This is a genomic window from Pseudomonas sp., assembly GCF_017744435.1.
Taxonomy (GTDB): Bacteria; Pseudomonadota; Gammaproteobacteria; order Pseudomonadales; family Pseudomonadaceae; genus Aquipseudomonas.
In genome coordinates this window covers 166832-382455 of the sequence record NZ_JAGIBG010000001.1, presented here as the reverse complement: position 1 = coordinate 382455, position 215624 = coordinate 166832, and the positions used below count along the sequence as shown (strand labels likewise).

The following is a 215624-nucleotide window of genomic DNA, read 5'->3' as shown; positions in this document are numbered from 1 at the left end:
CCCACAGGGGATCGCGCATCCATGTGGGAGCGGGCGTGCCCGCGAAGAGGCCAGACCAGGCAATAGAGATTTCAGGGAGATTTACACAATGACCACAGTCAACCTCCGATGCACCGTCGGCAAGACCACCTTCTTCCAAGGTGAAAACCAGACCCACCCACTGTTCCGCATCGAACCCGGCATTCCTTGCCAGGATGCCCGTGAACAGGCCTCGGAACTCATGGGCTACGTGCGGGAACTGACCATCCTCGGGCTGATGGACGAGAAACCGATGCTGATCTGGGCTTCGCACTACCTGAGCGCGATGGCCAAGGCGTTGATGGATGATGCGGAGTTGGGCATGACATCAGGCTGAATTGCCTACATGCTCTGCATCGACCTCGATTCCCCCGACTCTCAGGACCTGTACCTCCATGAAAACCCCCGGTGGCATGCTGCTCAGCGGCGTCGAACTTGACCGCGACAGCCAGGTCCCGCTCTACCGTCAGCTCTACCTGCAACTGCGCAAGCAGATCCTCGCTGGCCGCTTGGCCGGTGGCACTCGCCTGCCGTCCACCCGTACCTTGTGCAAGGAACTGGGGCTGTCCCGGATTACCTTGCTCAACGCCTTCGACCTGCTCACCGCCGAGGGCTTCCTGGCTTCGCGCACCGGGGCCGGTACCTATGTGGGCAACGAGTGGCAGGGCCGGGTCGCGCAAACCGATGCCCCAAGCAAGCCGCCACGCCTGTCGAGCCTGAGCCAGGCCGTGCATTCGTTGCGCAGCGAGCATTTCAGCGGTATCTCCTACAGCGGCTGGGATGCCCAGCGCCCGGTGTCCCTGCTGCCCAGCCACCCGGCCTACGATGCCTTCCCGATGCCGGTGTGGAAGCGCCTGATGAACCGCCACCTGCGCAAACCGGACAAGGCACAACTGGGCTACGGTGAGCTCAAAGGCCTGCAGCGTTTGCGCGAGGCGATTGCCGAGTACGTGTTCGATGCCCGCGGCATCGAGTGCAGCCCGGAGCAGGTGGTGATCACCTCCGGCGCCCAGCAGGCCTTCAACCTGCTCGGCATGCTGTTGCTCAACCCCGGTGACCGGGTATGGATGGAAGACCCCGGGCACATCTCCGCACGCATTGCCTTCCAGGCACTGGGTTGCCAGCTGGTGCCGCTGCGCATCGACGCGCAAGGGCTGGACGTGCGGCAGGGGGTGCGCGAGTGCCCGGACGCACGCCTGGCCTTCACCACGCCTTCGCGCCAGCATCCACTGGGCATCACCATGAGCTATTCACGGCGCCAGGAGCTGATCGACTGGGCCGCGCGCAGCCAGGGCTGGATCATCGAGGACGACTGCGACAGCGAGTTCCGCTACGTGGGGCGGCCACTGCCGGCGCTGTACGCGATGGCTCCGGGGCAGCGGGTGATCTACGTCGGCACCTTCAGCAAGGTGCTCTACCCGTCGTTGCGCCTGGGCTATGTGATCTTGCCGGAGGCCTTGCTGGAGCCGTTCTGCGCGATCCGCGCGGTGATGGACCGCAGCCCGTCCACGTTGCACCAGGCGACCACTGCCGACTTCATGCTCAATGGCCATTTCCTCGGCCACATCCGCCACATGCGCGCGCTCTACCAGGAGCGCCAGGCCAGCCTGGTGGAGGCGTTGCACCGTGAGTTGGCGGGCTTTCTCTCAGTGGCACCGGTGGAGGCGGGGCTGCACCTGATCGGCTGGCTGTCCGAGGCGGTGGACGACGACGCCCTGGCGCGCAACCTCGGCAACCATCAGGTCTACACCTATGCGCTGAGTGACTACTGCCTCCAGCGCTACCTGCCGCCCGGGCTGCTGCTGGGCTTTGCCGCCACGCCGGTCGAGCAGGCTGCCCAGCGGGTGCGCGAGCTGGCGCAGGCACTGGGGGCGTTGGGCATGCGGGTCTGAACTGCGCTGCCAAAATGGCTATACGAACAAAAAGATAATGGCTCTATGGATAAGGCCATTTCAGAGCGATAACAGCAGCGCCGGGCTACCCCGGCCTCGCTCTGAGGACAATGACAATAATGACGCCTATCCAATCCCGTTTTGCCGGCCTCATGGGCCACAACGCGCAGGCCGACTGCGCGCCCGTGCTGCTCACGCCCGACCTTGCCCGCCGCTTGCTGCCACGCCTGGACAGCCTGCGCTTGTTCGCCCACGGTTACCCGCTGCTGACCAACCTCACCCACGGACGAATCTGCCCCGAAGACATGCTCGACTTTGCCTACCGGCATGCCCTCGACGGCCTTTCGCTGCACCTGCTCGACGGCGAGCACAACAGCCTGTCGCGCATGCCCGCCGAGCGCCTGGCGGCATTCGCCGACAAAGCTAGGGCCCTCGGGCTGGACGTGCACCTGGAAATCAGCAGCACGCTGCCCGAAGACGTCGACCAGGCCGTCGCCATTGCGCACGCCATCGGCAGCCGCAACATCCGCGTCTACTCGCGTTACGAGGGCCATCTGTCGCGGGTGATGGGCATCATCGAAGACGACCTGCATCGACTGGCGCGCCTGGCCGATGAGCACGACCTCAACTTCGACTTCGAGCAACACGAAGAACTCAAGAGCGAAGAGATCGCCAGCTTGCTGCGCCGGGTAGGGCACCCGCGGCTCAACGCACTGTTCGACTTCGGCAACATGATCAATGCCTGCGAGCAGCCCTTGCCGGCACTGGCCAACCTGGCGCCGTTCATCCGCCAGGTGCACCTCAAGGGCGTGCGCGTGGTGCCCGAGGCCAACGGCTTTGGCCACTACGGCGTGCTGCAGGGCAGGGCCGAGGACCAGTTGCCCGGCCCGCGCATGTTGCTGGAGCTGTTGCTGCTGGGTGAGCCCGCGCCGCAGGTGGTGGCATTCATCCTCGAGCAGGAAAACCACTACATCGCCCCGGCGTTCCGCCAGGTGGGCGAGGGCGCCGACCCCTTCATCGCCTACCGCGAGATGAGCGAAACCCCGTTGCCACCGGGCTACAGCCTGGAGCAGATGCTGGCTGACGAGCACCGCTGGGCCAATGACCAGGTGCGTTACGTGCGTGAGTTGCTGGCCGAGATCCGCCTGCTGGCGGAACTGACCCTGGCCTGACCCTTAACCCGGAAACCGTGGAGAACAACAATGACAGCATCGGTCAAAGCCAAGTGGCTGCGCTTTCTGATCCTCGTCCTGGGCGGCGGGACCATCTACAAACTGTCCAGCCTCAAGGACGCCTTCTATATCCCGATGCAGGAGCACATGGGGCTGAGCCATACCCAGATCGGCACGTTGCTGAGCGTCAACGCCATCGTCGCCACCGCGTTGTTCGTGCTGGGCGGCTTTCTGGCCGACCGCTTCGAGACGCGCAAGCTCATCCCTCTGGGGCTGGTGAGCATCGGGGGGCTGGGCCTGTATCTGGCGAGCTTCCCGGGCTATAACCAGTTGCTCATCATCTTTGGCCTGCTGGCGGTGTGCGCCGACTGCATCTTCTGGCCGGCCTTGCTCAAGGCCATCCGCAACCTGGGCAACGACCAGGAGCAAAGCCGCATGTTCGGCCTGCTCGAAGGCGGGCGGGGTGCGGTGGACACCTTGGTGGCGTTTTCCGCGCTCGGCGTGTTCGTTGCCCTGGGCTCCGGTGCTGCCGGGCTCAAGGCGGCCATCGCGTTCTATGCGCTGATCGACATCGGCGTTGGCGTACTGGCGCTGTTCCTGCTCAAGGACACCCGCCAGGCCAATGCTCCCCGCGAACCCATCGGCCTGTCGGGGTTGCTGGAGGCGGTGCGTATGCCAGGGATCTGGCTGGTGAGCCTGAACGTGTTCATGGTCTACATCGTGTATTGCGGCCTGACCTACTTCATCCCCTTCCTGAAGGACATGTATCACCTGCCAGTGGCACTGGTGGGCGCCTACGGCATCATCAACCAGTACTTCCTCAAGGTGCTGGGTGGCCCGGCAGGCGGCTTCATCGCCGACAAACAGCTGAAGAGTTCGAGCCGCTACCTCAAGTGGGCGTTCGTTGCCTTGCTGCCGCTGATGCTGATCATTCTCAGCATTCCCCGAGGCGAGAGCTACATCTACGCGGGCCTGGCGGCGACGCTGTCCTTCGCCCTGGTGGTGTTCACCATGCGCGGGGTGTTCTGGGCGCCGATGAGTGAAGTGGGCATTCCCTCGCGCATCACCGGCTCGGCGTTCGGCATTGGCTGCCTGATCGGTTATGCGCCGGGCATGTTCGCCTATGTCATTTACGGCGCGCTGCTCGATCACTACCCTGGCGAGCAGGGCTACACCTACGTGTTCAGCCTGATGAGCGTGCTGGCGGTGGTGGGCGTGGTGGTGTCCAGCCTGTTGCAGCGCAGGGTCAGGCGCCATCGCCAGGCGGTGGTGGCAGAAGCGCTCGCCTGATCAAGCGATTGCCGGTTGCGTGGCCACTGTGCTGCGCAACCGGTTTTGCCGTGACTTGGCCCAGCGCAATATTGTCGGTATCGGCACCGACGCAATAGCAGCATGGCAGATTGAGACTATAGTAACGTCTAAAAAAACGGGTCAGTGGGTGCCATGTCTACGATCGATCTGTCGTCCTCGCAAAGTCTTCGCAAACGCGTGTTGTTGGCTGGGGCGCTGAATATCGGCTCCATCGTCGCCTCCCAGGTCATCCGATTGGGTGGCAACCTGATCATCACCCGTTTGCTGCTGCCGGAAATGTTCGGCCTCATGGCCATTGCCACCACGGTTTCGGTGTTGCTGCTGTTGCTGTCCGATGTAGGGCTGCGGCAGAACATCATTCAAAGCCCGCGCGGCGACGAGCCGCTGTTCCTCAATACCATCTGGTCGCTGCAGATCATTCGCGGCCTGGGGCTGTTTGTGGTGATGCAGCTGGTGGCGCTGGCGTCGTGGATTTCCCAGCACTTCGAAATGTGGCCGATGCATTCCACCTACGCGGACCCTCAGTTGCCCGGGATACTGGCTGTCACCGGCTTTTTCGCGATCATCTTCGCCTTCCAGTCGACCAAGATCGATGTGGCCATCCGCACCTTCCAGCAGAAGAAAGTGGTGCTGGTCGAGCTGGTTTCGCAAATCGCCGGCCTGGTGGTGATGCTGGCGATCGGTTACGTCTTCCGTTCCATCTGGGCGCTGGTGGCGGCAGGCCTGGTCTCCACCCTGGTCACCACGGTGCTCAGCCACCTGATCTTCCCCGGGCATAAAGACCGCCCGCAGTGGGATCCGGCAGCCTTGCGCGAAATCGTCAACTACGGCCGTTGGGTGTTCCTGTCTTCCGCCGTTGGCGTGCTGGCCATGCAAGGTGACCGGATCTGGTTCGGCGGCAGCATGACCGTGGCGCAGCTGGGCGTGTATTCGATTGCCGTGGGCATTCTGGCTGCCTTCCAGCTCAGCCTGCAGCGGCTGGCCGGGGCAGTGGCCTTGCCGGCCTTCAGCGAGGCGGCCAGGACCGGTGACATGGATCGCCTGCGCCACCTGTATTTTCGCTTCAGGCTGATCTTCGATGTGCTGACCCTGTTCACCTGCGGCTTCCTGTTCACCGCCAGCCCGCTGATCATCCATTGGCTGTATGACGCCCGGTATCAGGACGCCGGGCAGATGATGGCGATTCTGTCGTTGTCGCTGTTCACCTTGCGCTACGGCCTGACGCAACAGATCTGGATGGCCCTTGGGCTGACCAAGTACATGGCCATGGACAACATCATCCGGGTGGTGGCGCTGTTCACCCTGATGCCGTTGCTGCTGGCCATTGGCGGGGTGACCTACGCGCTGTGGGGAGTGGCCCTGCATACCTTCTTCACGCTGTTCCTGATCTTCAAGGTCAGCCACCAACTGGGGATGCTGAGTATCAAGCGCGAGCTGGTGGTGCTGCCCGTGATGGTGTTCGGTGCCCTGTGTGGCCAGCTCATCAGCCACCTGTTCGCCTTCTGATCGGCTGTACCAAGGACCTGAGCGATGAATGTGATCGACTTTTTTGATCGGACCCGAATCATCAATATCCCGTCCAGAACGGACCGCCGCGAAGAAACCGAAGCCGAGTTCGCCCGCAACGGCTTCCACATCGATGACGAAAAGATCGGCTTTTTCCCTGCCGTGACACCCACCGACCAGCAGGGCTTCCCGAGCATTGGCGCCCGGGGCTGCTTCATGAGCCATATGCAGATACTGGAAGAAGCCGTGCGCCTGAATGTGGACAACATCCTCATCATGGAAGACGACATCCAGTTTTCCCGGCGCATTGGCCCGTTTGGCAAGAAGGCCATCGAGTCCCTGCAAGGCATGGACTGGGACATTGCCTACCTTGGCCATTCCTGCGAGGGCAATTCCGATACCCCCGGCTGGGCGCCGGTTGATCGCCCCATCCACCTGTCGCACTTCTATGCGGTGAACGGCAAGAGCGTGGGCAAGTTGCGGGACTTTCTTGCGCAGATTCTGCAGCGCCCGCCAGGGCATCCCGACGGTGGGCCGATGCACTATGACGCGGCCCTCAACACCCTGATCCACACCGACAAGAACATCCAGGCCTACTACTTCACCTGGAACCTGGGTTACCAAAGGCCTTCGCGCACCGACCTGCATGCCCTGTCGATATTTGATCGGCTGGCCATGCTGCGGCCGGTGATGGCCCTCTACCGGCGCTTGAAGGCAGAAAAGCTCAGGCGAACCCGATAGAATCAGGCTCGCTTGCGCTTGAACAGCTTGCCGAAGAAGCCGGCGATGGCCACCAGGCCCAGGACGATGAACTTCTTGAACGCCAGCAAGGCAACACCGATCTTGGCGAACAGGCCCGCCTTGGCGGCAATGCCACCGGCGACCAGGGCGGCCAGTCCATACGGCGCCAGCTTGTCGGTCTTGGCGTCGTAGTCGGCGTAGCGGTTGCCGTCGGTGAAGTTGGTGAAGGCGAGGATCTTCGGCGTTTCCTGCTTGATGGTCTGCAGGTCGGCCATCGCCGCCACGGCGTTGAGCTCCAGCACGCCTTCGCGGCCCAGCACGCGGATGCTGTAGTTCAGCGTGGTCTGGTCGGCGTCTTCGGCCTTCAACTCTCGCGCCCAGTACATCTTGTGGGTCGCCTGGTCGTAGCTCGGTGGCTCGGCCCAGCCCAACAGGGTCAGGCCGGCATAGCCTTCCTGGCGACGCTGCTTGTTGTCTTCCTCGTCATCGGCCTTCATCTGCTCGAGCAGGTCGGCGTAGTCGATCTTGGCTGCGTCATCGTCGGAAATATGGCCGTCGTTCTTGTAGCTGATGATCACGCCCCAGCCGTTGTCCGCCAGTGGATTGACGGCGGTCGGGATGATCATGCCGAGGGTCTTGAAGCCCGGTGGGTTGCCCCAGCCTTCGGTCAGCAGGCGCTCGGTGTCGTCCGGTGACAGGTAGTAGAACTCGTTGTTGAGTTGCAGGCTGGCGATGCCGCTGGGCAGGGTAATGTTGCCGTGCTGTGGCTTGAGCGTGGCCAGCCACTGTTCGGCGGTCAGTTGTGGTTGTTCGCTGGCGGTTGGCGCGGACGCGGGAGTGCTGGCGGCAATGGCGGGCAAAGTGGTTGCGCAGAGCAACACTGCCGCCAACAGCTGGCGCAGGTGTTTCATCGTAATCCCTTACAATTTGAATTAATTTGGCCGCGCAGGATAACTGAAAGTACTGGTCAATCGCCAGAATCTCATGTCCGTGCCTGAATTGCGTTGCCAGCGCGGCCGTTCCATGGGGTGGTTGCGACTTCTCTTTTCGTACGGAGCCTAGGCGTGCATCGATTCCATTCAGCCCAGCGCCGCAGCCTGTTGAAGGTTCAGTGAACGTGTCTCCGGCGCCAGCAGCCACGACAGCAGCAAGCCGAAGAAGGTGATGGCGGCGGCCACATACATCGTCTGGGCGATGCCGAGTGTGTCCAGCGAAATCGGCACCAGGTAGGTGCCCACCGCGGCGCCAATGCGCGAGACCGAAGTGCCCACGCCCACCGCGAATGCACGGATCTCGGTCGGGAAGATTTCGTTCGGATAGACCAGCGTCAGCACCTGGGCGCCACCGATGAACAGGGCATAGAGGGCGAAGAACACCAGCACCCAGATGCCCGCGCCATTGTTGAATGCTCCCAGGCAGAGCAGCGCCAGGCCGGACACGCTGAAGCTGTACAGCAGCAGGTTGCGCCGCCCGAGGGTGTTGATCAGGCGGGTGGCGATGATGCAGCCGAGCACGAAGAACAAAGTGATCAGCACCGAGCCGATGGCGGCGCTGTCGCCTTTCACGTTCATCGCTCCAAGCACCTTGGGCGCGAAGGCGTATACGGCGAACAGCGGGATGATGCAGCAGGTCCAGAAGACGATGACGAACAGCATGCGCTTGGCATAGCCCGAATAGATCAGGCTCCATACGTTGACCTTGTAGTTCGGGCTCTCTTCCGGAAGGTTGTTCAGGGAAAAATCATCGCCGTAGACGCGCTTGATGACCTGCTCTGCCTCGGCATCGCGGCCTTTGCCCAGCAGCCAGCGTGGCGATTCCGGGGTGCCGATGCGCACCAGGAACAGGGCCAGGCCGATGCTGGCCGAGCTGGCCAGCACCCAGCGCCAGGCGTCATCGCCGCCGCTGCGCAGCACCAGTTCACCGACGATATAGGCCGCGGCTGCGCCGGCGAACCAGAGGATCGTCAGCATCGCCAGGCGCGGGCCGCGATATTTCCTGGGCATGAACTCCACCAGCAGCGAAGTGGCGACCGGGTACTCGATACCCACGGCAATGCCGATGATCAGGCGCAGAGCAAAGATCGCTTCAGCAGAATCAGCCCAGAACTGAGCGAGGGAGGCGAGCATGAACAGGGCAGGGCCGACAAAGAACAAGCGCTTGCGGCCCAGGCGATCGGTCAGCCAGCCGCCGAGGAAGCCGCCGAAGAAGATCCCGATCAAGGCCGAGGCCGCAATCAGGCCTTCCCAGAAGGTGCTCAGGGACAGTGAAGCGCTGAGGTGTGCCAGGGCCACGCCGATGATACTGAGCACATAACCGTCGACAAACGAACCGCCGCCCGAGCGCAGGGTGAGTAGCCGGTGGAAGTTGTTGAGCGGTACATCTTCTACTGAAAGATTAGGACGTGTCATTTTTATATCCTGATGCAAGGCTTTTGAAGTTGGGCAGCGCAATGCCGCGAACCATTAACTTCGCGGCGGAACTCGCTCAATAAATTCAGAGGGCGATAGTTGTTGTTAGGGTTGTTGTGCAACGAGGCCTGTCCTTGACCTGGTCAGGTTTCATACCTGATTTCTTTCGACGGCGGGTGCCCGAAAAAAGCGCTGTAGGATCGGCTGAAATGCGTGCACGAAACGAAACCGCACGCCAGCGAAACATCGAAGATCGAGGCCTTGGAGTTTTGTATCAGGCGGCGTGCTTCGGTGATTCTGAGCTGGAAGTAGTATTTCTGCGGCGTGGTGTTCAGCTGATCCTTGAACAGCCGCTGGATCTGCCGTATCGACAGGCCGACGACCTGGGCAAGTTGATACGGGCTCAGTGGCTCTTCGATGTTCGCCTCCATCAGCGCGATGACCTCCCGCAGTACCTGGCTCACCTTGGGCTGTTGCGGCTTCTGGACGCTGCGGTATTTGCTCTGGTCGGCATCCAGCGTATCCAGTACGGCATCGGCAAGCTGGGGGCCGGAACCGCATGCGAGCCAGCGCATCATCATCTCGAAGGCGCCATTGGGCGTGGCGCACGTCATGCGATTGCGGTCGAACACCAGGGGTTCATGGGTCACGTTGGCATGCGGGGCCCGTTCGGCCAGGGCCGTGCGCTGTTCGGCGTGGATCGCGCAACGGTAGCCATCCAGCAGGCCTGCGGTGCCCAGGTACCAGGCACCGTTCCACAGCCCGCCGAGGGCGATTGGCATTCTGGCGATCTTCTTCAGCAAGGTCGACAACCAGTTCGGTGCGGTTCTGGCGGCACGCAAGCCGCCACAGATGACCAACAGGTCGAGGTCGGACAGGCGAATGTCGGTCAACGGCGTGTCGGGCCTGATCGGGATGCCCAGGTCGCTCATGACTTCGCGGTGGTCATGGCTGAACGTGTGCACGCGCACTGCACCCGGCGCCAGCAGATTGGCGGTGACCAGTACATCCAGTGCCTGGGTGAAGCAGGGTAACGAGAAATTCTCGAGCAGGAGAAAACCTACCCTGGAGGTCTTTCGCTCGATCCGCTCGTGGGAGATGAAGCCCAGGTTACGGTCGACGAAGGTACGGCTGAATGCTCTTGTAATTGTTTTCATGGCGGCACCCAGTAACCCAGGCTCAATGCTTGGGCAACTCATTTAATGTCGATGCTTATAGAGGGCGGAAGTTGCCATCAATGTGCGCATTAATATAGGGGTGGTTCGCGGCGCTGGTCTAACGACTTTTCCAGGCTTTTCTTGATAACCCCTTGTTATGGCTGCGTAACATAATGTCGTGGGTGGTCGATTGTCCAGCGTCAAACAGCTTGTTTTCTCGCATGAATTTAAGTTATGCGTAAGGTAATTTTAGTGCCGGTGTACTTTTTTCAGTGCGGCGTAATATGCGAAGCAGTGATTGAAGTTACAGTTCTTTGCAGTGTCCGGAGGATAATAATGAACAGCAATGAATCCGTGATTGGCCTGATCAAGCAGCGCAAGCCTCGCCATGTGTTGCCGCGTGAGCTCTATCTCGATCCTGAGGTCTATCGGCAGGATCTCGCGCAGATCTGGCACAAGGATTGGGTGTTCGCCGGGCATACCTTCGAGATTCCAAAGGCTGGGCAGTATTTCACCCTGCAGATCGGCGATTACCCAGTGGCCATCGTGCGCGGCAAGGATGGCGAGGTGCGCGCGTTCCACAACGCCTGCCGCCATCGCGGCGCCAAGGTGTGCGAGCACGCCAGTGGCAAGGTCGCCAAGCTGGTGTGCCCGTACCACAAATGGACGTTCGAGCTCGATGGCAACCTGATCTATGCCGGCAACATGGGCGCCGACTTCGATAAATCGAACTACGGCCTGAAGCCCGTGCATATCGAGGTCGTGCACACCTACATCTATGTTTGCGTCGCGGAAAAGGCCCCGGATTTCTCCAGCTTCCGCGCCGCCGTCAGCCCCTTCATCGCGCCGCACTTCCTGGAAAACTGCAAGGTCGCCTTCGAGTCGAACCTGATCGAGAAGGGCAACTGGAAACTGGTCTTCGAGAACAACCGTGAGTGCTACCACTGCGACGGTACCCACCCAGAGTTGCTCAATTCCTTTGTCGAGAACCTGTCGGTTGCCGGCGTGGGCGGCGATGACGACCCAGAGCTGGTGGCGCACTGGGACCGCTGTGAAGCCGCTGGCATGCCCAGCCGGCTGAACATGGACCCGCTGGGGCGCTTCCGCATGACACGCATTCCGCTGTCTGCCGGTGCGGTCAGCTACACCATGGATGGCAAGCCGGCCGTTGCCGGCCGGCTGGACAAGAGCGGTGAGCCAGACATCGGTGCATTGCTGTACTTCAACTACCCCTCGACCTGGAATCACTTCTTGGGCGACCACGCATTGAGTTTCCGTGTGCTGCCGATCGGGCCGGGCGAGACGCTGGTGACCACCAAATGGCTGGTGCCGGAATCTGCGGTGGAAGGCGTCGATTACGATCTTGATCGCCTGACCAAGGTCTGGCTGGCCACCAACGATCAGGATCGTCGCCTGGTCGAAGGCACCCATGCTGGCGTTTCCTCGCCGAGCTACGAGCCTGGCCCATTCTCCGAGCATGCCGAGAATGGTGTTTGCCAATTCGATGACTGGTACTGCGAGACCATGCTTGAGCGCCTGGAAGGGCGGCCGCAGCTGAAGTCGGTAGGATGAAATGACACAAGACTGTCACGACCCCTCGCTAGCCTGCTTTGACACAAATTGTCACAAGTTGCGGAGCAGGCGATGCACGAGACACCCGGTCAGGACACGGTAGCGGAGCACGACGAACAACCCTCCAGCGGCCCTACGCGCCGCGGCTTCCTGGGTGGCCTGGCGCTGTTGGGCGCCGGTGCCAGCCTGGCGGGTTGCAGCCCTGCCGACGGCAGTCCGGCCGCCACTGTCCGGCCGCAGCCTACCGGCGCCGCGCTGGACCGAGCACTGCGCGACAAGGTCAAGACCGTTGTGGTGATCTACGCCGAGAACCGCAGCTTCAACAACCTGTTCGCCGATTTCCCCGGGCTGCAGAGCCCGCTTGCCCAGCTGAGCAAGGACGCCTACGCCCAGCGTGATCGTGACGGTGTTCTGTTCGATACCCTGCCACCGACCTTCGGCGGCACGTTGCAGGTCGGCCCCCAGACCGTCGACGGCGTCACCTACGAAAAAGACCTCGCATTCCAGGCCGAGCTGCCCAACGCGCCGTTCGCCCTCAAGGGCCCCAAGGGCGAAGACCTGCCGCTGGGCCTGGTGACCCGCGACCTGTGGCATGTGTTCTACCAGAATCAGATGCAGATCAATGGCGGCAAGAATGATGGCTTTGCCGCCTGGTCCGATGCCGGCGGGCTGACCATGGGCTACTACCCGCAGACCCGCTACAACCTGCGCTTGTGGGACCTGGCCCGGCAGTTCGTGCTGTGCGACAACTTCTTCCAGGCCGCTTTTGGTGGCTCGTTCCTCAACCATCAGTACCTGGTCGCCGGGCGCGCGCCGTTCTACCCGAATGCCGCCAGCTCGCCTGCACACAGCCAGATCGCCCAGCTCCAGAGCGACGACCCGCTGGACATCCGCCTCAAGCCCCTGGCCGGCTCGCCGAACAAGGCCCACGACGGCCCGCCGCAGTTCGGCCCCAGTGCCATTACCCCGGATGGCCATGCGGTCAACACCCTGGCCCCGCCGTACTGGCCGACCTGGATACGTGACCCGGCACGCCCGGACTATGCCAAGCCCGACCTGCCCAACGTGCTGGTGCCGCAGACCCACGAACACATCGGCGACAAGCTGGCCAGGCGCAATGTCGACTGGGCCTGGTACGCCGGCGGCTGGCAGGCCACGCTGGATGAGTACAAGGATTCTGGCAGCATCCCCAAGATCCCCAACTTTCAGTACCACCACCAGCCGTTCAACTACTTTGCGCAGCAGGGCCCGGAGCACCCCGAGGAACGTCGCAAGCGCCTGCGCGACGGCGGGCTCGGCGAAGACCCGAGTACCAACCGCTTCCTCGCCGACGCGGCCGCCGGGCGCTTGCCGGCGGTGACCTTCTACAAGCCCCAGGGCAACCTCAACCTGCATGCCGGCTACGCCGATGTGGCCTCGGGCGACCGGCACATCGAGCGCATCGTCAAGACCCTGATGGAAAGCCCGCAGTGGACGAACATGGTGGTGGTGATCACCGTCGACGAGAACGGCGGCTGGTGGGACCACGTCGCCCCGCCCAAGGGCGACCGCTTCGGGCCGGGGTCGCGGGTCCCGGCGCTGGTGGTTTCGCCGTTTGCCCGCAAGGGCACGGTGGATCACACGGTCTACGACACCACCTCGATCCTGCGCCTGATCACCCGGGTGTTCGACCTGGAGCCGCTTGAAGGGCTGCAGGCGAGGGACCAGGCCATGGCGGCGCGCGGGCAGGTATTGCTGGGTGACCTGAGCAACGCCCTGGACCTTGGCTGACGCGGGCGATCGGCAGGGGCGTCACTTGCCTGTCACGCGTAGCTGCTAGTATGCGGGTCTCTTTTCGTGGCACAAGGTGTGCGACTCGGTGAATCCCGGCACGATCCGCAAGCAGTTCATGCTCCGCTCCAGCGACATACGCAGCGACGAGTTCGCTGCCTTGTTCACGCAGCTCTACGGCAACCTGTATGCCGGCATCCCGCCGCTGGGCGAAGGTATCGCCATCGGTGGCGTTTACGGCCGCTTCGAGGGCATGAGCGTGCGGCGCATGCAGTACCAGGGCGACTTCACCATCGTCCTGCCGGCGCCGCAGGACGAAATCACCTTTGTACTGCCCACTGCGGGCAAGATCATCTTCGACCACCGTGGTGAGTCGATCGGTGGTGCCCAGGTCGGCCTGGCGGTGGACAAGCTCGACATCCGCTCGGTGCGCATCACCGAGGGGCACGCCCAGTGTGGCATGTCGATCCGCCGTGCAGCGTTCGCCGAGCGACTTTCGACCCTGCTCGAAAAACCCTTGGCTGCGCCGATTCGCTTTGCGCCCCGGGTCGACCTGGGCAACCCGGCGTTTCAAGGGATCCGGGCCTTGCTCGAACTGGCAACCGGGACCGAGTTCGACCAGCTGATCAACACCGGCCTGCTGATGCCTGTACGCTTGCAGGAGATGCTGGTCGACGCGCTGCTGGAAACCTGGCCGCACAACTACAGCGAGGCGTTGCGCAGCCCAGTGCCGGCGATTGCACCGCGGCATGTGAAAGCGGCCATGGCTTATCTGCGCGAGCACCCCGAGAGGCAGGTCAGTGGCAGCGAGCTGGCCGGGAGGGCCAATGTCAGCTTGCGGGCGCTGCAGGATGGTTTCCGGCGCTTTACCGGGACTTCGATTGTCGGCTATCAGCGCCAGGTACGGCTGGAGCAGGCGCGTGAAATGCTGGCTCGCGGAGAGGGCGGGTCGGTGGCGGAGGTTGCCTTGCGCCATGGCTTCAGCAATGCCGGGCGATTTACCCAGTACTTCCAGCAAGCCTTTGGCGTCAGTCCGGCTTTGATTCGGCGCCGGTAGTCGGGGGCCACAACGTGGCCCCATTCAAGTATCAGAACGCGTAGCTGGCCTTGAGGCTGCCACTGACCCCATGGCTGTCCCCGCCGCCCATGGCTGCCACTTCGGCCCCCACGCTCAGCGCCCCAAGGTTGGCCATCAGGTTCACGCCACCCACGAACTGGTCGCGATTATCGAAGGTCGCCCGCTGCTCGATATCCAGCCCCAGCAGATGGCCCTCGCTGTCGACCTCATGGTCGCCCAGCACATGCTCGTAACCCACCTCGACCCCCGGCACCAGCTGCCAACTGCCCATGGCGACCGGCGCGAAGGAAGCCTTGAGGTTGGCCACGGCGGCGCGACGGGTTTCTTTCAGGTCATCCACCTGCAAGGCCAGCTCGCTGCCTTTCTCGGTGAAACCGTTCAGGTCAACGCGGCTGACCCGCAGCCCGAGGCTTGGCTCCAGCACCATGGCGCCAGTGGGCAGGCGATAGCCCAGCGCCAGGCTGCCGCCGGCCAGGGTGCCGTGGCTGTCGCCCTTGGCTGTGCCCAGGCCGCCACCGAGCTCGCGCTTGCTCGAATAGTCGAGCCAGCCGGCGCTGGCATCGGCGTCGATGAACAGGCCGTGTTCCAGGCCATTCGGCGCGAAGCGCGCCCCCAGGCTGAGGAAGGTCAGGTCGGTGTCCGCCTCGCCACCGGCGCCCCCGACATTGCCATTGCTGTAGCCGAAGCCGGCATGGGCGCTGAGCGCTTCGGAGAAGCGTTGGGTCATGCCGATCATCAGGCCCTGGCTGTGTTCGTTGCTGCTGGCCGCGTGGGACGAGCCATCGGTGCCCAGGTAACCCGCCAGCGCGGTGCTCCACAGGCGTGACTGGCCGACCTTGAGGTCGCTGCCATCGGCAAAGGGTGCGGCCGCTCGGTCGATCATCGCCCCTTGGCGCAGGAGGAAGCTGGCAGCATCGGCATGCACCTGGCCACCCACGGTCGACTCGACGCCACCCAGCGTGCCGGCGTCGATGGCCGATTGCAGGTAGTAGTTGTAGGCGGTGTAGCTGCCCGACAGCGCCGTGTCCTGCAACTGACCCAGCAGCTGCGCACCGGCAGCAGCGTTGCCCAGCAGGCTGGCTTCGCCCGGCAGCGTGCCGTAGCGGACCATCTTGCCGCGCAGCACGTAGATGGTTTCTTGCGACAGCCCCAGGCCCTGCTTCAGGTAGTTGTCCATGCTGCCGTATTCGGCGGTGACCTCATCGAGGCCCGCTTGCAGGTAGCTGGCTTCGACGCCAATCAGCGGCGCGTAGATTGCGGCCATGCTTGCCGGCATCGCCGCCAGCGTCGCCTTGATGCGGGCGGCGGTGTAGTCGTTGGTGGCCAGGTAGTTGCTCATGATGGTCGCGTCGTCGACGCCGGCGATGCTCAGCAGCACGGCGGCGGTCCAGCCGGTGCGGTCCTTGCCGGCGGTGCAGTGGAACACTGCGGCGCCGTCGGCGCTGGCCAGTTCGTTGAACAGCACGCTGAACTGCCCGCGCATGCCGGCATCGCTGACGAAGGCGCGGTTGGTTTCCTGCATCATCGCCCGCGCCTGGGCCGCGCTGGTGAAGGTGACGGTGGTGATGTTCGCGCCCGAGGTGGTGCTGCCGATGATGTCGATATTGGTGTAGCTGGCGCCGGCCGGCAGGGTGTCGGGCGTGCCGGCGATTTCGCTGGGCGTGCGCAGGTCAAAGACATCGCTGATGCCCAGACCGTTGAGGATGGCGAGATCGGCCGCGGTCGGGGTCAGGGCATTGGAGCGGTAGAACACCCCGGCGCGCATCACGCCATCATGGCGGGTGGTGTAAGCGCTGGTGGTGCCGGCGATGTCGCGGAAGTTGTCCATGCCGGCCAGGCGCGGTGTGTCGAGCGCGTCGGCGGCATGGGCAGCGGAAATGGCCAGGGTGAGCAGGGACACGGAACAGAACAGACGTTGCAACACGGAAGTAGCCTCGATCAGGTTCGTTGGGCCGACTACTGTCCATGGGAAAAATGAAACTGGATATTACAAGTCGCCGCGTAGCGCAAATGGCTGCGCGTTCTGTCTGCTGCGTGCGTTTTTCGTCTCAGAGGTGATCGGCATCCACCACCGCTTTGGCGAATGCCTGCGGAGCCTCTTGTGGCAGGTTGTGGCCAACACCGCCAGTGATCAGCCGGTACTCGTACTTGCCGCTGAAGCGCTGCGCATAGGCCTCGGCCGGCGGGTGCGGCGCGCCGTTGGCGTCACCTTCGAGAGTAATGGTTGGCACACCGATGCTGGGCAGTTTGGCCAGCCTGGCTTCCAGTGGGTCGTACTGGGTTTCGCCCTGGGCCAGGCCCAGGCGCCAGCGGTAGTTGTGCACGGTAATGGCGACTTGGTCCGGGTTGTCCAGCGCCTTGGCGCTGCGCTCGAAGGTGGCATTGTCGAAGCCCCACTTGGGTGATGCGGTCTGCCAGATCAGCTTGGCAAAATCGTGGCGGTTCTTCTCGTAGCCGGCCTGGCCGCGTTCGGTGGCGAAGTAGTACTGGTACCACCACTGCAGCTCCGCACTGGGCGGCAGTGGCGCCTTGGCAGCTTCCTGGCTGCTGATCAGGTAACCGCTGACCGAGACCAGCGCCTTGACCCGCTCGGGCCACAGGGCCGCCACGATATCGGCAGTGCGCGCGCCCCAGTCGAAGCCGGCCAGCACGGCGTGCTTGACCTGCAGTGCATCCATGAAGGCGATCACGTCGCTGGCCAGCGCCGAAGGTTGGCCGTTGCGTGGCGTGTCAGGCGACAGGAAGCGCGTTTCGCCATAGCCGCGCAAGTAGGGCACCAGTACCCGATAGCCCTTGGCGGCGAGTGCGGGGGCGACGTCCTGGAAGCTGTGGATGTCATAGGGCCAGCCGTGCAGCAGGATCACCACCGGCCCGTCGGCCGGGCCTTGCTCGACGTAGGCGACATCGAGGACACCAGCCTTGATGTGTTTCAGCGGGCCGAAAGCGTCGCTGGTGTTGACGGCGGGTTGTGCCTGCGCTGCGTGTGTGGTGCCGGCGGCCGCAAGGGCCAGTGGCAGCAGGGCGCAGGCAAACAGGATGGAACGGCTGAAACGGCGTGGTGTGGTCGGTGCGGCGGGTACGTGGCGAGCTTGCATGGGGCGTCTCCTTGGCTAGGCCATCGGCGCTGTTGGATGCAAGTCATTCAAGACCATCGCTGTATCGAGGATGTGTCCAATGCGGCTGCGCAGAGCGTTCTTGTGTATCCGGTCTCAGTTTGTACACATTGAGATACAGGTGCACACGTCTGCGCTGTCCAGAATTTGTGCGTAATCGAGTGCCAGGTTGCTCAATGACATGGCATGCACATCCTCGGCACGCCAGAGCCGGCCTTGCAGGTCATGCTGGTCGAAGGTGAAGCAGGCGTCTGCCACCACCACCACGGTGAAACCGAGATTGCCTGCCGAGCGCGCCGTGGATTCCACCGAATTGTTGGTGATCACACCCGCGATCACCAGCTCGCGGATACCGCGATTGTGCAGCCAACGCTCCAGCCCCGAGTTGGCGAAGGCGTCCGGCACATGCTTGTCGAACACGGTTTCACTGGCCAGTGGCGTGAAGGCCGGCTGGAAATCGCAGCCCGCCTGGCCTGGCCAGAACACCGAAGCGGGCGAGCGGGAAACGTGCCGTACGTGCACGATCGGGCGCCCGCCCAGGCGCCATGCCGCCAGCAGTTCGCTCATGCGCAACTCGGCCTCGGGATTGTTGCGTCGGCCCAGGCGTGGGTGGTGGATACCGATTTGCAGGTCGATCAGCAGCAGGGCGGCGTTGGTGGCGAGCGCGGTCATGCAGAGCTCCTTGTCTGAGTGCGTTTGACCCTGGCACAGGTGTCAGGTTTTGGTCCGGGCGCGGCAACTGATCCGCTTTTTTTCATTGAACCTGAATCTGTAACCGTATCAGTCTGAAGCCGACAATGCTCTTCATCCCCGCTATCACACTGAAGAGGTTCCGATGGGCAAGCTCGCGCTGTTTCTGGGTGGCTTTCTGCTATTGACGATTCTGATCGGTCTGCTCGGCACCATTCCGCCAAGCTGATTCATCCTCATGCCCTCCGGCCCGTCTATCTCGCTAGATGGGCCAGATTGCTGCCTGATTCTGGCAGATCTCCTCGGCTGTACCGCTGGACTAGTGGTAGGTGCAAGTCGTTCTCAAGTGTAAAAGCCTGGTGTAGTCTCCCGCTGCGTCATAATGGGTCGTATATAACGAACCCAGTCTTTTGCCTTGGGAGTCAGTACATAGATGGAATGCAAGAAGGGCACTTCAGCCATGCTGGAGTGGCGTAGCCGTTATCTCAGCAAAGGTATCCTCGAAGAGGATCAATACGATCAGGCGCTGCGCTGTGCCGAGTCCCTGGAGCAGTCCGGGGTGATCAGCGCGCAGGAATGGATCGAGCTGGTCAAGGCGGCGAATGTCGCGCTGCTGAGCGTACGATAAGTCCTTCATTGCTCGGGGAAATCTGTCCACAAAAAACGTGGGTAGGTCTGTGGATAAAGTTCTGTAGGCCAGGCAAATTGCGGGCTCTGTTAAATTGAGCAGAATTTGAACAGCGTTCAGCCGGCCCGTTCAGAGGCGGCTTCACCCGCCTGGCGCAAGGCCAGCAGCAACTCGCGCACCCGGGCCGGCAGCTCGCCGGAGGGGTACACCGCGTGCATCTGTGGGTCCTGGCCGGTGCTTGAGGTCAGCCGGTAATCCGCGCACACCCGCACCAGGCGTCCAGCCTTCACCTGTGCTTCTGCCACCCAGTCGGCCAGGCGTGCGATGCCGGCACCCGCCAGGGTGCTGTGGTACACCGCATCGCCAGAGCCCAGGCGCAAGCGTGGGTGCGGGCGCAGGCTGGTGATCTGGCCGTCGCGGCAGAAGTGCCAGGCTTTGAGGATGCGCGGCGCGGTATGCAGGATCAGGGCGTGCTTGTCCAGCTGCTCGGGCCGCTCGGGCATGCCGACGCGGGCGACATAGGCCGGGCTGGCGTATAGATGACGCTGGTAGCGCCACAGTGGATAACCAATCAGTTCGCTCGACTGGGGAAAGGCGCCACGGACCACGAAATCGAACTTGCCGTGCAGCGGGTCGAGGGCCGCGTCGCTGTACTGCACGTCGAGGGTCACTTGCGGGTGGCGCTGGCTGAAGCTGGCCAGCACGCCCGGTAAAACATGTTCACCAAGCAGTTGCGGCGCAGCAAAGCGCACCCAGCCTTGCGCGCTGCCGGTGAGCGCGGCCAGTTCATCGGCCGCGTCGCGTTGCACATCCAGCAAGCGTTCGGCGTGGGGCAGCAGGCGCTCACCGGCCTCGGTGAGGGACACGGCGTTGGCGTTGCGGTTGAGCAGCTTGCACCCGCTGTTGTCTTCCAGGGTTTGCACCGCACGGGTTACCGCGCTGGGCGAGCGGCCCAGGGCACGTGCGGCGGCGACGAAGCTGCGCTTGTGCGCAACACTGACGAACGCCTGGATTTCGCGCAGCATGTCCAACGCCATGGAGGGCTCCTTGTTGCAGTTTTCGCAATATGGCATTTCAACACAAGCGCGCCGCTTTGATTAGCCTTGCAGTCTGTTTTCACTGCCTGGAACCGCGCCATGATGGATATCGCCGTACTTTCCCTGTTTGCTTTCGCTGCCGGCCTGATCGATGCCGCTGTCGGCGGTGGCGGGCTGATTCAGATCCCGGCGCTGTTCAACGTGTTGCCCACTGCGCAGCCGGCGTCGCTGCTGGGCAGCAACAAGCTGGCTTCGGTGTGCGGCACGGCCTTTGCGGCTCGCTCGTTCATCCGCAAGGTGACCCTGGACTGGGGCTTGATCGTGCCAGCGGCGCTCAGCGCCTTTGTCATGTCGTTCGCCGGGGCAGCCACGGTTTCGCTGGTGCCGCCCAGCGTGATGCGCCCGGCGGTGCTGGTGCTGATCGTGCTGATGGCGATCTACACCTTCTGCAAGAAGGACTTTGGCACGTTGCACAAGCCGGCGAAGATCGGCCGCCGGGAGCAGTGCCTGGCGGTGCTGATCGGGGGGGCGATCGGCTTCTATGACGGCTTGTTCGGCCCAGGCACCGGCAGCTTCCTGATCTTCCTGTTCATCCGCTTCTTCGCCCTCGACTTCCTGCATGCCTCGGCGTCGGCGAAGGTGGTCAACATCGCCACCAACCTGGCGGCTCTGGTGTTCTTCGTGCCGTCGGGCAATGTGCTTTACGCCATTGCCCTGCCGATGGCCGCGTGCAATATCCTCGGTGCCCTGACCGGCACCTGGCTGGCGGTGCGCAAGGGCGCAGGGTTCGTGCGTGGGCTGTTCCTGATCCTGCTGTGCGTTCTGATCGCCAAACTGTCCTGGGACCTGTTGGCCTGAGTCAGATCACCTGGCGTTGCGCCTCGGCCTGCTCGACGCGATTGCGGCCATGGGCCTTGGCCCGGTACAGCGCCTGATCGGCACGTGCCAGCAGTTCGTCCAGGCTGGGCGCGGTTTCGTCCGCGACGCAGCCGGCCAGGCCAATGCTGACAGTGATCTGCAGGCGCGCATCGCCCTGGGCCGCATGCAGGTCCTGCACGGCGCGGCGCAGGCGCTCGGCGGTGAACTTGGCCTGCTCCGGCGGCAACCCCGGGAGCACCACCACGAACTCCTCGCCGCCCAGGCGAGCCAGCAGTTCTTCGTCGTGCAACTGGTCCTGCAGGGTGCGGGCGAACTGGCGCAGGACCTGGTCGCCAACGGCATGGCCATGGCGGTCGTTGATCGACTTGAAATGATCGATGTCGAGCATCATCAAGGTCAGCGGCAGCGCATGCTGCTGGCGGCTGTCGAGCAGGGCATTGGCGCGGCGGGTGAAGGCGCTGCGGCTGAGCAGGCCGGTGAGGTGGTCGATGGTGGCCTGGCGTGCCAGGCGCGTCAGCAGGCTGCGATTGGCCTGGCTGACGCAGGCGACCACCAGCGGGCCGAGGACCAGCATGGCGATGCCCAGGCGTGCCGACATCAGTGTGGTGACCCCAGGTTCGCTTTGCGGCACGCTGAAATGCATGAGGTTCTGCGCCACCGCGACGATCAGCGTGCTGCCAGCGGTGAGTGCCAGCAACGACACCAGGAAGGGTGAGTACGTCCAGGCACACCACAACAGCGCGGCAATCGGAAAGGCGATGGCGCCTGGCCCGCCAAAGGCGATGCTGAAGGCCAGTGAGGCCAGCAGCACCAGCAACGGTGCCAGGCGGATGACCTGGGCGCCGCTGCGCATCAGCACGCGCGCCGATGGGGCGGTGAGCAGTACGGGCAGCACCAGCACACTGGTCGAGAACTGTTCGCTGAACCAGGCCAGCCAGGTCGCCTGCAGCGACCTTTCAAACCACGGAGCGGCCATCACGCAGGCCATGCTGGCCGCCGCCACGGCACCTGCCGCACAGGCACCGAACACACTGAGCACGCCATGCGGGGTGCGCATGCGCCGGTGTGGGCGGGGCAGTCGCGACAGCAGCCACCACACCGTCACCACCACGCCGAGGTTGCACAGGTTGAACCACAGGGCTGGGGCCCAGGCACTGCCACAGGCCAGGTCGGCCGCAACCATCGCCAGCCACACCAGGGTCATGCCCAAGAGGCTGGCCTGGCGTGGGTAGCGCAAGAGGACGCCAGCCAGCACCGCATTGACCGGCCAGAACAGCGATAACGATTCGATTGGCCGGGCCAGGGTCCCGCCGAGGGTCAGGGCAAAGGTCAGGCCGAACAGTGAAAGGTAGGGCAACAAGCGCGATTGTGCTGGAAAAACCATAGGCTCGACCGACAAGCGGAAACGAAATCCAGGACAACGGCTATAAGCACCTGGGGTGTTGACGCGTCAGTGTGTTGGCACTGGGTGCTTGATGTCAATCTGCCGTAATCGCGCGGGTTAGTGGCAAATAGCCTCCATTCCTTGCCAAATTGGACTAAAGACCAAAGAACCACGGCACCATCAGGACGGTCACCAGCATCACCAGCACGGTAAAGGGCACGCCGATTTTGACGAAGTCACCAAAGCGGTACTGCCCCGGACCCAGCACCAGGGTATTGACGGGTGAAGACACCGGCGTCATGAACGCCGCCGAAGCAGCCAGGGCCACGGTCATGGCGAACGGGTAGGGCGACAGGCCCAGCTGCGTTGCCGTGCTGATCGCCACGGGTGCCATCAGCACGGCGGTGGCGGTGTTGGAAATGAACAGGCCGATGACGGCCGTTACCGTGAACAGGCAGGCCAGCATCGCCAGCGGCCCGGCACCGCCCAGCAGGCTGACCAGGCCGCCCACGGCCAGGTCGATGCCGCCGGTTTTCTGCAGTGCCTGGGCAAACGGCAGCATGCCGACGATCAGCACCAGGCTCTGCCAGTGAATGGCCCGGTAGGCGCTGTTCATGTCGATGCAGCGCCCGGCGCCCATCAGCAGGCAGCCGATCAGCGCGGCAATGACATTGGGCACGGCACCGCTGACCATCAGCCCGACCATCACTGCCAGGCTGACCAGGGCCTGCGGTGCTCGGGTGCGGGCTGGTGCGACCTGATCGATTTCGGCCGGCAGGCTCAGGACCAGGAAGTCCTTGGGCTGGCTCTGCAGTTGACGCACGGCTTTCCACGGGCCGACCACCAGCAGGGTATCTGCGAGGCGCAGTTTTTCTTCCACCAGTTGCTCTTCGATGGCCGCCTGCTCGCGGCGCAGGCCGACTACGTTGAGGTCGTAGCGGCTGCGGAACGCCAGCTCGAGAATGCTCTTGCCAATCAGTTGCGAGCCCGGCGGCAGCGACACTTCTGCCATGCCCAGGTCCTGGGACTGGTCGATGAAGTAGGCCGCCTTGAAGTGCAGCGGTTCCAGTTGCATGGTCTGGCATAGGTTGCGCAGGTCGTCACGATTGGCGAACAGGTCGAGCAGCAGCACATCGCCCTGGTGCAGGACGGTGCCTGAGTCGGCGGCGATCACCCGGGTGGTGAACTTGTGCTGGCGTTCGATGCCGATCACGTTGGCGCCGTGCTTTGTGCGCAGCTCCAGTTCGCCCAGGGTATGGCCGATCAGGGGCGACTGTGGGCGGATGCGCAGGCGCCGTTCGCGGCCGCTGAGCTTGTAGTCGAGCACCAGGTCGAGCAACGTTCGCCGGCTCTCCACGCGGCCGTCCTTGCGCACTTCGCCATTGAGCCAGTGGCGGGTCAGCAGCATGTAACCGATGCCCAGTACCAGCACCACCAGGCCGAACGGGGTGAAACTGAAGAAGCTGAAGCCGGGCGCGCCATGGCGTACCAGCTCGCTGTGCACCACCACGTTGGGGGGTGTGGCCACCAGGCTGAGCATGCCACTGATCAGGCCGGCGAAGCTCAGCGGCATCATCAGTCGGCTGGGTGACAGCTTCAGGCGTGCGGCAATGCTCAGCACCACCGGGATGAAGATCGCCACCACACCGGTCGAGCTCATCACCGAGCCCAGCCCGGCGACCGAAACCATCAACAGGACCAGCAGGCGGGCCTCGCTGTTACCGGCCCGTTCGCTCATCCATTCACCGATGCGGTAGGCGATGCCGGTGCGCACCAGCCCTTCGCCGATCACGAACAGGGCAGCGATCAGCACCACGTTGGGGTCGCTGAAACCGGCCAGGGCCTGTTCCACGGTGAGGATGCCCGACAACGGCAGGGCGAGGATCACCAGCAAGGCGACCACGTCCATGCGCGGGCGGTTGATGACGAAGAGGATGACGACGACAGCCAGCAGGCCGAGGACCCAGAGCAGTTCCTGGTTCATGGGGCGGGGGTGTTCCTTCACTCAAGGGGGCACGAAAGACAGTAGCAGTCAGTGTGGCAGCTTGCGGTGAAGGTGATGTTGATGTGCTGCAAGGTTTGCACCCTTGGCACACATGAAAAGGGCCGCAAGTTGCGGCCCTTTTCGTTGTCATCACTCAGTGATGGCGGTGATGGTGCTTTTTGCTGCCACCGTTGTCGCCCAGGTGGTTGCCCAGGGCACCACCGGCTGCGCCGCCCAGGCCGGCACCGATGGTGGAGCCGTTCTTGCCGCCTACCGCGCCGCCCAGCAGCGAGCCGCCGGCCGAGCCCAGGCCACCGCCGATGGCGGCTTCGGTACGGTTGCCTTTCTTCGCCGCTACCGCACTACCGGCTGCACCGCCGACACCGGCGCCGATGGCTGCGCCAGTGCGGCCGCCCATTTGCTGGCCGACAACGTTGCCCAGGACACCACCCAGGCCACCGCCAATGGCGGCAGTACCGTCACCGGCGAAAGCGCCCTGGCACAGCAGCAGGCCAAGAGCGAGGGAAGGTAGAGTCAGACGCATGATTGGAACCTCGAAGGAATCATCAGGTTAAAGTGCCGCACGGTTGGGCGGCGGGTCAGGGTAGGGGAGACGCTTCAGCGATCGTAACGGTCACCGCGCCATTGGCGGTCGTCGTCATCGTCTCGATCATGTCGGTGGTGGTGACGGTGGCCGCGATCGTCATCGCGCCAGCCACCGTCATCACGGTAGTGGTCGTGATAGCAGCCCGACAACAGCAGGAAGGCGGCGATCAGCGAAAAGCTTGTAAAGCGGGTCATCTCGATATAGGTCCTTGATCCGCATAGGTTTACGGGACACTAACTGAGACTGGGATCGATCCATTTGGTTTCCATGCCCTGCAAAATTTTGCCGTGTGGGCGATGAATGGCGTACTTGGGCCAATTCATTGGCAGTGCTAGAGTCGCTTTCTTTTTTTTGCCCCGAGGATGGAACATGCGAGCAATTCTGCCGATGGCTGCGGCGCTGGTGTTGGTCGGTTGCGCGAGCGCGACCATGGATGCGGCGCGGGGCGGCAAGCCGACGGCCCAGCTCGATTCGCGCAAGGCGCCAGAGCTGGTGGCCCAGTGCATCCAGTTCAGCTGGCAGAAAGAGGATGTGTTCGGCGACGACGCCAGTGGCTACCTGGAGCCACGCAAGCAGGGCGGGTTGACTGTTTATACCCGCGAGGCGGAGTCGTTCGTGGATGTGTATCCACAGGCGGGCGGGACGCGGGTGGATTACTACGCACAGAAGAATGACGGCGTGGCCCTGCAGCGCCGGGCGGCGGCGGCGACCTGCCTGTAAGATGTTGCAGTACCGGCCTCTTCGCGCCTGGCCGCGCGAAGAGGCCGGTCAGCCTTGATCAGGACAGGAAACCACCGTCGACATTCAGCGCGGTACCGGTGGTATAGCTGGAAGCATCGCTGGCCAGGTACAGCACGGCGCCGGCCATTTCTTTGGGGTCGGCCACGCGCTTGAGCGGGATCTGCTGCAGCGCGGCGTTGAGGATGGCGTCGTTCTTCACCAGGGCCGAGGCGAACTTGGTGTCGGTCAGGCCTGGCAGCAGGGCATTGCAGCGAATGCCGAACTGCGCGCATTCCTTGGCGAACACCTTGGTCATGTTGATCACCGCGGCTTTGGTCACCGAATAGATACCCTGGAACAGGCCCGGCGAAACGCCGTTGATCGAGGCCACGTTGATGATGCTGCCGCCACCGTTCTCGCGCATCAGCTTGCCGGCTTCCACCGACATGAAGAAGTAGCCGCGGATATTCACGTCGACGGTCTTCTGGAAGGCATTCGGGTCGGTGTCGAGCACGTTGCAGAACTGCGGATTGGTGGCCGCATTGTTGACCAGGATATCCAGGCGCCCGAACTGTTCACGGATGCCGGCGAACACCTGCTGGATCTGCTCCAGTTCGCCAATATGGCAGGCGACCGGCGTGGCCTTGCCGCCCGCTGCGATGATGGCGTCGGCCACCTGCTGGCAGCCCTCCAGCTTGCGGCTCGAGACGATCACGTGAGCGCCCTGCTGGGCCAGCAGATGGGCAATGGCTTCGCCGATGCCACGGCTGGCGCCGGAGACGAAAGCGATCTTGCCGTCGAGGTCGAACAGTTGGGTCTTGGACATGCTGTTTTCCTTGTTGTCTGGCGTCAGAGCGTGGACGTGCCGATGACCTGCAGGCTCATCTGCTCCAGCAGCCGGTTCATGTGAATGAACTGGGCGAAGCGTTTGTCCTGGGTCTGGCCGTGGTAATAGCGGTAGTAGATCTGCTGGACGATGCCGGCCAGGCGGAACAGGCCGTAGCAATAGTAGTAATCGAAGTTGTCCAGGCGGATGCCGGCGCGCTCGGCGTAGTAGTCGACGAACTGGCGGCGGGTGAGCATGCCCGGGGCGTTGCTCGGCTGGCGGCGCATCAGTTGCACCGGCGCCGGGTCGCTGGCCTCGATCCAGTAGGCCAGGCTGTTGCCCAGGTCCATCAAAGGGTCACCGATGGTGGCCATCTCCCAGTCGAGCACACCGATGATGCGCATCGGATTGTCGGCGTCGAGGATCACGTTGTCGAAGCGGTAGTCGTTGTGCACGATGCCCGGGCGCGGGTGGTCGGCGGGCATCTTTTCGTGCAGCCAGGCGATCACTTTTTCCCAGCGTGGCGCATCGGGGGTCAGGGCTTTCTCGTAGCGGCTGGTCCAGCCCTCGACCTGACGCTGCACATAACCTTCCGGCTTGCCCAGGTCAGCCAGGCCACAGGCGTGGTAATCCACCTGGTGCAGTTCGACCAGGCGGTCGATGAAGCTTTTGCACAGGGCTTCGGTACGGCTGGCATCCAGGCCCAGCTCGTGCGGAATGTCCGAACGCAGAATCACGCCCTTGACCCGCTCCATCACGTAGAACTCGCCGCCGATCAGCGATTCGTCGGTGCAATGGGCATAGGCCTTGGGGCAATACGGGAAGCCGCTGTTGAGCTGGTTGAGGATGCGGAACTCGCGGCCCATGTCATGGGCCGACTTGGCCTTCTGGCCGAACGGCGGGCGGCGCAATACGAATTCACGGCCCGGGTAGCTGACCAGGTAGGTGAGGTTGGACGCGCCGCCAGGGAACTGGCTGATGCTCGGTGTGCCCTCGAGGCCGGCGATGTGGCCCTTCAGGTAAGGATCGATGACGGCCGCGTCGAGTTCTTCGCCGGGGCGTACCTGGGTGGACTGGTCGGTGAGCGTCATGCGTTTTCCTTATTATCTGGCGCAAGGATTATTGGCTAATCTAATGGCCTGGCGGCTGTGGAACAAGCGTGCCAGGTGCCATATAGGCAAGGGTGTTGCTGGTCGATCACTGCACCGAATGCCGGGCAAAAAAAAACCGAAGCCAGTCAGGCTTCGGTTTTTTCCTCGTGCGTTGTGCCCATCACTCAGGAAGGGAACAGCTCGCTGAGTTTCATCGACAGCATCATGTCGCCTTCGACGCGCAGCTTGCCGCTCATGAACGCCTGCATGCCGTCGGTTTCGCCGCTGACGATGTCCTTCAGGGTTTCGCTGTCCAGCACCAGGGTGCAGTTGGCGTCAGCATTCTCACCTTCCTGAATCTCGCAGGTGCCGTCCTTGACCAGCAGCGCATAGTGCTTGTCTTCGTCGGTGATGTTGAAGCCGAACACCAGGTCCAGGCCAGCCGCAGCAGCTGGGTTGAATTTTGCTTTCATCGCCTCGACGGCTTTAGCTACATCGCTCATGGTGTTTTCCTTGTTAAGTGATATTCGCGTCCGCAAGGACACAACGGGCCGGGCTCAACGGTAGGTGATGAGCTCCGGCGCCCTCAACAGCTGCACGTGGGCTTGGCTGTTGAAGGAAGCCAGCGCCACGTCGCGGCCGCGGAACTTCAGCTGGCTGAGCGACGTGTTGATGATTTGCCAGTTCAGCGCAAAGGCCTGACTGGGGGTGATTCGGGTAACCAGGTGGAGCAGGGCGGCGATGGTGCCTCCGGAGGTGAAGACGGCGATGTTGTCGCCACTGCCAGCAGTGCCCAGCAAGCGCTGCAGACCGGCCTCGACCCGTGCGGTGAACGCCTGCCAGGTTTCCAGGCCGTCATCGGCGTGGTCGCCGGCGTGCCAGCGTTGCACCATCAGGGCGAACAGGCGCTGGAACTCGCTGCGGTTTTGTGCACCGTTGCGCAGGACCTCCCGGGCATGCGGCTCCTCATCCAGCAGGCCGGGCAGCAGGGCACGGATCACACCATCGGCATCGAACTCATTGAACGCCGGGTCGGTCTCAATGGCCGGTACCGCGCAACCACCTGCGTTCAGCGCCTGCAGCGCGTACCGGGCAGTGTCCTGCTGACGGCGCAGATCACCGGCCACGCAGCGGTCCAGGCGCAGGCCGAGCTGGGCGAGGTGTTCGCCCAGGGCCTGGCTCTGACGCACACCGATGGGCGAGAGGACGTCGTAGTCGTCCGCACCAAAGGAAGCTTGGCCATGTCGGATCAGGTAGAGATTGCCCACTGCGGTATCCGGCGTTGAAGGTTGCTGCGAGGTTAGGATGCGCCACACAGGCTGTCAACGAAAAAACATACAAGCGTTTGAAAAGGTTGTTTGAACTGTGTTGCCAGCGTTTACCTCGGCTGGCGAGGGCACCGGCGCAACGGTATGCTTGCAACAGTTTCGCGCCGATCTGGCGCAGGTTCATAAGGAGTCAACGTGGAGTTTCTTGCCGAATACGCAAGCTTTCTCGCCAAAACCGCCACCCTGGTGATTGCCATCCTGGTGGTGTTGTCCGCCATCGCCGGTTTGCGCGGCAAGGGGCGGCGCAAGGCCGGTGGGCAGTTGCAGGTCACCCGCCTCAACGAATTCTATAAAGAGCTGCGTGAGCGCCTGGAAAGCGGCCTGCTCGACAAGGCCCAGCTCAAGGCCCTGCGCAAGCAGCAGGCCAAGGCGGAGAAACAGCAGAAAAAGGGCAAGGCCGAAGAGAAGGGCCGAGTGTTCGTGCTCGACTTCGACGGTGATATCAAGGCTTCCGCCACCGAAAGCCTGCGCAACGAGATCACCGCACTGCTGACCCTGGCCACCCCACGCGATGAAGTGGTGCTGCGCCTGGAAAGCGGCGGCGGCCTGGTGCACAGCTATGGCCTGGCAGCTTCGCAGCTGGCGCGCATCCGTCAGGCCGGCATCCCGCTCACCGTGTGCATCGACAAGGTCGCGGCCAGCGGCGGTTACATGATGGCTTGCATCGGCGAGAAGATCGTCAGCGCGCCATTCGCCGTGCTGGGTTCGATCGGTGTGGTGGCGCAGTTGCCCAACGTCAACCGCTTGTTGAAGAAGCACGACATCGATTTCGAAGTGCTGACCGCTGGCGAGTACAAGCGCACCCTGACCGTATTTGGCGAGAACACCGAGAAGGGCCGGGAAAAGTTCCAGGAAGACCTGGACATCACCCACCAGCTGTTCAAGGACTTCGTGGCCCGCTACCGCCCGCAGCTGCACATCGATGAGGTCGCCACCGGTGAGGTCTGGCTAGGTGTTGCCGCCTTGAACCGCAAGCTGGTCGATGCACTGCAGACCAGTGACGAGTACCTCAGCGACCGCGCCCGCACGGCCAACCTGTTCCACCTGCACTATGCCGAGCGCAAGAGTTTGCAGGAGCGTATCGGCATGGCGGCCAGCGGCACTGTTGAGAACACCGTGGTAGGTTTGTGGAGTAAACTCGGGCGCTTGCGCTAACACCTTGAACCCGTTGAAATTTTTTTTCGTTCAGGGGGTTGCAAGGTGAAAGGAATGCGGACATAATGGCGCCCATCGAAACGCAGCAAACCTTGAAAAGGTGCGGTGTTTCAAGGGGATAGCAAGGCGAAAGCTGCTAGATCCGAACTTTGAGGCCGAGTAGCAAAGTGGTTATGCTCCGGATTGCAAATCCGTCTACGCCGGTTCGATTCCGACCTCGGCCTCCACCATTCGAAAGCCCCGCAGATGAAAATCTGCGGGGTTTTTTCATTTTGCCCGGCGTTCAGCCATGGCTGAGCGAAAGCGCGCTGATGATGCACACCGAGCCCTCATCGGCCGGCGTCGCATCGGTGTAGTCGACCTGGTTGTAGATCCCACCATGGAATTCGAACAGGCGAGTGTCCCAGCTGTCGTCGAGCTGCAGTTCACTCGATGTTCTGGAGACGCCGTTGCACCGGGCGGTCACCTTGACCACACCCGCAGAGGTGGCGTGAATGATCACGTCGAATTTCGTGCCGAGCGGCACGCCCTGCAGGAGGGTGCTGTTCACCGGGTTGCTCTGGTTGTAGGACGCCCGGAAACCCAGGGTGATGTTGCCCTTGTTCCAGAACACCTTCACTGGCGGGCTGTCGTCCCCCCTGACGTGCATCTGGCTGACGACGACCTTCTGCGCCGAGTTGACCTTGGTCAGGGTCATGGTCTGGCGATTCCAGTGGTCCGGGGCGCTGCCCAACGTCCAGTTCTGTGTCTCCGACCACTCGCAACGGGTTCTGTGGGTGCTCTTGCTCGAAGCCCCTTTGGTCGGTGCCGTGAACTGAACCGAGCCGTCGCTGAGCACCTTCACCACGCTCGGGAACTCAGCGATGGCTTCGGCGCCATTGAGTTCAAGCGCGACAGGGTTCGTTGAAGAGACTGCCACCGGGGTAGCGATCGTTAGATTGCTGATGTTTACGGTCATAAATACTCCTGACGATAAAACCATTGGCCTGGCACGATTGCCTTCCAACCGCGATGCATTCCTCCGCATCCGGCTGGGCACTCGTGAATGCGCAGGCGGATGATTTGGAATACGAAAAACTGTATGAATGTACAGTATCGCCAGATGATATTTTTTCAAACCCTGCAGTTACGTAAAGCGTGATGACAGGTAAGAAAGTGGCTCAGGTCTGCAGGTGGCAGCCAAAGAAAAGCCCGGCGCAGGGCCGGGCTTTGTCAGGGTTTTCTGGCGACGAGGGTCTCGCCTGTGTGCGCTCAGGCAAAGAATGCGACAACCTTCCGAACACATTTCCAATTGCCGGAAAAAGAAAAACCCGCCAACCAGTGGCGGGTCCTAAAGAACGTTCGGAGCAGCGTCAGAGTGCCAAAGCGCTTGTCATGAACTCGTGAAGTTCACGTTGATAGCGTGTCGTCACCCTTCATGAGCGAAAAAAAGCCCACCATGTAGGCGGGCAACGAACGTTTTGAAGGGAGGGATGCCAGGCTGAGGCCTGCTGGTTAAGTCAGGATTAACCGCAATCCATTGACCATCGCCAACGATGCGCCTATACAGGCGTGCCAGATTTCCAGGAGCCACCATGCGCGACGAAGACGACCTGCACGAACCCGAGCACGATCACCTGCTCGATCACGAATTTCTCTATGAAGACTTCGACCCTGAAGCGGATGCCCAGGGCGCCGAGGACGAAGTCGAGGAGGACGAAGAGCTGCTGGATGACCTCGATGACGAAGAGCGCGATCACCCAGCCTGGCACGACGACCTGGACGACTGAATCAGCGCCCGTCGACCGAGAAGCGCCCTGGGCCGCTGACCGCCAGCACCAGCAGGCCGCCGCAGATGCTGAGGTTTTTCAGGAACTGGGTCATGTTGGCGGCGCGCTCCGGGTCAACCATGTTCCAGAACGGATGGCCAAGCAGTCCGGTCCCCAGCACGAACAGGGCAAACAGGAAGGCCAGCGGGCGAGTGTAGAAGCCCAGGATCAGCAGGATGCCGACAATGAATTCCATGATCACCGCAACCGCTGCCGCCAGCATCGGGGCAGGGGCGCCCAGTGAGGTCATGTAGCCGACCGTGCCTTCGAAGCCGGTCAGTTTGGCCCAGCCGGAAAGGACGAAGAGGGTCATGAGCAGCACGCGGGCGATCAGAAGGATGATGTCGCGTTGACCATCGAACAGGGAGTAGCGCATGGCGGCATACCGGTGGATGGGGACAAGCTCCACTCTAGCAGGTGCGCGGGGGATTGCTGTCGGGCAGCAAAAAGGCGCCGCAAGGGCGCCTTTTCAAAGGAGTTTGGTGCGAGTGGCGGGACTCGAACCCGCAAGGCTCACGCCGACAGATTTTAAGTCTGCTGTGTATACCAATTCCACCACACTCGCACGCTTGACAGGGTCGCATGGACCGGCGCGCTTCTAGGCAGAAGGGCCTGACAATCAAGTGCGCTTTATAACCCATTGTTATAGTTGAGTCAATCGCAGCACCTATGATCATAGGAATGAGGGCGTCGATCGAATGGGCAATTGACACCTTGCTGTCATTAAGCCACTGTTGCTCACTTGATTGGATCCAACGAGTTTGATGCCATGTCCCAGGCCACTCCCCCGGCGCTTCCCGGGCGCACTGTTCGCCCTCGGTTGTTCTGGCGCCTGCTGTTCGCGCAGGTGTTGCTGATGGGCGCTTTTCTGTACCTCAGCCTGATCACCCTCGGTGGCTACCTGCTGATGCTCGGTTTCGATGCCGAGCACCCGCAACCGCAACGCTTGATGGCGCTGGCAGGTGGTGGCCTGATATTGCTGGTGGGCCTGTGGCTGCTGAAAGTGGCGATGCCGCGGCGAATCAGCCCGGTCATGGTCGAACCCGAGCGTTGACAATCTGTTGCAGCGCACGCTGTTGCAGAAGGGTACGCTTGGCTAAGCTAATCAGGTCCCTCCTGCTGTGCCTGTGGAGTTCGCATGGTTTCAGCCGACTGTATCGATCACCCGGTCATGCCCGCCAGCCGCTATGAGCAGCTGGTGCAATCGGTGGTGGACTACGCCATCTACATGCTCGACCCCACCGGCCATGTGGTGTCCTGGAACGCCGGTGCCCAACGGATCAAGGGCTACCGCGCCGAAGAAGTCATAGGCCGGCATTTCTCGCTGTTCTTCACCCCTCAGGATTGTGCCGAAGGGCGCCCGGAGCGCCTGCTCAAGCAGGCCTTGGAGCAGGGTGTGGCGCAAGACGAAGGCTGGCGCGTACGCAAGGACGGCACGCAGTTCTGGGCCCTGGCCGCGCTGGATGTGATCCGCGACGAACAGGGGCAGATCGTCGGCCTGGCCAAGGTCACCCGTGATATCACCGACCGGCGCGAATCGGCGCTGCAGCTCGACGCCGTGCGCGCCCAGCTGTTCCAGGCGCAGAAGCTCGAAGCACTGGGCCAGCTCACCGGCGGCCTGGCGCATGACTTCAACAACCTGCTGACCATCATCATCAACTCCGCGCGCCTGGCGCAGGCCAGCCAGGACCCGGCGCGGGTGCAGCGCATGCTCGAGCACATCCTCGATGCCGGGCAGCGCGGCACCGAGCTGACTCAGCAACTGCTCAGCTTCGCCCGTCACCGGCAACTCGATGTCTCGCTGGTCGCCCCGGCCAGGCTGCTGGCATCCACGCGTGGCCTGCTGGAACATGCGCTGCCGCGTGAGATCGAGCTGCTGGAGTACCTGCAGCCTGATCTTCCGCTGATCGAGGTGGACACCGGGCAGTTGCAGATGGTCCTGCTCAACCTGCTGTTCAATGCGCGCGATGCGATCGGTGAGCGGGGCACGATAGACCTGGCGGTGCTCACGGTCGATCTGGCAGGCGAAGTGGAGGAGCTGCACGGCACGTTCGTGTGCTTCGAAGTGAATGACAGCGGCGACGGTATCGACCCGCTGGTGCTGCCGCGCATCTTCGAGCCGTTCTTCACCACCAAGCCTTTCGGCAAGGGCACCGGCCTTGGCCTCAGCCAGGTCTACGGCTTTGCCAAGCAGAGCAATGGCGCCATCACTGTCGAAAGCACGCCCGGCCAGGGCACGTGCATGCGCCTGTATCTGCCGGCCTATCAGCCCGATGCGGGGGCACAAGACGACAGGTAACGATCATGGTGCAGGCACTCAAACGGCTGGTCACGGGGATCGAAGGGCTTGATGCGCTGCTCAAGGGCGGTCTGGTCGCGGGCGCTTCCTACATCGTTCAGGGGCCGCCCGGTGCGGGCAAGACCATCCTGGCCAACCAGTTGGCCTGCGGCCATGTGCGTGACGGGGGCAAGGTGCTGGTAGCGACCTTGCTCAGCGAGTCTCATGAGCGCTTGTTCCAGTACCTGGCGACCCTTGCGTTCTTCGATCCAGGCATGGTCGGTGACCAGATCCAGTTCGTCAGCGCCTTCGATACCCTTGAACAGGAAGGGCTGGATGCGGTGGTCAAACTGCTGCGCCAGGAAATCGGCAAGCAGCAGGCGAGCCTGCTCATCGTCGATGGCGTGCTCAATGCCCGGGTGCGTGCGGAAACGGCGCTGGATACCAAGAAGTTCGTCTCGGAATTGCAGGGCCATGCGGCATTCGCGGGTTGTACCGTGCTGCTGCTGACCAGCGCCCGCCTGGACGACAACAGCCCGGAGCACACCATGGTCGATGGTGTGATCGAGTTGGGCGAGCAACTGGTCGGTAGCCGTGCGGTGCGCCATGTGCAGTTGCGCAAGACGCGGGGCAGCGGGGCGTTGTCCGGGCGCCACGAGTGCCTGATCGATGAGACGGGGATGCACGTCTATCCGCGCCTGGAATCGCTTTACAGCCACCCCAGCCAGCTTGGCAGCGCCTCCTTGAGCCGGGTGTCCACGGGCGTCGAGGCATTGGATGAAATGCTGGGCGGGGGCCTGACACTGGGTTCGGTCAGCCTATTGATGGGGCCCTCGGGGATCGGCAAGACCTCCCTTGGCCTGGCATTTCTGGCGGCTGCCAGCGCCGAACAGCCGGCCTTGCATTTTGGCTTCTACGAACCCCCCGCGAGGCTGCGGCTGAAGGCGGCATCGCTGGGTTACGACTTCGCCGCACAGGAGCGCGCGGGTGCCTTGCAACTATGTTGGCAACCGACCACCGAAGGCCTGCTGGACCAGATGGGCGCGCGCCTGCTCGAGCAGGTCGAGCAGCAGGGCAGCAAGCGCGTGCTGATCGACAGCCTGGGCGCGTTCAGCCGCCTGGCGACCGAACCGGCGCGGCTCAATGCCTTCTTCCGTGCCCTGGCTGGCGAGCTGAGGGCGCGGGATGTCAGCGTCATGCTCACCTGGGAGATGCGTGATATTTTCGGGTCGGAAATCACGGCCCCGGCGCCGGACCTGTCGAGCATCGTCGACAACCTCATGCTGATGCGCTTCGTCGAGCTGGATTCACAGCTGCGGCGCATGCTGTCGATTCTGAAGGTCCGCGACAGCCATCACGACCCCGCGCTGCACGAATTGCATATCGGGCCGCAGGGCATCAGCCTGCGCAAGGCGTTCGAGGGTGCCTGCGGCGTACTGTCGGGTACTCCGGTACCGCAAGGGGGTGGCTGACGGGGCCTGCCGATGAACACCATCCTGATCGTCGATGACGAATACCTGATCGCCGATATCCTCGGCTTTGCCCTGGAGGACGAAGGCTTTCTGGTGGAAAAGGCGAGCAACGGGCGCAAGGCGCTGGAAGCACTGAGGGAAAAGCGCGTGGAGCTGGTGATTACCGACTACATGATGCCGGTGCTCAATGGTGAAGAACTGGTGCGGGCGATTCGCGACGAACTGGAGCTACCTGACCTGCCGGTGATCCTCATGAGCGGCGCCCAGGCCAGCCAAGGCCGCCCGGAGCTGTTCGCTGCGGTCTTCGACAAGCCGTTCGACATGGACAGAATGATCGCCAAGGTGCGCGAGCTGCTCGGCACCTGAGGTTCAGGTTGCGGCTTGCGCCGGCCATTCGATCAAGCGCGTCCGTGCGGCTTGAAGCGAGGCTCGGGTCAGTGTTGGTCGTCGTGCTTTTCCGGAGCCGGGCTGCCGGCCTGGATGCGCTTGAAGATTTCTTCACGGTGCACCTGAACATCCTTTGGTGCATCGATGCCAATCCTCACCTGCATCCCTTTTACGCCCAGAATGGTGACTTTGATGTCATCGTTGATGACGATACTTTCGCCAACCTTACGGGTGAGTATCAGCATGTAGTTCTCCTTGGTGATGTCGAAATCCGTCGGGCCATTGGGCTGCAACGGTGGGAGCTTGTCCCTCTTCCTTCTCATTAAAGACGCTTTCGGCGGATAGTAATTCCCCGAAAGACAAATTCTGTTGCGTGTCTTTAGTTGCAGGTGCCGAGGTAAATGCTGCTAAGCGTGTCGGCGAAGGTGCTCGGTGGCAAGAATAGGGGGCTTCGGCCTTAATGGGAAATTTCTCTGCATGATAGGTTGAATAGTTCGGCTCAATCATCGTCTGTTGTTTCCAGGGCTTGAAGGAACAGCAGCAAGGCGACCTCTTCGGCATCCAGCCCCTTGCGTACGCGGTGCCCGGGCAAGTCGGCCAGACGCCCGAGGGCGTAATGTTCTAACACGGCCGGGTGGATGTAACAGCGCCTGCACACCGCCGGGGTGTTGCCCAGGCGAGCGGCGACCTGCTTGACGATGGTCGCGACCTGGCGCTTGGCCTCGCTTTCCGGCTCCCAGGCCAGGCGCCTGAGCAGGCTCAGGGCCAGGCTGCTGCCGGCCCAGGTGCGGTAGTCCTTGGCTGTGAAATCGGCGCCAGTCAGTTGCTGCAGGAACTGGTTGACCTCGCTGGAGCCGATGCTGTGCCGCTGGCCGTCCTCGTCCAGGTACTGGAACAGCGCCTGCCCGGGCAATTCCAGGCAGCGCTTGAGCAGGTTGGCCAGGCGGCGATCACGTAGCGTGACGTTGTGTTCGACGCCGCGCTTGCCGCGGAACTGGAAGCGCACGGTGCTGCCGTTCACCTCGACGTGGCGATTGCGCAGGGTGGTCAGTCCGTAGGACCGGTTGTCGCGCAAATAGCGCTGGTTGCCGATGCGGATGAGCGTGTGGTCGAGCAGGCTCACCACCAGCGCCATGACCTTTTCCCGGTCAAGGCCCGGGCGGGCCAGGTGCGCTTCCAGTTGTGCCCGCAGCTTGGGCAGGGCCCTGGCAAAGGCCAGCATGCGCCCGTACTTGTGCTGGTCGCGCAGTTCGCGCCATTGCGCGTGGTAGCGGTACTGCTTGCGGCCTCGGGCATCGCGGCCGGTGGCCTGCAGGTGGCCCTGCGGGTCGCTGCAGATCCATACGTCGGTGTAGGCCGGCGGGATGACCAGTGCGGCGATACGCGCCAGGGTTTCCTTGTCGCGGATGCGCTGCCCCTGGCCATCGAGGTAGATGAACCGGTCGCGCCAGCAGCGCCGGGTCAGCCCCGGCTGGCTGTCGTCGACATAGTGCAGGCTGGGTGGCAGAGGGCAATCGAGCATCGGCGGCAGGCCTCGATCAGGTCACTGATCAATGGACAACGGCCACTGCGATGATGCTCAGCCCAGCAGTGCCACCGACTTGATCTGGGCGAACAGCGCCTGGCCCGGGTGCAGGCCGAGCTGGTCCGCCGAGTACCGGGTGATGCGCGCCAGCAAGGCGTTGCCGCCGGCATCCAGGCTCACCAGCACATGCGCCGGGTTGTCCGCCGGGCGCGCTTCGCGCACCCGCACCGGCAGGCGGTTGAGAATGCTCGAGGTACTGTCGGCGCGCAGTGCCAGGCTTACATCGCGGGCCTGGACCTTGACCCGCAAGGTGCTGCCCATGCTGTGCGCCGGGTGGGCGATGCGCAGCAACGGTGCGTCACTGCCGGGCAGGCGCAGGTCGAGCAGGTCGTAGTGCGGGTCGTGGCCGACGACCATGCCCTCGAAGACCACCCCGGCGTCCTCGCCCTGGGCCAGCGACAGGTCGAGGCGGGCCAGGGTCTCGCCGATCGGCCCGCTGGCCATGGCCCGGCCTTGCTCCAGCAGCACCAGGTGGTCGGCCAGCCGTGCCACTTCGTCCTGGGCATGGCTGACATAGACGAGAGGGATGTCCAGTTCGTCGTGCAGGCGTTCCAGGTACGGCAGGATTTCGCGCTTGCGTGGCCCGTCGAGTGCGGCCAGCGGCTCGTCCATCAACAACAGGCGCGGGCTGCTGAGCAGTGCACGGGCAATGCCGACCCGTTGGGCCTCGCCGCCCGACAAGGTGGCCGGCTTGCGTTCGAGCAGGTGGCCGATGCCCAGCAGTTGGCAGGCCTGGTCGAGGCTGACCTTGCGCTCGGCCGGGGCGATGCGCCGCCAGCCGAACTCCAGGTTGCCGCGCACCGACAGGTGCGGGAACAGGCTGGCCTCCTGGAACACGTAGCCCACCGGGCGCAGATGCGGCGCCAGGAAGTGACCGCGGGCGCTGTCTTCCCAGACCTCGCCGTTGATCTCGATATAGGCACTGGCCGCCCGTTCCAGCCCGGCCAGGCAGCGCAGGCACGAGGTCTTGCCCGAACCGGAGTGGCCGAACAGCGCGCTGATGCCGCGGCCCGGCAGGTTCAGGTCGACGTCCAGGGTGAAGTCGTCGCGCGCCAGCTTCAGGCGCGCCACAATCGATCCGCTCATTTCAGCTCCAGCCAGCTTTGCTACGGCGCCCGGCGTAGAGCAGGAGCAGTACCAGGAACGAGAACACCAGCATGGCACCGGCCAGCCAGTGGGCTTGCGAATATTCCATGGCCTCGACGTGATCGAAGATCTGCACCGAGACCACGCGGGTCTTGTCGGGGATGTTGCCACCGATCATCAGCACCACGCCGAACTCGCCAACGGTATGGGCAAAGCCGAGGATGCTGGCAGTGACGAAGCCGGGCCGGGCCAGCGGCAGCACCACGTGGACGAACGTGTCCCAGGGGCTGGCGCGCAGGGTCGCGGCCACTTCCAGCGGGCGCTGGCCGATGGCACCGAAGGCGTTTTGCAGCGGCTGCACCACGAAGGGCATGGAGTACACCGTCGAGCCGATCACCAGGCCCGTGAAGCTGAACACCACGGTACCCAGGCCCATGGCCTGGGTCGCCTGGCCGAGCCAGCCGTGCGGGCCGAGGGCAATCAGCAGGTAGAAGCCGATCACCGTCGGCGGCAGCACCAGTGGCAGTGCCACCACCGCGCCCACCGGCCCGCGCAGCCACGAGCGCGTGCGCGCCAGCCACCAGGCGATGGGCGTGCCGACGATCAGCAGGATCAGCGTGGTCAGGCTGGCCAGTTTGATGGTCAGCCAGACCGCGCCGAAGTCACTGGCGTCCAGTGGCATCAGATTTCATAACCGTAGGACTTGATCACTGCAGCGGCTTTCGGGCCTTTCAGGTAGTCGACCAGGGCCTTGGCAGCCGGGTTGTCCTTGCCTTTGTTGAGGATCACCGCATCCTGCAGGATCGGCTCGTGCAGGTTGGCCGGGACGATCCAGGCCGAACCGCTTTCGACCTTGCCGTCCTTGTAGATCTGCGACAGGGCGACGAAGCCCAGCTCGGCGTTGCCGGTGGAGACGAACTGGTAGGCCTGGGTGATGTTCTGGCCTTCGACGATCTTGGCCTTGGTGGCCTCGGTCAGCTTCAGCTTGTCCAGCACCTGGGTGGCGGCCAGGCCGTAAGGGGCGGCTTTCGGGTTGGCGATGGACAGGTGCTGGAACTGGTTCTTCTTCAGCACCTCACCCTTGGCATCCACATAGCCCGGCTTGGCCGACCACAGGGCCAGGGTGCCGGTGGCGTAAGTGAAGCGCGAGCCCGGGACGATTTCCTTTTCCGCTTCCAGCTTCTTCGGGGTGCTGTCGTCGGCGGCGAGGAACACTTCGAACGGCGCGCCGTTCTTGATCTGCGCGTAGAACTGCCCGGTGGCGCCATAAGCGGCGACCAGCTTGTGGCCGGTGTCTTTCTCGAAGTCCTTGGCGATGGCCTGGATCGGTGCGGTGAAGTTCGCGGCGACCGCAACCTGCACCTCGTCAGCCCAGGCGCTGTTGAGGGAGATCAGGCTGGCCAGGGCAGTGGTGGCCAAGTGGGACAGGCGAATACGCATGAAGACAGCTCCTTGAGGTGGTTATCGTTATGGTGCGGACTATATAGCGATAGGCCATTTGTCGGGAAGGGGCTGGAGGAAGGGTAATAGCTTAAGAGTAATGGGTTTCCAGTGCCGGCCTCTTCGCGGGTAAACCCGCTCCCACAGGATTTCACAGGCCTCAAGGCATGCACTGTACCTGTGGGAGCGGGCATGCCCGCGAAGAAGCAAACACGGATTCAAGATCCTAGTGCTTGATCTGCGCCAAGGCCTTGTCAGCAATCTCCCGGGTCAACTGCTCAGCCGGCATATGCCTGCCCAGGCGCAGCGCCTGCCCCGACCACAGGTTGCTGAAATCGCTGTTGCCCTGCGCATCGGTAATCGCTCGCAGTGGCATCAGTGCGCCGCCGGCCAAAGGGAAACGTGGGGCCAGGTCGCTCATCGGCCCCAGTTCACGCATGATGCGGTTGTTGATGCCACGCGCCGGGCGCCCGGTGAACAGGTTGGTCAACGCGGTGTCGCTGGCCGCCGCGGTGTCCAGTGCGCGGCGGTGGGTAGGGGAGACCTTGGCCTCCGGGCAGAACAGGTAGGCGGTGCCGATCTGCACCGCGCTGGCGCCCAGGGCCAGGGCCGCCACCAAGCCACGGTGGTCGCCGATGCCGCCAGCGGCGATTACCGGCAGGCGCACGGCATCGGCAATCTGCGGCACCAGGGCGAAGGTGCCGATCTGGCTGGTGATGTCGTCGCTGAGGAACATGCCGCGATGGCCGCCGGCTTCATAACCCATGGCGATGATCGCGTCGCAGCCATTGGCTTCGAGCCACAGCGCTTCTTCGACCGTGGTGGCACTGGACAGCACCTTGGCTCCGGTGGCCTTGACCCGCTGCAGCAGTGCAGTGTGCGGCAAGCCGAAGTGGAAACTCACCACCTCCGGGCGCAACTGCTCGACCAGCACGCAGCTCTGCTCATCGAAGGGTGCACGGTTGGAAACAGGCGTAGGCGCATCGAAGTCGGCACCAACTTCGGCGTAGTAGGCTTTCAGTGCCTGCTTCCAGCGGGCGTCGCGCTCGGGGTCGGGCCCTGGCGGCTGGTGGCAGAAGAAGTTCAGGTTCAGCGGCTGGCCGGGGCAGGCCGTGCGGAAGGCTTCGATCTCGCCACGCGCCTGGTCGCCGGTGAGCATGGCGCAGGGCAGGGCACCCAGGCCACCCGCCCTGGCCACGGCAATGGCCATGGCCGAACCGCTGGCGCCCGCCATCGGCGCCTGGAGAATGGGCAACTCGATGCCCAGCAGATCGAGGATACGACGGTCGGGCCAGTTGCTCATGCGCTTCTCCTGGTCGGTGTTGCCTTACAGTGCTTTGCTCACCTGGATGTCGCTGATCTTCTCGGCGTCTTCGCCGTGGATCTTGCGCAGGGCTTCCATGGCCTGTTCGTGCGAGGCGTCGGCCATCACGGCGAAGTCCCAGCGGCGCTGGCCGTCGAGCTTGTACTTGATGACGTATTTGATGTTCTGGGTCATGGTAGGCCTTATCCGAGTTTCGACGACGAGCGGCGGATGATCTTGATCTTGTGGGTCAGGGTCGGTTTGCGCGTTACCGAAATCGGGCGGGTGGTCACGGTGTCGATGGTGATGTTCCAGAAACCGGTGCTTGGCACGGTGATCTTGGCTGGGAAGCGCTCGAAGTGGCCACCGTGGTAGGTGTGCCGGCCGCCGTTCTTGAAGCTGCGGAAGTTGGCGTCGTTCATCAGGCGGATGTTGCAGCGCTGGGAGCACTCGATGACGACGATGTCGTCCTCGTTGAGGTGCTCGCGCTGGTGTACGAATTTCATGGGGTGCTCCGCAAGGATTGGTTCAGCAAAGGCGAACGATACCACGATGTCGGCTTGCGCTGCCGCGCCTGATGGCACTTGGCAGATAAAACGGCCAACGCGGGGAGCAAAACTGCCTGGCTGTTGTCCTATGCTCTCTTGTCATTCGAGGTGCGGCAAATGAAGTGGATGGTGGCGGCATTGTTCCTGGTGCTGGGGGGGTGTGCCAGTGTGTCGGAACTTGAGCAATCCCATGAAACCATGGATGTCATGTCTGGCAAGACGCCGCGTGAATTCGCCGATTGCGTCAAGGCGCACCTGGCCAAAAGCCGTGACCCTTTGGTGGAGGAACAGCGCGATGACGGCTTGCGCCTGATCGTGCCGCAAAAGTTCACGGCAAGTTCCGGGCCGGCAGCGTTGCTCGACATCCACAAGCGCGGCAGCGGCAGCAGCATCAAGCTGCATGAGCGGCTGAACAACTTTCCGCTGCGCCCGGGTGATGTACGCAAAGCAACGACCGAGTGCATCTCTGGTAGTTGATTTGGCTCAACGGATCGCCGCATAGAAGGCCAATTGCTGGCCAGTTGTCGGCTTGGGCATTGTTGCGAATTCCCTCACGGGTCTAGTATCCATTTGCTTATGTTCTTTAAGCCTAAGCTTATAACAAAAGAAATGGAGATTCGTGATGACACCGTTGAGTCGCGTCGTGATCGGCAGCCTGCTGATCCTGGCCTGGCCTGCGGCGCATGCCGCCGATGGTCAGAAAGTCTTTACCCAGGGCGGGGCCAACCCCGCCGCCATGGCTTGCCTGGGCTGCCACGGCCCGGACGGCAAGGGTATTGCCGCCGCAGGGTTCCCCCGCCTGGCTGGCCTGCCGGCCGGTTACCTGAGCAAGCAACTGCATGACTGGCGCACCGGCAGCCGCCAGCAGCCGGTCATGGCACCGCTGGCCAAAGCTCTGAGTGAAGATGAGATCGAGGCCGTCAGCCATTACCTGGCCGGTCTGCCGGGTGATCCTGCCCCAGACCTGCGTCGCCAGCAGATTGCAAGCAACCCCACCGAACGCCTGGCCCTTTACGGCGACTGGAGCCGGCAGATCCCCGGATGCGTGCAGTGCCATGGCCCGGGCGGCAGCGGTGTCGGCGAGCACTTCCCGCCGCTGGCCGGGCAGCCCGCCGCCTACCTTGTGGCGCAGCTCAACGGCTGGCGCGACGGCAGCCGCAGCAACGACCCGAACCAGCTGATGGCAGGCGTGGCCAAGGCCATGACCGACGCCGAAGTCAAGGCGATTGCCGAGTACTTCGCCCACCCCGTCAGCCCGGAGGTCAAGCCATGAAAACCTTGTTGCCAACCTTACTGTTGCTGGCCACGGGCACTGCCTTTGCCAATCAGGCGCCCATCGCCATGGAAGACCAGTCGCAGCTGAAGGTTCCTGGTGCCCAGGCCGCGCCACACTTCGCACCGCCCGCCGAAAGCGAGCTGCCGGACAATGCCTTCGGCAAGATGGTCCGCGAGGGCCACGCACTGTTTGTCGATACCCGTCGGTTGATGCCCGAGGCGGTCGGCAACGGCATGAACTGCAGCAACTGCCACCTCGACCAGGGCCGCCTGGCGCACTCCGCGCCGCTGTGGGGCGCCTATCCGATGTACCCGGCCTACCGCAAGAAGAACGACAAGGTGAACACCTTCGCCGAGCGTATCCAGGGCTGCTTCCAGTTCAGCATGAACGGCAAGCCGCCGGCCGCCGACAGCCCGCAGATGACGGCGCTCGCCGTGTATGCCTACTGGCTTTCGACCAAGGCGCCCACCGGCGTGGAAATCGCCGGTCGCGGTTACCCCGAGGTGCCGCAGCCAAAAGGTGGCTACGACTTCAAGCGTGGCCAGCAGGTCTACCGCGAGCAATGCGCCATCTGCCACGGAGACAATGGCGAGGGGCAGAAGGTGGCCGGTAATTATGTGATGCCGCCACTCTGGGGCAAGGACTCCTACAACTGGGGCGCAGGTATGCACCGGATCAATACCGCGGCATCGTTCATCAAGTACAACATGCCCCTGGGCAAACCGGGCAGCCTGAGCGATCAGCAGGCCTGGGACGTGGCCGCCTGGGTCAATCGCCACGAGCGCCCTCAGGACCCGCGCCTGGTCGAGGGTTCCATCGAAAAAACACGGCTGAAGTTCCATGCCAACGACGGCGTCAACCTGTATGGCCAGCAGGTCGACGGAGTGCTGATCGGGCAGGGCACAGGTAGCTGAGCAAGCATCGCACCGGTCCTTTCGCGGCTGCCCCGGAAGGGCCGGATGACGGGATTTTCACGAACTTTTTGGAACTATCTACACTGGGTTATCTCTATGATGGCAGCGGTCGTCACAGGCAGGGCATTGTAAGCTGCATGCCGCCTGATTAGACTGCGCCGAATTCCACAGGCCTCGCCTATGTTTAAGGATGTTTATGATCAAGAAATGCTTGTTCCCGGCAGCCGGCTACGGCACTCGCTTCCTGCCTGCTACCAAAGCCATGCCCAAGGAAATGCTGCCGGTGGTCAACAAGCCACTGATCCAGTATGGCGTTGAAGAAGCATTGGATGCTGGTCTGAACGAGATTTCCATCGTCACCGGCCGCGGCAAGCGCGCCCTGGAAGACCACTTCGACATCAGCTACGAGCTGGAAAACCAGATCAAGGGCACCGACAAGGAAAAATACCTGGTCGGTATCCGTCGCCTGCTCGACGAGTGCTCGTTCTCCTATACCCGCCAGACCGAAATGAAAGGCCTGGGCCACGCAATCCTGACCGGCCGCCCGCTGATCGGTGACGAACCGTTCGCCGTGGTGCTGGCGGACGACCTGTGCGTCAACCTCGAAGGTGACGGCGTGCTCGCGCAGATGGTCGCGCTGTACAAGAAGTACCGCTGCTCGATCGTCGCCATTCAGGAAGTCGACCCACAGGAAACCAACAAGTACGGCGTTATCGCCGGTGAAGAGATCAAGGACGGCATCTTCCGCGTCGACTCCATGGTCGAGAAGCCGAAGCCGGAGGACGCGCCGTCCAACCTGGCAATCATCGGTCGCTACATCCTGACCCCGGACATCTTCGAGAAGATCGAACAGACCGAGCCAGGCAAAGGTGGCGAGATCCAGATCACCGACGCGCTGATGAAACAGGCTGCCGAAGGCAACGTGATCGCCTACAAGTTCAAGGGCAAGCGTTTCGACTGCGGTGGTGCCGAAGGCTACATCGAGGCGACCAACTTCTGCTTCGAGAACTTCTACAAGGCCGGCAAGGCGTACTGATACGCCAAAGCGGGTTCAAGGAGCCACCCTTCGGGGTGGCTTTTTTGTTTGCGGCGGGCAACGGCGGTATGCTGGGCGCCTGCCTAGGAGAGTGAATACATGGCCTACGATTTTGATCTGTTCGTGATTGGCGCCGGTTCCGGCGGTGTGCGTGCGGCGCGCTTCGCTGCGGGCTTCGGTGCAAAAGTGGCAGTGGCCGAGAGCCGCTACCTGGGTGGCACCTGCGTCAATGTCGGCTGCGTACCGAAGAAACTGCTGGTGTACGGCGCCCACGTCGCCGATGAGTTGGAACAGGCCGCAGGTTTCGGCTGGACCCTCGAAGAGGGCCACTTCGACTGGGGTACGCTGATTGCCAACAAGAACCGCGAGATCGAGCGCCTCAACGGCATCTACCGCAACCTGCTGGTGAACAGCGGCGTAACCTTGCTGCAGGGCCATGCCCGCATCACCGGCGCCAACGAAGTGGACGTGGATGGCCAGCGCTACAGCGCCGAGCATATCCTGATTGCCACCGGCGGCTGGCCACAGGTGCCGGACATTCCCGGCAAGGAGCTGGCCATCACCTCCAACGAGGCGTTCTACCTCAAGGACCTGCCGCGCCGCGTGCTGGTGGTCGGCGGTGGTTACATTGCCGTCGAGTTCGCCGGCATCTTCCAGGGCCTGGGCGCCGACACCAGCTTGCTGTATCGCGGTGACCTGTTCCTGCGCGGCTTCGACGGCTCGGTGCGTACCCACCTCAAGGAAGAACTGGAAAAACGCGGCCTGAACCTGCAGTTCAACGCCGACATCCAGCGCATCGACAAGCTTGACGACGGCAGCCTGAAAGCCACCCTCAAGGACGGCCGCGAGCTGCTCGCCGATTGCGTGTTCTACGCAACCGGCCGCCGCCCGATGCTCGACAACCTGGGCCTGGAAAACACCGGCGTGGAACTGGACGCCCGCGGCTTCATCCGCGTCGACGAGCAGTACCAGACTACCGCACCGTCGATCCTCGCCATTGGTGACGTGATCGGCCGTGTGCAGCTCACCCCGGTGGCCCTGGCCGAAGGCATGGCCGTGGCACGGCGCCTGTTCAAGCCTGAGCAATACCGCCCGATGGATTACCAGAACATCCCGACTGCGGTGTTCAGCCAGCCACCGATCGGTACTGTAGGCCTGACCGAGGAGCAGGCGCTGGAAGCCGGGCACAAGGTGCAGATCTTCGAAAGCCGCTTCCGCGCCATGAAGCTGACCCTCACCGACATCCAGGAAAAGACCCTGATGAAGCTGGTGGTGGACGCCGACACCGACAAGGTGCTGGGCTGCCACATGGTCGGCCCGGATGCCGGCGAGATCATCCAGGGCCTGGGTATCGCCCTCAAGGCCGGTGCGACCAAGCAACAGTTCGACGAGACCATTGGCGTGCACCCGACTGCCGCTGAAGAGTTCGTCACCATGCGCACAGTCACCCGCTGATGCAACTGGCCCCATCGCCGACAACCGGCGATGGGGTCTTGAATACCCCGCAATCCTTTGCTCAGCCCATTCCCTTCTATTAATTATCCCTGGTTATAGCCAAAACCAATCACAAGCATGAGCTTTGCCAATGAGCCTTTATCGGGACCAGCGGTTAGGATTCTCTCCATCAACTGATTCCAACCCCATGAAGGAGCGTCTCTCATGCCAATCATCAACAGCCAGGTCAAACCGTTCAACGCCACCGCCTACCACAAGGGCGAGTTCGTTCAGGTCAGCGAAGCCGACCTGAAAGGCAAGTGGTCCGTCGTGTTCTTCTACCCGGCCGACTTCACCTTCGTTTGCCCGACCGAGCTGGGTGACCTCGCCGACAACTACGCCGAGTTCCAGAAGCTGGGCGTGGAAATCTACGGCGTGTCGACCGACACCCACTTCACCCACAAAGCCTGGCACGACACTTCGGACACCATCGGCAAGATCCAGTACCCGCTGATCGGTGACCCGACCCACGTCATCTCGCGCAACTTCGACGTGCTGATCGAAGAAGCCGGCCTGGCCGATCGCGGTACCTTCGTGATCAACCCGGAAGGCCAGATCAAGATCGTCGAACTGAACGACGGTGGCGTTGGCCGCGACGCAGCCGAGCTGCTGCGCAAAGTGAAGGCTGCCCAGTACGTTGCCGCTCACCCAGGCGAAGTCTGCCCGGCCAAGTGGAAAGAAGGCGAAGCTACTCTCGCCCCTTCCCTGGACCTGGTCGGCAAGATCTAAGACTGTGAAGCAGTCGCGGGCGGTAAGCAGCCGCCAAAGCTGAAGTACCTACCGCCCCGTAAAAGCGCCCGGGCGACCTCGCCTGGGCGTTTTTGTATCCGAGTTTTGAAAAAGGAATCGCCCGTATGTTGGACGCCACGCTTAAATCGCAACTGAAAACCTACCTGGAGCGGGTCACCCAGCCGATCGAGATCGTTGCCTCCCTCGACGACGGCGCGAAGTCCCGCGAATTGCACGACCTGCTGGTGGAAATCGCCGGCCTGTCGAACCTCATTACCTTCAGTGCGGACGGCAGCGATGCCCGTCGCCCTTCGTTCTCGCTGAACCGCCCGGGAGCCGACATCAGCCTGCGTTTCGCCGGCATCCCCATGGGCCACGAATTCACCTCCCTGGTGCTGGCGCTGCTGCAAGTCGGCGGCCATCCGTCCAAGGCCAGCGCCGAAGTGATCGAGCAGATCCAGGCACTGGAAGGCGAGTTCACCTTCGAAACCTACTTCTCGCTGTCGTGCCAGAACTGCCCGGACGTGGTCCAGGCGCTGAACCTGATGGCGGTGCTCAACCCCAATGTGCGCCACGTGGCCATCGACGGTGCGCTGTTCCAGGATGAAGTCGAGTCGCGCAAGATCATGGCGGTACCGAGCATCTACCTGAATGGCGAAGTGTTCGGCCAGGGCCGCATGGGCCTTGAAGAAATTCTCGGCAAGATCGACACCAATGCCGGTGCACGCCAGGCCGAGAAGATCAACGCCAAGGACGCCTTCGACGTGCTGGTGGTCGGCGGTGGGCCTGCCGGCGCCGCAGCGGCCATCTATGCCGCACGCAAAGGCATCCGCACCGGTGTCGCTGCCGAGCGTTTCGGCGGCCAGGTGCTCGACACACTGGCCATCGAGAACTTCATCTCGGTACAGGAGACCGAAGGGCCGAAGCTGGCCACGGCGCTGGAAGAACACGTCAAGCAGTACGACGTCGACATCATGAACCTGCAGCGCGGCGAAGCGCTGATCCCGGCCACCGACGGCGGCTTGCACGAAGTGCGCCTGGCCGGCGGCGCCTCGCTCAAGGCCAAGACCGTGATCCTCGCCACGGGCGCCCGCTGGCGCGAAATGAACGTGCCGGGCGAGCAGGAATACCGCGCCCGTGGCGTGGCCTACTGCCCGCACTGTGACGGCCCGCTGTTCAAGGGCAAGCGCGTGGCGGTGATCGGCGGCGGCAACTCCGGCGTGGAAGCGGCCATCGACCTGGCCGGTATCGTCGCCCAGGTGACGCTGATCGAGTTCGACAGCCAGCTGCGTGCCGACGCGGTGCTGCAGCGCAAGCTGCACAGCCTGCCGAACGTCAAGGTGATCACCAGCGCGCTGACCACCGAAGTGGTCGGTAATGGCGAGAAAGTGACGGGCTTGCGTTACAAGGACCGCAGCACCGATGAGGTGCATGACCTGGCGCTGGAAGGCATCTTCGTGCAGATCGGCCTGCTGCCGAACACCGATTGGCTCAAAGGCACGGTCGAGCTGTCGCCGCGTGGCGAGATCATCGTCGACGCCAAGGGCCAGACCAGTGTGCCAGGTGTGTTTGCCGCCGGTGACGTGACCACCGTGCCGTACAAGCAGATCGTCATTGCGGTGGGCGAGGGTGCCAAGGCTTCGCTGGCGGCGTTCGATCACCTGATCCGCACTTCGGCACCGGCGTAAGCCTGCACTGGCCTCTTCGCGGCTAAAGCCGCTCTCACAGGGAAATCACTGCCCATTAGGCCTGTGGTTGACCTGTGGGAGCGGCTTTAGCCGCGAAAGGGCCGGCACTGACAAAGCAAAACCTGAGGGTGTCTATGCTTAGCGCAGACACCCTCAGGAACTTCACCATGACCCTGATCAGCCGCGAACCCTGGTGGCTAGTCCCCCCCAAGCCCGGGCAGAAGGAGCAGGATCTGCACTGGGGCTACCTCGAGATCTACGCCGACGGCCGCACCGTATTCGTCGACCAGCGCCCCAGTGACCGGGAGCTGGCCGAGCGCAAGAGCTGTCGCAACTTCCCTGACCCTGAACCCTAGGCGGCTCAGCCTTCCAGATCGGCCAGGCGTGCCTCCAGCGCCGCGATCCGCGCTTCCAGGGCTTCAATGCGCTCTTCCGAGACAGTGCCGCCACTGCCGCGAACGCCACCTTCCTGCTGGCGCGCGGCCAGAATGGCTTCGATTTCCGCCGGATCACCGAGGGCATGGGTATAGCGGTCTTCCCGCTGCCCGGCCTGGCGTGGCAGGTGCAGGGCCAGGTCGCGCGAAATCAGGCGTTCGAGCTGATGCTGGATCTGCTCGGTATCGTCGAAGTCGTGCAGGCGGTTGCTGCGGGTCAGCAGCTCGTTGAGGGTCTGAGGCCCTCGCAGGAACAGCAGGCCCATCAGCACCAGCTGCGCCGGGACCAGCTCCAGGGCCTTGTCCACTCGCTGTTCCCAGCGGTCGGCGCGGCTGCCCATCTGCAGGCGGGTCATGTCCTGGCCCTCGAGGGCGCGCAGGGCCTGGCCGACCTGGCCTTGGGTGAGGTTCATGACCGGTTCCCGGCTGGTCTTCTGGTTACAGGCCAGGACCAGGGCGTTGAGGGTCAGCGGGTAGCTTTCCGGGCTGGTGGCCTGCTTCTCGATCAGCGCACCGAGAATGCGGATCTCGATGCTGCTGAAGCGGCCTTCGCCTGCGGTTTCGTGTTCTGACATGGCCCTGTCTCATTGCTGGGGAAAGGCCACTAGCGTAGGTAAAGCGCCAGGCTTAAGCAATCACCGCTCTTGCGGCCTGCGCAATACCTGTGGGAGCTGGCTTGTCGTGGCGACGAACCGCTGCGAAAGGGCCGCAAAGCGGCCCCGGCAATCTCAAGCGTTACGCCGCACTTCTGCCTGGCAAGCCGCCGCAGTGAACAACACATCGGTCGAAGAATTCAGCGCCGTCTCCGCCGAATCCTGCAGCACGCCAATGATGAAGCCCACCGCCACCACCTGCATGGCAATTTCGCTGGGGATGCCGAACAGGCTGCACGCCAGCGGAATCAGCAGCAGCGAACCACCCGCGACCCCAGAGGCACCGCAGGCACAAATTGCAGCCACCAGGCTCAGCAGCACCGCCGTCGGCAAGTCGACCGGGATGCCCAGGGTATGCACCGCCGCCAGGGTCAGCACGGTGATGGTGATCGCCGCGCCGGCCATGTTGATGGTCGCCCCCAGCGGGATTGACACCGAATAGGTGTCCTCATGCAGCCCCAGGCGCTCCGACAGCGCCAGGTTGACCGGGATGTTGGCCGCCGAGCTGCGGGTGAAGAACGCGGTAATACCGCTTTCGCGCAAGCACAGCAAGGTCAGCGGGTAAGGGTTGCGGCGGATCTTCCAGAACACGATCAGCGGGTTCATCACCAGCGCCACGAACAGCATGCAGCCGATCAGCACACCCAGCAGGTGCAGGTAGCCAAGCAGGGCGCCGAGGCCAGACTGGGCCAAAGTCGAGCTGACCAGCCCGAAGATGCCTAGCGGGGCGAAGCGGATCACCACACGCACGATCAAGGTCACGCCGTTGGACAGGTCCTCGACCACGGTGCGGGTGGTATCGCCAGCGTGGCGCAGGGCCACGCCCAGGCCGATGGCCCAGGTCAGCACACCGATGAAGTTGGCGTTGAGCAAGGCGTTCACCGGGTTGTCGACCGCGCTCAACAGCAGGTTCTGCATCACCTCGACGATGCCGCCTGGCGCGCTCAGGGTCGCCTCGCTGGTACTCAGGGCCAGCTGCGAAGGGAACAGCATGCTGGCGACCACGGCCACCACGGCGGCGGCGAAGGTGCCCAGCAGATAAAGCCAGAGGATCGGGCGGATGTGGGTTTCCTGGCCGTGGCGGTGGTTGGCGATCGACGCCATGACCAGAATGAACACCAGCACCGGCGCGACGGCCTTCAGGGCGCTGACGAACACTTTGCCGAGGAAGCCCAGGTCACGGGCGATGGCAGGCGCCAGCAGGGCCAGGGCGATGCCGGCGACCAGGCCGATGACGATCTGGGTCACCAGGCTGGTGCGGTTGAGGAGGCGGAAAACAGGCGTCATGTGCAGCGGAGTCTCGGAATCTTCAAAGGGCGCGACTTTAGCACAATCAGGCCGGGCCCTATCGCCGGCAGCCACTACCAGTGAAACAGCTCCCGCCGCGCGCCCTCGGTAATCGCCACGATCCCCGGGTGCTTGACCTTGCGCTCCACCGAAATGGCATAGAACGACTCATGCACCGCTTCGGTCTGGCCAATCAGCTCGACGCCATACTGGCGGCAGACTTCCTCGGCAATCACGCTCGGTGCGACGAAAATCCCGCTGCCTGACTGGCCGAATGCCTGCATCAACGCACTGTCATCGAACTCTCCAACGATTTGCGGCTGCACCTGCTGTTCGCTCAGCCAACGCAACAGGCGGCTGCTCACCACGGTTTCCGGGCCGGGAATCAGCAGCGGCGCATCCTGCAGGCAGGCGGGGAAGGGGCCGGCATGTTGCCGGGCCAGGGCCGGGGTGGCAAAGAAGCTCAGGCCGCATTCGCCGAGCTTCTGGCTGTAGCCCTTGATGTCCAGGTGGTTGGGCATCGGGCTGTCGGAAATCACCAGGTCCAGGCGCTGGATCGCCAGGTCTGCCAGCAGCCGTTCGAGCTTGTCTTCGCGGCAATTGATGCGCAGCACCTCGTCCAGCTCCATGGTCGGCGCCAGCAGGCGATAGACGATCGACTTCGGCACCACGTCGGCCACCCCCACGCGAAACAGGATCTGCTCCTGCGGGCCAGCCCTGAGCATGGCCTCCAGCTCGCCGCCGATCTGGAACATCTGCTCGGCGTAGACTAGCGTCTGACGGCCGGTTTCGGTCAGCTCCAGTTGCCGGCCGACGCGCTGGAACAGCTCCAGCCCGTAGGTCTGCTCGAACAGGCTGATCTGCCCGCTGATGGTCTGTGGCGTCAGGTTCAGCTGCTCGCTGGCGCGGGCGATGCTGCCGGTCTTGGCCACGGCCCAGAAGTAGTGAAGCTGGCGATAGTTGAGCAAGCGCGCGGGTCCCGATTCGGAAAAACCGAAGTATACACACTGGAAATACGAATTTTCCTGAAGTATTGGCGTCTTTAGAATGCGACCCCATCAGGCGCTTCGCGCCGCCGGGATTTTTCAAGCGAGGACACCATGCTGCAACTCAAATCCATTGGCACTCCGCTGGTGCTGGCCCTGGCGCTGTTCAGCCTGGCCGGTTGCGACCAGGCCGAGAAGTCTGCCCAGCAGATGCTCGACCAGGCCGCCAAGTCGGCCAAGCAGGCCATCGACGACACCAACAAGGCCGCCCAGCAGGCGTTGAGCGATGCCATCGGTCACGAGGGCCAAAAGCCCAAGGACGCCGAGAAGAAAGCACACACCCAAGAAATCTGACCCCAACCGCCGCTTCAGGATTTGAACAATGGAATACTTGCTGGAACTCGCCGCTAGCCCAACCGCCTGGGTCGCCCTGGCAACGCTGGTGGCCATGGAAGTGGTACTGGGTATCGACAACCTGATCTTCATCTCGATCCTGACCAACAAACTGCCTGTGGAATACCGCTCCAAGGCACGCCGTATCGGTATCAGCATGGCCCTGGTCATGCGCCTGGCCCTGCTCAGCACCGTGGCCTGGATCGTGCAGTTGACCGACCCGGTATTCGAGGTGTTCGGTAATGCCTTCTCGTGGAAGGACGTGATCCTGATCGCCGGCGGCCTGTTCCTGCTGTGGAAGGCCACCAAGGAGATTCACGAGAACGTCGACCCGCACGGCGCCAAGGAAGAAGCCAAGGTCTCCAACACGGTCACCCTGGGCTTTGCCGCGGCGATCTTCCAGATCCTGCTGCTGGACATCGTCTTCTCGGTCGACAGCATCATCACTGCCGTGGGCATGACCGAGCACCTGCCGATCATGATCATTGCCGTGATCACCGCAGTCATCGTCATGATGGTGGCCGCCGACCCGCTGGCTAACTTCATCAATGACAACCCGACGGTGGTGATGCTGGCCCTGGGCTTCCTGATCATGATCGGCATGACGCTGATCGCCGAAGGTTTTGGCGCCCATGTACCGAAAGGGTATGTGTATGCGGCGATGGCCTTCTCGACGGTGATCGAGATCCTCAACATCCTGGCCCGCCGAGCGCGGCTCAAGCGTGAAGCTGCTGAAGGCTGATGAAAAAAACAACGGGGCGCTTGGCGCCCCGTTTGCATTCAGGTGAAGAAACCTCAGTGCACCCCGGCATGCCGCCGCGCCCTGCGCACGGGCTGCGCCTTGGCCAGGGCCTTCGGTGGCAGGTGGTGATGCTGGGAATGACGCCGCACGATACGCAGAACACCCCACAGCATGGCGGCCGCGACGCTCAGCCACATACCTACCAGCATGAGGATTGCCATGGTCAGGCTCATGTGTGCCTCCTTCTCTCGGGCCAACCTGCGGTTTGCCCTCCAGACACAGCTTTAGTCTAGCTGCCCGGCCGTGACGTTCCATTGACCAAAGGTCGATTGCTTAAGCCGATTGGTTTCGATCTCTCGTCGGACTATACCCGCGCAACGCGGCGTCCTATGATCGCTGCCAGAGCCGGGCGCTGCCCGCCTGGCATCGGAACAAGCGAGTGTCCATGGAGCAACATTCCTGCAAGCGCTGGGCGACCGTCCCGCGTCAGCTGTTGGCCGTCTGCCTGGTGGCCGCGACCCTTGGCGGCTGCGCCAGCGCACCCCCTGCAAGCCTCAAGGGCATGCCCCAGCGGGTCGAAATCAGCAGCGTGCCGTTCTACCGCGGCAATGCCAACCACAGCGGCGCGATGGCCCTGGCCGCCCTGCTCTCGCAGCAAGGTGCGCCGATCACCCCGGGGCTGCTGGACAAACCGCTGAATCTGCCCAAGGGCGCCGATGCGCTGGAAACCAGCATCCCGCGCGTGGCCCGCGAGTACGGCATGGTCGTGTACCCGCTGGACAAGCAGCTGGATGCCTTGCTGACCCAGGTGGCCGCCGGCAATCCGGTGCTGTTGCGTTACGAGGAAGGTTCGGCGTGGTGGAGCGAACCGCGTTACGCGGTGCTGATCGGCTATGACAGCTTCAAGAAGCGCGTGCTGCTGCGCTCGGGGATGCATCGGCGCCAGCTGATGGCGTTCGACGACTTTGCCTCGGCGTGGGCGAAGGAGGGGAGTTGGGCGGTGCTGGTGCAGCCCCCGCGCCAGCTGCCGGCCCAGGTGGACCGCCAGCGTTGGCTGCAGGCTGCCGACGAACTGGCCCGGGCGGGCCAGGAAGTGGCGGCAAAACAGGCCGTGCGTAGCCTGAACAAATAACTTTGCCTGCACCGGCCTCTTCGCGCCGAACCGCCGCGAAGAGGCCAGGCCTGCTTACATCGTCAGAAGCCCAGACGATCACGCAGGCTGTAGTACCAGGCACCAATGGCGCTGAACGGTACACGCAGCATCTGGCCACCCGGGAACGGGTAGTGCGGCAGACCGGCGAAGGCGTCGAAACGCTCGGCCTGGCCACGCAGGGCCTCGGCCAGCACCTTGCCCGCCAGGTGGGTGTAGGTCACGCCGTGGCCCGAGCAACCCTGCGAGTAGTAGATGTTGTCGCCGATACGGCCGACCTGTGGCAGACGCGACAGGGTCAGCAGGAAGTTGCCGGTCCAGGCGTAGTCGATCTTGACGTTCTTCAGCTGCGGGAAGGCCTTGAGCATCTTCGGGCGAATGATCGCTTCGATGTTGGCCGGGTCGCGCGCACCGTACACCACGCCACCGCCGAAGATCAGGCGCTTGTCGCTGGTCAGGCGGTAGTAGTCGAGCAGGTAGTTGCAGTCTTCCACACAGTAGTCCTGCGGCAGCAGGGTGTGGGCCAGTTCTTCGCCCAGCGGCTCGGTGGTGATTACCTGGGTGCCGCATGGCATCGACTTGGCGGCCAGTTCCGGTACCAGGTTGCCCAGGTAGGCGTTGCCGGCAACGATGATGAACTTGGCGCGGATCTTACCTTGCGGGGTGTGCACCACCGGGTTGGCACCACGCTCGATGCGGATGGCCGGGGTCTGCTCATAGATGATGCCGCCCAGCGACTCGACCGCGGCGGCTTCGCCCAGGGCCAGGTTCAGCGGGTGGATGTGGCCGCCGCTCATGTCCAGCATGCCGCCGACATAGCTGTCGCAGGCAACCACTTCACGGATGCGCTTCTGGTCCATCAGCTCCAGTTGGGTGTGGCCGAAGCGTTCCCACAGGCGTTTTTGCGACTCCAGGTGCCCCATCTGCTTGGAGGTCAGCGCGGCGAACACGCCGCCGTCCTTCAGGTCGCACTGGATGTTGTACTTGGCCACGCGCTCACGGATGATGCGGCCGCCTTCGAAGGCCATCTTGCCGAGCAGCTGTGCTTCTTTAGGGCCGACGGTGCGCTCGATGACGTCGATGTCGCGGCTGTAGCTGTTGACGATCTGGCCACCGTTGCGGCCCGATGCGCCGAAGCCGACCTTGGCCGCTTCGACGATGCTTACCTTGAAGCCGTTTTCCAGCAGGAACAGCGCGCTGGACAGGCCGGTGTAGCCGGCACCGATGATGCAGATATCGGTTTCCACCTCACCCTGCAGCGCCGGACGTGGCGGCACCGGGTTGGCCGAGGCGGCGTAGTAGGACTGGGGGTAGGGGGTGTTAGCCATGCTGCAGGAACCTCTGTGTTTTATATTTTTAACGAATGTACCGATGCTATCAATAATAATAAACACCCGCTAGTCGTCTGTTGAAAATCCTTTACTGGCCTGCAGCGCGCCCTTCTCTATAAACAGTTTAAGATTCAGTGAGTTAGCGCGAAAAAAAGTGTTGACAGGGTTTTTGGATTGCGTAGAATGCGCACCACACGACAGGCACATAGCTCAGTTGGTTAGAGCACCACCTTGACATGGTGGGGGTCGTTGGTTCGAGTCCAATTGTGCCTACCAAACAAAGTCCCGGTCTCCGGGCATCGAAAAGGGCGATCCGCAAGGGTCGCCCTTTTTGCATTATGGGTGCATTCGCGGTGGCGGGCACCGGCGCCTGCAGGTTTCTGAAAGTTTTTGATTTTTTTGAAAAAAACGCTTTACAGGTACGCATTCGATCACTAATATGCGCACCACACGACAGGCACATAGCTCAGTTGGTTAGAGCACCACCTTGACATGGTGGGGGTCGTTGGTTCGAGTCCAATTGTGCCTACCAAACAAAGTCCCGGTCTCCGGGCAACGAAAAGGGCGATCCGCAAGGGTCGCCCTTTTTGCATTCCATGCCCCTCTCGAAAAAGCCCCCCCTCGAAGCAGCGTGTAACCTTTGGTCGCGGGCGGTGCCCTGGGCGCCATGGTAGAATCCGCCCCTTCGAATCTGGAGGTACACGCGTGCGCAAACTGGCAGTGGTATTGGCAGTGCTGGCCCTGGCGGGCTGTGAGAACGAGGTCGAGGGTGTGCACAAGCAGGTTGCCGAGCACCTGCACAACCCCAAGACCGCCAAGTTCGGCAACGTGCGGATCGACACCAAGGGCACCATCTGCGGCCAGGTGCGCGGCAAGGACGATGCCGGCCAGTACGAGGCCTACCGCAGCTACGTGGCGATCAAGGGTGCCGATGGCCAATACGAAATCATCGTCGATGACGGCGGCAACAACCTGCGCATTCGTGAATACTGCGGCGGTGCCGACCTGCAGCGCCGTGCCGAGGCACTGGCCGATCAGCCGGCCCCTGAGGGTTGGGATGTCGAAGTGATCCAGGGTGCCAACATGGGGGCACTGACCGACATGACCGCACGCCTGATCGAGAAAGGCATCCCGTCCTCGGTCGAATACCGCGACGGCAAACCCGTGGTGCTGATGGGGCCGTTCCCGAGCAAGGCCGAGGCGGATGCGCGCAAGGCCGAGGTAATGGCCAAGCTGGGTACCGATTCGATCGTCATCCAGCATGGTGCGCAGCGTTAACTGTAATCTGTAGTCTTCCCCGGCTATGCTTGGCCTGAGACTAGCCAAACGGGGAGGGCCTCATGTCTACGCTGGAGCGGGCCATTGCCGTGGCCGCCAGGGCACATGAAGGGCAATACGACAAGGGTGGAGCGGCTTATATCCTCCACCCATTGAGAGTGATGATGCGGGTCAGCACACCGGAGCAGCGCATTGTCGCCGTGCTGCACGACGTGATCGAAGACACGTCGCTGACCCTTTCCGACCTGGCCCGTGAGGGCTTCCCCCTGAAAATTCTCGCCGCCTTGCTGGCCTTGAGCCGGAACAAGGGCGAAAGTTATCAGGACTTTGTGGTGCGCCTGGGCAGTGACCCGCTGGCGCGCACCGTCAAGCTGGCCGACCTGGCCGACAATAGCGACCTTTCCCGGATCGCGGTGCCTGGCCCGGCCGATCTGGCGCGGCTGGCCCGTTACCGCGAGGCCAGTGCCTACCTGCAGGCGCTGGCCTGAGCCTCAGTCTTCCTTCGGCACGGTCCAGAAAATCTGCACGCCGCCGTCGTCGCGGTGGGCGAGGGTGACGTTGTCGTTCTCGGCGATTTCCTCGAGCAGGGTTGCCCAGTCATCGGGCGACTCGTGCTCCAGGCGGAAGATCAGCGCGGCGCGGCTGCGCTGGGCGAGGGGGTTGTTGATGATCTTCTGGATGCGCAGGCCCAGTTGCTGGTAGCTGCTTGCGGTTGCTTCGGCGGTGTTGGCCACGGAGGCGATTCCTTGTTGTGCTGTATGTGCGTACAGTATTTCAAGGCAAAGTATTTCGCAACTGCATAGGTGCTGGATTTTTCGCGGGCAAGGGCTGGTGCAGGCGGCGCACCAGCCCCAGGTCATACGCTATCAGTACTCCCAGAAGATCCGCTGCAGCTCCTTGCTGTCCTGGGTCTTGGTCATCGCCACCATCGCCAGGATCCTCGCCTTCTGCGGGTTCAGGTCATGGGCCACCACCCAGTCATACTTGTCATCCGGTTGCTCGGCATTGCGCAGCACGAAACCACCCTGGTTGACGTGGGACGAGCGAATGATCTGCACGCCGTTCTTGTGTAGCTCCTGCAGCGCCGGCACCACCCGCGACGACACCGAGCCATTGCCGGTACCGGCATGGACGATCGCTTTCGCGCCGCTCTGCGCCAGCGCCTTGTACGCCGTGTCGGTCACGTTGCCGTAGCTGTAGGCAATGTCCACCTGCGGCAGGCTGCTGATCTGTTTGATGTCGAACTCCGACTGAGTGGTGTGGCGCTTGGCTGGCAGGCGGAACCAGTACGACTTGCCTTCCACCACCATACCCATTGGGCCCCAGGCGCTCTTGAACGCTTCGGTCTTGATATTGACCGACTTGCTCACGTCGCGGCCGGACTGGATCTCGTCGTTCATGGTCACCAGCACGCCCTTGCCGCGCGACTGCTTGTCGCTGGCTACCGCCACGGCGTTGTACAGGTTGAGCATGCCGTCGGCAGACATCGCCGTGCCTGGGCGCATGGAGCCGACCACCACGATCGGCTTGTCGGTCTTCTCGACCAGGTTGAGGAAATAGGCGGTTTCTTCCAGGGTGTCGGTGCCGTGGGTGATGACGATGCCATCGACGTCCTTGCTGTCGGCAAGCTCGGCGACGCGCTTGGCCAGTTTCAAGAGGTCGTCGTTGGTGATGCTTTCGGAGGCGATCTGCATCACCTGCTCACCGCGTACGTTGGCAAGGTCCGCCAGTTCCGGCACGCCGGCAATCAGCTTGTCGACGCCGAGCTTGGCGGCCTGGTAGGTGGCGCTGTTGGCAGCGCTGGCACCGGCGCCGGCAATGGTGCCGCCGGTGGCGAGGATGACCACGTTGGCCAGTTTCTGCTGGGTTTCGGCTTCCTTTGCCGAGGCAGTGGCGGGCAGGATCAGCAGCAGCGCCAGGGCGCTGGGGGCGAAGGACTTCAGTGCAGCATTCATAATTATTGTTCTCTCTCTTCCTAATGAGATGGTTGCTGTGTTGCACAGGACGACAGGCAGATTCCGTACCATTCCTGCGCGGCCAGGTGTGTAGGAGCGGCCTTGCGTCGCGAAAGGGGTGCGAAGCGCCCCCGGGATATCAGGTGCGCCGCAGTAATTGCCGGGGGCTGCTGCGCACCCCTTTCGCGACGCAAGGCCGCTCCTACAAGGGCGTATTCCATTCGGAACCCCGAACAAGCATAGGAAAAGGTGTTCGGTTTTTCGTAAAAATTCCGGATAATCAGCAGCAGCCGCGTCTTGCCCCCGTCAGCGAAACGGATTTGACAAAACCAGGTCTTGTTTCCATAGTTACTCAACGCAAACGTTTGCGATCCGATAAAAATCACAAGATTCGGAGTCATCTCCCATGAAGCTGCCGTTCCCCGGTCGTCTGCTGGCGCTCGCCGTCATGTCCTCGCTGTCCCTCGCCATGCCGCTGTCCGCTGCCCACGCAGAGGAAAAACCCAAGGTCGCGCTGGTCATGAAGTCGCTGGCCAACGAATTCTTCCGCACCATGGAAGACGGCGCCAAGGACTACCAGAAAGCCCACCCTGGCGATTTCGACCTGGTTGCCAACGGCATCAAGAACGAAACCGATACCGGTGAACAGATCCGTATCGTCGAGCAGATGGTCAACTCCGGTGCCAAGGCCCTGGTGATCGCGCCGGCCGACTCCAAGGCGCTGGTCTCGGCAGTGAAGAAGGCCATGGACCAGGGCGTCATCGTCATCAACATCGACAACCGCCTGGACCCTGAATTGCTCAAGAGCAAAGGCATCAGCGTGCCCTTCGTCGGCCCTGACAACCGCAAGGGTGCCCGCCTGGTCGGTGATTATCTGGCCAATCAGAAGCTCAAGTCCGGTGACCAGGTCGGCATCATCGAAGGCGTGCCGACCACCACCAATGCCCAGCAGCGCACCGCTGGCTTCAAGGATGCGATGGAAGCCGCGAAGATGAAGATCGTCTCGGTGCAGTCCGGCAACTGGGAAATCGACAAGGGCAATGCCGTCGCCGCCTCCATGCTCAACGAATACCCCGACCTCAAGGCACTGCTGGCCGGTAACGACAGCATGGCATTGGGCGCCGTCTCGGCCGTGCGCGCCGCCGGCAAGACCGGCCAGGTGCAGGTGGTGGGCTACGACAACATCAACGCCATCAAGCCGATGCTCAAGGATGGCCGCGTGCTCGCCACCCTCGACCAGGCCGCCAGCCAACAAGCGGTGTACGGCATCCAGGCAGCGCTGAAAGTTCTCAAGGGCGAGAAGCCGGACGTGGACGCCGACAACGTCATCCAGACCCCGGTCGAACTCATCACCAAGCCCTGACCCCAGCAGGAGAGATGGCCATGTCAGCATCGGCCAATGAAGTGGTGCTTGCCGCCAGCGGCCTGGGCAAGCGCTACGCCCAGTCGGTACTGGCCGAGGTCAGCCTGGCCCTGCGCGCCGGCGAAGTGCTGGCGCTGACCGGCGAGAACGGGGCGGGCAAGAGCACGCTGTCCAAGCTCATCTGCGGCCTGGAAACACCCACCACCGGGCGCATGACCTACCGCGGCCAGGCCTACGCGCCGGCCAGCCGCAGCGAGGCCGAGCGGCTCGGTGTGCGCATGGTCATGCAGGAACTCAACCTGCTGCCGACCCTGACCGTGGCGGAAAACCTGTTCCTCGACAACCTGCCCAGCCGCTTCGGCTGGATCAGCCACAAGCGCCTGCGCCAGCTGGCCACGGCCGCCATGGCCCAGGTCGGCCTGGATGCCATCGACCCGGACACCCCGGTCGGCGAGCTGGGCATCGGCCATCAGCAGATGGTCGAGATCGCCCGCAACCTGATCGGCGACTGCCATGTGCTGATCTTCGACGAGCCCACGGCGATGCTCACCGCCCGCGAAGTGGAGCTGCTGTTCACCCAGATCGAGCGGTTGCGCCAGCGCGGCGTGGCCATCGTCTACATCTCCCATCGCCTTGAAGAATTGCAGCGCGTGGCCCAGCGCATCGTCGTGCTGCGCGACGGCCAGCTGGTGTGCGACGAGCCGATCCAGCGTTACAGTAGCGCCGAGCTGGTCAACCTGATGGTCGGCCGCGAACTGGGCGAGCATATCGACCTGGGCCGCCGCACCATCGGCGCGCCGCTGCTCAAGGTCGACAAGCTGTGCCGCGGCGACAAGGTGCGCGATGTATCGCTGCAGGTCAGGGCAGGGGAGATCTTCGGTATCTCCGGGCTGATCGGCGCCGGGCGCACCGAGCTGCTGCGGCTGATCTACGGCGCCGACCGTGCCGACAGTGGCAGCATCGAAATCGGCCAGCCGCTCAAACCGGTCACCATCGATTCGCCCAAGGCGGCGGTAAAAGCCGGTATCGCCCTGATTACCGAGGACCGCAAGGGCGAAGGCTTGCTGCTGACCCAATCGATCAGCGCCAACATCGCCCTGGGCAACCTGCCCGCCGTGTCCCGCGCCGGGGTGCTCGACCGCGAGGCGGAAATGGCCCTGGCCGAACGCCAGATCAGCGCCATGCGCATCCGCAGCGCCAGCCCGGCGCAGGCGGTCGGCGAGCTGTCCGGTGGCAACCAGCAGAAGGTGGTGATCGGCCGCTGGCTGGAGCGCGACTGCCAGGTGCTGCTGTTCGACGAGCTCACCCGCGGCATCGACGTCGGCGCCAAGTTCGACATCTATGGCTTGCTGGCCGAGCTGGCGCGCCAGGGCAAGGCCCTGGTGGTGGTGTCCAGCGACCTGCGCGAACTGATGCTGATCTGCGACCGCATCGCCGTGCTTTCCGCCGGCCGCCTGATCGACACCTTCGACCGCGAGCGCTGGAGCCAGGACCAGCTCCTGGCCGCGGCCTTCGCCGGCTACCAGAAACGTGATGCCCTGCTGCATGACGCAGCACCCAGGATGGATGCATGAAGACCACACCCCTCGACACCCCGAGTGGCGCGCCCGTGCGCCGCAACAGTAGCTACTTCGGCCTGGGCACCTACCTGGGCCTGGCCGGCGCCTTGCTGGCGATGATCGTGCTGTTCTCGTTCCTGAGCAGCCACTTCTGGTCGTATGCCACCTTCAGCACCCTGGCCAACCAGATTCCCGACCTGATGGTGCTGGCCGTGGGCATGACCTTCGTGTTGATCATCGGTGGCATCGACCTGTCGGTTGGCTCGGTGCTGGCGCTGGCGGCCTCCACGGTCAGCGTGGCGATCCTCGGCTGGGGCTGGGGCGTACTGCCTGCGGCCTTGCTCGGCATGGCCGTCGCCGCCCTGGCCGGCAGTATCACTGGTGGCGTCACCGTGGCCTGGCGCATCCCGTCGTTCATCGTCTCGCTCGGCGTGCTGGAAATGGCCCGCGGCCTGGCCTACCAGTTCACCGACTCGCGCACCGCCTATATCGGCGATGCCTACGCCTGGTTCTCCAACCCGGTCGCCTTCGGCATCTCGCCGGCCTTCATCATCGCGTTGCTGGTGATCGTGTTGGCCCAGCTGGTGCTGACCCGCACGGTGTTCGGCCGTTACCTGATCGGCATCGGCACCAACGAAGAGGCCGTGCGCCTGGCCGGCATCGACCCGCGCCCATACAAGGTGCTGGTATTCGCCCTGATGGGCCTGCTCGCCGGCCTGGCCGCACTGTTCCAGATCTCGCGCCTGGAAGCCGCCGACCCCAATGCCGGGTCCGGTCTGGAGCTGCAGGTGATTGCTGCCGTGGTGATCGGCGGCACCAGCCTGATGGGCGGGCGTGGCTCGGTCATCAGTACTTTCTTTGGCGTGCTGATCATTTCCGTGCTGGCCGCAGGCCTTGCGCAGATCGGCGCGTCGGAACCCACCAAACGCATCATCACCGGGGCGGTCATCGTCATCGCCGTGGTGCTCGACACTTATCGCAGCCGGCGTGCAGGCCGGCGGAACTGACACCATGGCAACCATCAAAGACGTCGCGGCCCTCGCGGGCATTTCCTACACCACGGTATCCCATGTCCTGAACAAGACCCGCCCGGTCAGCGAGCAGGTACGGCTCAAGGTCGAAGCGGCCATCCTTGAGCTCGACTACGTGCCCAGCGCCGTGGCGCGCTCGCTCAAGGCGCGCAGCACGGCCACCATCGGCCTGCTGGTGCCCAACAGCGTCAACCCGTACTTCGCCGAGCTGGCCCGGGGCATCGAAGATGCCTGCGAGCGCAACGGCTACTGCGTGATCCTGTGCAACTCCGACGACAACCCACAGAAGCAGCGCAGCTATTTGCGCGTGCTGCTGGAAAAGCGCATCGACGGCCTGGTAGTGGCGTCGGTGGGCGAGGATGCCGACCTGCTGCAGAGTCTGGCCGGTGTGCGCACGCCGATGGTCATCGTCGACCGTGAGCTGGAAGGCGTCGATGCCGACCTGGTGCGCATCGACCACGAGCACGGTGCCTACCTGGCGACCCGCCATCTGCTGGAGCTGGGCCATCGCGACATCGCCTACATTGGTGGCCCGGCCGAGACCGGCGTTACCCAGTTGCGCCTGAGCGGCTATCGCCGGGCAATGGCCGAAGCCGAGGCCGAAGTGCTGGCGGGGCGTGTGCTGCATTGCGACTTCACCAGCCCGGGTGGTCATGCCGCCGCCGCACAGCTGCTCGAGGGCGAGCGGCCGACGGCGATCTTCGCCGGCAACGACATGATCGGTTTCGGCGTGTTGCGCGCTGCTGCCGAGCGCAATATCAACGTGCCGGGCGAGCTGTCGGTGATCGGCTTCGACGATATCGAGCTGAGCCGCTATGTGTATCCGCCGCTGACCACGGTCGGCCAGTCGATTCGCGAGCTGGGCGAGAATGCTGCCGCCTTGCTGCTGTCGCGCATCGCCACGCCACGTCGCGATGCGGCCGAGCAGCGCATCGTCGCCCCGCGCATCGTACTGCGCGAATCCACCGGGCCGCGCCCGGACCTGTTCAATGATTACCGCTAAGGAATTGCCATGCATGCCAAGGTAGTGGTGGTCGGGAGCCTCAACATGGACCTGGTGGCCCGCGCCCAGCGGCTGCCACGAGCCGGCGAAACATTGGCCGGGGAAAGCTTTTTCACCGTGCCCGGCGGCAAGGGCGCCAACCAGGCGGTGGCGGTGGCGCGCCTGGGGGGAAGTGTGGCGATGGTGGGCAATGTCGGCGATGACGCCTATGGCCAGCAGTTGCGCCAGGCGCTGGAAGTGGAGGGCATCGATTGCCAGGCGGTCGGCGTGTGCCCGGGTGTGTCCAGTGGTGTGGCGCTGATTACCGTGGACGCTGCCAGCCAGAACTGCATCGTCATCATTCCGGGCGGCAACGCGCTGCTGACGCCTGAGTCGGTGCAGCGTTTCGATGCCTTGCTGCAGGTGGCAGAGGTGATCATCTGCCAGCTCGAGGTGCCGACCGAGACCGTGGCCTGGACGCTGGCCAGGGGGCGCGAGCTGGGCAAGCAAGTGATCCTGAACCCGGCGCCGGCCACTGGCCCGCTGCCAGCGGAGTGGTTCGCCCATATCGACTACCTCACCCCCAATGAAAGCGAGGCCGAGGCGTTGACGGGCGAGCCGGTCAATGACCTGGAAAGCGCCCGTCGTGCGGGCGAGCGTTTGCTGCAACTGGGTGCAGGCAAGGTGATCGTCACCTTGGGCGCGCAGGGGGCATTGTTCGTCAGCCGCGACGGCAGCCAGCACTTCCCGGCGCCCCAGGTGCAGCCGCTGGATACCACGGCGGCGGGCGACACCTTCATCGGCGGTTTTGCCGCTGCATTGGTGCAGGGCAAGGGGGAGGGCGAGGCCATCGTTTTCGGCCAGCGCGCCGCGGCCTTGTCCGTTACCCGTGCCGGTGCCCAGCCGTCGATTCCCTATCTGGCGGAGCTCACTCCATGAAAAAGACCACGCTGCTCAACGTCGCGCTGTCGCGGACCATCGCCGGGATGGGCCATGGCGACATCCTGGTGATCGGTGATGCCGGGTTGCCGGTGCCGCCAGGAGTCGAACTGATCGACCTGGCGTTGACGGCGGGGATACCGGATTTTGCCAGTGTGCTGCGCGCGGTGTTGAGCGAGTTGCAGGTGGAGCGGCACGTGCTGGCCGAAGAGATGCAGAAGGTGGTGCCGCCAGCGTTGGTGGAGATCGAGCGCTTGAAGGGCAAGCTGGGCAAGCGCGAATGGCTGAGCCATGAGTCGTTCAAGGAATTGTCGCGTAATGCGCGGGCGATTGTCCGCACCGGCGAATGCCAGCCCTACAGCAATATCGCCCTGATTTCCGGCGTCACCTTCTAGCAAGCGCACCGAGTTCCTTTTCTAGGCAACAGGAGTGCCTCCATGCTCAAACCCCTGCTACAAGGACTCACCCTCATGGCCGCAGCCGCCACCACCACCCTCCAGGCCGCCCCGCGTGACCTGATCATCGACACCGACCCCGGCGCCGACGACGTGGTCGCACTGTTCCTGGCCATGGCCTCCCCCGAAGAGCTCAACATCCGCGCCATCACCACCGTCGCCGGCAACGTGCGCCTGGAAAAGACCTCACGCAACGCCCGCCTGGCCCGCGAATGGGCCAACCGTGCAGACATCCCGGTATACGCCGGGGCAGGGCGGCCGCTGGTGCGTGCGCCGATCTACGCAGCCGACGTGCATGGCGAAGAAGGCCTGACCGGTATCCAGGTGCACGAACCGAAAATGCCCCTGGCCCAGGGCAACGCCGTGCAGTACCTGGTCGACACCTTGGGTGGCGCCAAGCCCCACAGCATCACCATCGCCATGCTCGGCCCGCAGACCAACCTGGCCTTGGCGCTGATCCAGCGTCCAGACATCGTCAAGGGCATCAAGGAAGTGGTGGTCATGGGCGGCGCCCACTTCAACGGCGGCAACATGACCCCGGTGGCCGAGTTCAACCTCTATGCCGACCCGCATGCCGCCGAGGTGGTGCTGGCCAGCGGCGTGCAGCTGACCTACCTGCCGCTGGATGTCACCCACAAGATCATTACCAGCGACACGCGCTTCAAGCAGCTGGCGGCCGTGAACAACCAAGCCAGCAAGAAAGTGGTCGATATCCTGGAAACCTACGTCAAGCACGACATGGACGTGTACGGCATGCCCGGTGGCCCGGTGCATGACGCCAGCGTCATCGCCTACCTGCTGAAACCCGAGCTGTTCAGCGGCCGGCGCATTCACATGAGCGTCGACAGCCGCGAAGGCCCGACCTTCGGCCAGACCATTGCCGACTGGTACGGCGTGCTCAAGCAGCCGGCCAATGTACTGTGGGTGAACGAGGGTGACGCCCAGGGCTTTTTCGACCTGCTCAGCGCGCGCCTGGCTCGATTGCAATAGCCGTGTGCGGCGCGTAGCGCTCGAACACCTGGTCGATGAAGCTGCGCGCCGCCTCGCCGCCGCGGTCGCGCACCAGCAGGTCGATGGCGATCAACAGCAACTCTTCGGGCGTGCTGGGGCTGTAGGCGCTCTGGCCTTCGGCCCACTTGACCTTGATATCGGCGTCGATGCTGTGGCTGCTCATGAAAGGCTCTCGCTGCGGGCCCGGGGCGGAGGGGCGAACACCGGATCCTGGCGTTCGAAGAAGGCACTATGCCTTCACTTCCTAAAGTAAATCATGACTTTGCGGCGCAAACCAAGCGACTCGTCGGCTGGGCGGTAAAATTCGGTCACGATTGCCTTTGGCCCATGCAGGTCAGATCAGGCAGACTTTCCCGGTTTTGCAACAAACTCTTGGCGGAGCTGTCGGATCAGACAGTTCCCAGATCGATTTAGGAGGATTCATGTTCCGTACCCGCGCTTTCCTGGCAACCCTGGCGGTGGCTGCTGTCCTGGCTGGTTGCAGCACTGGCGGTAACGCCGGGGGTGGCAAGGCGCCTGAGGCGCCGGCTGGCAACGATGGCCGCTGCGAGGCCAGCGGTGCCGACTTCGCCATCGGCAAGCCGGGCAGCGCCGACCTGCTGGAGCAGGCGCGCAAGGCCAGTGGTTCGCAGATGGCGCGCATTCTCAAGCCGCACGACGTGGTGACCCTGGAGTACCGCTCCGAGCGCCTGAACCTGAATGTGGATGAGCAAGGTGTGGTGACCCGCGTCAACTGCGGTTGATGCGCATTTGAGGCCTGTGCTGTTCCTGTGGGAGCGGGCTTGCCCGCGAAGCAGGCACCGCGGTGGATGGCACCGGCTTTGCCGGTGTTTGCGGGCGAGCCCGCTCCCACAGGGGCCCGGCAAGCAGGCATAAAAAAACCCGCCACGAGGGCGGGTTTTTTTACAGCTGTCCGAATTACTCCGGACGAACCTGTGCAGCCTGCATGCCCTTCTGGCCGCGCTCGGCGACGAAGGAAACAGTCTGGCCTTCTTTCAGGCTCTTGAAGCCGTCGGATTCGATGGCTTTGAAGTGTACGAACAGGTCGTCGCCGCCGCCTGCTGGGGTGATGAAGCCGTAGCCTTTCTCATCATTGAACCATTTGACGGTGCCTTGTTGGCGATTGGACATGAGGTGAATCTCCAGAACATTTAGATTTTTCAGTGGTGCAATGCGGCCGAGGCTACGGAGCACGGGGGACATCATAGTCTAATTCTGCGCATCTAGCGCCTTTTACCTTCGCAGGATATTGATCCAGGGCAAATAATGCCTGGCCTGCTCTGGCTTTAAGGTTTCAGCTCTTGGGTGCGCAAGCCTGCTTCACGACGGTTTGCGCCTTCTGCATCAGCTTGGCGTCCATGCCATCCTGGCTATTCAGGTCGGCGATTTCTGCGTCAGTGAAATTCTTTTTGATGGCCTGGGCGCCGCAGTCGCAGTGCTTCTTCGCCGTCGCGGCGTCAAGGCCTTGGCCGCTAGCGGCCGTTTGGCACTGGGTCATGTAGGCCTTTTCACTCCCAGCAGGGAAGTTGCCAGCGTTGGCAGCCATCGGCAGCAGCAGGGCGCCAGCGGCCGCCAGGGCCAGAAGAGACGGTACTCGCATAACCAGTTACTCCTTGGGTTAAGGTCTCAACAAGAGTAGGTTGCTTCCCAAGGTCTGATAGGAATTTTTCCGCGATAGTTCACCGGGGCGGCGTAATTTCCAAATATTTCTACGAGCCGCACAACCCGCGTGCTAGCATGCTCGGCTTGCAGCTAGCCACTGGCAGCGTGCAACTTTTTTCTTTCCAGTCACTCTGGTTCGTCCCTGGCAAGCCGAAAGGCTTCTGCCACTGTGAGGCAGGCTTCCCTGAAGGGAAGGCAGGTCGGATCTTGTACTGGCTCATCCCAACCCACGTGACCTTTGGTAGGGGTCACCACTAGGAGAGGAGGCGCCATGCCCGTTATTACTCTTCCCGATGGCAGTCAACGTTCGTTTGATCACGCCGTATCCGTCGCCGACGTCGCCGCTTCCATCGGCGCAGGCCTGGCCAAGGCCACCGTGGCCGGCAAGGTCGACGGCAAACTGGTCGATGCTTGCGACCTGATCCACAACGACGCCACCCTGCAGATCATCACCCCTAAAGATGCAGAGGGACTGGAGATCATTCGTCACTCGTGTGCCCACCTGGTTGGCCACGCGGTGAAACAGCTGTACCCGACCGCCAAGATGGTGATCGGCCCGGTGATCGACGAAGGCTTCTATTACGACATCGCCTACGAGCGCCCCTTCACCCCTGAAGACATGGCCGCCATCGAAAAGCGCATGATGGAGCTGATCGAAAAAGACTACGACGTGGTCAAGAAGGTCACCCCGCGCGCCGAAGTCATCGACGTGTTCAAGGCCCGTGGCGAAGACTACAAGCTGCGCCTGGTCGAAGACATGCCGGACGAGCAGGCCATGGGCCTGTACTACCACGAAGAATACGTCGACATGTGCCGTGGCCCGCACGTGCCGAACACTCGTTTCCTCAAGGCATTCAAGCTGACCAAGCTGTCCGGCGCCTACTGGCGCGGCGATGCCAAGAACGAGCAGCTGCAACGCGTGTACGGCACCGCCTGGGCCGACAAGAAGCAGCTGGCCGCCTACATCCAGCGCATCGAAGAAGCCGAAAAACGCGACCACCGCAAGATCGGCAAGCAGCTCGACCTCTTCCACCTCCAGGAAGAAGCCCCGGGCATGGTGTTCTGGCACGCCAACGGCTGGACCGTGTACCAGGTACTCGAGCAGTACATGCGCCAGGTTCAGCGCGAAAACGGCTACTCGGAAATCAAGACCCCGCAAGTCGTCGACCGCATCCTCTGGGAGCGTTCCGGCCACTGGTCCAACTACGCCGAAAACATGTTCACCACCTCGTCGGAAAGCCGTGACTACGCGGTCAAGCCGATGAACTGCCCGTGCCACGTGCAGGTGTTCAACCAGGGCTTGAAGAGCTACCGCGACCTGCCACTGCGCCTGGCCGAATTCGGTGCCTGTCACCGCAACGAGCCATCCGGCGCCCTGCACGGCATCATGCGCGTGCGTGGCTTCGTGCAGGACGATGCGCACATCTTCTGCACCGAAGAACAGGTGAAGAAAGAAGCCGCCGACTTCATCAAGCTGACCCTGGACGTGTACAAGGACTTCGGCTTCACCGACATCGCCATGAAGCTGTCCACTCGTCCGGCCAAGCGTGTCGGCTCCGAAGAGCTGTGGGACCGTGCCGAAGGCGCACTGGCCGACGCCCTGAACGAGTCGGGCCTGGAGTGGGAATACCAGCCGGGCGAGGGCGCGTTCTACGGCCCGAAGATCGAGTTCACCCTGCGCGACTGCCTCGGCCGTAACTGGCAGTGCGGTACCCTGCAGTACGACCCGAACCTGCCAGAGCGCCTGGATGCCAGCTATATCGCCGAAGATAACAGCCGGGTTCGCCCTGTCATGCTGCACCGCGCCATCCTCGGTTCGTTCGAGCGCTTCATCGGCATGCTGATCGAGCACTACGCCGGCGTCTTCCCAGCCTGGCTGGCGCCGACCCAGGCGGTGATCATGAACATCACCGACAAGCAGGCCGATTTCGCCCTCGAGGTGGAAAAAGCTCTGAACGGTAGCGGTTTCCGTGCCAAGCCGGACTTGAGAAATGAGAAGATCGGCTTTAAAATCCGCGAGCATACTTTGCTCAAGGTCCCGTACCTTTTGGTTATAGGGGATCGCGAAGTCGAAACGCAAACCGTCGCTGTGCGTACTCGCGAAGGCGCAGACCTGGGCTCCATGCCCGTCGCCCAGTTCGCTGAGCTCCTGACACAAGCGGTTTCCCGGCGTGGTCGCCAAGAATCGGAGTAATGACTATTAAGCGTGAAATGAGAAACGATAAGCGTGCTGTACCGAAGGCCCCGATCAACGAGAATATCTCGGCCCGCGAGGTTCGGTTAATTGGCGCTGATGGCGAGCAGGTTGGCATCGTCTCGATTGATGAAGCGCTTCGTATCGCTGAAGAAGCGAAGCTGGATCTGGTGGAAATCTCTGCAGACGCGGTACCGCCTGTCTGCAAGGTGATGGACTACGGCAAGCATCTCTTCGAGAAGAAGAAGCAGGCCAACGAAGCCAAGAAGAACCAGAAGCAGATCCAGATCAAAGAAATCAAGTTTCGTCCAGGGACGGAAGAAGGGGATTACCAGGTAAAACTACGCAACCTGGTACGTTTCCTTACCGATGGGGACAAGGCCAAGATCTCTCTGAGATTCCGCGGCCGTGAGATGGCCCACCAGGAGCTGGGCATGGAGCTGTTGAAGCGGGTCGAAGCCGACCTCGCCGAATACGGCTCCGTTGAGCAGCATCCGAAGATGGAAGGACGCCAGCTTATGATGGTCATCGCCCCCAAAAAGAAGAAGTAATCTCCCGGGCACGGCAGGCCTGATGATTATTGTGTAATTTTTATCGAATGCGGAGTTCCAACATGCCAAAAATGAAAACCAAGAGCGGTGCTGCGAAGCGCTTCCTGAAGACCGCTTCCGGCTTCAAGCACAAGCACGCTTTCAAGAGCCACATCCTGACCAAAATGTCGACCAAGCGTAAGCGTCAACTGCGCGGTGCCAGCCTGCTGCACCCGTCTGACGTGGCAAAAGTCGAGCGCATGCTGCGCGTACGTTAATTCTGGTTTAGATAGAGGAAGTTACTCATGGCTCGTGTTAAGCGTGGCGTCATCGCTCGTAAGCGTCACAAGAAAATTCTGAAACTGGCTAAAGGCTACTACGGTGCACGCTCGCGCGTATTCCGCGTTGCCAAGCAGGCTGTCATCAAGGCTGGTCAATATGCCTACCGTGACCGTCGTCAGAAGAAGCGTCAGTTCCGCGCACTGTGGATCGCTCGTATCAACGCCGGTGCCCGCACCAACGGTCTGTCCTACAGCCGTCTGATTGCTGGCCTGAAAAAGGCTTCGATCGAAATCGACCGTAAGGTTCTGGCCGATCTGGCAGTGAACGAAAAAGCGGCGTTTGCTGCGATTGTCGAGAAAGCTAAAGCCGTTCTGGCTTAAGTACCCGCGACAATCACCCGGCGGCGCTTGCGGCGCCGGGCATTGAACGTCATCGATAGGGGAAGAGCCTTTAAAGCTCTTCCCCTATTTTCGTATCTGGAGTCTGTACATGGAAAACCTGGATGCGCTGGTCTCACAAGCCCTGGAGGCCGTCGAGCGCGCTGAAGACATCAATACCCTGGAACAGATCCGGGTTCAGTACCTCGGCAAGAAGGGCGAACTGACCCAGGTGATGAAGACCCTGGGCAACCTGCCAGCCGACGAGCGCCCGAAAGTCGGCGCGCTGATCAACGACGCCAAAGAGCGTGTCACCGTCGTGCTCAACGCACGCAAGGCTGCCTTCGAAGAAGCCGAGCTCAGCGCTCGCCTGGCCGCCGAATGCATCGACGTGACCCTGCCAGGCCGTGGCCAGACCACCGGCGGGCTGCACCCGATCACCCGTACTCTCGAGCGCATCGAGCAGTTCTTCACCCACATCGGCTACGGCATCGCCGAAGGCCCTGAGGTCGAAGACGACTACCACAACTTCGAAGCGCTCAACATCCCTGGCCACCACCCGGCCCGGGCGATGCACGACACCTTCTACTTCAATGCCAACATGCTGCTGCGCACCCACACCTCGCCGGTGCAGGTGCGGACCATGGAGTCCACCCAGCCGCCGATCCGCATTGTCTGCCCGGGCCGCGTCTACCGCTGCGACTCGGATATCACCCACTCGCCGATGTTCCACCAGGTCGAAGGCCTGCTGATCGACCGCGGCATCAACTTCGCCGACCTCAAGGGCACCATCGAAGAATTCCTGCGCGTCTTCTTCGAAAAAGAACTGGCCGTGCGCTTCCGCCCGTCGTTCTTCCCGTTCACCGAGCCGTCCGCCGAAGTCGACATCCAGTGCGTGATGTGTTCCGGCAAGGGCTGCCGCGTGTGCAAGCAGACCGGCTGGCTGGAAGTCATGGGCTGCGGCATGGTGCACCCGAACGTGCTGCGCATGTCTGGCATCGACCCTGAAGAATTCCAGGGCTTCGCCTTCGGCATGGGCGCCGAGCGCCTGGCCATGCTGCGCTATGGCGTCAACGATTTGCGTCTGTTCTTCGACAACGACCTGCGCTTCCTCGCGCAATTCCGCTAGGTCAATGCCCGACGCAACTTTCAGGAGAACAGCATGAAATTCAGTGAACAGTGGCTGCGCGGTTGGGTAAACCCGCAAGTCTCCCGTGATGAACTGGTCGCCCGCCTGTCCATGGCCGGCCTCGAAGTCGACAGCGTGACCCCCGCTGCCGGCCAGTTCAGCGGCATCGTCGTGGGCGAGATCCTCGCCACCGAACAACACCCGGACGCCGACAAGCTGCGTGTATGCCAGGTGAGCAACGGCCAGGAAACCTTCCAGGTCGTGTGCGGCGCGCCTAACGCCCGCCCAGGCATCAAGATCCCGTTCGCCATGATCGGCGCCGAACTGCCAGGCGACTTCAAGATCAAGAAGGCCAAGCTGCGCGGCGTCGAGTCGTTCGGCATGCTCTGCTCGGCCGCCGAGCTGCAGATCAGCGAAGAAAACGACGGCCTGCTGGAACTGGCTGCCGACGCCCCGGTGGGCGACGACATCCGCCAGTACCTGAGCCTGGACGACGCCAGCATCGAGATCGGCCTGACCCCGAACCGCGGTGACTGCCTGTCCATCGCCGGCCTCGCTCGCGACGTAAGCGCCCTGTACGACACCCCGGTTACCCGTCCAGTGGTGCCAGCCGTTGCCGCTGCCCATGACGAAGTGCGCCAGGTCGAAGTCAGCGCCCCGGCTGCCTGCCCACGTTATCTCGGCCGCGTCATCCGCAACGTCGACCTGAGCAAGCCGACCCCGCTGTGGATGGTCGAGCGCCTGCGCCGCAGCGACGTGCGCAGCATCGACGCCGCCGTCGACATCACCAACTACGTGATGCTCGAGCTCGGCCAGCCGATGCACGCCTTCGACCTCGCCGAAATCAACGGCGGCATCCGCGTGCGCATGGCTGAAGAGGGCGAGAAGCTCGTCCTGCTCGACGGCCAGGAAGTGGCCCTGCGTGCCGACACCCTGGTAATCGCCGACCACACCCGCGCCCTGGCCATCGCCGGCGTCATGGGTGGCGAGCACAGCGGTGTGAACACCGAAAAAACCCGCGACCTGTTCCTCGAAAGCGCCTTCTTCGAGCCGATCTCCGTCGCCGGTAAAGCCCGTTCCTACGGCCTGCACACCGATGCCTCGCACCGCTACGAGCGTGGCGTCGACTCGCAGCTGGCCCGCGAAGCCATGGAACGCGCCACCCAGCTGATCCTCGACATCGTCGGCGGCGAAGCCGGCCCGGTGGTCGAAGCCGTCAGCGAACAGCACCTGCCGAACGTTGCCCCGGTCACCCTGCGCGCCGACCGCATCACCCAGATGCTCGGCATGGAGATGGACCCGGCCCAGGTCGAGCAACTGCTCAACAACCTTGGCCTGGCTACTAAAGCTGATGGCGGCTCTACTGGTGTAGTGCAGTGGACCGTCAACGTCCCAAGCCACCGCTTCGACATCAGCCTGGAAGTCGACCTGATCGAAGAACTGGCCCGCCTGTACGGTTACAACAACCTGCCAGTGCGCTACCCGCAAGCCCGCCTCGCGCCGCAAGCCCGCCCGGAAACCCGCGGCGAGCTGCCAAACCTGCGCCGCCTGCTGGTCGCCCGCGGCTACCAGGAAGCCATCACCTACAGCTTCATCGACCCGAAGCTGTTCGAGCTGTTCAGCCCAGGCGTCGAGCCGCTGCTGCTGGCCAACCCGATCTCCAACGACATGGCCGCCATGCGCGCCTCGTTGTGGCCGGGCCTGGTCAAGGCACTGCAGCACAACCTCAACCGCCAGCAAGACCGCGTGCGCCTGTTCGAAAGCGGCCTGCGCTTCGTCGGCCAGCTCGGTAACCTGCAGCAGCAGCCAATGATCGCCGGCGTCGTCACCGGCAGCCGCCTGCCAGAAGGCTGGGCCAACGGCCGCGACACCATCGACTTCTTCGATGTCAAAGCCGACGTGGAAGCCCTGCTGGGCTACAGCGGCGCCCTGAGCGACTTCACCTTCGCCGCCGGCAAGCACCCAGCCTTGCACCCTGGCCAGACCGCTGTGATCCAGCGCGACGGCAAGGACGTCGGCTACCTCGGCGCCATCCACCCAGAGCTGGCCAAAGCCCTGGACCTGGACCGCCCGGTGTTCGTCTTCGAGCTGGTACTGGGTGATGTGGTCGAAGGCCGCCTGCCGAAATTCAGCGAACTCTCCAAGTTCCCGGAAACCCGTCGCGACCTGGCCTTGATCGCAGGACGTGATGTAGCTTCTCAAGACGTGCTTGAAGTAATTCGTGACAATGCAGGCGAATGGCTCACAGACCTCAGGCTGTTTGATGTCTACCAAGGTAAAGGCATTGATCCTGATAGAAAAAGCCTCGCCGTCGGCTTGACCTGGCAGCATCCATCGCGCACTCTTAACGACGATGAGGTGAACACTACCCTGCAAAACATCCTCACCTCGCTCGAACAAAGGTTGAACACCACGTTAAGGAAATAACGGCATGGGTGCTCTGACGAAAGCTGAGATGGCCGAAAGGCTGTACGAGGAGCTGGGGCTTAACAAGCGTGAGGCCAAGGAGCTGGTCGAGCTGTTTTTTGAAGAAATTCGGCACGCACTTGAAGAGAACGAGCAGGTCAAGTTGTCCGGTTTCGGCAACTTCGACCTTCGCGACAAACGCCAGCGGCCGGGCCGCAACCCCAAGACAGGGGAAGAGATCCCGATCACCGCACGGCGCGTCGTCACCTTTCGTCCAGGGCAGAAGTTGAAGGCCCGGGTTGAGGCCTATGCTGGAACCAAGCCATAACGACGAACTGCCCCCCATACCGGGCAAACGCTACTTCACCATCGGTGAAGTGAGCGAGTTGTGTGCCGTAAAGCCACACGTGCTGCGGTATTGGGAGCAGGAGTTTCCTCAGCTCAACCCTGTGAAGCGGCGGGGGAACCGGCGGTATTATCAGCGGCAGGATGTGCTGATGATTCGCCAGATCCGGGCCCTGCTGTATGACCAGGGGTTTACCATTGGCGGGGCGCGGTTGCGGCTCTCCAGTGATGAGGTGAAGGATGAATCGAGCCAGTACAAGCAGCTGATTCGGCAGATGATTGTTGAATTGGAGGATGTGTTGGTGGTGTTGAAGAAGTGACCTTTGCGGTTTTTCTGATGAGTGGAATTTTTTTGAGAAAAAGGTTTCATTTATCAGGAGGTTAGGGTACATTCTTCAACGTTCTCGGTAAGATTGAGAACATGCTTCAAGCCCAGTCGGGGCGTAGCGCAGCCCGGTAGCGCACTTGCATGGGGTGCAAGGGGTCGAGTGTTCGAATCACTCCGTCCCGACCATTATTTAAACAACTAAGCCACCTTCGGGTGGCTTTTTTGTTTCTGAAGTTGGTGATTCTCAAAGGCTTCGTTTTCCGGGTGGGCTGGTTAGCGCGAGATCGGGCGTATGGCTCTGGATTTTGATTTGCCGGGGGGATTTGAACCGGCGTCCAATGAAGTTGAGTTAAGGTTTAGCACTGCGTGAGTGCACCATAGATGGCATAGATCATCGATGCGTTATAAGCCAACTCCCTTTTCTGCCTTATACGCTAGAGGGGGCTTCTTGGACTTTCATATGGCCGGCGCTCCTGGGAGTTATCAGTCACCACGGGACAGACCATCGACCTAATGGCGCGGTCAATTTTTTACAAATGCTGTAGGAATTTTCCTCTTTTTTGATAGGCTTTTGCCATCACCCGAGAGGAAAAGAGATGCCCGTCGTCATAGTTGAGAATGACACTTCGCAGTGGGAAGACGAAACAGGCGCTGTCTATCATTTTCCGAAGCGCTACCAAGCCTTGCTCGTTCCGGGCACCGAAGTGATCTACTACAAAGGGCGCATAAAGGACAAAACGTTTGCCTCCGTCCGCCTGAGTGCTGATCCGCATTATTTTGGTACGGCGCGCATCGGTAAGGTCTACGCAGATGCTGGTAGTGATAAGGGGGACCTTTACGCGCTGATCGAGAACTTCGCGCTGTTTGAAGGTGCTGTCCCTTCGAAAATTGATGGGGCGTACCTAGAGACCATCCCTGCCACCCGCGTCAAAAACTATTGGCGTGATGGGGTTCGGCCCATATCCCAAGCCGATTTCGATGCCATTTTAAGCCATGCGACGATCCAGCCTTCGCAATCAGAGGCAGATGTGTCAAATGTGGAAGGCGATCCATTTACCTTCGAATCGGCCAATGAAGGCAGCAAGTCCAGCTACTTTGGAACACGCTACGAGCGCCGAAAAGATCTGAGGCTGAAGGCTATTGCGATCCATGGCCTTGACTGCAAAGGATGTGGATTTGATTTTGAACAGGCTTATGGTGCACACGCTAAGGGCTTCATTCACGTTCACCATGTAGTACCGATTTCGGAATTCGGTGGTGAGAAAGCTGTTGATCCTGAGACTGATCTCGTAACGTTGTGCGCCAACTGTCATGCAGTCGTCCACCGCAAGCGGGATATGACTCTTAGCATCGATCAATTGAGAGGTATGGTGCGTGGGCGATGGGTATTCGAGCCTTTAGCGCACACTGATTCCTAGCAGTGAGTTCTCCTGGAGTTGGGCGCAGGGGCTTAGGTTGTTGGGGCCGCTTTGCGGCCCATCGCCGGCAAGCGCGGCTCCCACAGGGTGGGCGGTGCAGGTGCTGCTGGAGGGGTTATTTCAATCTTTCATCATGCCCAGTTCGGCATCATCGAGTAGGGCCTTGGCCAGGGCGCTGAGGTAGTGCGATGCCCAGAGCAGCTGGGGTTTGTCTTCCATCAGGCCGTCGATGGTCAGGTCGCGGACGTAGCCCATCAGTTCAGAGGCTTGTTCGCGGGCGCTTTGGCAAGGGATGCCGGGTTCAATGCGGAAGAGGGGATGGGTCTGGTTTTCACCTTGATAGAAGGTGGTTTTGCCGACTGTGAATTTGGATTCTTCGGTGGCCATTGGTTCATCTCCCTGAAGTTGTAACTGCCTGGGCTGGCCCTATCGCCGGCAAGCCGGGCTCCTACAGACGAAAGCGCCAGGTCAGGCAAATCATGATGCAAGTTAATGCAGCGTCTGCGGATCCGCTGGTTTTTGTATTTGAGCCAGCGCCGATTCGAGCAATTTTCGCAGCGAATCAAGCTCGTGCATTGACGTCATGATCAACAACGACACCGGTGACTTGGGCTGCATCAGCATCGCCTGCTGGGCAACGACTTCCGCGCAGAGTGCGTAGTCAGCCGCCATCATCAATGTGTCTTCGAGGGAGTGAAGGCTGTGGGGTGGATCTGGAACCATTTTTAACATTGGACTGTGTTCTCGATGGGGCCACCGCCAGTCCGCTGTCAAACGGAATGGTGGCAGCTGTGCATGGGTTGACAGACCGGCGAACACAGAAACCGGCGCACGCGAGCGTGCCCCATACACAACCGCCATGAACGGCTATGCACTGTATATCGTCGCGGCCTGTCAAAGCCGGTCGTTGATGTGCAACGACCCACCGAGCCTAAAGCTCAGAAATAACGGCCGCAACGAAAAACAGGCGTCGGCAGTATCTTTGGGAAACGTCCTACAGGAAAGGGGCTAATTCCGATTTTTAGCTGTTCGTCGTAACAACTTGTAATGTCCCCACGTGCTGCGTCAGTGAACCTGACTCGACCACTTACGCTGCGTAGCCAGCGCCAACAACTCACGCTGCCCAGAAATCCCCAACTTGCGATACAGCCGCTTGATATACGTAGCCGCACTCGACAGCTGAATACCCATGCTCGCGCTAATACCCTCAACCTCACACCCAGCCAGCATCAATTGCAGCAGCTCCCGGTCACGCCGAGTCAGTTCCGGGTACAGACTGACAACCCGCTCACTGAGCAGCGCCGGCATCTCATTGGCTTCGAGATAAGCGCTGTAATGCAGTCGCGAGATTTGTACGATCAGCGGCGCCGCTTTTTCGATGACATTGATCTCGTTGGCTGAAAAGCGCCCGTGTTCATGCCCACGATAGAAATTCACCGACAGCCAACGATTGCCCTCGCAATGGGTCAGCAGCGCAACACGTTCGGAAATCTGCGGCAGCTCGTAGCAGATGCGTCGGTAGTCGCGGTGGGCGATGTCTTCGATGCCTTGGCGTTGCACCATGATCCGGTCGGTGGTCGACAGGGTAGGGCGTGCGGTCATCGCCTGTTGGTTTCCGTCCATGCTGTAAAAGCGTTCGGCGTAGTTGCTGGAGATCCTGGGCAGCTCGATCATCCGGGCGCGGTCGGCGAAGGAAATGATCTGGGGGCTGCGGTTGGGGCTGTAGGCGAAGATGGTGCATTGGGCCAAGGGAACTTGGGCGCTGACCAGTTTCAGCATGTCGGCGGCCAGCAGCTTGCCTTGGCTTTCGCGGGTGCGGGAGAGCAAGGTGGCGGTTTGCTCGATGCTCAGGCGGAAGTCGGTCGTGGAGGGGCGTAGTGGCCAGAATTCCATGCTGTGCTTCCTGGGGAAAAGGCATGATTTATTGTTTTAGGCGGCCCCTTAGGGTGGGCTGTTGGGCAGGATACCTAATTTGTGAATGTGGCGCGTGGGCGGTGGGAAGGTGCGCGGTATATGGAGCTGGGTGTGTGGTGTTTGCGGGTAGAACACTGATGCTGTGAGTTAGGTGAATGGGGCCGCTTTGCGGCCCTTTCGCGACACAAGGCCGCTCCTACAAGTATTGCGCCGGCATTGAGTGCGGTGCTGAGGCTGCTCAGGTTGTCTGGGCCGATATCTCCCGGGTGACCCAAGCCTTGAACGCCTCCGCTACCGGCGACGGATGCATGGCGCCTGACTGTGCCAGTACTACTTTCTGCGGTGATACGTCCTCCAGCAGTGGCCGGCATAGCAGCGGCGTACCGTCATAGCAGTGATCACCCGCAGGGCGAGTGCAGGACAGGGCGACGCCGTAGCCGTGGGCAACCAGGCCTCTTTGCATCTCGAAGGTCTGGGTGTATTGCTGGGTACGTGGTTGCAGGTTATGCGCCCAGAACAGTGAGAGAAAATACTCACGGGTTTGTGCAATGTCTTCCAGGATCACGCACTCTTGCGCCAGCTCATGCAGTGGTATCTCGGCCAGGTGGGCCAGCCGATGGTCGACGGCGATCAGCGCGTAGGGTTTCAACTCAGCCAGTACCTGGCGCGGCATCGTGGGGTCGAGGCCGATGTCATACGTCAGCGCGAGTTCGGCTTTGCCGGCGCTCAGGTGGCGGTGTACGCCTGCCAGGTCGGTCTCGAACAGCGTCACCTCGACCTCGGGGTACTGCTTGCGAAAGCTCGATAGCAGGCGCGGCGCGTAGTAAGGGCCCAGGTCTTGAAAGCAGATCAGCGACAGGTTGCCGCGCAGCGTGCCTTGGGTGGGGTCGGCATTTTGATTCATGGCGATGGCCATGCCGATGATTTCGCGGGCCTGGGCCAGCAAGCGGGTGCCGGCTGACGTCAGCTCCAGCCCGCGGCTGACCTGGCGGCGGAAAAGGCGTTCGTTCAGCGCTTCTTCAAGTTGGGCTATCGCCACCGAAACCGAGGGCTGTGAGACGTGCCGGGCTCTGGCTGCAGCGCTGATGCTGCCATGTTCGGCCACGGCGACGAAGTACTCGAGCTGCCTGAAGGAGAACCCTATCATGTTTTCCTATACTCAAAATTAGGAAATATATTCTTTTCCTATTGGTGCCGAAAAGCAATACTCGCCTTGCACCTTGCTTACTTCAGTTAAAAACCAGATCGCCCGTTAAGTGAAATAGGCGGTGCACCCAGTTTGTTGCCTTGTTTTTACTTGGCGCAAGAAGTACAGGGCAACTTGTATGCGCCGGCCCCAATAAAAAGACTAAAGGGTGCTTCATGAAACAGTCTGCTGAATTTCAACTGGATAATGAAACCATCGAGGCGTTTCAGCGTGATGGTGCCGTTTGTGTGCGTAACCTGTTCACGCCGGAAGAAGTTGCACTGCTCGAAACCGGCATCGAACAGAACCTGAAAGCCCCCAGCGAACGCGCCAAAGTGGCCAGCCGCCCGGATGACCCGGGTTGGTTTTTCGAAGACTTCTGCAACTGGCGCGATATTTCGGCCTATCGCCAGTTCATCCTGGAAAGCCGGGTAGGCAGTGTTGCAGCTCAACTCATGAACAGCGAAACAGCCCGGCTTTATCACGATCACCTGCTGGTCAAGGAACCCAACACGCGCCAGCGCACGCCCTGGCACCAGGACCAGCCGTATTACAACATCGACGGGCGGCAGAACTGCAGCATGTGGATGCCCATCGATCCTGTTGCGCGGGAGTCCACCCTGGAGTTTGTCGGTGGCTCGCACCTTGGGCCGTGGCTGATGCCGCGCAGTTTCCTCGACAGCCAGGCGCAATGGTTCCCGGAGGGCAGCCTGGCGGACTTGCCGGATATCGAAGCCGATCGCAGCGCCTGGAACATCCTCGGTTGGGAACTCTCCCCAGGCGACGCGGTGTTCTTCCACATGCTGACCTTGCACGCCTCGGGTGGTGTCGGTGGCAATCGCCGGCGTCGTGCTTTCTCGGTGCGCTTCCTGGGCGATGACATTACCCACGCGCCGCGCCAGTGGAAAACCTCGCCACAGTTCCCCGGGCTGGAAACGCAACTGGCCAGCGGTGCGCCGATGGACCATGAACTGTTCCCGGTGCTGTGGCCAAGGGCTTGATGATTGAAGTGATGCGTGCCTGATGAAACCGCACGGCATCTGCGTTGTGCGGACCTGATAATAAGATCAAGAAGGTATCTATGAACGCTCAATCCTCACACCAGCTCAAGCGGGGGCTGTCGACCCGGCATATTCGTTTCATGGCGTTAGGTTCTGCTATCGGTACGGGGCTGTTTTATGGCTCGGCATCGGCGATAAAACTGGCAGGGCCTTCGGTGCTGCTGGCTTACCTGATCGGGGGCGCGGCCATCTACATGATGATGCGCGCCCTTGGCGAAATGGCGGTGCATAACCCGGTGTCCGGTTCGTTCGGCCACTATGCCAGCCAATATCTGGGGCGCTACCTGGGTTTTCTGACAGGTTGGAGTTATGCGTTTTCAATGCTGGTGGTGTGCCTGGCAGACGTGACGGCCTTTGGCGTCTACATGGGGCTGTGGTTCCCGGACACACCCGCGTGGATCTGGGTGCTGGGGATCGTGTTCTTCATCGGGGCACTGAACCTGTGCAGCGTGAAAGTGTTCGGCGAGATGGAGTTCTGGCTGTCGTTGCTCAAGGTGACCGCCATCATTGCCATGATCGTGGCCGGGGCGGCGGTGCTGCTAATGGGTATTCAGCTGAACAACGATGCAGGCACGGTGGCCAGCGTCTCGAATCTCTGGAGCCATGGCGGGTTCTTCCCTAATGGCATCGGGGGGATGATCGCTTCCTTTACGGTGGTGATGTTCGCCTTTGGCGGGGTCGAGATGATCGGCATCACCGCAGGCGAGGCCAGGGACCCGAAGCGGGTGTTGCCGAAGGCCATCAACTCGGTGCCGCTGCGCATCCTGCTGTTCTACATCCTGACCCTGTTCGTGCTCATGGCCATTTACCCGTGGACCAGCATTGGCAGCCACGGTAGCCCGTTCGTGCAGATCTTCAGTGGTCTGGGCATCAGTTCAGCAGCAACGGTGTTGAACATCGTGGTGATTTCTGCGGCTGTGTCGGCGATCAACAGCGATATTTTCAGCGCTGGGCGCATGATGTATGGCATGGCACAGAACGGCCAGGCGCCTGCGGGCTTTGCCGCGCTGTCGCGGTTTGGTGTGCCATGGATGACCGTTGCGGTCATGGGCGTGGCGCTGCTGTTGGGCGTGGTATTGAACTACCTGGTGCCGGAAGATTTGTTCCTGGTGCTGGCTGCGGTGGTCACCTTCTCGATTGTCTGGGTCTGGTTGATGATCCTGCTGTCGCAAGTGGCGATGCGTCGGGGCATGAGCAAGGAGGAGGCGGCGGCACTGGATTATCGGGTGCCGCTGTGGCCAGTGGGCCCAGCCTGCGCGATTGCGTTCATGGTGTTCATCTTTGGCGTGCTGGGTTGGTTCCCGGCCAGCCGCACCGCCCTATATGTCGGGGTTGGCTGGTTGGTCCTGCTCTCCCTGGGTTACTGGTTGTGGGGCGTGCGTGTGCCACGGCCAGTGTCCGCGAGCGCTTGAGGTACGGTGGGGGCGGGTTCACCCGCGAAGAATCCAACACGGTGTATGGCACCGGCTACGCCGGTGTTCGCGAGTAAACTCGCTCCCACAGAGTCACCACAGTCTTGAAGGCAGCTGCAGTACCTGTGGGAGCGGGCGAGCCCGCGAAGAATCCAACACGGTGCATGGCACCGGCTACGCCGGTGTTCGCGGGCATGCCCGCTCCCACAGGGTCACCACAGTCTTGAAGGCAGCCGCAGTACCTGTGGGAGCGGGCGAGCCCGCGAAGAATCCAACACGGTGCATGGCACCGGCTACGCCGGTGTTCGCGGGCATGCCCGCTCCCACAGGATCACCGCAGCCTTGAAGGCAGCTGCAGTACTTGTGGGAGCGGGTTCACCCGCGAAGAATCCGACTCGGTGTTCGCTCTTACTGCGCAGGCTTGGAGACCGATGTAGCCGAGCGCAGTGGCAGCAGGAAGGTCAACAGCGCCCCCATCACCAGCAACGCCGTGGCATACACGATCCCGGCTGTGAAGCTTTGGGTCAGGTCCTTGAGCCAGCCAACCACCAGCGGGTTCAGCGCCGAACCGATATTGCCGAACGCATTGATCACCGCAATGCCAATGGCCCGTGCCTTGAACGACAGCGCCTGGTCCGGGGTCGTCCAGAAAATCGACATGGCGGTGTAGGACCCGGTGGCCGCCATGCAGATCCCGCACAGCTGCACCAGCGGGTTGCCGGCATAGGCCGCGAACAGCCAGCCGGCAGCGGCCATCAGCATCGGCAGCACCAGGTGCCATCGGCGCTCCTGGCTGCGGTCGGAATGCAGCCCCCACATCACCATGCCGATGATGGTGCACGCCTGCGGGATCATCGCCAGAAAGCCAATGGTGCTGTTGCTGCTGCCGACGGCACTGATGCTCTTGATGATGAGCGGCGTCCAGACGGCGATCATCGCCAGCGTGTTGACCAGGCAGAAGTACACCAGGCTGAACAGCAGCACGGTGGGCGAGAGCATTTCGCGCAGCAGGCTGCCGGGCTCATCTTTTTCGGTACGGGTTGCAGGCGGTTTATCGGCGACCAGGGCCTGCTGCAGCTGTTGCTTCTCTTCCGGGCTCAGCCAGTGGGCCTGGGTTGGCGTGTCGTTCAGGTAGCCGAACACCACAAACCCCATGACCACCGAAGGCATGCCTTCGAGCAGGAACAGCCACTGCCAGCCGTGCAGCCCCCACACTCCATCCAGGCTCAGTATCAGCCCCGAGAGTGCCGAGCCGAAGCCTGCGGTAAACGGCATGGCGATCATGAACAGCGCATTGGCGCGTGCCCGGTACGCCGCCGGGAACCAGAACGTCAGGTACAACAGCACGCCAGGCAGGAAGCCGGCTTCGGTGATACCGACCAGCATCCGCAACAGGTACAGGCTGCTGGCATCGGTCGCGAACAGGGTCGCGGTCGAGGCCAGCCCCCAGGCGATCATCAGGCTGCCAATCCATCTGCGTGCGCCAACCCGGGCCAAGGCCATGTTGCTGGGGATGCCACAGGCGACGTAGGCGATGTAGAACAGTGTGGTGGCCATGCCGAACTGGGTGCTGCTCAGGCCCAGGTCGCCCATCATGGTCAGGCCGGCGAAGCCGATGTTGATGCGGTCGAGAAACGACAGCACAAAGCACAGGAACAGAAAGCCGAGCAGGCGCCTGGAGACTTTGCGCATCACGGCGTGCCGGGGGCTGTTGGCGGTTTCTAGCGTGGCAAGGGGAGCAGTGTTCGGGTGCATGGGGGGCGCCTGATTATTATTGGTTTAAGCGGCAACGGCAGGGCTTACAAGTCGTGTAGCGCCGACTGGGTCAGCGCAGTGAAGGCCTGGGCATCGCCGAGGGCATGGGCGCTGAGCAAGGCCAGCTTGGTCAGGAACAGCTCGGCCTTGGCCGGCGTGGCCTGGTCCAGGGCCTCTGCCAGTACGTCGTAAACCACTTCCAGGTCTGCTGCGGTCAGGGTGTTCATGGCGCTTCCTCTCAGTGTTTGCCCAGGGCGGTGTCGACGGCGGTGTGCAGTTGTGCAGCCGACAGCTGCAGCCAGCGGGCGCAGATGTGCTGGTCCGGGCGCACCAGATAGGCGCCGTGGCGGGTGATGCCATATTTGGCGGCCATGTGACCGCTAGCGTCGTCGATCAACTGGTCTGCACCACTGATAGCGGCTTGGGCGTTTCGTGCAATCGCGATGATCTCCAAAGGCACGCCGCTGCTGCGAATGGCCTTCACTTGCTCGACCAGGTCGCTCGGAATGCAATCGCTGTCGGTGAAGCTCAGCAGGTAGAAGCTGGCGCCCAGGCGGTCGAACAGGTAGTCGTCCTCGGCCAGCCGGATATTCAGCAGCGGGGCGCCATTGCGCGGCCCGGCCGTGAAACGTGAGTTGTCGTCAGCCGCACAGTTGAGCACCGAGTCGGCATAGTCGTGCGGCCGGGAGGTGCGCCAGTGGTACAACGGCCGGACGAACGCCTGGGTCAGCGACAACGACAACACCGCATCGCGTACCAGGCGGTAGCCCGCCGTGGGTGGCGCCATGAAACGGGTGCTCTTGCCAGCCTCGCTGATGATTTCCCGCGCGGCACTCACGCGTTCGCTGGAGTAGGACGGCAACAGCTTGGTGCCGGCCAGGCCCTTCAGGGTCAGGGCCAGCTTCCACACCAGGCCATGGCAATCCTGGAAGCCGGTATTGGCACCTCGCACGCCGAAGATCGGCAACAGGTGGGCCGCGTCGCCCGCAAATATCACGCGCTGGTGAATGTAGTCCGGCAGGGTCAGGGCACGGGCCGAATAGACCGAGCTCCAGTCCATTTCCCACTGCGGGTCTTCTACACCCATCATCTGCAGCTGGGCATTGATGCGTTCGCGCAAGGACTCTGGCTGCAACGCCTGTTCCGCAGTTTCGCCTGGCGGCAGCTGGTAGTCGATGCGCCAGATGTCACCCGGTTCGCGATGCATCAACACGGTGTTGCCTGGGTTCCAGGCTGGGTCGAAGTAGGCCAGGCGCTCGGTGGGCAGGCCGAGGTCGATCTTGATGTCGGCGATCACGAAGCGGCCTTCGTAGGCGGTGCCTTCAAGTTTCAGATCGAGCAGCGTGCGCAGTGTCGAGCGGGCGCCGTCTGCAGCCACTACCCAGTCAGCGTCCAGTTCGTAGTTACCGGCGGGGGTGTCGATGACCAGGCGGGCGAAATCGTCATGCTGGGTCAAACCGGTCACGCGATTGCCCCAGCGCAACTCGATCAGCGGGTTGGCCTCGGCGGCCTCGACCAGAAACTGCTCCAGGCAGGGCTGTTGCAGGTTGGTCATGGGCGCGAAGCGGTCGTCTGGGGCGTGTGGGTTCTCCATACGGAACACCAGCCGGTTGCGGTAGAACGAATTGCCACAGCTCCACGGCAAGCCAAGTTCGCTGACACGGCCTGCGACACCCACCTGTTGCAGGATTTCCATAGAGCGGCGGGTGAACACGATTGCCCGGCTGCCTTCACTCACTTGCCGCTCTGCAGCCAGCACCACGCAGGCGATGCCATGGCGGGCCAGGTCCAGGGCCGTGGTCAGGCCGATCGGGCCGGCACCTGCCACCACCACCGGTTTGCGCTCAGGGCGGGCAGCGCCGACGCTGGCGGTGTGGGCGGGGAAGACCTGGTAGTTGAAATAGAGAGAGCGACGCGGCGCGCTGTGGGGGTGATGCATGGCGGTGCACATCCTAATTCTTGTAGGTATTCAGGTGTGCAGATGACTGTACTTGAGGTGGCAGGGTGCGATGTCCCCTGTAGGGGACAATGCGGTGGCGTCATTCGTGGCTCAGTCCACCCACCGCCATAGCGGCTCATCCAGCAAGCCAACCCCACGCAACTGCGTCTGCCCCTGGTGTTTTTCCAGCTCCAGCACATTGCACCCCTCACACGCGGTCAACGCCTCGATCAGTGGCCTGCTGTGCGACACCACCCACACCTGGCTACGTTGCGAGGCGCGGATGATCAGCCGCGCCAGGGCCGGGAGCAGGTCGGCATGCAGGCTGGTTTCCGGTTCGTTCAGCACCATGAGCGACGGCGGCCGTGGCGTCAGCAGCGCGGCCATCAGCAACAGGTAGCGCAGCGTGCCGTCCGACAACTCGGCGCCACCCAGCGGGCGCAGCAGCCCGTGCTGGTGCAGCCGCACGCTGAACAGGCCGCCCGGTGGCGCATCGATCTCCAGGCGGCTACCGGGGAATGCGTCTTCCAGCGCGGCGACGAGGTCTTCCACCTCACCGATCTCGATGATGGTCTGCAGCGCCGAAGCGAGGTTGCGGCCATCGTGGTGCAGCACGGGCGAGCGGGTGCCCAGCTGGGGCTGGCGGCAGGGGGCGTCGCGGTCGATGCGGAAGTGGTCGTAGAACCGCCAGCTGTTGATGAATGCCCGTAGCTCGCCGATCTCTGGCGCCTGGCGGGGGCGGCCGACGATGTTGAAGAAGCTCTCACAACTGTCGGCATGCTGATCGAGCACCGCCCAGCTATTGCCCTCCCGGGCACGTACCATGGCATTCCTGCGCTCTACCAGCAAGGAAGCCGGCCGGTAGGCGCCGGCGCCCCAGATGGCTTCACTCTTGATCTCGGGGTCGAGCATGAAGGCGCTGGGGTAGGGCAGGGGAATCGGCAGGCCGAGCGAGATGGCAAAGCCGAAATCCTCAGTGGCAAACCCCAGGCGCAGGCGTTTGACCTCGCTCGGATGCTGGCCTTGGATGGGCACCTCACCGCGCTTCATGCGTGCACTCATCTCAGGCCCGGCCCACCAGGTCGAATCCAGTCCGCCTTCACGGGCGAGGGCTTCGATCACACCGCCCTGGGCGGTTTCGGCGAGCAGGCGCAGGGCCTTGTAGAGATTGGATTTACCGCTGCCGTTGGCACCCGTCACCAGGTTGAGTTGGCCCAGTGGCAACACGAGGTGGTTGATCGAGCGGTAGTTGCCGATGGCGAGGGTGGTGAGCATGCGGAGCGTCCCAGCTTGAACTGAGTGACCGATTGTGGCGGAACCGGGGCGGCGTTACTACCGCTGAACAGCGCGCAGGGGCCAGGGTTGTCGGGGCCGCATTGCGGCCCATCGTCGCGGTTCGTCGTCACGACAAGCGCGGCTCCCACAGGAACAGCGCAGGCCTGAGGCTGTTTAAGAAGCTGGCGCTTGTTACTTCTTGGCCATGATCCGCAGGATGCGCAGGAACAGGTTGATGATGTCCAGGTACAACGCAGCGGCACTGTCGATCGCATTGTCGACGGTGCGCTCGATCTGGTTGGCACGCCCCCAGTCCACGCCGATGTAACCGCAGAAGATCGCGGCGACGATGTAGTCCATGGCCGCCAGGTGGGTGCCGAAAAAGAACGCCTGGCCCAGTTCGACGATGATCGACACCAGCAGGGCGATGCACAGTGACGACGCGATCCGTTTGAAGAATGCCGGGAACAGGGTCCCCAGTATCATCATCCCCGCCGTGAGCAGGATGGTGGTCTGCACCGCCTGGATGATGTGCTCGTGCGAGTACCTGGGCAGCACCACCACCAGCAGCAGGCCGATCGGCAGCACGATCAGGTTGTAGCCTAGGAAGCTGTACATCGGCTCCTGCGAGCCTGAGAGGAGGGCGACGCCGGACATCGCCAGGACGAAGTAGCCAACGTAGAACAGTATCGGGGGGATGGCCAGAATGACTTCGGCCGGTACCGTGGTGACCAGGTACCAGTTCACCGCAAAACCCCACAGCAGCACGGCACCGAGTATGAGGTTGTAGGTGTTGGCCGAGATCTGGTGGTTAGTCCCGACCCGGTTGAAGGTATCGTTTTCAATCATGTGCTGGGCTTTCCCTTGCTGAATGTCCGTGTCACGACAAAGTCGACGGAGGTGGGGCACGCTGTCCTTGTCGATGAGCCACCATGATTGCACATGGCTGTATCACTATTGAAGAGACCAGCCAGGTCATGCCGCCCGCCGATGCCAGCCCTGAGCAGGGACTGGCGCAAGCCGATGTGCTGGTGCTCACGCAAATACAGGTAGCCTGATCAGAACACCGACCATCCAATCCGTGAACTGAGCAGCTCCAGCGCTGCCATGCCTGCAAGGGAGTTGCCCGCCGCATTCAGCTCCGGCGACCACACGCAGACGGTAAATTGCCCCGGCACGATGGCAACGATCCCGCCGCCCACGCCGCTCTTGCCGGGCAACCCCACGCGGTAGGCGAAATTGCCGGCCTCGTCGTAAAGGCCACTGGTGGCCATGATCGAGTTCACCTGTTGGGTCTGGCGCCGGCTCAGGACCTGCTCGCCGCTGTGCTTGCAGAACCCGTCGTTGGCCAGGAAGCAGAACGCTCGGGCCAGGTCCAGGCAACTCATTTGCAGCGCGCAGTAGCTGAAGTAGCTGCGCAGCACCGTCTCGACTTCGTTGTGGAAGTTGCCGAACGACTGCATCAGGTAAGCCATGGCCGCGTTGCGCGCACGGAACTGGTATTCCGAATCGGCGACGCGGGCATCGATCGCGATGTGCGGGTTGCCCGACAACCGACGGACAAAATCGCGCATCGACAACGTCGGCGCGGCAAAGCGCGACTGGTTGATGTCGCAGATGACCAACGCACCGGCATTGATGAAGGGATTGCGCGGGCGCCCGCGCTCGAACTCCAGCTGCACCAGCGAGTTGAACGGCTGGCCCGAGGGCTCGTGGCCCAGGCGCTGCCAGATGGCTTCACCGGAGTGGCCAATCGCCTGGACCAGGCTGAACACCTTGGAAATGCTCTGCACCGAAAACGGCACCAGGGCGTCGCCTGCGCAGTAGTAGCTGCCATCGTTGCCATACACGGCGATGCCCAGCTGCTGCGCTGGTACGTCGGCCAGCGCAGGAATGTAGTCAGCGACTTTGCCCTTGCCGATCAAGGGGCGAACTTGGTCGAGAATCTCGTTCAACAGCGTTTGCATGGAAGGCCTTGTCATCAGTCCCCGGACGACAGCGAGGGGGTCGCGTTTGTGACGATAATCAAGCCGGGCAGATCACAGGTTTGCACCAAAATGATGCAGGTGAGCATGCCGTATCGGCATAAATCGCAGCGATTCATCCTCTTTCTGCTGCTCCCAAGCGCTGCATGGCTTATCCTTGCGCCACGCAATCAACGTAGAAGCAGTGAATTAACGATGGGTTTTGAACAACTAGCTGAGTTACGTGACCGCCTGCGGTCTGAAAAAGAGCAGCAGGCAAAGGCCGAAACCCCGCGCCCTGCCAAGCGCAAGCCCGCCCCGCAGGCCAAGGCGCGTGAGCAGGACCCGGCGGTAGAAGCGATCTGGCCACTGCAGAAGCATTTCCCGTTGGCCTTCCCGGTCAACCCGGCCCCCAAGGTGCCGCTCAAAGAGGGCATCTTCAAGGATGCCGAGCAACACCTGGAGCTGCTGGGCATCACCAGTGAACAGCTCAAGCTGGGCATCTCGACCTGGTGCCGGGGCAATCGCTACTGGGCAAGCATGGTGGAGAACGCACCGCGCCTTGACCTGAATGGCCAGCCCGCAGGCGTTGTCACCGCCGGCCAGGCGCTGTATGCCAAGCAGCAAGCTTCACGGCAGCGCGGCAAAGGCCGTAAGGACCGTGCGAAGGCAAAAGCGGCCGCCCCGGCCCCTGTCGCCGAGGCCGCAGTGGAGCAAACCGCAGACTGAGTCCAGCCACGCTTGGCCCTGCAGCATTCAGATGGCGGGTGCAGGGCCTGGCGTATCTAGAGGAGCCCGTCATGACCTTGGTCGATCGCCTCAGGTATTTGCGCGTCGTTCTCGTCCTGGCTGGCTTCGCGTGCCTGGCTCTCTATCCCCTCATGGTGTTCTGGCCGTCCGGCTGGGCCTGGCACATCGGCCACTCCGACTACCCGATGATGATCGTTGGCATCTACGCGACGCTCGGCGTGTGCTTGATCCTGGCCGCACGTGATCCATTGGCCAATCTGAGCCTGATCTGGTTCACCGTGTGGTCCAGCGCCGTACATGGCGCAATCATGGCTGTCCAGGCAGTCACCCAGCCGGGGCAAATGGGGCACTTGGCAGGCGACGTGCCAGCGCTCTTCATCGTGGCAATCGCCTTGGCCATCTTGACGCCCCGTTCCAAACGGACCGCTCGGCCGCGGACACACAGTGGGCACTGAGCTCAGGCCTGATTGCACTGGCCAGGCAGGCCGGTATCGATGCACGGCTCGGCGCCTTCTGAGGCCGAATACATAGGGAAATAACGATGCATCCAAACAAATCATGCCCGGTGGTGCTGTCGAACACGATGCCACCGAAGCTGCTGTTGTTCCGGCATCCCCTTGCAGGCACGCAACTCCCGCTGAGGTGAGCAGCGGCAGAAGGTCAGCCCGTCACGCAGCCCCCTTGGCCTGCTGTTCCAGGTGCACCTGCAATGTCGGATCGATCTGCAGCGCGCTGGCCAGTTCATCCAGGTAGGCCCGCTCTGCATCCTGCTGGTCATCCACCAGCATCACGCTGGCCAGGTACATTTCCGCCGCCATGGCCGGGTCCTTGGCCGACCGCGCCACCTCGGCTGCGTCGAGTGGCTTGCTGACTTCTTCATCCAGCCATTGCTGCAGTTGCGGGTCGTCGGCCTGGCGTTTGATTTCCGCGTAGATCAGCTGTTCTTCCTGCTCGTCGATGCGACCGTCAGCCTTGGCAGCGGCAATCAGCGCGCGCAAGATGGCGTGGCTGTGATCCTCGGCCTCGGGGCCGGACAATTGGTCGACTGTACGCACCGCCTGTTGCGGGGCTGCCGCCTGGCTGCGCTGCCAGCTCTGATAGGCCTGGAACGCCATCATGCCCAGCGACGCCAGGGCCGCGTAATTGATGCCACCCGCGGCGCGCCCCTGGGGAGCGCCGCCAGCGCTGCTAGCGCTACCGCCACCCAACAAGCCGCCCAGCAGACCACCCAGGCCATCGCCGCCACCCGTTGCACTACCGCCGCCAAGCAGGCCGCCCAGCAAGCCACCCAAACCACCCAGGCCGTCTTGCGTTGACATGCCGCCGCTGCCTTGCTGCGCTTGCGAGCTCTGCCCGGCGCGAAGTAGCTGTTCGAGTAAGTCACTGGTGTTCATGGCGCTAACCTCGAGCGGTAGTCGATGCCCAGACAAGCAACGATAGTTCCCTGAAGGTGAAGCGCCATGACCGTCTGGCAGGAGCTGCCCGCGCTAACAATACAGCTTCAATGGCCGACTGCCTTGCGGAACTGTGTTGAGACAAAGGCGGCGGTCCACGCAGCTAGAGTATGCGGGACGGGAGTATCGGGCGCTGGCAAATTGGTCGGGGTCGGGTACTGGGTTTCATTACCTCCCACGTAGTCGCCATGATCACATTTCCAAGCATCCGGAATATGCCAGGGAGTTCTCAAATTACTGGGTAGCGGAGGCTGAGGCCCATAGCGCCCCAGCGCACCACCGTGATAAGGCGAGCCCTGGGTGATCAGTCCGGCTGCCGGGTTGCCGACAGGGAACGCGAGTTCCAGGACATGATCGCAGTGCGATGCAAGGACGGCTAAACTCTCGATTCGCGGTACCGTGGCCCGGTACGCTGTTGCCAGGCAATCGCTGCTGATTGCTCCTGCCATCAGGGTTACGTGGGCGACTGTTTCGCGTTTGAGCTTACTGATCGTTTCCAGAACCATTCGTGCTCCGAGGCTATGGGAGACAAACGAAAGGCTGGTGGCATCGCTGAAATAAAGGTCCAGATACTCGGCCAGCAGAGTGGCGCTGTCGATTGCCTCGGTATCTTCGAACGGGTAGTCCAGCACTGGAATCCAGCGAGTGTCGCCTGGCCAGAGGACACCTACGAACAGCGCATTATCGCCAAGGTCCAACAACTTCTCCCAATCGGAGAGGGCGAGAACCCCGTCAGTTCTATCTACGTTGAAGCCGTGGGTGCCGATCAGTACGTCTCGGCCGCGAATCTGAAGCAGAAATTCCTGCAAGTTCGGGTAATACCCCATCCCTTGACGCAGCATCACCTGCTTGGCCGGAGTGCCCCCAACGCCGTCAGCGCGCAAATCCAGAAACCAGGTCATGATGTTGCAGCCTCACTTGCGCAGGGATTGTGCTGTTTTGACCGCCGTGGACAATGCACTGGTCAGATCCTTCGCAATAGGGGCGACCGGCGTCGCGGCTAAACCCACGAGCAAGGCAGCCTCATAGCCATCAAACGATGTGGGGTAAATGGACTGACCCAGAAGCGCCAGGCCCACTGAAAGGACTACGGCAGTGGCCTTTGAAAAATTCCGGTAGTGCTGATCAGCCCTTGCGTAACATTCATCCAGGATGCTGGTGAGGGTGAGATCGAAGCGAGACCACTCGTTACTTTCCTTTGGATCAAGCGCATCACCTGAAGCAATCTTCTTTGCGATGGCTGTTAATAGATCGGCATTGACTTTGGTGACTTGGGCATAAGCCTTTGCCGTATGCTCGCTGAGGCGTAGTTTGATTTGCGCCTTGGCGATAGCTTTTTGTTGTTCTAAAGGAGTGCCATTCAACCAATTGGCACGAAGCGATGATCGAAGGCTTTCAAAACCTAACGTCTCGGGGGCTGAATGCGCTGGCCTGTTTTCCTTCGGGGTAGACGGAAAAAATTGCCTTGCCGTGGTTCTTATCGCGAAATAACCATAGTTTGACGTACCACCAAATAGGGTTTTGCTTGAATCAACTAATGCAAACGCCGCAGTGCCAAGGCCCGCCGCAGCAGTTATGTGCTGAGTAAGCGTATCGATCAACATGGTAAGCTCCATTCGCGTGCGAGGTGGGGGCTCAGACTTGGAACGGCGGTATCCAAGCTTACCAAGCTGGAGCATAGATGGAGATGGAAAATCCATCAACAGGTGCACGTAGGCCTGTTCAAGCCGTACGCCATGATCGCGCATCGCCGCCTCAAACTAGCGGAAACCGCGTAATCGTCTAGTATCAGCTTGCTTACATTACGCTGCGGCCGATGTGCATCAGGCAGCGCAATGAGGGGCAGTACGAGGGCGAAGTGTTTTAGCTTACGTTATAAGAGGGTGGCGTATGCAAACATTATTGGGGCCTGTTTTGCAGTTTCGCGGTATATCCAACGCTGTCTATAACGTCTCTGCGCTCATTGTCCTGGACAAGGCGGATGCAGATCCGGTTGCAACTGTAGTGTCTGGGGCCAAAGCCGGTTCTGTGACAGCAATTGCCGACATCCCACTGCTTGCTCCCCGTTATCGGGTGTGGCGCGCCGAATTCGAAATCAAGCAAAAGCTTGGCAAAGAAATAACCGTGGAGATTACCTTTGGTGGGGCACGCGCTATCTTCGTTGTGCCGCCCGAGGGGCAGCCCCCGCGCATGGCTTATGCGTCCTGCAATGGTTTTTCCGACCCAAAATTGATGGAGAAGGTCGACAAGAACAATGAGCGCTGGGATGACATGGCCTCCGCGCACAAGGTCAATCCTTACCACGTGCTACTGATGGGGGGAGACCAGGTCTACAGCGACGAGATGCGCGGTAGAGCGCCCTTGATGAAAGAGTGGTTCCGCCTGTCATTTAAAGAACGTGCTGATCAAGTTTATACCCAGGCAATCGAAGCAGAACTTGACGAGTTCTATAGCTGGCTCTACCTCGATCGTTGGAAGCAACCTGAACCAAAGCTCATGTTCGCATCGATTCCGACGATCATGATGTGGGATGACCACGATATCATTGATGGGTGGGGTTCCTACCCGGAAAATCTACACGCCAGCCCTGTTTTCCAAGGGCTGTTCGCTACGGCGAAACGATACTTCAGAATTTTCCAACAGCAACTGAGCCAGAACTCCCCCCATCTGGCGCCATCTGTTGAACAGCATCCGTGCGCGATTCCTGGTGTCGCTGATGGTTTTCACTTGGGCTTCTCCAATCTGGGGGGGCTGGCGATTATGGTTCCCGATCTTCGAAGTGAGCGCCATCCGGACCTGACCACACCCACGGTCAAAAATACACAGATTGTTTCGCAAAAGAGTTGGGATGCTATCTATAACTGGCTGGCAGGCGTGAAGCAGCACAAGCATATGTTGGTGATGAGCAGCATCCCCGTCGGATACCTGGACCTGCAGGCTGCTGAGAAGGCACTTGATCTGATTCCCGGCCAGCAGGAGCTGGAGGATGATTTACGTGATCACTGGCGTAGTCGTCCGCACAGAGACGAGCGTTTGCGGTTGATCATGCGACTTCTCGACTACGCCAGTGCTCCTGACGGCTGTAAAGTGACTTTGGTTTCGGGCGATGTTCATGTCGCGGGGGCCTGTGTGATTGAGTCGCGGCTTGCGGCGCACCGCACAGATGGGGCCGGGATGATCTACCAGCTTATTTCTACGGGAATAGTCCATCCATCGCCGCCGGCACTGGCGGTTTACTTTTTGGAAGCACTTGGCGCAAGCGAAGAAAAAATCGATTACCGGCTGACAGGATCGATGTTACCTATCGGATCCCGTGGTCGTTATTTGATCCCGGCGAGGAATTGGTTGGCAATCGAGCCTGATAGTGAAGCCGGGAAGTATCGGCTGTGGGCAAACTGGCACGTCGAAGGCTATGACCACCTCGTTACGCAGGTTATTGACCCGAGAAATGATCAGTCACCTTGAATGAGGTAAAGCCTGCTGGCGGGCAGCGGCAAGCAGGCTCATCGACGGCTACGAAATTTGAAGATGGTCGAATAGGGAAGTTTGCACGTTTCATCAATGAGTGCCCGTGTGGGCAGGCGAGGGCGGCGCTTTCTCGCCCCAGTTGCTGATGATGATTCCCATGACAATTGAACCGTGCGCGACATGCCGTTGCGAGCCTGTAACGGCATCAGAGGATATTTCATAGGTGGAAGCTTCTGGATAGTAGAGGGCAGACGAAACATCAATCGCTACGACAGATACACCGCCGAGTTTGGCTCCCCATTCCGCAACAGTCGCTCGTCGTGTTGACGCGCTCTTGATTGCCTTTATCTTTTCGGCGCCGCTGCAGAGCTCGGACTTTAGTTTGGATGTGTAGTCATTAAAGTCAAAGTTGGTGGGGTCGAGATAGAAATATTCTTTCAGGGGAAGCATTGATTTGAGGATTTTTTCAGTGGTCAGGGTTTGCAGTCCTGACTCAAGAAGCCACTTTTCTTCGGTTTTGATGAAGTCTGATTTGAAAAGTGCCGAGCTTGATTGGGTCTGGGCTCGGCGAGGTATCGAAAGCAAGGCGGTGCCTATGACAAACTTATACTCGGCGTGAAATAGTGAGTCTGCGAGTAGTTTGCTGATGGCTGTGCAGCCAACGTCGATAACGTCCGTCAGATTTTTTAGCTCAGGAGTTGGCGAACTATACAGCACTTGATAAATGCTGTTGGTGGCAGCAATAAGATTGGCATGTCGATCAGCAGGTTTTACAGGGGGTTGAACGGGTACCTGCGGTGTCTCAGGCTCCGCGACGGCTAGTGGAATCCACAGTAGCATTAGCACTGCTGATGTTCGCATTGCCGCCTCCTGACGATTGAAGTTTGGTAGGCTTATGCTCAAGGCCAGATGTGAAAACCAGAGCAGGGACTTACATAAAGAATGAGGCAGGACCGGAATGACTGCCTTGGTCGTCATGCGAGTACCTGTTAGATCGCGACGCGTTACCTGCACTATAGGCGATGCCTGACCCAGGCAGCCATTCCGGCGCTGATCGCTCAGTTGGGAACATGAGGCAACGACAGCCGTGGGGTGCCCTGCATAAGCCAGAATGCTCCATTAATATCCAGTTGAAATAATTGCAGTCGTGTCCTCTTCAAAATATTATAAATCCAATCCGCTGTCTTATCGCACCTGGGGATGGACGTGCATATATCGGTCGGCTAATCTGACAGATCAGCGTCGATGAGCAGGTGTAGCTCTCCGAACAAGAGCGGGATGTTGCTCCTCGTCACAGAAATGTGGGGAGGCTGTTGAGTTCGGAATTTCACCGCAAAGGTTGGCAGTCCTGCGCGCTGTTCCCTCCAGACATTATTCCCACGTGGCCTTTGGCACATTTTTTGGTGAAGTGCAGCGTTGGACTTCTCGCGCGCGAAGCTCGCCAGACGTGGAGTAGACAGCCATGCTAACCGCACTACAGAAACGAGCCGCCCAAGCCATTGTCAACATTTTTGAGACAGGGAGTGTCCTCGGTGATTATGGCAATGTCACCGTCATAAAGGGTGACTCTGGCCACCTGACATTCGGCCGATCGCAAACCACGCTATCTACGGGCAACCTGTACATATTGGTTGAGCGCTATTGCCAGAATCCCGGTGCACGCTTCAGTCAACAACTCCAGGATTATCTGATTCCGCTGAAAGCGTGTGATACCGAACTCGATCATACAGGGCTCCTGCACAATATCCTGCGCGCCACCGCCGACGACCCAGTCATGCGCGATACCCAGGATAATTTCTTCGACGATAAATATTGGCAACCTGCGGAAAAATCTGCTGAGGACATTGGCATCACTACGCCTCTTGGCCTGGCGGTGATCTACGACAGCACGGTGCATGGCTCCTGGGGCCTCATTCGTGACCGCGTCCTGCATGCCAAGGGAAACCCGGTAGCAGTAGGCGAACACGCGTGGATCGCGGCCTATGTCGATGCGCGCGAGGATTGGCTCGCCAATCACGACAATGAGGTCCTGCACGCCACCGTCTATCGGACGCAGGCCTTGCGCCAGCTGATCACCCAAGGGCACTGGGGGTTGGATCTGCCGTTGGTAGTGCGTGGCCTGGAAATTTCCACCGCCACCCTCAATGCAATGCCCCCCGGTTGCTACGACGGCCCACAACCCGGCAGCCGTGCGCTGGCATTGCAGACGCCTATGGCGCGAGGCTTGGACGTACGCCTCGTGCAGCTCGGCCTCTGCGCCCGTGGTGCGGACATCAAGGCCGATGGCCTGTTCGGCCAGACCAGTGTCGCCCGACTCAAGGAGTACCAGAAAGCCAAGGGCCTGGCGGCGAGTGGAGTCGCGGATGTCTCGTTAATCGTTCAACTGACTGAATGACATCGAGTCATCGTTGGCTGCGGGCTATCGTATGGCAGCAGGGTGTTGGCTATCTGGATTGTGCGGATGTTCAGTTCCTCGGCATTGCTCAGCGGCGCGACGCGGACGGTGTGTGATGATCACCATGATGAGGGTGTTATAGAGCAATGGATTTGGCCATTTCCGCCGTTCCAGCCCAACCGCTTTGCGCATAGACCGGTTTGCCCGTCTCGGTGGCGTGCAGGACAGCGAACGTGATGCCTCGGCGACCGAACTCGGCGTCAGCCGCGTGCATCAAGGCCGATGCCAGGCCTCGGCGGCGGTAAGCCGGCTGGACGTACACGTTCAACACGTACCCGCGCTTGTCCAGGGTTGGGTGCGAGGGATGGGGAGGCCAGTCAATGCTCATCAGGCCAATGGCGGCAACCGGCTGGTCGCCATCCAGGAGTTTGAAACCGTAATACCGACCGTCACCAAGCCGCTCCTCCAGCCACGGGCGAAAGTGCTCAGTCATTACGCGCAGTTCTTCAGGATTCCCTCCCGCCTCAAGAAACATTTGCTCGCGATGCGAGCAGATCATTTCTGCGTCAGAGGGCCCGACAGGTCGGCACTCCAGCCCGGAAAATCCTGCACATCCTTGTAGTTCGGTCATCGTTTCCCCCGTGTCAGCAGCATCGACTCATGAAGACGCAGCCTATGGCACCTTCAGGCGTATTTGCAATGCTCCCGGTTCCTCCACCGTTCCAGGTAATCAGTCATAATCGGCTACCGAACGAGGACTGAAACGCCATGAATCCTTACCTACAAGAAGTCATCGACCTGCACGTACTGATCGAAGCGCTCTTCGCCAGAGGGGAGGGCCAGGTTGAGGCCATGATCGAGCGCTTCACGCCGGACTTCTCCATGATCACGCCTACTGGCGTTCAGGTGTGCCTGCAGGATGTCGCAACCCTGTTCGCCAAGCGTGCAGGTAGCCAGCCAGGGTTGACCATCGAGCTCACCGGGTTGGAAGCCTTGGCGCAATGGCCGGATGGTGCCGTGATCCGCTATCAAGAGACACATCTTCTGCCCGGCCAGGACGCAAAGACACGGCTCTCGACGGCACTGTTCAGCCTTCAGGGAGATCGCGTTCTATGGCGCCATCTCCATGAAACCTGGGCGGCGTGATTTGCCGCTTGAGCCTCAACCCAGTCGATGGCAGAGGTACGCCTGGGTCTGGTAGGGAAACGCGATGGTTTCCTGGCCCCGCAGCGCCGGGTGCGTCTGGATCAGTTCGCGCAGTTGCCGGGTAACCTCGGCCTTGTCTGCAGGCGGCAGGCTGGCGATGAAACTGACGGACAGAATACGGTCCATGATCACCGTTTCGGCGCTGCCGAGGTGAACGTGCTCGAAGCAGGTCAGTTCAGGCGCCGAGAAACCTGAGCCGTCGAACGCAGCGCGCCATTGACCGGTATGAAAGCGCGGTGTATCACCCTCATAAGGGGTGATGATCCGGGTAATCGCCGCAACCCAATCGACCGATTCGTCCCGTACGTTCCACACCAGCCCCAGGCGCCCGCCGGGCGTGAGCACCCGATGGATCTCGGCCAGTGCCTGGGCGTCTGCGAACCAGTGGAAGGCCTGGGCGCACAGCACCACGTCGGCGCTGGCGGCGGGCAAGGGTATTGCCTGGGCTGTTCCGGCAAACACCTCGATGCCGGGCACACACTTGGCGAATTCCTGGCGCATCGCATCGACCGGCTCGACGGCCATCAGCCGGTCCGTCAGCGGCAGCAACAAGCGCGTGAACTTGCCGGTGCCGGCACCAAGATCGACCACTCGGGTCTGCCCGTTGATCATCAGCCTCTGCTGCAGCCAGCTGGACAGGGCCTCGGGGTAGCTTGGCCGGCCCTGGGTGTAAGTCTGGGCCTGGCGGGAGTATCCGGTCTGGGCGGCGTCATGAACGGAAGGCATGTTGGCGGGCTCCTGCTAGGGCTGGCGATGGGGGGATTATAGGAACGGTGCGGTGGCCTGGAGATGAAGAAACCCCTCTCAACGCGTCATGACATAGGTGCCAGGTGCGGGGCACAAGGGCCGGTGCTTGCGCGAGCCGAGCCGCTTCGGTGCCACCAGGCTGTCGCCCGAACGCTGTCCGATCCATTCGCGCCAATGCGGCCACCAGCTGCCTTGCTGGCGCTCGCCGGCATTCTGCAGCCAGTCTTCAGGTGCTTCGGCAGTGGCGGGTGCCGCGTAGTAGAACGACTTCGGGTTGCCCGGCGGGTTCACCAGGCTCTGCAGGTGGCCGGCATTGGACAGCACGTAGGTGGTGTCTTCGCCAAACAGTCGAGCGGTGCCGTAACAACCTTGCCAGGGGGTGATGTGGTCGGTGGTGCCGCCAACCACATAGGCGCCGACCTGCACCTGGGTCATGTCGATCAACTCGCCGGCAATTTCCAGGATACCCGGGTTGACGTAGGGGTTTTGCTGGATCAGGTCGAGGTAGTCAGCGTGCAGCTGGGCCGGTAGCTGCGTGGTGTCGTTGTTCCAGGCCAGGATATCGAACGCCGGCGGTTTGTTGCCCAGCAGGTAGTTGTTGACCCAGTAGCTCCAGATCAGGTCGTTCGGGCGCATCCAGGCGAACATGCGGGCCATGTCCTGGCCGCTCAGCACGCCTTTGCGCCGGGAGCTGGCCTTGGCCGCACGCAGTGCCGAAGGCGTGTTGAACAGCCCGAGGTCGGTGTCGTCCAGCGCCGACGGCATGTCGAGCACGCACACGGCCCAGCAGGTATTGGCGACCTTGTGGCCTTCGCCCCGGGCCGCCAGCCAGCCCAGGTAGGCCGCCAGGGTGATGCCACCCGAGCAGGAGCCCCACATGTTCACATCCGGGCTGCGGGTGATGCTGCGCGCCACGTCCACTGCCTGGTCCAGGCACAGAGCGTAATCGGCCAGGCCCCAGTCGCGATGCTCGCGGGTCGGGTTGCGCCAACTGATGACGAACAGGCTGACGCCGCTGTCCTGAATCCACTTGATCAGGCTTTTTTCCGGCGACAGGTCGATGGCGTAGTACTTGTTGATCTGCGGCGGCGACATCACCAGAGGCCGGGCAAAGACCCTTTCGGTGGTGGGGGCGAACTGCAGCAGTTCGAACATCTCGTTGCGAAATACCACTTCGCCCTTGGCCGTGGCGATGTTTTCCCCAACCTTGAATGGCGCGCTGTCGACCTGCCTCGGGAGGCCGCGGTTGTTCAGGAGGTCATGGCCAAATTGGCCGAAGCCCCTGGCCAGGCTCATGCCGCCGGTGTCCACCAGCTTGCGCAGCGCCGCCGGATTGCTCAGCGGGGAGTTGCTCGGTGCCAGGGCATCGGCCAGCAGTGCGGCGATGAAGCGGGCGCGGCTTTTCTCCTGGGGGGCAAGGTCGCTGGCGTCGATGAAGCGGGTCAGCTCATCCTTGCCGGCCAGGTAGCTCTGCAGCAGTGCACGCAGGAAGGCGTTGGATTGCCAGGCGGGATCGGCGAAGCGCTTGTCCTTCGGGTCTGGCGCGATGCAGGAGCGGCCACCGACGATGCCGCGCAGCGACTTCAGGTAGCCACCGGCATGAGCACCGGCCTTGAGCGGCGACTTGCCCACGGCCTTGAGCAGGCAGCAGGCCCAGTTGGCCAGGTCGGTCGGGCGGACGCTGACCAGCGGATTGGCCGCCGGGGTCTGGTTGGCAGCGGCGCCTATCAGCGCTTGCTGTTGCGTGTCGCCCGGTAGATCGGCCTGCTTGCGTGTGCGGCGCTTTCGGCCAGGTGCAGGGGCACGTTGGGTGAGGGGGGCGGTCTCGCTCGCTTCGGTGGATGTGCTCATGGCTGCTCTCGTGATTACGGGCACGGTTTTGTTGTGCACCGACTTTAAGGCAGCAGTGGTCGCGGCCACTTCTCATCGCACGTCAGGGAATTTTCATTTCATGACGAGGGAGTGCGTAGACCGCGGGTGGTGGATTAAATGTCAAAATTTCGACGTGTTTGGTGACTGGGCTTCTATTGCTTATTTTTTATCTCTGTGGCTCCCTTTTTCCCCGACCCCGTCAAATACCACCGTTTTTGATTCTTGGCGTTAACACCACGTCTTACAAAGCTTTTACTCTGAAGGGTTTGCAAGGCGCGATTGACAAGTTCAACCTGCAAATTTAATTCTTGTGCCAACCCGGTAGCAGATCTCATCGTATAGGGACCATCCAGAAGGTGGACCAGAACGTTCTGTGTGGTAGCGTCTAGGTCGCTGAATGCTTTTTCATCCTCTGGAGTGAGTGGTCCGACTTCGGGTTCTATTGTACTCTCGGTGGCGTCCAAGGCAGTTTTAGCCTTCGATTGAGCATCCTCGGCCTTCTCTTTCACTTCTTGAAGTTCTTTAATAATGTTAGTGCTCATGAGGCGGATGAACTTTTGTGCTGAAATGGACGCAATCAAGCAAAAGCCTATGAATATGAGGTACTTGCTCGCATCGAGGTCGGCACTGCTCAGGATGTCCCGAATCAATGTACTGGATATGGTATTTAAAAAGAGGGGCACCATAAAAGCAGCGCAAATACCGAGTAAGATGTTTTTGGCGGCACCCCATCCCCAACCGCCCCCATACAGGAGGTGGCCTGCGAACCCCCCCACCGCACCAGTGCCAACCAGCGTTCCCAGCAATATATAAAGCATCTTTTCTACCTGTATCTATATCTGTAGCTTTGCAGTGCGGCAGGCATGATCAAATTGGCAATCACGCCTGGCAGACTGCGGTTCTGAAACCCGCAATCTGCTCGCTTCAATGCCGATAGGTCGCTAATTACAGACCTTCAATAAAAAGCTCTTGAGCCTGATCAGCACATTCAAATGCTGCCTCAATTGCTTTTTGATTTGCTCGAGTAAGCTGACCCAGCACCTCGCGTAGCGCCTCCAGCCCTTCATCAAGGCTGTCAGCCTCCATCACGCTTCTAAGCACTTGCACATACCACTCTTGCCCAGGATACATACCGACACCGCTGCGTTCGGTCTGCCCGAACACTCGGTAGATCAACCGTCCTTGAATCATCATGTATGCAACCTGCAGCTCCAGGCTGCTCCACAATTCGTCACTGCTCCGCAGCGCGAACACAGTTGCAAGGGTTTGTGCGAGCAGGTATTGCCCCAGCATCTCTGCACGGTCCGAACTCTGATGCTCTTGTAACCGGGCGCTCACCAGCAAAAATGTGGCGAAGCAGGAATCCGTCAGTGTCGTAATGAGCTCCCGGCCTTGTGGGTTGTCCAGGCGCAAACGGGTAACGGTATCGTTGATGACATCGTCGTAGATTGCAGACAGAACGTTGTCCAGCAGGCGAGGCAGTTGAGGTTCGACTCGCCCCGCCGAGGCCTGCGCCTGTCGGCCCAGCGCCACCACCAACTCTTTGAGCATGTTGGTCATCACCAACACTTCATTTTCAGATAACTGATCGAAATATTGGAAGTCATAGTCGTTGATGTAGAGGTTCTTAGCTTCGCAGCGAATGCTGCGAATCTCGCTGATTGGAAACTGCTCAAGCTTCCTCAGCGTCCCCTTGGCCCATACGGCCTTTGCCGTGACTACCATGAAGTCCTTGGCAGTCTGCAGGAAGGTATTGTCGACGATCATCAGAATGTCGTAAGGCTTGATTCGGCCCGCCGAGATCTCGATGACTTTCTCGACTTTGTATACCTTGATCGACGGTGCGACCTGGATCTGGTGAGATAGCCTGTGCCGCTTGGCCACTGCATTGACGATTTGCAGTTGATCCTGCTGATAGCTGCCATCGAACGCAGGCTTGCGAACAGGCTCAGGCTCCGGTGCCGCATCGGGGGTAATAGCCTTAGCGATGTGGACAGGCTCTTCGCGTGCAACCGATGGCTGACTGGCTACAGGTTGCGCAACGGGTGCTTCAACTGTTTGTACTGCGGGCTCGGCAGGTTCCTGCAACTGCTCTGCCAGCTTTTCCATCAGTTGCAGCAAAACCTTAGGCTTCATGCTCGAACCCGCCATGCCGAACGCGCAGCCATTACCCAGCAACAGTTCAGAACCTTTGGTCGCCCGGCCCTGGGAAGTGGACTTGAACTCTTCCCAGGGCATGTGAGTTTTCGCCGAGGTGGTAGTCCAGTCATTTTTCCAGAACAACCCGTGCGAGGTAAACGCCAGGCCGTTTTTTGCCGAACCGAAAACTGTCGAGTCGACGATGGCGAATACTTTCACAGAGGAGGGCATGCCGTAGGACGCGGTGGCGTTATCGGCCTTCTTGCGGGGAATGTCCGGGGCGACGTAGAGCCCTTCGGAATGGAAGTTCTGCAAAACACCAAGTACTGTTTTTTCCATGACTGTTCTCACTGGATCAGCTGCGTACGCATTCATTGCGCACGGATTTCACTACGGGTCCGAGGGCAGGGCCGCGGGCGCGAATTTGATAACTATCAGAACTCTAGGTTATGGCTGGCTGGCGCTTCCGCCCATCAGTGGCGCATTGGGCGGCCTGCAATCGGGCCACCGCACGGGCTGCAGTCAGGCGGTCCCCCCCCGACTATCTGCCGCAAGGATTCACTGCTTGAATCTGTCACGCGCTTGCGACAAGTCGCTGGTATTCACCGTCCAGGTAGGTATCGACGGCCTCGATATCGAGCTTTCCATCCTGGTACCAGCGATTGAGTTCCTTGAGCGCCAACGTGCCAAAGCGCACCCAGGCAATAAGGTTCGAGCGCAGCATGAACTGGATCATGTCGCCGCCCGAGCGAATCGTCGCATCGGCGCCGTCGACGATGCAAAGAGTGCCGTGTGCCACCAGCAGCATCCGGTGCAGCTCGGGGTTGCTGGCCGATGGAATGCACTGCGCCCATTCCTGCTCGTGATAAAAGCGCTGCTTCACGACCCACATCACTCGGGTCAACATTTCGCTCAGCATCACCGGAATAGCCATTGCCAGCCCGTGACGCAGATCGTAACCCTTTTCGAATACTTGGACGGCGATCGTGGCGAAGGTTTGCCGATGCTTGCCGAACTCGCCAATGTTGATGAACTGCAGTAGCGAATAGAACGGAATCGGAATGCCCGACCCCCGCGTTTTAGCGCCGGATGAGCCGGCCACATCCGAGAGCAGATGACCCAGCCAGTTCATGAAGCCGCAGAATAGCTTGGCAATCAGGTTCAAGCCCTTTAGTTCGAAGGTATCGGTATCGACACTAATGATTCGGCCGCCATCGACGAAATGTGCAGTGCTGGTGAACTGGTCGAGGATCGAGAAGAACAATCCGACTAGGTCCGGCGAATGCGCCAGGCTCTTGATGTGGTGGTTGCGCGTGCTCATTTTGAACAGACCGTCGACATCACCTCCATGTCGATGGTCATAGTTGACCTTGTACTTCCTTTCCAGGAATCCAATCGCACTGGACACCGGGTCACTGCCTTTGTTTGGCCCTTCCCAACCATTCCAGGCCGCGAATTGCTGTACCGCCTTATCGGTCATGTCGTCTGTAAAGTGGGTAAGTGCTCCCTGACCAGGGAGGCCCACGAACAGAATGTCGACCAGGCCGCCGATCAGGCCGCAGGTACCTGCGATCAAGTAATCGTATTTGTCGCAGCGGGCACTCTTAAACGAGAACTCGTCTCTGATGCGCTTTTCCAGCGCAATGCGTTGGCTTGCGCTCATCAGTTCGCGGAACGGGTCTCGCGCAAATTCGATCCGCCGCCGCTGGGCATAGGCTGTGATCTGGTCGAGGTAACCAGCCCAATCGCTCCCATCCTCCATGTCGATGAAGTCGAGACGTGGAAGCGGTGTGTCGAGGTTTACGCTGTTTTTCTGTACTACAAGTCTGCTCTCGATAAGAAGCGCTTCGTCGTCGTCCACCTCGAACACGACCTGGTTGCCTTCCACCAATGCCTGAGCTTGCAGCAGCATCAGTTCGAGACGCTGGCGATTCTCTGCCTGCGTCGCCTGCAGGTTTTGCAGGGCACCATCGACCAGCCCGATATGGTTTTGCGCGGCGTTCAGCTGGTGCTTTTGCACCAGCATCGCCTGAGCCTGTTCGGTCAACACATCCTTCTTGCTCATGAGAATAGACCGAGCAGCTTGCCCTTGGCCTTGTCTGCCATATCGGCGGCGCCACCGACCAGTACATCGCTGACGTTGAAATAACCGACTGCTTCGAAGGCCCGGGCGAGGTTCTCCAGTGCTTTTGGCGAAGCGCCGGGTTTTATCGCGAGCTTGATTGTCTCGATCTGCTGACCATCCTTTTCTTGGGAGAATGAACGCTCTTCGTAGAACGCCCTGATGTAGTCGTATAGCTCTGCCTTCGTCGGTTCCTTGGTGAGCGTCCTGAGCTTGGCGTCGTCCAGGAAGCGAGCGCAGCGTAGTTTGTTCGCGCTGCTTTGGGTCGCATCGCACTTGTTGGTCAGCACGGTACCGGCGCCGGTCATCTGCCCCATCATGGCAGTAAGGTGCTGGATCATCTGGTCTTGTTCACCATGCTCTGCCAGGGCTTGGTTCAGTCGACTGGTGATATGGTTGAGATCCTGTATCAGCAGGGAAATGGTAGCCTGGGTCTGCTTGATGACCTCAACCAGCATAAGCTCGCGTCGTTTCGAGCGTGTCAGCTCGTCTGCACCGGTCAGCTTGCGCATGCCTGCATAGGCGCCTACACCGAGCAGCACGGCGACTCCGATACCGGTGGTCATGCCCGACAGGCCGAGTATGCCGCCCATGCCCAGAGTGGCCAGGCCAGACGTCAGACCGGCTGCGGACATACCCACCACCGATCCCGAGAGATACACCGCCGCCAGTGGGGTGCCGACAGCTGCTGCCTTCGCAGAAAGCAGCTTCAGCGCACTGACGATCTGGTCATCGGTAACGTCGTCCTTCAGCATGCTATGGTCGTTACGGATGGCCGCGACGGCGAGATCAATCTCGTCATCGGTAACTTGCAGGAGTGCCCGGTTTTTCTGCAGGAAGCCGAAGGTCTCCAGCGAGCTGCCGCCGGTGGAAAAGTACAGGTTGATCAGGTCTTTGGTCAGAGATATGTGTAGCGGCCTGATCTGCCCACGTGGGCAATGGCCATCCAGTTCCGCAAGCAGTGTTTCGAGCGGTGCCGGCTGGTTGAAACCGGTCATGTAGGCGCGCACAGTGAGGCGCGATTCAGGCTCCAGGTCCAGCCGTGTCATCAGCAGCAGGATCTCTGCGAACTCTTTTTCATCGATGACAGCGTCATTGTCGTAGGCCATGTTCACGATGACCTTGAGGTAGGCCACCTTGATCCTTTCGTCCATCTCCTCAAGCGGGATGAGCTGTTTTTCGTCCTGGAAGTCAGTGAAGTTTTCGATAACGCCCTGGAGCACGGATGCGAGTGCCGCGTAGTCGCAGTCACTTAGATCCTTGATGACCAGTTGGCTATTGTCTTTGCGCTCGATGATAAGAGAGTGCTCGAGCTTGTCCATGATCCCCGTGCGCAGCTGGGTGTACTTGGCGCTGCGGATCCCCTCATAGGGGAAATGGACAGGGTCGGCAAATCCAGAGCGGTAGATCAGTTGCTCGCCGGTGAACAACAGGCCGTCCTTGGCGGTGCCGAACAGGGTATTGTCGAAAAGCGCCACCACATTTCCGGGCAGTCCGTTGTAGGCGAATGCCTTGAGTGCGTTGTTCAGTTTGTTTTCGTCGATTCCCGGAGCAACGGAAATGTTCTTCGGGGAGATAGAGCCGAGGTTTTCGCGTAGATAGGCGCTAACGCTCATGGAAGGTCCTTTTCTAAGTTAAGCGAGTCGCGACATGCTAACTCGGATGATGGCATAATGCTATTTGGCTTTAGATGGTAATGACTAGCCGCAAGTGGCTCATGACTGGGCATCTTCCCGCGTCGAATAGGCACGTTTTAGTTCTGAAAACTCGCGGTACAACTCGTAACCCTTCTTGATCACCACCACGAGCCCAATGGCTGCCAGGAGATTTTTCATGGATTATTCCTTGCGGGTTGTTTGACGTGTTGGGGTTCATGCAGCGGTCTGACTTGACGGTGTCAACCGTGTCAGGGCAGGGTCACGATATTCAGGCTTTCCGGACGCAGCTAGAGTGTTCGCATGTACAGGTAAACAATCCAGGCAGGCTCTGAGGGCTGAGGCATGTCAAAAACGCCCGAAGTAGTCGAGGACTTGGCAGTTCGAGAGAGGGGACGAGTCTTCCACCCGGGCGAGGAGGGCGCTTACACCTTGGTCCACTGGATGTGGCGCTTTGGAAAGTGAGCCAACAGGTGTCGAAGCGCGCATGTCCTTAGCAACCTATGTGCGTCGCAAACTTTACAGATGAACCAATCAGCGTCGAGCAGAGATACGCATTAAGTGGCGTCGTCAGGGCAGATGGCCAGGCGCAGGTGATCGCAGATATGCCCGAGCTCGGTTGCCAGAGCCGCGAGCGCTCATGCAGTGCCTCATGGGGCTGTAGGGGGACTCAGTGACAGTCTGGCATTGAACTCGCCCTGAGACGCGCTACGCTTTTGGCAAGGATCTTTTCTTTTGCCAAACCTCCGCCCGTCAATGGAGTGAGTGAGCAGATGATTCGCAAATTCCTCCTTCTCATTGTCGTCGCTGTCCTTCTGGCAGCCTGTGGCGACGACTCCTCCCATTACGCGGTGTCCGACGAACACTGCCAGCCCGATCGTCTGAAGACACTCCCCAATAATCCCAGCCGGGATACGTTGGTCGAAAAGTGCATGCCTCGACCGTCGCCCTGAGCAGGGCGATTCAGCGTGCCGTGAAGGCCCTTTCGCAAGGGTCAAATGCCGTTGAGCATCGATGCCGAGTCGCCATCGACGGCGGGTAGGCCTTCGAGAAATGCCCTGACTTCCCGTTTTCCACGCAAATGCAGCACCGGTACCTGCGGCCCGGCCTTCTGGCGAACGGCTTCGATGCCTTGCCGATAACCACGGTCGAACGTCCACACGAACTTGAGAAACGCCATGTCGAGCTTTTCTTCACAGCCATCGGCACGATCCGGGCGAGGCTGGTTACGCAGCAGGCGCAGCAGTACCCGCATAAAGCAGGTAAGCCGCGGGGTGTCGAGCCAGATCACCAGGTCGGCACGTGGCAGGCGCAGGTCGAAGGTCCGGCGCGCATAGTTGCCCTCGCAAACCCAGGCATCGCCGGCGACCGCCTCGCGTACACGGTCGCGAAACTGTTCGGCGTCCGGCTCGGCCTAGCCGGGCTCCCAGAACAGCTTGTCCAGGTGCCCAACAAGCGGGCGAGGGTGGACTTGCCGCTGCCACCGTTACCGAGGATGACGATTCGTTGCATGGGGACTCCCTGTCGCAAGCAAACCGTCGATTTTATCCCTGTGTGCACAGACCTACAATTGGTCATGCCTCTCCGGATAATCGGTCTTCAGGTCTTACCTGCGTAATCGAGTCATCGTTCACTGTTGCTGGCTTTGCCGGTTGCGGTGTGCGCACCTTGTTCGCTATTCCAAAGGGCACATGCACCATCGGCAGATCCCCCGCAGCCGAGAACAAGTGACTGCGCTGGTCATCGAAGAACATGTGCGGCTTTAGAATCGACAACACCCGGTCTTTCTCCATCCCGCCAAGGAAGAACGACTCATCCGGCGACACCCCCCAGTTCTTCAGCGTCGTCACCACCCGCTCATGGGCCGGCGCATTGCGTGCCGTGACGATCGCGATACGCAGGATGCGCTTGTACGCGGGGTCTTGCGCCAACTTGCGGTCTTCCAGTTTGCGAATCAGCGACAGCTTGCGGTACAGGTCCGCCAGTGGCCCCGGCTGGTGCGGGATGGCCTTGCGGTCCCGCTCATGGGCCTGGAACTCATCCAGGTTCAGGCGCTGTTTATAGACGCTCTCCGCCTCGTCATCGGCAATCACGCCATCGAAGTCGAAGGCCACCCGCAACTCGGTGTCGATCTCGTCATCGTAGATCTTCGTCGGCAGCACCAGGCCCGCCGGGTAGTCGGCATCGATGGCCCGCTGCACATCGCCTTCATGGGCACTGAGAAACAGCGAGGCATTGAACGCCGGGATGTATTCGTAGGGTGAGCGGCCGGACATGAACGCGGCGCGGGTGATGTCCAGGTCGTAGTGATTGATCGAGCGGAACACGCGCAGCCCGGTTTCCGGCGAGTTGCGCGAAAGCAGCACCACTTCCACCGGCAGTTGCTCGGGGAAGGCCTTGTTGATGCTCAGGAAGCGGCGGATGAACGGGAAGGCCACGCCCTTGGGGAAGGGCACGTCGAGGTTCTTTTCCTGGTGCAGGCGATAGGCCTCGACACCTTCGTTCTGATAGATGTTGTCGGACACGGTCAGGTCGAACAGAGCGCTGGAGGCGACGCCGACGACGAGTTTCTGTTCGATGGGGTAGGGCATGGCTATATTCCTGAACCTGTGTCGGTCAATGTACGGTAAATAGCCAGGCTGGCCAAACCTCGGGAGGCCGGTCGGTGCCATCCTGGATGCTTCAGCAAGCGAATACAGGGAGCCCTGTTATCCCTGGTCTACCCTTAATCGATTCGAGCAGTCGGCGAGGTAACGACATGGCAGACACGGCAGCGCCGCCGTTTCTTTCCCGCAAGGAGCGCCTGGCCAGTGGCAAGGCACTGAGACAGCACACACCGTTCGAAGTACACGGCACCTGGAAGTCACCCGGCAGCCAGCGCGATGTCATCGCCATCCTGGAGGCGTCCAACCGCGACCGCCTGAAGGAGCTGGTGCCCATCCGCTACGGGCGCATGTTGCGTAGCCCGCTTGCCTTCCTGCGCGGCTCGGCTTCCCTGATGGCCCAGGACCTTGCCACGGGTCCACGCTCCGGTATCAACGTGCAGGCGTGTGGCGATTGCCACTTGCTCAATTTCGGCCTGTTCGCCAGCCCTGAGCGCAACCTGGTTTTCGACCTCAACGATTTCGACGAAACCTTGCCCGCCCCTTGGGAATGGGACATCAAACGGCTGGCGACGAGCTTTGTCGTGGCTGCCCGTGACCGCAGTACGCCGGCCGCCCATGCGCGCGACCTGGCTGTGGTCTGCGCGCGCGCCTACCGTGAGAGCCTGCGTGCCTATTCGAAGATGCAGCCCTTGGAAGTCTGGTACTCACGCCTCGACACCCAGACGCTGTTGGCGATGACCCCCAACGCCAAGGAGCGCAAACAGCTCGAGCGATTGTTCGAGCGTGCCCATAACCGTGGATCGGACTACGCCTCGCCGAAAATCGCCGAGCAGGTTGCTGGCCATCTGCGCATCATCGACCAGCCACCCACCATCCGTCATCTTGGTGACGCGGATTTCCTGGGCACCGTGCAGCAGAGCCTGAGCGAGTACCGCAACAGCCTGGCGGACGAACGCCGCGTGCTGTTCGACCGCTACCAGCTGGCCGACGCGGCCTTGAAGGTGGTCGGCATCGGCAGTGTTGGCACCCGTTGCTACATTGCGTTGATGCTCTCTGCCGATAACAGCCCGCTGATCCTGCAGTTGAAGGAGGCTGGCCGCTCGGTGCTGGAACCCCATGCGCCCAGGAGCCGCTACGACAACCATGGCCAGCGCGTGGTCATGGGGCAGCGCCTGATGCAGTCCTCCAGCGATATCTTCCTCGGCTGGATGCGCGGGCCTGGCGGTCGCGACTATTACGTCAGGCAACTGCGTGACATGAAGCTGTCGATGCCGGTCGAAGACGAGGACTTGACCCAGCTGGAGCGTTACGCCGCCATCTGCGGCCTGACCTTGGCGCGAGCCCATGCCCGATCGGGCGATGCAGCAACGATCAGCGGCTATCTGGGCAAGGACGACGCCTTCGAGCAAGCCCTGGGCAACTTCGCGCAGCTGTATGCCGATCAGACCAGGGATGACCACGCGGTGTTGGTCAAGGCAGTAAAGGCCGGGCGCGTGAAGGCAATGATCGAGGGCAAGTGACGGATGCATCCGCAACGGGAACGCAATATGGCCGACGCCAACAAAATCAAAAACTCTCGCCTCCCCATTCTGCAGGGCCTGTTGCCCTTGAACCCGAAGCAGATCCCCGCTGAGGTGGTCGCAGGCCTCACCCTGGCCGCACTCGCAATCCCGGAGGTAATGGGCTACACGAAGATTTCCGGCACACCCGTCGTCACCGGCCTCTACACCATGCTGGTGCCCATGGTGTTGTTCGCCATCTTTGGCTCATCGCGGCACCTGGTGGTGGGCGCCGACTCGGCAACCGCTGCCATTCTTTCGGCAGCATTGGTCGGGATCGCTGCAACCGGGTCGGATGAATACCTGGCGCTTGCTCAACTGCTTGCCTTGATGGCTGCCGGCCTGTTGCTGCTGGCCCGGCTGGTGCGCCTGGGCTTCATGGCGGACTTTCTGTCACGCACCGTGCTCGTCGGCTTTCTCACCGGTGTCGGGCTCCAGGTCGCCCTCGGCCAGTTGGACGGCATGCTTGGCCTGCCAGCGGCAGGCCATGGTGTGCCTGGCAAGCTCTGGTCAACGCTGCAGCGGCTGGACCAGCTCAATTGGCATGCCGTCGCCGTGGCAGTGCTGGTGCTGATCGTGATCCTCGGAAGCCGCAAACGCTCGCGCAAGATACCCGGGGCGCTGATCGCCGTGGTGGGCGCCATCGCGCTCAGCTGGCTGTTCGACTTTGCCGCTTACATGCCGGTGCTTGGCCCGGTGCCCAGCGGGCTTCCGCACATCGGCTTGCCCAAGGTGCAGTGGAGCCTGGACCTGCTCGGCCAATTGTTGCCGACGGCGTTTGCCATGTTCGTGGTGATACTGGCCCAGAGCGCGGCGACCTCGCGGGCCTATGCCTGCCGCTACAACGAGTCGTTCAGTGAAAACACCGACCTGGTCGGCTTGTCGATCGCCAACGTCGGTGCCGCGCTGTCGGGCACCTTCGTGGTCAACGGCAGCCCCACCAAGACGCAGATGGTCGATAGCGCCGGCGGGCGAAGCCAACTGTCGTTGCTGGTGACTGCATTGGTCGTGCTGTTGGTGCTGCTGTTCCTCACCGCGCCGCTCGCCTATCTGCCGGAGCCCGTCCTGGCTGCGCTGGTGTTCATGATCGGTATCGAGCTGACCGACTTCAAGCACCTGAAGAACATCTACAGAGAGCGCCGCAATGAATTCTGGGTCGCCCTGATAACCCTCGTTACCGTGGTGCTGGTGGGGGTGAAGGAGGGCATCATCCTGGCCATGCTGCTGTCCATCATCGACCACCTGCGCCGGGGTTATCACCCGAAGAACGTGCTGCTGGCCACTGCCGAGTCCGGGAAGCTGCAACCAGTGGTGTTGTCCAGTGGCGCCCAGGCGCGGCCGGGGTTGCTCATCTATCGCTTCACCCACAGCATCTACTACGCCAATGCCCGCCAGTTGAGTGAAGAAGTCACGCAATTGGTGAAGCAGGCAACGCCCGGTTTGCGCTGGTTCTGTATCGACTGCTCGGCGATCGATGATGTCGACTATTCAGCCGCGGAAACCATCCGCAGCCTGGCGGCCACGTTGAAGGCCGAGGGGGTGCACCTGGTGCTGGTCAATGTCATGTCGGATGTTGCCGACCACTCCCGCTACTACATCAAGCAACTGCTGGGTGAGCAGGCGATCTTCCCGCAGCTGGATGATCTGCTGGCTGCCTACGAGCGTCATGTGCAGGAGCCCGCATGAATTACCGGTCGTTACTTCTCCATCGGGCGGGCTACAACGCCTGATAGCGCCCCTCGAAGTCACTCGCCAGCTGCTCCAGGGTCACGCTCCCCAGGCGCTCCAACAGCAACGCCTGCGCCGCGTCGAAGGCATCGGTCAGCGCCGCATTCACCGCCTGTTCCACCAGGCACTGCGGGTGGTCGGTCGACAGCCCGATGGCGAAGATCGACGCGCCGCCCAGGGCCTCATGGATATCCAGCAAGGTGATGTCGGCCAGCGGCTTGGCCAGCGTCCATCCGCCCCGGTGCCCCTTGACCGAGCTTACGTAGCCTTGCTCCTTGAGCAGGGCCATGGTCCTGCGCACCACCACCGGGTTGGTCCCGAGCATTTGCGCGATGGTTTCCGAGGTGGCGGGTTTGTCGTGCCGGGCCATGTGGATCAGCACGTGCAGCATGCGGGACAGGCGGGTGTCGTTTCTCATGGGCAATCGGCATTCGGGAGATACCGGGCAGCCTCACACGAAACAACAAAGGTTACAAGACCATTGACGCATTGCCTTCATGTAACTTACGTTGTGTCGTGAGTTCCATGAGCGGGTCTTTGGCCCTGGGAGATTGAGCAAATGTTCGACGTGATCATTGTGGGTGGCAGCTATGCCGGTGTTTCTGCGGGGTTGCAGCTGGCGCGGGCGCGCCGCAAGGTGCTGGTGATTGATGCAGGCGTGCGGCGCAACCGTTTCGCCCACAGCTCCCATGGCTTCCTCGGCCAGGATGGGCGTAACCCCGGTGCAATTGCCGAAGAGGCGCGTGACCAGTTGCTGGCTTACCCGACCGTGCAGTGGCTGACCCAGTCAGCGGTTTCGGCAGTGAAGGAGGGCGGCGAATTCGTCGTGGGCACAGCAGATGGCGCACGATTCAGTGGGCGACGCTTGATTCTGGCATCCGGTGTGGTGGATGAGTTGCCTGCGATCCCTGGCTTGGCGGAGCGCTGGGGCCAGAGCGTGTTCCACTGCCCGTACTGCCATGGCTACGAGCTCGATGGCGGGCCGATTGGCGTGCTGGCAGCTTCGCCGGTGGCGATCCATCACGCCATGATGCTGCCCGACTGGGGGCCGACCACGTTCTTTCTCAATGGCGTGTTCGAACCCGATGCCGAGCAGCTGGCGCAACTGCAACGGCGTGGTGTGCAGCTGGAGCGAGAAGGCGTTGTAGCCGTGGAGGGAGAGCGCCCCAATGTGACCCTTGCCAGCGGCCGCGTGGTCGAATTGGCGGGGCTGTTCACCCAACCGCGCACGCGCATGGCCAGCCCGTTGCCGGCGATGCTCGGCTGCGCGTTCGAAGACGGGCCGATGGGGCCGTTCATCAAGGTCGATGCGCTGCGTGAAACCAGTGTGCCGGGGGTTTTTGCCTGTGGCGATGCGGCAGTAGCGGCTGGCAATGTGGCGATCGCGGTGGGCGAGGGCGCCAGAACCGGTGGCGCGGCTCATCACTCATTGATCTTCCGCTGACGCGCTTGGATGTGGGAGCGGGCGTGCCCGCGAACGATGCGACGCGGTGGATGGCACCGGCTTCGCCGGTGTTCGCGGGCGAGCCCGCTCCCACAGGGGCCGCGTCAGATGCTAAAGGGTTGCAAGCCAGTCCCTCATCGACCCCATCTATCAACCCATCCACCCTATCAATTTGACTGCGACATTCTGCCTCAGTAACGTGCGCGGCTCTTCGTTGTAGCCCCAGAGACCACCCGTTTTGCCTTCCCCCTGAACCACCCCCGCATTATCCCGCAACCCGTAAATTCCTGACTTCCGGCATGCCTCTGGGCGTGGCTGTTGTCCCTGCGTTCGAGTTTCTGAAATGTCTGTCAATGCCCCCTCCCGGATCACCGAGCTCGTCATCGAAGCCGGTGCCAAGAAAGCCCTATTGCCTACCCGCGCGTTGCTCATCCTCGGCTTTCTCGCCGGCGGCTTCATCTCGATGGGCTTCATCCTGTCCATCCATGTCAGCGCGATGATCCCCGGGCAATGGGCTTCGCTGGGCAACCTGCTGGGCGCTGCGGTGTTCCCGATTGGCCTGATCCTGGTGATCCTGGCCGGGGGCGAGCTGCTCACCGGCAACATGATGAGCCTGCCGCTGGCCATGTTCGCCGGGCGCATTCGCCCGGTCGCCGTGGCGCGCAACTGGCTGCTGGTGACCTTGGCCAACCTGCTGGGTGCACTGTTCGTGGCGTACTTCTTCGGCCACCTGCTCGGCCTGACCGAGGGCGCCTACCTGGACAAGACCGTTGCAGCCGCCACCAGCAAGGCCAGCGCCGACTTCGTCCATGCCTTCGTCTCCGGCATCGGCTGCAACTGGCTGGTGTGCCTGGCGGTGTGGCTGGCCTTTGCCAGCCGTGAGATGAGCGGCAAGATCCTCGGTATCTGGTTCCCGATCATGGCCTTCGTCGCCATCGGCTTCCAGCACGTGGTGGCCAACATGTTCCTGATCCCGGCGGCGATCTTCGCCGGTTACCTGAGCTGGGGCGCGCTGATCGAGAACCTGGCCGCGGTGTTCCTCGGCAATGCGGTGGGCGGGGCGATCTTCGTCGGCCTGGCGTACTACGTGTCGTTCGGCGTTCCAGCCCAGGAGCAGATGACGGCGCAGTAACTGCGGCGTATCGCTCCTGCACATAGGCTGTTGTTCGCGGGGGCTCAGAATGACCCTTGCAGCGTCACCATGAAGTTGCGCGGTTCGCCATAGAAGTTGCCCCATGCTGGCGCGCCAATGGTGGCGTAGTACTTCTTGTCGAACAGGTTGTTGCCGTTGAGTGCAACGGTCCAGTGCGGGTCGATGCGGTACTGCACGCGGCCGTTCCACAGGGTGTAGCCCGGCTGGGCCACCTTGGTGCTGCCGGTCTTGCGGAAGTTCTCGCTCTGGCTGTTCAGCCCCGCGCCCAGCGTCCAGCGTTCCAGTGCGCCGTCGAGCTGGTAGTCACCCCAGACCTTGAGCATGTGCCGCGGTATGAAGCTGGAGGTAAAGGTCAGCTCGGTCGGGTCGGTGTCGTTGATGGTTTTCAGGTACTTGGTCTGGGTGTAGGTATACCCGGCGAGCAGTTGCAGGCGTTCGATCGGCGCGCCGCTGATCTCGGCCTCGAAGCCCTGGGCGCGGACCTTGCCGCTGTCGGTGTAGCAATAGCCGTCACCCGAGCCCAGGCAGGTGTCGGCGTAATCGGTTTCGGCGCGGTGATCTTCGACAGTGCGGAACAGGTTGAACGCAGTGTTCAGTGCGCCATCGAGCAGTTCACCCTTGATGCCGATTTCGTAGTTGGCGCCGGTCTTCGGCTGCAAGGCCTGGCCCTGGGCATCCACCAGGTTGCTCTGCGGCTGGAAGATGTCGGAATAGCTGGCGTAGGCGGTCCATTGCGGGTTGAGGTCGTAGAGCACGGCGGCGAACGGCGTGACCTGGCCGTTTTCCTCGCTGCGATTGTGCACCCAGTAATCGTAGGCCTGAGTGTAGGAGTCGCTCTTGTTGCGGTACCAGCTCACCCGCGCACCGAGCACCAAGGTCAACGGCTCTGCCAGCTTCAGGCGCAGGTTGGCGTAGGTGCCGTATTGGGTGGTGGTGGAGTCGGTCGGCTCGCTGCCACCGCGGATCGGGTTGACCAGATAGTCTGCCGAGGACGGGTGGGGGAAGTTCGCCGACGGATCGAAGGGGTTCTGGCTGCCGCTCAGCGACATCAGGGCGAAGTAGTCGTGGGTTTTCTGGCGGCTGGCATTGGCACCGATGATCACTTCGTGCTGCAGGCCGAAGGCGTCGAATTTGCCATCGACATAGCTATCGAAGCCGTAGTCGGTCTGGTCGTAGTCGAAGTTGCCGGCATAGCGTTTCATGCTGGCACTGGTGGCACCGACCGGGACCGTACCTTCGGAGTAGCCGTACTCGATGTCCTGGTCGTTATGGGTGTAGACCGAGGCGAAGTTCAGGGTCCAGTCGTCGTTGAAATAATGCTTGAGGTCGGCGAAGCCGGTGACACGCTGGCTTTGCTGGCTGTTCCAGCTGGCACCCAGGCAGGTGGAGCGCGACAGCTTGAGGTCGCTGCCGTCGGCGTAACGCGGCAGGCCATGGTAGCAGGGCGAGGCATCGACATCTTCATAGGCCAGGCCTACGCCCAAGGTGGTGTCGGGCGTCACATCCCAGTCGAGGGCGCCGTAGTACACCTGGTCCTGGCGGTCGGCATGGTCGTAGAAGTACTGGCGGTCCTGCACGGCGGCCACGGCGCGGCCGCGCACGGTGCCCGAGTCGTTCAGCGGGCCGCCCACGTCCACCTGGCTGCGGTAGTTGTCCCAGGTACCGGCGGACAGGGTCAGTTGGGTGGTGGCCTTGTCCTGGCCGCGCTTGCGCACGAAGTTCACGCCGCCGGCCGATGAGCCGGAGCCTTTCATCATGCCGGCCGCCCCCTTGAGCACTTCCACCCGGTCATAGAACGCCATGTCGCTGGAGAAGCTGTTGGCCTGCACGTAGTTGCCACCCACGTCCAGCGGCACACCGTCGTACTGGTACTGGCCGTCGAGGTTGAAGCCACGCGAGTAGAAGTACTTGCCGCCCATGGGCGAGTCGTACACGGTGATGCCCGGGGTCTTGTCCAGTACCTGTTCGAGGGTGTTGAGGTTCTGGTCGTCGAGCATCTTGCGGGTCATTACCGTGACCGACTGTGGCGTTTCCTTCAGCGTGTGCACGCCTTTGCCAATGGTCACCGCGCGGGCGGTGTACGACTGGGTGCCTTCGCTGGTTGCATCGAGCCGGTTGGCATCGATGTTCAAGGGCCCCAGTTCCATCGCCGCGTCATCGCTGGCCGGCACCAGGACATAGCCGCCATTGCCCAGGCGCCGGGCCTGCAGGCCGCTGTTGCCGAGCAGACGGGCCAGGCCTTCGTCGATGCTGTAGCTGCCCTCCAGGCCATTGCTGGTCAGGTGACGGGCCTGTTCGGTATCGAACGAAATGGTCACGCCGGCCTGGACACCGAACTGGGTGATTGCGTTGCCCAGCGGCCCGGCGGGCACATGGTAGGTGGTCTGGCTCTGGGCCAAGGCATTGCCGGGCATCAGCAGCAGACCGGGGGCGCTGGCAAGGGTCAGGCCGAGCACCACCCGGCGTACGGCGTGGCTCAATGTGCTGGTTGGGGTGGGGTGAACATGGGGCATTGCGTGATCCTTCCGTGTCATGGCAGAAAGTCGCTGTCGTCGCGGCTTGTGTCAGGGACGGACGAGAATCGAAATCAGCAAGGTTCGCAGTGAAGTTTTTTCCACAGGCGATTCAGGCGGGTTCCACACTGACCCAGTAACGGCTCAGGTAACGCACCCGTACGGGCAGGGTCTGGTCGAGGTTGGCCAGGGCAATGTCGGTATCGTCGATGCGAAATGCCCCAGAGATGCTCAGCGAGCGTATCGACGCGGCACAGCGCAGCACCCCGGGCCGGTAGCGCCCCAGTTCCTCGATGAAGTCAGCCAGGCGCCAGTCGTTGACGCTGAGCATGCCGTGCTGCCAGGCGGTCGAGTCGGCGGGCAGGGGCAGGGCGGGGCTGATGTGGTTCTGGTCGAAGCTGGCCTGTTGCCCGGCGTGCAGCTGCAGCAGGCGCTCGAGGTGGTGCTGCGGCCGCACCTCGACAGCAGCCTGCAGTACGCCGACGCGGGTTTGCCCCGGCAGCTTGCGCACGCTGAATTCAGCTTCCCGGGCAACGATGCTGCCGTCATCGGTATGCACGATGAAGGGCCGCTGCCGAGGGTCATGGGTGACCCTGAGCAGCATCTCGCCACCGTACAGTTGGATCGTTCGCAGATGCTGGTCAAGGCGAACGTCGAGTGCGGTGTCGACGTTCAACTCCAGGTGCGAGCCGTCTTCCAGTTGCATCGAACGCCGTTCGCCAGTGCCGGTGCGCTGCTGGGCGAGCAGGGCGCGATAAGGCAGCTGATCGGCGGCCAGCCAGCTGCCGCCGCCCATGGTCAGCAGCAGGCCCAGCACTTTCAGCACGTCGCGGCGCTGCGCCTGGGCGGCACCGAGGCCTTTCAGCGCTGCCTGTGCAGGCACCCGTGCCCACTGTTGCTGGAGCTTCTCCACCCGCGCCCAGGCCGCGGCATGCTCCGGGCTGGCTTCCAGCCACTGGCGCCAGGCGTGGGTGCGGGCAACGTCGTTGGCACCGTCGTTGAGTTGTACATACCAGGTGGCGGCGGCTTCGAGGGTCTTGAGCTCCAAAGGGGTCAGGCCTCGACCAGCAGCAGGCAGCGGGTCATGGCGCGGACCAGATGGTTTTTCACCGTGGTCACCGACACCTCGAAGCGTTCCGCCGCAGCCGCATAGGTCAGCCCCTCCAGTTGCACGGCAAGGAAGATATCGCGGGTGCGCGCCCCCAGCTCGTCGAGCAGGCTGTCGATCGCGACCAGCATTTCGATGATGGAAAGGCGGATTTCCGGTGATACCTCGACAGGTTCCGGGCGCAACGCCAGCGCTTGCAGGTAGGCTTGCTCGATGGCGCGGCGGCGCACCTTGTCGATCAGCAGCGAGCGGGCGATGGCGCTGAGGTAGCTGCGCGGCTCACGGATCGGCAGTTGGCTGCGCGCCGTCATTACCCGCAGGAAGGTGTCTTGGGCCAGGTCGGCCGCATCGGCGGCATTGCCCAGGCGCATGCGCAGCCAGTGCTTCAGCCAGCCGCAGTTTTCGCTGTACAGCCGATGAATAGCTGCGTCATCGAGCGCCGACATAGAGACCAATCCATAATCTAACTGGGAATTGTTCGCATTGTTGCGGCGCAGGTCTGCAATTGCAAGTGCTGTCAGCGGGTTGCTTTCAACGCTTGCGGGTTGGCGACGTTCTTCGGCGCCCCTTCGGAAAATGCCAGCACATTGTCGAAGGCATCGCCGAAGTACAGCTCATAGCCGTTCTTTTCCACATAGCCCAGGTGCGGCGTGCTCAGCACCCGCGGGTGCGTGAGCAGGGGGTGGTTCGGCTCGAGTACCGGCTCCTGTTCGAATACATCCACTGCGGCGAAGCCCGGCCTGCCGGCGTCGAGTGCCTGCAGCAGGGCCCCGGGTGCAATCAGCTCGGCGCGGCTGACATTCACCAGCAGGGCATCAGGTTTCATCCGCGACAAGTCGTCGAAGGTCACTCCATGGCGTGTGGTATCTGACAGCCGCAGGTTAAGGCTGACGATATCCGCTTCGGCAAAGAACGCCTTGCGTGATGTCGCCGCCCGGTGCCCATCCGCCTCGGCCGCTGCCCGGCTGCCGTCGCTGCCCCATACCAGTACTGGCATGTCGAATGCCTGGGCATAGCGCGCCAGGCGCTGGCCGATCTTGCCGTAGCCCCAGATCCCCAGTACCTGGCCGGCCACCGCCTGGCCCAGGTTGACCTGCCAATGGCCTTGCTTGAAGGCTTCGATCGCCGGTACCAGCTGGCGGCGGGCGTTGAGGATCAGCGTCCAGGCAAGCTCGGCCGGTGCCACTGGCGAGCCGCGGCCTTCGGTCACGAAGATGCCGCGGGCCGTGCAGGCTTCCAGGTCCAGGTGGCCAGCGACCTTGCCGGTCTGGCTGATCAGCTTGAGGTTCGGCAGCCGGTCGAGCAGGGCAGCATCGATGCGCGTGCGTTCGCGGGTGAGGACCAGGGCGTCGGCGTCGGCGAAGCGGGTGGCCAGTTCGTCCAGCGAGGCGGGCTGCCTGTCGTGAAACACGCTCACTTCATGCCCGGCCAGGCGCTTGAAGCAGTCGAGTGAGCGGATTACATCCTGGTAGTCATCGGGAATGGCAATGCGCATGTCGATCAATCCTGGCGGTCACTGTGGGAAGGGGGTGGCACGGCGTGGCAATACCCCGGCCATACACTTGAGCACAACCCCCAGCACCACCGCCACCCCGGCACTGACAAAGATCGCTTCGTGTCCGGCGCTCTGTTGTTGCAAGGCCACGAACGCCGGCGCCAGCGCCGCCGCCGTCACCTGCAGGATACTCACCCACGGCGTCAACGTCCCGCGCGGGTCGTTGCTGGCAATCGCGCCCATGTAGTAGGTCAGCGCCAGCACCCAGCCAACGTTCATCAGGAACAGCGCCACGCACAACTGCTCGGCATCCTGTGCATGGCGCGCCAGCAGCGCGATCGACAGCAGCACCAGCAGCGAGCCGAAGCCGATCATCGGCCCACGCCTCACCCGTGCGCCCAGCACGCTGGGCAAGGCCCCGCCGGGCAAGCCGCCGAGAATGCCCAGACCGAACGCCCAGCCCACGTCCACCGGGCTGATGCCGCGCTCGCGGGCCAGTTGGTCGACAAAGCCCCAGATGCAATAGATCGCCAGTTGCAGGCACAGCATCCCCAACAGGGCATACCGCCCCAGGGTGGCACAACCGTCGCCGCTCTGGGGCACGGGTACCGGCGCCTCGCGGTGCAAGCGTCGGGGAATGGCCAGCGCCACCAGGGCGATCAACACGAACCAGAAGCCGATGCTTGCCACGGCGCCACGGTTGCCGAACACCTCGGCCAGCTGCGGCATGCAGGTGGCGTACAGGGCGAACACGGCGGTCTGGATCAGCAGCGACAAACCATACGAGCGATCCTGCCCCGGCAGCCGCCCCAGCCCGCTGATCGCACCGGCATACAGCACGCCGGTGGCGATGCCGCAGGCCAGGCGGCACAGCACCAGCGTGGTCAGTGAGTCCAGCGTCGCACTGAGCACATTGAGCGCCAGGGCGGCGAACGCGCCCGCCAGGTACAGGCCACGGCCACCGAAGTGCCGGCCCAGCAGCGGCAGTAGCAGGCTGCCGAGCAAGGTCCCGGTCATTTCGCTGGACAGGATCCAGCCTTGCTGGCTCAGGTCCAGGTTCAACCGTTCGGCCACCAGGCCGATGAAGATCGGTTGCACGCCAATGATGATCAGCGCCGTGGCGGCGATGTAGATCAGGGCGGCACGCAAAAGCAGGTTGTTCTTATTGTTGTGCATTGGAGTTTCCCGGGTGGCGCTTCAGGTTCAGGCGTGGGGGAGGGTGCCTGCGTCATGGGTGATGCGGCCGTTCATCACGGTCAGCGCCACATCGGTCTTGCCGATCTCATAGCGATCAAGCTCGAACAGGTCCTGTTCGAGGATGATGATGTCGGCGCGCTTGCCGGCAGTGATCGAGCCAATCTCCTTTTCCAGCCCCAGCTGGTAGGCGCCATTGAGGGTGTAGGCCGCAATCAGTTGCGGGATGCTCAGGCGTTCGTCGGCATCGGGCATCACCGGCGCATTCGGCTCGCCGCTGAGCTGGCGGGTGTGGCCCGACTCGATGTGTTCCACCGGTTTGTGCTGGCAGCGGCACTGGCAGACCAGGCCGTCCATGCCGATCGACACGGTCACGCCCTGGTCGATGAAGGTGCGGAACTTGTACATCGAAGCCCAGCGCTTGAAGCCATACGACTGCTGGATCGCCTCGGCGTAGGCATCGACCACACCCCATTGCAGCTGGGTGTTGGCCATGACGCCGATGCGGCGAAAGCGCGGGATGTCGTCGGGGTGGGTAAGGAAGGCGTGGGTGATCACATGGCGACGGTCACGCGGCGGATTGCGGGCGTTGGTCCGCTCGAACACGTCCAGCGCCATGCGCACGGCGGCATCGCCCACGGCGTGCACCATCACATCGATACCGGCGGCATCGGCCTGGCGGACGTGGTGCTCGAATACGGCTTCCGGCATGGTCGTCGAGCCGCAGTGCGGCTTGTCGCAGTAGGGTTCGAGCAGGAACGCGGTGTGGTTGAGCTCAGTGCCGTCGAGCATCAGCTTCAAGGTTTGCGCCTTCACCAGCGGCGAGTCATAGCGCCTGCGCATGCCTTGCAGGATGCTCACCGGGTCATCCTCGGTGCCCATGTTGATGTAGCTGCCGACCACGCGCAGTTTCAGGCGCTCTTCGCGTTCCAGCTGCTGCAGGGTTTCGTACAGCAAGGTCTGGTCGCCGGCCGGGTCGAGGAAACCGGCGTCGAACACCGTGGTGATGCCGGCAGCGACCAGCTTTTCTTGCCAGAACGGGATCGAGCGCAGGTACAGGTCGATGCCGGTCGGCAGGTAGCCGGCTTCGCTCAGGCGCTGCATCAGCAGCGAGTAGGCCGCGCAGTCGATGATCACGCCAGTGGGCTCGCCGGTGACCGGGTCCTTTTCGAACCAGCTGGCGCCTTCTTCCACGGCCGGGGTATCGCGGTCGATGCCGGCCGCCTTGAGCGCGTAGGTGTTGACCCACATGGTGTGGTAGTCGGTGGACAGCAGGCACACCGGTTTGTCCGGGCAGATGTCATCGAGCACTTCGCGGCGCAGCATCTCGGCCGGCATCAGCGGCTGGATCCAGCCCATGCCGGTGATGGCTTTCTCGCCGGGGTTGGCCGCCACGTAGCGCTTGAGCATGGCCAGCACTTCGTGCGGGTCTTCATGGTTGATCAGTGCCTGGAACGCAAAGGCGGTGCTGGAGAAGTGCCAGTGCGATTCGACGAAACCCGGCAGCACCAGCTTGCCGGCGGCGTCCAGCAAACGCGTGGTGGGGCCGGCATGGGCCATGACGCTGGCGTGGTCGCCAACGCAGAGGATGCGCTCGCCCTGCACGGCCACGGCGCTGGCCCATGGGCGGTGCGGGTCGACGGTGTAGATGCGGGCATTGTGAATGATGAGATCGGCGGTGGTGGTCATGGCGGCTCCCTGGGGCAAAATGCCGCGCTAGTTTTGTGTCGATAAAAAGTTTTAGTCAATAAAATATTTTTGCGGATTGGCTTTGCTGTATGCTGGCCACCGGTTTTGACAAAGGGTTGCGAAGTGAGCGGATTGCGCGAGCAGCAGAAGGCGCTGCGCCGGGAGACGATCAGCCGTACGGCGCTGGGCCTGTTCGAGAGCCAGGGCTTCCAGACCACCACCATGGAGCAGATCGCCCGCCTGGCGGCGGTGTCGGTACCCACGGTGTTCGCCTATTTCGGCAGCAAGCAGGAGATCCTGCTGGAGAAGCTGCGCGAGGCCGACCACCGCGCGGTAGCGGAGGCGCGCAGGCGCCTGGCGGAATTCGACCAGGCGCTGGATGCGTTGTGCTTCTACGAAGCGCAACTGACCGATTACGCCTTCGAGGTGCTTCCAGCGCCGCTGTGGCGCGAGATTCTGCCGCCGTTGCTGCCCTTGCTGGGTAGCAAGCAGCGTGATGTGCCCGAAGCCTACAAGCGGGTCAACGACGCGCTGGTCGAGGAACTCAAGCACCTGCTCCAGGACCTGTGCGACAGCGGCAAGCTGCGCGCCGACCTCGATGTGGGCTATGCCGCGTTTCTGATCAACGACTACGGGCACTTGCAGCTGCTGCGCCTGTGCAGTGGCGAACCGCTGGACCTGGCGGTACACCGCGAGGATGTGCGCCGGTTCATGGGCTTCTTGCTGGCGGGTATGCAGGGTTAAGCAACCAGCGGGAAGGCCTTGTGTCAGGTCTGATTCAGGGGCCAGCCCTGATGATGCTCCACCAGAAAATCCACAAACACCCGCACCCGCGCCGGCATCGCCGGCCCGCCGACGAACACCGCATGCAGCGGCTCGCGGTCGCCCGGGTTGTATTCCTCCAGCAGCGCCAGCAGTTGACCGTTTTTCAGCTCATCGGCTACGGTGAAGGTCCCGATCCGCGCAATGCCCGCCCCCAGCCTGGCCAGTTGTGCCAGCGCCTCGCCACTGCTGCACTCGATGTTCCCCGTCACCTTCAGTGAAAAATCTTCCCCCGCCAGGCGAAACGGCCAGTCCGGTGCTGCCCGCCGGAAGTTGAAGCGCAGGCAGTTGTGCTGTGCCAGGTCCTCCGGCACCTGCGGCGTGCCACAGCGTGCCAGGTATTCAGGCGAAGCCACCACCACCTGGCCGGTATGGCCGATACAGCGTGCGCTCAGCGAGCTGTCCGGCAGCGGGCCAAAGCGCAGCGCCACATCGGCCTGGCCGCCATGGATATCGGCGATTTCGTCACTCAGCGTCAGGTCGATCACCACCTGTGGGTAACGGGCGCTGAATGCGGTCAGCAACGGCACCACCGTCAGTCGCCCATGCCCCAGCGCCGCGCTGACCCGTAACCGCCCGCGCGGCACGCCCTGGTCAGTGATCGCCTCTTCGACTTCGAGCAGGTCCGCAAGGATGCGCCGCGCCCCGCGCAGGTACGCCTCGCCTTCGGTGGTGAGGGTGATCGCCCGGGTGGTGCGCAGCAGCAGGCGCGTGCCCAGGCGTTGTTCGGCGCGGGCAATGATGCGGCTCACCGCCGACGGCGTCAGGCCCAGCACGCGTGCGGCGGCGGACAGGCTGCCTTCATCCACCACCCTGGCAAACACCTCCATCTCCCCGGATCGCCCGTGGTAGTCCATCTGTGCCTCCAGCGCAAAGGTGATTGCCGAAAAACCGGTCTAGTGCATTCAAAAGCTTGATCGTAGCATTCCCGTCATAGATAAGGAGCCTTGTATGCGTATCAATCCCCCTCTCGTGGCACTCGCCATCGGTGCCTTTGGCATCGGTGTCACCGAGTTCGCCCCCATGGGCATGCTGCCCAGCATTGCCGCTGACCTCGGCGTGTCCATCCCCGCCGCCGGGCTGCTGGTCAGCGCCTACGCGGTCGGCGTGCTGCTCGGCGCGCCACTGATGACCCTGGCCACCGGCAAGATCCCGCGGCGCTACCTGCTGATCGGGCTGATGGCGATCTTCACCCTGGGCAACCTGATGTCGGCGATGGCGACCGATTATCAAAGCCTGATGGTCGCACGCATCGTCACCTCGCTTAACCATGGTGCGTTCTTTGGTGTCGGCTCGGTGGTCGCGGCCAGCGTGGTGCCACCCGAGAAGCGGGCTGGCGCGGTAGCGGCGATGTTCATGGGGTTGACCCTGGCGACCATCGGCGGCGTGCCGCTGGCTACCTGGTTCGGTGAGCTGCTGGGCTGGCGCACGGCATTCTGGGGTATTGCCGGCCTGGGCCTGGTCGCGATGGTCTCGCTGTGGTTCGCGCTGCCCAACCTGCCGCTGCCGAAAAGTGGTGGTGCCATGGCCGAGATCCGTGTGCTCGGCCGAGGGCCGGTATTGTCGGCGCTGGCGCTGACCGTGGTCGGCTCCAGCGCGATGTTCACCGTGTTCACCTACATCGCGCCGATCCTGCACGCCCAGGCACAGGCGTCGACGACCTTCATCACGGCCATGCTGGTGCTGTTCGGCATCGGTTTGACCTTGGGCAACATGTGGGGTGGCAAGGCGGCGGATCGCTCGATCGAGCGAACCTTGATGGTGTCGCTGGCGGTGCTGATCGCTGTGCTGCTGGTGTTCCCGGCCACCTTGGGCTGGTCGCTGCCGACCGCGGTGGCGATCCTGGTGTGGGGCATCGCCAGCTTCGCCCTGGTACCACCGCTGCAGATGCGCGTGATGGAAGCTGCCAAGGACGCGCCGAACCTGGCGTCGGCGGTGAACATCGGCGCGTTCAACCTGGGCAACGCGATTGGCGCGGCGCTGGGTGGCGCAGTGATCAATGCGGGGTTGGGGTATCCGGCGGTGTCGTATGCCGGGGCAGGGATGGCGGTGCTGGGGCTGGTGCTGACCATCGCCTGGCGGACGCGGCCGCTGGTGCCGGTGCAGCAGGCGGCGGTATAACTGACAGTGGGCTGCAAGGCAGCCCCCTTTCTGTAGACTGGCCCAGCCCCGATAAGGACATCACCATGCACCCCACCCAGGCCGATATCGAAGCCCTGCTCTCATACCAATCCCGGCTCTACCCCAATGCTGTGGCGATCAAGACTTACACCCTCAAGGAGGGCAGCCGTTGGCCCGACTATGAAACAGTGGTCAGTGACTTTTATGAAGAGGCCGGCAGGGACTGCTGGACCGACATCAACTACCGGCCCAACGCCGACAACCTGCTCAGCGCCCCCGACACCATCGCCCAAGCCACCTTGCCCCAACTCCAGAGCTTGCTGACCTACTGCGTGCGCGGTGAACGCTTCTGTGACGGCCACTGGGCGGCAATGATCGAAAAGGGCCACGTGCTGCGCATCCTCACCCGCTTGGCCGCGTTTGCCTGAGGGCACGCAAATCAGCCGTCAAGGCAGGCCGTTGCGACCGTGGGCTAGGTACCCCGAGCGCTGGCTGAGGCGCTCGTAATAGGCGCTAACGGCAGTTAACCGGGGGTGGTCTATCGGTGTGGCGAACCAGCGCTGCACCGACAGGCCGATGGGGATGTCGGCCAGGGTAAAGCGCTCGCCGGCCACGAACGCGCCAGTCGCGGCCAGTTGCCGGTCGAGAATGCCCATGTAGCGTGCCCACTCTGCGCATCCCGCAGCCAGTGCCTGGGCATCCTGATGCGCGGGCGAGTGGCGCACCCGTGACATGAACGGGTAGCTCCACGCCCGGTTCAGGTCCGAGGCCTGCCAGTCGATCCACTGATCGATGCGTGCTCGTGCCTGCGCTTCGCCAGGGTAGATGGCCGCATCGCCGTAACGGTTCGCCAGATAGCGGATGATGCTGTTGGATTCCCACAGCGTGAAGTCGCCGTCCTGGATTACCGGGACCATGGCGTTGGGGTTGAGCGCGAGGAATTCAGGCGCGTCGGTGGGCTGAAAGCCGCTGCCCCAGTCTTCACGCTCGAACGGAATGTCGAATTCGGCGCAGGCCCACAGCACCTTGCGAACGTTGATCGAAGAAGCCCTGCCCAGTATCCGTAACATGCAGTCGTCCTTGATGGGGGGAGCGCTGATCGTCGACGACGGTAGCGTTTCGGTCAAGCCAGATCTGAAGCAGACATTCACCCCCAGCTCTGGCAAGGTAGAACGCCCTTCAAGCCAGGCTTGCATCGCCCCATGGATGCCTTTTACCTCATCGCCCTCGGCGCCATGGTCGCCGGTTTCGTCCAGGGCCTTTCCGGTTTTGCCTTCGGCATGGTCGCCATGTCGTTCTGGGCCTGGGGCCTGGAACCGCGGCTGGCGGCATCGCTGACCGTGTTCGGCAGCCTCGCCGGCCAGCTCATCGCCGTGTTCAGCGTACGGCGCGGCTTCAGCTGGGCGCTGCTGTGGCCGTTCGTGCTCGGCGGCCTGGCCGGCATCCCGCTGGGAGTATGGGTGCTGCCGTACCTGGACATGCTCTGGTTCAAGGCTGTGTTCGGCACGCTGCTGGTGCTGTGGTGCCCGTTGATGCTGCTGGCGCCGCGCTTGCCACGGCTGCCGGGCAACCGCCTGGCCGATGGCGCGGTGGGCCTGGTGGGTGGGGCATTGGGCGGAATCGGTGGCTTTACCGGCACAGTGCCTACACTGTGGTGTACCTTGCGCGGCTTCGAGCGCGATACCCAGCGCGCGGTGATCCAGAACTTCAACCTGTCGATGCTGCTGGTGACCCTGCTCACCTACCTCGGCACCGGGGTGGTGACCCGCGACATGCTGCCGGCGTTCGGCGTGGTGCTGCTGGCCATGGCGCTGCCGGCGCTGCTGGGTACGCGGCTGTACCTGGGGATCAGCGAACTGGCGTTTCGCCGGGTGGTGCTGGGGCTGCTGACCACCTCCGGGGTGGCCATGCTGATGGCGTCGCTACCGGCATTGTTGAGCCACTGAGCGCTTGCCTGGCGGCCCTTAACTTGGCACCCTTTGCGCCGCATCGATCCTCCGTGCCGTAACAGAAGGAAACGCACCGTTGAGTTGGGACAAAGTCGGCAAACGCCTGGTCGCCATGCTGCTTGGCCTGATGGTCTTGCTGGTGGCCTATGTGCTGCTCAAGGGCCAGTCACGGCTCGAGGCGACCCTGACCTACGCCTACCTCACCTATCCCAGCCAGTTCAGCGAGCGCATCAGCAAGGCCAACGAGCAGCTCAAGTACGAACAGTTGCAGCCGCGCATCAACCGCATCGGCGACGGTGCATTGAACCCATACCAGGTCGACAAGCTGATCGAACTGGTCCAGGCACCTTATGTGCAACTGTTCGCCAAGCCTTTCGAAGCCGGGTTGGTCGATCACCGCACCGGCTTGCTGATCGACCTGCACAACCGTGGCGACAGCGACGTGCGTGAGGTGAAGATCCGCCTGCCAGCCAAGGGCCTGGTGCAGGTGCGTGATGCGGCGGGCAACGACACGCTTTATGAAGCGGCGACGGCGCAGGTGGAGATACCGGCCATCGAGAAGGGCGGGGCATGCAAGGTCTGGGTGTATTTCGATGCTGACTATTCGCAGATTCGCCAGGGCGGCGTCGGTGTCAGTTTTGCCGGTGGCGCGGCGGATGTGCGGGTCTACCGCGAGTTCACCGGGTTCCCGGCGCTGGTGGCACGCTACAGCAGCGAGCTGGTGGGGCTGCTGGGGGTGTTGCTGCTCGGCGTGCTGGGCATGGGGTACGCCTGCCTGGCCCGGCGACGCACCCTCGCCTGATTACACCTGCACCGCCGCGAAGAGGCCGGTGCAGGAGTACTCAGGCCGGAACCATGGCAAACCCTACGCCAAAGCGGTTCCAGGCATTGATGGTGGCGATGGCCAAGGTCAGGTTGGCCAACTCGGCCGGCTCGAAGTGCTGCTGCAGCGCTTCATATTCCGCTTGCGGGGCGCCCCGCTCGGGCAGCCGGGTCAGGCACTCCACCCAGGCCAGTGCGGCACGCTCACGCGGAGTGAAGTAATTGGTTTCCTGCCAGACGCACAGGGTCTGCAAGCGCGCCTCGGTCTCGCCGGCCTTGCGCGCATCATTGGCATGCATGTTCACGCAGTAGGCGCAGCCGTTGATTTGCGAAGCCCGCAGGCGCACCAGCTCCAGCAGTGAGTTTTCCAGGCCACTCTTGGCCAGGGCCTGCTCCAGGCCGACCATGGCCTTGTAGGCTTCCGGCGAGTGTTTGGCCCATTCGATACGGTTGTGCATGCTGTGCTCCAGGGAAGGCGTGGTGGACATGGCGCTACCTTAGCGCCCGCCATCCATTGGCCCGATAGCCAATCGTGCGCTTTGCCGGGAGGCCAATCGGGCCATTAAGGTGGCCACTGACCTGCATCCAATCTCTTCATTTCTACCCTGACTGCCTGGACAGGATAATGGCCGGGTCTTGTCTGGGGAGTATCGATTCGTGATGAGAGGGGCGTTGAACCTGTTGCTGGTGATCTTGCTGGCATTGAACCTGAGACCGATCCTGACCAGCATCGGCCCGTTGCTCGAGCCGATGCGCGCGAGCACCGGGCTGGGTTACCAGCAGGCGGCGCTGCTGACGGCATTGCCGGTGCTGTGCATGGGCCTGGTGCCGTTGCTGCAGCCCTGGCTGCGGCGCTGGATCAGTGAACACGGCGGCATGCTCGGCGGCCTCGGCGCCATTGCCCTGGCCTGCCTGTGGCGGCTGCAACTGGACAGCGCCTGGGCGCTGATCGCCAGCGCGGTGCTGGCCGGGTTGGGCGTGGCAGTGGTGCAGGGCATGATGCCGGGCCTGGTCAATCGCTGGTTCCCCAGCCGCCTGGCCGGGACCATGGGCCTGTATTCGGCGGCGCTGATGAGTGGCGGTGGCCTGGCGGCGGTGCTCGGCCCGCATATCAGCGGGCACTTCGGCCACTGGCAGGCCGGGCTTGGCCTGTGGGCGATCCCGGCCGTGCTGGCGGTGCTGGCCTGGGCCGCACTGCGTCCTCGGGAAAGCGCGCCAAAGCTGGCCGGCGCCACGGGCGGGCACTGGTTCGGCACACGCCGGGCCTGGTTGCTGGCGCTGTACTTCGGCCTGATCAATGGCGGCTATACCAGCATGGTCGCGTGGTTGCCGGCCTATCACCTGGAACACGGTGGCACTGCGCAAGGTGGCGGCGACCTGGTCGGCCTGATGACCATTTTCCAGGTCTGCGGTGCCCTGGGCCTGCCGCTGTTGCTGCGCGGCCTGGCCGACCGTCGCCCGGGCTTGTGGCTGGCGCTGTCGATCCAGCTGGCGGGCTTCCTCGGCTTGCTGCTGGCGCCGACGCTGGCCATGGGCCTGTGGGTCGCGATGATCGGCTTTGGCCTGGGCGCTTGCTTCAGCCTGAGCCTGACCTTGACCCTGGAGCACCTCAAGACACCCGCCGAAGCCGGCAGCCTGGCGGCCTTCGTGCAGGGCATCGGCTTCATCATCACCGGCATCATCCCGTACATCACCGGTTGGTTACGCGATGTCAGCGGCGACTTCCAGGCATCCTGGACGTTGCTGACCGTCACCGTGCTGGCGATGCTGCTGGTGACCGCCTGTTTCGCCCCGCGCGGCTATGCAGCGGCTATCGCCCGGCCGAAGCAGGGTGGCCAGGCGGCGCTGGTCAACTGAGGCGTTGCAGGGTATCGCGGACCCGGTCCAGCGCCGGGTCGATATCCAGCAGTTCGATGGCGCCGAAGCCCAGCAGCAACCCATGGCGCACTGGGGCTTCGCTGAAGAACGGTGCCAGCGAGTACAGGCCGACTTCCACCTTGCGGGCGAGGTTGGCCAGCAACTCGACATCCACCCCCGGCCGCGCCAGGGCGCTCAGGTGGAACCCGGCACTGGCGGGCACGGCGCTGAACCAGGGTGCCAGGTCGTCACCCAGCCGCGCCAGGATGCGCTCGCGGCGGCCGCTGTAGATGTCATGGCAGCGGCGGATGTGCTTGTTCAGGTGGCCCTCGCCAATGAACCGTGCCAGCGCCCACTGCAGCAAGGTCGGGCTGTGCCAGTCGCTCAGGTGCTTGGCCACGCAGGCGGCGCTGAGCACCGCCGGTGGCAGCACCGCGTAACCCAGGCGCAGTTCCGGCAGCAAGGTCTTGGAGAAGGTCCCCACATACGCCACCAGCCCTTGCCGGTCGAGGCGCTGCAGGGCGTCGGCGGCCGGGCCCTGGTAGCGGAATTCGCAGTCGTAGTCGTCCTCGATGATCAAGGCGCCGAGCTCGGCGGCCCGTGCCAGCAGGGCATGGCGGCGGGCTTCGCTCATTGGCATGCCGAGCGGAAACTGGTGCGAAGGGGTCACGTAGATCAGCCGGGTGCCCTCGGCGATGTGCGCCACGCACATCCCTTCATCGTCCACCGGTACTGACTGCAGCTTTGCCCCCAGGGCCAGGAACAGCTGGCGTGCCGGCGGGTAGCCAGGGTCTTCCATGGCCACCTGGCAGCCGGGCTCGACCAGCACCCGGGCGATCAGGTCCAGGGCCTGCTGGGCGCCGTTGCACACCAGCACGTCCGCCGCACTGCAATGCACGCCGCGGGCGTAGGCGATGTGGTGGGCGATGGCCTCGCGCAGTTCGGGCAGGCCCTGGGCGGCAAACTGCCGCTCGGGGTGCCGCTGGCTACGGCGCAGGGCGTAGTTCAGGCAGCTGCGCCACTGGTCGAAGGGGAACTGCGCCTTGCTCGAGGCACCGCCGACGAAGTCGTAGCGCGAAGGGGCTTCCTGGGTGCGTTTGGCGAGCACCGTGGCGCGTTGTTGCCAGCGCTGCAGTGATGCGGCAGCGGCCAGAGGCACGGCTTGCGTTTCACCGCTGTGCAGCGGTTGGCGCGGGGTGATGAAGGTGCCACGGCCGACCACACCGCTGAGCAGGTTGTCGTAGGTCAGCCGCGAGTAGGCTTCGGCCACGGTCTTGCGTGACACGCCCAGTTGCTCGGCCAGCAGCCGGGTCGGCGGCAGTTGCGTGCCGGCGGCCAGGTGGCCGCTGTCGATGCCGGCGCGCAGTTGCTGGTAGAGCTGGTCGGCCAGGCCTTTGCGGCCGTCCAGGCGGATATGCAGTTCCATGATCACTGTCCGAAGCACGAGAGTGCTGAGAATAGCGGATCAGAGCCGTGCGGTGCTCACCGTGATGTAGCCCTTGTCGTTCAGGTCAATGCGTATCACCGTTTCATCCGCGCAAGCCTTGCGCTTCTGCTTGATGCACACGCCTTTGACGCCGATGGCGCGCATCCGGTGGGGGATGGCTCGCCCGCACGGGTCGAAGAAGGCTTCGCTGGCCAGCAGCTCGATGCGCTCGATCAGTTGCCGGGTACGCTCGTCGGTGGCACAGAAAAATAGCACGCCCGACAGGTGCGGGTCGTCGTCCGGGTTGCTGATCTCGTGCGCCAGCAGTTCGCGCAGGGTACTGCGCAGTTCGGCGGTGGTTCGGGTATCTGGGTACATGCGCAGCCTCCTCTGGTCGCAGGTTTGCATACTTGTTTTTACTGGCCCACGGCGGCAAGTAAGACGCGTCAGAATTGGCTGTGGGAATTTTCTGAAGCCACGAGGAGGGTGCTTGCGCGGCAGGGATGCGGCACAATTCTTCGCCTGATTTCTGCGCTGAGCGAGACCCCCGATGAACAGCCACTTCCAAGCCGTCGACCTGCAAAAGGCCTACCGCCTGCTCAACCATGGGCCGACCGTACTGGTTTCGGCCAGCCATGAGGGGGTGGACAACGTCATGGCCGCTGCCTGGGCCTGTGCACTGGACTTCGACCCGCCCAAGGTCACCGTGGTGCTGGACAAGAGTGCCCGCACCCGGCAGCTGGTCGAGGGCAGTGGCTGGTTCGTGATCCAGGTGCCGACTGCCGCCCAGGCGCAGCTGACCCATCAGGTGGGCACCCGCAGCCTGTTCGATCAGCCGGACAAGCTGACCAGCATCGGTGTGGAGCTGGCGCGGGTGGAGGGGCATGTGGCGCCCCTGGTGCAGGGCTGTTCGGCCTGGCTGATGTGCCGGGTGATCGACGAGCCGCATAACCAGAACACCTATGACTTGTTCATTGGTGAAGTGGTGGCGGCCTGGGCGGATGACCGGGTGTTTCGCGAGGGGCACTGGGCTTATGAAAATGCCGACCCGCAGTGGCGCAGCCTGCACTACGTGGCGGGTGGGCATTTCTATGCGATCGGTGAGCCGGTGGTGGTTGAACAGAAAGAGTGATAGTGCCTGTACCGGCCCATTCGCGGGCACGCCCGCTCCCACAGGTTGATTACAGGCCTGGAATCCAGTGATTCACCTGTGGGGGCGGGCGTGCCAGCGAAGGGCACTTACTGGCGAACCAGCTGTTTGAATTTCAAGCGCCACCCGTGCAGCAACGGCTCGGTGTATCCGCTAGGCTGTTCACGCCCCTTGAACACCAGCTCTTGCGCCGCACGGAACGCATGCGAACCCGCGAAATTCCCGGCCATCGGTCGGTACGCCGGATCCCCGGCATTCTGCTGGTCCACCACCGTGGCCATGCGTTGCAAGGTCGCCTCGACCTGGTCACTGCTGACCACCCCATGGTGCAGCCAGTTGGCGATGTGCTGAGCCGAGATGCGCAAGGTGGCGCGGTCTTCCATCAGCCCCACGTCATGGATGTCCGGCACCTTAGAGCAACCGACGCCTTGCTCCACCCAGCGCACCACGTAACCCAGGATGCCCTGGCAGTTGTTGTCCAGTTCGGCCTGGATTTCGCCCGCACTCCACGGTCGGTCCGGGCTCACCGGGATGCTCAGCAGGTCGTGCAGCAGTTGTTCGCGCTCGGCACCCAGGTCGACGCTTTCCAGTTGTGCCTGCACCGCCGGCACGTCCACCTGGTGATAATGCAGCGCATGCAAGGTCGCGGCAGTCGGTGAGGGCACCCAGGCCGTGTTGGCGCCGGCGCGGGGCTGGGCGATCTTCTGTTCGAGCATGGCCGCCATCAGGTCGGGCATGGCCCACATGCCCTTGCCGATCTGCGCCTTGCCGCGCAGGCCGCAGGCCAGGCCTACCAGTACGTTGCTGCGCTCATAGGCCTGGATCCAGGCGCTGCCTTTCATGTCGCCCTTGCGCAGCATGGCGCCGGCTTCCATGGCGCTGTGCATCTCGTCGCCGGTGCGGTCGAGGAAACCGGTGTTGATGAACACCACCCGCGCTGCCGCGCTGGCGATGCAGGCTGCGAGGTTGACGCTGGTGCGCCGCTCTTCGTCCATGATGCCCATCTTCAAGGTGTGCCGGGGCAGGCCCAGCAGGTCCTCGACACGGCCGAACAGCTGGTCGGCGAAGGCCACTTCGGCCGGCCCGTGCATCTTCGGCTTGACGATGTACAGGCTGCCCTCGCGGGAGTTGCCGCGGCGCTTGAGGTCGTGCAGGCCGATCAGGCTGGTGACCACGGCGTCGAGGATGCCTTCGGGGATCTCCCGGCCATCGCGGTCGTGGATCGCCGGGTTGGTCATCAGGTGGCCGACGTTGCGGATGAACAGCAGCGAGCGGCCAGGCTGGGTCAGGGGCTGGCCATCCGCGCCATGGTATTCGCGGTCCTTGGCCAGTGCGCGGGTGAAGGTCTTGCCGCCTTTGCTGACCTGCTCGCTGAGGTCGCCTTTCATCAGGCCCAGCCAGTTGCGATAGACGTTGACCTTGTCCTCGGCATCCACCGCAGCCACCGAGTCTTCGCAGTCGATGATGGTGGTCAGCGCGGCTTCGACGAGGATGTCCTTGACCCCGGCGCGGTCGGCCTTGCCGATGGTGCTGGCCGGGTCGATCTGGAGTTCGAAATGCAGGCGATGGTGTTGCAGCAGGATGGCCGTTGGCTGGCCGGGCTCGCCTTGATAGCCGCGCAGTTGCGCAGGCGCTGCGAGGCCGACCTGGCGGCCATCGCTCAAGGTCACCCGTAACGTGCCCTGGTTGATCGCATAGGCCTGGGCGTCCGCGTGGGAAGCGCCTGCAAGCGGCGCCGAGCGGTCGAGAAAATCCCGGCCAAAAGCGATCACCCGGGCGCCGCGCACCGGGTTGTAGCCTTGCCCGCGCTCGGCGCCGTCGCTTTCGGGGATGGCATCGGTGCCGTACAGCGCGTCATACAGCGAGCCCCAGCGGGCGTTGGCGGCGTTCAGCGCGTAGCGGGCATTGCTCAGTGGCACCACCAGCTGCGGGCCGGCCTGCTCGGCGATTTCTCGGTCGACCTGGGTGGTGCTGATGCGCACTTGCTGCGGGGTTTCAACGAGGTAGCCGATGCTGCGCAGGAACGCCTGGTAGGCGGCCATGTCGCTTATCGGGCCCGGGTGCTGTCGGTGCCAGGTGTCCAGTTCGCGTTGCAGGCGGTCGCGTTCGGCGAGCAGTTCGCGGTTGCGTGGGGCGAGGTCGTGGACCAGGGTACTGAAGCCTTGCCAGAAGCTGGCGGCGTCGATGCCGGTGCCGGGCAGCACTTCATCCTCGATGAAGCGTTGCAGGATCGGGGCGACCTTGAGGGGATGGGTCATTGTCTTCTCGCTCGGTGTACAGATTCAGAAAATGTGCTGCTTGTGCCGGCCTCTTCGCGGCTAAAGCCGCTCCTACAGGTACTGAGCAACCTTTGAAACCTGTGCTGTCCCTGTGGGAGCGGGTTCACCCGCGAAGGGGTCGGCGCCGATTCAAAGGGCGGCCACACCCGCCTTGGCCACTTGGGCATCCTGCTCGGGCTTGACCCCGGACACGCCCACGGCGCCCACTACCTGGCCATCGACCAGCACGGGTACGCCGCCTTCCAGGCTGGTCAGCAGCGGCGCGGTGACGAAGGCCGTGCGCCCGCCATTGACCATCTGTTCGAAATCACGGGTTTCCTTGCGCCCCAGGGCGGCACTGCGGGCCTTTTCCACGGCGATGTAGGCGCTGGATGGCGCACAGCCGTCCATGCGCTCCAGGGCCAGCGGATGGCCGCCGTCGTCGACCACGGCGATGGTCACGTTCCACTGTTGCGCCTGGGCTTCCTGGCGGGCGGCAGCGAGCAGGCGGGTCACTTCCGCCTGGCCGATCACGGGCTTGCTATGCATGGCTGTTCTCCTGGTTCAAGGCTGCTTCGACGATTTCGATCCAGTGCCGCACCGGTGTGCGCCCGGCCCCGTCGAGGTGGGTCTGGCAGCCGATGTTGGCGGTGGCGATGACCTGCGGTTTGCCGCTTTCCAGCGCGTTCAGGCGGTTGTCGCGCAGTTGCCGCGACAGCGTGGGCTGGGTCAGCGAATAGGTGCCGGCCGAACCACAGCACAAGTGGCCGTCCGGCACCGGGGTGAGGGTGAAGCCCAGGCGCGTCAGCAGGCTTTCCACCTGGCCGCCGAGCTTGAGCGCATGCTGCAGGGTGCAGGGGCAATGGAAGGCCAGGCGCTGTTCGGCGCACAGGCCGAGCTGTTCGACTGGTTCGTCGCGCAGCACTTCGACCAGGTCCCGCGACAGCGCACTGACCCGTGCAGCCTTGGCGGCGTAATGCAGGTCTCTTTCCAGCAGGTGGCCGTAGTCACGCACGAAGGCACCGCAGCCACTGGCGGTCTGCACGATGGCCTCGGCACCGGCCTCGATGGCCGGCCACCAGGCATCGATGTTACGTCGGGCACGGTCCAGGCCCTGCTCCTGGGCATTGAGGTGATAGTCCACCGCGCCGCAGCAGCCGGCTTCGTACGCCGGCTCCACGCTGATCCCCAGCCGGTCCAGCAGGCGCGCGGTGGCGGCGTTGGTGTTGGGCGACAAGGCGGCCTGCACGCAACCCTCAAGAAGCAGGATGCGCCGGGCATGGCGGGGGGCGGGCCGTTCGCCGGGCGGGGTCACCTGGGCCGGCAGCTTGCTCTTGAGGTTGGCCGGCAGCACCGGCCGCAAGGCCTGGCCGGTGCGGGTCAGGGCCTTGAACAGCGCCGGGCGTGGCACCACGGCACGCAAGCCATGGCGCAGCAGGCGCTGGCCGAGTGGGCGCGGTACCTGCTGCTCGACCACGGCGCGGCCGATGTCCAGCAGGTCGTGGTACTTCACCCCCGACGGGCAGGTGGTTTCGCAGTTGCGGCAGGTCAGGCAGCGGTCCAGGTGCAGTTGCGTGCTGGCGGTGACCGGCGCGCCTTCGAGCACTTGCTTGATCAGGTAGATGCGCCCACGTGGCCCGTCCAGTTCGTCGCCGAGCAACTGGTAGGTCGGGCAGGTGGCCGTGCAGAAACCGCAGTGCACGCAGCTGCGCAGAATGCTTTCGGCTTCCTCGCCGCGGGGCAGGCGCTTGGCGCTCTCGCTCAGGTTGGTTTGCATGGGCGTGGCCTCACAGGTCCGGGTACAGGCGGCCAGGGTTGAACACGCCCTGGGGGTCGAGTTGCTGCTTGAGCGCGAGGTGGTAGCGCATCAGCGCCGCCGGGAGCGGCGCGCTGCTGTCGTCGCCGGGGGCATAGCGGGTGGCGTGGCCGCCAACCTTGGCCACCCGTTCGCGGATCAGCTGCACCGGTGCCGTCGACTTCAGCCAGCGCTGCGCGCCACCCCAGTCGATGAGTTGCTGCCCCGGCAAGTCGAGTTCACCGCTGGCCGTCGGCACCGACAGCCGCCACAGCGGCGCCGGGTCGTTGAAGAAGGCCAGGCGCTGTTCGCGCAGGTCGCTCCAGAAACGGCTGTCGAGCACGTCGCCGCCCAGGCGCTGGCGGGCCGATTGCACCGAGCCTGCACCGCCTTCCAGGCGCAGGTGCAGTGCTTCGCCATCGTGGCAGGCGGCACTGATCGGCAGCGGCTGCTGGCCCCATTCGGCCAGTTCGGCCAAGGCCTGGTGGCGGTCCATCGGCAGGCGCAGGCTGAGGCACTCACGCGGACGCGGCAGCACCTTCAGCGACACCTCGGTCAGCAGCCCCAGGCAGCCAAAGCTGCCGGCCATCAGCCGCGAGACGTCGAAGCCGGCGACGTTCTTCATCACCTCGCCGCCAAAGCGCAGCAGCTTGCCGTGCCCGGTGATGACCCGCGTGCCGAGCACGTAGTCACGTACCGACCCGGCCCAGGGCCGGCGCGGCCCGGACAGCCCGGCCGCGACCATGCCGCCCAGGGTCGCCTCGGCGCCCAGGTGCGGCGGTTCGCAGGGCAGCATCTGCCCGGCCTCGTGCAGCGCCGCCTCGATCTCCAGCAGTGGCGTGCCGGCGCGGGCGGTGAGCACCAGTTCGGTCGGGTCGTAGCTGACGATGCCCCGGTGGTTGCGGGTATCGAGGATCTCGCCAGCTACCGGGCGGCCGAGCATGGCCTTGCTGTTGCCGCCCTGGATGCGCAGCGGCGTGCCCAGGTTCAGGGCCTGGTTGACCTGTTCGAGCAGGTCCTGGCTCATGTCGCGGTCCAGGCTCATCAGAAGCGCTCCAGCTCGGGGAAGGGCAGTTGCCCGTGATGCACGTGCAGGGCGCCGAACTCGGCGCAGCGGTGCAGGGTGGGGATGTTCTTGCCCGGGTTGAGCAGCCCTTGCGGGTCGAACGCCGCCTTCACGGCATGGAACAGGGTGATTTCGTCGCTGTTGAACTGCGCGCACATCTGGTTGATCTTCTCGCGCCCCACGCCGTGCTCGCCGGTGATGCTGCCGCCCACCGCCACGCAGAGTTCGAGGATGCGCCCGCCGATGGCCTCGGCGCGCTCCAGCTCGCCAGGCAGGTTGGCATCGAACAGGATCAGCGGGTGCATGTTGCCGTCACCGGCGTGGAACACGTTGGCCACGCGCAGGCCGTATTCCTCGCTCAGTTCGCTGATGCCCTTGAGTACCCGTGGCAATTCGCGGCGCGGGATGGTGCCGTCCATGCAGTAGTAGTCCGGCGAAATTCGCCCCACCGCCGGGAAGGCATTCTTGCGCCCGGCCCAGAAGCGCACGCGCTCGGCCTCGTCACAGGCCAGGCGCACTTCACGGGCACCGGCTCGCTTCAGCACCGCGTCTACCCGTTCGCAGTCATCCTGCACATCGGCTTCGACGCCATCCAGCTCGCACAGCAGGATGGCGGCCGCGTCTACCGGGTAGCCGGCGTGGATGAAGTCCTCGGCGGCGCGGATCGCCAGGTTGTCCATCATCTCCAGGCCACCGGGAATGATGCCGGCGGCGATGATTTCGGCCACGGCACGGCCAGCATCCTCGACGCTGTCGAAGCTGGCCAGCAGTACCCGCGCCACCTGGGGCTTGGGCAGCAGCTTGACGGTCACCTCGGTGACGATGCCGAGCATGCCCTCGGAGCCGGTGAACAGCGCCAGCAGGTCGAAGCCCGGGCTGTCGAGGGCGTCGCTGCCCAGGGTCAGGCGTTCACCCTCGACGGTGAGGATCTCGACCTTGAGCAGGTTGTGCACGGTCAGGCCGTATTTCAGGCAGTGCACGCCACCGGCGTTTTCGGCGACGTTGCCGCCGATCGAGCAGGCGATCTGCGAAGAAGGGTCGGGTGCGTAGTACAGGCCGTGGGGGGCGGCGGCCTGGGAGATGGCCAGGTTGCGCACACCGGGCTGCACCCGGGCGAAGCGCCCTTGCGGGTTGACTTCGAGAATGCGGTTGAAGCGCGCCATCACCAGCAGGATGCCCTTGGCCAGCGGCAGCGCACCGCCCGACAGGCCGGTGCCGGCGCCGCGCGCTACCACTGGCACACCACGCGAGTGGCAGAGCTTGAGCAAGGTCTGCACCTGTTCCAGGCGTTCGGGCAGCACCACCAGCAGCGGCACGGTGCGGTAGGCCGAGAGACCGTCGCACTCGTAAGGCTTGAGGTCTTCTGCGCGGTGCAGGACCTCAAGGTCGGGGAGGGCATCACGCAACGCCTGCAGCAGCGCGGGCAGATCCACGGCGGGCAGCGCTCCGTCGACACGTTCGTCGTAGAGGATGTTCATCAGGCTCACTCAGCGGCAGTTTTTGTTGTTGTTGGCAAACCGGTCACCCTTGCAGCCTGCGCGCTTGGGTGGGGGCGGTCGAGGGTGTGGGGCACTGGTCCTACCAGTTTTTCCGCGAAGCACTGGTTATTGCTGGGTTCAAGCGGCTAGATTGGAACCATCGACAGCAGTGGTCCTACCAGTTGGAGTCCGTGCATGGGTATTGAAGGCAAGGCCAAGGTCGCAGACCAGGTGGCCGAGCGGGTCGAGCGGCTGATCGTCGAAGGCGTGCTCAAGGTCGGCCAGGCCTTGCCATCGGAGCGGCGCCTGGTGGAGAAACTGGGCTGTTCGCGCTCGGCACTGCGTGAAGGCCTGCGCATTCTGCGTGGGCGCGGCATCATCGATACCGAGCAGGGGCGCGGTTCGTTCGTCGCCGACCTTGCCGGGCAGGCCAGCGCCACGCCATTGATGCACCTGTTCAGCTCGCAGCCGCGCACGCTGTTCGACCTGCTGGAGGTGCGCGCCTTGCTGGAGGCCGAGTCGGCGCGCCTTGCGGCCTTGCGAGCCACCGATATCGACCGCCTGCTGATCCGCCGGCGCTATGAAGACATGCTGGACGCCCATGCTTCGGTTGAAGCGCTGGACCCGCGTGAACATGCGCGGCGTGACCATGCGTTTCACCGGGCGATCAGCGAGGCGTCACACAACCCGGTGCTGGTGCATACCTTGCAGTCACTGAGCGACCTGACCCTGAGCACGGTGTTCGCCTCGGTCAACAACCTCTACTGCCGGCCGGCGCAGAAGCGCCAGATCGACCGCCAGCATGCGCGGTTGTATCACGCGGTCATGGAGCAACTGCCCGAGCAGGCGCAGCGGGCGGCGCGTGAGCATATCAACGGAATTCGTGACAGTTTGCGCGAGATCGAGCAGGAAGAGCAGCGTTTGGTCAGGGCGACGATGCGTATGGATGGTTGGGGTTAGGGTCATCCTGTGCCGGCCCTTTCGCGGGCAAGCCCGCTCCCACAGGTACTGCACAGCCTTTGAATACTGTGCAGTGCCTGTGGGAGCGGGCTTGCCCGCGAAAGGGCCGGTACTGGTGATACATCAATGACGGGCGACCGGGTCATCCTGGGAGAGAATTGCCCGGGCCAGCTCTTCGTCACTGGCCTGCAGCCCAGGATGGTCCTTGCGGGCCTGTTCCAGCGCCGACTCCACATAGGCGCCACGGATGGTCCCGCCACTGGCGACGAACGCAGAAAGCTCGTCGCGAGCGGGGATGATCCGTTTGTCATCCTTGAAGGTTGAATACAGCGAGGCGGAGACACCGGCCGAGGTGGCGACGTCGCCTGCATCGACGTGGGCCAGCGCAGCGCCGGCAGGCAGCAGGAGCAGCAGCGCAGGGGCGAGGATTAGGTGGCGCATGTCGTGTTCTCCAGTAACGTGAAGTACAAGGAAAAAAACCACTCACTGTTTAAGATGACGGGCGAGTGGCGGGAGTTCCCTGTTTTCTGCCGGAGCGTCGTTGCGCCTTACACCTTGCCGCCCAACAAGCGTTGCAGCGAAGCGTCGAAGTCGCGCAGGGCATCGGCCTTGGCGGCCTGTTCGTCTTCCAGCATCCGCGCCACATTGCTGACATCCTTGCGCGCACGCCCTTCGGCGCGGCCGATGTAGGTCAGCTGGCTGTCGAAGAAGCGCGCCACCACCCGGCTCTCCACGTCTGCAGTGGCCAGGCGGCTTTCGCTGTCCAGCAGCACGATCACGTCCGGATGGTCGGCGAGCAGGCTGTCCAGGTCTTCATAGAAGGTCACCTCGGCGAACTGCTGGGCCAGTGAATGCGCCAGCCAGTCGTAGGCCTGGCTGCCACCGCGCAGGGTGGCGACCGGAATGCTGCGAGGCTGTGATTTGGCCACCGCGTCGCCACGGTGCTGCTGCAGGTAGCTGAGGGTGCTGTCGGCATTGCGCCCGAGCAGCACGGCCACGTGCTGCCCCGGGGCCAGGGCGACGCTGGAAATGGCGGTAGCCGAGTAGAAGTGCCCGTAGGGCTGGGCAGCCTGCTGGCCAGCCGGCGCGGCACAACCGCCAAGGGCAGCGAACAGGGCGAGCAGGGCAGCGAGCATGCCGGTTTTCATGGGTAGGGCCTCATCGATCAGTGAATGCGGCCATGTTCCGCCCTCAGCGGCTGCGGCGGAACTTGATGGCATTCATGGTGGCTATCGATGAGGTCGATGAATCAGCTTGGGTGGGCCATATACTGCAGGATGCGTTCGCGCAGCCAGCGCTCGGCGGGGTCGTTGTCGTGGGCACCGCTCCACACCATCGACAGTTCGGCCTCGGTGATCTCGAAGGGGGCCGGGTCGGCGCGCAGGCTGCCATCGTCGGCCAGGGCGCAGGCGGCGTAGTCCGGCACGGTGGCGATCATTTCGGTGTTGCGCAGCAGCGCGCGCAGGCTGCCGAACTGCGGCACGGCCAGCACCACCTTGCGGCAGCGGCCGATACGGGCGAGGTCGAGGTCGATGTTGCCGCTCATGTCACCGGAGAACGACACCATGACATGGGGCCGGGCGCAGTACTCGTCGAGGGTCAGCGGCCCCGGGCGATCGTCGGCGCGCAGCACCCGCACGCCGATATCGCGCAGCTTGCGGCGTTTGGCGGTGGCCGGCAGGTCGGTGGTGTAGCTCACGCCTACCGAAATCTCGCCACTGGCCAGCAGGCCCGGCATCAACAGGAAGTTGGCCCGGCGCACCACCACGCTGATGTCCGGCGCCTCCTCGCGCAGTGCCTGCAGCAAGGCGGGGAACAGGCCGAACTCGGCGTCGTCCGACAGGCCCAGGCGGAACTGGTTGCTGCTGTTGGCCGGGTCGAAGTCGCGGGCGCGGCTGATGGCGGACGAAATCACATCCATGGCCGGGCCCAGCTCGGCGAAGATCTGCATGGCCCGCGGGGTTGGCTCCATGGCCCGGCCGCTGCGGATCAGCAGCGGGTCGTCGAACAGCTCGCGCAGGCGGGCGAGGGCGGCGCTGACGGTGGACTGGGTGATGAACAGCTTTTCGCCGACGCGGGTCAGGTTGCGTTCGATCATCAGGGCTTCGAAAAGCACCAGCAGGTTCATGTCGACGCGGCGCAGGTCGTTGCGGTTCATGGGGCTTGGCTCACCGGGGCTGGAGGGGTTGGCGGTGTATTGAAGCACGACGCAGGCGGTTGTGCCTTGTATGGATGTGCCGGGGCTATCAGCCCGCAAGAGCCACTCTATTAGAACTCTGCCCAAGCTCGACTAGTCTTTCCCCTGGCCCTGCGAAATCCAGCTGCGGGCGGCGCGTCAGCACCTGGGTGCAAGACCGCGCTGCGCGAAGCATGACAGCTTCGCAAGCCCCGTGTCGGCACGTGACCGACCAGACCTGATGAAGGGGTAGGCATGAGCCCAAGTGCTCGGCTGAAAGAACACCTGGCATAGACCGGAAATCTGGATAACCGACCCAAAGGTAACAGCAGATGTCGAACGAATCGAAATGCCCGTTCCATCAAACCGCAGGTGGCGGCACCACCAACCGTGACTGGTGGCCTGACCAGCTCAACCTCAGGATCCTCCATCAACACTCGTCAAAGTCCAGCCCCGACCCGGACTTCGACTATGCCAAGGCGTTCAAGAGCCTCGACTTCCAGGCCCTGAAAAAAGACCTGACCGCCTTGATGACCGACTCCCAGGACTGGTGGCCAGCCGACTTCGGCCACTACGGCCCGCTGTTCATCCGCATGGCCTGGCACAGCGCCGGTACCTACCGCATCGGCGATGGCCGCGGCGGTGCCGGCTCCGGCCAGCAGCGCTTCGCGCCGCTCAACAGCTGGCCGGACAACGTCAGCCTCGACAAGGCCCGGCGCCTGCTGTGGCCGATCAAGCAGAAGTATGGCAACAAGATCTCCTGGGCCGACCTGATCGTGCTCACCGGCAACGTCGCCCTGGAGTCCATGGGCTTCAAGACCTTCGGCTTCTCGGGCGGGCGCGCCGACGTGTGGGAACCGGACGAAGACGTTTACTGGGGCTCGGAAAAGGTCTGGCTGGGTGGCGACACCCGCTACGGCAAGGCCCAGCCGCCTGGCAAAGGTGACCTGGTGGCCGAACCGGCCAAGCGCCCCGAAGAAGAAAGCCGCACCCTGCAAGGTGAGCGCAACCTGGAAAACCCGCTGGCCGCCGTGCAGATGGGCCTGATCTACGTCAACCCGGAAGGCCCGGAAGGCAACCCTGACCCGGTGGCGTCGGGCAAGGACATCCGCGACACCTTCGGCCGCATGGCCATGAATGACGAAGAAACCGTGGCACTGATCGCCGGCGGCCACGCCTTCGGCAAGACCCACGGTGCCGGCCCGGCCGACAACGTCGGCCCCGAGCCTGAGGCTGCCGGCCTGGAACTGCAGGGCCTGGGCTGGGCCAACAAGTTCGGCACTGGCAAGGGTGGCGACGCCATCACCAGCGGCCTGGAAGTGATCTGGACCTCGACGCCCACAAAATGGAGCAACGAGTACCTCAACAACCTGTTCAACTTCGAGTGGGAACTGACCAAGAGCCCGGCTGGCGCTCACCAGTGGCGACCGAAAGATGGCAAGGGCGCGGGTACCGTGCCGGATGCCCATGACGCGGGCAAGCGCCACGCACCTTCGATGCTCACCTCTGACCTGGCCCTGCGTTTCGACCCGATCTACGGGCCGATCGCCAAGCGCTTCAAGGACAACCCGGACCAGCTGGCAGATGCCTTCGCCCGGGCCTGGTACAAGCTGATCCACCGTGACATGGGCCCGCTGGCGCGCTACCTGGGCCCGGAAATGCCCAACGAAGAGCTGCTGTGGCAAGACCCGCTGCCGAAAGCCGAGCAGCCCGTGCTGGGCGAGCAGGACATCGCCGGGCTCAAGGCCAAGATTCTCGCTTCGGGCCTGAGCGTCGCCGAACTGGTTTCCACCGCCTGGGCCGCGGCCTCGACCTTCCGTGGCTCGGACAAGCGCGGTGGCGCCAACGGTGGCCGGCTGCGCCTGGCACCGCAGAAGGACTGGGCGGCGAACCAGGGCACCGGCAAGGTGCTGGCGGCGTTGGAGAAGATCCAGGGCGAATTCAACGCCGGCGGCAAGAAGGTCTCCCTGGCCGACCTCATCGTCCTCGCCGGCTCTGCCGCCGTGGAAAAGGCCGCCAAGGACGCGGGGCACAACGTCAGCGTGGGCTTCCGCCCGGGCCGTGTCGATGCTTCCCAGGCGCAGACCGACGTCGAGTCGTTTGCCGTGCTGGAGCCGCTGGCCGATGGCTTCCGCAACTTCAGCAAGGCCCGTTATAGCGTCAAGGCCGAGAAGCTGTTGCTGGACAAGGCCCAGTTGCTGACCCTCACCGCGCCCGAACTGACCGTGCTGATTGGCGGCCTTCGCGTGCTCGGCGCCAACCATGGCGGCAGCAAGGACGGTGTGTTTACCGACAAGCCTGGCACCCTGAGCAACGACTTCTTCCGTAACCTGCTGGACATGGGCGTGGAGTGGAAGCCGACGTCGGCGGACAACGAACGCTTCGAAGGCCGCGATCGCAAGACCGGGCAGGTGAAGTGGACAGGCAGCCGGGTCGACCTGGTGTTTGGCTCGCATGCGCAGTTGCGGGCGCTGAGCGAGGTGTATGGCAGCAGCGATGGCAAGGACAAGTTTGTCAAAGACTTCGTCGCCGCTTGGGTGAAAGTCATGGAGCTGGATCGCTTTGATCTGAAGTGAATCGAGGGCGCTTTGCGCCCTTTTCGCGACACAAGGCCGCTCCTACAGGTACAGCGCCAGGTTTGCAGATGGCGCGATACCTGTAGGAGCGGCCTTGTGTCGCGAATGGGCTGCAAAGCAGCCCCAAGGCCAGTGGCCATAGCGCCAATTCCAGGTCGGATAAATACAAAAGCGTCCTCGTTCGTTCTGTTGCAATGCTTCTCAGGCGGCCGGCCTGAACAGCGTGCTCACAACGACAAGGAACACCGACCATGCAAATGCCCCAGACCCTGAAAATCCGCAATGGCGACAAGGTCAAGCCGACCTTCTCCGCACAGGAGTACGCCGCCCGTCATGCCCGCCTGCGGGCCTACATGGCCGAACAGGATATCGAGGCGGCCATCTTCACCTCGTACCATAACGTCAACTACTACAGCGACTTCCTCTACTGCTCGTTCGGCCGCCCCTACGCGCTGGTGGTCACCCAGGACAAGGTGGTGTCGATCAGCGCCAACATCGACGGCGGCCAGCCCTGGCGGCGCACGGTGGGAACCGACAACATCGTCTACACCGACTGGCAGCGCGACAACTACTTCGTCGCCATCCAGCAGGCCCTGCCACTGGCCTCGCGCATCGGCGTCGAATACGACCATCTCAACCTGCAGAACCACGCCAAGCTCGCCGCCTGCTACCCCAAGGCCGAACTGCTGGACATCGGTGCCCCGTGCATGCGCATGCGCATGATCAAGTCGGCCGAGGAGCAGGCGCTGATTCGCCATGGCGCACGGGTTGCCGACATCGGTGGGGCGGCGGTGGTCGAGGCCCTGCGCGACCAGGTGCCGGAATATGAAGTGGCGCTGCATGCCACCCAGGCGATGGTCCGCGAGATTGCCAGGAGCTTCCCGGACAGCGAGCTGATGGACACCTGGACCTGGTTCCAGTCCGGGCTCAACACCGACGGCGCGCACAACCCGGTCACCAGCCGCAAGGTCAACAAGGGCGACATCCTCAGCCTCAACTGCTTCCCGATGATCGCCGGCTACTACACCGCGCTGGAGCGCACCTTGTTCCTCGACCATTGCCCGGACGACCACCTGCGCTTGTGGCAGGCCAACGTCGAGGTGCATGAAGCGGGCCTCAAGCTGGTGCGCCCGGGCATGCGCTGCTGCGACATCGCCCGTGAACTGAACGAGATCTTCCTGCGCCACGACCTGCTGCAGTACCGCACGTTTGGCTATGGCCACTCGTTCGGCACGCTGAGCCACTACTACGGCCGGGAAGCCGGGCTGGAACTGCGCGAGGACATCGACACGGTACTGGAGCCGGGCATGGTGGTGTCGATCGAGCCGATGATCATGCTGCCCGAAGGGCGGCCAGGGGCGGGCGGCTACCGCGAGCATGACATCCTGATCGTCAATGAACACGGGGCCGAGAACATCACCAAGTTCCCCTATGGCCCGGAGCACAACATCATTCGCAAATAAGCATCGGCGTCGCCTGCTTCGCGGCTGAAGCCGCTCCCACAGCGTTACCACCACCCTGAAGGCCGGTGAAATACCTGTAGGAGCGGCTTCAGCCGCGAAGAGGCCGGCCCCGACAACAAGAAAACAACTGTATGACCACCAGACCCTGCCGCCAATTAGAAGAATCAGAGGGTACCCGTCATGTCCAGCACCACCTTCAACGCTCCCTCCCTCGACGGCGCTGCACCCGACGCCGAACGCCAGGCCCTGCGCAAGGCCGCGCGCGCCAGTTTCATGGGCAATTTCGTCGAATGGTTCGACTACGCCGCCTACGGCTACCTCGCCACCATCATTGCCGCCACTTTCTTCCCACAGACTGACAAGACCAGCGGCCTGCTGGCGACCTTCGCTGTCTTTGCCCTGTCATTCCTGGTCCGCCCGCTGGGCGGCGTGGTCTGGGGGCATTTTGGCGATCGTCATGGCCGGCGCAACGCCCTGTCCTTGTCGATCCTGATCATGTCGATTTCAACGTTCTGCATCGGCCTGCTGCCAGGTTATGCGCAGATCGGCCTGTGGGCGCCCGGCCTGCTGTTGCTGATCCGCCTGGTCCAGGGGTTTTCCGCCTCGGGCGAATACGCCGGTGCCGCGGCATTTCTTGCCGAGTACGCACCACCCGGCCGGCGTGGCCTGTACACCAGCATCGTGCCGGCCAGCACGGCGGCCGGGCTGCTGTTCGGTGCGGCATTCGTCGCGGTGCTGCATGAGCTGTTGAGCAGCGAGGACCTGCACAGCTGGGGCTGGCGCCTGCCTTTCCTGCTGGCCGCACCGTTTGGCCTGGTCGGCCGTTACATCCGCATGAGCCTGCAAGACACGCCAAAGTTTCTGGAGATGGAGCAGCGCCTGGAACACAAGGCCTGCATGACCCCGGCGCCGATCCGCGAGCTGTTGGCCCGGCATCGCCGCAGCCTGGCCATTGGCCTCGGTGTCACCTGCCTCAACGCCGTGGCGTTCTACCTGCTGCTCAGCTACATGCCGACCTACCTGTCCAACGAGATGGGCATGAGCGAGCGCGATTCGTTCATTGCCTCTACGGTATCGCTGGCAACCTACATCGGCCTGATCTTCCTGATGGGGCGGCTGTCCGACCAGTTTGGCCGCAAGACCATGCTGGTGGTGGCTTCGCTGCTGTTTCTCGGCCTGACCGTACCCTTGTTCAAATTGCTCGACGGGCAGCCGCTGCTGGTGATCCTGGCCATCCAGATTCTCTTCGGTGCAATGTTGGCGATGAACGACGGTACCTTGCCGTGCCTGCTGGCGGAGATATTCCCGACCCAGGTGCGTTTCAGCGGCTTCGCCTTGAGCTTCAACCTGGCCAATGCGCTGTTTGGCGGGACCGCGCCGTTCATCGCCACCTGGCTGATCCAGGCCACGGGCAGCAAGCTGGCCCCGGCGGGCTACCTGCTGGCCGCCGCGCTGGTAGCCTTGCTGGCCATGTTGATGTGCCGGGAAACGGCGCATGCGGCCCTGCAGGACTGAGCCGCTTCCCTCAGTGCAACGAGGCCTGGCGCCGTTCACCCAACGGCGACAGGCCAAAGAAGCGACTGTAACTCTTGGAAAAGTGCGCCGGTGAGCTGAACCCGCAGGCCAGCGCCACCTCGCGCACCTGCACATCGCTGCGCAGCAGCAGTTCCCGTGCCCGTGACAGGCGCAACTCCAGGTAGTACTGACTGGGGGTGCGCTGCAGGTATTTATGGAACAGCCGCTCCAGCTGGCGCACGGTCACTTCGTTGAGGCTGGCCAGCTCGTCCAGCCCCAGCGGCTCCTCCAGGTTCGCCTCCATGATCGCCACCACCTGGCTCAGCTTGGGCTGGGCACTGCCGAGCAAGGTGCGCAACGGCACACGCTGGCGCTCGCGCTCCCCCCTTACACGGTCACACAGCAACAGTTCGGCGGCCTTGGCGGCGATGTCCTGGCCGCCGGCCTGGCGGGCGACCAGTTGCAGCATCATGTCCATGGCCGCCACGCCACCGGAACAGGTGAAACGGTCGCGGTCCAGCTCGAACAGCTGGCTGGAGATGACAATGTCGGGGAAGTGTTCCTGCAGGGTGTGCAGGTCTTCCCAGTGGATGGTGCAGCGGTAGCCGTTGAGCAGCTCGGCCTTGGCCAGCAGGTAGCTGCCGGTGCAGATCCCGCCCAGCGGCAGGCGCTGGCGGGCCAGTTGGCGCAGCCAGTCGATCAGTGGTCGGGTATTGCCACGGCTGCGGTCGATCGGGTTGGCGCCGACCACGAACAGGGCGTCCAGCGCCGGGGCGTCGGCGATACTGTAATCGGGCAGCACGCGCATGCCATTGCTGGCGACCACCGGCTCCGGGCTGGCGGCAATCAACACGGTACGGTACAAGGGGTGGCGCGCAGCCAGGTTGGCCATGCGCAGGGTTTCCACCGCCGATGCCAGGCCGATGGTCGTGAAGTTGGGCAACACCAGAAAACCGAAGGTTCTGGTTGGGCAAGGCGTTACGCTGATGGAAGCGGGGTGGACCATTGCGATCTTCCTGTGCAAGCTGAGGCGTCGTTCGTCAGGGGCAGTGGCAAAACAGGCCTCGCGTGTTTCTTGTTGTTATGGGTCGTTGCCGGGCTGATCTTACACCCCGGGCGCAACGGCCAGGAATGGACCTGATTGCAGAATAAGAAGGTGATCGTACGTGAACCCTGAATCCATGCTGGCGGCGCTGCCAGGTTTCGCCGTCGCCCCTGAGGCGATCCAGGTACTGCCCGATGCTGCGGCCTACCGTACCTGCCTGCTCGAACGCATCGCCACGGCGACCCGGCGTATCGTCATCGTCGCCCTGTACCTGCAGGAAGACGAGGCCGGCCAGGAGGTGCTCGATGCCCTGTACCAGGCCAAGGCCGAGCGGCCGGGCCTGGAGATCGTCATCGTGGTCGACTGGTTCCGTGCCCGCCGTGGCCTGCTCGGGGCCGGGCGCCAGCCGGGCAACGCGGCCTGGTACCAGGCCCAGCGCCAGTTGCGTGGGCTCGACGTGGTGATCCATGGCGTGCCGGTGCAGACCCGCGAGCTGTTCGGCGTGCTGCACCTGAAGGGCAGCGTGATCGACGATTGCGTGATCTATACCGGCGCCAGCCTGAACAACGTCTATCTGCACCGCTTCGACCGCTACCGGCTGGACCGTTACCACCTGTTCCAGTCACCGGCCCTGGCCGACGCCATGGTCGACCTGGTCCGGCGCCTGCTGCACCACACCGCCACGCCGCGCCTGGACCTGCCCGCGCCACCGGCTACCCGCAGCTTGCGCGGTGACATCCGGCGCCTGCGCGCGCGCCTGCGGCGCATGGCCTATGACGCACCGGTCGCCATGGCGGGGCAGGGGCTGCGGGTAATCCCGCTGCTCGGCGTCGGCCGTGGCAACCCGCTCAACCGCACGCTGTGCGCGCTGCTGGCAGCGGCACGCGCGCAGATCATCATCAGCACGCCGTATTTCAACCCGCCCCGGGTGGTGATGCGCGAGATCGACCATGCCTTGGACCGGGGCGTGCGTATCGAGCTGATTGTCGGCCACCGCACCGCCAACGACTTCTATATCGCCCCGGGCGAGCCGTTCAGCGCCAGCGGCGCCTTGCCCTACTTGTACGAAGACAACCTGCGCGCCTTTGCCCGGCGGCGGCACAACGCCATTGCCAGCGGCCAGTTGCAGATTCGGATCTGGAACGATCCGGGGCATACGTTCCACGCCAAGGGGGTGTGGGTCGATCAGCGCTATTCGCTGCTGACCGGCAACAACCTCAACCCACGCGGGTTCAACCTGGACCTGGAAAACGGGCTGCTGATTGATGACCCGCACGGGCAGTGGCTGGTGCCACGGGCGGTGGAACTGGAGGGCATTCGCCGGCATGCGCCGCAGATCGGCACGGCGGATGAACTGGGCGAGAAGGCCGAGCATCCCAAGGAAGTGCGCAAGTTTTTGCGGCGCCTGCGCTATAGCCGGCTGGAGCCGTTGATCAAGCGGGTGCTTTGAGCCCGGTCCCTTTGCTGGGCAAAAGGCTATCATCAACCTGGGTAACCCGGCGGAGAACCAGGCGTGAGTGCGTTTTTTCAGGAGACAGGGAAGACCACGGAGCGTGTCGTACCTTGAATGGATGCATTCATTTGCGTGCAACGCGACGGTTCGCCCCTCTGAAAAGTCATCTCAAGCGCATACAATCACGCCTTTTCCACGTTAACCAGACAGGCCAATCCGTCTATGGCGCTTGATCCACCCACGATGCTGACGATCTCCATCGCCCTGGCCGCAGCAGCTGCGCTGTACCTGGCGATCGAGTGGCGCAGTGTCCGCGAATCGTCGCTGCTGTACTGGAGCGCCGGTTTCGCCACCATCACGGTCGGTTCGACCCTGGCCCTGCTGCGCGGGATCGGCCTGCTGCTGATCGGCATCTGGTTCGCCAACGGCTTGCTGGTGGTTGCCCACGCGTTCTTCCTGCTGGGCGTGGTGCGTTTCACCCAGGTCCGGCTGTCACGGGCGTGGCTGCTGATCGTGCTGGTATGGTTCGGCCTGTTGCTGCTGCCCGTGGGGCCGCAGTGGTCGAAAGCGATGCTGATGGTCAACTCGCTGCTGGTGGCGTTGCTCACGCTCAAGGCCAGCTACCTGCTGCGCCCCCATGGCAAGTCGCTGAGCGTGGGGGCGGTGCAGCTGCGTTACGTGCTGCTGATCCATGGGCTGTTCTATGGGGCCAAGGCGATCGTGGCGGTGACGCCGGGTTCGCTGATCGACCTGGCGACCTTTGGCGGGCTGATCATCCAGGTTTCCCTGGTCGAAGGGGCGATGGCGATCATGCTGATCGCGCTGTCGATGACCGGCACCGTGCGCTATCGCCGTGAAGAACGGATTGCCCGGCTGGCCGCCCGCGACCCCCTGACCGCGTTGTACAACCGCCGGGCCCTGGAAGTGCGGGCCACGCACCTGTTCAAGGCAGTCAGCCCGGCCCAGCCTGGGGCGTTGTTGCTGATCGATATCGACAACTTCAAGCTGGTCAACGACCTGCATGGCCATGCGGCGGGTGACCGCCTGCTTATCGCGTTGAGCGAGATGATCCGTGCGGTGCTGCCGGAGCGGTCGTTGGCTGCGCGGCTGGGCGGCGATGAGTTCGTGATCCTGCTCAGCGATGCCAGCAGCGAGCAGGTGGTGGAACTGGGCAGCCAGCTGCGCGAGCAGTTCCAGCAATTTGCCCGGGAGGCGATGCCGACCCCGCAAGCGGTGACCTTGAGTATCGGCGCCAACCTGTTCGACCAGCCACCGGCCAGCCTGGCGGCGTTGATCGAGCAGGGGGATGTGGCGTTGTACCAGTCCAAGCGTGGCGGGCGTGACAGCATTCGCCTGGTGGACCGGACTGTGGCGAGTCCTGTCAGATAGATTGGTGTTGGCCCATTCGCGGGCGCGCCCGCTCCCACAGGAATATCACTGGCTTCAATGCCTATGAAATCTCTGTGGGAGCGGGCGTGCCCGCGAATGGGCCGCAAAGCGGCCCCGGCGATCTCAGGTCACGACCTGATAGCAAGGCACATACGCCGCCCCACCCGGCAATTTCATCCGGTGCTGGTCGACAAACGCCTGCAACAAGCGCCCCAACGGTTCCAGCACCGCCGCATCACCGCGGATCTGATACGGCCCGTGCTCCTCGATCAGCCGGATCCCCTTGTCCTTCACGTTGCCCGCGACGATCCCGGAAAACGCCCGGCGCAAATTGGCCGCCAGCTCGTGCGCTGGCAAATCACGGCGCAGGGCCAGTTCGGCCATGTTGGCGTGGGTCGGGTCGAACGGGTGCTGGAAGCCGCCGTCGATCTTCAGCAGCCAGTTGAAGTGGAAGGCGTCGTTGCGCTCGCGGCGGAACTGCTTGACCTCCTTGAGCCCCTCGACCATGTGCCGGGCCACTTCGGCCGGGTCATCGATGATGATCTGGTAGTGACGCTGCGCCGCCTCGCCGAGGGTGGCGCCGACGAACGCATGCAGCTGCTGCAGGAACGGTTCGGCGCTGCGTGGCCCGGTGAGCACCACCGGGAAGGGCAGGGCCTGGTTGTCCGGGTGCATGAGGATGCCGAGCAGGTAGAGGAATTCCTCGGCAGTACCGGCGCCGCCGGGGAAGATGATGATGCCGTGGCCAACGCGGACGAAGGCTTCCAGGCGCTTCTCGATGTCCGGCAGGATCACCAGCTCGTTGACGATCGGGTTCGGCGCCTCGGCGGCGATGATGCCCGGTTCGGTCAGGCCCAGGTAGCGGCTGCCGTGCATGCGTTGCTTGGCATGGGCGATGGTCGCGCCCTTCATCGGGCCCTTCATCACGCCCGGGCCGCAGCCGGTGCAGATGTCCAGCTTGCGCAGGCCCAGCTCATGGCCGACCTTCTTGGTGTACTGGTACTCCTCGCTGCTGATCGAGTGGCCGCCCCAGCACACCACCATCTTCGGCTCCACGCCAGGGCGCAGGGTGCGGGCGTTGCGCAGCAGGTGGAAGACATAATCGGTGATGCCCTGGGAGCTTTCCAGGTCGATGCGCTGGCTGGCCAGCTCGCTTTCGGTGTAGACGATGTCGCGCAGGGCGCTGAACAGCATCTCGCGGGTGCTGGCGATCATTTCGCCATCGACGAAGGCGTCGGCTGGAGCGTTCAGCAGCTCCAGGCGCACGCCGCGGTCTTGCTGGTGAATGCGGACTTCGAAGTCCTTGTACGCCTCGAGAATGGTCTTGGCGTTGTCGACATGGGCGCCGGTATTGAGAATGGCCAGGGCGCACTGGCGGAACAAGGTGTAGAGGCTACCGGTACCGACTTCACTCAGTTGCTGGACTTCACGTTGCGACAGCGTCTCCAGGCTGCCCTTGGGGCTGACGGATGCATTGATGACATGGCGTTGAGGCATCTAAGTCGTTCCTGTGCAGGTAAAAACATCCTTGCAAGACAACACCATACCGATCCCTGCACGTCAACCTAAAAGGCGTTGCACACCCAGGGTGATCGCCATGCCGCCGCCCACCAGCCACAGGTTGAGGATCGCCCCGGTGATCAGCGCCTTGGGGCCGGCCTGGCGGATCTGGCTCCAGCGGGTTTCCATGCCCAGCGCGGTCATGGCCATGGTCAGGGCGAAGGTGTCCAGGCTGTTGATGGCCTGGGTCACGCTGCCTGGCAGCACCTGCAGCGAGTTCACCAGCACCAGGGCGAGGAAGCCGAAGGCGAACCAGGGCATGGCGATGCGGCCATTACCTTGTGCCTGGCCGGGCTGGCGCGAACGGCTGATCCACAGGCCGACCACCAGCAGCACCGGCACCAGCAGCATCACCCGGGTCATCTTGACGATGGTGGCGATGTGCGTAGCTTCGGGGCTGACGTTGCTGGCCGCGCCCACCACCTGCGCCACTTCATGAATGGTCCCGCCGAGGAACAGGCCGGCTCCCATCGTATCCAGGGGCAGCCAGCCGGCATTGATCGCCACTGGGTAGAGGAACATCGACAAGGTACCGAACAGCACCACGCTGCCGACTGCCATGGCGCTCTTGTGCGGGGCGCTGCGCAGCGCCGATTCGAAGGCCAGCACGGCGGCGGCGCCACAGATCGCACTGCCGGCTGCGGTGAGCAGGGCGGTGTCGCGGTCCAGCTTGAACAGCTTGGTGCCGCACCACAGGCCGATCAGCAAAGTGCTGGTCACCACCAGCAGCGAGACGGTCAAGCCGGACCAGCCGACTTCGGCGATCTCCTGCAGGCTCACGCGCAGGCCGAAGAAGGCCACGGCAATGCGCAGCAGCCCACGGGCCGAGAAGTTGATGCCGGCCGCCCAGCTGGCCGGCACGCCATCGCGCAGGGCGTTGCCGTACAGGGCACCGGCGACGATGCCGACGATCAGCGGGCTGATGCCCAGGCTGGCGATGGCGGGCAGGGCCGCCAGCTGGGTGACGGCGAGCGCGAACAGCGCGACGAACAGGATGCCGTTGAGCCGCCCTCGGGTGGAGAGGGTGGGCGCAAGCGCGGGGTTGGAAGTTGCCGTGGCCATGTGAGTCCTCCGGGAAAGTGTTTCGACATGGCCTACGTTAATCTGGTTATAAGCTTATAAAAAATCGTAATTTAGGATGGCAAATATCCGTTTAGCTGATATTTTCAAAAGATGACCCCAGAACAGCTGATAACCTTCGCCACCGTAGCCGAGCACGGCAACATCAGCCATGCGGCCCAGGCCCTGCATCTGTCGCAGCCAGCGGTGTCCGGCCAGCTCAAGTTGCTGCAGGAGGCCTTTGGCGAGCCCCTGTACCAGCGTGCCGGCCGTGGCGTGCGCCTGACGGCGGCTGGCGAGCAACTGCTGGCCCATGCCCAGCGCCTGCGGGACACCTTTCGCCAGGCCCAGGCCTTGTGCGAGGCCATGCGCGGACTGGAGCGCGGCACCTTGCGCATTGGCGCCAGCACCACGCCGGCCAGCTACCTGCTGCCGTACCTGATTGCCGACTTCCATGGGCGCTATCCAGAGGTGCTGGTGACCACGTCCCACGGCAACACGGCGGAAATCGTCGCAGCGCTGGACAGCGTCGATATCGCCCTCATCGAAGGCCCACCAGGGCAGGAGCTGCCACTGGGCACCGAAGTGACGGCGTGGCGCGAGGATGAGATCGTGGCCATCGTGCCGCGCGATCATCCCTTGGCAGGTGCCGAGCAGCAGGGCTTGCAGGCGTTGGGGGCTTACCCGTTGGTGCTGCGTGAAAGTGGTTCGGGGGTGCGCCAGATCGTCGAGCGGGCATTTGCCCGGCACGGTGTGGCCATGCGCGTGGCGCTGGAGATCGCCGGCGTGGAAGGGGTGAAAGAGGCGGTACGGGCCGGGATGGGGATTGGCTTTGTCTCGGCCATGTCGATCCGCCATGAGCAGGGTGTATTGCGACAACTGAGAATTGCGCCTGAACCGTTGGTGCGGCGCTTTTCCATCCTCTTGCCCCATGCCGCCACGCCGTCGCGGGCGGCCGCGCGGTTCATGGAGCTGTGCGTGGGCCAGCGCACCGGGGCCACGTAACCCGCCCCTGCTGCCGGCAGCAGGGGCGGGTAAGGGGGCTATTGGATATTGGCCTTGGCCGGCGTGGCCTGGTTGTACTTGATCGACGCTACGCTGTTGCACAGCCCGACCAGTGTCTGCCAGTCCTGGTTGGCCAGGTTCAGGTTGCGTTGCAGCTCGGGCAGGTTGAGGTTGTCGACATTGCCCTTGCAGTTGCCGAGGTCGGTCAGGACGGTATTCAGTTCGCCCTCAAGTTCCTCCCACACCTTCAACAGCAGGCCGATCAGCGAACCCGCAGCCTGGGACAGCTGGATCAGCTTGCTCAGCTGATCATTCAATGCTGCCAGGCTGGCAGATTGCTGAGTCACTGCGTTCATGCGCGTCGTATCGGCCGCGATCTCGCTGCGCAGCTGCTTGATCTTGACCTCTGCGGCGACCATGGTCGCAATCCCTGCAGCCGCACCGACGATGCCGAAAGCCAGGCCAAAGCCAAGGCTGAAGATCGCGATCACGGCACCGGCGAAGAAGGCGACGCCAGCACCGATGGCCGAGGCGGTTTCCACCACTTGCCAGGTCTTGATCTGCTTGCGCATCTCTTCGATCTTGGCCTGGTACTGCCGAACCTGATCGCGGTTGACGTCCTGCTGCTGGGTGGAGTCAGAGACGGCCTTGGCGAGTATCTGGCTGTCCTGGATCAGGTTGTTGGAGTAGTCGGTGATCGACTGGTGCACCGACACGGCGCTTTGGCTGAACGCGCGAAGCTGGGAAATCAGCCCGGTGAACTGCTGCTTGAGCGAGTTGATGGCCTGGGTATTGCCCGGGTCGGTTTGAAGCACCGCGATCAGCGAGTTGATCGTCGACATGCTGACGTTGAAGGCAATGCCATAGCCGGCAATGGCGTTGGGGATGCTCACCAGGTTCGCGGAAATCCCGTACCAGGCGTTGGCGTGGATCTGGGCGTTGCTGAAGGCAGTCTGGAACGTGCTGTACCAGGTGGGGGCAGGGGTGATGGTCGGCAGTTGGGTGTTGGTGATGCCGAGCACGTAGGCCATCACATCGTTGTTGGCATTGAAGGCATCTGCCAGTTGCTGATCGATGGGCAGGTCGTTGGACGCCCTCAGTGCGGCGGGGACGCTGCCGAGGGCGGCGATGCTGACGACGTTTGACAGCGGGTTGAGGGTGAACGGGAAAAACTGTTTCTTCAGTGCATCCATGACACTTCTCCTTGAACAGTGACCGATCGACCGGTGCTGATTGTCGGGGCGTTGTGTGTGAGGCAGGTTCCTTGCGCAGGCGCGGGGCGTGCCTGCAATCCACTATGCAGAGGCCCGAAGAGGCTTGGATAGCGAACTCATTTAAGCAGCGCCAAGGGGCAGGGCAAGGTGCTACCCGGTGTGTTTTTCGCTCTCGAACGGTGAGCGAAAAAGCACAAGCAGACAGAACAGCGCCTTAGGCCCGGTGCAGGCTATGGGCATGCAGAACGGTGCTTTTCCGACGCAGCCCCGGTGCCTGCCGAGGCGGTCAATTCACCTTGAACACATGCTTCATGTAGGCCACGAAGTTCTCGTCCCGGCACTGGGTCTTGCCCGGGCTGTCGGAAATCTTCGCCACCGGCGCGCCATTGCAGTCGGTCATCTTGATCACGATGTTCATCGGCTCCACCCCCGGGATGTCGCAGGTCAGCCGGGTGCCGATGCCGAAGCTCACGTTGATCCGCGAGTGCAAGGCCCGATACAGGCCCAGCGCCTTGGCGAAATCCAGGCCGTCGGAGAAGATCAGCGTCTTGCCCTTCGGGTCGATCCCCAGCCGTTCATAGTGGGCGATGGCTTTCTCCGCCCACACCAGCGGGTCCCCGGAGTCGTGGCGCAGGCCGTCGAACAGCTTGGCGAAGTACAGGTCGAAATCACCCAGGAAGGCGTCCATGGTGATGCAGTCGGTCAAGGCGATGCCCAGCAGGCCACGGTACTCGCGCACCCAGCCTTCCAGCGCGGCGGACTGGCTGTCGACCAGCCGCGGGCCGAGTTGCTGGTGCGCCATGAACCATTCGTGGGCCATGGTGCCGAGCGGCTTGAGTTCGAGCTCGCGGGCCAGGTGCACGTTGCTGGTGCCGACGAAGCGGCCGGGGAAGTCGTGCTTGAGCAGGTACACCACTTCTTCCTGCACCCGGTAGGAAAACCGCCGCCGGGTACCGAAGTCGGCCAGCTGGAAACCGGCCAGCTCGTCGGCACTGGCCTCGGCCTTGAGCCAGTCCATCTTCTGGTACAGGCGCTCGCCCACCTGTTCGAGTACCACGTCGCGATAGCGGTAGCGGTTGCGCACCTCGCTGATGATCGCCAGCAACGGGATCTCGTAGAGAATCACATGCAGCCACGGCCCGCGCACGCGGATCGCCAACTGCCCGGCCGCGTCCAGGCCGACCTGCACATAGCGCAGGTTGAAGCGGAACAGGCTGAGGAAGCGGATGAAGTCCGGCTTGAGGAACGGGATTTTTTCCAGGTAGGCCAGCTGGTCGTGGGTAACGGTGACTTCGCTCAGCTGCTCGATCTGGTAGCGGATCTCCGCCAGGTAAGGGGAGAGGTCTTCATTGTTGCGGCAGCGGAACTCCCACTCCACCTCGGCGTTGGGGTAGTTGTGCAGCACCGCCTGCATCATGGTGATCTTGTAGAAGTCGGTGTCCAGCAGGTTCTGGATGATTCGTGGGCCGAAAACGCTTTCGGTCATGGGCGGTCTTCCTTGATCAGAGAGAGCTGGTAGTCGAGCGCGGCTTCATCGCCGCACAGGATCACGCCCTCGGCGGCCAGCGCACCGCAGGCGCTGATGGCACCTTCCTGGGTCAGGGCGCGGCAGGCCGGCAGGTACAGCAGCACCTGGAAGCCGGCCTGGCGCAATTGCCGGGCGGTGGTCTTGACGCAGTAGTCCAGGGCCAGGCCGCCGACGATCACGGCGCCGACCTGTTGCACCTTGAGGAACTCGATGACCCCGGTGGAGCGGCGCTCGGCGAGGTCGTGGAAGCAGGCGCCGTAGGGGTGCAGGTCGGGCTCGACGCCTTTCCAGACGAAGTAGTCGTAGTCGATCGGGGCGGGCAGGCCGGGCAGCAGTTCGAAGCCGGGGGTGCCGGGGACGCAGTGGCTGACCCAGGTCAGGTCGGCGTTGGCCAGGGCCAGCGGTTGCAGCATCTGGCCGGGCTCGGCCACCACCCAGGCCGCGTTGGCCGGGTGGGCGTCCTTGCTGCCCAGGCGCAGATCGGCGCGCAGGGCCATGGCATTGAGGTCCGGGGCAATCTCGTTGCCTTCCGGCACCGGCAGCTCCTGAGGGGCGTTGGCGGTGAAGCCGTTCTGCGCGTCGACATCGAAACTGGCGATCTTCATGGCGGGTCTCCTCGCTGGAATGGCTATATAATTCACCTGGTGTAATAAGTGTGTCAAGTGACAATTGCTACGCGATTGCGGGTTGCCATACTTAGAAGCTCTGGTGGATTATTGCGCTGATGAACAAGGAGTCCCCGGTGAGTACAGTCGAAGTTCTGGCCAGTGTCGATATCGTCGCCCTGCGCCTGGCCCCTGATGCCCAGCATCTGCAAGTGTTGTTGCACCGTCGTGAGCGCGAGCCCCATGTCGGCCAGTGGGCCTTGCCTGGTGTGATCGTCAATGGCCGCACCCCGGACACCAGCCTGGAGGGCGCTGCCGAGCGCGCCCTGCGCGAGAAGGCCCTGGTGCAGCCGCGCTACCTCGAACAGGTGGGTACCGAAGGCAACGCCTTCCGCGACCCGCGTGGGTGGTCGTTGAGTACCTACTACCTGGCATTGCTCGACCCGCAGCAGCAGGTCGAAGGTGAGCAGCTGGCGTTTTTCGACCTGGACAGCGTGATTGACCGCAAGGTGTTGCTGCCGTTCGACCATAACCTGCTGGCCGAGCGTGCGCGCGAGCGGTTGGCTGCGAAGACGGTGTACAGCAGCCTGCCGCTGCACCTGTTGGCGCAGAAATTCACCGTGCTCGATGCGCTGGGGGCGGTGCAGGCGTGCCTGGGGCAGGCGGTGAACAACACCTCGCTGCGCAAGCGCCTGGAACGCTTGCGCGAGCTGGGTTGGGTGAGGGATACCGGGGAGAAGAACCAGCCCAGGCTGGGCCGGCCGCAGCAGTTGTATCAGTACACGCCGCACGGTGAGCGGGTGTTCATGTTCGATCGGAGTCTGTTGCCTGAAGGTGTTTGATAGAGGATGACCTGATAAAAGTGCCAGTGGTTGAGTCGCTGTGTATTGCTTTAGGCTCAGACCCACACGTTCGAAAAGCAGGTGGGCAATGGACTTTCCCAGTTTCAACTCAGGCGAACATCGCTTCTTTTATCTGGGGAAGCGTCTGTCATACCGGCTAGGGGCGGATCATATTCGGCTTATGCATGCCGACGGCATTCCTATTGCTCAGGTGCAAACTTCCCCTTCGCTCATGCAGACCGATCGTATCCTTACAGTTTTAGCCACCCAACAGGGCCGGTGTGGCCGTCACGAAGCGTATTCTCCATATGGTTTTTCCAACAATGCGCAGTGGTGCGCGGTCGTGGGGTTCAGCGGGCAGTTTCGGGATTCAACGACGGGTTGTTATCCCTTGGGGAATGGCTATCGGTTTTACACGGCCTCTCTCCAGCGCTTCATCAGTGCTGACAGTTTGAGCCCGTTTGGTAAAGGCGGGCTGAATGCATATGCATACTGCTCCGGTGACCCGATCAATAATGTTGACCCATCAGGCGGTGTGACTCTCAGTGTGTTCGGAGGTCTGAAACATATTGGAGTTATGGATAAGACTGGTCTCACGCAAGCGCTGCATGAGGCAGGACTGCCCAACGACTTGAAGATTTATATAAAGGGCAGGGTAAGTCAGAGGGCATTGGATGCACATGCTATCTATATAAGTAGTAATGGAGGACCGCTTAAGGTTGTTGTGCATGATTCAGGCTCGGTCAAGATAATTGACAGTAGATTGGCTTCTAGCCCTGCAAGTGTCATTGGTTCTGTAGGCCCGCACACGGTATCAGTCGGTACGGTTTCCTACTCTTTAGCGCTTCGCGCCGCTGTCCACCGTGCATCGTCTCAGCCGTCTGTAGTGCCGTCTGCGGGTGTGTCCTGGGGATCCAGTTCAGGTGCTCATCAGCATTCGCCATCCGATGCTCCACCGACATATGAAGAGTTATTTCCCTCGTCATCTCAGCTTGCAATGAGCCGTGCGCAGTCCACCCAAGATCTAGTGGTGTCGGCTCGAAGTTAAAGTGGCGATGTGGAGTTGGGTAAAATGGCCAATCCCTCTTTCAATAGGACTTCAGCTGGCGCATAAGTGCACTGTGCTCAAAGGAGTTAGGCTCGGTACAGGTAAGTCTGCTTGCGCATTCATATCTATTTACACTCAAGGGCGATCGGCTGTTCATGTTCGACCGCAGTCTGTTGCCCGAATAACTTTAGTTGCCAGAGCCAGCTCTTACGGGTGAAGCGCGGGCTCAGGCATTGTGAGCTTCCTGTGGGAGTAACTGTTTTGCTCAATCTGAAAGCTGGCGCGATCCCTGTGGGAACCGCGCTTGCCGGCGATGAGGCCAGTTCAGGCAACCTCATTCATCAATGCGCGCAGCGGCTGGTATCGCCTTGCTCGGCCGGGGCCTTGCGCGCCGCTGCCAGAATGGTCGCCAGCACGATCAGCGCAGCCCCCGCCGCCATGCGCAGGCTCGGCTGATCACCAAACAGCCACCAGGCGCCGATGATCGCGTACACCGGCTCCAGCGCGATGATCATGCCAGCGGTACGCGCTTCCAGCCCCTCCAGGCTCTTGACGAACAGGAACTGCGACAGCCCGGTGCAGAACACCCCCAGCAGCGCCAGGTTGATCCAGTCATTGCTGCCCAGGCTGGTGTTGCCCAGGTGGCTGAAGGCGAACGGCGCGACCAGCGCAGCCACCACCACGTTCTGCCAGAACGCCACCTGCATGGCATTCATGCTCGACCCGTTGCGGCGGTTGGCCACGGTCAGCAGGGCGAACGCCAGGCCCGAGCCCAAGCCCCAGAGCAGGCCAACGGTGCCTTTGTCGAGCAAATCGAAGGTCGGCACCACCAGCACCAGGCCCGCCGTCACCATCAGCAGCAGCAAGCCCTGCACGGCGCCGATGCGCTGGCCGAACACGCCGCGTTCGATCATGGCGATGAAGGCCGGGAAGCTGGCAAAGCCGAGGGTGGCTACGGCCACGCCGCCCACTTTGACGGCGATGAAGAAGGTCACCCAGTGAGTCGCCAGCAGGGCGCCGGTCAGGCCCAGCACCGGCAGGTTGCGCAGGGTCAGCGCGTCGAGCAGGCGGGTGCCCTTGAGCCCGGCGACGAAGCCCAGGGCGATGAAGGCGAAGGTGGCGCGGCCGAAGGTGATGATGCTGGCGTCGGCCTCGATCAGGTGGCCGAGGATACCGGTCAGGCCGAACAGCACCGCGGCGATGTGGGCAACGCACAGGGCGTTACGGTGGCCGGTGGCAGCACCGGCTACGGGGATTGAAGTCGCGATCATGGCAGTCAAGTCTTCACAATGTGGCGCGCGCAAACACTCCCGATTGGCGCGGCGCGGGTCTCTAATACTGGGAGTTTTATCGTTATGAGCCCGGACGAACTGCCCGGTGCAAAAAGGCGCCACAGCGTTGGAATTGTGAAGCGAGGCTGTTTTACTCGCGAATACCACACCGATCAGCCCACGGCGCGGGGCTGGTCGATGTGTGTATTATTTTTGTAGACACGTTTTGGAAGCCGATTGCGGGCGACGTGTGCTTGTCTGATCGCGACATTCGCTGTTGCCTTGCAGCGCCTTGTTATTCCTCACCGTAATTCATGATCGACAGCAGGCGGATCGGCACCTGTACCAGCTGCTCAGGGCCGTGCGGGGTTTCGCCATCGAAGGTCAGGCTGTCGCCGGCGTGCATGTGGTAGAGCTGGTTGCCATGGCGATAGACCAGTTCCCCCTCCAGCAAATGCAGGAACTCGGTACCGGGGTGGGCGAAGGTCGGGAATTCCTCGCTGGCGTCGTCCATGGTCACCATGTACGCCTCGAAGTTCTTCTTCGGCCCCCTGGCGTGATTGAGCAAATGGTAGGTATGGCCCTTCTCGGTGCCGCGGCGCACCACCTCCAGCCCTTCACCGGCCTTGACCAGCAAGGCATTGCCATCGGGCTGGTCGTACTGGCTGAACAGCTTGGCCATCGGCATGCCCAGCACATCGCACAGTCGGCTCAGGGTATCGAGGCTGGTGGACACCTGGGCGTTCTCGATCTTGCTCAGCATGCCCTGGCTGATGCCGGCGATGCGCGCCACATCGGCGAGCTTGAGCGACTGGGCCTGGCGCTGGCGTTTGATCTGCAGGCCCAGGTACTGCTCCAGGCGAAGGCGCGGTGGGGTTTCGGTTGGCATCGAATGTCCTGCACGGTTTCAGTTCAAGAATAAAGTTTTCGCACTGGGAAAGTGCGAAATGCAGCTGCGTTGGCTGCTTCTTTCCTCAGGTGAAAACAAGTTTCCCATAAATAGAGCATAAAAACCTGCATGGGTTTTGTGTTGCCTGAACTGGCCTCTTCGCGGGCACGCCCGCTCCCACAGGGACTTTGCGCCGATCTCTGTGGGAGCGGGCGTGCCCGCGAAGAGGCCGGAACAGAAAACACACACCAGCCATCGGGCAGAGTTGGCAAGCACGTTGCATTCCTGTGAGGAAAGTAAATTTCTCGTGTGGAATTAGTGCCCCTCACCCAGGAGTGATCAACCCATGTTGCCAGCAGAAACCCAGCGCACCCTCGACCAGCACGGCATCAAGTATGTGCTGGCGCAGTTCGTCGATATCCACGGTTCGGCGAAGACCAAGTCGGTGCCGGTATCGGGCCTCAAGATGGTGGCTGAAGAGGGCGCCGGCTTTGCCGGGTTCGCCATCTGCGGCATGGGCATGGAGCCCCATGGCCCGGATTTCATGGCCCGTGGCGACTTGTCCACGTTGATTCCGGTGCCGTGGCAGCCGGGTTATGGCCGGGTGGTGTGCGTGGGCCATGTCAACGGCCAGCCCTGGCCCTACGACAGCCGTTACGTGCTGCAGCAGCAGGTGGGGCGCCTGGCCGACAAGGGTTGGACCCTGAATACTGGCCTTGAGCCCGAGTTCAGCCTGTTCCGCCGTGACGAAGGCGGCAAGCTGCAGTTGGTGGACGCCTCCGACAACCTCGACAAACCTTGCTACGACTACAAGGGCCTGTCGCGCTCGCGGCTGTTCCTCGAACGCCTCACCGAGGCCCTGCAGCCGGTCGGCTTCGACATCTACCAGATCGACCATGAAGACGCCAACGGCCAGTTCGAGATCAACTACACCTACAGCGACGCCATGGAGTCGGCCGACCGTTTCACCTTCTTCCGCATGGCTGCCGGCGAGATCGCCAACGACCTGGGCATGATCTGCTCGTTCATGCCCAAGCCCGACCCCAAGCGCGCCGGCAATGGCATGCACTTCCACCTGTCGCTGGCTAGCAGCAGCAACAAGAACCTGTTCCACGACCCTTCAGACAGCAGCGGCATGGGCCTGTCGAAACTGGCCTACCACTTCGCCGCCGGCCTGTTGGCCCACGGCCCGGCGCTGTGTGCCTTCGCCGCACCCACGGTCAACTCCTACAAGCGTCTTGTCGTCGGCCGCTCGCTATCCGGCGCGACCTGGGCGCCGGCCTTCGTCGCCTATGGCGCCAACAACCGTTCGGCGATGGTGCGCATCCCCTATGGCCGCCTGGAGTTCCGCCTGCCGGACGCCGGCTGCAACCCGTACCTGGTCACCGCCGCGATCATCGCCGCCGGCCTCGATGGCATCGACCGCCAGCTGGAGCCGGGCGAGATGTGCAACGAGAACCTCTACAACCTGAGCCTGGAAGCGATCGCCGCACGCGGCATAAAAACCCTGCCGCAGTCGCTCAAGGAAGCCGCCGACGCCCTGGAGGCCGACCCGCTGTTCCGCGAGGTGCTCGGCGCCGAGATCGTCGACGAGTTCATCAAGCTCAAGCGCATGGAGTGGGTGGAGTACTGCCGCCACGTCTCCGACTGGGAAATCCAGCGTTACACCGAATTCTTCTGACCGCCAACCCTATCCCTGGGTAGCGGCAACAGCAGCGGCTACCCACTGCCTAGAAGGAGTATCACCATGTGTGGAATCGTAGGTCTTTACCTGAAAAGGCCAGAGCTGGAAGCCCAGCTCGGCAAGCTCTTCGAACCCATGCTCGAAGCCATGACCGACCGTGGCCCGGACAGCGCCGGCTTCGCCATCTACGGTGACGAAGTGGCCGATGGCTGGGTCAAGCTGACCCTCCAGGCAACGGACATCAACTACCCCTGGGCGACCTTGATGGGCCAGCTGGAAGGGCGCCTGGGCTGCTCGCTGGACTGGTTTCAGAACGCCAGCGCGGCGGTACTCAAGGTGCATGCCGATGAAGCCAGCGCCCGCGCCGCGCTAGCCGAACTGGCGCCGGGCGTGCGCATCATGAGCGCCGGGCAGAGCATCGAGATCCTCAAGGGCATGGGCCTGCCGGCGGAAATCTCCAGCCGCTTCGGCCTGGCCGGCATGAAGGGCAGCCACATCATCGGCCATACCCGCATGGCCACCGAAAGCGCCGTGACCATGGAGGGCAGCCATCCGTTCTCGACCGGTGCCGACCTGTGCCTGGTGCACAACGGCTCGCTGTCCAACCACTTCCGCCTGCGCCAGGTACTCAAACGCGAAGGCATCAGCTTCGAGACCGACAACGATACCGAGGTGGCGGCCGGCTACCTGACCTGGCGCCTGCAGCAGGGCGACACCCTGGCCCAGGCCCTGGATGGTGCGCTGCAAGACCTGGACGGCTTCTTCACTTTCGCCATCGGCACCCGCAACGGCTTTGCCGTGATCCGCGACCCGATCGCCTGCAAGCCGGCCGTGCTCGCCGAGACCGACGACTACGTGGCCATGGCCTCCGAATACCAGGCCCTGGCCAGCCTGCCGGGCATCGAGCACGCCAAGGTCTGGGAGCCGGCGCCGGCCACCCTGTACGTCTGGGAGCGCGAAAGCGCCTGACCCCCACCGAATCACTGGAGACACTCATGAAGACGATCGACCTTTCCAGCGCCTCGGTGCGCGTACTCAACCAATCCCTGCATGGCGACGTGCAGGACCGCGAATGGCGGGTGACCCACCCCGACGGCAAGCACAACCTGGCGGTGGGCATCAACGCCGCCGTGTCGGTGGATATCGAAGGCCATGCCGGCTACTACTGCGCCGGGATGAACCAGCAGGCCAGTGTCACCGTGCACGGCAACGTCGGCGTGGGCGTGGCCGAGAACATGATGTCCGGCTCGGTGCGGGTCAAGGGCAGCGCCTCCCAGGCCGCTGGCGCCACCGCCCATGGCGGACTGCTGGTGATCGAGGGCGATGCCGGCGCGCGCTGTGGCATCTCGATGAAGGGTGTGGACATCGTGGTCGGCGGCAGCATCGGCCACATGAGCTGCTTCATGGGCCAGGCCGGGCGCCTGGTGGTGTGTGGCGATGCCGGCGATGCGCTGGGCGATTCGCTGTACGAGGTGCGCATCTACGTCAAGGGTTCGGTGCAGTCGCTGGGCTCGGACTGCATCGAGAAAGCGATGCGCGCCGAGCACCTGCAAGAGCTGCAGGAACTGCTGAACAAGGCGGGCCTCGCGCACAAGGCCGCCGATTTCAAACGCTACGGCTCGGCCCGCCAGCTGTACAACTTCAAAGTCGACAACGCCAGCGCGTACTGATCCAGGAGCATTCCCATGAGCGAACAATTCCCCCCGGTACTGCGTGAGTCGGCCACCTTCGATCGCCTGACCATCCAGGAAATCCAGCGCGCCGCTGAAACCGGCATCTACGATATCCGCGGCGGTGGCACCAAGCGCCGCGTGCCGCACTTCGACGACCTGCTGCTGCTGGGCGCCAGCGTGTCGCGCTACCCGCTGGAAGGCTACCGCGAAAAATGCGGCACCGACGTGGTGTTGGGCAACCGCTTCGCCAAGCAGCCGATCCACCTGAAGATCCCGGTGACCATTGCCGGCATGAGCTTCGGCGCGTTGTCGGCCAATGCCAAGGAGGCCCTGGGCCGTGGCGCGACCATCGCCGGCACCAGCACCACCACCGGCGACGGCGGCATGACCCCGGAAGAGCGCGGCCAGTCGCAGCACCTGGTCTACCAGTACCTGCCGTCGCGCTACGGCATGAACCCCGATGACCTGCGCAAGGCCGACGCCATCGAGATCGTCCTCGGCCAGGGTGCCAAGCCCGGCGGTGGCGGCATGCTGCTGGGCATGAAGGTCACCGAGCGTGTCGCCGGCATGCGCACCCTGCCGATCGGCGTCGACCAACGCAGCGCCTGCCGACACCCGGACTGGACCGGCCCGGACGACCTGGCGATCAAGATTGCCGAGATCCGCGAGATCACTGACTGGGAGAAACCGATCTACGTGAAGATCGGCGCCAGCCGCCCGTACTACGACGTCAAGCTGGCGGTGAAGGCCGGTGCCGACGTGATCGTGCTCGACGGCATGCAGGGCGGCACGGCAGCCACCCAGGAAGTGTTCATCGAACACGTTGGCATCCCGATTCTGCCGGCCATTCCACAGGCTGTGCAGGCGCTGCAGGAAATGGGCATGCACCGCAAGGTGCAGCTGATTGTCTCCGGTGGCATCCGCAACGGTGCCGACGTGGCCAAGGCCATGGCCCTGGGTGCCGACGCGGTGGCCATCGGCACGGCGGCGCTGATCGCCCTGGGCGACAACCACCCGCGACTGGACAGCGAGCTGAAGACGATCGGCTCGGCTGCCGGCTTCTACGACGACTGGCAAAACGGCCGCGACCCGGCCGGCATCACCACCCAGGACCCGGAACTGGCCAGGCGCCTGAACCCGGAAGAGGCGGGCCGGCGCCTGGCCAACTACCTGCGGGTGCTGGTGCTGGAGGCGCAGACCATGGCCCGCGCCTGCGGCAAATCACACCTGCACAACCTCGACCCCGAGGACCTGGTGGCGCTGACCGTCGAGGCCGCCGCCATGGCCCGGGTGCCGCTGGCAGGCACCGCCTGGGTACCGGGCCAGGCCCAGTACTGATCCAGCTTTCTGGGGCTGCCTTGCAGCCCTTTCGCGACACAAGGCCGCTCCTACAGGTAATCGTGAGCTTCTGTAGGAGCGGCCTTGTGTCGCGAAAGGGCCGCAAAGCGGCCCCCGATGCATCTCCAATTGCACAGAAGTGCAAATCAGTGCCCCATGGCCAGCTTGGCACTGGTCTGCCGACGACGATAGGCACTGTCACGGCTGGCCAGCCACCAGTACAGCGGCGAGGTCACTGCCAGGCCAACCAGCCACGACAGGTCGGCCCCGTTGATGTGCTCGGAGATCGGCCCGACGTACAGCGGCGTGTTCATGAACGGGATCTGCACCACGATACCCACCGCATAGGCAATCAGCGCCTGCGGGTTGTAACGACCGTAGATGCCGCCATCGACCTGGAAGATCGACTGGATGTCGTAGTCGCCCTTGTGGATTGCGTAGAAGTCGATCAGGTTGATCGCCGTCCATGGCACCAGCACTACCAGCAGCACCAGCACCATGTCGACGAAGTGGCCGATGAAGTCCGCCGAGGCGAACACCGCCACCACGCAGCAGGCCGACAGCACGAGCAGCGACAGCACTGCACGGCTCTTGGCGGTCGGGATCCAGCGGTAGGCGAAGGTCTGCACCAGGGTGATGATCGACAGCACCGCGCCATACAGGTTGAGGGCGTTGTGGCTGATCACGCTGAGCAGGAACAGCACCAGCATGAGCGGGCCGAGGGTGCCGGTGGCCAGCTTGACCGCGTCCATGGTGTCCATGCCGGCCGGGATCGCCAGCACCGCCACGGCGCCGAAGACGAACGACAGGCTCGAACCCAGGGCCGAACCCAGGTAGGTGGTCCAGAAGGTCGAGCTGACCTTCACGTCGGCCGGCAGGTAGCGCGAGTAATCCGACACGTACGGGGCAAAGGCGATCTGCCACAGCGCCGCCAGCGACACGGTGGCCAGCCAGCCGGCCAGGTTGAAGCCGCCGCGGGTGAGGAAGTCGTCACTTTGCACATGGCTGAAGATGTAGCCGAAGCCGACCACGATGCCGACGCCCAGCACCCAGGTGCCGATGCGGTTGAGCACGTGGATGAAGCGGTAGCCGATGATGCCGATGATGCCTGAACCCAGCGCACCGATGACGATGCCCACCGGCACCGGAACGGCCTCGACCACGCCATGTAGCGACTTGCCGGCCAGCACGATGTTGGAGGCGAAGAAGCCGATGTACATCACCCCGGCGATCACCACCACCAGCAACGCGCCGAGGGTGCCGAACTGGGCGCGGCTCTGGATCATCTGCGGGATGCCCATCTGCGGGCCCTGGGCCGAGTGCAGCGCCATCAGCACGCCGCCGACCAGGTGGCCAACGAGGATGGCGACAATGCCCCATATCAGGTTCAGGTGAAACAGCTGCACGCCCAGCGCGCCGGTGACGATGGGCAGCGGCGCGATATTGCCGCCGAACCACAGTGTAAACAGATCCCTCACCTTTCCATGGCGGTCTTCCGGCGGCACATAGCCGATCGTGTGTTTTTCTATCAGGGGTGCCGAATTGGCTGCACTGGTCATGACTGACTCCAAGGCAAGGTGGGGCATCGGGTGCTGCCCGGGTGCGTGCCGGCGAAGGGCGACGCGTTCTTGTTGGAGCGATGATGCGGGGCGCGGGGATAACGAGAAATTAGTAAATATGTGCCCATAAACCTTAAAAAACCTAAGGCTGACAAAAGCTTAAGCGGTGGACGGTAGCAAGGAGGGTGCCAGTTGGCGGGAGGGCTTGGGGTAGAGGGGGGTTGCGATGGTTTTTGGCGGGAAGGGTGGGCTGTGGTGGTGCACAGTGTGCGTTAACAGGGCAGGTGAAAAGGTTGTCTGTGCCGGCCTTTTCGCGGGCTTGCCCGCTCCCACAGGTACTGCACAGATCTTAAAATCTGTGGGGCACTGTGGGAGCGGGCGAGCCCGCGAAGGGGCCGGCACGGTAGAACAGTGCTACATCGGCAACAACCGATCCTGAATCACTTCCTTCATCACCAGGGTCGAACTCAGGCGCTTCACATTGGGAATGCTGGTCAGCTGCTCGTCATACAGCTTCTGAAACGCCGGCAAGTCCTTGGCCACCACATGTAGCAGGTAATCCGGATCGCCGAACAGCCGTTGCGCCTCGACAATCTGCGGGATCTCGGCCAACGCCGCTTCGAAGTCCGCCACGGGCTGGCGGGTCACTTCGCGCAGGGTCACGAACACCAGCGCGGCAAAGTTCAGCCCCAGGGCGCTCGGCGCCAGGCGGGCGTGGTAGCCCAGAATGGCCCCGGACTCCTCCAGTGCCTTCAGGCGCCGATGGCAGGGGGACAGGCTGAGCCCCACGCGGTCGGCCAGCTCGGTGACCGACAGCCGACCGTCTTTTTGCAGCTCGGCAAGGATTTTTCGATCAGTTCTGTCCATGGGGAAGAATCTTCCAGTAAGTGAATGATGAGAGGGAATATACGAAAGAAAATCCCCGGGCGGAATCCGTAATCTTTCCTCATCCCAAGGCAGTAGATAAGGAAGATTCAAGTGGCTATCAGTGTGCTGACGGCGTTCTGGGCTGTTTCGATGCTGTTCGTGATGACCCCCGGAGCAGACTGGGCCTATGCCATTTCGGCGGGCATGCGCGGGCGTTGGGTAATGCCCGCAGTGGCGGGGATGTTGTCGGGACATTTCCTCGCCACCCTGGTGGTGGCGGCCGGGGTCGGCAGCCTGCTGGCGGGCCACCCGTTGGCGTTGACCTTGCTGACCCTGGCGGGGTGCAGCTACCTGCTGTGGTTGGGCGGTAACCTGTTGCTGAGCCCGGCATTGCCTTCGGCCGGGCAGGGCGGGGCCGGTGAGTCGGGCTCACGCTGGGCATTGAAAGGTTTTTGCGTGAGTGGGCTGAACCCCAAGGTGTTCCTGCTGTTTCTGGCCCTGCTGCCGCAATTCACTGACCCCCAGTCGAGCTGGCCGGTGCCGTTGCAGATCTTGCTGCTGGGGCTGGTGCACCTGTGCAGCTCGCTGGTGATCTATTCGTTGGTCGGTTTTGGCGCCAAGGCTGTGCTGAGCACCCGGCCAGGGGCGGCAAAGCTGGTCGGACGGGTGTCGGGGGTGGCGATGATTACCGTGGCCCTGGGTTTGATAGCCGGGCAGATCCACTGACTTCAGCGGTGACCAACAGCTTCGGATACACTCGCCGCATTCCAGCGCACCACCAGGATGTGCCCCATGCCCGATACTACCCAACTGCTTACCTTCGCCCTGATCTGCCTGGGCATGGTCCTGACCCCGGGGCCGAACATGATCTACCTGATTTCCCGGTCGATCTGCCAGGGCCGCAAGGCTGGGTTGATTTCCCTTGGCGGTGTGGCGCTGGGCTTTGTCATCTACATGTTCTGCGCTGCATTGGGCATCACCGCACTGGTAATGGCTGTGCCCTTTGCCTATGACGCACTGCGCATCGGTGGTGCGTTGTACCTGTTGTACCTGGCCTGGCAGGCGCTGCGCCCCGGTGGCCGCTCGCCCTTCCAGGTGCGGGACCTGCCTGCCGACAGCCCGCGGCGGCTGTTTACCATGGGGTTTGCCACCAGTTTGCTCAACCCCAAGATTGCCGTCATGTACCTGTCGCTGATGCCGCAGTTCATCGAGCCGGGGCATGGCAGCGTGCTGCTGCAATCGCTGGTACTGGGTTCGACGCAGATCGCCATCAGCGTTTCGGTCAATGCGCTGATTGCGGTCATGGCGGGCTCCATCGCCGTGTTCCTCGCCGGTCGCCCGCTGTGGCAGCAGGTTCAGCGCTGGCTGATGGGCACGGTGCTGGCGGGGCTGGCCGTGCGCATGCTGGCTGAAGGGCGGCGTTGAACGACAGCTGAAGCTCGGCGCAAATGTGGCGGTTATGGCTTTACACGCCCAGCACTTTGCCGAGCAGCTGACACACCTGTTCGGCCGAGTAGGGTTTGGCCAGGAAGGCAAACCCTTGGTGCCCGCCTTCGGCAATCGCTTCGCTGTAACCGGAGGTGAGGATTACCGGTAATTGCGGCCGCTGGCGGCGCAGCTGCCTGGCCAGTGCCAAGCCGCCCATGCCTGGCATGACCACATCGGAAAACACGGCATCGAAGCCTTCGGGCGCGTTGTCAAGCTGCACCAGGGCAGCTTCGGCCGAGCTGGCCCAACTGATCTGGTAGCCATGGTCTTCAAGGATTTGCGCAGTGAAGCTGCCCACATCGGGATTGTCCTCGACCACCAGGATGCGCCGTCGCTGGCCACTGGGTTGAGGCACGTTGTGCGGGTCGCTGGCAGGTGCGCCGCTGGCCGGTGTCGGCTCTTGTGGCAGGTATAGGGTGAAACGGGTGCCCTGGCCCTGGACGCTATCGACCTTGACGTCGCCATCGGATTGCTTGGCAAAGCCAAATACCTGGGACAAGCCCAGCCCGGTGCCTTCACCCGGCGCCTTGGTGGTGAAGAACGGATCGAAGATGCGCTCCAGCAACTCGGGGGCGATGCCGACCCCACTGTCACTCACCGAAATGGCCGCGAACAGCCCGTCGTGGCCGGGCATGCGCTGGTCGGCCTGCAGGCGCAGGCGCAGGGTGCCTTCACCGGCCATGGCGTCGCGGCCATTGAGCATCAGGTTGATCACCGCGGTTTCCAGCTGGCTGAGGTCGGCGCGGATATGGCAGGGTGATGCCGGCAGTTGCAGCTCGACATGGATGCGTGCGCCGGTGGCCGTGTCGAGCATGTCAGCCATCGCCTCCAGCCGCGGCCCGGCTTCGAACACTTGCGGGCTCAGCGTCTGGCGCCGGGCGAAGGCGAGCAGTTGGCCAGTCAGCTTGGCGCCGCGGTCGACGGTGTCGGCCATGGTCTTGAGGTAGCGTTCGCGGCGCTGTTCGTCGAGGTTGGGGCGCTGCAGAAAGTGCAGCGACGAGCGGATGATGGTCAGCAGGTTGTTGAAGTCGTGGGCCACGCCGCCGGTCAACTGGCCGATGGCTTCGAGCTTCTGCGTCTGGCGCAGCACGGCCTCGGTGTGCAGCAGCTGCGCGGTACGCTCTTCGACCCGGTGTTCCAGGGTGGCGTTGAGCGCTTCCAGGGCAGCCATGGCCTCGCGCACTTCGGCGTGGGCCTGGATGCGCTGGATGTGCGCCCAGGAGCGTTCGGTGACTTCGCTGAGCAGCGCTTGCTCGTAGCGTGTCCAGGTCCGTGGCTCACGGTCATGGATGGCCATGAGCGCCGTCAGCCGGCCATTCTTGATCAGCGGCATGCAGACGGTGGCGGTGATGCCGATGGCCTGGAAGGTGGCCGCCTCTTCGCTGGCCAGTTCGTTGAGGTTGTCGTTGATCACCAGGGGCAGGCCGGCACGCAGGCGGCTGACGGCCAGGCGGCCGAAATCGGCCAGGCGGTACTGGCCGAGCAGGCGCGGCGAGCCCGGTGCGACCCAATCGCCGCAGATGGTGAAGCCGTCTTCGTCGGCTTCCATCACGGCATAGGCGCAACTCGACAGCTCCAGGTGCTCCACCAGCATGCGCGTGGTGATCGCCATGATGTGGTCCGGGTCGGTGGCATTGGCCACGGCGCGGCCCAGGTTGTCGAGAAAGTTCAGGCGCTGGTTGGTGACCACGCTGGCGGTGGTTTCGGTGACCGTGTCGAGCATCCCCAGCACGCGGCCATCCTCACCGCGGATGGGGCTGTAGCAGAAGGTGAAATAGGCCCTTTCCGGGCTGCCGCAGCGGTCGATCAGCAGGGGGAAGTCCTCGATGAACACCGCCTCGCCAGCGAGTGCCCGCGCGGCCATGTCACCAATTTCGTGCCAGGCTTCTTGCCATACCACACTGAAGGGGCTGCCCAGGGCCGACGGTTTGTCGCCGAGGATCCGGGCGAAGGCATCGTTGTGCAGGGTGATCAGCTCTGGGCCCCAAAGCACGGCCTGGGGAAAGCGCGAGTCCAGGCACAGGGCGACGCTGGTCCTGAGTGTTTCAGGCCATTGGCCAAGCGGCCCCAGGGGTGTGGCAGCCCAGTCGTGGTTGCGAATGCGCTCGGCCATCAGCCCGCCGCCGTCTAGCCAGTTTGCCATGTGCAGTGCCGGTCCGTTTGCTTGAGGCCTCTAGATTGCACCGAGAATAGACGGTTGGCGAGGGGGGCGGTTCCTCAGCGCATGAAATGCACCTTGCCGGTGTCGTCATTGCCCATGTAGATGCCATACACACCGGCCTGGCGTTCGAGGATGTAGCGCTCGAGAATCTGCCGGATCGCCGGGTAATAGATCTCGTCCCAGGGAATCTCGTCAGGTTCGAAGAACTTGTACGCCAACGTTTCCGGCCCGTACTGCCCGGTCTCTTCGGTGGCGATGGCGCGGAAGATGATGTACACCTCGCTGATTTTCGGCACGCTGAAGATCGAATAGGGCGAGACGATATCGGCACGTACGCCGCTTTCTTCCCAGACCTCGCGCAAGGCCGCCTGCTCGGTGGTCTCGCCGGCTTCCATGAACCCGGCCGGCAAGGTCCAGGTGCCGGGGCGCGGCGGGATGGCGCGCTGGCACAGCAGGTACTTGCCGTCGCGCTCGATGATGCAGCCGGCGATGATCTTCGGATTGATGTAGTGGATATAACCGCAGCCGGTGCAGTGCAGGCGTTCGTGGGTGTCGCCTGTGGGAACGCCCCGGGCCAGTTCCGTGGTGCAGTGCGGGCAGTAGCGCGGGGCGTTGGGCATGTCAGCGGCCTATGCGGGGTTCTATGCGGGGCTCTTTCAGGGCCAGGGGCTCGACCATGTCGCGCACCTTGCTGTTGTCGTCCTGCTTCTGGCGCAGGTAGTCCAGGGCCACCTTGGCAGCGGCGCGAACGTGGTCGACCGAGGCCTGGTGCGCCACCAGCGGGTCGCCGCCCTTGATTGCCTCGACGATCTTTTCCATTTCACGGTTGCTGGCGCCGCGGCGGTTTTCCTGCGACACCGAGGTGGCGCGCAGGTAGCTGATGCGTGCCTGCAGCTGGCGCAGCTGTTGGGCGGCGACCTGGTTGCCAGAGCCTTCCAGGAGCACGTCGTAGAAACCTTGCACCGAGTCCAGCACCTGTTGCAGCTCGCCTTCTTCGAGGGCTTCGCGGTTGACCTCGAGTGCGCGCTCCAGGGCACGGATGTCCTTGGCCTTGGCGTTGAGGGTGAACAACTGCACGATCAGGCCTTCGAGCACGCAACGCAGCTCGTAGATATCGCGGGCGTCTTCCAGGGTGATGATGGCCACGCGCGGGCCCTTGGCGTCGGCGAATTCCACCAGGCCTTCGGACTCCAGGTGGCGCAGGGCCTCACGCACCGAGGTGCGGCTGACCCCCAGGCGGTCGCAGAGGTCGCGCTCGACCAGGCGGTCGCCGGGCAGCAGGTGGAAGTTCATGATCGCGCCGCGCAGCTTGTCGAGCACGATTTCGCGCAGGGTAACGGGGTTGCGGTTGACCTTGAAGCTGTCGTCGAGTGGCTGGCGTTTCATCAGGTGCGCTCTTTATGAGGCTGTTGCGCCAACATCACGGAGCCCCCTGAACCGAGGCACTCCTTGCAGTGGTTCGAACAGCCCGTTGTTAACGGGTTGACTCCGCATCGGCTTCGGCGAACGCCTCGCGGGCCAGGCGGAAACTGTCCACCGCCGCGGGCACGCCGCAATAAATGCCGACCTGGAGCAGGATCTCGCGAATCTGTTCACGGCTCAGGCCATTACGCAATGCGCCGCGAATGTGCAGCTTGAGCTCGTGGGGCCGGTTGAGCGCGGAAATCATGGCCAAGTTTATCATGCTGCGCTCTTTCAGCGAGAGGCCTTCGCGGCCCCAGACGTGGCCCCAGCAGTACTCGGTGACCAGCTCCTGCAGCGGCTGGGTGAAGTCGTCGGCGTTCTGGATCGAGCGGTTGACGTACTCCTCGCCCAGCACCTGGGTGCGGATCTGCAGGCCTTTCTCGTACTTTTCGTTGCTCATGCGCAGTACTCCGGAATAAAAAGGGGCCGCAACCGAGGGTGAGACGATTAGTGCGGCCCCTGAAAAACAGGGACATCGGTGGTGGCTTCTTCGCGGGCAAGCCCGCTCCCACAGGTATTGCAGAGCTCTTGAGAACTGTGCGGTCCCTGTGGGAGCGGGCTTGCCCGCGAAGGCACCAGCGCCGACTTCAAGGGCGATCAGCCAAGCGGCGGCAGGGCACCCAGCTTGCCCTTGTGGTAGACCATCGGCGTCACCGGCTCGGCCGGCAGCACCAGGTTCTTCACCGCGCCGACGATGATCGCGTGGTCACCGCCGTCGTATTCGCGCCACAGTTCGCACTCGATGATCGCCGTGGCCTTGGTCAGCAGCGGGTTGCCCAGCTCGCTCAACTGCCACTCGACGCCCTTGGCTTTGTCCTTGCCCTTGCCGGCGAAGGCATAGGCCTCGGCGGTCTGGTCGGCGGACAGTAGGTGAATGGCGAACTGCTTGCTGTCACGCAGGATCGGGTAGGTGTCCGATGCGTAGTTGGGGCAGAACAGCACCAGCGCCGGCTCGATCGACAGCGCGCTGAACGCGCTGGCGGTGATGCCGACGATGCCGCCATCGGCGTCCAGGGTGGTGACCACGGTGACGCCGGACGGGAACGAGCCCATCACGTCTTTGTAGATGCCAGGTTCGATCATCTCGTGCTACCTCTTAGCGCATCACAAACGGGTCGGGCATCGGCGCGGTGGACAGGTTGATCCACACGGTCTTCAGCTCGGTATAGGCCAGCACCGAATCGATGCCGCTCTCACGGCCGTAGCCGCTGTTCTTGAAGCCGCCGATCGGCGCCATGGCCGACACTGCGCGGTAGGTGTTGACCCAGATGATCCCCGAACGCACGTCGCGGGCCAGGCGGTGGGCACGGCCCAGGTCGCGGGTCCAGATGCCGGCAGCAAGGCCGAACTGCGAGTCGTTGGCGATTTCCAGGGCCTCTTCTTCGGTCTTGAAGCGGATCACCGCAGCAACCGGGCCGAACACCTCTTCCTGCATGATGGTCATCGAGTTGCTGTCGCACTCGAACAGGGTCGGCTCGTAGAACCAGCCATCACCCTCGACCTCGGCACGCTTGCCGCCCATGTGCAGCTTGGCGCCTTCGGCCTTGGCCGCAGCGACCAGGCCTTCGACTACGGCCAGCTGTTGTGCGGTGGCCATCGGGCCCATTTCGCTGGCGTCGTCCTGCGGGTTGCCGATGCGGATGCGCTTGGCACGGGCGATCAGGCGCTCGACAAATTCGTCGAAGATCTCGTCCTGCACCAGCAGGCGCGAGCCGGCCACGCAGCTCTGCCCGGAGGCGGCATAGATGCCGGCCACGGCGCCGTTGATGGCGCTGTCCAGGTCGGCGTCGGCGAAGATGATGTTTGGCGACTTGCCGCCCAGTTCCAGCGACAGCTTGGCGAAGTTCTCGGCACTGCTGCGCACCACGTGGCGGGCAGTGGCGGCGCCGCCGGTGAAGGCGATCTTGCGCACCAGCGGGTGGCGGGTCAGCGCCGCGCCGGTGCTTGGGCCGTAGCCAGTGACCACGTTGACCACGCCCGCCGGGAAGCCGGCTTCCAGGGCCAGGCGAGCCAGTTCGAGGATGGTCGCCGAGGCGTGCTCGGAGGGCTTGATCACGATGGTGTTGCCGGCAGCCAGGGCCGGCGCCAGCTTGATCGCGGTCAGGTACAGCGGGCTGTTCCACGGGATGATCGCGGCGACCACGCCGATCGGCTCGTGCACGGTGTAGGCGAACAGGTCTGGCTTGTCGAGGGGCAGGGTGCCGCCTTCGAGCTTGTCGGCCAGGCCCGCGGTGTAGTGGAAGAACTCCGGCAGGTAGCCGACCTGGCCGCGGGTTTCGCGGATCAGCTTGCCGTTGTCACGGCTTTCCAGCTGGGCCAGGTGCTCCTTGTTCTCGGCGATCAGGTCACCCAGGCGACGCAACAGCTTGCCGCGCGCGGTGGCGGTGATGCTGCGCCATGCCTTGCTGTCGAAGGCACGCTGGGCGGCCTGTACGGCCAGCTCGACATCGGCTTCGTCGGCGTCGGGCAGTTGCGCCCAGGCCTGGGCGGTGGCCGGGTTGAGGCTGTCGAAGGTCTTGCCGCTCTGGGCATCGAGCCATTGGCCGTCGATGCACATCTGGAAACGAACGAGGGTCATGCAACAATCCCCTTGGCGGATTCGGTGAGGGTGCGGGCTTGGGCGAGGAAGTCCAGCAGCATCTTGTTGACTTCACGCGGTGCTTCCACGGGCATCATATGCCGTTGCTCGGCGAGGACCACGCTTTGCGCGCCAGGAATGCTGGCAGCGAGCTGGCGGGTCATGGCCGGGGTGGAGCCCGAGTCGAGTTCGCCGGTGGCGATCAGCGTCGGCACCTGGATGTTGCCCAGGTCACCGGCGCGGTACATGTCCTGGGTGGCGAACAGCGCATAAGTGGTGTGGTAACCCTGCGGGTCGTTGTTCGCCAGCACCTGGCGAATGGCAGCGACCTGGGCCGGGTTGGCAGCCTTGTATTCACGGCTGAACCAGCGGTCGAGGGCGGCGTCGACGTTGGCGTCGGGGCCGAGCTCCGCAGCCTGGGCGGCGCGGGCGATGACGCCGGCACTCTGCTCGGGGGTGCGGTTGAACACGCTGTTGAGTACCACCAGCGCAGCCAGGCGCTGCGGGTAGTTGAGGGCGAATGCACGAGCGACCAGGCCACCCATGGAGAAGCCGATCACGGTGGCTTGTTGAAGCTGCAGGTGGTCAAGCAGTTCGGCGAGCTGGTCGGCATAGCCTTCCAGTGGGGTGTCTGCAGCCGGTACGCGGCTCTGGCCGTGGCCGAGCATGTCGTAGGTGATGACGCGGTAGTCATTGGCCAGGCCAACGATCTGCCCGCCCCACATTTCCTTGTTCAGGCCCACGCCGTGGATCAGTACCACGGGTTGGCCCTGGCCGACGGACAGGTAGCTGGTGCCGGCAGGTGTACGTTCAGCGACAGGCTGAATCATGGAGGGCGCTCCTTGAAGGTCGGGCGCGGCGGGTAAGCACGCCACGCCCCGGCCCGTCTTGGTTGTTGTTATTGAGCGTTGGCTTTTTCGGCAGCCAGTTCTTCCAGGTCGATGTAGCGGTTGCCGATGCGCGGGTGCAGGCGGCCGCCGTCGGCAGCGCCCAGGACCACGACGATTTCATCGGCGCGCGGGGCGTCTTCGATCTGCATTTCCAGGGTGATGTAGTGCGAACGCAGGCCTTCGTCGTCCTTCTGCATCATCGGGATCTGGATCGAGGTGCCCGGGCCGCCGCGCTTGTTGGTGAAGCTCAGGTAGCTCTTGGCCTGCACCGCTTCGCGGTAGTGGTTGCCGAAGCGCAGGGTGTGGATCACTGCCGAGGCGTGTTCGATTTCGCCATCGGCGCCGACCACTGCAGCCTTACCGTAGGCCTCGATCTTGTCGGCACCGCCGATGGCTGCGGTCAGGCGCTCGACCATCAGGGCACCCAGCTCCGAGCAGTTGGCGCGGATTTCCGGCTTCAGATCTTCAACGAAACCGCGACCGGCCCATGGGTTCTTGATCACGACGGCCAGGCCGACCATGGTCACCGGCTTGTCGGTGGCCTTGCCGCCTTCGATGCGGGTCTCTTCGGAGTAGGTGACGATCTTGCGGATTTCGAAACTCATGGGTGGCTCCTGGTGAGGGTTATCAGCTCTTGTTGTCTGATGGTATACCATAATATTTGTTGTGCAAGAGGTGGCTTGAAATTTCTCTTGCGGGGGGACGAAAGGTGGGCTGATCCCTTGAATCTTGTGCTGTCTGTACTGGCCTCTTCGCGGGCACGCCCGCTCCCACAGGGACTGCGCAGCCTCTAAGGTTTGCACCACCCTGTGGGAGCGGGCGTGCCCGCGAAGAGGCCGGTGCAGGTTTCAAAAAAAAGCCCGCTCACGCGGGCTTCGGGGGCCCACGGGAGCGGGCGCGTCCCGCAATGACTCAGGCAATGGGAATTCAGGCGAAGGCCGGCACCACTTCCTTGATGAACAGCTCGAGCGACTTCTTCTTCTCGGCGTGGGGCAGGCTGTTGTCGCACCAGAAGCTGAACTCGTCGACACCGAGCTCCTGGTAGTACTTGATCCGGGCGATGATCTCTTCCGGGGTGCCGATCATGGTGTTCTTGCGGATGTTCTCCAGCTGGAACGCCGGCACTTCGGCGAACTTCGACTCAGGGCTCGGCTCGAGGAAGCCGTTGACCGGGGTGGTCTTGTTGCCGAACCAGGCATCGAAGGTGCGGTAGAAGCGCGAGATGGCCTGGGCGCCGATTTTCCAGCCTTCAGGCTCCGACGGGCTGTGCACGTGGGTGTGGCGCAGCACCATCAGTTGCGGGCGTGGCACGTCCGGGTTGTTGTCGAGGGCGGCCTGGAACTTGTTCTTCAGGTCCAGCACTTCCTCGTCGCCCTTCATCAGCGGGGTGACCATGACGTTGCAGCCGTTGGCCACGGCAAAGTTGTGCGAGTCCGGATCGCGGGCGGCGATCCACATCGGCGGGGTGGCGTTGAACGGCTTCGGTACGCTGGTGGAGGTGGGAAACTTGTAGACTTCGCCGTCATGGGCGTAGTCGCCTTCCCACAGCTTGCGTACCACCGGGACCATTTCGCGCAGGGCCTTGCCGCCGTCGGTGGCCGGCATGCCACCGGCCATGCGGTCGAATTCGAACTGGTAGGCACCACGGGCCAGGCCCACTTCCATGCGGCCGTTGCTGATCACGTCGAGCAGGGCGCATTCGCCGGCAACGCGGATCGGGTTCCAGAACGGCGCGATGATGGTGCCGGCACCCAGGCGGATCTTCTCGGTGCGCGCGGCCAGGTAGGCCAGCAGCGGCATCGGGCTTGGCGAGATGGTGTATTCCATGGCGTGGTGTTCGCCGATCCACACGGTGCTGAAACCGCCGTGCTCGGCCATCAGGGTCAGTTCGGTCAGGTCTTCGAACAGCTGGCGGTGGCTGACCTGTTCATCCCAACGTTCCATGTGCACGAACAACGAAAATTTCATGGGGCTTTCCTCAACGCTTGAAAGTGTCTGTCGCCAGGCTGCGCAGGCGCCAGGTGTCTCGATTCAGAATAGGCTTCAGGCAAAGGCCGGCAGGCTGGCCATCTTGCCGCGGCAGTAGACCATCGGCCGAGGCGCTTCCTCGGGGACGATCAGGTTGTGCACCTTGCCGACCATGATGGCGTGGTCGCCACCTTCATATTCGCGCCACAGTTCGCATTCGATGACAGCGGTGGCGCCGGCCAGGATCGGGTTGCCCAGTTCGCTCAGGGTCCACTCGATGCCGGCGGCCTTGTCCTTGCCCTTCTTGGCGAACGCGTAGGCTTCGGCCTGCTGCCCACCGGAGAGCAGGTGAATGGCGAAGCGCTTGTTCTTGATCAGGACCGGGTAGGAGTCGGAGGTGTAGTTGGGGCAGAACAGCACCAGCGGCGGGTCCATCGACAGGGAGGAGAAGGCGCTGGCGGTCAGGCCGACGACCGAGCCGTCGTCGTCCAGGGTGGTGATGACGGTCACGCCGGACGGGAAGGAGCCCAGGACGTTCTTGTAGATGCTTGCGTCGATCATCTGGTGTACCTCTAAAGGGCTGCGGTGGTCCGCGGTTTTTATCGTTGATGTGTCTGATGGTATACCGTAATACCTATTTTGCAAGTGGAATTTTCAGCCGTGGTTTTTCACGATGAACGGCGCAAGGCCACGTAAACCGTGGGATAGAGTGCTGAGGCGGTTTGTCGCAGGGGTTGTGCGAGCAGATCAGCGGGCGTTTTTTCCTACGGATCAGTGTTGTCAAAAGTTTGGAATACCATAATATGGTCCGCAGCTGAGAGGCCGCCTAGATGCGGTTTCCTTACAAAGATAAAAACGACCTTTCGAGCTGAATCCTATGTCCCAACCGTCGTCGCAACACCAGTTTGTCGAGAATCACACGGTCGATTACGTTCCACCTGCCGAGCGCCATGGGAAGGCGCGCGACCTGTTCACCCTCTGGTTCAGTACCAACATCGCGCCACTGCCTATCGTCACCGGCGCCATGGTGGTCCAGGTGTTCCACCTGAACCTGCTGTGGGGGCTGATCGCAATCGTGCTGGGTCATCTCGTCGGGGGCGTGTTCATCGCCCTGGCCTCTGCGCAGGGACCGCAGCTGGGCATTCCGCAGATGGTCCAGAGCCGCGGCCAGTTCGGCCGTTACGGCGCCTTGCTGATCGTGTTCTTCACCGCGCTGATCTATGTCGGCTTCTTCATCTCCAACATCGTCCTGGCGGGCAAGACCATCCATGGCATCGCCCCGAGCGTGCCGATGCCAGGCGCGATCGTGATCGGCGCCCTGAGTGCGACGGCCATCGGCGTGATCGGCTACCGCTTCATCCACATCCTCAACCGCATCGGTACCTGGGTGATGGGTTCGGCACTGCTGGCCGGCTTCATCATGATGTTCGTCCAGGAGCTGCCGGCCGACTTCCTGACCCGCGGCGCGTTCAACCTGTCGGGCTTCATCGCCACGGTGTCGCTGGGCATCATCTGGCAGATCAGCTTCTCGCCGTACACCTCCGACTACTCGCGCTACCTGCCGCGTGAAGTAGGCATCGCCAAGCCGTTCTGGGCGACCTACTTCGGCGCCACCCTGGGCACCATCCTGTGCTTCAGCTTCGGCACGATCGCGGTGCTGTGCGTGCCGGATGGCACCGACGCGATGGATGCGGTCAAGCAGGCCACCGGCTGGCTGGGCCCGATCCTGATGGTGCTGTTCCTGCTCAACATCATCAGCCACAACGCCCTCAACCTGTATGGCGCGGTGCTGTCGATCGTTACCGCGATCCAGACGTTCGTCGCCGAGTGGACGCCGAGCATCAAGGTGCGGGTGATCCTGGCTTCGGTGATCCTGGTGGGCTGCGGGATGGTGGCGCTGAATGCGTCGGCCGGCTTCATCGGCCAGTTCATCGGCCTGATCCTGGCGCTGCTGCTGGTGCTGGTGCCGTGGGCATCGATCAACCTGATCGACTTCTACCTGATCAAGAAGGGCCAGTACGACATCGCGTCGATCTTCCGTGCCGACGGCGGCATCTATGGCCGCTTCAATCACCACGCGATCATTGCCTATGCCTGCGGGATCCTGGTGCAGTTGCCGTTTGCCAACACGTCGCTGTATGTGGGGCCGTATTCGAACATTGTCGAAGGGGCTGACTTGTCGTGGCTGTTTGGCCTGCTGGTGACGGTGCCGCTGTACTACTGCCTGGCGACGCGCGGCAAGGCTGCCGTGAAGGCGGGTCGGGCGATTTGCGTTAACGATTGATTTTAAAGAAGGGGCTGCTTTGCAGCCCTTCGCGGGCACGCCCGCTCCCACAGGGATTGCATAAAGCCCAAGGCTTGCGCTGTACCTTGTGGGAGCGGGCGTGCCCGCGAAGGGCCGCAACGCGGCCGCAGCTGTTTCAGATCAGACCTTGAACTGCGCCACCATGCCATTCAGGTCCACGGCAAGGCGCGACAGGTCCTGCGCCGCCGCACTGGTCTGGTTCGCCCCCGCCGACGTCTGCATCGCCAGGTCACGAATGTTCACCAGGTTGCGATCCACCTCCCTCGCCACCTGCGCCTGCTCCTCGGAAGCACTGGCGATTACCAGGTTGCGCTGGTTGATCGAAGCGATCGCCTCGGCAATCACCTCCAGCGCCTGACCCGCACCCTGCGCCACTTCCAGCGTGCCGTTGGCCCGCCCGCGGCTGCTGTGCATTGCCGACACCGCCCGCTCGGTACCGTTCTGGATCCCGGCGATCATCTGCTCGATCTCTGCCGTCGACTGCTGGGTACGGTGGGCGAGGGCGCGCACCTCATCGGCCACCACGGCAAAGCCACGACCTGCCTCACCGGCGCGGGCTGCTTCGATCGCCGCGTTGAGCGCCAGCAGGTTGGTCTGTCCGGCAATTGCGCCGATCACGTCCAGCACGCGGCTGATCTCGTTGGCGTTGCTGGCCAGCTGTTCGATCTCGCTCGAGGTGCCGGTCACGTCATTGACCAGATGCTCGATGGAGGCCAGGGCCTGGTTGACCTGATCGCGGCCATCGCGGGTGTTCTGGTCGGCACCTTTCGAAGCATCGGCCGTGCTGACTGCGTTGTTCGCCACTTCTTCCACCGCCGCGGTCATCTGGTTGACGGCGGTGGCGGCCTGGTCGATTTCCGCGCTCTGCTGGTGCAGGCCGCGGCTGGTGTCCTCGGTGACGGTGTGCAGCTCTTCAGAGGCGGAGGCCAGTTGGTCGGAGGAGGCGGCGATCTTGCGGATGGTCTCGCGCAGGCTGTTCTGCATGCGGCTCAGGGCGCGCAGCAGCAGGGCCGGCTCGTCGCGGCCGACGACCCGGATATCCTGGGTCAGGTCGCCAGTGGCCACACGCTCGGCCACGGCGACCGCATCGGCCAGCGGCACCACGATACTGCGGGTGAGCACGGTGGCGATGGTGGCCAGGGCAATCATGATGACTGCCAGCGAAGCGATGATCGCGGTGAAGGCCTGATCGGCAACATCACTGCTGCGTTGCGAAGCATCCTCGGCACCTTTGCCGTTGTAGGCAATGAGCGCGGCCATGGCTTTCATCATGGTGTCGGCGTACTGGCTGAGCGGACCAGTCATCTGCTGCTTGGCCTCATCCATGCGGCCGGCGTTGATGTCCTGCAGTACCCGGGCCTGGAGGTCGAGGTATTGCTGGTGGGCAGCATTGAAGGCGTTGAACAGGGCACGGTCATCGGCGGCGATGATGGTGTCCTCGTAATCTTTCAGGCCACTTTTGAGCTGCTCGTTGATGCCTTTGAGCAGGTCGATGTTGCGCGCACGCTCGGCGGTGTTGTCATCCAGCGCGGCGCGCAGGGTGACGGCGCGGGCACGGCCGAGGTTGGTGCTGATTTCACTGAGGGCGACCACGGCGGGCATCCAGGTGACACGGATCTCGTCCGTGGCCGAATCCATCTGCCGGGTTTCATAGATTGCGATAAGGCCCATGGCCAGGACCAATGCGCCCAACAGGGCGAAAACGCTGGTAGCGCGGGTGCCGATCTTCATATTCCGTAACTGCATGGAATGCTCCTTGACGTTGGCGTGCAGGCGTCAAGAGCATGGACGGATGGCCGGGCCACCGGGGATGGTGCCAGGCTCTCGATGCGCTGCGGATTTAAGTGTGTGCCTCACCCTCTTGAATCTGTTTTTATTTGAATGATGCCATATGGCCATTAATATTGACCAGTCATTCAATGTAAATACATTTCCCGACAAATCCGTCATTTTTTGACGGATCTGTCAGGTTTTTTGCACTTAGACGATCGCGATCAGCGGGTCGGCAGCAGCCAGTGCCTGGGCGCGATCGGCGGCTGGTGGGTAGATCCATACCCCGTTGATCTGGCGCTTCAGGTCCTTGCCTTCCTGGCCCTGCAGTTTCAGTTCGCGCTCCCAGCCTTCACTGAAGGCCGCACCCCATTCGCCGAGGTCCAGGCAGGTGACGTACTTGGGTTGACGGTAGACCACCGGTGCTACGCCCAGCAGGTCGGCCATGGCGTTGTTGCCGGAATGGCGGCCCATGGGGATCGCGTGCTGGCAGGTCATCAGGGCATGGTTGCCCAGCTCGTCGACGGCGGCCCAGGCGGTGTCACCGGTGGCATAGATGTGGTCCTGGCCGATCACCTTGAGGTGGTCGTCGACCTTGAGGCGGCCGAAGTTGTCACGCTCGCCGACGACCTGGGCGGTCAGCGGGCTGGCTTTGACACCGGCGGTCCAGATCACGGTCTTGCTGGCGATGTACTCACCGCTGTCCAGGGTCACGCCGCCGGCATCCACCGCCACCACCGAGGTGCCGGTCAGCCACTCTGCGCCAGCCTGTGCACTGGCGGCGACGATCGACGGGGTGATGCCGGCACCGAGTGCGGCACCGACGCGGGTGCCACGATCGATCACCAGTACCCGTACTTCAGCGTCGTTGCCGAGGATGGCGCGCAGGCGGACGGGGATTTCCGTGGCGGTTTCGATGCCGGTGAAGCCACCGCCGCAGACCACCACCGTATTACGTGCCGGCGAGGCGGGCAGGGCGGCCAGGCTGTGCAAGTGCTGCTCGAGCTTCACGGCCGACTCCATCTGGTCGACATCGAAGGCATGTTCGGCCAGGCCTGGAATCGCCGGGCGCGCCACCTGGCTGCCGGCGGCGAGGATCAGGCGGTCGTAGGCAATCTGCTGACGCTGGCCATCGACATCGGTAAAGCTGACGCTGCGGCCTGCGGCATCGATGGCCTCGGCGTTGCCGGTGATGAAGCGCACGCCGACTGCATCGAACAGTTCACCGACCGGTGCCTTCAGGCTGTGCACGTCGGCCTCGTAGAAGCGCGGGCGGATACGCAGTTCCGGTTGCGGGGCGAGCACGCTGATGCTCAGGTCGTCGCGCTGGGCCTGGTCGAGCAGGCGGGCGGCGCTCAGGGCGCTCCAGACACCGGCAAAGCCGGCACCGATGATCAGGATGTTCGATTTCATGGAAGTGCTCCGCAAGGTTGAAGAGGGCTTCGAGGGCGTTGGTTGTGCTGCTCGAATAACTACGACTGTATTGATCGTAGTTTGAATCGGCAAGCGTTTTTTTTGAACGGGCAGCGGACGACAGGCGGTAAAAACCGGGCGGATGCCTTTGTGGCTGGGCTTTAAAGGGAAAGTCGGGGGCATGAAATAGCGATGAATGGCGCAGGTCAGCTTTGCGCTGCGCCCGTGATCAGCGTAGTATTTGCGACAAAGTTGGTCGGAGATTTATATGTCGCTCTACAGTGCTGGCGTCGAATACGGCATCCATTGCCTGCTGTACCTCGTGGATGAACGAGGTGATACCCGTGAGTCCAGCGTGCGTGACCTGGCGGAGCTGCAGGGCGTGCCGCAGGAGTACCTGGCCAAGGTCTTCACCAAGCTCGCCCGGGCCAAGCTGGTGGCGGCCACCGAAGGCGTGCGCGGCGGTTTTCGCCTGGCCCGGCCGTCGGACGAAATCACCGTGCTGGATATCGTCAACGCCATCGACGGGCCGAAGAAGATCTTCGATTGCCGCGAGATCCGCGAACGTTGCACCTTGTTCGAAGGTTCAGCGCCGGGCTGGGCGACCGAAGGCACCTGCGCCATACATGCGGTGATGCTGGGGGCGCAGAAACGTATGGAAGAGGCGTTGGCGCAGCAGACCATCCTTGACCTGGCACGGCGGTTTGGGCGCAAGGCGCCGGCCGAGTTCGGGCAGCAGGTCAATGAGTGGATGTGCGAGCGACGTGATGGCAAGGGGGCGGGGGATATCCCGGTCAGCCAGGCCTGAATCTAACGCCTGTCCCGGCCTCTTCGCGGGCGAGCCCGCTCCCACAGGTACTGCACAGGTATTGAAACCTGTGGCGATCCTGTGGGAGCGGGTTTACCCGCGAATAGGCCAGTACAGGTCACCTTCCTTCATGTTGCCGACGATAAGCCCCAGGCTGCACCCCCATGGCCTTGGCGAACGCCCGGGTAAACGCAGCCACCGACTGATACCCCACCTGCCCCCCAACCTGTTCCACGGTATTGCCCGCCTGCAGCAACCGGCAGGCATGGCGCATGCGCAGCGCCAGCAACACTTGCCCCGGCGACTGCCCGGCCAGTTCATTGAAGCGCTTGAAGAACGCCGAACGCGACAACCCGGTGCAGGCTGCCATGCTCTCCAGTGTCCAGGCCTGGCCAGGCTGTTCGATCAATTGCTCCAGCAACCCGGCAAACGCCGGCTGGCGGGCGAGGGCGACCAGCCCGCCCAGCGATTGCCCGGCGTGTACCTGCTGGCGCAGCACATACAGAAACAGCAGGTGGGTCAGGCGCTCCAGCAGCATTTGCGAGGGCGAGCGCTGGCACTCCTCCAGAATCAGCCCGAACAACGCCCGCGCCGCATGCCCGGCCGGTTCATCGGCGCGCAGCACGATCCAGTCGGCCAGCCCTTCGACGATCAGTGACGACAACCCGGGGCGGAAGTCGAAGAACCCGCAGACCAGGCCCACACCATCGCTCGCCGTCGCATCCAATGCCTGCATCTCACGGCGTGGCTGCTCGCAGGCTGCGATCGGGTCCTGGTCGCTGGACAGCCGATAGCCCAGGTCGCGCAGCAGGAACACGGCATCGCCGGTTGCCAGGCGCACGGCCTCGGCCTGGCCATCGAGGTGCAGCCAGCAATGGCCCTGCACCACCAGGTGGAAGCTGGCGCGGCCCATGCCCTGGGTGCTGGCATGCCAGCCGCCGCAGTAGCGGCCGACATGGAACAGGCTGGCGTCGAGCTCGAGGCTTTCTAATAACCAATCGACAAGATGGCTGGATGAAATCATCTAATGCAAAGACTCAGGAGCAAGGAAAGGCGACTGATGAATATGGAGGGTAATTCTTATAACCAACAGACTGTAGCGACACACATCAACAGGAGACCACTCCATGACCTCGCGCATTACTCTACACACTCTGCAGAGCGCCCCGGAAGCGGCCCGCCCATTCCTCGAAAACGCCCAGAAGAACTCCGGTTTCATTCCCAACCTGCTCGGCGTGCTGGCCAACGCCCCGGCAGCGCTGGAAACCTACGTCACCGTCTCGGCCCTGAACGGCAAATCCGAGCTGACCCTGGCCGAGCGTGAAGTGGTACAACTGATTGCCGCCACCAAGCACGGTTGCGATTTCTGCGTCGCCGGCCATACCGCCGTGGCCCTGAACAAGGCCAAACTGCCCGCCGAAGTGGTCGACGCCCTGCGTGCCCGTGGCGAACTGCCAGATGCCCGCTACGAGACCCTGGCCGAATTCGCCCGTGAAGTCATCGCCACCCGCGGCAATGTCAGCGACGCCACCTACCAGGCCTTCCGCGCAGCGGGTTTCACCGAGGGCAACGCCCTGGAAGTGATTCTTGGCGTGAGTCTCGCAACCCTGTGCAACTTTGCTAATGTGTTCGCCCAGACGCCGCTCAACGACGAGCTGAGCAAGTACCGCTGGCAGCCAACTGCGTAATTGACGCCTGGCGCTGGTGGCGCCTGCGATTTCAAAAGGAGTAGGGACATGCTTGATGCTGCATTTCGTCAGTGGCTGGATGCCAACGCCGAGGCTATCGACCAGGGCCAATGCGACCCGCAGCAGGTGCTGGCGCACATCGCCGAATCGCAACTGCTGCGCGTCGGCGTCGCCCCGGTACTGGGCGGCAGCGGGGGCGCGGTCACCCATGCGGTCGAAGCCATCGCCGCCATCGCCAGCCGCTCACTGGCCGCAGCCTTCGTCTGCTGGGGCCAGCGCGCGTTCATCGAATACCTGCTGCAAAGCCCCAACCAGGCCTTGCGCGAGCGCTTGCTGCCCAGCCTGCTGACTGGCGAGCTGGCCGGTGCCACCGGTTTGTCCAACGCCATGAAGTTCCTCTCCGGGATCGAGACCTTGCAGGTGCGTGGCCGCCCCGACGCGGCGGGCTGGACGCTGGAAGGCCGCCTGCACTGGGTGACCAACCTGCGCAAGAGCGGCTTCGTCGTGGCAGCGGCCATCGAGGACGACGCCGGCGGCTCGCCGTTCGTGATGGCCATTCCCTCCGACAGCCAGGGCCTGGAGCGCTCCGACGACCTGGAACTGATGGGCCTGCAATCGAGCAATACGGCAGCGCTGGCGTTCCACCAGGTCGAGTTGAGCCGCGACTGGCTGCTGCACGAAAACGCCCGCGAATTCCTGCCCAAGGTGCGCCCGGCGTTTCTCGCCCTGCAGTGCGGCATGGCCATCGGCCTGGCGCGGCGGTCGCTGCACGAAGTGCATGAACACCTGCACGGGCGCCTGTCGTTCCTCGAAGAACACCGTCAGGTGCTCAAGGAACGCCTGGAAAACACCGTGGCCGAGCTCAAGCAAGGCCTGCTCGAAGAGCGCTTCCAGAGCCAGCCGGCGGCGCTGTTCAAGCTGCGCATCACCCTGGCCGAAAGTGCGGCCGACGCCGTGCAGCTGGAGCTGCAGGCCAGCGGCGGCAAGGCGTACCTGGATGAGTTCGGTGCCGGCTTCGCCCGCCGCTGGCGCGAGTCGGCGTTCGTGCCGATCGTCACCCCAAGCCTGGTGCAACTGCGCGCCGAGCTGCATCGCCAGGCCGCCAGCGCATGAGCCAAGCGTTACTCGAAGCCCGCGAGATCAGCCTGGGCTACCCGCGCGAGGGCGGCTGGCAGGACGTGCTGGCGCGCTTCGACCTGCAACTGGCGCCAGGGGAGGTGGTGACCATCCTCGGCCCCAGTGGCGTCGGCAAGTCCAGCCTGCTGCGGGTGCTGGCCGGCCTGCAGCAACCGCGTAGCGGGCGCGTGACCCTGCACGGCGAGCCGTTGCAAGGGCCGCACCCGCGTCTGGCAGTGGCCTTCCAGGACCCGAGCCTGCTGCCCTGGCTGAGCCTGGAAAAGAACGTCGCCTTCGGCCTGGACTTCGCCCGCCAGCCCAAGCTGGCCGCAGCCGAGCGCCGTGCGCGCATCGACCATGCCATCAGCGCGGTGGGCCTGGCCCATGCGCGCAACCAGTACCCGGCGCAGTTGTCCGGCGGCATGGCCCAGCGAACTGCGCTGGCCCGCTGCCTGGCGCGCCAGCCCGAAGTCCTGCTGCTCGACGAGCCGTTCGGTGCGCTCGACGAAGTGACCCGTGCCGACATGCAGCAATTGCTGCTGCAACTGATCGCCACCCACAACACGGCGGCGGTGCTGATTACCCACGATATCGACGAAGCCCTGTTGTTGTCCGACCGGGTGCTGCTACTGGGCGACCACCCGGCGCACATCCTTGGCCAATGGCACATCGACCTGCCGCAACCGCGCGCACACCGGGTCGAAGAGCTGGGCGCACTGCGAATCGAGATCCTGAAAACCCTTCGGCGGGCAAGCCGCACGGCTGAACCTTCCCCTACCTCGTTGCCTTCGGAGCCTGCACATGTGCATGGATGACTGCTGTTCCGCCACTTCCCGTCGTGATTTCCTCAAGCTCAGCGCCATGCTTACTGCCGCCGGTGCCGTGCCACTGCTTTCCAGCCTGCAGGCCCGCGCCGCCGCCGAACCCGACGCGCCGGTGCGCATCGGCTACCTGCCGATCACCGATGCAACGCCGCTGCTGGTGGCGCACAACAACGGCCTGTTCGAGGCCGAAGGCATCAAGGCCGAGCGCCCGGTGCTGCTGCGCAGCTGGGCGCAGGTGATCGAGGCGTTCATCTCGGGCCAGGTCAACGTTATTCACCTGCTGTCGCCGATGACCGTGTGGGCACGTTATGGCAGCAAGGTACCGGCCAAGGTGGTGGCCTGGAACCATGTCGGCGGTTCGGGCCTGACCGTGGCGCCAGACATCACCGACATGAAGCAGCTGGGCGGCAAGACCGTGGCCATCCCGTTCTGGTACTCGATCCACAACGTGGTGCTGCAGCAGATGCTCAACGACAACGGCCTGACCCCGGTGTCGAAGCCCGCCAATGCTCAGCTGGCGGCCAACGAAGTCAACCTGCTGGTGCTGCCACCCTCGGACATGCCGCCAGCCCTGGCCAGCAAGCGCATCGCCGGCTACATCGTCGCCGAACCGTTCAATGCCCTGGCCGAGAACCTCAAGATCGGCCGCGTGCAGCGCTTTACCGGCGATGTCTGGCGCAACCACGCCTGCTGCGTGGTGTTCATGCACGAGCACGACCTTAACAACCGCCCGGAATGGTCGCAGAAGGTGGTCAACGCCATCGTCAAGGCCCAGCACTGGACCCGTGACCACCGCGCCGAAGCGGCAGCGCTGCTGTCCAAGGCGGGCCTCAACAAATACACCCCGCATGAACCGGCAGTGCTGACCAAGGTGCTGGCCCCGGCCGCCGAAGACCGTGCCAGCTACATTGCCAGTGGCGCGATTCAGCACCAGCAGTGGGATGAAAAACGCATCGACTTCCAGCCCTACCCATACCCCAGCTACACCGAGGAACTGGTCAAGCGCCTGAAGCACACCCTGATCGAGGGCGAAAGCGGCTTCCTCGCTGGGCTGGACCCGGCGCAGACGGCCCGCGACCTGGTCGACGACCGCTTCGTGCGCAACGCCATTGCCGCCGTCGGCGGCCCCTCGGTGTTCGGCATTGCCGAGAACTTCCAGCGTAGCGAGGAGTTCGCGGTCTGATGCGCAAGCACGTCGTCCATGCCGGCCTGGGTTTGGCCGGCCTGCTGGGGTTGCTGTTGCTGTGGTGGCTGGGGGTGCGGTTGTTCGGCGAGGCCGACGGCCTGTCGGCGCGCTTCTCGCCCCAGGCGACCCTGGCCAGCCTGGTCGAGTTGCTCGGCCAGGGCGAGGTCTATGGGCATGTCTGGGTCAGCCTCAAGCGCATTCTGGTCGGCTTGTTGCTGGCGTTGCTGATCGGCGTGCCGCTGGGATTGCTGGTCGGCAGCTACCGGCACCTGGAGGCGGCGACCACGCCGGCGTTCCAGTTCCTGCGGATGATTTCGCCACTGTCGTGGATGCCCGTGGTGGTGATGCTGGTGGGCGTGGGCGACCAGCCGATCTACTTCCTGCTGGCCTTCGCCGCACTGTGGCCGATTCTGCTCAATACCGCCGCTGGCGTGCGCCAGCTCGACCCGCGCTGGCTGCAGCTGAGCCGCAGCCTCAGTGCCACGCGCTGGGAAACCTTGTGCAAGGTGATCCTCCCCGGGGTGATTGGCCATGTACTGACCGGCGTGCGCCTGGCCATCGGCATCCTGTGGATCGTGCTGGTGCCGTGCGAGATGCTCGGGGTGAGTGCGGGGCTGGGGTATTTCATTCTCGATACCCGCGATCGCCTGGCGTACTCGGAGCTGATGGCGATGGTGCTGCTGATCGGCATGCTGGGGTTCATGCTCGATGCCCTGGCCCGCGGGCTGCATCGGCGTTGGGTGCATGCCTGACCGGCCAGTGTTGCTTCTTCGCGGGCACGCCCGCTCCCACAGGAATCGCGCAGGTTTCAAATCCTGTGTGGTCCCTGTGGGAGCGGGCTTGCCCGCGAAGAGGCCCTCAGATCAATGCACCGATCTGCGCTGCCGTACACATTCCTTGGCTTGCACCGTCAACTCATCCAGCCATTCATCGCGCTGTTGCTCGGCATCGAGCATGGCATCCTCACCCTGCTGATTGAGCAGGTAAGTGTGAATCTGCAGCACTTCGGCGGTCTGGTAGATCGGCGCAATGTCCAACCGACCGATCAGCGCACCACTGGCCTGGCCGGTGCTGCTCATCAGCACCTGCGGCCCGCTGGCGGCGACCACCTGCATGCCCATGCTTTCGAACCAGGGCACCTGATGGGCAAAGGCATTCAGTTCGACGCTGGCAAAGCGCGCCTGCACGTCACCCAGCAGGGCACGGGCAATGCCTTGGCGGCGGTGGCCGGGCGCCACGGCCAGAAACGCCAGGGCGCAGGCCTGGGGGGTGTCCTGGGCCGGCAAGGTCAGGGCGAAACCGAGCAACTGGTCCGGGGCGTCGGCATCCAGGGCCAGGGTCAGCTGCACCGCCAGGCCGCGGGTGCCGTCCATGGCCTGCAGGTACTGGTGCATCTCCATGCCGACACCGTACTGGTACAGCGGATACAGCGGGTTTTCGGCACGAATGGCGACGCTGCTCAGGTCGCCGACGTTGTGGATCACCAGCTCGCGGATCTGGTTCTGGAAGGATTCGGGCGGCACGCTGTCGAGGCGGCTCAGGATGAACATCGGTGGACGGGCTCCGGCTGCGGTTGGCTCACCCCGCGCCGGGTTGGCGCGGGGTGCACAGTCTAAACCCTTTTTAGCCGCGCATCGCGGCAAGCATCAGGTCGAGGTTCTGCACCGCCGCGCCCGAGGCCCCCTTGCCGAGGTTGTCGAACACCGCCGTCAGCACCACCTGGCCGTGCTCGGGGTTGGCGAACAGGGCCAGGCGCAGGTCGTTGCTGTCGTTCAGCGCCTCAGGGTCGAGCGGGGTGGCCGGGCCCTGTTGGTGCAGGGGCATCACTTGCACATGGCGGGCGCCCTGGTAGTGCTGTTCCAGGCAAGCCTGCAACTGTTCGGCATTGGCCTGGCCCGGCAGCAGGCGCAGTTGCAGCGGGATGCTCAGGACGATGCCCTGGCGATAGGCCGCGTAACCCGGCAGGAACATCGGCCGTGCCGACAGGCCGGCGTGCTGCTGGATTTCCGGCACGTGCTTGTGCGCCAGTTCCAGGCCATACAGCTGCAAGGTCGGGGCGTGCTCGGCACCCGGTGTCTCGTGCCGTTCCACTGCGGCGCGGCCACCGCCGGAATAGCCGGAAATGGCATGGATGCTCAGCGGGTAGTCGGCCGGCAGCAGGCCGGCCTTGACCAGTGGGCGCAGCAGGGCGATGGCGCCAGTGGGGTAGCAGCCAGGGTTGCTGACACGCTTGGCCTGGGCGATACGCTCGGCCTGCTGCCCGTCCAGTTCTGGCAAACCATAGACCCAGCCGGGTGTAGTGCGGTGCGCGGAGCTGGCGTCGATCACCCGCACAGCCGGATTTTCGATGGCCGCCACGGCCTCGCGGGCGGCGTCGTCGGGCAGGCACAGCAAGGCGATGTCGGCGCTGTTGATGGCGTCGGCGCGGCGCTGCGGGTCCTTGCGCTCGGCTTCGGGCAGGGTCAGCAGACGCAGGTCGCTACGGCCTTGCAGGCGGGCGTGGATCTGCAGGCCGGTGGTGCCTTGGTCGCCGTCGATGAAGACAACTGGAGTGTGCATGGTCGGGGTCCGGTCAGGGGAGGGGATGGCCTATGCTCGCCTGTGGCCTTGAGAAAGAAAATTTGAATATCATGATGCTGACGTTCAGTTTTGATGAATCAAGGATCGCCGCCCATGCGTGAAATCAGCCTCGACCGCCTGCGCACCCTGGTGGTGATTGCCGACCTGGGCTCCTTTGCCGAAGCCGCCCGCCAGCTCAACCTGGCGCCGCCCACCATCAGCCTGCACGTGGCCGAGCTGGAGGCGCGGGTCGGTGCGCCGCTGCTGACCCGCAACCGCAACCAGGTGCGCCCCACGACTATCGGCGAGACCTTGCTGGCACGTGCTCGTCGTTTGCTGGCTGATGCCGACCTAGCCCTGGACGAGGTGCGCCGCCAGGTCGAAGGCCTGACTGGGCGGGTGCGCCTGGGCGCCTCCACAGGGGCCATTGCCCATTTGCTGCCCAGGGCCCTCGAGCACCTGCGGGTGGCGCACCCCGGCATCGACGTGCAGGTTCAGGTGCTGACCTCCCAGGCTTCCCTGGCGCGTTTGCGCGAAGGCACCCTGGATATCGGCCTGGTGGCGCTGCCGCAGGTGGCTGGCAAGGGCGTCAGGCTCACGCCCTGGCGGCGTGACCCGATCCTGGCGTATGTGCCGGCCGACTGGCAGCCACCCGCCAAAGTCACTCCCGCCTGGCTGGCGCAGCGTGCGTTGATCCTCAATGACAACAGCACCCAGTTGTCGCGGGTGACGGGTGAGTGGTTCGCGGCGGCGGGCTTGTATCCCGAGCCGCGCATCGAGCTGAACTACAACGATGCGATCAAGAGCCTGGTGGGCGCCGGCTATGGTGCGACCTTGTTGCCGCAGGAAGGAGAGGCCGCCGAACTGGACCGGCGCATTGCGCGCCGGCCGCTGCGGCCTGGGTTGTGGCGCCAGCTGGGAATTGCCTGCCGGGAGGGGCAGGTGGAGCGGGCCACCGGGTTTGTGCTGGAGGCGCTGGAGCGCTTGCGCCAGTAGGGGCTGCTCCACACCTGTGGGCGCCGCGCTTGCCGGCGAAAGGGGCGCAGAACGCCCCCAGGGCTCAGCCCCGCTCTCGCAGGCGTACCGCCGTCACGGTCTCGCCGCCAACCCCCCAGTTGTCCGTCGGCACTTCCTCGATCACCACGAAGGTACTGGCCGGCGGCTTGCCCAGTACCTGTTGCAGCAACTGCGTGGTGCCCTCGATCAGCTGGCGCTTGTGTTGCGGGGTCACCCCTTCATCGGTCACCCGGATATGAACGTATGGCATGGCTGCTCGCTCCTCGGGTCAGTGCCAGGTGCCGGCGGTGCTACCACCGTCCACGGGCAGGATGACGCCGCTGACAAAGCGCGCATCGGTCAGGTACAGCACGGCATCCACCACATCCTGCGGGTTGCCCGTGCGACCGCTCGGTGACAGCCCGCCAAGCCCTTCGACGTTGCCGCTGTGCAGCGGTGTATCGATGATCCCCGGTGCCACTGCATTGACCTGCACGCCGCTGGCGGCCAGTTCCAGGGCCAGGCCTTTGACCGCCTGGTTGAGCCCGCCCTTGACCAGCACCGGCAACAGCGCCGGCACGCGGGTATCCGGCTGCAGGGCGATGGAAGCGGTGATGGCGATGATCTGCCCGTGGCCTTGTGCGGCCATCACCCTTGCCGCTGCCTGTGACGGATAGAAAAAGCCCTTGAGGTTGGTGCCAACCAGCGCGTCGACGTCGGCCTCGCTGTACTCGGTGAAGGGCTTGGGGATGAAGATCCCGGCGTTATTGATCAGGATGTCGACGCCGCCGAAGGTCGCCTGGGCCGTGGCGATCAGGCGCTGGGCAGTTTCGGCCTCGGCGATGTCGCCGGCCACGCCGACGAAGCGCTGCGGATGGCCGAGACGGGCGGCGGCCTGGTCCAGGCGTGCCTGGCTGCGGGCATTGCCGACCACGTTGTCGCCGCGTTCGAGGAAGGCCTCGGCGAGGGCGAAGCCCAGGCCGCTGGAGGCCCCGGTGATGATGACGGTTCTTGGCGTGCTCATGGTTGCGTTCTCCGAAAGTGAGCCGGTGGCTCGTGGTGGAGCTCACTGTAGGGCGCAACGCTTGCTTGAAAAATGAGCCAGATGGCATTTCAATCGATACACCATGTAATCAATCGAGCCGCCATGACCCGCCACTTCGACGACTTGCAACTGGGCAGCCTGGAACTGTTCTGCCTGGCAGCCGATACCGGTAGCTTCACCGCTGCGGCAAGCGAGGCCGGCGTCACGCCGGCAGCGGTGAGCCGCAGCGTGGCGCGCCTGGAAGAACGCCTGGGCGTGCGCCTGTTCGTGCGGACCACACGGCAGATGCGCCTGTCCGACGCCGGCCAGGCCTATTACCAGCAATGCCGACAGGCGCTCGGGCAACTGGTCGAGGCGGAGCGCCAGGCCACCGGTGGCCAGGCCGTGCCCAGTGGCCGCCTGCGCATCAGCGCGCCCACCCCTTATGCGCATCACCGTCTGCTGCCGTTGCTGCCGGCGTTCCGCCAGCGCTATCCACAGGTGCAGGTAGACGTGCACGTCAGCAATCGCAACGTCGACTTCGCCGAAGAGCCCTTCGACCTCGCCATCCGTGGCCGCGAGCCGGCCGATTCGCGGCTGGTGGCGCGGCGCCTGGAAGATGCCGAGTTGGTGGTGGTAGCGACGCCGGGCTACCTGGCCCGCATGGGTACGCCGCAGGTGCCGCAGGACCTGGCCGGGCATGAGTGCATCCAGTTCGAACTGGCCAGCAACGGCCGCCGCCCACCGTGGAGTTTCCGCATCGAAGGCCGCGCGGTCGAAATGGAGACCCAAGGTGGTTTCACCTGCCTGGGGGATTTCCTGGCGACCGCGACACTGGTGCGCCATGGTGGCGGCCTGATGCAGGCCTACCGCTTCACCGTGCAGGACGCGCTGGCCAGTGGCGAACTGGTCGAGGTGCTGGGCGCATACGGCGGCACCTCGCGTCCCTTCATGCTGATCTACCCCCAGGCCCGGCACATGCCATTGCGGGTGCGGGCGTTCATCGACTTCCTGTTTGCCGAGACTGCACGAGCGCGGAGCTGAACCGACACAGGGGACGATCGCCGACTATGCTTCTCGCTGCGTCGAGCCAAATGTCTCTCGATGACCATTCCGATTACCCAGGAGAACGCGACATGAGATACGTGACACTGCTGGTGGCTGCCACTTTGTTGAGTTTTGGTGCCCAAGCCGCTGATGAGGCCAAGACCAATTGCGAAGCAAAGATCAACAACCTGGAAGAGATCCACAAAACTGACGGGCAGGCGCTGCATGGCGGGATGGCGACTGACTATCAGAAGCTGCTGAAACAGGCCAAGGCCGCCCAGGCCAAGGGCGACATGAAAAATTGCCAGGCCAGTGCCGACCGGGCACTCACCATTTACAACAAGGCTCGCGGCAAGTAGCTCCACCTGGCAGGCGCCCATCGCCGGCTTGCCTGCGATGGGCGGCAACTGCCAAGGGTCAGAACCAGCGGTCGTTCTTCTTCCGGCCGCGGGTCAGCGCCGGCAGGATCAGCCCCGCCAGCAGGCCGGCACCGGCAATGCTGCCGCCATACACCATGTAACGCATCATCACCTGCTTGTTCTCGTCGCCCAGGCGTGCCTGGGTATCGCGCAGGCTCGACTGGCTCTGGTCGAGCTGTTCGTTGAGCGCCTGGTTGCGGGCTTCCAGTTCATCGATCAGCTTCTTGCGCGAGTCGAGGGTTTCCTGCATGCCCTGCACGCGGTTCTTCCAGCTGTCATCGATGGTCTTGAGTTGCCCGGACAGCTCCGCCACCTGGGCGTCGAGTTGCGGCAGGCGCTCGTTCTGGCCCGGTACCGACTGCAGGTCGTTGGTGAGGATCCACACCAGGTCGCCATTCTGCCCACGCACCTGGCTGTAGTTGCCCTGGCTGCCGACCAGGGTGAGTTTCTGCCCGGACTTGAGCGTGCCGACGATGCGGTGGCCATCCGTCGGGCCACTGCGCACATAGGTGCTCAGGCTGTCGCTGACCCAGCGCGCATCGCTGGCCGGCTCTTCGGCATGCGCGGGGACGGCAAGAGCCACGAGGGCGGCGAGCAGGCTGCCGCGCAGGGCAGGGAGGGCAAGAGAGGCTGGGCGGGATTCGGGCATGTTGGGTCTTCGCTGCAACAGGAAAAATAGGCCCGGTAACTGTAGATCAGCGACGGGGCCGGCGAACCGGTCGGTGAATTGACCGTCAGGGACAGACCGCATTTTTGTAAGCAGGTTCACTGCTGGATGTAGGAATTACCAACAGGATGTTGCAAAAGCCGCGCTAGAGGCGCTGCGCGCCCATGACACGATTGTAATGCTGCGATCACCTTGGCGTTATCCGCCAAGCCTCACTCTCCGACTCCGCCGACATAACAAAAAACGTCCCCCAAGGAGCTTCGGATGACCCGAACCGCACCCCTGTCCCTGGCTGCATGCCTGGCGCTGTCTGGCGTCAGTGCACCGGCAAGCGCCGCCGAAGAAGCAGCCGAAGGTTTTATCGAGGGCAGCACGCTCAACGTGCTCAACCGCAACTTCTACTTCAACCGCGACAACCGCGACGGGCCAGCCCCGGTGTACAACGGTAGCAAGCCGGCCAGCAGTGGTTATTCCGAAGCCTGGGCGCACGCCATCATCGCCCGCTACGAATCCGGTTTCACCCAAGGCACGGTGGGTTTCGGCCTGGACGCCTTCGCCATGCTCGGCCTCAAGCTGGACACCGGCGCTGGGCGCAACGGCGGGCGCAGTTCGTTCGATGTGCTGCCGGTGGACCACGACGGCCAGGCGCGTGACGAGTACACCAAGCTGGGCGGTGCCGCCAAGGTGCGACTGTTCGATACCGTGCTGAAAGTGGGTGATGTGTTCCCGGCCAACCCGGTGGTGGCCGCGGGCGATTCGCGCCTGTTGCCGGAGAGCTTTCGCGGCGTGACCGTGGCGAACACCAGCCTCAAGGACCTGACCCTGCAGGCCGGCCGCCTGCACGCGATGAGCCAGCCGGTCTCCAGCGACCTGCGCGAGAACTTCGTGACCTTCTACGGCGGCCCGGTGGACTCGCCCTGGATCGCCTATGGCGGTGGCGATTACAACCTCAACGAACACATCAGTGTCAGCCTGTTCAGCAGCCGGCTCAAGGATGTGTGGAACCAGTACTACGCCGGTACCAGTGCCAGCTGGCCGCTCGGTGAAGACCTCGCCCTGATCGGCGGCCTCAACTACTACAAGGCCGTCGATGAAGGCCGACAGCGCCTGGGCGAATTCGACAACGCTATCTGGAGCGCAAAAGCAGGGGTGCGCTTCGGCGCGCATACCGTGGCGCTGAGCCACCAGCGCAACAACGGTGACGATGACTTCGACTACCTGCGCCAGTCCGATTCGATCTTCCTCGACAACTCGATCCAGTACAGCGACTTCAACTCGCCCAAGGAGCGCTCGTGGATGCTGCGTTATGACCTGGACATGGCGGCCTATGGGGTGCCGGGGTTGTCGTTCATGACCCGTTACGCAAAAGGTACCGATGCCGACTACTCCAACGCCAACGCCTTCTACATGCGCCGCGACGCAGACGGCAACCCGTTGACCGACCAGAAGCGCTGGGAGCGGGATGTCGAGGTCAAGTATGTGGTGCAGAGCGGCGCGGCCAAGGACCTGTCATTGCGGGTGCGCCAGGCGACCACCCGGGCCACGGCGTTCGAGTCGGACCTGGACGAAGTGCGGCTGATCGTCGAGTACCCGCTGTCGGTGCTGTGAATTCACCTTTGGAAGCGCTCAAGCTCCTTTGGTTAAAGGTGGATGGTTTGGCGCCCCGGTCGGGGCGCCTTTTTTGATTTTTGCCCCATGCCCAACCTTGCTATCCTCGCCGGCACTCACCGCAGCGAGCCGAGCATGCCAAGACCGAAGAAGCACGACCTCACCACCGCAGACAGCAAGGCGCTGATCATCGATGCCGCGTTGCAGGTCATCCGCCAGGAAGGTGCAGGCTGCGCGACTTACCGGCGCATCGCCGCCGAGGCCGGGGTTTCGCCGGGGACCATGACCTACCACTTCGCCAACATCAACGAGATCGTCGCGGCGGCCTTCGTGAAGATGAGCAACGGCATCGCCGACCAGTACTTCCGCCAGCTCGGCGAGGCCCGTGATACGGCGCACGCCCGCGAACTGGTTGCCGACCTGATCTGCGGTGACCTGTGGAAGGCCTCGGGGCAGATGCTGCTGATCTTCGAGTTGTACACCTTCGTTTCGCGCAATCCCGAGTACACCTACGTGATGGATGACTGGATGGCCCGGTCGCGTCAGGCCCTGCAGATTCACTTCGACGAAAAGACCGCGCGGGCGCTGGATGCGCTGATCGAAGGCTTCACCATCCACAATGCCCTGAGCAAGACCACGGTCAGCCGGGCCGACATACTGGCGTTGATCGAGGCGATTGCGTGAAGAAAGCGCTGGCATCGTCAGCCGAATCAGCCACGCAACTTCCTGCTCCTGCTCCTGCTCCTGCTCTGCTTTTGCTTCTAAGCGCGCGATAGTTCAGTCGACGCAGAATGCGACTTCAGGAGGCCGAACGCAGGCGTCCTGAAGTCGCACTCAGCGTCGTCTGGACTACCGCGCTTAAAAGAAAAAGCAAAAGCAAGAGCAAGAGCAAAAGCAAGAGCAAAAGCAAGAGCAAGAGCAAAAGCAAGAGCAAAAGCAAGAGCGTATCCATGGCTGGGTTGAGGCGGGTCATTCCAATGCGATGTCTTTTCCCCTATTGTCGAGCCTTCCATCCCAAACGATCGGCAGTCCCATGGAGAAAGTCATCGTCATCACCGGTGCCAGCCGTGGCATCGGTGCCGCCACCGCCCTGCAGGCCGCCCGTGAGGGCTACCGCATCTGCATCAACTACCACACTGACGACCAGGCCGCCGAGCGCATCCTCGCCCAGGTCCGTGCGCTGGGCGCCGAAGCCATCACCGTGCGTGCCGATGCCAGTGTCGAAGACGAGGTGATCCAGCTGTTCCACCGCGTCGACCAGGAGCTTGGCCCGGTGACCGCACTGGTCAACAACGCCGGCACCATCGGCCAGCAAAGCCGCGTCGAAGACATGTCCGAGTTCCGCCTGCTCAAGGTGATGAAGACCAACGTCGTCGGCCCCATGCTCTGCGCCAAACATGCATTGCTGCGCATGGCCCGCCGCCACGGCGGACAGGGTGGCGCGATCGTCAATGTGTCTTCGGTCGCGGCGCGCCTGGGGTCACCCAACGAGTACGTCGACTACGCCGCTTCCAAAGGCGCACTGGATACCTTCACCCTCGGCCTGGCCAAGGAAGTGGCGGGCGAGGGCGTGCGGGTCAACGGCGTGCGGCCGGGTTACATCCATACCGGTTTCCATGCCCTGTCCGGTGACCCGGACCGCGTGGCCAAGCTCGAACCCGGCCTGCCCATGGGCCGCGGCGGCCGTGCCGAGGAAGTGGCCGAGGCGATCCTCTGGCTGCTGTCGGACAAGGCCTCGTACTCCACCGGCAGCTTCATCGACCTGGGCGGCGGACGCTGAAGGCTGCCCGTCAGGGCAACTCATCCGCAAGCAGCTGACGGACCCGTTCGGCCAGAGCCTCGAGCTCGAATGGCTTGGTCAGCACGCTGGTGCCCTGCAGCAACTGGCCGTCGCTGAGCGCCGCACTTTCGTCGTAGCCGGTAATGAACAGCACTTTCAGGTCCGGGTACAGTTGCCGGCAACGCTCCGCCACCTGGCGGCCATTGGGGCCGTCGGGCAGGCCGATATCGCTCAGCAGCAGGTCCGGTTGCTCGCACTGCTGCAGGTGCGCCAGCGCGGCAGGGCCATTCTCGAAGGCCTCGACCTGGTAGCCCAGTTCTTCCAGCACCTCGCCGACCACCAGGCGCAGCGCTGCCTGGTCCTCCACCAGCACGATGCGTTGCCCGCCCGAGCTGCCGGCCAACGCCTTGCGGGCAGACGGCTGGGGGGCCGCAACAGGCTGTTGGTGGTGGCGCGGCAGGTAAAGCTCGACCCGCGTGCCCTCGCCAGGCGTGGAGTGCAAACGCAGCTGGCCGCCTGACTGGCGCACGAAACCGTAGGTCATCGATAACCCCAGGCCGGTGCCCTGGCCCATGGGCTTGGTGGAAAAGAACGGGTCGATGGCCCGGGCCGCCACGGCGGCGCTCATGCCACACCCGGTATCGGCCACGCTCAGGCACACATAGTCCCCGGCGGCCAGTTCGAGCGGGCGCGCCTGCTCGCTGTCGAGCGTGAGGTTGTCGCCGAGGATATCGATGGTGCCACCGCCCGGCATGGCGTCGCGTGCGTTGATGCACAGGTTGAGCAGGGCGCTTTCCAGTTGCGGTGGGTCGATGAAAGTGGGCCACAGCCGGGCGACGAAGCGGCTGCGCAAGGCAATCGACGGGCCGATGCTGCGGCGTATCAGCTCTTCCATGCCGTTGACCAGTGCCGAGACCTCGGTCGAGCACGGCTGCAGCGTCTGCTGGCGGGAGAAGGCCAGCAGCCGGTGCACCAGCGATGAAGCCCGTTGCGCCGAGCCGCTGGACAGTTCCAGCAGCGGTTCCAGCTCTGCGTAGCGCTGCTGGCCAAGGCGCTGCTGCATCAGTTCCTGAGCATTGATGATGCCGCCCAGCAGGTTGTTGAAGTCGTGGGCGATGCCGCCGCTGAGCTGACCCACGGCCTCCATCTTCTGCGCCTGGCGCAGCGCCTGCTCGGCCTTGGCCAGGCGTTGTTGTTCCTGGACCCGCTCGGTGATGTCATAGGCAAACAGATAGGCGCCTTGCACCTTGTCGTCCTGGTCGCGCAAGGCGTTGAAACGCAACTCGTAATGGCGAGGCCCGAACGCACCGATCTCGATGAACTGTTCGCCTGCCAGCGCCCGTTGCCACATCGGCATTATCAGCTCACGGTCCGCTGGGTGGCCGTCTATGAATGCCGGCAGGTACTCACCGATTTCGGGCGTGCGGCCGTACAAGGCATGGAAGTCATGCTTGGCCTGGCGGTTGACGGCCAGCCAGCGCAGGTTCGTATCGACCACATGCACGTTGACCACGCTATCGTCGACCAGTTCGGCAAACAGGCGGCGCTCGGCCAGGGCTGCGCTGACCCGCTGCTCAAGCGCTTCGTTGAGCTGCTGCAGGGCCAGCTCGGCCTTGCGCCGCTCGGTAACGTCCTTGAACAGCACCGCAACCTGGCGGCGCTCTGCCGGCTCCACGCGGAAGGTGGTCACCGACAGCACATGGCCCGTGGCGACCAGCTCCTGTTCGAACTGCAGCGGCTCGCCAGTGCGCAAAACCGCACCGTAGCGGGCGACCCAGTCGTCCGCCTCGTCGGGCACCATCTCGCGCAGCTTCTGCCCGACCACGTTGGGGATGCCGGCATGCTTGGCGTAGGCGGCGTTGGCGAGGACATGCACGTAATCGCTGAGCGGGCCATGGGGGCCGTCGAAGAACTCGATGATGCAGAAGCCTTCGTCCATGGTGTCGAACAGAAATCGATAGACGTTCAGGTCCTGATCGGCGTGTTGCTGCAGCTGGGTTTCCAGCTGCGCGTTACGCTGGCGCAGGGTTTCGATTTCCTGACGCAGGGCAAGCAGGTCGCGGTGGGGCATGGCGACGTCCGACAGAAAAGAAGGGACAGACTTTACCTGTCCGCACTGTGAGCGCATAGCGGGCTACAGCGGCAAGCGCCGATTTTCCAGCAATCGAACGACGTGCTGGTTGAGGGCCGCCAATTCGAACGGCTTGTACAGCACGGCGCAGTGCCTGCCAGGGCTGACGTCGACCCGGTTGCTGGCATAGCCGGTGATGTACAGCACCGCGACGGTGCCGGGGAGTTTCTGGCAGGCTGCTGCTACCTGGTAGCCATCGATGCCGCCCGGCAGGCCGATATCGGTGATCAGCATGTCCGGGTGCAAGCCTGCCTGCAGCGCTTCCAGTGCGCAGCGGCCATCGCTGAAGGCATGCACAAGGTGCCCTTGGTCCTCGAGTACCTCGCAGATCAGCAGCCGCAGGGTGTCCTGGTCTTCCACCAGCATGACCACCTGTGGCGCTGCGTGGGGCTGTTGGCTTGGCGTCTGTGGTTGCGCGCACGCGTGCCCGGCAGCGTCGCAGGAGGCCCGTGGCAGGTAGAGGTGGATGCAGGCCCCTTGCCCCGGTTCGCTGGCGATGCGCAACTGCCCACCGGACTGGCGCACGAACCCATACACGATCGACAACCCAAGCCCTGAGCCCTGGCCCAGTGGCTTGGTGGTAAAGAAGGGTTCGCATGCCCTTTGCAGCACATCGGCAGGCATGCCAATGCCGTTGTCGCAGACGCTGAGGTGCAGGTAGGCGCCGCCGGTCAGGTCCAGCGCGCGTGCCTGCAGCTCATCGAGTTGGGTGTTCTCACTGGCGATACGCAATGTTCCCCCCAGCGGCATGGCGTCGCGGGCATTGATGCACAGGTTGAGCAGCGCGCTTTCCAGTTGGAGCTGATCGATCTGCACCAGCCACTGGCCACTCTGGGTCTGGTCAATGAAGGTGATGCGCGCATCGAGCGAACTGGCAATCAGCTCGTGCATGCCGGCCACCAGTTGCTGCACGTCCACGGCCTGGGGCATCAGCGTCTGTTGACGCGAGAAGGCCAGCAGGCGCTGTACCAGCGCAGAGGCCCGTTGCACGTTGTGCCGGGCGATGCCAAGCAACCGGGTGGTGTCTTGGTAGCGCTGTTCGGCCTGGCGCTGTTCGGCTATTTCCAGGGCACCGAAGATACCGCCGAGCAGGTTGTTGAAGTCGTGGGCGATACCGCCGGTCAATTGGCCGACCGCTTCCATCTTCTGCGATTGGCGCAGGGCCTCTTCGATCTTGCGCACGCGCTCCTGTTCGGCGACCCGCTCGCTGATGTCGTAGGCGAACAGGTAACCGCCCTGAATCCGCTGCTGCGCGTCGCGCAATGTGTTGTAGCTGATTTCGTAATGGCGCAGGGCGTCGGGTGGGCCGAGGGCGATGGTGTCGGTGAACGCCTCGCCGGCCAGCACGCGCGGCCACACCGGCTCCAGCCATTTCATGATGTCGGGCTGGTTGGCAATGAACTGCGGAACGTAGTCACCCACCTGCGGTACGAAGCCACGTAGGCGCTTGAAGGTTTCCTGCGCGGTGCGGTTGATCGCCAGCAGGCGGAAGTTGCGATCGGCGGCGAACACGTTGGCCTGGCTGTGGTCGACCAGTTCGCCCAGCAGCTTGCTGTTGGCCTGGGCCTGGTTGATGCGCTGCTGCAGTTGTTGTGTGGAAGGCGTCGAATCATCAGGCAACATTGCGGCGATCCAGCGTGTGGGTCGCCCAACTATAGCCGCACTTCTTCAGGCCTTCCTTCAGAAGGAGCGGATGATGCGCCCCAGGGTTTCCATGGCACGCTCGGCAGCCTCGTTCCACGGTGTGCCGTAGTTCAGGCGAATGCAGTTGCCGAAGCGCCGGGTCGGCGAAAAGATCGGCCCCGGTGCAATGCTGATGCCCTGGGCCAGGGCCATGTGGAACAGTTTCAGGGCGTCCATCTGTTCGGGCAGTTCCAGCCACAGGAAGTAACCGCCGGAGGGCTGGCTGACACGGGTCTGCGCCGGGAAATGGCGGGCGATGGCTGCCAGCATGTTGGCCTGCTGACCTTCCAGGGCGTAGCGCAACTTGCGCAGGTGACGGTCGTAGCCGCCGTGCTGCAGGTAGTCGGCGATGGCCGCCTGGGCCGGCATCGAGGCGCACAGCGAGGTCATCAGTTTCAGCCGCTCGATCTTCTGCGCGAAGCGCCCGGCGGCCACCCAGCCGATGCGATAACCCGGTGCCAGGCTCTTGGCGAACGAGCCGCAGTGCATCACCAGGCCTTGGGTGTCGAAGGCCTTGGCCGGTTTCGGGGCCTGTTGCGCGTAGTACAGTTCGGCGTAGACATCGTCTTCGATCAACGGCACCTGGTGGCGGCGCAGCAGCTCGACCAGGGCCTGTTTCTTCGCCTCGGGCATGCTCGCGCCCACCGGGTTCTGGAAGTTGGTCATGCACCACACGGCCTTGACCGGGTGCTTTTCCAGGGTCTGGGCCAGCACCGCCAGGTCCATGCCTTCGCGCGGGTGCACCGGGATCTCCACGGCCTTGAGCTTGAGCCGCTCCAGCACCTGAAGGCAGGCATAGAAGGCCGGCGCCTCGATGGCTACCAGGTCGCCGGGCTCGGTGACCGCCTGCAGGCACAGGTTCAGGGCTTCCAGCGCGCCATTGGTGATCAGCAGTTCTTCCATCGGCAGCATCAGCCCACCGACCATGTAGCGCAGGGCAATCTGCCGGCGCAATTGCGGGTTGCCCGGCGACAGGTCGGTGACCACCATGCGCGGGTCCATGGCCCGGCTGGCACTGGCCAGCGAGCGCGACAGGCGCTGCAGCGGGAACAGCTCAGGGCTGGGGAAGGCCGAGCCGAACGGCACGGTGCTCGGGTCCTTGATCGAGTCGAGGATGGAGAACACCAGGCCGCTGACATCGACCTCGGTCGACTCGCTCACGGGCTCCAGCGCCTGGGGTTCGCTGAACTGGCGGGGGGCGTGGGCGTTGACGAAGTAGCCCGAGCGCGGTCGTGCGCGGATCAGCCCGCGGCGTTCGAGCAGGTAGTAGGCCTGGAACACCGTGGAGGGGCTGACGCCGTGGGTCTGGCTGGCATAGCGTACCGACGGCACGCGCTGGCCTGGGCCGAGCACCCCGGAGCGGATCAGTTCGGCAATGTCGTCGGCGAAGCGTTCGTAGCGTTTCATGGGGGCTCGGCAGGCAAGGTGAATAAGCAGTGTAAGGGATCAGCGGTTCAGTGGCGCCACGAAGCGGCTGCGGGCCACGCTGCGCACGGCGGGCTGGTCGCTGTCGCGGATTTCGAAGGCCAGTTCCTGCGAGCTGCTGGCCGGGCGCTCGGCCAGCAGCGCCACCGACACCGGCAGCTCGCTCATTTCCCCGGCCGGGATGCTGAATTCGGTGTTGCCGTGCAGTTCGAAGCCCTCGGCATCGAGCAGGCGCAGGTGGTAACGCTGGGGCTGCGCGGTCTTGTTGATGACCTTGAGCAGGTAGATGTTCTCGATCTGGCCTTGGGCGTTCTCGCGGAACAGGCCACGGTCCTTGATCACGTCCAGCGACACCATCGGGCGCAGTTGCAGGGCCACCACCAGGGCACCGACCATCAGCACCAGGGCGGCGGCATAACCCAGCAGGCGCGGGCGCAGCCAATGGGTGGTGCCGCCTTGCAGGCTGTGTTCGGACTTGTAGCCGATCAGGCCGCGGGGGTAACCCATCTTGTCCATGACGTTGTCGCAGGCATCGATACAGGCGGCGCAACCGATGCAGGCCATCTGCAGGCCGTCGCGGATATCGATGCCGGTGGGGCAGACCTGCACGCACAGGGTGCAGTCGATGCAGTCACCCAGGCCCTGGGCGCGGGCGTCACTGCCTTTCTTGCGCGGGCCGCGGGATTCGCCGCGGCGCGGGTCGTAGGCCACGGCCAGGGTGTCCTTGTCGAACATCACGCTCTGGAAGCGTGCATAAGGGCACATGTGCAGGCACACCGCTTCACGCAGCCAGCCGGCATTGAGGTAGGTGGCAGCGGTGAAGAACAGCACCCAGAACAGCGCCACGCCGCCCAGTTGCAAGGTGAACAGTTCTTGGGCCAGTGGGCGGATCGGCGTGAAGTAACCGACGAAGGTCAGCCCGGTGAGTACGCCGATGGCCAGCCACAGACTGTGCTTGAGCGTGCGCCGGGCCAGTTTGTTCAGGCTCCACGGTGCGGCGGCAAGCTTGATGCGCTGGTTGCGGTCGCCTTCGGTGACCTTCTCGCACCACATGAACAGCCAGGTCCAGGTGCTTTGCGGGCAGCTGTAGCCGCACCACACCCGGCCGGCGTAGACGGTGATGGCGAACAGGCCGAAGGCACAGATGATCAGCAAGGCCGAAAGCAGGATGAAGTCCTGCGGCCAGAAGGTGGCGCCGAAGATGTGGAACTTGCTGTCGGCCAGGTCCCACAGCACGGCCTGGCGACCGTTCCAGTCGAGCCAGGCGGTGCCGAAGAACAGCACGAACAGCGCGCCGGCGAAGGCAATACGCAGCGTGCGGTACAGGCCGCTGAAGCTGCGGGTGTGGATGCCATTGCTGGCAATCTGGATGGCATGGATTCGTTCGGTCATGGCGTCGGTGCTCTTACGGCCTCGATCAGGCACGAGCACTATGGCCCCCGAACTGTTTTCAGCACAGGCTCAGGTTGGTCGATAAAAACCGTATCAGATTGCCGCCAAATGTTGCCGAAGGCTTAGATCACGGAGCCTGGCGTGCTGGCCTTCAGGTGTCTGCGACTATCTACCGCACCGATCACGGTCAGCGCGTCGGCTTCGGCCTCGGTGATCGGGAAGCGCTCGCCGGCGAGGATGGCTACCGACATGTGCAGCTGTTCGTCGGTGATGATCTCGACTTCCTGGCCTTTGCCTTCGATGCGCAGTTTGTCGCCGATGAGGGTGCAGCGTTGGGTGCTTTCTTCGATCTCGATGGGCATGGTCGGGTCCTCCGGGGGCGGTTACAGGTTATGACCGCGGGCGGTGAACGGTTGCTGCATCGGGGTGCCGGGTGGGCACTTTGCGGGGTGTGCAAGGGTCAACTTTCTTAGGCGCCTGTGCCGGCCTCTTCGCGGGCGCGCCCGCTCCCACAAAGAGCTGCACAATACCTGTGGGAGCGGGCGTGCCCGCGAAGGGGCCGGCACAGACACAACATCTCTTCAGCCCGGTACCCGACTCATGGAATTCATCTGGCAAACTATCCAGTCCGAGTTCGCCGACATCACCGATGAGCGCGAGGTCGTGCGGATTCTCGTACGTCTGCTGATGGCGGCCTTGCTCGGCGCGGTACTGGGTTTCGAGCGCGAACACCGGGGCAAGTCCGCCGGGCTGCGCACGCACATGCTGGTATCGCTGGGCGCGGCGCTGTTCGTGCTGGCACCAAGCATGGCCGGTGCCGATGAGCAGGCCTTGAGCCGGGTGATCCAGGGTATCGTCGCCGGTATCGGCTTTCTCGGTGCGGGGACGATTCTCAAAGGTAACGGCCAGGACACCAGCCACGTCAAAGGCCTGACCACCGCTGCGGGGTTGTGGATGACGGCTGCCATCGGTACTGCTGCGGGCATGGGGCGAGAAGCCACGGCGCTGATCAGCACGGTGCTGGCGCTGTTGGTGTTGGGCACGATGCCGCTGGTGGTGGAGAAGGTCGAGGGGCAGGACGAGGGGAAGCAGAAAGAGGAGGAGGGCAGGAAGCACTGAGGGGAGCCGAAGCTCCCCTCAAAGCGTTGTTGCCTGCTCTTTTTTTATTATTGAGGCCGCCTTTTATTGTTTTTGTAGGCTGGCCTTGGTGTCGCGTGCGACCCCCATCCGGGGTCAAGAGCAAACGTATTTTTTTGAGCGCTGACCTGCTTTCATCCTGTGGATCCGAGCCTGACTGCCGCTACCTTCAGGTAGTTTTATTGTTCTGTGTCAGTCCGCGGGGCGAACCCCTGAAAAGCCTGTCGACTCCAAAAAAATCTGCTTGCTGCGTCTCTGCCGTGTTGTTCTTGTTATGTCAGAGCCGTTACATGTTGTTTTTATTGGTTATCGCGTTTTTCTTGTTGTTGTACCAAACATATAGCAGGTGCCGTGCCAACTTTTGAAAATCCTTTAAAATCAATAGCTTGACTGGATTTGGCGAAATCGGGCGACCTGAAAATCTGTCGATTTGTTTCCCTGTTACCCGATTTTTTGCTGAAAACTGTGGGGGCGGTAACACTCACCCACACTCATGTGACACCTGTATGAAACTCATTGTGCACTGCGCGCACGTGCCACCCGCGAACCGTTGGCCCGGCCCAGCACAGCACTGATGCGCTGCCCGGCGGCGATCAGCCGGTCGAGGTCGATACCGGTTTCGATACCCAGCCCCTGCAGCAGGTACAGCACATCCTCGGTGGCGATGTTGCCGGTAGCGCCCTTGGCATAAGGGCAGCCGCCCAGGCCGGCGACCGAGCTGTCGAACACGCTGATGCCTTCGAGCAGGCTGGCATACACGTTGGCCAGGGCCTGGCCATAGGTGTCGTGGAAATGGCCGGCCAGCTGCTCGCGGGGCACCACGGCCGACACCACTTCGAACAGCCGACGGGTGTCACCGGCCGTGCCGGTGCCGATGGTGTCACCCAGCGATACCTCGTAGCAGCCCATGTCGTGCAAGGCCCTGGCCACCGGTGCTACCTGCTCGGCGCTGACCTTGCCTTCATAAGGGCAACCCAGCACACAGGACACGTAACCGCGCACCCGCACGCCATGGCTGCGGGCGGCCTCCATGATCGGTTCGAAGCGCTGCAGGCTTTCGCTGATCGAGCAGTTGATGTTGCGCTGGGAGAAGGCTTCGGAAGCGGCGGCGAACACCGCCACTTCCTTTACCCCGGCTGCCAGGGCGTCTTCGAAACCGCGCAGGTTGGGTGCCAGCGCGGCATAGGTAACACCGGCACGCTGGCGGATGCCGGCGAACACTTCGGCGGAGCCGGCCATCTGTGGCACCCACTTGGGCGAAACGAAGCTGCCGACCTCGATGTAGCTCAGCCCGGCGTCGGTCAGGTCGTCGACCAGGCGCACCTTGTCGGCGACGCTGATGGGCTGGGCTTCGTTCTGCAGGCCGTCGCGGGGGCCGACTTCGACCAGGCGGACTGTTGCGGGCATGGGCATGGTGGGGTTCCTGTCAGCGTTTGTCGTTGTTGTTCAGGGTGGCAGCCAGGGCTTGTTCGCAGCGCTCCTGGGCGGTGTCCAGCTCAAGCTGCATCTGGTGGATGTCGAGCATTTGCTGCTCCAGCTGGGCGCGACGCTCGGCGATCTTCGCCAGCATGCTGTGCAGCTGCTTGAGGTTGCCGCTGCTGGGGTCGTACAGCTCGATCAGCTCACGGCATTCGGCCAGCGAGAAGCCAATGCGCTTGCCGCGCAGGATGAGCTTCAGGCTGACTTTGTCACGGGCCGAATAGATGCGTTCCAGCCCACGCCGTTCGGGGCTCAGCAGGCCCTGTTCCTCATAGAAGCGGATGGCGCGGGTGGTGATGTCCAGTTCGCGGGAGAGGTCGGAGATGCTGTAGGTCTGGCTGCTCATGCTCGGGCTCGGCGTGGGGTATGCCAGTATCCTGAGGGCAGGTTGACGTATACGTCAAGCAGGTGTGGTGGTGCTGATGGCCCTTTCGCGGGCATGCCCGCTCCCACAGGGATTTCACTTGCCTTGAAGACAGCGCCGTACCTGTGGGAGCGGGCGTGCCCGCGAAGAGGCCGGTACCGGCCAAGCAGATCAGTCGGGCTGCACTGCGTGCCGGTAGCCATTGGGCGTCTGCCCGCTCAGGCGCTTGAAGAAGCGGGCGAAGTAGGTCGGGTCGCTGAAGCCCAGGCTGTCCGACAGCTGGCCGATGCTCATGCGCGTATAGATGAGGTTGCGCCGTGCCTCCAGCAGCAGGCGCTGGTGGATCACCTGCAACGCGGTCTGCCCGCTCAGCGCCCGGCACAGCTGGTTGAGCTGCAGGCTGGGGATGTTCAGGCGGGCGGCGAAGTCCTCCACCGACAGGTGTTCGCGGTAATGCGCCTCGACCAGCCGCAGGTACTGGCCGAGCAACTGCCGGTCACGCTCGTCGCGGTTGCGAGGGGCCTGCCCCAGTTGCTGGCGGCGGCTGATCCACACCATCAGCGCGGTCACCAGCGCTTCGAGCATGGCCGCCCGCGCGGGGGCGTTGCCCTGGTATTCCTGCTGCAAGGTTTCGATCAGGCCACGCAGCTGGATGCGGTCCTTGCCCAGCGGGTAACACGCCGCTTTCGCCAGCACGCCCAGCGGCGCGCCCAGGCGCTGTTCGAGGTCGGCTACCAGCGCGGTGCCGAAGGTCAGCACATGGCCCTGGATATCGGCGCTGAAGCGAAAGCCATGCACGGTCAGGGGCGGCACCACTTGTATCGCGGCCTCGAGAATGCTGCTGCGCACGCCTTCGATTTCCACCTCGGCCTTGCCGCGCTGCACATACAGCAGCTGAAACAGCTCGGCGTGTTGATGCGGCTTGATCTCCCAATGGTGCAGGCGGCTGCGGGCCGGGATCGACTCGCAATGCAGCAGGTCGGTGCCGGGCCAGTGCTGGTTTTCGCCATACAACTGGAACAGCGGAACGCCGGGGAGGGAGGATCTCATGTCGTGATCGCCTGTCCGTTAATCGAACGTTTTTTTTAAAAGTGCATTTTTTGCATCGGATAACACACTTATTTGCCGGTTACTGCCAGTAAAAATGCAAGGGTACACCCTCTTGATGAGATAAAAACAATGAACACTCAGGTTGCAATCATCGGCGCCGGTCCGTCCGGCCTGCTGCTCGGCCAGTTGCTGCACAAGGCTGGTATCGACACCGTCATCCTCGAACGCCAGACCCCCGAATACGTACTCGGCCGCATCCGCGCCGGGGTGCTTGAGCAAGGCACCGTCGACCTGCTGCGCGAAGCCGGCGTCGCCGAGCGCATGGACAGTGAAGGGCTGGTCCATGAGGGCGTCGAACTGCTGGTTGCAGGCCGTCGCCAGCGCCTGGACCTGAAGGGCCTGACCGGCGGCAAGACGGTAATGGTCTACGGCCAGACCGAAGTCACCCGCGACCTGATGCAGGCCCGCGAAGCCAGTGGCGCGCCGATCATCTACTGCGCCAGCAACGTGCAGCCGCACGAGCTCAAGGGCGAACGGCCCTACGTGACCTTTGAAAAAGACGGCCAGACCCACCGCCTGGACTGCGACTACATCGCCGGCTGCGATGGTTTCCACGGCGTCTCGCGCAAGAGCATCCCCGAAGGTGTGCTCAAGGAGTACGAGCGCGTCTACCCGTTCGGTTGGCTGGGCATGCTGTCCGATACCCCACCGGTGAACCACGAACTGATCTACGCCCACCACGAACGGGGTTTCTCGCTGTGCAGCCAGCGCTCGCAGACGCGCAGCCGCTACTACCTGCAGGTGCCGCTGGACGAGCGGGTGGAAGACTGGTCCGACGAGCGCTTCTGGAACGAGCTCAAGGCGCGCCTGCCCGAAGACGTGGCGCAGCAACTGGTCACAGGGCCCGCGCTGGAAAAGAGCATCGCGCCACTGCGCAGCCTGGTGGTCGAGCCGATGCAGTACGGCCACTTGTTCCTGGTCGGTGATGCTGCGCACATCGTCCCGCCGACCGGCGCCAAGGGCCTGAACCTGGCGGCTTCCGACGTCAACTACCTGTACCGGATCCTGGTCAAGGTGTACCGCGAAGGGCGTACCGACCTGCTGGAGCAGTATTCGCCGCTGGCCCTGCGCCGGGTCTGGAAGGGCGAGCGCTTCAGCTGGTTCATGACCCAGCTGCTGCATGACTTCGGCGAGCACAAGGATGCCTGGGACCAGAAGATGCAGGAGGCTGACCGCGAGTACTTCCTGACCTCAAAGGCGGGGCTGGTGAACATTGCCGAGAACTATGTGGGGTTGCCGTACGAAGAGGTGGCCTGACGCCAGGTCTGGAGTTCGACGCGAAACCTGTGGGAGCGGGCTAGCCCGCGAACACCGGCGAAGCCGGTGCCTGACTCCGCGGTGTCTGTTTCGCGGGCACGCCCGCTCCCACAGGTGCTGTGCAGGCCTCAGTCGCTGAGTAGTTGCACCATCTGTTGATACCCCCGCTGGCGCGCATGCGCCAGCGCGGTCACCCCATCCTTGTCGGCAATCTGCCGATCCGCCCCCGCTGCCAGCAGGCGCCGCACGATCTCCACATGGCGTGGCCCGCCATCGCCGAGGATCACCGC

211 protein-coding genes, 5 tRNA genes and 2 pseudogenes (1 of these 218 cut by a window edge) are annotated in these 215624 nt (G+C 63.1%); 102 read left to right on the top strand and 116 right to left on the bottom strand.

Annotation, left to right across the window (positions count from 1 at the left end; genetic code table 11):
• Positions 1-88: 88 nt before the first annotated feature.
• The 6 genes from J7573_RS01870 (at position 89) to J7573_RS01845 (ending at position 6640) form a co-directional block, all read left to right on the top strand.
• The gene (locus J7573_RS01870; RefSeq protein WP_294324831.1) at positions 89-355 is read left to right on the top strand and encodes a DUF3077 domain-containing protein; all 267 of its coding nucleotides are present in this window, start codon (positions 89-91) and stop codon (positions 353-355) included.
• Positions 356-413: 58 nt separating this feature from the next.
• The gene (locus J7573_RS01865) at positions 414-1910 is read left to right on the top strand and encodes a PLP-dependent aminotransferase family protein (protein WP_294324830.1); all 1497 of its coding nucleotides are present in this window, start codon (positions 414-416) and stop codon (positions 1908-1910) included.
• Between the two features lie 119 nt (positions 1911-2029).
• Positions 2030-3082, top strand: coding sequence for a TIM barrel protein (locus J7573_RS01860; RefSeq protein ID WP_294324829.1), 1053 nt, complete (start codon positions 2030-2032; stop codon positions 3080-3082).
• 30 nt (positions 3083-3112) lie between these two features.
• Positions 3113-4372 carry an MFS transporter gene (locus J7573_RS01855; RefSeq protein WP_294324828.1) on the top strand — a complete coding sequence of 420 codons (1260 nt, stop codon included), beginning with the start codon at positions 3113-3115 and terminating at the stop codon, positions 4370-4372.
• A 153-nt stretch (positions 4373-4525) separates the two neighbouring features.
• The gene (locus J7573_RS01850) at positions 4526-5899 is read left to right on the top strand and encodes an oligosaccharide flippase family protein (RefSeq protein ID WP_294324827.1); all 1374 of its coding nucleotides are present in this window, start codon (positions 4526-4528) and stop codon (positions 5897-5899) included.
• 24 nt (positions 5900-5923) lie between these two features.
• Positions 5924-6640, top strand: a complete 717-nt coding sequence (locus J7573_RS01845) for a glycosyltransferase family 25 protein (protein WP_294324826.1) — start codon at positions 5924-5926, stop codon at positions 6638-6640.
• Positions 6641-6642: 2 nt separating this feature from the next.
• Here the strand turns inward: J7573_RS01845 and J7573_RS01840 are convergent, their stop codons facing one another.
• The 3 genes from J7573_RS01840 to J7573_RS01830 form a co-directional block, all read right to left on the bottom strand.
• On the bottom strand, positions 6643-7551 hold the full coding sequence (locus J7573_RS01840) for a DUF2167 domain-containing protein (protein WP_294324825.1): 909 nt from the start codon (positions 7549-7551) through the stop codon (positions 6643-6645).
• A 168-nt stretch (positions 7552-7719) separates the two neighbouring features.
• Positions 7720-9048: an MFS transporter gene (locus J7573_RS01835; protein WP_294324824.1), complete on the bottom strand. Its 1329-nt coding sequence runs from the start codon at positions 9046-9048 to the stop codon at positions 7720-7722.
• A gap of 143 nt (positions 9049-9191) precedes the next feature.
• Entirely contained in the window at positions 9192-10205 is a 1014-nt protein-coding gene (locus J7573_RS01830; protein WP_294324823.1) for a GlxA family transcriptional regulator, read from the bottom strand.
• Positions 10206-10541: 336 nt separating this feature from the next.
• Between J7573_RS01830 and J7573_RS01825 the strand changes: the two genes are divergently transcribed.
• The 3 genes from J7573_RS01825 (at position 10542) to J7573_RS01815 (ending at position 14604) form a co-directional block, all read left to right on the top strand.
• Positions 10542-11777, top strand: a complete 1236-nt coding sequence (locus J7573_RS01825) for an aromatic ring-hydroxylating dioxygenase subunit alpha (protein ID WP_294324822.1) — start codon at positions 10542-10544, stop codon at positions 11775-11777.
• 72 nt (positions 11778-11849) lie between these two features.
• Positions 11850-13547, top strand: coding sequence for an acid phosphatase (gene acpA / locus J7573_RS01820; RefSeq protein ID WP_294324821.1), 1698 nt, complete (start codon positions 11850-11852; stop codon positions 13545-13547).
• A gap of 88 nt (positions 13548-13635) precedes the next feature.
• Positions 13636-14604 (top strand): AraC family transcriptional regulator, encoded by a 969-nt coding sequence (locus tag J7573_RS01815; RefSeq protein WP_294324820.1) that lies wholly within the window; start codon positions 13636-13638, stop codon positions 14602-14604.
• Positions 14605-14635: 31 nt separating this feature from the next.
• Here the strand turns inward: J7573_RS01815 and J7573_RS01810 are convergent, their stop codons facing one another.
• The 3 genes from J7573_RS01810 to J7573_RS01800 all read right to left on the bottom strand — a co-directional run bounded on the left by J7573_RS01810 (position 14636) and on the right by J7573_RS01800 (position 18410).
• Complete coding sequence (locus J7573_RS01810) at positions 14636-16549, bottom strand: tyrosine-protein phosphatase (protein ID WP_294324819.1); 1914 nt, start codon at positions 16547-16549, stop codon at positions 14636-14638.
• Between the two features lie 124 nt (positions 16550-16673).
• The gene (locus J7573_RS01805; protein WP_294324818.1) at positions 16674-17720 is read right to left on the bottom strand and encodes an alpha/beta hydrolase; all 1047 of its coding nucleotides are present in this window, start codon (positions 17718-17720) and stop codon (positions 16674-16676) included.
• Positions 17721-17834: 114 nt separating this feature from the next.
• The gene (locus J7573_RS01800) at positions 17835-18410 is read right to left on the bottom strand and encodes a cysteine hydrolase family protein (RefSeq protein ID WP_294324817.1); all 576 of its coding nucleotides are present in this window, start codon (positions 18408-18410) and stop codon (positions 17835-17837) included.
• A 451-nt stretch (positions 18411-18861) separates the two neighbouring features.
• On the opposite strand from J7573_RS01800, the gene J7573_RS01795 reads away from it, so the two are divergent.
• The gene (locus tag J7573_RS01795) at positions 18862-19056 is read left to right on the top strand and encodes a hypothetical protein (protein ID WP_294324816.1); all 195 of its coding nucleotides are present in this window, start codon (positions 18862-18864) and stop codon (positions 19054-19056) included.
• A gap of 116 nt (positions 19057-19172) precedes the next feature.
• Here the strand turns inward: J7573_RS01795 and J7573_RS01790 are convergent, their stop codons facing one another.
• A complete protein-coding gene (locus J7573_RS01790; protein WP_294324815.1) occupies positions 19173-20093 on the bottom strand; it encodes a LysR family transcriptional regulator in 921 nt (306 codons plus the stop codon).
• Positions 20094-20192: 99 nt separating this feature from the next.
• Between J7573_RS01790 and J7573_RS01785 the strand changes: the two genes are divergently transcribed.
• Positions 20193-20951 (top strand): TSUP family transporter, encoded by a 759-nt coding sequence (locus J7573_RS01785; RefSeq protein WP_294324814.1) that lies wholly within the window; start codon positions 20193-20195, stop codon positions 20949-20951.
• Between the two features lies 1 nt (position 20952).
• On the opposite strand, the gene J7573_RS01780 is transcribed toward J7573_RS01785, so the two are convergent.
• The 4 genes from J7573_RS01780 to J7573_RS01765 form a co-directional block, all read right to left on the bottom strand.
• Complete coding sequence (locus J7573_RS01780) at positions 20953-22371, bottom strand: sensor domain-containing diguanylate cyclase (RefSeq protein ID WP_294324813.1); 1419 nt, start codon at positions 22369-22371, stop codon at positions 20953-20955.
• A gap of 139 nt (positions 22372-22510) precedes the next feature.
• Positions 22511-24340, bottom strand: coding sequence for an SLC13 family permease (locus tag J7573_RS01775; RefSeq protein ID WP_294324812.1), 1830 nt, complete (start codon positions 24338-24340; stop codon positions 22511-22513).
• Between the two features lie 154 nt (positions 24341-24494).
• Positions 24495-24884 carry a glycine zipper domain-containing protein gene (locus J7573_RS01770; protein WP_294324811.1) on the bottom strand — a complete coding sequence of 130 codons (390 nt, stop codon included), beginning with the start codon at positions 24882-24884 and terminating at the stop codon, positions 24495-24497.
• 74 nt (positions 24885-24958) lie between these two features.
• Positions 24959-25141 carry a hypothetical protein gene (locus J7573_RS01765; RefSeq protein WP_294324810.1) on the bottom strand — a complete coding sequence of 61 codons (183 nt, stop codon included), beginning with the start codon at positions 25139-25141 and terminating at the stop codon, positions 24959-24961.
• Between the two features lie 175 nt (positions 25142-25316).
• Here J7573_RS01765 and J7573_RS01760 point away from each other — a divergent pair, with 175 nt between their 5' ends.
• Positions 25317-25667: a hypothetical protein gene (locus J7573_RS01760; RefSeq protein WP_152957095.1), complete on the top strand. Its 351-nt coding sequence runs from the start codon at positions 25317-25319 to the stop codon at positions 25665-25667.
• 58 nt (positions 25668-25725) lie between these two features.
• Here J7573_RS01760 and J7573_RS01755 read toward each other — a convergent pair whose 3' ends face one another.
• The 4 genes from J7573_RS01755 to J7573_RS01740 all read right to left on the bottom strand — a co-directional run bounded on the left by J7573_RS01755 (position 25726) and on the right by J7573_RS01740 (position 28852).
• Positions 25726-26493, bottom strand: coding sequence for an SDR family oxidoreductase (locus J7573_RS01755; RefSeq protein ID WP_110638716.1), 768 nt, complete (start codon positions 26491-26493; stop codon positions 25726-25728).
• A 23-nt stretch (positions 26494-26516) separates the two neighbouring features.
• Complete coding sequence (locus J7573_RS01750) at positions 26517-27584, bottom strand: phosphotransferase family protein (protein ID WP_294324809.1); 1068 nt, start codon at positions 27582-27584, stop codon at positions 26517-26519.
• 185 nt (positions 27585-27769) lie between these two features.
• Positions 27770-28087, bottom strand: coding sequence for an SCP2 sterol-binding domain-containing protein (locus tag J7573_RS01745; protein WP_294324808.1), 318 nt, complete (start codon positions 28085-28087; stop codon positions 27770-27772).
• A 54-nt stretch (positions 28088-28141) separates the two neighbouring features.
• Positions 28142-28852: a histidine phosphatase family protein gene (locus tag J7573_RS01740; protein WP_294324807.1), complete on the bottom strand. Its 711-nt coding sequence runs from the start codon at positions 28850-28852 to the stop codon at positions 28142-28144.
• A gap of 195 nt (positions 28853-29047) precedes the next feature.
• On the opposite strand from J7573_RS01740, the gene sohB reads away from it, so the two are divergent.
• Positions 29048-30067: a protease SohB gene (sohB, locus tag J7573_RS01735; RefSeq protein ID WP_294324806.1), complete on the top strand. Its 1020-nt coding sequence runs from the start codon at positions 29048-29050 to the stop codon at positions 30065-30067.
• Between the two features lie 153 nt (positions 30068-30220).
• Positions 30221-30294: transfer RNA gene (locus J7573_RS01730), tRNA-Cys, on the top strand.
• 56 nt (positions 30295-30350) lie between these two features.
• On the opposite strand, the gene J7573_RS01725 is transcribed toward J7573_RS01730, so the two are convergent.
• Positions 30351-31025, bottom strand: coding sequence for a polysaccharide lyase family 7 protein (locus J7573_RS01725; protein WP_294324805.1), 675 nt, complete (start codon positions 31023-31025; stop codon positions 30351-30353).
• Positions 31026-31641: 616 nt separating this feature from the next.
• Here J7573_RS01725 and J7573_RS01720 point away from each other — a divergent pair.
• Complete coding sequence (locus J7573_RS01720) at positions 31642-31836, top strand: hypothetical protein (RefSeq protein ID WP_060485048.1); 195 nt, start codon at positions 31642-31644, stop codon at positions 31834-31836.
• Between the two features lies 1 nt (position 31837).
• Here the strand turns inward: J7573_RS01720 and J7573_RS01715 are convergent, their stop codons facing one another.
• Both J7573_RS01715 and J7573_RS01710 read right to left on the bottom strand, forming a co-directional pair.
• Positions 31838-32251 carry a DoxX family protein gene (locus tag J7573_RS01715; RefSeq protein WP_294324804.1) on the bottom strand — a complete coding sequence of 138 codons (414 nt, stop codon included), beginning with the start codon at positions 32249-32251 and terminating at the stop codon, positions 31838-31840.
• Between the two features lie 104 nt (positions 32252-32355).
• Positions 32356-32440, bottom strand: a tRNA-Leu gene (locus J7573_RS01710).
• A gap of 204 nt (positions 32441-32644) precedes the next feature.
• Between J7573_RS01710 and J7573_RS01705 the strand changes: the two genes are divergently transcribed.
• The 4 genes from J7573_RS01705 (at position 32645) to J7573_RS01690 (ending at position 35991) form a co-directional block, all read left to right on the top strand.
• Complete coding sequence (locus tag J7573_RS01705) at positions 32645-32929, top strand: hypothetical protein (protein WP_294324803.1); 285 nt, start codon at positions 32645-32647, stop codon at positions 32927-32929.
• Positions 32930-33013: 84 nt separating this feature from the next.
• Entirely contained in the window at positions 33014-34174 is a 1161-nt protein-coding gene (locus J7573_RS01700; protein ID WP_294324802.1) for a PAS domain-containing sensor histidine kinase, read from the top strand.
• A 5-nt stretch (positions 34175-34179) separates the two neighbouring features.
• Positions 34180-35625, top strand: a complete 1446-nt coding sequence (locus J7573_RS01695; protein WP_294324801.1) for an ATPase domain-containing protein — start codon at positions 34180-34182, stop codon at positions 35623-35625.
• Positions 35626-35637: 12 nt separating this feature from the next.
• Positions 35638-35991: a response regulator gene (locus tag J7573_RS01690; protein ID WP_085676104.1), complete on the top strand. Its 354-nt coding sequence runs from the start codon at positions 35638-35640 to the stop codon at positions 35989-35991.
• Positions 35992-36059: 68 nt separating this feature from the next.
• Here the strand turns inward: J7573_RS01690 and csrA are convergent, their stop codons facing one another.
• The 8 genes from csrA to J7573_RS01650 form a co-directional block, all read right to left on the bottom strand.
• Positions 36060-36257, bottom strand: a complete 198-nt coding sequence (gene csrA / locus J7573_RS01685) for a carbon storage regulator CsrA (RefSeq protein WP_012315047.1) — start codon at positions 36255-36257, stop codon at positions 36060-36062.
• A gap of 254 nt (positions 36258-36511) precedes the next feature.
• Positions 36512-37534, bottom strand: coding sequence for a DNA topoisomerase IB (locus J7573_RS01680; protein WP_294324800.1), 1023 nt, complete (start codon positions 37532-37534; stop codon positions 36512-36514).
• Between the two features lie 57 nt (positions 37535-37591).
• Positions 37592-38683, bottom strand: a complete 1092-nt coding sequence (modC, locus tag J7573_RS01675; RefSeq protein WP_294324799.1) for a molybdenum ABC transporter ATP-binding protein — start codon at positions 38681-38683, stop codon at positions 37592-37594.
• A gap of 1 nt (position 38684) precedes the next feature.
• Entirely contained in the window at positions 38685-39365 is a 681-nt protein-coding gene (gene modB, locus J7573_RS01670; protein WP_110638701.1) for a molybdate ABC transporter permease subunit, read from the bottom strand.
• Positions 39365-40123 (bottom strand): molybdate ABC transporter substrate-binding protein, encoded by a 759-nt coding sequence (modA, locus tag J7573_RS01665; RefSeq protein ID WP_294324798.1) that lies wholly within the window; start codon positions 40121-40123, stop codon positions 39365-39367. The genes modB and modA overlap by 1 nt, the downstream gene beginning before the upstream one ends.
• Positions 40124-40349: 226 nt before the next feature.
• The gene (locus J7573_RS01660; protein ID WP_294324797.1) at positions 40350-41426 is read right to left on the bottom strand and encodes a nitronate monooxygenase; all 1077 of its coding nucleotides are present in this window, start codon (positions 41424-41426) and stop codon (positions 40350-40352) included.
• A 24-nt stretch (positions 41427-41450) separates the two neighbouring features.
• The gene (locus tag J7573_RS01655) at positions 41451-41621 is read right to left on the bottom strand and encodes a hypothetical protein (protein ID WP_165837353.1); all 171 of its coding nucleotides are present in this window, start codon (positions 41619-41621) and stop codon (positions 41451-41453) included.
• A gap of 8 nt (positions 41622-41629) precedes the next feature.
• The gene (locus J7573_RS01650) at positions 41630-41932 is read right to left on the bottom strand and encodes a DUF1883 domain-containing protein (RefSeq protein ID WP_008090281.1); all 303 of its coding nucleotides are present in this window, start codon (positions 41930-41932) and stop codon (positions 41630-41632) included.
• Positions 41933-42091: 159 nt separating this feature from the next.
• Between J7573_RS01650 and J7573_RS01645 the strand changes: the two genes are divergently transcribed.
• From J7573_RS01645 to J7573_RS01610, 8 genes are all read left to right on the top strand, one after another.
• Complete coding sequence (locus J7573_RS01645; protein ID WP_294324837.1) at positions 42092-42451, top strand: hypothetical protein; 360 nt, start codon at positions 42092-42094, stop codon at positions 42449-42451.
• A gap of 145 nt (positions 42452-42596) precedes the next feature.
• Positions 42597-43247: a c-type cytochrome gene (locus J7573_RS01640; RefSeq protein WP_294324796.1), complete on the top strand. Its 651-nt coding sequence runs from the start codon at positions 42597-42599 to the stop codon at positions 43245-43247.
• Complete coding sequence (locus tag J7573_RS01635; protein ID WP_294324795.1) at positions 43244-44164, top strand: c-type cytochrome; 921 nt, start codon at positions 43244-43246, stop codon at positions 44162-44164. The genes J7573_RS01640 and J7573_RS01635 overlap by 4 nt, the downstream gene beginning before the upstream one ends.
• Before the next feature lie 196 nt (positions 44165-44360).
• Positions 44361-45200, top strand: a complete 840-nt coding sequence (galU, locus tag J7573_RS01630; protein ID WP_012273146.1) for a UTP--glucose-1-phosphate uridylyltransferase GalU — start codon at positions 44361-44363, stop codon at positions 45198-45200.
• Positions 45201-45299: 99 nt separating this feature from the next.
• The gene (gorA, locus tag J7573_RS01625; protein WP_294324794.1) at positions 45300-46655 is read left to right on the top strand and encodes a glutathione-disulfide reductase; all 1356 of its coding nucleotides are present in this window, start codon (positions 45300-45302) and stop codon (positions 46653-46655) included.
• 204 nt (positions 46656-46859) lie between these two features.
• A complete protein-coding gene (ahpC, locus tag J7573_RS01620; RefSeq protein ID WP_004375926.1) occupies positions 46860-47423 on the top strand; it encodes an alkyl hydroperoxide reductase subunit C in 564 nt (187 codons plus the stop codon).
• A gap of 125 nt (positions 47424-47548) precedes the next feature.
• Positions 47549-49111 carry an alkyl hydroperoxide reductase subunit F gene (gene ahpF / locus J7573_RS01615; protein ID WP_294324793.1) on the top strand — a complete coding sequence of 521 codons (1563 nt, stop codon included), beginning with the start codon at positions 47549-47551 and terminating at the stop codon, positions 49109-49111.
• A gap of 167 nt (positions 49112-49278) precedes the next feature.
• Entirely contained in the window at positions 49279-49467 is a 189-nt protein-coding gene (locus J7573_RS01610) for a hypothetical protein (protein ID WP_041166543.1), read from the top strand.
• Between the two features lie 5 nt (positions 49468-49472).
• Here the strand turns inward: J7573_RS01610 and J7573_RS01605 are convergent, their stop codons facing one another.
• The 3 genes from J7573_RS01605 to nhaR form a co-directional block, all read right to left on the bottom strand.
• The gene (locus J7573_RS01605) at positions 49473-50120 is read right to left on the bottom strand and encodes a DUF480 domain-containing protein (RefSeq protein ID WP_294324792.1); all 648 of its coding nucleotides are present in this window, start codon (positions 50118-50120) and stop codon (positions 49473-49475) included.
• Between the two features lie 153 nt (positions 50121-50273).
• Positions 50274-51485, bottom strand: a complete 1212-nt coding sequence (sstT, locus tag J7573_RS01600) for a serine/threonine transporter SstT (protein ID WP_294324791.1) — start codon at positions 51483-51485, stop codon at positions 50274-50276.
• A gap of 74 nt (positions 51486-51559) precedes the next feature.
• Entirely contained in the window at positions 51560-52453 is an 894-nt protein-coding gene (gene nhaR / locus J7573_RS01595; protein ID WP_294324790.1) for a transcriptional activator NhaR, read from the bottom strand.
• 132 nt (positions 52454-52585) lie between these two features.
• On the opposite strand from nhaR, the gene J7573_RS01590 reads away from it, so the two are divergent.
• On the top strand, positions 52586-52825 hold the full coding sequence (locus J7573_RS01590) for a hypothetical protein (protein WP_110638690.1): 240 nt from the start codon (positions 52586-52588) through the stop codon (positions 52823-52825).
• Between the two features lie 28 nt (positions 52826-52853).
• Positions 52854-53606 (top strand): TerC family protein, encoded by a 753-nt coding sequence (locus tag J7573_RS01585; RefSeq protein ID WP_103446775.1) that lies wholly within the window; start codon positions 52854-52856, stop codon positions 53604-53606.
• Between the two features lie 53 nt (positions 53607-53659).
• Here the strand turns inward: J7573_RS01585 and J7573_RS01580 are convergent, their stop codons facing one another.
• Positions 53660-53839, bottom strand: a complete 180-nt coding sequence (locus J7573_RS01580) for a hypothetical protein (protein WP_294324789.1) — start codon at positions 53837-53839, stop codon at positions 53660-53662.
• Positions 53840-54051: 212 nt separating this feature from the next.
• Here J7573_RS01580 and J7573_RS01575 point away from each other — a divergent pair, with 212 nt between their 5' ends.
• Complete coding sequence (locus J7573_RS01575) at positions 54052-54738, top strand: peptidase C39 family protein (RefSeq protein ID WP_294324788.1); 687 nt, start codon at positions 54052-54054, stop codon at positions 54736-54738.
• A gap of 62 nt (positions 54739-54800) precedes the next feature.
• Here J7573_RS01575 and J7573_RS01570 read toward each other — a convergent pair whose 3' ends face one another.
• Complete coding sequence (locus J7573_RS01570; RefSeq protein WP_294324787.1) at positions 54801-56084, bottom strand: FAD-binding oxidoreductase; 1284 nt, start codon at positions 56082-56084, stop codon at positions 54801-54803.
• 202 nt (positions 56085-56286) lie between these two features.
• Here J7573_RS01570 and J7573_RS01565 point away from each other — a divergent pair.
• The 4 genes from J7573_RS01565 to J7573_RS01550 all read left to right on the top strand — a co-directional run bounded on the left by J7573_RS01565 (position 56287) and on the right by J7573_RS01550 (position 57853).
• Positions 56287-56363: transfer RNA gene (locus tag J7573_RS01565), tRNA-Val, on the top strand.
• Positions 56364-56542: 179 nt separating this feature from the next.
• A tRNA-Val gene (locus J7573_RS01560) sits at positions 56543-56619 on the top strand.
• 173 nt (positions 56620-56792) lie between these two features.
• The gene (locus J7573_RS01555; RefSeq protein WP_110638684.1) at positions 56793-57365 is read left to right on the top strand and encodes an SPOR domain-containing protein; all 573 of its coding nucleotides are present in this window, start codon (positions 56793-56795) and stop codon (positions 57363-57365) included.
• 62 nt (positions 57366-57427) lie between these two features.
• Positions 57428-57853, top strand: a complete 426-nt coding sequence (locus J7573_RS01550) for a GTP pyrophosphokinase (RefSeq protein ID WP_294324786.1) — start codon at positions 57428-57430, stop codon at positions 57851-57853.
• A 3-nt stretch (positions 57854-57856) separates the two neighbouring features.
• Here the strand turns inward: J7573_RS01550 and J7573_RS01545 are convergent, their stop codons facing one another.
• Both J7573_RS01545 and J7573_RS01540 read right to left on the bottom strand, forming a co-directional pair.
• Positions 57857-58099: a DUF1654 domain-containing protein gene (locus J7573_RS01545; protein WP_103446780.1), complete on the bottom strand. Its 243-nt coding sequence runs from the start codon at positions 58097-58099 to the stop codon at positions 57857-57859.
• Between the two features lie 132 nt (positions 58100-58231).
• On the bottom strand, positions 58232-59320 hold the full coding sequence (locus J7573_RS01540; RefSeq protein ID WP_294324785.1) for an asparaginase: 1089 nt from the start codon (positions 59318-59320) through the stop codon (positions 58232-58234).
• A 406-nt stretch (positions 59321-59726) separates the two neighbouring features.
• On the opposite strand from J7573_RS01540, the gene J7573_RS01535 reads away from it, so the two are divergent.
• The 7 genes from J7573_RS01535 to J7573_RS01505 are packed head-to-tail and all read left to right on the top strand — an operon-like array spanning position 59727 to position 66639.
• Positions 59727-60683 carry a sugar ABC transporter substrate-binding protein gene (locus J7573_RS01535; protein ID WP_294324784.1) on the top strand — a complete coding sequence of 319 codons (957 nt, stop codon included), beginning with the start codon at positions 59727-59729 and terminating at the stop codon, positions 60681-60683.
• A 20-nt stretch (positions 60684-60703) separates the two neighbouring features.
• A complete protein-coding gene (locus J7573_RS01530) occupies positions 60704-62257 on the top strand; it encodes a sugar ABC transporter ATP-binding protein (protein ID WP_294324783.1) in 1554 nt (517 codons plus the stop codon).
• A complete protein-coding gene (locus tag J7573_RS01525; RefSeq protein ID WP_294324782.1) occupies positions 62254-63249 on the top strand; it encodes an ABC transporter permease in 996 nt (331 codons plus the stop codon). The genes J7573_RS01530 and J7573_RS01525 overlap by 4 nt, the downstream gene beginning before the upstream one ends.
• Positions 63250-63253: 4 nt before the next feature.
• Complete coding sequence (locus J7573_RS01520; RefSeq protein WP_294324781.1) at positions 63254-64276, top strand: LacI family DNA-binding transcriptional regulator; 1023 nt, start codon at positions 63254-63256, stop codon at positions 64274-64276.
• Between the two features lie 9 nt (positions 64277-64285).
• Positions 64286-65194: a ribokinase gene (rbsK, locus tag J7573_RS01515; RefSeq protein ID WP_294324780.1), complete on the top strand. Its 909-nt coding sequence runs from the start codon at positions 64286-64288 to the stop codon at positions 65192-65194.
• Positions 65191-65589 (top strand): D-ribose pyranase, encoded by a 399-nt coding sequence (gene rbsD, locus J7573_RS01510; protein ID WP_294324779.1) that lies wholly within the window; start codon positions 65191-65193, stop codon positions 65587-65589. Before rbsK ends, rbsD begins: the two co-directional genes overlap by 4 nt.
• Positions 65590-65631: 42 nt before the next feature.
• Positions 65632-66639 carry a nucleoside hydrolase gene (locus J7573_RS01505; RefSeq protein ID WP_294324778.1) on the top strand — a complete coding sequence of 336 codons (1008 nt, stop codon included), beginning with the start codon at positions 65632-65634 and terminating at the stop codon, positions 66637-66639.
• Here the strand turns inward: J7573_RS01505 and J7573_RS01500 are convergent.
• Positions 66611-66823 (bottom strand): hypothetical protein, encoded by a 213-nt coding sequence (locus J7573_RS01500; protein ID WP_103446789.1) that lies wholly within the window; start codon positions 66821-66823, stop codon positions 66611-66613. The two genes, J7573_RS01505 and J7573_RS01500, sit on opposite strands and share 29 nt — an antisense overlap.
• 259 nt (positions 66824-67082) lie before the next feature.
• On the opposite strand from J7573_RS01500, the gene J7573_RS01495 reads away from it, so the two are divergent.
• On the top strand, positions 67083-67403 hold the full coding sequence (locus J7573_RS01495) for an I78 family peptidase inhibitor (RefSeq protein ID WP_294324777.1): 321 nt from the start codon (positions 67083-67085) through the stop codon (positions 67401-67403).
• Between the two features lie 175 nt (positions 67404-67578).
• Here J7573_RS01495 and J7573_RS01490 read toward each other — a convergent pair whose 3' ends face one another.
• Complete coding sequence (locus tag J7573_RS01490) at positions 67579-67791, bottom strand: cold-shock protein (protein WP_003250656.1); 213 nt, start codon at positions 67789-67791, stop codon at positions 67579-67581.
• Between the two features lie 163 nt (positions 67792-67954).
• On the bottom strand, positions 67955-68260 hold the full coding sequence (locus tag J7573_RS01485; RefSeq protein WP_294324776.1) for a hypothetical protein: 306 nt from the start codon (positions 68258-68260) through the stop codon (positions 67955-67957).
• Between the two features lie 333 nt (positions 68261-68593).
• Here J7573_RS01485 and thrS point away from each other — a divergent pair, with 333 nt between their 5' ends.
• From thrS to J7573_RS01435, 10 genes are all read left to right on the top strand, one after another.
• Positions 68594-70516: a threonine--tRNA ligase gene (thrS, locus tag J7573_RS01480; RefSeq protein WP_294324775.1), complete on the top strand. Its 1923-nt coding sequence runs from the start codon at positions 68594-68596 to the stop codon at positions 70514-70516.
• Positions 70516-71067 (top strand): translation initiation factor IF-3, encoded by a 552-nt coding sequence (gene infC / locus J7573_RS01475; RefSeq protein ID WP_177328455.1) that lies wholly within the window; start codon positions 70516-70518, stop codon positions 71065-71067. Before thrS ends, infC begins: the two co-directional genes overlap by 1 nt.
• A gap of 62 nt (positions 71068-71129) precedes the next feature.
• Complete coding sequence (rpmI, locus tag J7573_RS01470; protein WP_003250667.1) at positions 71130-71324, top strand: 50S ribosomal protein L35; 195 nt, start codon at positions 71130-71132, stop codon at positions 71322-71324.
• A gap of 27 nt (positions 71325-71351) precedes the next feature.
• Positions 71352-71708, top strand: a complete 357-nt coding sequence (gene rplT / locus J7573_RS01465; protein ID WP_003250671.1) for a 50S ribosomal protein L20 — start codon at positions 71352-71354, stop codon at positions 71706-71708.
• 109 nt (positions 71709-71817) lie between these two features.
• Positions 71818-72834 carry a phenylalanine--tRNA ligase subunit alpha gene (gene pheS / locus J7573_RS01460; RefSeq protein ID WP_054887103.1) on the top strand — a complete coding sequence of 339 codons (1017 nt, stop codon included), beginning with the start codon at positions 71818-71820 and terminating at the stop codon, positions 72832-72834.
• A 33-nt stretch (positions 72835-72867) separates the two neighbouring features.
• The gene (gene pheT, locus J7573_RS01455) at positions 72868-75261 is read left to right on the top strand and encodes a phenylalanine--tRNA ligase subunit beta (RefSeq protein WP_294324736.1); all 2394 of its coding nucleotides are present in this window, start codon (positions 72868-72870) and stop codon (positions 75259-75261) included.
• Positions 75262-75265: 4 nt separating this feature from the next.
• Complete coding sequence (ihfA, locus tag J7573_RS01450; protein ID WP_003250679.1) at positions 75266-75568, top strand: integration host factor subunit alpha; 303 nt, start codon at positions 75266-75268, stop codon at positions 75566-75568.
• Entirely contained in the window at positions 75549-75905 is a 357-nt protein-coding gene (locus J7573_RS01445) for a MerR family transcriptional regulator (RefSeq protein ID WP_008100384.1), read from the top strand. Before ihfA ends, J7573_RS01445 begins: the two co-directional genes overlap by 20 nt.
• A gap of 117 nt (positions 75906-76022) precedes the next feature.
• A tRNA-Pro gene (locus J7573_RS01440) sits at positions 76023-76099 on the top strand.
• Positions 76100-76509: 410 nt separating this feature from the next.
• Positions 76510-77331 carry an HNH endonuclease gene (locus J7573_RS01435; protein ID WP_294324434.1) on the top strand — a complete coding sequence of 274 codons (822 nt, stop codon included), beginning with the start codon at positions 76510-76512 and terminating at the stop codon, positions 77329-77331.
• 120 nt (positions 77332-77451) lie between these two features.
• Here the strand turns inward: J7573_RS01435 and J7573_RS01430 are convergent, their stop codons facing one another.
• The 4 genes from J7573_RS01430 to J7573_RS01415 all read right to left on the bottom strand — a co-directional run bounded on the left by J7573_RS01430 (position 77452) and on the right by J7573_RS01415 (position 80392).
• The gene (locus tag J7573_RS01430; RefSeq protein WP_294324432.1) at positions 77452-77718 is read right to left on the bottom strand and encodes a DUF3077 domain-containing protein; all 267 of its coding nucleotides are present in this window, start codon (positions 77716-77718) and stop codon (positions 77452-77454) included.
• A 102-nt stretch (positions 77719-77820) separates the two neighbouring features.
• A complete protein-coding gene (locus tag J7573_RS01425; RefSeq protein ID WP_294324430.1) occupies positions 77821-78063 on the bottom strand; it encodes a hypothetical protein in 243 nt (80 codons plus the stop codon).
• Between the two features lie 333 nt (positions 78064-78396).
• Positions 78397-79224 carry a helix-turn-helix transcriptional regulator gene (locus J7573_RS01420; RefSeq protein ID WP_294324427.1) on the bottom strand — a complete coding sequence of 276 codons (828 nt, stop codon included), beginning with the start codon at positions 79222-79224 and terminating at the stop codon, positions 78397-78399.
• A 259-nt stretch (positions 79225-79483) separates the two neighbouring features.
• Positions 79484-80392, bottom strand: coding sequence for a LysR family transcriptional regulator (locus J7573_RS01415; RefSeq protein ID WP_294324419.1), 909 nt, complete (start codon positions 80390-80392; stop codon positions 79484-79486).
• Positions 80393-80607: 215 nt separating this feature from the next.
• Here J7573_RS01415 and J7573_RS01410 point away from each other — a divergent pair, with 215 nt between their 5' ends.
• Both J7573_RS01410 and J7573_RS01405 read left to right on the top strand, forming a co-directional pair.
• On the top strand, positions 80608-81432 hold the full coding sequence (locus J7573_RS01410) for a phytanoyl-CoA dioxygenase family protein (protein WP_294324416.1): 825 nt from the start codon (positions 80608-80610) through the stop codon (positions 81430-81432).
• Between the two features lie 80 nt (positions 81433-81512).
• Entirely contained in the window at positions 81513-82904 is a 1392-nt protein-coding gene (locus J7573_RS01405) for an amino acid permease (RefSeq protein WP_294324413.1), read from the top strand.
• 408 nt (positions 82905-83312) lie between these two features.
• Here the strand turns inward: J7573_RS01405 and J7573_RS01400 are convergent, their stop codons facing one another.
• From J7573_RS01400 to J7573_RS01380, 5 genes are all read right to left on the bottom strand, one after another.
• On the bottom strand, positions 83313-84659 hold the full coding sequence (locus J7573_RS01400; RefSeq protein ID WP_294324410.1) for an MFS transporter: 1347 nt from the start codon (positions 84657-84659) through the stop codon (positions 83313-83315).
• Between the two features lie 44 nt (positions 84660-84703).
• Positions 84704-84886: a DUF2783 domain-containing protein gene (locus J7573_RS01395; protein WP_294324408.1), complete on the bottom strand. Its 183-nt coding sequence runs from the start codon at positions 84884-84886 to the stop codon at positions 84704-84706.
• A gap of 11 nt (positions 84887-84897) precedes the next feature.
• Entirely contained in the window at positions 84898-86598 is a 1701-nt protein-coding gene (locus tag J7573_RS01390; RefSeq protein WP_294324405.1) for an FAD-dependent monooxygenase, read from the bottom strand.
• Between the two features lie 111 nt (positions 86599-86709).
• On the bottom strand, positions 86710-87873 hold the full coding sequence (locus J7573_RS01385; protein ID WP_294324402.1) for an AAA family ATPase: 1164 nt from the start codon (positions 87871-87873) through the stop codon (positions 86710-86712).
• 192 nt (positions 87874-88065) lie between these two features.
• On the bottom strand, positions 88066-88722 hold the full coding sequence (locus J7573_RS01380) for a Bax inhibitor-1 family protein (protein WP_294324399.1): 657 nt from the start codon (positions 88720-88722) through the stop codon (positions 88066-88068).
• 83 nt (positions 88723-88805) lie between these two features.
• On the opposite strand from J7573_RS01380, the gene J7573_RS01375 reads away from it, so the two are divergent.
• Positions 88806-88931, top strand: coding sequence for a hypothetical protein (locus J7573_RS01375; protein ID WP_294324397.1), 126 nt, complete (start codon positions 88806-88808; stop codon positions 88929-88931).
• On the opposite strand, the gene glsB is transcribed toward J7573_RS01375, so the two are convergent.
• The gene (gene glsB, locus J7573_RS01370) at positions 88932-89840 is read right to left on the bottom strand and encodes a glutaminase B (protein WP_294324394.1); all 909 of its coding nucleotides are present in this window, start codon (positions 89838-89840) and stop codon (positions 88932-88934) included.
• Positions 89841-90053: 213 nt separating this feature from the next.
• Between glsB and J7573_RS01365 the strand changes: the two genes are divergently transcribed.
• Positions 90054-90566, top strand: coding sequence for a ProQ/FinO family protein (locus tag J7573_RS01365; RefSeq protein ID WP_294324836.1), 513 nt, complete (start codon positions 90054-90056; stop codon positions 90564-90566).
• Positions 90567-90637: 71 nt separating this feature from the next.
• A complete protein-coding gene (locus J7573_RS01360; protein WP_294324391.1) occupies positions 90638-91042 on the top strand; it encodes a DUF6632 domain-containing protein in 405 nt (134 codons plus the stop codon).
• A 213-nt stretch (positions 91043-91255) separates the two neighbouring features.
• On the opposite strand, the gene J7573_RS01350 is transcribed toward J7573_RS01360, so the two are convergent.
• From J7573_RS01350 to J7573_RS01340, 3 genes are all read right to left on the bottom strand, one after another.
• The gene (locus tag J7573_RS01350; protein WP_294324388.1) at positions 91256-91981 is read right to left on the bottom strand and encodes a tellurite resistance TerB family protein; all 726 of its coding nucleotides are present in this window, start codon (positions 91979-91981) and stop codon (positions 91256-91258) included.
• Between the two features lie 107 nt (positions 91982-92088).
• Positions 92089-92943 carry an alpha/beta hydrolase gene (locus J7573_RS01345; protein WP_294324384.1) on the bottom strand — a complete coding sequence of 285 codons (855 nt, stop codon included), beginning with the start codon at positions 92941-92943 and terminating at the stop codon, positions 92089-92091.
• A 12-nt stretch (positions 92944-92955) separates the two neighbouring features.
• Positions 92956-93645, bottom strand: a complete 690-nt coding sequence (locus J7573_RS01340; protein ID WP_294324382.1) for a hypothetical protein — start codon at positions 93643-93645, stop codon at positions 92956-92958.
• Between the two features lie 286 nt (positions 93646-93931).
• Here J7573_RS01340 and J7573_RS01335 point away from each other — a divergent pair, with 286 nt between their 5' ends.
• Entirely contained in the window at positions 93932-95506 is a 1575-nt protein-coding gene (locus tag J7573_RS01335; protein ID WP_294324376.1) for an alkaline phosphatase D family protein, read from the top strand.
• Positions 95507-95599: 93 nt separating this feature from the next.
• On the opposite strand, the gene J7573_RS01330 is transcribed toward J7573_RS01335, so the two are convergent.
• Positions 95600-96487, bottom strand: coding sequence for a hypothetical protein (locus J7573_RS01330; RefSeq protein WP_294324373.1), 888 nt, complete (start codon positions 96485-96487; stop codon positions 95600-95602).
• Positions 96488-96971: 484 nt separating this feature from the next.
• Here J7573_RS01330 and J7573_RS01325 point away from each other — a divergent pair, with 484 nt between their 5' ends.
• Entirely contained in the window at positions 96972-97904 is a 933-nt protein-coding gene (locus tag J7573_RS01325; RefSeq protein ID WP_294324372.1) for a peptidoglycan-binding protein, read from the top strand.
• Positions 97905-98040: 136 nt separating this feature from the next.
• On the opposite strand, the gene J7573_RS01320 is transcribed toward J7573_RS01325, so the two are convergent.
• Complete coding sequence (locus J7573_RS01320; RefSeq protein ID WP_294324370.1) at positions 98041-98535, bottom strand: GNAT family N-acetyltransferase; 495 nt, start codon at positions 98533-98535, stop codon at positions 98041-98043.
• Positions 98536-98672: 137 nt separating this feature from the next.
• Here J7573_RS01320 and J7573_RS01315 point away from each other — a divergent pair, with 137 nt between their 5' ends.
• Positions 98673-99050: a DUF4440 domain-containing protein gene (locus tag J7573_RS01315; RefSeq protein ID WP_294324369.1), complete on the top strand. Its 378-nt coding sequence runs from the start codon at positions 98673-98675 to the stop codon at positions 99048-99050.
• 15 nt (positions 99051-99065) lie between these two features.
• Here the strand turns inward: J7573_RS01315 and J7573_RS01310 are convergent, their stop codons facing one another.
• From J7573_RS01310 to J7573_RS01285, 6 genes are all read right to left on the bottom strand, one after another.
• Positions 99066-99836 carry a class I SAM-dependent methyltransferase gene (locus J7573_RS01310; RefSeq protein ID WP_294324366.1) on the bottom strand — a complete coding sequence of 257 codons (771 nt, stop codon included), beginning with the start codon at positions 99834-99836 and terminating at the stop codon, positions 99066-99068.
• Positions 99837-99914: 78 nt separating this feature from the next.
• Complete coding sequence (locus J7573_RS01305; RefSeq protein ID WP_294324363.1) at positions 99915-101708, bottom strand: alpha/beta fold hydrolase; 1794 nt, start codon at positions 101706-101708, stop codon at positions 99915-99917.
• A gap of 173 nt (positions 101709-101881) precedes the next feature.
• On the bottom strand, positions 101882-102547 hold the full coding sequence (locus tag J7573_RS01300; RefSeq protein WP_294324361.1) for a YEATS-associated helix-containing protein: 666 nt from the start codon (positions 102545-102547) through the stop codon (positions 101882-101884).
• Between the two features lie 127 nt (positions 102548-102674).
• Positions 102675-104207, bottom strand: coding sequence for a hypothetical protein (locus J7573_RS01295; protein WP_294324358.1), 1533 nt, complete (start codon positions 104205-104207; stop codon positions 102675-102677).
• 235 nt (positions 104208-104442) lie between these two features.
• Positions 104443-105933, bottom strand: a complete 1491-nt coding sequence (locus J7573_RS01290) for a hypothetical protein (RefSeq protein ID WP_294324357.1) — start codon at positions 105931-105933, stop codon at positions 104443-104445.
• Positions 105930-107606 (bottom strand): hypothetical protein, encoded by a 1677-nt coding sequence (locus J7573_RS01285; RefSeq protein WP_294324354.1) that lies wholly within the window; start codon positions 107604-107606, stop codon positions 105930-105932. Before J7573_RS01285 ends, J7573_RS01290 begins: the two co-directional genes overlap by 4 nt.
• A gap of 812 nt (positions 107607-108418) precedes the next feature.
• On the opposite strand from J7573_RS01285, the gene trbK reads away from it, so the two are divergent.
• The gene (gene trbK, locus J7573_RS01280) at positions 108419-108598 is read left to right on the top strand and encodes an entry exclusion lipoprotein TrbK (protein ID WP_294324351.1); all 180 of its coding nucleotides are present in this window, start codon (positions 108419-108421) and stop codon (positions 108596-108598) included.
• Positions 108599-108639: 41 nt separating this feature from the next.
• Here trbK and J7573_RS01275 read toward each other — a convergent pair.
• Positions 108640-109157: pseudogene (locus J7573_RS01275) on the bottom strand (AAA family ATPase).
• A 62-nt stretch (positions 109158-109219) separates the two neighbouring features.
• Entirely contained in the window at positions 109220-110236 is a 1017-nt protein-coding gene (locus tag J7573_RS01270; RefSeq protein WP_294324349.1) for a 5'-nucleotidase, read from the bottom strand.
• Between the two features lie 167 nt (positions 110237-110403).
• Between J7573_RS01270 and J7573_RS01265 the strand changes: the two genes are divergently transcribed.
• Positions 110404-111771, top strand: coding sequence for a DUF2252 domain-containing protein (locus J7573_RS01265; protein WP_294324347.1), 1368 nt, complete (start codon positions 110404-110406; stop codon positions 111769-111771).
• 87 nt (positions 111772-111858) lie between these two features.
• Positions 111859-113496 carry a SulP family inorganic anion transporter gene (locus J7573_RS01260; protein WP_294324344.1) on the top strand — a complete coding sequence of 546 codons (1638 nt, stop codon included), beginning with the start codon at positions 111859-111861 and terminating at the stop codon, positions 113494-113496.
• Positions 113497-113527: 31 nt separating this feature from the next.
• Here the strand turns inward: J7573_RS01260 and J7573_RS01255 are convergent, their stop codons facing one another.
• Complete coding sequence (locus J7573_RS01255; RefSeq protein ID WP_294324341.1) at positions 113528-113956, bottom strand: Rrf2 family transcriptional regulator; 429 nt, start codon at positions 113954-113956, stop codon at positions 113528-113530.
• 91 nt (positions 113957-114047) lie between these two features.
• On the opposite strand from J7573_RS01255, the pseudogene J7573_RS01250 reads away from it, so the two are divergent.
• Positions 114048-114982: pseudogene (locus tag J7573_RS01250) on the top strand (NAD(P)/FAD-dependent oxidoreductase).
• A 343-nt stretch (positions 114983-115325) separates the two neighbouring features.
• Positions 115326-116114 carry a formate/nitrite transporter family protein gene (locus J7573_RS01245; protein WP_294324338.1) on the top strand — a complete coding sequence of 263 codons (789 nt, stop codon included), beginning with the start codon at positions 115326-115328 and terminating at the stop codon, positions 116112-116114.
• 44 nt (positions 116115-116158) lie between these two features.
• On the opposite strand, the gene J7573_RS01240 is transcribed toward J7573_RS01245, so the two are convergent.
• From J7573_RS01240 to J7573_RS01215, 6 genes are all read right to left on the bottom strand, one after another.
• Positions 116159-118648, bottom strand: coding sequence for a TonB-dependent siderophore receptor (locus tag J7573_RS01240; protein WP_294324335.1), 2490 nt, complete (start codon positions 118646-118648; stop codon positions 116159-116161).
• Positions 118649-118760: 112 nt separating this feature from the next.
• On the bottom strand, positions 118761-119696 hold the full coding sequence (locus J7573_RS01235; protein WP_294324332.1) for a FecR domain-containing protein: 936 nt from the start codon (positions 119694-119696) through the stop codon (positions 118761-118763).
• Between the two features lie 5 nt (positions 119697-119701).
• Complete coding sequence (locus J7573_RS01230; protein ID WP_294324330.1) at positions 119702-120202, bottom strand: sigma-70 family RNA polymerase sigma factor; 501 nt, start codon at positions 120200-120202, stop codon at positions 119702-119704.
• 71 nt (positions 120203-120273) lie between these two features.
• On the bottom strand, positions 120274-121251 hold the full coding sequence (locus J7573_RS01225; protein WP_294324326.1) for a D-2-hydroxyacid dehydrogenase family protein: 978 nt from the start codon (positions 121249-121251) through the stop codon (positions 120274-120276).
• Positions 121252-121269: 18 nt separating this feature from the next.
• Positions 121270-122427, bottom strand: a complete 1158-nt coding sequence (locus J7573_RS01220) for an MFS transporter (RefSeq protein ID WP_294324324.1) — start codon at positions 122425-122427, stop codon at positions 121270-121272.
• 27 nt (positions 122428-122454) lie between these two features.
• Complete coding sequence (locus tag J7573_RS01215; protein WP_294324321.1) at positions 122455-124134, bottom strand: amidohydrolase; 1680 nt, start codon at positions 124132-124134, stop codon at positions 122455-122457.
• 123 nt (positions 124135-124257) lie between these two features.
• Between J7573_RS01215 and J7573_RS01210 the strand changes: the two genes are divergently transcribed.
• The gene (locus J7573_RS01210; RefSeq protein WP_294324318.1) at positions 124258-124878 is read left to right on the top strand and encodes a TetR/AcrR family transcriptional regulator; all 621 of its coding nucleotides are present in this window, start codon (positions 124258-124260) and stop codon (positions 124876-124878) included.
• A 23-nt stretch (positions 124879-124901) separates the two neighbouring features.
• Here the strand turns inward: J7573_RS01210 and J7573_RS01205 are convergent, their stop codons facing one another.
• Positions 124902-125813 (bottom strand): LysR family transcriptional regulator, encoded by a 912-nt coding sequence (locus J7573_RS01205; protein WP_294324315.1) that lies wholly within the window; start codon positions 125811-125813, stop codon positions 124902-124904.
• 94 nt (positions 125814-125907) lie between these two features.
• Here J7573_RS01205 and J7573_RS01200 point away from each other — a divergent pair, with 94 nt between their 5' ends.
• Together J7573_RS01200 and J7573_RS01195 are read left to right on the top strand one after the other, a co-directional pair.
• The gene (locus tag J7573_RS01200; protein WP_294324312.1) at positions 125908-127077 is read left to right on the top strand and encodes an MFS transporter; all 1170 of its coding nucleotides are present in this window, start codon (positions 125908-125910) and stop codon (positions 127075-127077) included.
• Positions 127078-127142: 65 nt separating this feature from the next.
• Positions 127143-127505, top strand: coding sequence for a DUF6508 domain-containing protein (locus J7573_RS01195; protein WP_294324309.1), 363 nt, complete (start codon positions 127143-127145; stop codon positions 127503-127505).
• A gap of 18 nt (positions 127506-127523) precedes the next feature.
• On the opposite strand, the gene J7573_RS01190 is transcribed toward J7573_RS01195, so the two are convergent.
• Positions 127524-128147 carry a glutathione S-transferase gene (locus J7573_RS01190; protein WP_294324306.1) on the bottom strand — a complete coding sequence of 208 codons (624 nt, stop codon included), beginning with the start codon at positions 128145-128147 and terminating at the stop codon, positions 127524-127526.
• A gap of 132 nt (positions 128148-128279) precedes the next feature.
• Between J7573_RS01190 and J7573_RS01185 the strand changes: the two genes are divergently transcribed.
• On the top strand, positions 128280-129023 hold the full coding sequence (locus J7573_RS01185) for a sulfite exporter TauE/SafE family protein (RefSeq protein WP_294324304.1): 744 nt from the start codon (positions 128280-128282) through the stop codon (positions 129021-129023).
• Positions 129024-129102: 79 nt separating this feature from the next.
• Positions 129103-129828, top strand: coding sequence for a hypothetical protein (locus tag J7573_RS01180; protein WP_294324301.1), 726 nt, complete (start codon positions 129103-129105; stop codon positions 129826-129828).
• 40 nt (positions 129829-129868) lie between these two features.
• Here the strand turns inward: J7573_RS01180 and J7573_RS01175 are convergent, their stop codons facing one another.
• Positions 129869-130306 (bottom strand): carboxymuconolactone decarboxylase family protein, encoded by a 438-nt coding sequence (locus J7573_RS01175; protein WP_294324835.1) that lies wholly within the window; start codon positions 130304-130306, stop codon positions 129869-129871.
• 202 nt (positions 130307-130508) lie between these two features.
• Here J7573_RS01175 and J7573_RS01170 point away from each other — a divergent pair, with 202 nt between their 5' ends.
• The gene (locus J7573_RS01170; protein ID WP_294324298.1) at positions 130509-131705 is read left to right on the top strand and encodes a cyanate transporter; all 1197 of its coding nucleotides are present in this window, start codon (positions 130509-130511) and stop codon (positions 131703-131705) included.
• On the opposite strand, the gene J7573_RS01165 is transcribed toward J7573_RS01170, so the two are convergent.
• Complete coding sequence (locus J7573_RS01165; RefSeq protein ID WP_294324297.1) at positions 131698-133131, bottom strand: PLP-dependent aminotransferase family protein; 1434 nt, start codon at positions 133129-133131, stop codon at positions 131698-131700. The two genes, J7573_RS01170 and J7573_RS01165, sit on opposite strands and share 8 nt — an antisense overlap.
• Positions 133132-133170: 39 nt before the next feature.
• Positions 133171-133509 (bottom strand): hypothetical protein, encoded by a 339-nt coding sequence (locus tag J7573_RS01160; protein ID WP_294324293.1) that lies wholly within the window; start codon positions 133507-133509, stop codon positions 133171-133173.
• 172 nt (positions 133510-133681) lie between these two features.
• Between J7573_RS01160 and J7573_RS01155 the strand changes: the two genes are divergently transcribed.
• A complete protein-coding gene (locus tag J7573_RS01155; protein ID WP_294324289.1) occupies positions 133682-134263 on the top strand; it encodes a flavin reductase family protein in 582 nt (193 codons plus the stop codon).
• Positions 134264-134370: 107 nt separating this feature from the next.
• On the opposite strand, the gene J7573_RS01150 is transcribed toward J7573_RS01155, so the two are convergent.
• The 5 genes from J7573_RS01150 to glcD all read right to left on the bottom strand — a co-directional run bounded on the left by J7573_RS01150 (position 134371) and on the right by glcD (position 140878).
• Positions 134371-136539 (bottom strand): malate synthase G, encoded by a 2169-nt coding sequence (locus J7573_RS01150; protein ID WP_294324286.1) that lies wholly within the window; start codon positions 136537-136539, stop codon positions 134371-134373.
• A 150-nt stretch (positions 136540-136689) separates the two neighbouring features.
• Positions 136690-137088 carry a heme-binding protein gene (locus tag J7573_RS01145; RefSeq protein ID WP_294324283.1) on the bottom strand — a complete coding sequence of 133 codons (399 nt, stop codon included), beginning with the start codon at positions 137086-137088 and terminating at the stop codon, positions 136690-136692.
• On the bottom strand, positions 137081-138316 hold the full coding sequence (gene glcF / locus J7573_RS01140) for a glycolate oxidase subunit GlcF (RefSeq protein WP_294324281.1): 1236 nt from the start codon (positions 138314-138316) through the stop codon (positions 137081-137083). Before glcF ends, J7573_RS01145 begins: the two co-directional genes overlap by 8 nt.
• 10 nt (positions 138317-138326) lie before the next feature.
• Positions 138327-139379 (bottom strand): glycolate oxidase subunit GlcE, encoded by a 1053-nt coding sequence (gene glcE, locus J7573_RS01135; protein ID WP_294324279.1) that lies wholly within the window; start codon positions 139377-139379, stop codon positions 138327-138329.
• Positions 139379-140878, bottom strand: a complete 1500-nt coding sequence (gene glcD / locus J7573_RS01130; RefSeq protein ID WP_294324277.1) for a glycolate oxidase subunit GlcD — start codon at positions 140876-140878, stop codon at positions 139379-139381. Before glcD ends, glcE begins: the two co-directional genes overlap by 1 nt.
• Before the next feature lie 195 nt (positions 140879-141073).
• On the opposite strand from glcD, the gene glcC reads away from it, so the two are divergent.
• The gene (gene glcC, locus J7573_RS01125) at positions 141074-141838 is read left to right on the top strand and encodes a transcriptional regulator GlcC (RefSeq protein WP_294324274.1); all 765 of its coding nucleotides are present in this window, start codon (positions 141074-141076) and stop codon (positions 141836-141838) included.
• A 123-nt stretch (positions 141839-141961) separates the two neighbouring features.
• Here glcC and J7573_RS01120 read toward each other — a convergent pair whose 3' ends face one another.
• From J7573_RS01120 to J7573_RS01110, 3 genes are all read right to left on the bottom strand, one after another.
• Complete coding sequence (locus J7573_RS01120; protein WP_294324272.1) at positions 141962-142279, bottom strand: DUF2388 domain-containing protein; 318 nt, start codon at positions 142277-142279, stop codon at positions 141962-141964.
• 107 nt (positions 142280-142386) lie between these two features.
• Positions 142387-142986 carry a hypothetical protein gene (locus tag J7573_RS01115; protein WP_294324270.1) on the bottom strand — a complete coding sequence of 200 codons (600 nt, stop codon included), beginning with the start codon at positions 142984-142986 and terminating at the stop codon, positions 142387-142389.
• Positions 142987-143087: 101 nt separating this feature from the next.
• On the bottom strand, positions 143088-143996 hold the full coding sequence (locus tag J7573_RS01110) for a LysR family transcriptional regulator (protein ID WP_294324266.1): 909 nt from the start codon (positions 143994-143996) through the stop codon (positions 143088-143090).
• 350 nt (positions 143997-144346) lie between these two features.
• Between J7573_RS01110 and katG the strand changes: the two genes are divergently transcribed.
• From katG to J7573_RS01095, 3 genes are all read left to right on the top strand, one after another.
• Positions 144347-146590 carry a catalase/peroxidase HPI gene (katG, locus tag J7573_RS01105; protein ID WP_294324264.1) on the top strand — a complete coding sequence of 748 codons (2244 nt, stop codon included), beginning with the start codon at positions 144347-144349 and terminating at the stop codon, positions 146588-146590.
• A gap of 251 nt (positions 146591-146841) precedes the next feature.
• The gene (locus J7573_RS01100; RefSeq protein WP_294324262.1) at positions 146842-148053 is read left to right on the top strand and encodes a M24 family metallopeptidase; all 1212 of its coding nucleotides are present in this window, start codon (positions 146842-146844) and stop codon (positions 148051-148053) included.
• A 180-nt stretch (positions 148054-148233) separates the two neighbouring features.
• Complete coding sequence (locus J7573_RS01095; protein WP_294324259.1) at positions 148234-149568, top strand: MFS transporter; 1335 nt, start codon at positions 148234-148236, stop codon at positions 149566-149568.
• Between the two features lie 10 nt (positions 149569-149578).
• Here J7573_RS01095 and J7573_RS01090 read toward each other — a convergent pair whose 3' ends face one another.
• Entirely contained in the window at positions 149579-150574 is a 996-nt protein-coding gene (locus J7573_RS01090; protein WP_294324256.1) for a GlxA family transcriptional regulator, read from the bottom strand.
• A 160-nt stretch (positions 150575-150734) separates the two neighbouring features.
• Between J7573_RS01090 and pssA the strand changes: the two genes are divergently transcribed.
• Both pssA and J7573_RS01080 read left to right on the top strand, forming a co-directional pair.
• Positions 150735-152063, top strand: coding sequence for a CDP-diacylglycerol--serine O-phosphatidyltransferase (gene pssA / locus J7573_RS01085; RefSeq protein WP_294324254.1), 1329 nt, complete (start codon positions 150735-150737; stop codon positions 152061-152063).
• A gap of 225 nt (positions 152064-152288) precedes the next feature.
• A complete protein-coding gene (locus J7573_RS01080; protein ID WP_294324251.1) occupies positions 152289-153455 on the top strand; it encodes a GGDEF domain-containing protein in 1167 nt (388 codons plus the stop codon).
• A gap of 123 nt (positions 153456-153578) precedes the next feature.
• Here the strand turns inward: J7573_RS01080 and ppnN are convergent, their stop codons facing one another.
• On the bottom strand, positions 153579-154952 hold the full coding sequence (gene ppnN / locus J7573_RS01075; protein ID WP_060513345.1) for a nucleotide 5'-monophosphate nucleosidase PpnN: 1374 nt from the start codon (positions 154950-154952) through the stop codon (positions 153579-153581).
• Positions 154953-155015: 63 nt separating this feature from the next.
• A complete protein-coding gene (locus tag J7573_RS01070) occupies positions 155016-156077 on the bottom strand; it encodes a YeiH family protein (protein WP_294324240.1) in 1062 nt (353 codons plus the stop codon).
• Between the two features lie 111 nt (positions 156078-156188).
• On the opposite strand from J7573_RS01070, the gene J7573_RS01065 reads away from it, so the two are divergent.
• The gene (locus tag J7573_RS01065; protein ID WP_294324236.1) at positions 156189-157079 is read left to right on the top strand and encodes a LysR family transcriptional regulator; all 891 of its coding nucleotides are present in this window, start codon (positions 156189-156191) and stop codon (positions 157077-157079) included.
• A 38-nt stretch (positions 157080-157117) separates the two neighbouring features.
• Here the strand turns inward: J7573_RS01065 and J7573_RS01060 are convergent, their stop codons facing one another.
• From J7573_RS01060 to J7573_RS01050, 3 genes are all read right to left on the bottom strand, one after another.
• On the bottom strand, positions 157118-158272 hold the full coding sequence (locus J7573_RS01060) for an HBL/NHE enterotoxin family protein (RefSeq protein WP_294324233.1): 1155 nt from the start codon (positions 158270-158272) through the stop codon (positions 157118-157120).
• Between the two features lie 307 nt (positions 158273-158579).
• Positions 158580-159779, bottom strand: coding sequence for a nicotinate phosphoribosyltransferase (gene pncB, locus J7573_RS01055; protein WP_294324229.1), 1200 nt, complete (start codon positions 159777-159779; stop codon positions 158580-158582).
• A complete protein-coding gene (locus J7573_RS01050; RefSeq protein WP_294324226.1) occupies positions 159776-160426 on the bottom strand; it encodes a nicotinamidase in 651 nt (216 codons plus the stop codon). Before J7573_RS01050 ends, pncB begins: the two co-directional genes overlap by 4 nt.
• 137 nt (positions 160427-160563) lie before the next feature.
• Here J7573_RS01050 and J7573_RS01045 point away from each other — a divergent pair, with 137 nt between their 5' ends.
• Both J7573_RS01045 and J7573_RS01040 read left to right on the top strand, forming a co-directional pair.
• Positions 160564-161268 carry an NUDIX domain-containing protein gene (locus J7573_RS01045; protein WP_294324223.1) on the top strand — a complete coding sequence of 235 codons (705 nt, stop codon included), beginning with the start codon at positions 160564-160566 and terminating at the stop codon, positions 161266-161268.
• A gap of 88 nt (positions 161269-161356) precedes the next feature.
• Positions 161357-162316, top strand: a complete 960-nt coding sequence (locus J7573_RS01040; RefSeq protein WP_363262862.1) for an RHS repeat-associated core domain-containing protein — start codon at positions 161357-161359, stop codon at positions 162314-162316.
• Positions 162317-162657: 341 nt separating this feature from the next.
• Here the strand turns inward: J7573_RS01040 and J7573_RS01035 are convergent, their stop codons facing one another.
• Positions 162658-163587, bottom strand: coding sequence for a DMT family transporter (locus J7573_RS01035; RefSeq protein WP_294324220.1), 930 nt, complete (start codon positions 163585-163587; stop codon positions 162658-162660).
• Positions 163588-163882: 295 nt separating this feature from the next.
• Positions 163883-164476, bottom strand: coding sequence for a cupin domain-containing protein (locus J7573_RS01030; protein WP_294324217.1), 594 nt, complete (start codon positions 164474-164476; stop codon positions 163883-163885).
• A 346-nt stretch (positions 164477-164822) separates the two neighbouring features.
• Between J7573_RS01030 and glnT the strand changes: the two genes are divergently transcribed.
• The 4 genes from glnT (at position 164823) to J7573_RS01010 (ending at position 169171) form a co-directional block, all read left to right on the top strand.
• Entirely contained in the window at positions 164823-166157 is a 1335-nt protein-coding gene (gene glnT, locus J7573_RS01025) for a type III glutamate--ammonia ligase (RefSeq protein WP_294324214.1), read from the top strand.
• A gap of 66 nt (positions 166158-166223) precedes the next feature.
• A complete protein-coding gene (locus J7573_RS01020) occupies positions 166224-167129 on the top strand; it encodes a glutamine amidotransferase family protein (RefSeq protein ID WP_294324211.1) in 906 nt (301 codons plus the stop codon).
• Between the two features lie 26 nt (positions 167130-167155).
• Positions 167156-167830: a protein glxC gene (locus J7573_RS01015; RefSeq protein WP_294324209.1), complete on the top strand. Its 675-nt coding sequence runs from the start codon at positions 167156-167158 to the stop codon at positions 167828-167830.
• A 15-nt stretch (positions 167831-167845) separates the two neighbouring features.
• Positions 167846-169171 (top strand): FMN-binding glutamate synthase family protein, encoded by a 1326-nt coding sequence (locus J7573_RS01010; protein WP_294324205.1) that lies wholly within the window; start codon positions 167846-167848, stop codon positions 169169-169171.
• 146 nt (positions 169172-169317) lie between these two features.
• Here J7573_RS01010 and J7573_RS01005 read toward each other — a convergent pair whose 3' ends face one another.
• The gene (locus tag J7573_RS01005) at positions 169318-170730 is read right to left on the bottom strand and encodes a cytosine permease (protein ID WP_294324201.1); all 1413 of its coding nucleotides are present in this window, start codon (positions 170728-170730) and stop codon (positions 169318-169320) included.
• Between the two features lie 414 nt (positions 170731-171144).
• Positions 171145-171597, bottom strand: a complete 453-nt coding sequence (locus J7573_RS01000; protein ID WP_015270735.1) for an Lrp/AsnC family transcriptional regulator — start codon at positions 171595-171597, stop codon at positions 171145-171147.
• A 111-nt stretch (positions 171598-171708) separates the two neighbouring features.
• Between J7573_RS01000 and J7573_RS00995 the strand changes: the two genes are divergently transcribed.
• Together J7573_RS00995 and J7573_RS00990 are read left to right on the top strand one after the other, a co-directional pair.
• The gene (locus tag J7573_RS00995) at positions 171709-172323 is read left to right on the top strand and encodes a LysE family translocator (protein WP_110634231.1); all 615 of its coding nucleotides are present in this window, start codon (positions 171709-171711) and stop codon (positions 172321-172323) included.
• A 66-nt stretch (positions 172324-172389) separates the two neighbouring features.
• Positions 172390-173022 carry a LysE family translocator gene (locus J7573_RS00990; protein WP_294324127.1) on the top strand — a complete coding sequence of 211 codons (633 nt, stop codon included), beginning with the start codon at positions 172390-172392 and terminating at the stop codon, positions 173020-173022.
• 40 nt (positions 173023-173062) lie between these two features.
• Here the strand turns inward: J7573_RS00990 and J7573_RS00985 are convergent, their stop codons facing one another.
• The 10 genes from J7573_RS00985 to J7573_RS00940 form a co-directional block, all read right to left on the bottom strand.
• The gene (locus J7573_RS00985; RefSeq protein ID WP_294324120.1) at positions 173063-175228 is read right to left on the bottom strand and encodes an ATP-binding protein; all 2166 of its coding nucleotides are present in this window, start codon (positions 175226-175228) and stop codon (positions 173063-173065) included.
• A 74-nt stretch (positions 175229-175302) separates the two neighbouring features.
• Complete coding sequence (locus J7573_RS00980; RefSeq protein WP_110634226.1) at positions 175303-175866, bottom strand: NUDIX hydrolase; 564 nt, start codon at positions 175864-175866, stop codon at positions 175303-175305.
• 1 nt (position 175867) lies between these two features.
• A complete protein-coding gene (locus tag J7573_RS00975; RefSeq protein ID WP_159411114.1) occupies positions 175868-176632 on the bottom strand; it encodes a GntR family transcriptional regulator in 765 nt (254 codons plus the stop codon).
• A gap of 88 nt (positions 176633-176720) precedes the next feature.
• The gene (gene pcaC, locus J7573_RS00970; protein ID WP_294324101.1) at positions 176721-177110 is read right to left on the bottom strand and encodes a 4-carboxymuconolactone decarboxylase; all 390 of its coding nucleotides are present in this window, start codon (positions 177108-177110) and stop codon (positions 176721-176723) included.
• Between the two features lie 197 nt (positions 177111-177307).
• Positions 177308-177793 carry a flavin reductase family protein gene (locus J7573_RS00965; RefSeq protein WP_060513325.1) on the bottom strand — a complete coding sequence of 162 codons (486 nt, stop codon included), beginning with the start codon at positions 177791-177793 and terminating at the stop codon, positions 177308-177310.
• 13 nt (positions 177794-177806) lie between these two features.
• Entirely contained in the window at positions 177807-179288 is a 1482-nt protein-coding gene (locus tag J7573_RS00960; RefSeq protein ID WP_294324093.1) for an aldehyde dehydrogenase, read from the bottom strand.
• Positions 179285-180118, bottom strand: coding sequence for an alpha/beta fold hydrolase (locus tag J7573_RS00955; RefSeq protein WP_294324090.1), 834 nt, complete (start codon positions 180116-180118; stop codon positions 179285-179287). Before J7573_RS00955 ends, J7573_RS00960 begins: the two co-directional genes overlap by 4 nt.
• 68 nt (positions 180119-180186) lie before the next feature.
• Entirely contained in the window at positions 180187-180783 is a 597-nt protein-coding gene (locus J7573_RS00950; protein ID WP_003256068.1) for an amino acid synthesis family protein, read from the bottom strand.
• Between the two features lie 322 nt (positions 180784-181105).
• The gene (locus J7573_RS00945) at positions 181106-182146 is read right to left on the bottom strand and encodes an LLM class flavin-dependent oxidoreductase (RefSeq protein WP_027918587.1); all 1041 of its coding nucleotides are present in this window, start codon (positions 182144-182146) and stop codon (positions 181106-181108) included.
• Between the two features lie 75 nt (positions 182147-182221).
• Positions 182222-182707, bottom strand: a complete 486-nt coding sequence (locus tag J7573_RS00940; RefSeq protein WP_294323856.1) for a flavin reductase family protein — start codon at positions 182705-182707, stop codon at positions 182222-182224.
• 316 nt (positions 182708-183023) lie between these two features.
• On the opposite strand from J7573_RS00940, the gene J7573_RS00935 reads away from it, so the two are divergent.
• Positions 183024-184430, top strand: a complete 1407-nt coding sequence (locus J7573_RS00935) for a cytosine permease (protein ID WP_294323853.1) — start codon at positions 183024-183026, stop codon at positions 184428-184430.
• Positions 184431-184571: 141 nt separating this feature from the next.
• On the opposite strand, the gene J7573_RS00930 is transcribed toward J7573_RS00935, so the two are convergent.
• A complete protein-coding gene (locus tag J7573_RS00930) occupies positions 184572-186197 on the bottom strand; it encodes a methyl-accepting chemotaxis protein (RefSeq protein WP_294323849.1) in 1626 nt (541 codons plus the stop codon).
• Between the two features lie 234 nt (positions 186198-186431).
• Positions 186432-187634 (bottom strand): NAD(P)/FAD-dependent oxidoreductase, encoded by a 1203-nt coding sequence (locus tag J7573_RS00925; protein WP_294323846.1) that lies wholly within the window; start codon positions 187632-187634, stop codon positions 186432-186434.
• 268 nt (positions 187635-187902) lie between these two features.
• Between J7573_RS00925 and J7573_RS00920 the strand changes: the two genes are divergently transcribed.
• Positions 187903-188442, top strand: coding sequence for an Rrf2 family transcriptional regulator (locus tag J7573_RS00920; RefSeq protein WP_294323843.1), 540 nt, complete (start codon positions 187903-187905; stop codon positions 188440-188442).
• 118 nt (positions 188443-188560) lie between these two features.
• Here the strand turns inward: J7573_RS00920 and J7573_RS00915 are convergent, their stop codons facing one another.
• Positions 188561-189466, bottom strand: coding sequence for an AraC family transcriptional regulator (locus J7573_RS00915; protein WP_294323841.1), 906 nt, complete (start codon positions 189464-189466; stop codon positions 188561-188563).
• A 103-nt stretch (positions 189467-189569) separates the two neighbouring features.
• Between J7573_RS00915 and J7573_RS00910 the strand changes: the two genes are divergently transcribed.
• Genes J7573_RS00910 through J7573_RS00890 form a run of 5 tightly spaced genes read left to right on the top strand, consistent with a single transcriptional unit; the run spans position 189570 to position 194008 of the window.
• Positions 189570-190130: a carboxymuconolactone decarboxylase family protein gene (locus J7573_RS00910; protein WP_294323840.1), complete on the top strand. Its 561-nt coding sequence runs from the start codon at positions 189570-189572 to the stop codon at positions 190128-190130.
• Between the two features lie 48 nt (positions 190131-190178).
• Complete coding sequence (locus J7573_RS00905; RefSeq protein ID WP_294323838.1) at positions 190179-191243, top strand: acyl-CoA dehydrogenase family protein; 1065 nt, start codon at positions 190179-190181, stop codon at positions 191241-191243.
• The gene (locus J7573_RS00900; protein WP_294323836.1) at positions 191240-192061 is read left to right on the top strand and encodes an ABC transporter ATP-binding protein; all 822 of its coding nucleotides are present in this window, start codon (positions 191240-191242) and stop codon (positions 192059-192061) included. The genes J7573_RS00905 and J7573_RS00900 overlap by 4 nt, the downstream gene beginning before the upstream one ends.
• Positions 192048-193253, top strand: coding sequence for an ABC transporter substrate-binding protein (locus J7573_RS00895; RefSeq protein ID WP_294323833.1), 1206 nt, complete (start codon positions 192048-192050; stop codon positions 193251-193253). Before J7573_RS00900 ends, J7573_RS00895 begins: the two co-directional genes overlap by 14 nt.
• Positions 193253-194008: an ABC transporter permease gene (locus J7573_RS00890; protein ID WP_294323831.1), complete on the top strand. Its 756-nt coding sequence runs from the start codon at positions 193253-193255 to the stop codon at positions 194006-194008. The genes J7573_RS00895 and J7573_RS00890 overlap by 1 nt, the downstream gene beginning before the upstream one ends.
• 111 nt (positions 194009-194119) lie before the next feature.
• Here J7573_RS00890 and J7573_RS00885 read toward each other — a convergent pair whose 3' ends face one another.
• Complete coding sequence (locus J7573_RS00885; RefSeq protein WP_294323828.1) at positions 194120-194806, bottom strand: GNAT family N-acetyltransferase; 687 nt, start codon at positions 194804-194806, stop codon at positions 194120-194122.
• Positions 194807-194879: 73 nt separating this feature from the next.
• Entirely contained in the window at positions 194880-195815 is a 936-nt protein-coding gene (argC, locus tag J7573_RS00880) for an N-acetyl-gamma-glutamyl-phosphate reductase (protein ID WP_294323825.1), read from the bottom strand.
• Positions 195816-195929: 114 nt separating this feature from the next.
• Here argC and J7573_RS00875 point away from each other — a divergent pair, with 114 nt between their 5' ends.
• Positions 195930-196811, top strand: coding sequence for a LysR family transcriptional regulator (locus tag J7573_RS00875; RefSeq protein ID WP_294323822.1), 882 nt, complete (start codon positions 195930-195932; stop codon positions 196809-196811).
• A gap of 64 nt (positions 196812-196875) precedes the next feature.
• Here the strand turns inward: J7573_RS00875 and J7573_RS00870 are convergent, their stop codons facing one another.
• Positions 196876-197082 (bottom strand): 4-oxalocrotonate tautomerase family protein, encoded by a 207-nt coding sequence (locus J7573_RS00870; RefSeq protein ID WP_294323819.1) that lies wholly within the window; start codon positions 197080-197082, stop codon positions 196876-196878.
• 18 nt (positions 197083-197100) lie between these two features.
• Positions 197101-197835 (bottom strand): SDR family oxidoreductase, encoded by a 735-nt coding sequence (locus tag J7573_RS00865; RefSeq protein WP_294323817.1) that lies wholly within the window; start codon positions 197833-197835, stop codon positions 197101-197103.
• 123 nt (positions 197836-197958) lie between these two features.
• On the opposite strand from J7573_RS00865, the gene J7573_RS00860 reads away from it, so the two are divergent.
• Together J7573_RS00860 and J7573_RS00855 are read left to right on the top strand one after the other, a co-directional pair.
• Positions 197959-198879: a LysR family transcriptional regulator gene (locus J7573_RS00860; protein WP_294323814.1), complete on the top strand. Its 921-nt coding sequence runs from the start codon at positions 197959-197961 to the stop codon at positions 198877-198879.
• Between the two features lie 50 nt (positions 198880-198929).
• On the top strand, positions 198930-199241 hold the full coding sequence (locus J7573_RS00855) for a hypothetical protein (protein ID WP_363262849.1): 312 nt from the start codon (positions 198930-198932) through the stop codon (positions 199239-199241).
• A gap of 58 nt (positions 199242-199299) precedes the next feature.
• On the opposite strand, the gene J7573_RS00850 is transcribed toward J7573_RS00855, so the two are convergent.
• Complete coding sequence (locus J7573_RS00850) at positions 199300-199950, bottom strand: TIGR04211 family SH3 domain-containing protein (RefSeq protein ID WP_294323811.1); 651 nt, start codon at positions 199948-199950, stop codon at positions 199300-199302.
• 282 nt (positions 199951-200232) lie between these two features.
• Here J7573_RS00850 and J7573_RS00845 point away from each other — a divergent pair, with 282 nt between their 5' ends.
• The 3 genes from J7573_RS00845 (at position 200233) to J7573_RS00835 (ending at position 203356) form a co-directional block, all read left to right on the top strand.
• Positions 200233-201576, top strand: a complete 1344-nt coding sequence (locus tag J7573_RS00845) for an OprD family porin (RefSeq protein WP_294323809.1) — start codon at positions 200233-200235, stop codon at positions 201574-201576.
• Between the two features lie 87 nt (positions 201577-201663).
• Entirely contained in the window at positions 201664-202260 is a 597-nt protein-coding gene (locus J7573_RS00840) for a TetR family transcriptional regulator (RefSeq protein WP_294323806.1), read from the top strand.
• Between the two features lie 349 nt (positions 202261-202609).
• Complete coding sequence (locus J7573_RS00835; protein WP_294323804.1) at positions 202610-203356, top strand: SDR family oxidoreductase; 747 nt, start codon at positions 202610-202612, stop codon at positions 203354-203356.
• A gap of 10 nt (positions 203357-203366) precedes the next feature.
• Here J7573_RS00835 and J7573_RS00830 read toward each other — a convergent pair whose 3' ends face one another.
• The 5 genes from J7573_RS00830 to J7573_RS00810 form a co-directional block, all read right to left on the bottom strand.
• On the bottom strand, positions 203367-205427 hold the full coding sequence (locus J7573_RS00830; RefSeq protein ID WP_294323800.1) for a PAS domain-containing protein: 2061 nt from the start codon (positions 205425-205427) through the stop codon (positions 203367-203369).
• A gap of 63 nt (positions 205428-205490) precedes the next feature.
• On the bottom strand, positions 205491-207110 hold the full coding sequence (locus J7573_RS00825; protein WP_294323799.1) for a PAS domain-containing sensor histidine kinase: 1620 nt from the start codon (positions 207108-207110) through the stop codon (positions 205491-205493).
• 57 nt (positions 207111-207167) lie between these two features.
• Positions 207168-208577: a GntR family transcriptional regulator MpaR gene (gene mapR, locus J7573_RS00820; protein WP_294323796.1), complete on the bottom strand. Its 1410-nt coding sequence runs from the start codon at positions 208575-208577 to the stop codon at positions 207168-207170.
• 39 nt (positions 208578-208616) lie between these two features.
• Complete coding sequence (ccoG, locus tag J7573_RS00815; protein WP_294323793.1) at positions 208617-209987, bottom strand: cytochrome c oxidase accessory protein CcoG; 1371 nt, start codon at positions 209985-209987, stop codon at positions 208617-208619.
• A gap of 122 nt (positions 209988-210109) precedes the next feature.
• Complete coding sequence (locus tag J7573_RS00810; RefSeq protein ID WP_159411086.1) at positions 210110-210349, bottom strand: DUF3203 family protein; 240 nt, start codon at positions 210347-210349, stop codon at positions 210110-210112.
• A 238-nt stretch (positions 210350-210587) separates the two neighbouring features.
• Here J7573_RS00810 and J7573_RS00805 point away from each other — a divergent pair, with 238 nt between their 5' ends.
• The gene (locus tag J7573_RS00805; protein WP_294323784.1) at positions 210588-211106 is read left to right on the top strand and encodes an MgtC/SapB family protein; all 519 of its coding nucleotides are present in this window, start codon (positions 210588-210590) and stop codon (positions 211104-211106) included.
• Between the two features lie 531 nt (positions 211107-211637).
• Here J7573_RS00805 and J7573_RS00800 read toward each other — a convergent pair.
• From J7573_RS00800 to J7573_RS00790, 3 genes are all read right to left on the bottom strand, one after another.
• Entirely contained in the window at positions 211638-212537 is a 900-nt protein-coding gene (locus tag J7573_RS00800; protein ID WP_294323781.1) for a hydroxymethylglutaryl-CoA lyase, read from the bottom strand.
• A 13-nt stretch (positions 212538-212550) separates the two neighbouring features.
• The gene (locus J7573_RS00795; RefSeq protein ID WP_060513138.1) at positions 212551-212949 is read right to left on the bottom strand and encodes a MerR family DNA-binding transcriptional regulator; all 399 of its coding nucleotides are present in this window, start codon (positions 212947-212949) and stop codon (positions 212551-212553) included.
• A 189-nt stretch (positions 212950-213138) separates the two neighbouring features.
• Positions 213139-214017 carry a helix-turn-helix domain-containing protein gene (locus J7573_RS00790; RefSeq protein ID WP_294323769.1) on the bottom strand — a complete coding sequence of 293 codons (879 nt, stop codon included), beginning with the start codon at positions 214015-214017 and terminating at the stop codon, positions 213139-213141.
• A 129-nt stretch (positions 214018-214146) separates the two neighbouring features.
• On the opposite strand from J7573_RS00790, the gene pobA reads away from it, so the two are divergent.
• The gene (gene pobA / locus J7573_RS00785) at positions 214147-215334 is read left to right on the top strand and encodes a 4-hydroxybenzoate 3-monooxygenase (protein ID WP_294323767.1); all 1188 of its coding nucleotides are present in this window, start codon (positions 214147-214149) and stop codon (positions 215332-215334) included.
• 128 nt (positions 215335-215462) lie between these two features.
• Here the strand turns inward: pobA and J7573_RS00780 are convergent, their stop codons facing one another.
• Positions 215463-215624: the final stretch of an ankyrin repeat domain-containing protein gene (locus J7573_RS00780; protein WP_294323765.1), read on the bottom strand. The gene runs 489 nt beyond the window's last position; only the last 162 of its 651 coding nucleotides appear in the window; its start codon lies beyond the right edge, outside the window; the stop codon is at positions 215463-215465.

What these genes read in the sequence shown, in the direction of transcription:
- J7573_RS01715 (WP_294324804.1), bottom strand. Translation starts at nt 32,251, where the DNA reads ATGCGCTACTCCCTGTTCGATGGTCAACGCGACATCATCCTTCTGATC.
- J7573_RS01375 (WP_294324397.1), top strand. Translation starts at nt 88,806, where the DNA reads ATGATTGCACATGGCTGTATCACTATTGAAGAGACCAGCCAGGTCATG.
- J7573_RS00850 (WP_294323811.1), bottom strand. Translation starts at nt 199,950, where the DNA reads ATGCCCGAATCCCGCCCAGCCTCTCTTGCCCTCCCTGCCCTGCGCGGC.
- J7573_RS01640 (WP_294324796.1), top strand. Translation starts at nt 42,597, where the DNA reads ATGACACCGTTGAGTCGCGTCGTGATCGGCAGCCTGCTGATCCTGGCC.
- J7573_RS01350 (WP_294324388.1), bottom strand. Translation starts at nt 91,981, where the DNA reads ATGAACACCAGTGACTTACTCGAACAGCTACTTCGCGCCGGGCAGAGC.
- J7573_RS00870 (WP_294323819.1), bottom strand. Translation starts at nt 197,082, where the DNA reads ATGCCATACGTTCATATCCGGGTGACCGATGAAGGGGTGACCCCGCAA.
- J7573_RS01110 (WP_294324266.1), bottom strand. Translation starts at nt 143,996, where the DNA reads ATGAACCGCAACGACCTGCGCCGCGTCGACATGAACCTGCTGGTGCTT.
- J7573_RS01115 (WP_294324270.1), bottom strand. Translation starts at nt 142,986, where the DNA reads ATGAAAACCGGCATGCTCGCTGCCCTGCTCGCCCTGTTCGCTGCCCTT.
- J7573_RS00965 (WP_060513325.1), bottom strand. Translation starts at nt 177,793, where the DNA reads ATGATCGAACCTGGCATCTACAAAGACGTGATGGGCTCGTTCCCGTCC.
- ahpF (WP_294324793.1), top strand. Translation starts at nt 47,549, where the DNA reads ATGTTGGACGCCACGCTTAAATCGCAACTGAAAACCTACCTGGAGCGG.
- J7573_RS01680 (WP_294324800.1), bottom strand. Translation starts at nt 37,534, where the DNA reads ATGCTCGATTGCCCTCTGCCACCCAGCCTGCACTATGTCGACGACAGC.
- infC (WP_177328455.1), top strand. Translation starts at nt 70,516, where the DNA reads ATGACTATTAAGCGTGAAATGAGAAACGATAAGCGTGCTGTACCGAAG.
- J7573_RS01590 (WP_110638690.1), top strand. Translation starts at nt 52,586, where the DNA reads ATGCTGCAACTCAAATCCATTGGCACTCCGCTGGTGCTGGCCCTGGCG.
- J7573_RS01705 (WP_294324803.1), top strand. Translation starts at nt 32,645, where the DNA reads ATGTCCCAGGCCACTCCCCCGGCGCTTCCCGGGCGCACTGTTCGCCCT.
- modC (WP_294324799.1), bottom strand. Translation starts at nt 38,683, where the DNA reads ATGAGCGGATCGATTGTGGCGCGCCTGAAGCTGGCGCGCGACGACTTC.
- J7573_RS01205 (WP_294324315.1), bottom strand. Translation starts at nt 125,813, where the DNA reads ATGGACTACCACGGGCGATCCGGGGAGATGGAGGTGTTTGCCAGGGTG.
- J7573_RS01020 (WP_294324211.1), top strand. Translation starts at nt 166,224, where the DNA reads ATGTGTGGAATCGTAGGTCTTTACCTGAAAAGGCCAGAGCTGGAAGCC.
- J7573_RS01095 (WP_294324259.1), top strand. Translation starts at nt 148,234, where the DNA reads ATGTCCAGCACCACCTTCAACGCTCCCTCCCTCGACGGCGCTGCACCC.
- J7573_RS01695 (WP_294324801.1), top strand. Translation starts at nt 34,180, where the DNA reads ATGGTGCAGGCACTCAAACGGCTGGTCACGGGGATCGAAGGGCTTGAT.
- J7573_RS01650 (WP_008090281.1), bottom strand. Translation starts at nt 41,932, where the DNA reads ATGAAATTCGTACACCAGCGCGAGCACCTCAACGAGGACGACATCGTC.
- J7573_RS01165 (WP_294324297.1), bottom strand. Translation starts at nt 133,131, where the DNA reads ATGGAACTGCATATCCGCCTGGACGGCCGCAAAGGCCTGGCCGACCAG.
- galU (WP_012273146.1), top strand. Translation starts at nt 44,361, where the DNA reads ATGATCAAGAAATGCTTGTTCCCGGCAGCCGGCTACGGCACTCGCTTC.
- J7573_RS00885 (WP_294323828.1), bottom strand. Translation starts at nt 194,806, where the DNA reads ATGTTCATCCTGAGCCGCCTCGACAGCGTGCCGCCCGAATCCTTCCAG.
- J7573_RS00845 (WP_294323809.1), top strand. Translation starts at nt 200,233, where the DNA reads ATGACCCGAACCGCACCCCTGTCCCTGGCTGCATGCCTGGCGCTGTCT.
- J7573_RS01525 (WP_294324782.1), top strand. Translation starts at nt 62,254, where the DNA reads ATGAAGACCACACCCCTCGACACCCCGAGTGGCGCGCCCGTGCGCCGC.
- pobA (WP_294323767.1), top strand. Translation starts at nt 214,147, where the DNA reads ATGAACACTCAGGTTGCAATCATCGGCGCCGGTCCGTCCGGCCTGCTG.
- J7573_RS01395 (WP_294324408.1), bottom strand. Translation starts at nt 84,886, where the DNA reads ATGAACACCCTGACCGCAGCAGACCTGGAAGTGGTTTACGACGTACTG.
- J7573_RS01320 (WP_294324370.1), bottom strand. Translation starts at nt 98,535, where the DNA reads ATGACCGAACTACAAGGATGTGCAGGATTTTCCGGGCTGGAGTGCCGA.
- J7573_RS01090 (WP_294324256.1), bottom strand. Translation starts at nt 150,574, where the DNA reads ATGGTCCACCCCGCTTCCATCAGCGTAACGCCTTGCCCAACCAGAACC.
- J7573_RS00865 (WP_294323817.1), bottom strand. Translation starts at nt 197,835, where the DNA reads ATGAGCACGCCAAGAACCGTCATCATCACCGGGGCCTCCAGCGGCCTG.
- csrA (WP_012315047.1), bottom strand. Translation starts at nt 36,257, where the DNA reads ATGCTGATACTCACCCGTAAGGTTGGCGAAAGTATCGTCATCAACGAT.
- J7573_RS01580 (WP_294324789.1), bottom strand. Translation starts at nt 53,839, where the DNA reads ATGAGCCTGACCATGGCAATCCTCATGCTGGTAGGTATGTGGCTGAGC.
- J7573_RS01190 (WP_294324306.1), bottom strand. Translation starts at nt 128,147, where the DNA reads ATGTTACGGATACTGGGCAGGGCTTCTTCGATCAACGTTCGCAAGGTG.
- J7573_RS01520 (WP_294324781.1), top strand. Translation starts at nt 63,254, where the DNA reads ATGGCAACCATCAAAGACGTCGCGGCCCTCGCGGGCATTTCCTACACC.
- J7573_RS00835 (WP_294323804.1), top strand. Translation starts at nt 202,610, where the DNA reads ATGGAGAAAGTCATCGTCATCACCGGTGCCAGCCGTGGCATCGGTGCC.
- pcaC (WP_294324101.1), bottom strand. Translation starts at nt 177,110, where the DNA reads ATGAGCAACGAAAAGTACGAGAAAGGCCTGCAGATCCGCACCCAGGTG.
- argC (WP_294323825.1), bottom strand. Translation starts at nt 195,815, where the DNA reads ATGCACACTCCAGTTGTCTTCATCGACGGCGACCAAGGCACCACCGGC.
- J7573_RS01490 (WP_003250656.1), bottom strand. Translation starts at nt 67,791, where the DNA reads ATGTCCAATCGCCAACAAGGCACCGTCAAATGGTTCAATGATGAGAAA.
- J7573_RS01870 (WP_294324831.1), top strand. Translation starts at nt 89, where the DNA reads ATGACCACAGTCAACCTCCGATGCACCGTCGGCAAGACCACCTTCTTC.
- J7573_RS00875 (WP_294323822.1), top strand. Translation starts at nt 195,930, where the DNA reads ATGCGTGAAATCAGCCTCGACCGCCTGCGCACCCTGGTGGTGATTGCC.
- J7573_RS00795 (WP_060513138.1), bottom strand. Translation starts at nt 212,949, where the DNA reads ATGAGCAGCCAGACCTACAGCATCTCCGACCTCTCCCGCGAACTGGAC.
- gorA (WP_294324794.1), top strand. Translation starts at nt 45,300, where the DNA reads ATGGCCTACGATTTTGATCTGTTCGTGATTGGCGCCGGTTCCGGCGGT.
- thrS (WP_294324775.1), top strand. Translation starts at nt 68,594, where the DNA reads ATGCCCGTTATTACTCTTCCCGATGGCAGTCAACGTTCGTTTGATCAC.
- pheS (WP_054887103.1), top strand. Translation starts at nt 71,818, where the DNA reads ATGGAAAACCTGGATGCGCTGGTCTCACAAGCCCTGGAGGCCGTCGAG.
- J7573_RS01315 (WP_294324369.1), top strand. Translation starts at nt 98,673, where the DNA reads ATGAATCCTTACCTACAAGAAGTCATCGACCTGCACGTACTGATCGAA.
- J7573_RS01700 (WP_294324802.1), top strand. Translation starts at nt 33,014, where the DNA reads ATGGTTTCAGCCGACTGTATCGATCACCCGGTCATGCCCGCCAGCCGC.
- J7573_RS01755 (WP_110638716.1), bottom strand. Translation starts at nt 26,493, where the DNA reads ATGTCCAAGACCCAACTGTTCGACCTCGACGGCAAGATCGCTTTCGTC.
- J7573_RS01785 (WP_294324814.1), top strand. Translation starts at nt 20,193, where the DNA reads ATGATGGATATCGCCGTACTTTCCCTGTTTGCTTTCGCTGCCGGCCTG.
- J7573_RS01775 (WP_294324812.1), bottom strand. Translation starts at nt 24,340, where the DNA reads ATGAACCAGGAACTGCTCTGGGTCCTCGGCCTGCTGGCTGTCGTCGTC.
- J7573_RS01645 (WP_294324837.1), top strand. Translation starts at nt 42,092, where the DNA reads ATGAAGTGGATGGTGGCGGCATTGTTCCTGGTGCTGGGGGGGTGTGCC.
- J7573_RS00805 (WP_294323784.1), top strand. Translation starts at nt 210,588, where the DNA reads ATGGAATTCATCTGGCAAACTATCCAGTCCGAGTTCGCCGACATCACC.
- J7573_RS00860 (WP_294323814.1), top strand. Translation starts at nt 197,959, where the DNA reads ATGACCCGCCACTTCGACGACTTGCAACTGGGCAGCCTGGAACTGTTC.
- J7573_RS01330 (WP_294324373.1), bottom strand. Translation starts at nt 96,487, where the DNA reads ATGACGACCAAGGCAGTCATTCCGGTCCTGCCTCATTCTTTATGTAAG.
- J7573_RS01655 (WP_165837353.1), bottom strand. Translation starts at nt 41,621, where the DNA reads ATGACCCAGAACATCAAATACGTCATCAAGTACAAGCTCGACGGCCAG.
- J7573_RS01570 (WP_294324787.1), bottom strand. Translation starts at nt 56,084, where the DNA reads ATGGCTAACACCCCCTACCCCCAGTCCTACTACGCCGCCTCGGCCAAC.
- J7573_RS01725 (WP_294324805.1), bottom strand. Translation starts at nt 31,025, where the DNA reads ATGACCGTAAACATCAGCAATCTAACGATCGCTACCCCGGTGGCAGTC.
- J7573_RS01770 (WP_294324811.1), bottom strand. Translation starts at nt 24,884, where the DNA reads ATGCGTCTGACTCTACCTTCCCTCGCTCTTGGCCTGCTGCTGTGCCAG.
- J7573_RS01720 (WP_060485048.1), top strand. Translation starts at nt 31,642, where the DNA reads ATGCGCGACGAAGACGACCTGCACGAACCCGAGCACGATCACCTGCTC.
- J7573_RS01485 (WP_294324776.1), bottom strand. Translation starts at nt 68,260, where the DNA reads ATGCGAGTACCGTCTCTTCTGGCCCTGGCGGCCGCTGGCGCCCTGCTG.
- J7573_RS01435 (WP_294324434.1), top strand. Translation starts at nt 76,510, where the DNA reads ATGCCCGTCGTCATAGTTGAGAATGACACTTCGCAGTGGGAAGACGAA.
- J7573_RS01030 (WP_294324217.1), bottom strand. Translation starts at nt 164,476, where the DNA reads ATGCCAACCGAAACCCCACCGCGCCTTCGCCTGGAGCAGTACCTGGGC.
- J7573_RS01760 (WP_152957095.1), top strand. Translation starts at nt 25,317, where the DNA reads ATGCGAGCAATTCTGCCGATGGCTGCGGCGCTGGTGTTGGTCGGTTGC.
- J7573_RS01495 (WP_294324777.1), top strand. Translation starts at nt 67,083, where the DNA reads ATGTTCCGTACCCGCGCTTTCCTGGCAACCCTGGCGGTGGCTGCTGTC.
- J7573_RS00800 (WP_294323781.1), bottom strand. Translation starts at nt 212,537, where the DNA reads ATGCCCATGCCCGCAACAGTCCGCCTGGTCGAAGTCGGCCCCCGCGAC.
- mapR (WP_294323796.1), bottom strand. Translation starts at nt 208,577, where the DNA reads ATGAAACGCTACGAACGCTTCGCCGACGACATTGCCGAACTGATCCGC.
- modB (WP_110638701.1), bottom strand. Translation starts at nt 39,365, where the DNA reads ATGCCACTGGACGCCAGTGACTTCGGCGCGGTCTGGCTGACCATCAAA.
- ihfA (WP_003250679.1), top strand. Translation starts at nt 75,266, where the DNA reads ATGGGTGCTCTGACGAAAGCTGAGATGGCCGAAAGGCTGTACGAGGAG.
- J7573_RS00895 (WP_294323833.1), top strand. Translation starts at nt 192,048, where the DNA reads ATGTGCATGGATGACTGCTGTTCCGCCACTTCCCGTCGTGATTTCCTC.
- J7573_RS00905 (WP_294323838.1), top strand. Translation starts at nt 190,179, where the DNA reads ATGCTTGATGCTGCATTTCGTCAGTGGCTGGATGCCAACGCCGAGGCT.
- sstT (WP_294324791.1), bottom strand. Translation starts at nt 51,485, where the DNA reads ATGACGCCTGTTTTCCGCCTCCTCAACCGCACCAGCCTGGTGACCCAG.
- J7573_RS01155 (WP_294324289.1), top strand. Translation starts at nt 133,682, where the DNA reads ATGAACAGCCACTTCCAAGCCGTCGACCTGCAAAAGGCCTACCGCCTG.
- J7573_RS01225 (WP_294324326.1), bottom strand. Translation starts at nt 121,251, where the DNA reads ATGCGCATTGCCATTCCCGATGACTACCAGGATGTAATCCGCTCACTC.
- J7573_RS00940 (WP_294323856.1), bottom strand. Translation starts at nt 182,707, where the DNA reads ATGATCGACGCAAGCATCTACAAGAACGTCCTGGGCTCCTTCCCGTCC.
- glnT (WP_294324214.1), top strand. Translation starts at nt 164,823, where the DNA reads ATGTTGCCAGCAGAAACCCAGCGCACCCTCGACCAGCACGGCATCAAG.
- J7573_RS00900 (WP_294323836.1), top strand. Translation starts at nt 191,240, where the DNA reads ATGAGCCAAGCGTTACTCGAAGCCCGCGAGATCAGCCTGGGCTACCCG.
- J7573_RS01835 (WP_294324824.1), bottom strand. Translation starts at nt 9,048, where the DNA reads ATGACACGTCCTAATCTTTCAGTAGAAGATGTACCGCTCAACAACTTC.
- J7573_RS01800 (WP_294324817.1), bottom strand. Translation starts at nt 18,410, where the DNA reads ATGACCGCGCTCGCCACCAACGCCGCCCTGCTGCTGATCGACCTGCAA.
- J7573_RS01405 (WP_294324413.1), top strand. Translation starts at nt 81,513, where the DNA reads ATGAACGCTCAATCCTCACACCAGCTCAAGCGGGGGCTGTCGACCCGG.
- J7573_RS00930 (WP_294323849.1), bottom strand. Translation starts at nt 186,197, where the DNA reads ATGCAGTTACGGAATATGAAGATCGGCACCCGCGCTACCAGCGTTTTC.
- glsB (WP_294324394.1), bottom strand. Translation starts at nt 89,840, where the DNA reads ATGCAAACGCTGTTGAACGAGATTCTCGACCAAGTTCGCCCCTTGATC.
- J7573_RS01010 (WP_294324205.1), top strand. Translation starts at nt 167,846, where the DNA reads ATGAGCGAACAATTCCCCCCGGTACTGCGTGAGTCGGCCACCTTCGAT.
- J7573_RS01270 (WP_294324349.1), bottom strand. Translation starts at nt 110,236, where the DNA reads ATGCCCTACCCCATCGAACAGAAACTCGTCGTCGGCGTCGCCTCCAGC.
- J7573_RS01830 (WP_294324823.1), bottom strand. Translation starts at nt 10,205, where the DNA reads ATGAAAACAATTACAAGAGCATTCAGCCGTACCTTCGTCGACCGTAAC.
- J7573_RS00890 (WP_294323831.1), top strand. Translation starts at nt 193,253, where the DNA reads ATGCGCAAGCACGTCGTCCATGCCGGCCTGGGTTTGGCCGGCCTGCTG.
- J7573_RS01420 (WP_294324427.1), bottom strand. Translation starts at nt 79,224, where the DNA reads ATGGAATTCTGGCCACTACGCCCCTCCACGACCGACTTCCGCCTGAGC.
- J7573_RS01805 (WP_294324818.1), bottom strand. Translation starts at nt 17,720, where the DNA reads ATGCAAGCTCGCCACGTACCCGCCGCACCGACCACACCACGCCGTTTC.
- J7573_RS01035 (WP_294324220.1), bottom strand. Translation starts at nt 163,587, where the DNA reads ATGATCGCGACTTCAATCCCCGTAGCCGGTGCTGCCACCGGCCACCGT.
- J7573_RS01040 (WP_363262862.1), top strand. Translation starts at nt 161,357, where the DNA reads ATGGACTTTCCCAGTTTCAACTCAGGCGAACATCGCTTCTTTTATCTG.
- J7573_RS01215 (WP_294324321.1), bottom strand. Translation starts at nt 124,134, where the DNA reads ATGACCACCACCGCCGATCTCATCATTCACAATGCCCGCATCTACACC.
- J7573_RS01660 (WP_294324797.1), bottom strand. Translation starts at nt 41,426, where the DNA reads ATGAGCAACTGGCCCGACCGTCGTATCCTCGATCTGCTGGGCATCGAG.
- J7573_RS00980 (WP_110634226.1), bottom strand. Translation starts at nt 175,866, where the DNA reads ATGCCCAACGCCCCGCGCTACTGCCCGCACTGCACCACGGAACTGGCC.
- J7573_RS00825 (WP_294323799.1), bottom strand. Translation starts at nt 207,110, where the DNA reads ATGTTGCCTGATGATTCGACGCCTTCCACACAACAACTGCAGCAGCGC.
- J7573_RS01550 (WP_294324786.1), top strand. Translation starts at nt 57,428, where the DNA reads ATGTCTACGCTGGAGCGGGCCATTGCCGTGGCCGCCAGGGCACATGAA.
- pheT (WP_294324736.1), top strand. Translation starts at nt 72,868, where the DNA reads ATGAAATTCAGTGAACAGTGGCTGCGCGGTTGGGTAAACCCGCAAGTC.
- J7573_RS01575 (WP_294324788.1), top strand. Translation starts at nt 54,052, where the DNA reads ATGGAGCAACATTCCTGCAAGCGCTGGGCGACCGTCCCGCGTCAGCTG.
- J7573_RS01285 (WP_294324354.1), bottom strand. Translation starts at nt 107,606, where the DNA reads ATGAGCGTTAGCGCCTATCTACGCGAAAACCTCGGCTCTATCTCCCCG.
- J7573_RS01265 (WP_294324347.1), top strand. Translation starts at nt 110,404, where the DNA reads ATGGCAGACACGGCAGCGCCGCCGTTTCTTTCCCGCAAGGAGCGCCTG.
- J7573_RS01060 (WP_294324233.1), bottom strand. Translation starts at nt 158,272, where the DNA reads ATGGATGCACTGAAGAAACAGTTTTTCCCGTTCACCCTCAACCCGCTG.
- J7573_RS01185 (WP_294324304.1), top strand. Translation starts at nt 128,280, where the DNA reads ATGGATGCCTTTTACCTCATCGCCCTCGGCGCCATGGTCGCCGGTTTC.
- J7573_RS00935 (WP_294323853.1), top strand. Translation starts at nt 183,024, where the DNA reads ATGTCCCAACCGTCGTCGCAACACCAGTTTGTCGAGAATCACACGGTC.
- J7573_RS00955 (WP_294324090.1), bottom strand. Translation starts at nt 180,118, where the DNA reads ATGATTCAGCCTGTCGCTGAACGTACACCTGCCGGCACCAGCTACCTG.
- J7573_RS01845 (WP_294324826.1), top strand. Translation starts at nt 5,924, where the DNA reads ATGAATGTGATCGACTTTTTTGATCGGACCCGAATCATCAATATCCCG.
- glcD (WP_294324277.1), bottom strand. Translation starts at nt 140,878, where the DNA reads ATGAACATCCTCTACGACGAACGTGTCGACGGAGCGCTGCCCGCCGTG.
- ccoG (WP_294323793.1), bottom strand. Translation starts at nt 209,987, where the DNA reads ATGACCGAACGAATCCATGCCATCCAGATTGCCAGCAATGGCATCCAC.
- J7573_RS00990 (WP_294324127.1), top strand. Translation starts at nt 172,390, where the DNA reads ATGCCCGATACTACCCAACTGCTTACCTTCGCCCTGATCTGCCTGGGC.
- J7573_RS01745 (WP_294324808.1), bottom strand. Translation starts at nt 28,087, where the DNA reads ATGAGCGATGTAGCTAAAGCCGTCGAGGCGATGAAAGCAAAATTCAAC.
- J7573_RS00840 (WP_294323806.1), top strand. Translation starts at nt 201,664, where the DNA reads ATGCCCAACCTTGCTATCCTCGCCGGCACTCACCGCAGCGAGCCGAGC.
- J7573_RS01015 (WP_294324209.1), top strand. Translation starts at nt 167,156, where the DNA reads ATGAAGACGATCGACCTTTCCAGCGCCTCGGTGCGCGTACTCAACCAA.
- J7573_RS00985 (WP_294324120.1), bottom strand. Translation starts at nt 175,228, where the DNA reads ATGGCAAACTGGCTAGACGGCGGCGGGCTGATGGCCGAGCGCATTCGC.
- J7573_RS01840 (WP_294324825.1), bottom strand. Translation starts at nt 7,551, where the DNA reads ATGAAACACCTGCGCCAGCTGTTGGCGGCAGTGTTGCTCTGCGCAACC.
- J7573_RS01530 (WP_294324783.1), top strand. Translation starts at nt 60,704, where the DNA reads ATGTCAGCATCGGCCAATGAAGTGGTGCTTGCCGCCAGCGGCCTGGGC.
- J7573_RS00855 (WP_363262849.1), top strand. Translation starts at nt 198,930, where the DNA reads ATGTCTCTCGATGACCATTCCGATTACCCAGGAGAACGCGACATGAGA.
- J7573_RS01390 (WP_294324405.1), bottom strand. Translation starts at nt 86,598, where the DNA reads ATGCATCACCCCCACAGCGCGCCGCGTCGCTCTCTCTATTTCAACTAC.
- glcF (WP_294324281.1), bottom strand. Translation starts at nt 138,316, where the DNA reads ATGCAAACCAACCTGAGCGAGAGCGCCAAGCGCCTGCCCCGCGGCGAG.
- J7573_RS00910 (WP_294323840.1), top strand. Translation starts at nt 189,570, where the DNA reads ATGACCTCGCGCATTACTCTACACACTCTGCAGAGCGCCCCGGAAGCG.
- J7573_RS01120 (WP_294324272.1), bottom strand. Translation starts at nt 142,279, where the DNA reads ATGCGCCACCTAATCCTCGCCCCTGCGCTGCTGCTCCTGCTGCCTGCC.
- J7573_RS01585 (WP_103446775.1), top strand. Translation starts at nt 52,854, where the DNA reads ATGGAATACTTGCTGGAACTCGCCGCTAGCCCAACCGCCTGGGTCGCC.
- J7573_RS01065 (WP_294324236.1), top strand. Translation starts at nt 156,189, where the DNA reads ATGACCCCAGAACAGCTGATAACCTTCGCCACCGTAGCCGAGCACGGC.
- J7573_RS01825 (WP_294324822.1), top strand. Translation starts at nt 10,542, where the DNA reads ATGAACAGCAATGAATCCGTGATTGGCCTGATCAAGCAGCGCAAGCCT.
- J7573_RS00975 (WP_159411114.1), bottom strand. Translation starts at nt 176,632, where the DNA reads ATGAAACGCCAGCCACTCGACGACAGCTTCAAGGTCAACCGCAACCCC.
- J7573_RS01345 (WP_294324384.1), bottom strand. Translation starts at nt 92,943, where the DNA reads ATGACCTGGTTTCTGGATTTGCGCGCTGACGGCGTTGGGGGCACTCCG.
- J7573_RS01005 (WP_294324201.1), bottom strand. Translation starts at nt 170,730, where the DNA reads ATGACCAGTGCAGCCAATTCGGCACCCCTGATAGAAAAACACACGATC.
- J7573_RS01305 (WP_294324363.1), bottom strand. Translation starts at nt 101,708, where the DNA reads ATGAGCACATCCACCGAAGCGAGCGAGACCGCCCCCCTCACCCAACGT.
- J7573_RS00920 (WP_294323843.1), top strand. Translation starts at nt 187,903, where the DNA reads ATGTCGCTCTACAGTGCTGGCGTCGAATACGGCATCCATTGCCTGCTG.
- J7573_RS01535 (WP_294324784.1), top strand. Translation starts at nt 59,727, where the DNA reads ATGAAGCTGCCGTTCCCCGGTCGTCTGCTGGCGCTCGCCGTCATGTCC.
- J7573_RS01410 (WP_294324416.1), top strand. Translation starts at nt 80,608, where the DNA reads ATGAAACAGTCTGCTGAATTTCAACTGGATAATGAAACCATCGAGGCG.
- ppnN (WP_060513345.1), bottom strand. Translation starts at nt 154,952, where the DNA reads ATGCCTCAACGCCATGTCATCAATGCATCCGTCAGCCCCAAGGGCAGC.
- J7573_RS01230 (WP_294324330.1), bottom strand. Translation starts at nt 120,202, where the DNA reads ATGTCGGCGCTCGATGACGCAGCTATTCATCGGCTGTACAGCGAAAAC.
- J7573_RS01610 (WP_041166543.1), top strand. Translation starts at nt 49,279, where the DNA reads ATGACCCTGATCAGCCGCGAACCCTGGTGGCTAGTCCCCCCCAAGCCC.
- J7573_RS01605 (WP_294324792.1), bottom strand. Translation starts at nt 50,120, where the DNA reads ATGTCAGAACACGAAACCGCAGGCGAAGGCCGCTTCAGCAGCATCGAG.
- J7573_RS01170 (WP_294324298.1), top strand. Translation starts at nt 130,509, where the DNA reads ATGAGAGGGGCGTTGAACCTGTTGCTGGTGATCTTGCTGGCATTGAAC.
- J7573_RS01150 (WP_294324286.1), bottom strand. Translation starts at nt 136,539, where the DNA reads ATGACCCATCCCCTCAAGGTCGCCCCGATCCTGCAACGCTTCATCGAG.
- J7573_RS01255 (WP_294324341.1), bottom strand. Translation starts at nt 113,956, where the DNA reads ATGAGAAACGACACCCGCCTGTCCCGCATGCTGCACGTGCTGATCCAC.
- J7573_RS01335 (WP_294324376.1), top strand. Translation starts at nt 93,932, where the DNA reads ATGCAAACATTATTGGGGCCTGTTTTGCAGTTTCGCGGTATATCCAAC.
- J7573_RS01425 (WP_294324430.1), bottom strand. Translation starts at nt 78,063, where the DNA reads ATGTTAAAAATGGTTCCAGATCCACCCCACAGCCTTCACTCCCTCGAA.
- modA (WP_294324798.1), bottom strand. Translation starts at nt 40,123, where the DNA reads ATGCGTATTCGCCTGTCCCACTTGGCCACCACTGCCCTGGCCAGCCTG.
- J7573_RS01295 (WP_294324358.1), bottom strand. Translation starts at nt 104,207, where the DNA reads ATGGAAAAAACAGTACTTGGTGTTTTGCAGAACTTCCATTCCGAAGGG.
- J7573_RS01200 (WP_294324312.1), top strand. Translation starts at nt 125,908, where the DNA reads ATGCGTATCAATCCCCCTCTCGTGGCACTCGCCATCGGTGCCTTTGGC.
- rplT (WP_003250671.1), top strand. Translation starts at nt 71,352, where the DNA reads ATGGCTCGTGTTAAGCGTGGCGTCATCGCTCGTAAGCGTCACAAGAAA.
- pncB (WP_294324229.1), bottom strand. Translation starts at nt 159,779, where the DNA reads ATGACCGAAAGCGTTTTCGGCCCACGAATCATCCAGAACCTGCTGGAC.
- J7573_RS00830 (WP_294323800.1), bottom strand. Translation starts at nt 205,427, where the DNA reads ATGCCCCACCGCGACCTGCTTGCCCTGCGTCAGGAAATCGAAACCCTG.
- J7573_RS01750 (WP_294324809.1), bottom strand. Translation starts at nt 27,584, where the DNA reads ATGACGCTCACCGACCAGTCCACCCAGGTACGCCCCGGCGAAGAACTC.
- J7573_RS01325 (WP_294324372.1), top strand. Translation starts at nt 96,972, where the DNA reads ATGCTAACCGCACTACAGAAACGAGCCGCCCAAGCCATTGTCAACATT.
- J7573_RS01240 (WP_294324335.1), bottom strand. Translation starts at nt 118,648, where the DNA reads ATGCCCCATGTTCACCCCACCCCAACCAGCACATTGAGCCACGCCGTA.
- rbsK (WP_294324780.1), top strand. Translation starts at nt 64,286, where the DNA reads ATGCATGCCAAGGTAGTGGTGGTCGGGAGCCTCAACATGGACCTGGTG.
- J7573_RS01175 (WP_294324835.1), bottom strand. Translation starts at nt 130,306, where the DNA reads ATGCACAACCGTATCGAATGGGCCAAACACTCGCCGGAAGCCTACAAG.
- J7573_RS00915 (WP_294323841.1), bottom strand. Translation starts at nt 189,466, where the DNA reads ATGATTTCATCCAGCCATCTTGTCGATTGGTTATTAGAAAGCCTCGAG.
- J7573_RS01765 (WP_294324810.1), bottom strand. Translation starts at nt 25,141, where the DNA reads ATGACCCGCTTTACAAGCTTTTCGCTGATCGCCGCCTTCCTGCTGTTG.
- J7573_RS01360 (WP_294324391.1), top strand. Translation starts at nt 90,638, where the DNA reads ATGACCTTGGTCGATCGCCTCAGGTATTTGCGCGTCGTTCTCGTCCTG.
- J7573_RS01865 (WP_294324830.1), top strand. Translation starts at nt 414, where the DNA reads ATGAAAACCCCCGGTGGCATGCTGCTCAGCGGCGTCGAACTTGACCGC.
- J7573_RS01415 (WP_294324419.1), bottom strand. Translation starts at nt 80,392, where the DNA reads ATGATAGGGTTCTCCTTCAGGCAGCTCGAGTACTTCGTCGCCGTGGCC.
- rbsD (WP_294324779.1), top strand. Translation starts at nt 65,191, where the DNA reads ATGAAAAAGACCACGCTGCTCAACGTCGCGCTGTCGCGGACCATCGCC.
- J7573_RS01380 (WP_294324399.1), bottom strand. Translation starts at nt 88,722, where the DNA reads ATGATTGAAAACGATACCTTCAACCGGGTCGGGACTAACCACCAGATC.
- katG (WP_294324264.1), top strand. Translation starts at nt 144,347, where the DNA reads ATGTCGAACGAATCGAAATGCCCGTTCCATCAAACCGCAGGTGGCGGC.
- J7573_RS01050 (WP_294324226.1), bottom strand. Translation starts at nt 160,426, where the DNA reads ATGAAGATCGCCAGTTTCGATGTCGACGCGCAGAACGGCTTCACCGCC.
- J7573_RS01855 (WP_294324828.1), top strand. Translation starts at nt 3,113, where the DNA reads ATGACAGCATCGGTCAAAGCCAAGTGGCTGCGCTTTCTGATCCTCGTC.
- J7573_RS00950 (WP_003256068.1), bottom strand. Translation starts at nt 180,783, where the DNA reads ATGAGTTTCGAAATCCGCAAGATCGTCACCTACTCCGAAGAGACCCGC.
- J7573_RS01635 (WP_294324795.1), top strand. Translation starts at nt 43,244, where the DNA reads ATGAAAACCTTGTTGCCAACCTTACTGTTGCTGGCCACGGGCACTGCC.
- J7573_RS01220 (WP_294324324.1), bottom strand. Translation starts at nt 122,427, where the DNA reads ATGCACAACAATAAGAACAACCTGCTTTTGCGTGCCGCCCTGATCTAC.
- J7573_RS01290 (WP_294324357.1), bottom strand. Translation starts at nt 105,933, where the DNA reads ATGAGCAAGAAGGATGTGTTGACCGAACAGGCTCAGGCGATGCTGGTG.
- J7573_RS01430 (WP_294324432.1), bottom strand. Translation starts at nt 77,718, where the DNA reads ATGGCCACCGAAGAATCCAAATTCACAGTCGGCAAAACCACCTTCTAT.
- J7573_RS01445 (WP_008100384.1), top strand. Translation starts at nt 75,549, where the DNA reads ATGCTGGAACCAAGCCATAACGACGAACTGCCCCCCATACCGGGCAAA.
- J7573_RS01500 (WP_103446789.1), bottom strand. Translation starts at nt 66,823, where the DNA reads ATGAGCAGCCACAGCATCGACGCCGATATCAAGGTCAAGTGGGCCGAA.
- J7573_RS01100 (WP_294324262.1), top strand. Translation starts at nt 146,842, where the DNA reads ATGCAAATGCCCCAGACCCTGAAAATCCGCAATGGCGACAAGGTCAAG.
- J7573_RS00810 (WP_159411086.1), bottom strand. Translation starts at nt 210,349, where the DNA reads ATGCCCATCGAGATCGAAGAAAGCACCCAACGCTGCACCCTCATCGGC.
- J7573_RS00790 (WP_294323769.1), bottom strand. Translation starts at nt 214,017, where the DNA reads ATGAGATCCTCCCTCCCCGGCGTTCCGCTGTTCCAGTTGTATGGCGAA.
- J7573_RS01505 (WP_294324778.1), top strand. Translation starts at nt 65,632, where the DNA reads ATGCTCAAACCCCTGCTACAAGGACTCACCCTCATGGCCGCAGCCGCC.
- J7573_RS01860 (WP_294324829.1), top strand. Translation starts at nt 2,030, where the DNA reads ATGACGCCTATCCAATCCCGTTTTGCCGGCCTCATGGGCCACAACGCG.
- J7573_RS01195 (WP_294324309.1), top strand. Translation starts at nt 127,143, where the DNA reads ATGCACCCCACCCAGGCCGATATCGAAGCCCTGCTCTCATACCAATCC.
- J7573_RS01795 (WP_294324816.1), top strand. Translation starts at nt 18,862, where the DNA reads ATGGAATGCAAGAAGGGCACTTCAGCCATGCTGGAGTGGCGTAGCCGT.
- J7573_RS01145 (WP_294324283.1), bottom strand. Translation starts at nt 137,088, where the DNA reads ATGCATAGCAAGCCCGTGATCGGCCAGGCGGAAGTGACCCGCCTGCTC.
- trbK (WP_294324351.1), top strand. Translation starts at nt 108,419, where the DNA reads ATGATTCGCAAATTCCTCCTTCTCATTGTCGTCGCTGTCCTTCTGGCA.
- J7573_RS01850 (WP_294324827.1), top strand. Translation starts at nt 4,526, where the DNA reads ATGTCTACGATCGATCTGTCGTCCTCGCAAAGTCTTCGCAAACGCGTG.
- J7573_RS01400 (WP_294324410.1), bottom strand. Translation starts at nt 84,659, where the DNA reads ATGCACCCGAACACTGCTCCCCTTGCCACGCTAGAAACCGCCAACAGC.
- J7573_RS00945 (WP_027918587.1), bottom strand. Translation starts at nt 182,146, where the DNA reads ATGAAATTTTCGTTGTTCGTGCACATGGAACGTTGGGATGAACAGGTC.
- J7573_RS01070 (WP_294324240.1), bottom strand. Translation starts at nt 156,077, where the DNA reads ATGGCCACGGCAACTTCCAACCCCGCGCTTGCGCCCACCCTCTCCACC.
- J7573_RS01000 (WP_015270735.1), bottom strand. Translation starts at nt 171,597, where the DNA reads ATGGACAGAACTGATCGAAAAATCCTTGCCGAGCTGCAAAAAGACGGT.
- J7573_RS01790 (WP_294324815.1), bottom strand. Translation starts at nt 20,093, where the DNA reads ATGGCGTTGGACATGCTGCGCGAAATCCAGGCGTTCGTCAGTGTTGCG.
- J7573_RS01080 (WP_294324251.1), top strand. Translation starts at nt 152,289, where the DNA reads ATGGCGCTTGATCCACCCACGATGCTGACGATCTCCATCGCCCTGGCC.
- glcC (WP_294324274.1), top strand. Translation starts at nt 141,074, where the DNA reads ATGGGTATTGAAGGCAAGGCCAAGGTCGCAGACCAGGTGGCCGAGCGG.
- J7573_RS00925 (WP_294323846.1), bottom strand. Translation starts at nt 187,634, where the DNA reads ATGAAATCGAACATCCTGATCATCGGTGCCGGCTTTGCCGGTGTCTGG.
- glcE (WP_294324279.1), bottom strand. Translation starts at nt 139,379, where the DNA reads ATGAGCCTGGACCGCGACATGAGCCAGGACCTGCTCGAACAGGTCAAC.
- J7573_RS00960 (WP_294324093.1), bottom strand. Translation starts at nt 179,288, where the DNA reads ATGACCCTCGTTCGTTTCCAGATGTGCATCGACGGCCAATGGCTCGAT.
- ahpC (WP_004375926.1), top strand. Translation starts at nt 46,860, where the DNA reads ATGCCAATCATCAACAGCCAGGTCAAACCGTTCAACGCCACCGCCTAC.
- J7573_RS01385 (WP_294324402.1), bottom strand. Translation starts at nt 87,873, where the DNA reads ATGCTCACCACCCTCGCCATCGGCAACTACCGCTCGATCAACCACCTC.
- J7573_RS01540 (WP_294324785.1), bottom strand. Translation starts at nt 59,320, where the DNA reads ATGAATGCTGCACTGAAGTCCTTCGCCCCCAGCGCCCTGGCGCTGCTG.
- J7573_RS01365 (WP_294324836.1), top strand. Translation starts at nt 90,054, where the DNA reads ATGGGTTTTGAACAACTAGCTGAGTTACGTGACCGCCTGCGGTCTGAA.
- J7573_RS01245 (WP_294324338.1), top strand. Translation starts at nt 115,326, where the DNA reads ATGTCTGTCAATGCCCCCTCCCGGATCACCGAGCTCGTCATCGAAGCC.
- J7573_RS01160 (WP_294324293.1), bottom strand. Translation starts at nt 133,509, where the DNA reads ATGTACCCAGATACCCGAACCACCGCCGAACTGCGCAGTACCCTGCGC.
- acpA (WP_294324821.1), top strand. Translation starts at nt 11,850, where the DNA reads ATGCACGAGACACCCGGTCAGGACACGGTAGCGGAGCACGACGAACAA.
- J7573_RS01310 (WP_294324366.1), bottom strand. Translation starts at nt 99,836, where the DNA reads ATGCCTTCCGTTCATGACGCCGCCCAGACCGGATACTCCCGCCAGGCC.
- J7573_RS01300 (WP_294324361.1), bottom strand. Translation starts at nt 102,547, where the DNA reads ATGCTTTATATATTGCTGGGAACGCTGGTTGGCACTGGTGCGGTGGGG.
- rpmI (WP_003250667.1), top strand. Translation starts at nt 71,130, where the DNA reads ATGCCAAAAATGAAAACCAAGAGCGGTGCTGCGAAGCGCTTCCTGAAG.
- J7573_RS01340 (WP_294324382.1), bottom strand. Translation starts at nt 93,645, where the DNA reads ATGTTGATCGATACGCTTACTCAGCACATAACTGCTGCGGCGGGCCTT.
- J7573_RS01690 (WP_085676104.1), top strand. Translation starts at nt 35,638, where the DNA reads ATGAACACCATCCTGATCGTCGATGACGAATACCTGATCGCCGATATC.